The sequence below is a fragment of the Nitrospira sp. genome (assembly GCA_030653545.1).
GTDB lineage: Bacteria > Nitrospirota > Nitrospiria > Nitrospirales > Nitrospiraceae > Nitrospira_D.
Genome location: JAURZE010000022.1, coordinates 114,619 through 345,304, shown reverse-complemented (window position 1 = coordinate 345,304; position 230,686 = coordinate 114,619). Strand labels below are relative to the sequence as shown.

Sequence of the window (230,686 nt, the reverse complement as noted above, 5' to 3'; positions counted from 1 at the left end):
TCGAAGGAGGTTGAGCGCGACTTTCTTCAGATTCACCGAACTCCACGGCTGTCCCCATTGGGAGAGGACGAGCGTCAAGGTAAAGACCGAGAGGGCAAACAAGAGGACCGGCTGGGTGAGTCGATAGAGGCTCAGGCCCGCGGCCCGCATGGCCACAAGTTCCTTGTCGAAGGAGAGGCGTCCGAAGGCCGTGATCGAGGCGATAATGCCGGCGATGGGCAGCGTCAGGACCAGGAACGACGGGAGGAGGGTCGCGAAGACCTTCAAGACCGACCAGAGGCCGACGCCTTTTGACACCAAGAGCTCGACGAGACGCAGCAGCTCTCGCGTGAGCATCACGAAGCACAACGCCCCCAGGCTCAGCCCGAACGGGGCGAGGAGTTCTGTGAAAATATATCGGTCGAGTAGTGTTCGTAGAATCACAAGCGTAACGGTCGTGAGCGCGTTGCGGCACTATAGGGGAGTCGTGCGACCTTGTAAACCGCGTGCGGATATGGCCCGGGCCGAATGCGTCCCTTGACAAGGTGAAAGTGCTGTGGTACTTCCACTTCGCTTTATCATTTCACCGATGGGTTCTGTGCGTGATTCAATTTTTCTGCAGACGCCCGTCAGTCGATCTCCTCACTTCTCTCTTTCTGTTCATCGCAATCATCTGTGTCTCTGTACGGCGTGTTTGGCCGACTGCGTAACTACACGTAGTCATTGAGAAAAGGAGGATCTTGTGAAGACCAAAGGAACAGTGAAGTGGTTCAATGATCGGAAGGGTTTCGGCTTTATCCGATTGGATAGCGGGGATGATGTCTTTGTGCACTATTCAGCGCTTCAGGGCGATGGCTTTAAGACCTTAAAAGAAGGCGAACCGGTTGAGTTCGACATCGTGCAAGGAGCGAAAGGGCCGCAAGCCGCCAACGTGTTGAAGGGCGAGCTGTCCGCGTAAATCTCTGCATAGACCGCTAGGGTTGGGGGCGTGTTTTCTTCAGGGAAAACACGCCCCTTTCGTTTCTGCCATTTTCTGGACAAAACCTATTGAGACTGTTAGCGTTTGCCTATTCTTCTTCATAGAGGTCTGTCTTGGCCCTTGATCGGACAAAAGTTCTCCAAAGTGCGCAGTTGTTGGCCGCTAAAGGCCAGTACGACGCGGCTATTGCTGAGTGGCGGAAGCTGGCGGGAGAAGCTCCGAACGACGGCAGTATTCACAACTCGATCGGCGATCTTCATCTCAAACGCAACGCCGTGCCCGAAGCGATCACGGCGTTTCTTCAAGCGGCGGCCGGCTTCCGATCGGAAGGCGCAACGCTGAAGGCGATCGCGACCTACAAAAAGATCCTTAAAGTCGATCCCACCCGGTACGAAGTCTACCGCCATCTCGGTGATCTCAATGCGGAACGTGGATTGTTGAGCAGTGCGGTCCAGGACTATCTTACGCTGGGGAAGTATTACCTCAAAGAGCGAAAAGGCAAAGAGGCGCTGGAGGTCTATAAGAAGATCGTCAGCCAGGATCCATCAAACCTCGACGCTCAGCAGCGTGTGGCGGAGCTGTGCCTCCAAGAAAATCTTCAGGACGAAGCGACCAAGGTGTATCTACAACTCGGGCGGGAGCGATCGGCGCAGGGCCGCTACGACGAGGCGAAGGATGCCTATCTCGCCGTGCTCCGGATCGATCCGAAGAACAACGAAGCCGCCCAGTTTGTCGAGGGTGCGCAAAAAGGCGGGGCTGCTCCGGGAAAGCCCGCAGCGTCCGGCCATATGGCCACCGCGTCGAGCAGACCGTCGGAGCCGTTGGATTTGCTTGCTGAAGCCACACGCCGGATGGATGAGCAGCAGTATGCGGGAGCCGAGGCGATTCTCAACCAGCTGTTAACCAGAGAGCCGGGGAATCCGCAAGTCTGCCAATTGCTCGCACGGCTCCATCTGCAACGCGGCGACGTGCAGGTGGCGTTGGGAGAGTATCGCTTCCTGGCCGGCGCCGCACTCCGCGCGCAGGATTATCCATTGGCCGAAGCGCTGGTCTCGGAGTTCCTGGCTGCCGAGCCGAATTCGGTTCCCCTCATTGAATTGTCGGCCGAACTCTTCGAGGAAAAAGGCGATTCCGCTGCTGCCGCACAGCAGTATGCGAGGGCGGTGGAGCTGTTATTGCTTCATCCCGAAGCAGGGATGGAGAGTTTGCATGAAGAACTCTTTGAGAAGGTGAAAGTCCTGGCCCCGGACTCAGACTTGGTGACACGCCTGGCCGTCCTTATGGGTGGTGAGGCTCCGGTTGAGCCTGCGGGTGCCGTCGAATCAGTCGTACAGTCTGTTGCGGAAACGGTCGCTCAGGATCCGGAGCCGGTCGCATCGCCGTCGGTCGTCGAGGCTCAGGAATTCACATTGGACGGAGCGGTTCCTGACGATCATTTGTTTACCGTCCCGCGCGCGGTGTCGGCCGAAGCCTGGCAGATTCCCGTCAATGACGTGATCCCGGATGCTACTCCTGTATCTCTGAGTGCGAGTGAGCCATCGGTCGATGACGAATCATCAGCAGCGACAATAGCGGCGGCGGAGACAGAGACATCGCGTCCCGGCGCCTGGCTGACGAATGCGCCTCCGGAGATACCGCAAGCGGTTGAGCCAATCTCTATTGAGCCGATGGCGATGCCGTCCGGTACGGCTGAGACAGCATCAGTGCTGTCTGCGGAACCGCCGCCAGACTATGAGGCGCATTTCACCTTGGGGATCGCTTATAAGAACATGGGGCTCTACGAAGACGCGATGGACGAGTTTCATGTGTCCAAGTCCGCCGATTCGTTCTATCTGGATTCCTGCCTGATGACCGCGCTGTGTCTCAAGGACCAGCGTGCATATGCGCAGGCGATTCGCGGCTTGGAGGCGGTCCTGTCTGATCCTCGCTGCCAGGGAGCGAAGGGGCAGGCGATTCGCTACGAGCTGGGGATGTTGTATGAAGCTGAATCGCAGTGGGGGAAGGCCGTCACCACCTACCAGATGATTCCGGCATTCCACGATGTTCCGCAACGGCTGGAGTCCCTCCGGGGCAAGGCGTCATCTGCCCAGAGTGAGTTTCGCATCGCCAGTTAGACTCCCTGAATGACCGGATTCAGCGGAGCCCGGCCTCCAAGTACGGCCGCAATATTTTCCACGCAGATCATTCCCATCTTTAAACGAGCGTCCAGTGTTGCCGATCCAAGATGGGGCAACAGCACGACGTTCGAGAGCTGTTCCAATCCAGACAGAATCACCGGTTCGCGTTCGTACACATCCAATCCGGCTCCGGCAATCGTGCCTTGTCGCAAGGCGACGAGAAGGGCGGCTTCGTCGACGACCGGTCCGCGGGACGTGTTGATCAGAAAGGCGGTGGATTGCATCATGGCCAGCTCGCGCGATCCAATGAGATGGCGAGTCGCCTCCGACAATGGCACGTGCATCGACACGAAATCAGCTTGCGTCAGCACCTCTTTCAATGGTCGGTGAGTCCAGGTTGTGACACCGGATGGAGGGGGACAGGGCCGACGGCTGGCATAGATCACCGGCATGCGAAACCCTTGCGCGCGCAAGGCCACAGCCTGCCCGATCCGACCCATGCCGATGATGCCCAGCGTTTTTCCTGTGACATCCGTCCCCAGCATTTGAGTCGGCGCCCATCCCGGCCAGGTCCCGGAGCGGGCCCATCGGTCGCCTTCCACCACACGGCGTGCGACTGCCAGAATCAAGGCCCAAGTGAGATCCGCCGTCGCATCCGTCAGGACATCCGGGGTATTCGTCACGACGATCCCGCGGCGCGCAGCGGCAGCCACGTCGATGTTGTTGTACCCCACCGCATAATTCGCCACGATCTTCAGGCGCGGCGCGGCCGCGAGCAAGTCGTCGGTGATTGGGTCGGCCAGCGTGCAGATGACGGCGTCGGCATGCGCGAATCCCCGCCGCTGATTGTCGCTGGTGGGAATCTGGTTTTCCACTGGTTCGGCCACGAGGGTATAGCGCTCACGCAGAGCTGTCATAACCGGTGCAGGGAGTAGCCGAGTGCTATAGAGGGTTGGGCGTGACATAGAATTTCAAGATGCTTATTCTAGGGGATCAATGTGCCCGCTAACAAGTTGTTCGGGGCGATCCCCTTGTTCTCGTTCTCATGGCCGTCTAGAATGCCTCACGCTTGAACTATGACTGCGCCAACTCTCATTCTGCCAGACCGTTCCCGCGCGATCGCGGCTGATCTTCGCGCCCAACTCGGTTCCGAGAAAGTCAAAGACGATTTTCCCACCAAGACGGCCTATGCCGTCGATGCCAGCATTTACCGGATGGTGCCGCAGGCCGTGGTGCTGGTGGAGTCCGAAGACGACATCGCCAAGATCATCCGCTATGCCGTATCTCGCGGCATTCCCCTCACGCCGCGCGCGGCCGGGACAAATCTCACCGGGTCGGCCGTCGGGAGCGGCATCATTCTCGATGTGTCGCGGTTGAACCGGATTCTTGAAGTGAATCGCGAAGAACGCTGGGCGCGGGTGCAGCCGGGCATCGTTCTGGCTGAATTGAATAAACAGCTGGCCCGGCAGGGGCTCTTGTTCGGGCCCGATCCTTCCAGCGGCGACATGTGCAAGCTCGGCGGGATGCTGGCGAATAATTCATCGGGGCCGCACACACTCAGCTACGGGTCGGTGAAAGACAATGTCCATCGGCTCCGGCTGTGCCTGGAGTCGGGAACGTGGCTGGAGGCGAAATCCTATGCGCTGAACGATCCGACTCTGGAGCGACTCCTGTCGACGATCCCGGCCCTGCGGGACGTGCTGGTTCTGGCGCAGTCCCATGCCGATCTGATCAGCGGCAAGCGCCCGACGGTCAGCAAGAACAGCTGTGGCTATAACCTGTTTGGCCTGGTCGACGGGCTGGCGCAGGGGCAGTTCGATCTCCCGAAATTATTTGTCGGCAGCGAAGGTACGCTAGGCGTGATGAGCGAAGCCACGCTTCGGCTGGTCGAGAAACCGAAAGCGACGCTCACGGCCTTGATTCATTTCCGGCATCTGGAGGATGTCGGGGCGGCGGTGCCGCTGCTGTTGGCTCTTCAGCCGAGTGCACTCGAAGTCATGGATGCCAACACGCTCGATCTGATCGGTCGCGCCAAGCATGGGATTCCCGCCGATGCGGCGGCCACCTTGCTGGCTGAACTCGATGCCGACTCGCTCGCAGTGGATCTGCATGAACGGGCGGAGCAGATGGCGGCGGTCTGTCGGCCGTTCCGCCTCGCGGCTGACCTGACGCTGGCGTTCGATCCCGAGCAGCGTGAGCAATTGTGGAAGGCGCGCAAAGCGCTGTATCCCACCCTCTATCGATTCGATCCGCGCAAGAAGCCGATCAATTTTGTGGATGATGTGGTCGTACGGGCGGAGCGGATCAGCGAGCTGATCCACTATCTGGAAGAGTATTTTTCAGGACAGAAGGTGCCGGTGGCGATTTTCGGTCATATCGGGAACGGCAACGCGCATATCGTCCCGCTGCTCGACGTGAACGATCGCCAGGATTTCGACAAGATGGTGCTGGCCTATCGGGAGATTCATTCGACGGTCCTGGACCGTTTCGGCGGCTCCATCTGCGGGGAACATGGCGACGGGCGGATTCGCGCCGAGTACGTCAGGAAGATGTTCGGCGAGGAGCTGTACGGGTTGTTCGTGGACGTGAAGCGGGCCTTTGATCCCGGCAACGTGCTGAACCCCGGCATCAAGATCAGCGAGGCCTCGTTCACCGAGCATATCGATTACACCAGGCTCTCAAAGTCCTGCGCGACCTGCGCGAAGTGCAACGCCGTCTGTCCCGTCTACGATGTCTTTCAGTCGGAGGACATGAGTTCGCGCGGCTGGTTCGAGATCGTGACGTCGAAGGACTACAGCTATCTCAATTCCAAGCGGGTGGTCGAGGCGTGCGTGAACTGCAAATCCTGCCGGACGGCGTGCCCGGCGGGAGTCGATGTCTCTGACCTGATTCTAAAAAAGCGGGCGGAGCATCCCAACCGCCTGACCGGATGGATCTTTCGCTGGCAGGCACGCGGGAACTCGTTCGAGCCGTTCCTCAAGTTTCTGGGGCGCACGCAACGCCTGTGGGATCGGCCGGTTGTCCGACGGATTATGGAGTGGGGCGCCGCGTTGGTCCTCAAGGCCCTTGCACCGACAGCCAAGCTGCCTCATGAGTTGTTGTTGCCGCGCATTGCTTCCAGACAACTGCGTGAGCGGCATGCCTCGCTGATCCCGACATCGGGTGCTCAGCCCGCGCCGGGCGGCGTCGCCTATTTTCACGGCTGTGCCGCGAACTATTTCGATGACGGGGTCGGAGACGCGGTCATCGGAGTCTTGCGGAAGCACGGAGTCGAGCCGGCCTTGCCGCCGCAGCGTTGTTCCGGCACACCGATCCAGACCTATGGACATCAAGAGCTGACGCGCGAGGGGGCTCGGTTCAATATGGCCTCGTTTGCGTCTTATGAGACGATCGTGACCGGTTGCGCGTCCTGCACGCTGATGTTGAAGGATTATCCCACCCTGTTTGCCGATGGCGACGAGCGGCGCCAAGCGGAGACAATTGCGAAGAAGGTCGTGCATATCGCCGAATTCGTGGCGCGATCCCCGCTCCATCCGCCCATGGCGCAGGCCGCGTCGCGCACCAAGTGCGTCACGTACCATTCCTCCTGCCACCTCCGGGCCGCCGGCGTGACGAAAGAACCGCGCAAGATTTTGGCGTCGTTGCCAGGCCTTAACTATGCCGAGATGCCCGATGCCGACCGCTGCGCCGGGGGAGCGGGGACGTTCATCGTAAAGGATTACGACACCTCGCAAAAAATCCTGGAGCGAAAAACCAGGGCCGTCGAACAGGTCGGGGCGGAGGTCGTGGCGACCAGTTGTCCCGCCTGTATGATCCAGCTCAAGAATGGATTGCGGGAACGGGCTGAGGTGAAACATGTGGCGCAGTTACTGAACGAAGCCTATGAGGCAGCGGAGCAGAACAAAGGAATCACCCACTCATGAAGTTGCGAAAAGCCGATTGGTGGTTTGTCCTCTTTGCCGTCGCGGTTGTCGTGGGGGTATCGCTGTTGCCGACGCCGAAAGATCGGAATCCGGTCATTCCCAAGAATGTGGAGCATCAGGCTATAACAGCTGAAAAGGACTGTGTCACCTGCCATCAGCCTGGCGCCGCCAAGCCGCTGCCGGATCGTCACCCCAGACGGCAGGATTGTTTTCGCTGCCACGCCAGGTGAGAAGCAGGGAGCTCGCAGTGAGCCCTGGAGCAGGCACCAAAAAGTAGCCAGTAGGTTTGTGCTATACCATACGTGTAACGGACGTCAGGCAAAGAGCGAGGAATTATGGTTACCGTGTTGGTATTCGGGCGAGTCATTCAAGAAGCGACAGGGGAGAATGAGTTCTCCATCGAGTCGGCGGAGCCGACGACGGTGCGGAAGTTGATCGAGGCAAATGCCGAGACTCTTGGGGTGCTACTTCGATTTATCGACAGCCGGGAAGCCCTGATTTCTGTGAACAAGAAAGTCGGCACCGAAGATACGGTGGTGAAGGACGGCGACACGGTCAAGGTATCGTTCCAGTCTCGTATGTCGTACGACGGGACCAGAGATATTCCGACATAGCGGGCGAGGCCGGAGGACGGGTGCGGCACAGCCGCGCGCCGGGTGACGGCGGGCGGATTTTCATCGAAAGGACATGATGATGACTAAGACGTCGAGCATGATGGGGTTCATCGCGGCCCTTGCCTTGTTTGCAGGACAGGGTCTGGCGGCGGAACCGGCCGATATCGAAAAGTTCGTGAAGGCGCGGATTGAGATCGGCGAGATGATGACGAACTATTTTAAGGGCGGGGAGCAGTACGGCCAAGGGCAGCGGCCATCTCCTGAGCAAATGAAAGAAATGGGCGCGGATATCAATACGAAGCTCAGCGCGTTGCTGTCGAAGCACGGACTGACGATCGAAGAGTATCGCGGGCGCAGTAAAGACGTGTTTGCCGATGACGCGGGCGTGAAGAATTTCCTCGCGGCGCATCCCGACCTCAAGACTCGATACGAAGCGCTTCCCTTGGACCGGATGGGCCGCGGCGGCAGCACGGGTCGCGGGTACTAGACGACCTGGATCAATAAATTGGTTAGATGTTCCATCCCAATGCAGTCGAGGATGCAGTAGGCGCGATACTGCATGCGGCCGTTTTCTCCGGCGAGAAAACTGACGCTGGCTTCACGGCTCATGATCCAGATGGAGCCGGTTTCCTGCTTCCAGCCATCTTCTGACTTGATGGCAATCTGATGGGTGTCGCCCACCGCCAGGCTCGTCAGCTCTTCGCTGAAGATAAACGTGATTTTTACCGGAGTGTCTTTGGGCACCTGGAGGCCACGTTTCGCGCTATAGGGTTTGCCCTTCTCGTCCAGGAATCCCTTCTCACTGACACGGACCTTGATCTCGATCGGTGCCTTTTCAGGCGTGGCGGCATACGTCATGACCGGACCGGCCCAGATGGTCGTGAATGTCAGAATAGTAAAGAGGGTCGTGAGCTGCTTCATCATCGCTCTCATGTGTCTCGCGCTCCTACCGGTTGTTGATACAGCCAAGCTTTCACCAGGGCATTTCCATCATGAATGGCTGGCTGCGGCTGCCGTTTGCGGGAAATGGGAATGAGTGGGGACCCTGAGCGCAATAGGGCAAAGGGACGACCGAACTCATCGTGTTACCGATCTACCATAGCATGCCTGAAGCCTTTGGCAAGCCTTTCATCTCTACAGTGACGGGAACGGGCGGCGGATAGCCTATGCCGAGTGGTTCGTGCAGGTTCGCATCGGACTGTGCACTGAATACCGGGGATGATGAACGAAGGAGTGCGCCTTCAGCCGTGTTGCTTACAGGCTCTGTGGCTGCATGGGGAACTGGACTTTGGATGAGGATCTGTCGGTCACTTGGGAGAGGGGATTAGGCCTGCAGATCTCGCTTGGCGTCTTCAATAGGGATTTCCCGCCAGGCGCCGGGCGGCAGATCGCCGATCTCGAAGGGCCCGAATTGAATGCGCCGCAGCCGGATCACCTCATGTCCGAGTGCTTTGAAGAGCCGCCGGATCTCCCGGTTTTTTCCCTCCGTCAGTGTCACGTCGAGGTGGGATTCCCGGCCCGATCGTTTTTGAACCGTGACGGCTTCGCAATGCAAGAGTTCCCCTTCATCCGTGAGGCCGGTAAGACTGTCCTGGCGGGTTTCTTCTGTGACTTCCCCGCGTACCGTGACCAGATAGCGGCGTGTCACCCGGTTGGCCGGATCGGTGAGAAAGCTGGAGAGGGTCGTGTCGTTCGTCAATAAGAGCAGCCCGCTCGTGGCTTGATCCAGTCGTCCGACCGCATGGAGTGTCTGCAGTTCTTCGGGAAGGACATCGAAAATAGTCGTTCGGCCTTTCTCATCCTGGCGCGTCGTCACCACGCTCTTCGGTTTGTGAAAGAGCACGAATCGTGGTGTGCTTGGTTGAATCGGCTGCTCGTCGAGCGACACGCAGTCGCCGGGCCAGGCGACCCAGGTCTTCGCCGTGCGGACCACGCGATCATTGATGCGGACCCGTCCAGCACGAATCCATTCCTGGGCGACGGTTCGGCTGGCCAATCCCAGTTTTGAGAAGAGGCGGTCCAAGGTCACCCGCTTGGTATCATCGGGTGCAGCCGCGCCTGCAGGAATCGGTGGCGACTGAGCGTGGGCGGGGCTGTCTGGTTTCGTCGGTTTTCTGTTCATCGTCCCTGTTTCAACGTGATCGGTCTTTTCCGCAGTGTAACTGGGTTAGGCGACCGTCTCAAGGCGCCGGGTCGTGTCGAAGGTTGAGGGAGGGAAATGGGCTAGGCGCTAGGTGTTTCGAGACGGTCGGAGAGAAGCATTGCTCCGATAGTCAATCGCGAGACGGCTGTGATGGTTGCCTGTCAGTTCAAGCGAAATGATGCCATCCGGGGTCTCCCACCTGGCGGCATACCGGAGGTGGCCCATTTGGACGGCGATCCCCCAATAGTCGGGAAGCGGCTGGTAGAGATCGTTGCTCCAGACAGACTGGTCTTCTGCCGGTTGTCCGTAGGCCTTCGTCAAGGACATCTTGAGAGCGCCGTAGTAGTCGATGAATTCGTTTAGCCCGTTGACCGGGCGCTGTAGAACGAGATATTGCCCGGCGACCAATGAGCCTTCCATGAAATCGTAGCCTTCCAATACGCCATGATCCGCGAAGCGTGTGGCCACGACAAGGGCCTCCCGCTCATCCCGCTCAATCTCTCCCGTCACATTATTGCGAAGAGCCTCGGGGCTCGATCCCCAATATTGCTGCAGTCGATTCAGGAAGAGGGCGATGTGCTGCGCGAGTTCCGCCTGTGCCACAACCGGATCGAGATCATCGAAAGGCACGTCGAAGGTCGGTGGTGGCAACGGTGTGACGGATTCTGCTTTGAGCGAGGCCGGCAGAATCGTCAGGATGGACATGCATATGAAGGCGAGAGTCCAGCGCATAGTCAGCCACTATACGGTCGGTTCATCGGCGCGGTCTACCCTACCAATGATGGGAGTCATGAGGACCGCCGTTTGGCCTTTGCGGTCGGCGGGGCGGTGAGGGGATCCTCCGGCCAGGAATGTTTCGGGTAGCGGCCACGGAGTTCTTTCCGGACATCTTGATAGGCGGTGGCCCAAAAGCTGGCCAGGTCTTTGGTGACTTGGACCGGGCGTTTGGCCGGGGAAAGTAAGTGCAACATGACGGGAACTGTTCCCCCTGCCACGCGGGGAGTGTCCTGACAGCCGAAGAGTTCTTGGAGTCGCACGGCCAGAACGGGGATCTCGCCGCTTTCATAATCCACTCGGATATTCGAGCCGCTCGGGACTGTGATGTGTGTCGGGGCGAGACGATCAAGTTGCCGTTGAAGATCCCAGCTCAGCAGGGCGTGGAGCGGCTGATCGAGCGGCATCCGCTGTACACGTTCGAGTGTGGTGATGCTCTGGAGAAAAGGGCCGAGCCAATGGTCCAGCGTCTGCGACAGGTGTGCATCGGACAGATCCGGCCAGACTGACGGAGGTCCCTCCGTTCGTCTGAGGAACTGCACGCGCGCTTGCCATTGGCGCAGGTCCGGCGTCCAGGCCAGCTGGTTCACTCCGGCCTGGCGCACGCCGTGGAGCAAGGCGGTTGCGATCAGAGCGGGATCCGGTTTGGAGAGGTTCTGCTGCGAGAGAATCAGTCCGCCGAATCGCCGTTGGCGCAGCGCCTGGACTGCTTGTGTTTTCTCATCCCAGCTGACGGCTTCAGTTTCAATGATCTGGTCCGCATAGAGGCTCTCGATTTCTGCCTGCGAGATCGGCGCAGCCAACTCGATCTTGGCCCATTGTGCGCCGCCGTCCAACTCGGCAATGGCGAGATAGGGTTCCGATCCCAGGTGATCGGGGGTGGCGAAGAGGGCTCCGCGTCCGTTGGCCAGCACATAGCGCGCATCAGTGCCAGCCTGGCGCTGTGCAATCCGATCCGGATAGGCGAGGGCGAGCAGGATACCGACGCCACGTTGATCAGACTTGGTACGAGGGGATGTCTTAGCGGAGTGGCGAAGGAGCTGTCGTCGCCACATCTCCGCCGTGCTGGTCACGCGATGATACACGCCTCGATCGACTGTAATGCCCGGATGGTCATGCTGTCCCTGTAAGACATCAAGTCTGGTGCGAATATCGGCCTGCTGTCGTCCCGCCGGACCCCGGAGCAGGTCGCGCTCACCCAGCAGAGCTGCGAGGTCGCAGGCCAGGTCGTTCAGGCCTAGCGGCCCGGCCTTCAGCAGCATGTGAGAGAGGCGGGGATGCAACGCCAGTTCAGCCAGCTGCCTGCCATGGGCTGTGATGCGGCCCGATGAATCCAACGCGCCCAATCGGATCAACAGATCGGACGCCTGGGTGACCGATCCGGTAGGCGGGGGGGTGAGCCATGAGAGTTCTGCCGGGTTGGTCGTTCCCCAGAGCGCTAGCTCCAGGACGAGTGATGTGAGATCGGCGTCCAGCATCTCAGGCGGCCGGCGGGCGGCCAGCGTGGCCTGTTCTCGCTCGGTCCAGAGTCGATAGCAGACGCCCGATTCCAATCGTCCGGCTCGCCCGCGCCGCTGGTCGGCGGAGTCCTGCGTGACGCGAATCGTGTCCAGCCGCGTGAGTCCTGAACGCGGATCGAAGCGCGGTACGCGCAACAGGCCCGCGTCGATGACGATGCGGACGCCATCGATCGTCAAGCTGGTCTCGGCGATGGATGTGGCCAATACGATTTTTCTCGTGCCCGGGAGCGCCGGGGCGATCGCCGCATCCTGGGCATCTTGGGGGAGGTCTCCATGGAGCGGCGCAATATGAATGGTCGATTCCAGATTCGCATCGAGGAGCTGGCGTTCGACGCGCCGGATCTCGGCCATGCCCGGCAGGAAGACGAGCAGGCTGCCCTGATCCCGTGCCAGCGCGCGGCGGATGATCCTGGTGACGGCGGTATCGAGATACCCCGTAATGGGTTCATCCAGATATCGGGTCTCGACCGGAAACATCCGCCCTTCGCAGGTGATGACCGGTGCGCCGCCCAGCAGTTGGCTGACTGGTCCGCAATCCAATGTGGCCGACATGATGAGTAGGCGCAGGTCAGGACGGAAGAGCCGCTGCGATTCCAGGCAGAGCGCCAGGCCGGTGTCGGCCTGGAGGCTGCGCTCGTGAAATTCGTCGAAGAGGACGGCACCATAGCTGCTGAGCGAGGGGTCCTGTTGGAGTAATCGGGTCAGAATCCCTTCGGTCACGACCTCGATCCTGGTCTTCGGCCCGATCTTCGTATCGAGCCGCATGCGATAGCCGATTGTGTCGCCGGGACGCTCATTGAGCGTGGTCGCCATGCGATGGGCCGCGGCCCTGGCGGCCAGGCGTCTGGGTTCCAGCATGAGGATCTTCTTTTCCTGGAGCCAGGGAGCGTCCAGCAGGGCCAACGGCACACGGGTGGTCTTTCCGGCCCCCGGTGGGGCGGTCAGGAGCCCGTTGGGGGACCGAATGAGCGCGTGGCAGAGGTCCGAAAGGACATCTTCTATTGGGAGCCGAGACATGATAGGGTGCAACCTCACGTGGAGCAGACTGTAACAGACCGCGTGGGGAAGCACGAGAGGATCGAGGAGATGGCGGGCTATCAGTGGACTCTCGACAAGCCGAGAGTGGCTGGATGGTATTGGTTTCGGGGAACGGCGCATGAAGCCGACCCGTTTATCGTGGAAGTGGACCAGGTCGGACAGTTTCAGTGGCCTGATGGCGGGTATCAGGAAGTGGCGCTGGCCAAAGGGGAATGGGCGGGACCGATTCAACTGCCTGAAGACGACTAGCCGTTTTTCCTCTTGTCCGTTGTTCGTTGTCCTCTACGAAAGAGACCGTTCCGCATCTTGTCGCATGTAGGCGGCCCACGTATGCTGCCGCTTGCGCACGCAGGCCTTGGTCTGTTGCGTCGAGCGAGCCAGGTGCCGGGTCGGTCGTGCAGGCGGGTGTCGATGAATGCGGAACCGGTCAGCCGCGTGATCCGTTCAACGGTCTCTCATTCAGCATTCTGTACTCGGTTCAGACAACTGCGTTCGGCGTATGCCGGCGCGTGAATATTGGCATTCAGATCAGGAGGAGTCGATGGGGCGTTCGGGGATGGATCCAATTCAGCGTTTGATGGGCTTGATGTTCAAGGCGCATCCCTGGCACGGAGTGTCGATCGGGGAACAGGCGCCGGATGTGGTGACGACCTACATTGAAATCGTGCCGACCGACACCGTGAAATACGAAGTCGATAAAGACAGCGGATTTTTGAAGGTCGATCGTCCGCAGCGGTTTTCGAATTTCTGTCCCGTCTATTACGGACTCATTCCGCAAACCTATTGCGGCGAAAAAGTGGCCGGACTGTTCGGCAAACGGGCGAAACGGAAGAATATGATCGGCGACGGCGATCCGCTGGACATTTGCGTCCTCACGGAGAAGACGATCGCCCATAGCGATATCCTGCTCACCGCGATTCCCATCGGCGGCTTCAGTATGGCCGACGGCGGGGAAGCGGACGACAAAATCATCGCAGTCATGAAAGACGATGCGGCCTACGGCGATTTCAAGGACATCGGCGACTGTCCGATCTCGCTGATCGACCGGCTGCAGCACTATTTCTTGACGTACAAGATGGCGCCGGGGTCGGTGCAGCATAAAGTTGAGATCACGAGCGTGTATGGGCGCGAAGAAGCGATGAAAGTCATTCACGCCAGTCATGCTGATTATCGTAAGAAGTTTCCTGAGCTTGAGTCGCTATGGCCCAAGCACATGTCGGTCTAACACCAGAAAGGTGCCGCCTAGGCTATATGAAATCCGATCACACTGAACCGTCCACCGCCCCCTCCGTTCATGGCTTTTCTCCCGGTTTTGCCGCACTTGGCCTCGAAGGCTCGTTGCTGGCGACGCTGGATACGCTGGGGTACGAAGAGCCCACGCCGATTCAGCGGGAGTCGATCCCTCCGTTGCTGGCAGGCCGCGATCTGTTGGGGCAGGCGGCCACCGGGACCGGGAAGACCGCCTCGTTTGCCTTGCCGATGTTGCAACGGCTGGCCCATGGCGCGAAGCAGCGCCCGGCGGCGCTGATCCTGGTGCCCACGCGTGAGTTGGCGATTCAGGTCGGTGAAGCGGTGCAGCGGTACGGCAAGGAGCTGCGGATTTCAGTACTGGCGGTGTACGGCGGGCAGGCGATCGGGCCGCAATTGTATGCGCTGAAGCGCGGTGTGGACGTTGTGGTGGCGACGCCCGGCCGGGCGCTCGACCACATTCGACGGAACACGCTGCAGCTGAAGCACGTGCAGATGGTGGTGTTGGACGAAGCGGATGAAATGCTGGATATGGGCTTTGCCGACGATCTGGAGGCAATTCTCACACAAACACCGGCGGATCGGCAGACGGCCCTGTTCTCGGCCACGATGCCGCCGCGCATCGCGTCGATTGCCCATCGGCACTTGAAGAATCCGGTCGAGATCAAGATCGCCAAGGAATTGGTCAAAGCCGGCGCCGCGCCGCGCGTGCTGCAAACGGCGTATGTGGTGAATCGTCCTTACAAAGTGGCGGCCCTGATACGGGTGCTGGATCTGGCGGCTCCGAAGTCGGCGCTGGTTTTCTGCCGGACCCGGTTGGAGGTCGATGAATTGACGGCCGGCCTGGCGGGACGGGATTATCGTGCTGAAGCCATTCATGGCGGCATGAGCCAGCCGCAACGGGACCGCGTTATGACCGCGTTTAAGTCCGGGCAAACGCAAATTCTGGTGGCCACGGATGTCGCGGCGCGCGGCTTGGATATTCCGAGCGTCTCCCATGTGGTGAATTATGACTTGCCGTCTTCTCCCGAAGTGTACGTGCATCGGATCGGCCGTACCGGCCGGGCCGGTCGTGAAGGGGAGGCGATTACTATCGTCGAACCGCGCGAACACCGGTTGCTTCGGAATATCGAACAGTTGACCAAGGCGAAAATTATTGTCGCCCAAGTGCCCAGCGTGGCCGATCTGCGGACCAAGCGGATCGAGCGGACGTTGACGTCGATTCGAGAGCTGCTAGCCGCAGGCGATGTGGAGCATTTCCGGTCTGTCGTGACGGTATTGGCCAAAGATTTTGAATTGGTCGATGTGGCGGCGGCAGCGGTAAAGCTGGCGCATCAGGCGCAGGGCGGGGATGTCGAAGAGCAGGAGATTCCTTCCGTGCAAGCCAGAGTGCCGGACTATTCCCGTCCGGACTATGCGCGACCGGGGATGCGGCGTCCGTCGCCGATGTCCGGCGAGATGTCGCGCGGTATCCGGCCTCGCGAGGCGCAGGGGCGGCCGAGCGCCAGACCGACCGGCGGTCGGACGCCGAACTCTGCCCGGATCTACATCGGGGCCGGCCGTGCCGCGGGCATCAGGCCGGGCGATTTGGTGGGCGCGATTGCGAACGAAGCCAAGCTGGGGTCCGCTCAGATCGGCGGCGTTGAAATCGAAGAACGCTTTTCGCTCGTGGAAGTTCCGGAATCCATGGCACGCGACGTGATCGACGCGTTGGGCCGCACCAGGATTAAGGGACAGAAGGTCACGGTCAGGCTGTTCCGCGACTAGCAGTCTGTTGATAAAGTCCGCCAGCGACGTTTTCGCCTCGACAGCATCCTCAACGTAGCCCAGAGGCTACGCCTCCGGTGCTGTCCTCGTCTGCGGCCTTGCTGAATGCCTTTCTGAACAGCCTGCCATGGCTCTCAAAGAGTCTATGATGGCTCCCCTCAAAAGGGGGGGGGTGGGGTTTGTTGATCTGTCCATGTGGGCCCCTCTTTCGGGGACTACCGTGTCGCCGACAAGTGAGATAGGGTACGTCTCAACAGGAGGCGTTCCCATGACAGACCTTGAAGAAGCCAGTTTTGTGATGAGTCTGTTGGCGTTAGCCGGGATTGCGATCATGGCGGATCGCCCGCTGGAAGCCGCCTGTGAGCGTGTGTTGGAGTGGTTCAAGCCTCGCTAGTATCTTCCCTCCGATCTTTCCCACCTATCTGTAATCTGGCGGCAGCATGGTGGTGCGGAAGGCCGTCAGAATGTCAGTTGTCCGTTCAGGCTAGGATTCCAGGCGATCGATGATGTATTGAGCTGGGGTTGGGGCAGATTCGTCCGGGGGCACGACTTTGGATGGCGGGATGTCGGCTTGCAGCCGTTTGAGCAGGCGAGGCACCTTCAGCGAAGCGGGAATCTCACAGGTCCACACGTGCATACCCGATGAAGCCTCATCGGCGTGTCTAAGCACCCGGAAGCCCGGGTATTCCATAAAATAGGCCGATAAGAATCCTGAGATCGCCTGGATCACCCAGGGGTTGGCCTGGCTGTAGCGGGGTGTGACTCTCAGTTCGACGACGGGAAGGGTCTCTTCGCTATCCATAGTCTTTGTGCTCCGCTTCGGTATGTGCGCCGCACTCTATCAATTCCACCGGCGGTTTGAAACAGCGAGTGCGAGCCTATCCCGGCGATCGGGCTCTCTGTCCTGGTCAGAAATACTGGGTGATGCCGATCTGGAGCAGTGTATTGTGATTCGGCGAGAACAGATGGGCCACATCCACTCGTAGGAGTGTGTTGGAGAGAAAGGTGGGGATGATGCGTATTCCGGTCCCCACACTCACGGTTCCCTTCCAATGTTGGAGCCTCCCTTCTTCAGTGAATGATCGAAATGTGCCGAAGTCGGAAAATAGGACGCCTTGTACAGCCCAGCGGGGCGCCACGGAAATGGCATGCCGGAGTTCCAGGTTGGTATAGGCTTGCGCGCGGTTGCGGTAGAGATTATCGGACAGTCCCCGCACGCCGGTGATACTGCCGATCAGGAGGCTGTGATTCGGGTTACCACTATTGTTCACGGCTTCAGCAACGCTGTTGAGCATCAGCACAGTGGTTGATCCCAGGGGGATGCCGTGCAGGTAGCGCACCTTGGCTTCGTGGCGCTGCTGATTGGCGCCGAACAAAAAGCCGGGTCGAAGCTCCAGCGCGATGCGGTACCCGCTGGGCACCAGATCGTGCCAGTGGTACTGATCCCATGTCAGTTCAGGGATCAGGCCGACATAATACCCATCGGGCGGTCGGCGATCTGCTTTCAGGTCCTCGACTAGCTCACGGTATACTTTGAGGACCACCTCATACCGCAACGGCGTGCGATAGTCGTACGGCCCTTTGAGCTCCAATTCGGTGCCGATCCGATTCCGCGTCCAGGTGGACGTCGAATCGGCAAATCGGATGCCATTTACGTTGTACGAGCCCTTGATTTCTTTGGCCCATCGATTCGGCTCGAAGGCATGTTGTGAGAGCCATAGGTCGACGTTCGGCCCGCGTTGGCTGTAGTTGAACTGCCCGCCGAGTTGCGTGCCTGTGCCGAACAGGTTGTATTCCACCAGACCGACGGTTGCATTCAGATCCTTCACGCTGCTGCCGCTGGTGAAGTTCAGGATCGGTGCCAGGGTGATCTTCTCCTGGGCGTCTACGGACAGCGTGGGGCCGTCCCGCGTTACCTGGACGCGATCAAAGAGGCTCAGGTTGCGCACACGTCGTTCAAACTCCTCAACTTCCGTTCCGGTGAATTCGGCTGGCAGGGGCCGGGGCAGCAGCCGGAGAATGGTCTCCTGTTTTGTATGGATCAATCCTTCGATATGAACCGCATCGATCGAGGCGGTTTCACCTTCCGCAATGCCTTGTGCAGCTAGGACCACACTGAATACTGCCAGGTGGTTTAGCGTAACGATGAGAGCCAGAGCGAGAAATATCTGAGCGCGAATATCTATGAAACGTGAAAGGATGCACGCATGCCGCATCACAGGCCTCCGTTGGTAATAAGAGAAGCCCCCGTCGATCAACAGGACGAGCGTAGGGCGTGGAGACGCTGGATGAGTCTAGATGCGAAGAGGGATGGAAAATGAGACAGGGCTACTTCTGGGCGGTGGATGATGGGAAGAGGCGGTTTTAAGAGCGGCGTTATCTGGCGCTGTGATGGCAAGAGTGGTCGCATGGAAGTCAGTTGCCGGGGCTGAGGTGAGGGTGTCCGTTGGTGAGTGGTCTGCTCGCTCGGATGGCATGAGCAGGTGTTCGGCGGCATTATCCGGTTCTTCCGCTGAAGCATCGGCATTGGACGTCACGTCCGGCGTTTCAAACACCAGATCAACGACCAGATCTCCCGTGGTCCACAGGCAAGTAAGGAGCGCGAGCCAGCCGATGATGAGCATATGAGGCATAACCCGTCGATACATGAGGGAAAGTATAGCAGAAGCCGAAGAGGGACGCCCCCCATGAAAAGCGGTAGTCGGATTGGATAGTCAATTACTTGGTAAGGGCTCGATCCCGCTGGACAGGGAGGGGTGGTTTCCGTCAGCATGCGCCCAGGAGGCTATTTCATGACTTTGATGGCATATAACGGTATCTCGATTCCTTCCTTCATGTACGGCACGGCCTGGAAGAAAGAGGCGACGAGCCAGTTGGTGCAACTCGCTGTGGCGTCAGGCTTTACGGCAATCGACACGGCGAATCAGCTCATCCACTATCAGGAAGCCCTGGTTGGGGACGCGTTACTTAATCTGGCCACGCAGGGGTTTAAACGGGAGTCGCTGTTTCTTCAGACCAAGTTTACCTCGGTTGACGGGCAGGACCATCGGACGCCCTATGAGGCGAGTGCGGATCTTACAACACAGGTCAATCAGTCCTTTCAGAGTTCCTTGTCGCATCTCCACACCGACTATCTCGACTCCTATGTTCTGCATGGGCCTTATTCCAGGCGGGGATTGGGCGCGGCTGATTGGGAAGTCTGGGCGGCGATCGAGGCTTTCTACGATTCCGGCAAGGCTAAAATGATCGGTGTCAGCAATGTGTCGGCTGAACAGCTCTCGCTCTTATGCGCCAAGGCCAGGCATAAGCCGATGGTCGTGCAGAATCGCTGCTATGCTGCTTTCGGCTGGGACAAGGAAGTGCGGGATCTGTGTCGGGCGAACCAGATCATGTATCAAGGCTTCTCGCTCCTCACGGCGAATCGCGAGGTTTTTACGGAGCCTGATGTGCGCGCAATGGCGGTGAAGTACGGGGCCGGGCTCGCTCAGATTGTCTTCCGATTCGCCATGCAGATCGGGATGCTGCCCTTGACGGGGACCACGAATCCCGAACATATGAAGGAAGATCTGGCAGCGGATCAATTCACGTTGACGGCGGAAGAGGTGCAGCGGATTGAAACGATCGGATTGTAATGGCCGCGACCCTGGTCAGGATCAAGCGCATCTACGAGCCGGCGATGAAGGGCGATGGGTATCGGATTCTGGTGGATCGGCTGTGGCCGCGGAGTGTCTCGAAAGTCGCGGCACGCATTGATCTGTGGATGCGAGACATTGCCCCGTCCACGATCTTGCGGCGCTGGTTCAATCATGATCCGGTCAAGTGGGAAGAGTTTTGCAAGCGGTATCGGATCGAATTAAGGGAACAGCAGCCACTGCTCGACGCGGTCCGGCAGCAGGCGAAGGAAGGACCTGTCACGCTGGTGTATTCTGCCCGGGACGAACGATTCAATCAGGCGGTGGCGCTCCAACTGGTGTTGAAACAATCAATCACACGAAAGCGAAGCACGACATGAGGATGTGGCAGTTTGATGGGAACGGATCGCGGTGGGCCCGATGAAGATCGCGATTATCGGAGGTGGTCCGGCAGGCCTGATGGCGGCGGAGAGTGCGAGCGCAGCGGGAGCGCAGGTGGACTTGTATGACGCCATGCCGTCGGTCGGGCGCAAATTCTTGCTGGCCGGGAAGGGTGGACTGAATCTCACGCATTCCGAGCCGGTCGAGAAAATGCTGTCGCGGTATGGGATGCGGCGGACTCAGATCGCTCCGCTCCTGGCCGGCTTTGGACCGGAGGCCCTGCGCGCCTGGGTCAAGGGACTGGGGATTGAGACATTTGTAGGATCGTCCGGTCGGGTGTTTCCGAAAGATATGAAGTCGGCTCCGTTGTTGCGGGCCTGGCTGCGGCGACTCCGTCAGGCCGGCGTTCGCTTTCATGTGCGGCATCGCTGGCATGGATGGGATGCGCAAGGCGCGCTGCAGTTTGACTCTCCCGAGGGGAAGCAGCTCGTTCGTGCCGACGCGGTGATCCTCGCGCTCGGCGGAGGGAGTTGGCCGCAGCTGGGTTCGGATGCGGCCTGGGTGCCATGGCTCGCTCAGCGCGGCGTCTCGGTGAGTCCGTTGCGCCCGGCTAACTGCGGGTTCGATATTGCCTGGACGGAAATTTTCAAGAAGAAGTTCGCCGGCCATCCGGTGAAGTCTGTGGCGTTGAAAATTCAGACGCCGGCGGGCGGAGAAAAGTGGCAGCAAGGCGAATTCGTCGTGACCTCGACGGGCGTAGAGGGGGGCGTGATCTACTCGATGTCCGCACTGCTCCGTGATGAACTTGCCACCAAGGGATTCGCCGTCTTGCGGCTGGATTTGGCGCCTGACCGTGATCTCTCCAGTTTAACGAACGATCTTGCCAAGCCCCGCGGGAAAAAAACCATGGCGACGCATCTGGAGCGCCGGCTCGGCATGACCGGAGTAAAGGTCGGCCTTTTGCGTGAGGTCGTGTCGAAAGAAGACTTTGCCGATCCGGCGAAACTGGCCGCCGCGATCAAGTCGCTGTCGTTGAAACTGATTGCGACCAGGCCGCTGGCGGAGTCGATCAGTTCGGCCGGTGGCGTTATTTTTGAGGCGGTCGATGCCAGATTGATGTTGCGCGAGGTGCCGGGGGTCTTTTGCGCTGGAGAGATGCTGGATTGGGAGGCCCCGACGGGCGGGTATCTGCTCACGGCCTGCTTTGCCAGCGGCCGCGCAGCCGGCGCAGGAGCGGTGGCCTGGTTCACGCCCCGTTAATCCGGTCGATTCACAAAGACCTCGACGATGCCGCCCTGGGGTGCCAGTCCGATGGCGACGCGGCCTTGAAAGGCCTGATGGGTCCAGTTTCTTCCGTCGAGGCTGGACCATTCCTTATAGAGGTAGAGGCTCTGGGTCAGTTGGATGCGGGTGGTGGCTTCTCCCGGATTGACGATGAGGGGGCCTTTCACCGTCATCTGAACTGGGATGGTCTTGCCTCCGGGAATATGGAGAATGTAGTTTTTATCGACCGGCTCCGGTTGTCCGATTTCAACGACAGGTATTCGCTTCAGCAGATCCTCCGGCGGGCCTTGCATGCCGGCACAACCAGTCAGCAGCATCACACAGAGGGTTGCCAACCATCCTTTTGTTTGGCGATTCACGGGCGATCTCCATGGTTAGTTATTGCTTCTTGCGCAAGGAAAATACTCCGGCCTGCGGCGGAAGGGTACGACAGGGATTGTGCAGGGCCGGACTGCTACCGCCTAGTTGAAGATCCAACTCCATATACTGGATACCCTGTTCTTGATCCAATCGGTCCAAGACTCGTCCGCCTGATCTGGTTCCACCTTAGCCGGACGAGGCGCGGTCGCCGGCTTCACAGGAGCGGTCGGCGCGGCTTGTGCCGTCTGTTGCGGCGGCAAGGCCGGATTGATCGGTGTGATCGAGGGAGCAACCGGCGTCACGGTCGGTTGGGTCTGCGCGCTCGTTGCCGGTGTGATCGGGGTGAGCAGCGCGCGTGATTCCTCCATCTCCTGTTTGTGCTGCGTGACCATCGCCTGCAATGAGACGCCCTCCTGCTTCGCGTCTGCCATCTCTCGTGCGAGCAGACGGCTTTGGTTCACAAGGGTTGCCACCTGTGTTTGGAGAGCGGCGAGCTTCTCTTCCGCGCGTTTTCTGAAAACCGGCAGCGCGTCCTCTTCCCGCTGGATGGCCGCGCGCAGCTCGGTGGCGGCGGCATCTTCCTGCCGATTCGCGGCCTTCAGCGCCGCAATGCGCTGATTCAACTCGGTGATGTCGGTGCGCGTCGCATCCAGGGTGCGGGTCAGTTCATTCGTTTCGTCTTTGGCTTTGTCATAAGTTTGCTGGCTGACACAGCCGACTCCCGTAAGCAAGGCGCTGGTGAGGAGGCAGAGGCTGAGTGGGCACAGGCGCGTCGATAGCGGCAAGGCAGTGGGGCTTTTCATGGAATTCTGTCCTCGTTGGTGGACCGACGTCAATCTACGGTGCGTGGACATATCGTCGGTCTGGTGAGTAGCTGTACGTACTGTCTCAAATGCGATGGATTCTGACAATAGAAGGTCGGATTTGCGCTGGTCAATAGATCGAGGCAACCTGTGCGTCCTCTAGGTCTCTTGGACATTAAAAAGCGGCTCGCGTACTATGACGGTCGATTATGTCACCGTTACACGATCACGCTGAGCCGTTCCGCTTGCCGCCTGAGTGCGAATCATCCCTGTTGGAGCGATTTCTTAAAGCCGAGGCCATGGCTCTTTGGGCTGTGCGAGCGGCGCAATTGCGCGATGTGCCGGCGAATGTTCTGGCCTTCCTCAAACAGCACGAGGCAGACGAGGAAGAGCACCTACAGCATTTTGAAACACTCGTAGGGTATCAGTCGTGGGGACGTGAAGTGCTGCCGACGGTGCCGCAGCAGTGGTCGTCGCTCGCGGTGTTGTTGTTCGGATATGAAGCCCTCGGGCTGGAGTTTGCCAAGCTGCTGGTCGGCCTCCGGCCGGACATGCAGTCCATCGTGGATGACGAAGAAACGCATGTCGCGTTCTTTGAGCATGAGATTCGAAAGCTGCTTGCCGGGAAGGGGGTCGAGGCCGATCAGGCGCGGATCTCGGCGAGAGCCTGGTGGAAAAAACTGCCGCGGACGATTGAGCGGTACCTACAAGATCCCAGTCTGGATGCCTGCCGAGGGGAGGTGGCCTCAACCATGCAGGCGGCGATTCAACGGCGATTCATGGATGCGGGCTTGCTGCGCTAGCAGGCTGTTGAAAACGCCCGCCAGCGGCGTTCTCACTTCACGCAGAGACTCAACGTACCGAAGCGTACGCCTCGCCTCTGCGCTCGCTGCGGCCTTGCTGGACGGTCTTTTTGAACAGCCTGTGGAGAATTAGGAGGGCCGGGAGCTAGGCCTGCGCGACGAGTCCTTCAACGGCGCCCATCTTGCGAAATTTGAGATCGCGCTGGTTCAGGAGTTCATTGTGCGGGAGATCGAGCAGTTGAAAGAGTTGATTGGTGAGGGCTTTCGCAACCCGGTCGCAGACGGCTTTGGGTTCACGGTGCGCTCCGCCTAAGGGCTCGGGAACGATCTCATCGATCACGCCAAGCCCCATCAGGTCCTGGGCCGTAATCTTAAGGGCCATGGCCGCATCCGGGACCTTGGCGGGGTTGTCCCAGAGAATGGCCGCACAGCCTTCAGGAGAAATCACCGAATAGACCGAATGTTCCAGCATGAGGACGCGGTCTGACACTCCCAGCGCCAGCGCGCCTCCGCTGCCGCCTTCGCCGATCACAACGGACAGAATCGGGACTTTGAGCCGCGACATCACCAGAAGATTGCGGGCGATGGCTTCCGCCTGTCCGCGCTCTTCCGCGCCGATGCCGGGGTAGGCTCCCGGAGTATCGATGAACGTAATGATGGGATGGCCGAACTTTTCCGCCAAGCGCATCAGCCGCAAGGCTTTCCGATAGCCTTCTGGATTGGGCATGCCGAAGTTTCGCTGCATGCGCTCCTTCAGCGTCTTGCCCTTCTGGTGTCCGATGATCATGACCGTACGGTCGTTGAACTTGGCAAATCCTCCGACGATGGCCCGGTCGTCTCCGAAGGAGCGATCCCCATGGAGTTCCAAAAATCCGCGGCTGAGTTCGCTGATGTAATCGAGTGTGCTGGGACGCTGGGGGTGGCGGGCCAGTTGGGTCCGTTGCCAGGGGGTCAATGTGCTATAGAGCTGGGTCTCGACCTGCGCAAGTTTTCCGCGCAACTTCCGGATTTCTTCCTGCGTGGAGGCTTTACCTGAATTGGCCGCCGCTAACTTTTCGATCTTTTCTTCGATCTCGCGGACCGGCTTTTCAAACTCGAGATAGTCGCGCATGGAGCTCGGTTTTCCAGGGTGAATCCTTATGGAGGCATACCCCCAATTACGTACACTAAGATAGCAAAGACAGGGCCCCTTTGCCTAGCACTTCTTCAACGTCTGCCACAAAATATTCGCTGGGGGAAATCGTGTGGTTCGGCAGGGGGACGGTATCGGCTTCCAGGGCGTTCCCCATCGAGAACGTCAGTGAAACCGTCGTGTTGCCGGGGTAACGCGTGAAAATATCGCGCAGTTTCGGAAGTTGGTCGGTGGTCTCCGATGGATCCGACAGTCTGATCTGGACGCGCTTGATGGATTGCGTTTGTACATCGGCCAGCGGCTCGATCTTTACACCCCGAAGCTTGGTGCCTTTGTCTCCGCGGTCGATGGTGCCGGTGATGCGCACCAGCCGCTCCGGGGCAATCAGCTCGCCGGCTGTTTTGAAGAGATCCGGGAAGGCAATGACTTCGACGGTCCCGTGCAGATCTTCGACGTTCAGATAGGCCATCCGATCGCCTTTTTTGGTGATCATCGATTTGACCGACGCGATGATGCCGCAGATCCGGACTTCTTTCCCGTCGGACACGTCCGAGAGTCCGACGGTCGTGGCCGTCGAGAGGGCTTTGAGTGTCGCTTCATACCGGGTGAGTGGATGGGCGGTAATATAGAATCCCGTCAATTCCCGCTCATATTTTAATCGTAGCGCTTGATCCCATTCGGCGATCGCCGGAAGCGGCGGCGTGGCCAGCGTGGCGGAGGTATCGGGGCCGCTGTGCTCGTCGCCGAAAATGCTGGTTTGTCCGAGGTCGCGCTCGCGCTGTGCGGCGGCGCCGTCTTCCACGGCTTGATCCATCACGGCCATGAGCTGCGCCCGTTTCGCGGCGGTGGAATCGAAGGCGCCGGTTTTGATCAGGCCTTCCAGCATGCGCTTGTTCACTTTGTGGAGGTCGACGCGTCGGCAGAAATCGAAGAAGGATTTGAACGGACCGGTCTCTGCCCGTATGGCGAGGACGGATTCAACGGCTCCTTCGCCCACGTTCTTGATCGCCGCCATGCCGAACCGGATGGCGCGGTCGATGACCGTAAAGTTCTTGCCGCTCTCGTTAATATCCGGCCCCAGTACCTTGATGCCGAGGTCGCGGCATTCGGTGAAGTAGCCGACGATCTTATCCTGGTTGCCCATGTCCGTGGTCATGAGTGCGGCCATAAACTCAGTCGGGTAGTGCGCTTTGAGGTAGCCGGTGTGATAGCAAACCACGGCATAGGCCGCCGCGTGCGACTTGTTGAACCCGTACCCGGCGAACTTTTGAATCAGTTCGTAGAGCTTCTCCGCCTTCTTCTCGGCGATCTTGTTGTTCTTCGCGCCCTCCAGGAATTTGACGCGCAGCTTCTCCATCTCCTCCGGCTTCTTCTTACCCATAGCACGGCGGAGAATGTCGGCTTGTCCCAGCGAGAAGCCGGCGATCTTGTTGGCGATCGCCATGACCTGTTCCTGATAGACGATGACCCCGTAGGTGTCCTTCAGGATCGGCTCAAGTTCGGGCGTCTCATAGGTAATTGGGACTTTGCCCTGCTTGCGCTTGATGAAGTCGGGGATCAGATCCATCGGGCCGGGGCGGTAGAGCGCGATGATGGCGATGATGTCCTCAAACCGGTCCGGCCGGAAGCCGGTGAGCAGATCGCGCATCCCGGAACTTTCCAATTGGAAGATCCCGGTGGTCTTGCCGGAGGAGAGAAGCTCGAATGTTTTCACGTCATCGAACGGGAGCTGTTCCACCGCGAGCGGCGGTTGGTCAGGATGCGTTTCGTTGATGAGAATTTCAGCCCGGTGGATCATGGTCAGGGTCTTGAGACCGAGGAAGTCGAATTTGACCAGGCCGATCTTTTCGACGTCGCCCATCGTGTATTGCGTCACGATTTCGTCGTTGGCCCCCTTGTAGAGGGGCACATGGTCGGTCAGCGGGCCTTCGGAGATGACGACGCCGGCGGCGTGCGTCGAGGCATGCCGCGCCAGCCCTTCCAGCGATTGGGCGACTTTCATCAGCTCGGCGATTCGGGCGTCGGTGTTGACCAGCTCCGTGAGCTTTGGCTCCATCTCAAGGGCCTGTTGCAGCGTCATGTTGAGCTGGTTGGGGATTAGCTTGGCGACCTTGTCGGCTTCGGCATAGGGAATTTCAAGCACGCGGCCGACATCGCGGATCGCGGCTTTCGCGCCGAGTGTCCCGAACGTGATGATCTGCGCGACGTGATCTTTGCCGTACTTGTCGACGACGTAGTTGATCACCTCGCCACGGCGATCCATGCAGAAGTCCATGTCGATATCGGGGAGGGACACACGTTCCGGATTCAGAAAGCGCTCGAAGAGCAGACTGTAGACGAGCGGATCCAAATCGGTGATACGCAGGGCATAGGCGACGAGACTGCCCGCCGCCGATCCGCGTCCCGGCCCGACGGGAATGCCGCGTGAGCGGGCGAAGCGAATAATGTCCCAGACGATCAGGAAGTAGCCGGCAAAGCCCATGGAGCAAATGACCATCAGCTCTTCGCGCAGTCGCAACTCATAGGCGGCCGGCAGGATCGTGCTGGGGCGTTCTTTCAGCCGGGCCTTGAGTCCTTCGATGGCCAGATGTTCCACGTAGGATTCGCGCGTATAGCCTTCCGGGACTTTGTATTGCGGCAGGTGCGTCTTGTTGAGGACGAGCTCCAGGTCGCAGTTGTCGGCGATGCGGCAGGTGTTCGTGACGGCGCCGGGGAACTCGGCAAAGGCCGGCGTAATTTCTTCTGTCGATTTGACGTAGAGCTGGTCGGTGTCGAACTTCATCCGGTTCGGGTCGCTGAGGGTCTTGCCGGTTTGGAGGCAGAGCATCAGTTCGTGCGGATGGGAATCCTCTTTTTTGAGGTAGTGGCAGTCGTTGGTGCCTGCCATCGGGATGTTCATCTTCTTGTGGATTTCGACCAGGCCGGCATTGGCGATGCGCTGGTGATCGAGGCCGTTGGCCTGCACTTCGAGGTAGAAGTGTTCCTTCCCGAAGATCTCTTGAAATTCGCCCGCCACGGCCATGGCGCCGTCCATGTCTTTCTGGCCGATGAGGTAGGGAATCTCACCGCTAAGGCAGCCTGACAGAGCAATTAACCCTTCATGATGCTCCTTGAGAAGCTCCTTATCCATCCGAGGCTTATAGTAGAACCCTTCAAGGTATGCTTTACTAGAAAGCTTGATGAGATTCTGGTAGCCGGTCAGGTTACGAGCCAGGAGAATCAGATGGTAATAATCGTTATGGGCGAGCCCGCTGTCTTTCTTCGCGTGGCGGCTGCCGAGCGCCATATAGGCTTCGCATCCGATGATGGGTTTGATTCCCGCATCCTTGGCTTTGCGATAGAACTCGATCGCGCCGAACATGTTGCCATGGTCGGTCATGGCCACGGCCGGTTGGCCAAATGATTTGATCTGCTGCACGAGCGGCTCGATCTGATTCGCGCCGTCGAGGAGGCTGAATTGGGTGTGCAGATGGAGATGGACGAAGGACGAAGCCATGGCCGGATTCTAGGAGGGCGGGGAAGGGGAAGTCAAACGAGGGGTGGGGACGCACGGTGACGCAGTATGACCGCAATGGTTAGGATGCATGATTCTGCGAAAAATCGTATGTCGTAAGCGGCAATGGTCTATGTGGACGAAATAAGGAGTTGGAGAAACATAGATGGACGAACAATCTTTATCCCTTCAAAGGATTGCAGATGGAGAAGGTCGAGATCGCCGGTGACAATATAGTCTGCTTCGCCCGCCAAGGCGCAGGCCAGCACTTGAAGGTCGTCTGGGTCACGGAGGAGTGCTGACGTAACGTCCGGTGCCGTGACAACCAAGGCGGCGCTGGTGAATAAGGTGACGAAGTCGCGAATGTCTGAGAGCGAAAGGCGGTAGAGGTCTTTCAGATGCGGGCGAGAGAGGGCTTCTCGCAATTCGAGAAGCAGCGGTTGACTGGTAACCACATCGAAGTGTCCAGCCCGCCATGACTGTAATACCTTTGCCGGAGTCCCGCGAGGGGTGATGAGAGCGCTGATGAGAATGTTGGTATCGAGGACGGCCCTAGGCACTACGCTTCCTGTGGCTGGAAGAAGGCGTGTCTCGAACAGCCTTTACGGCTTGAGTAGCATCACGATAGGCCTGTCGAGGCGGCTTTGTGCGGTTTTTTGCCCATACCCGGTCGAGCACTCTGAAGAGTCGATCACGTTTCGTCGTCAGCGTTTGGTATCGATCAAAATCAATCATCGCGACGACGGGTTTCCCATGCTGTTCAACGATGACTGTATCCTTCTTGCCGGAGACCCGCCCAACCAGCTCGGTAAAGGCATCCTTGGCTCGCTTGTCGCTCAATGTTTTGATCATGCAACAATTTTAGTCGGCAGGTAGGGCGAAGTCAAACCAGTGGGGGATAGTCGGTCATGGCCACGGCCGGCTGACCGAAGGACTTGATCTGCTGCACGAGCGGCGCGATCTGATTCGCGCCGTCGAGGAGGCTGAACTGGGTATGCAGATGGAGATGAACGAAGGAGGAAGCCATGGCCGGATTCTAGGAGGGCGGGGAAGGGGAAGTCAAACGAGGGGGCAGCGAGCGAGATGCCCTCTCCCGACTCAAATGAAACAGAAGAGTCGGTAAGTGCGTTCGATGAAACGAGGAGGCGAGTCTTCCTTTGGGCGCGAGTGCGGGGGATGTTGAATGAACTATTGATGATATGTACAATGTGCATATGAGCGATTTGCGATTCGAATGGGATGAACCAAAGGCGAAGCAAAATATTCGGAAGCACGGCGTGTCGTTTGAAGAAGCCCAGACAGTGTTCGGGGATGATCATGCCATTCGATTCTACGATCCGGACCATTCGGAGGACAAGGACCGGTTCATCATGCTTGGCGTCAGTTTCAAGCTTCGAATCCTGGTCGTCTGCCACTGTTATCAAGAAAGCGACTTCGTGATTCGTATCATTTCAGCGAGGAAAGCCACTCGACAGGAATCAGCACACTACCGGAGGTGACCAGATGAGAGCGCAGTACGACTTCTCGAAGATGAAAGGGGTGCGAAACCCGTACAGTTCAAAATTAAAACAGCCGATCACTATTCGTTTGGATAAAACGACGGTGGCGTATTTCAAGGGGATCGCGACCGACCTCGGTATGCCGTATCAGAACCTGATCAACCTGTATTTGCGGGACTGTGCCGTCCATCACAAGAAGCTCGAGTTGAAGTGGGCGTCCTAAGAGTGGGGAAGGGCGCAGCAACAGATCACTTCTCAGAGGTCTGGGCGGCTGAACTCGGGAACGATTCGACCGATCCGGGGTGTCTTGAGCAGGGTCTCGGCAGATTCACGACCTCATTCATCCACAGTCAGCAACACTTCCGCAACAATTCCCGCAACACCTTTAGAATGTGATGATCGATAAGAAGTGCGTCTGTTGTGCTTGGAATCTGCGAATGGTGATGGAGACGGGGGTCACATGCCCAGCGGTATCTACGCGGTAGGTCGAAATGAATTCCTGCTCGTCATGGTGCTCGCTTCTGTTGTATTCAGTAAACGTCACCAACAGTGTGTTGGGTCTGTCACTCTCCACACTGTACGCGACGGTCACCAGCCCTAGGGTGGAGCGGTCTCCTCGGTATCCGCCCTCGGTATCCCATTGGATGCCACTCCGCACGTCTCCAGTGTCACCCGCTTGAATGGTCTGAGTGTAGGTGTGCGGGGCAAAAACGACGAACGCTTCATAGAATTGTCCAGGGGTCGCGAGTTTCGTCATGACGATAGTGTAGGTGTCTTTGAGATACTCCACTTGTGTACCGTTGGATCCGGTGTGCGTTTTAATGACGCGCCACGTCTCAGGGCACGGCGGCGATTGGGCGTTGGTGCAAAATGAGGAGCTGATTCCTGCTGTGGCGCTTGCGCGGCCTGTGCTTGTGTCATACCCCACGATAGCGCCAGGACCGAAGGGGGTCATGGCAAACCGTGCCACCTCAATCGTGATGGGCAAGTCATACCCTGTGTGAACAAAATTCTCAAAGGCGTTCTGCACATCGATAACGGGGCCAGCGATCGGTGTGGCTGGCCCTGGTACGGTAACGGGCTGGGATTCTCCGCCACCCCCACAACTCGCGAGCACAAGTCCAATAAACAGTATGAGCGGTAGCATGGGGGTCTCCTCTGGTGTGGGATACGGTATTGGGTATCATGAGGGTGGAAACCACGCTATACCCCTTACGAGGTAGGTGTTACGTAAGCGACAATATACGTGAAGTGCGAGCTGTCGCCGTTCCTTGTCCGTGCATGCTTAGGCGACCGACCCGTCTTTGCCGCGGCGCCATCTTCACCAATACGCGCAATCTGTCGTTGCCAGCATCCGCTGTTGCGAAGTGCCGCCGTAGTTCAGGAGCGATGACCACGGCGAGAGCGTCTTTCAGAACGCGATAGGCGTGTCGTCCTCCGACGGGCTTGCCCCAATCGTATCGCTCTAACGCGTCTTCCGTCGGAATCGGCTTACGATGCGCCGAAGTCGTTTTCCTATGTTCTTCTTCATCTCGCTGCAGCTAACCGCCGATGTCCCAAGGTTCCCGCCGGACGAGCGCGAGGAAATCTCGCGATCCATGCACGATTCGCAGAATGAGAATCTCGTTGTCCTGAACGAGACAGACGATGCGGTACTCTTTGAAGAGCACTTCTCAGAGGTCTGGGCGGCTGAACTCGGGAACGATTCGACCGATCCGGGGTGTCTTGAGCAGGGTCTCGGAAGATTTAACAGCACGATCAACGAATGTGATCGCGAGGCTGGTTTATCTGCTGCGCGGGGCTCTGTCCGGCCTCCGTGTTCATCGATCAAAACCAACGAGATAGACTCAACAGACCAGATGAACCAGGCTTTCGCCACGAATGGGACATTGCATTTTCTCGTGGCCCACATAAGTCAATGCTCAGGCTAGACCCCAATCGCGCGCATAGTATGGCGTGTGCAGCCCTGGGGCCAGCTTATGCGACCTCTCGCCGTTTCCCTGTCCGTGCATGCTTAGGCGGACTACCCGTCTTTGCCAGCGTCGCCATCTTTAGCAACACGCGCAATCCGTCGTTGACTGCATCCGCTGTTGCGAAGTGCCGCCGTAGTTCGGGAGCGATGACCACGGCGAGGGCGCCTTTCGGAAAGCGCTGGGCGTGTCGTCCTCTGACGGCCTTGCCCCAATCGTATCGCTCTAAAGCGTCTTCTGGCGGAATTGGCTTACGATGCGTCGAGGTCTTTTTCATATTTTCTCCTTTGGATGGGCGAGGCTTTTCGGGCGCTGATTAACCGAATGCGGTCTCCTCGCTCTTCATACACGACGAATAGTATTCGGCCGCGCGCCGAATGGCCAATCAATACAAACCGTCTCGGTATATATCGGTCGGGCGCATCAATCGCTAGTGGATCTGCGAAAGCCGTGAGGGCTTCCTCAAAGGGCACGTCATGTTTGAGGCGGTTTGCGAGCGCCTTCGTCTCATCCCATTCAAAATCCCCATAGTGTCGAGTTGTCACGGCTCAGAATATTACCACAGCCGGCAGACCCATTCCGAGGGCGGTACAGGTGTTACCTGTGCGGTGGGTCTCCTCAAAAGCGGAAGTGGCGGGTCCGTCTAATTGAGCGCCGTCGAGGAGGCTGAACTGGGTATGCAGATGGAGATGGACGAAGGACGAAGCCATGGCCGGATTCTCGGAGGGCGGGGAAGGGAAAGTCAGAAGAGTAGAAGGGAGCGCAACGACACCACTTGACCGTGGAGATTTATCGAGGTGTAACGTCAAGCGATGCCCCATCGTTTTCTACTGGCGTTCAGGCAAGAGCCCAGGTTGACAGGTGTCACGTATGGCGTTACACTTTCCGCGTGATCAAGACCTTTGCCGACAGGCGTACGAGAGAGCTGTACGAAAGCGGTAAGTCGAAGCGCTTTCCTCCGGGAATCTGGGAGCGGGCAGTGCGTAAGTTGGAATATCTAGATCTCGTGACGAGCGTAACTGAGCTGTCTGTACTTCCGAGCAATCGACTTCACAAATTGGAACGAGACCGGGTCGGGCAGTATTCGATCTCCATCAACGCCCAATGGCGAGTGTGTTTTCGATTTGAAGATGGCGATGCGTACGAGGTTGAGATAGCCGATTATCATTGATGAGAGGTGTACGATGAGCATCCCCAACAAGCGACAGCGTAAAGTCCGGCCCACGCATCCTGGGGTGATGCTGCGGGAGGATTTCTTGCCGGAGTATGGCTTGACCGTATCCAGCTTTGCCAAATCTCTTCGGGTGTCTCGCCAGACGGTGAATGAGTTGCTGCGGGAACGGCGTGCAGTGAGTCCTGAGATGGCGTTGCGACTCTCTCGCTTATTCGGCAACAGCCCTGAATTCTGGTTGAATGCACAGCGTGCGGTGGACTTGTGGGAGGCTGCGCGGAACATCAAGGGTACGATCAATCACATCTCCCCGCTGACCGCTGCTTAGGCTGAGGCTGGTAGGACGAAAGTAATACAAGGCTAAGCGGTTCGGTCCCTACTCACGCCTCATTGTTCTTCTTCCAGGTCTCGATATTCTGCGAGAAAATCCATTCACTATTTGTCTAGATATAACGACGGTGGCGTATTTCAAGGGGATCGCGACCGACCTCGGCATGCCGTATCAGTGACCTTCCCCCATTTGTTACACCACGGCCAACGAAGTTAACTCCTGTGCTGCTTGGGGCCGGTTTTGATGATTGTGAATGAATTCCATGGGTGTCAGATCCCCGATGGCACTGTGCGTCCGCTCTTCATTGTACTCTCGTCGCCAGGCTTCAATCACGAGTTGCGCTTCCTGCAACGTCAGAAACCAGTGCTCGTTGAGACATTCATCCCGAAACTTGCCGTTGAAGCTCTCGATAAACGCGTTCTGCACCGGTTTTCCTGGCTGAATAAAGTGCAGCTGCACGCCGTGCTGCACCGCCCAGGCATCCAAGGCCGTTCCGGCGAATTCGGGCCCGTTGTCCAGAATCAAGGTCTCTGGCAGCGGGCGTGTCAGAAACAGCCGATCCAGGATCCGGCACACCCGCGCCCCACCAATCGACACGTCCACCTCAATCACCGGCACTTCTTTTGAGCAAAGATCGGTCATCGTCAAACACTTGAACCGCCGGCCATTGGCCAGCCGGTCATGGACAAAGTCCATGGCATAACAACGTCCTGGTTGCGTGGGCTTGGGCAAGGCGACCCGGGGCACCGCCGCCGCCGAAGCGAGAGCCCTTCGTCACGATAATAGAGCCGCTCCACCTTCTTGTGATTCACCGGCCAGCCTTCCCGTCGCAACCGGACATAGATCCGGGGACACCCATACCGCCGCTTGCTCTCGGCGATTTCCCGGATTCGCGTCCGCAGGGCCGCATCCTCCTGACGCCGACGACAATACCGGAGCGTGTTCCGATCGAGCGTGAGTAACCGGCACACTCGTCGCTGACTGAGCCCAAAGCGTTCGGCCATCCACTGGGCCGCCGTTCGTTTCGCCTTGGGCGCTACCAGTTTTTTGCGGTGATCGCCTTCAGCGCTTGGATGTCGAGCGCTTGCTCCGCCACCAGCTGTTTCAGCCGACGGTTTTCATCTTCCAGCTGGCGCAGCTTCTTCACGTCGCTGACTTCAAGCCCCGCATACTTGGTCCGCCACTTATAAAAGGTGGCATCCGAGATGCCGTGCTTGCGGCAGAGCTCTTGAACCCCGATGCCCGCCTGGGCATCCTTGAGCACTGCGATGATCTGTTCCTCCGTGTGCCGTTTCCGAGTCATGGGCCCCTCCTGTGGGCCCCATCTCAGCACAGGTGCACTTCCAAGCCAATGGTCTAGTTTTCGGGGGGAAGGTCATCAGAACCTGATCAACCTGTATTTGCGGGACTGTGCTGTCCATCACAAGAAGCTTGAGTTGAAGTGGGCGTCCTAAGGGCGGGGAAGGGGGAGTCAAACGAGTAGAAGAGGGCGCGGCAACATAACCTGGCCGTGGGTAACCCTAAGGGTTAGCGGTAGGCGAACACGTCCATCTGAATAGACTTAAAGGGTTTCGCTTCCCCATGCACCATGCGCCGAACTCGCTCGGTGGCGTCGCGGCTGAAAACAGCTTCGCCGCAATGGAGGCAGACCGTCGCAGGAATTTCCTCAACGCGCACGGGCTTGCCCTCGATATCAAAGACCTCGCTCACCAGTTCTTGACGACTTTCGCTCTTGCCGCACACATGACAGCGAAACATAGCTACCTCCGTCTGGTGAAATCATACCACTCTGCGGGGTCCGGCTCATAGATCGTAATGATCTTCAACAGATCTGAATCAACGTGTGAGGCCTGAATATGCAACGGACGACCTGTGATCGTGAATCCGAGTAGCAGGCTGCTGGGCGCATATTTGTCGTCGGGATAATCCTCGATGATGCTGGCTTGTGCCCCGGCCTGTCGGATTTCGGCGTCGCTGATATTTCGCTCGATGGCGCGCTTAAACGCATGGCGGCTGAACTCGAATTCACCAGCAGCGAATTGTCGACGAATGTCATCCAGCGTTTTCATGGAATGGGGTAGCGGGACTATAGCGGAAGCCGTTGTTCAGTACAACGCGAAGGGGTAAGCGCCGAGGTTTGCGAGGGGGGGAGGTACGGTGATTGATGGGAGTCTAAAGCAAGTAGAATGTTGGGAAAGGCAAGTGACGCTTTCCGAGCAACGACCCCATGGTGGCTTCTCCAGTCTGCGGATCTGTCAGTCTCTCGTGTTCATCGAGCCAACCAAATGAGACTGACTCAACAGACCAGATAAATCAGGCTCCCGTCACGCACTATGCAAGGGGTGTTCTCTTTTCCCGTGGTCCTCATAAGTCAATACTCAGGCCTGTCAATCATCTACTCTGGACGGATTCTCGGAGGGCGGGGAAAGTGAAGTCAAACGAGGCGCGGGGGTGGCTAGTTTCTTACGCGAATCGTGATCGATCGCGAAGTGGTGCGATTGGTCGGCAATGTAGAATCGCGAACGGTGTATGTTCGGGTGATTGTGGCTGTGGCTGTCGGCGTACCGGTAAGTATTCCGGTGGCGGCATCAAGCTGGAGCCACGTAGGCAGAGCGGGAGAGACCGACCAGGTATAGGGAGGGGTACCGCCTGAAGCTAGGAGTGTCTGGCGATACAACGTGTTTACATTTGCGTCTGGAAGTGTGGAGCCTGCGGGAAATGTGATTGCTAACGTGGGCACCGTAAGATTGATCGTCAAGCTAAGCTGCTTGTTGTTCGTCAGATTGAAGGGCACGGTCGAGTCAAGGACGGTAAATGTATAGGTGGCAGTACCGTTTGTGCCCGCCTGAGGAGTGCCGCTGATCGAGCCGGATGACACAAGATTCAGCTGCAATCCATTTGGGAGCGCAGGGTTCACGGACCAGGTGTAGGGCGGCGTGCCGCCGCTCGCTTGCAAGATCGTGTTGGGAGGATAGATCTGATTCACTGTTCCTGACGGAAGTGACGTGGTGGTGATCGTCGGAGGGACCGGTGCCGAATTAATCGTTAACAGCAAGGGCTTCTGTATGGTCTGGTTCGGTGCGGAAGAGTCTCTCAAGCTAAACGTATATGTGATCGAACTCTCTGCGACTGGTGTGCCGGTAATTGCTCCTGTTGCAGTATCGAGCTGGAGGTTGGCAGGCAACGCAGGTGTCACGGACCAGTTATAGGGTGTCGTTCCGCCGGATCCTCCCAACGTCCATGCGTAGGGCTGACTGACCGTTCCATCAGGTAAAGAATCGGTCGTGATCGTTAGCGCGCCTGGTCCTGGTGCAGGGACGGGAGCCGTAGAGACGTCGCCGCAGGACACGGCTCCGATCGCAAGGAGGAGCATCAGGCCAAGAGTCCACAGATTCGCAAGGGCGCTCTTTGTGTTGCTCATCACGCTGGGTTTCGTCAGGGTTAATATCCGCACGACGATCTCTTCGAAATTCTGGCAATAAAATCCGACAGCATTCCGAGCAAGTGTCGGCTGATGGCCGGTTTTCGCTCGGTCGAAAATATTTATGGATCATACAGGAAAAGCTCTGAGGTTGTCTGCCCTACGAAGGGGGAGGTGTGAGGGAGAAGCAGAGCTTTGTCGCGAGGAGCCTGGCGTGATGAAAACGAACAATCGTGCGCCCTCAAGCCTTTTGGCTTGAAGGCGCACGATCATGTCACTGATGGGATTGTCATGGGTCAATCGTGATCGACAAGAGCGGTGGCGTTGAGTCGGTTTGTAGCAAAGTGTCAGTAGCCTGCGGCGTAAAGTCAAATGTTCCCGCTACGGACGGCGTGCCGGAAATTTCACCGGCGGTAGAGAGAGTCAGACCCGTTGGGAGTGCGCCGGAAAGAACGCTCCATGTTAGTGCTCCTGTGCCACCTGTGGCTGTCAGGGTTCGGCTGTATGGCACGATTCCATTCACAAGCCCATTGGGGAGGTCTGCATTTGTAGTCGTAATATTTGGCGGTATCGGTGCGGCGTTGATTGTGATCGACAATTGCTTGGTTGCCGCTACTCCATTGTTATCCTGGACTCGATAGGTTCTCGTGAAGGGGCTTCCAACATCGGTTGTAGGTATTCCGCTAATCACACCACCTGAACTCAAGGTTAGGCCAGGCGCGGCTATGTTAGGTGCTCCAGTGCCAGTGATTGACCATGTGTAAGGCGGTGTGCCTCCCGAAGCAGTCAATGGCGAGGTGCTATAGGATGTACCGACAGTGCCTGAATCAAGTGAGCTCGTGCCAATTGTGAGCGCTGCATTAACAGTTAAAGTATATTGCCTGGTGCCAGTCTGATTGAATGGAACAGTGGAATCATTGACGGTGAAGGTGACAGGCTGAGACCCGCTACTTGTCGGCATTCCAGAAATCGTGGCAGTTGCTGCATTAAACGACAAGCCGAACGGCAATCCCACTGGTTGAAAAGCCAGCGGCGGTGCGCCTCCACTGGCTGAAAGCGTCGTTGCAGGGTAGTCTACGTTCACTGTTCCTGTTGGGAGCGAGGCAGGAGAGTTTATCGTCGGTGCTGGTGGAGCCGTGATGGCAATGGTGAATTGCTTCGTGGCAGTGAACAAGGCGTCGGTGACCTGGACTGTGAAGGTGAATGAGGGACCCGTTGGTGTTGGGTTTCCCGTAATTCTACCGGTTGAGGAATTGATGCTGAGATTTGGAATTGTGCCACCTTGGAAGCTCCACGTACGAGTCCCAGATCCACCGCTGGCTGCCAAGGGCTGATCATAGGGCTGATTCAGTACCCCATTCGGGAGTGATGGCGTTGTGATATTCAGAGCTGTGGGTAAGCTCGTTGTAATAGTCAATGTTTTTTCATCGGTGTCCGCAGGGAACGCCGAGTCCTGCACTCTAAATCGCATTGCATAGTTGGTTACGGCTGGAGATGACAGGGATGATCCACTGAGAAGTCCACCTGAGGACAACGAAAGTCCTGGAAGGATTGGGTTTGGTGTACTGCTGGACAGGCTCCAGCTGACTGTCCCGGTACCACCTGTCGATGTCAATTGTTCGCTATACCCCTGATTAACTGTTCCTGGAGGCAACGTAGCGGGCGATGAAATTGTGAGTTTGGCTGGTGCGGCGCTAATGTTCAGTGTGTAGGCTCTTGCTCCTGTTTGCGGTGTTGGTGAAAAGGAGTCAGTGACTCTAAATGTGTAGTTGTTGGAGCTTGGCGCCTGAGGGATACCCGTGATCGTTGCCGTATCACCAGTCGGAGTGAAAGTAAGTCCTGCAGGCAACGTCGGAGTGACCGTCCATGTGGTGTATGGGGGAGTTCCGCCACTTGCCGTGAGGGTTACGGGATATGTGGTACCAACAACTCCGCTGGGTAAGGATGCCGGAAGGGAAATCTGGGGTTGCGGGACAGAATTGATGGCGATGGTCAGCTGGGTTTCAAAGGATTGAGTTGGTTGAGCAGAGTCTACCACGCGGTAGGTCCGTGTCGTACTTCCTGTGTTTGTCGGAATTCCGCTGATCACACCATTAGAGTCCATCGTGAGGCCTGGGGCTGGTGTTTGGCCTGACGGAATGGACCACCCAAAGGGCTGCGTGCCACCCGCAGCGGTTAATGTCGTGGAGTAGGGAATGCCGATGCTGCCAGCCGGAAGCGTTGCGGGAGATGTAATCGTCAATACCGTTGGTCCCGCCGCCGGCGCCGGGGCATTCGACACGTCTGAACAGGCTCCCATACCTAGAGCGACAAGGAGTGACACGAAGACGGTCCAGATTGTGTGTCGGCTAAAAATATGCGTACCCATTGTGGAGCCTCGATGATGAATGGAACTCGCTGCCTGTGGTGACGAGCTCTGATGACTAATACTTCTCGACATGGGCATCATAGTCGCTGGACGGGGGCGTAGTCTACCCTACGGATGTAGAGGGGGGCTGAGCGGCTGAGGTTAAGGCCAAGGTTCAGTCCGCACATTAGAAAGAGAATGCAGTATTTCTGAAGTGAATTTCTTGCTCGGCGTCTGCTTGGACCCATTCTTGAACTTCCCTGATCCATTTGCTATCCTTCGCCCGCCTTCCAAGATACAAACCATTACTTTATCGAGCATTTCTGAAGGAGTATCGACATGGCCAGCATCAAGCGGGCGCTGATTAGTGTTTCAGATAAAACGGGAGTCATCGAGATGGCCAAGGGCTTGGAAGCTCTTGGGGCAGAAATTCTCTCGACGGGCGGGACGGCCAAGGCCTTGCGTGACGCGGGCGTGAAGGTCACGGATGTGGCGGCGTATACGGGCTCGCCGGAGATTCTTGATGGTCGTGTGAAGACGCTCCATCCGAAAATCCATGGCGGGTTGCTCGGTCGTCGCTCGGTGCCGGCTCATGTCGATCAGATGAAACAGCACAATATCGGCCCGATCGATGTCGTGGTGGTGAATCTCTATCCCTTTGAAGCCACCATCGCGAAGCCGAACTGCCCCTTCGAAGAAGCGATTGAGAATATCGATATCGGCGGTCCGTCGATGCTGCGCTCTGCGGCGAAGAATCATGAAGATGTGCTGGTCGTGGTCGATCCGACGGACTATACGCGTGTGCTGGATGCGGCAAAGGCAGGAACGGTCTCGCCTGTGTTGCGTCGCGAGCTGGCCATGAAGGTGTTTCAGCATACGGCGCGCTATGACAGCCTGATTGCGGGCTATCTCGAAAAGCAGGTGCAGGGCGGAGATGTGAAGTTCCCCAAGATCCTCTCGCTGCAATTCGAGTTGGCGGAGACGTTGCGGTACGGAGAGAATCCTCACCAGCAGGGCGCGTTCTATCGCGAATTCAACTCCAATGAGCCGTCGGTGTCGCGCGGGAAGATTCTGCACGGGAAGGCGATGTCGTACAACAACTTCCTCGACGCGAATTCGGCCCTTGAGCTGGCGAAAGAATATGACGAGTGTGCGGTTGCCATCATCAAGCACAACAATCCCTGCGGTGTGGCGCTGGGCGCGACGCCGGTCGAAGCCTATGTGAAGGCGCGTGCGACGGATCCGGTCTCGGCGTTCGGTGGCGTCCTGGCATTCAACCGGCCGGTCGATCTGGCCACCGCCAAGGAAATCACCTCAACGTTCGTCGAAGTGGTGATTGCTCCCGGGTTTGCCGAGGATGCGCTGGCCGAACTCAAGCGCAAGAAGGATCTGCGGTTGCTCGACGTCGGGCCGCTCACGAAGGTGCCGCAGGTTGGACTCGACCTCAAGAAACTCGTCGGCGGGTTGATCGTGCAGGATCGCGATTTGGGTGTGTTGACGGACCTTCGTACGCTGCAAGTCCCGACGGCGCGCAAGCCCACGGACGAGGAGTATGCGGCCTGCGCTTTCGCGTGGAAAGTCTGCAAACATGTGAAGTCGAACGCCATCATTTACGCAACGCCTGGCCAGACGGTCGGGATCGGCGCCGGGCAAATGAGCCGCGTCGATAGCGTGAAGCTGGCGGTGATGAAAGCGCAGATGCCGGTGAAGGGTTGCGTGATGGCCTCGGACGCGTTCTTCCCGTTCCGCGACGGTCTGGATGCGGCCGCGCAAGCCGGGATTACGGCGGTGATTCAACCGGGTGGCTCGATTCGCGATGCCGAGATCATCAAGGCGGCGGACGAGCAGGGGTTGGCGATGATTATGACCGCCATGCGCCACTTCCGCCACTAATCGGATGCTGAAACAGGCCCCCAACTTCGTTCTCGGCTCGAAAAAATCCTCAACGTAGCTCAGTAGCTACGCCTCCGGTTTTTTCTCGCCTGCGGCCTCGTTGGATGTCCTGTTTGAGCATCCTCTTGAGGCGCGATTCGGTTGAAGTGGCCTTGCGGAAGGCTCATTTTGAGAAGCCTCATTAATTTAATGCACCTAAGAGCATCATGAAAATTCTTGTCGTCGGGAGCGGTGGGCGCGAACATACGATGGTGTGGAAGCTCTCGCAGAGTCCGCGGAAACCGCAAATTTTCTGTGCGCCGGGGAATGCCGGGATCGAGTCGCTGGCGGCTTGTCTGCCGATCAAGGTGGACGATATTACGGCCCTCAAAGATTTTGTCATCAAGGAACAGGTTGATCTGACGGTGGTGGGCCCGGAAGTGCCGCTGGCGAACGGCATTGTCGATGAGTTTCGTAAGGCCAAGTTGAAAATCTTTGGTCCGACCAAAAATGCCGCCCGGCTGGAATCCAGCAAGATCTTTTCGAAGGATGTGATGGCCTTGGCCAAGATTCCGACGGCACGGGCGAAGAGTTTTGAAAAGATGGACGAGGCGCTCGCGTATGTCGAGGCGCACGAACTCCCGGTCGTCATTAAGGCCGATGGGCTGGCGCAGGGCAAGGGCGTGGTCATTGCGACCACTCGCGAGCAGGCGAAGCAGGCGATCGTCGATTCGATGGAACATGCCGTCTTCGGGCAGGCCGGCCAGCGCGTGCTCATCGAACAATTCCTCGACGGCGAAGAACTCACCATCATGGCGTTTACGGATGGTAAGGCGGTGGTGCCCATGTTGCCGGCACAGGATCACAAGCGTGTGGGCGACGGCGACACGGGGCTCAACACGGGGGGGATGGGCGCCTACTGCCCGGCTCCGTTGGGCACCCCGGCCTTGCGTATGCAGGTCACTCGCGACGTGTTGCAGCCGATTGTGTCGGCGATGTCCCGAATGGGTTCTCCGTTTCAAGGGGTGTTATACGCCGGAATCATGGTCGTGAAGGGCGTGCCCTATGTGCTCGAGTTCAATGCGCGTATGGGCGATCCTGAAACACAGGTGGTGTTGCCGCTGCTGAAGTCTGATCTCATCGATGTGATCGAGGCCGTTGTCGAGCATCGGCTGGATCAGTTGACGGTGGAGTGGCATGACGACTGTGCCGTGTGTGTGGTGATGACGTCGGAGGGCTATCCCGGTAGTTATGAAACGGGAAAGGCCATCCACGGACTTGCTGACGGCGATCCCTCAGCGACGGTGTTTCATGCCGGCACTGTCCGAAAGGGCTCTGACGTGGTGACCGCCGGTGGCCGGGTCTTAGGCGTCACCGGGCGAGGGGCCACGATCGCGGACGCGCAACAGGCCGCCTACCGGCAGGTTCAGCGGATTTCTTTCGACGGACAGCATTACCGGACGGATATCGCCCATCGCGCTCTTCGGCGCAGCAGCTAGCAGTTCCACGCATCCCGCACCTTTCATGGCTGTCATCGAGTCGTACTCTGCAACGGATTCAGATGTGCTGTTCCCCCGGATTGCCCGATTGGTGCAGGCCGGCGGGGTGCTCGGGATTCCTACAGAAACCTATTATGGCTTAGGGGCAAATCCGCTCGATGGGGCGGCGGTGGCGCGCCTGCTCTCCATCAAGGGTCGACCGGATGGCAAACCTATTTTGATTCTGATTGGTGATCAGGCACAGCTTCAGGATCTTGTCGCCGAGGTGTCTCCTGCCGCGCAGGTGCTGATGGAGGCTTTTTGGCCGGGACCGCTGACGCTGGTGTTTTCCGCCGGTCCAGGACTTCCAACGGCTATCACGGCTGGGACCGGCACGGTCGGGGTTCGTCATACTTCTCACGCCGCTCTCGCGGAGCTTCTTCGGCATACGGGACCATTAACGGGTACGAGTGCGAATCGCTCAGGGGAGTCGCCGGTTCAAACTGCGGCCGAGGTGGAACGGACGATCGGCACCATGGTCGATGTCATCGTTGATGGCGGACCCACGCGGGGCGGATTGCCGTCGACGGTGTTGAGCGTGTGTGACGGCGTGCGGATGATTCGCGAAGGGCCGATCGATCGAACGATGATTCAACAGGCGCTTGTGGCGCGAGGATTTCACCTCAAGCCGTGAGAAGTATGCTATACATCCGCGCATGGATGTCAGAAAGGAGGGTCGTATGGTGAATGTGCTGCGTCAGCGAATGCTTGTTGGGATAGTGGCGGTGGTGGGGGTGGCGGTGTCGGGCTGTGACTATTGGCCGCCTGCGCTTCAGGCCCAGGTGGAACAGCTCCGTTCGGAAGTGCAAACGGTGAATATGGAGAAGGCCCAGCTTCAGAATCAGATCAACGATCTGTCTAAGGCGAAGCAAGATCTACAGACCCAAGTCGATGACCTGGGACGGATGAATCGTGAAAAGACCGGAATGATCTCTAGCCTTCAGAATCAGGTCGAGGCGTTGCGGGTCAAGGCGGTCAAGGCAATGGCCCCGAAGGCTCCTGCCAAGGCTGTTGCCAAGCCAACGGCCAAACCTGCCGCGAAGGCTCCTGTCAAGAAGAACGTTCCGGCCAAGCGAAGGTAGCTCGGATGCTGAAACAGTCCGCCAGCGGCGTTCTCGCTTCACTCAGAGGCTCAACGTACCGCCGCGTACGCCTCGCCTCTTCGCTCGCTGCGGCCTTGCTGTCCGGCGTGTTTGAGCATCCTCATAGCATGGATGTCTCTATGCTCTATTGAGCATGCTAGCCGTTTGTTTTTCTTGTGCCGAGTTTTTAACAGCGTGCTAGTTCGGAGACGTCAGCCTACTTCTGGCCTGAGGTGGTGCTGGATGCAGGTGCGCTGCTGGCGGATGGAGTGGACGAGCTGGTCGTTCCTCCGGAAGCCGGTGGCGCAGATGGTGCGGAGGGCGTCGATGACGAAGCTGCCGCTGGTGTCGCCGACGACTCAGCCGGCGCCGTCGTTGTGGCCGTGGGCGTCGGTTTGGTGGTCTCCCCGGTCGGCGGTTTCATCTTGTCCGAATAGTCCGTAATGTACCAGCCGGATCCCTTGAACATGATTGCGGGTGCCGAAATGATTCGGCTGACGGATTTGCCGCATTTCGCACAGGTGGCGACGGCTTCGTCTTTCATGCTCTGTTTGAGTTCAAACGTATATGAACAATCGTGGCAGAGATATTCGTAAATAGGCACGTGTGACCCTCCGGAATGCGTAGTCGATAATCTACCAATAACCCTTGTTGCGCGTGAGTCAAGTGGCGGTCATGCTGTCAGCTTACCAAACGCGGCAGCAATGCGATCCAATCCCTTCGTGATGGTGTCCATGCTGGTCGCATAGGACAACCGAATGTGGTGCTGACTGCCGAATGGCTCACCGGGCACCACGGCCACATGGGCCTCCTTCAAGAGATAGTTCGCCAATGCCTGCGGTGAAGCCACCGGTCCGTTCGGTCCTGTTCGCCCCAGTACGCCGCCGATGTTGGGAAAGGCATAGAAGGCTCCTCCAGGCATCCGGCAGGACACGCCAGGAATCGCATTGAGGCGCTCCACCATGACTTTTCTTCTCCGGTCGAATTCCACCACCATCATTTCTGTAAACGGTCCGCCAAGTTTCAGCGCGGCGACGGCGGCCTTCTGCGAGATCGAACAGGGGTTTGACGTGCTTTGGCTTTGGATGTTGGCCATGGCGGTCAGAAGGGGCTTCGGTCCGGCTGCATAGCCGATGCGCCATCCCGTCATGGCGTAGGCCTTGGAGACACCATTGATGATGACGGTGCGCTCGGCCACTTCAGGTCCCAGGGTGGCGATGCTGATATGCGTCGCTCCGTCGTACAGCACCTTCTCGTAAATTTCATCGGAGATGATCAGGAGGTTGTGCTTCACCGCGATGGTTGCAATGGCCTCCAGTGTGCGCTTGTCGTAGGTGGCTCCGGTCGGATTACAGGGGCTATTGACGATGATGGCTTTGGTGCGCGGCGTGACTAACTTCTGCAGTTCCTCAGGATTGATGGCATAGTCCTGGTCTTCCCTGGTCGGGAGCAGCACAGGGGTGGCATCATTGAGGAGCGCCTGATCGGCGTAGGACACCCAGTAGGGTGTTGGAATAATAATCTCATCGCCGGCCTCTAGGAGGGCTTCGGCGACGTTGTAGAGCGAGTGCTTGGCTCCGCAGGAAACCAAGATTTGGGCCTTCTCATAGCGCAAACCTTGCTCAGCGAGAAGTTTATCGGCAATGGCTTGACGAAGCTCGTCGATGCCTGACGAAGGGGTATATTTCGTAAAGCCGGCGCGAATGGCTGCTTCGGCCGCGGCCTTGACGGGTTCCGGCGTATCGAAATCCGGTTCCCCGGATGAGAAATCGACGACATCGATCCCTTGCGCAGCCATGGCTTTGGCCGTCGCGGTCATGGCTAATGTCGGAGACGGAGTGATTCGACTGACGCGTGCGGCGAGTTTCATTGTTTGAGGCTCCGGATTCGTTCTTCAAGACGTCGAGCCACGTCGGGATGCAGGAACTCCGTTAACGGACCGCCGTGCTGGGCAACGTCTTTGATGATGGTGGAAGAGAGGTACGAAAATTCTTCGCTGGGCATGAGAAATACGGTCTCCACATTCTTGGCCAGTTTCCGGTTGATGAGGGCCATCTGAAATTCGTGCTCGAAGTCAGAAATGGCTCGCAGCCCTCGAATAATGGCATGGGCTCCCGACCGTGCGACATAGTCGACCAGGAGGCCTTCGAAGACGGTCACATCGACCTGGGTTAGATCCTTCATGACCAGCTTCACCATCTCCAGCCGCTCGGTCAGATTAAAGAGCGGATGTTTGGCTGGATTAGGTGCGACCGCCACGACCACCTTGTCGAAGACGCGAAGGCTGCGTGTAATGATATCGGTATGACCGTGCGTAATCGGGTCAAAGGTGCCGGGGTATATACCGATTTTCATGCTGTGGCCTCTGCGGGAAACGAATAGATCGACAGTGCCGTATCTCCGTATTGATAGTGCTTCCTAAACGTTGCCAAGCCCAGCCGGTCGGGAAGGGTGGATTTCGACGCGTGTTCGACAACCAGCCAGGCATCGGGTGGCGTGAGTGTAGCATGGACGGTTTGGAAGATGTCTTCGAGTTTGTAGGCCAGGTCATAAGGAGGATCGGCAAATACAATATCATAGGGGCCGACCCACAACTCTGGACGCGTTAGAAATTGTTTGACCGTTCTTGCGTGAACCGTGACGAGGGTGTTCATCCCACACTCCGCGACATTGTGCCGCAAGAGTTTCAATGATTCAGCTTGTGACTCAACGGCTGTCACGTGCGCTGCTCCACGGCTGAGTGCCTCAATGCCAATCGCTCCGGTTCCCGCAAAGAGATCCAACACGCGACTATCTGGAAGCCGGTTACCCAGGATAGAAAACAATGCTTCCCTGACTCGGTCAGAGGTAGGACGAAGTGCGGTGCCGTGCGGTCCCTGAAGGCGTCGACCCCGGTGGGATCCAGCTATAACTCGCATGTCAGTAAATACGGGACATCGTTAAGAGAGCAGGACTCTAACACAGCGTTTTTGCAGGGGTCAAGGGACGAAGCGGGGCTGACGTACTGGAGGGAAGTTAGGGGCTGGCGATGATGTGACTTTGGTCTGGAAACAGTCAGGGGGATGGATCATTTTGACCATCCATTAGGAAGCCGCTATACTTTCGCCGCACCCACTCTTGCGTGGATGCGCGAGCTCTCCGATTGAGGGCGACTCGATAACCGGGTCGGATCGGACGACAGCGAATCAATGCTTAATCATTTACTGGCTGATACCGGTTGGGTATCCCGAGCGGCCAGACTCTTTCTTCGATTATTGGAAATCGTGCGATCGATGATCGCGCCGCAGTTGATGCATTTCCAGGCGTAAAAAATGAGGAAGAAGTCTGAGAACCGCTCCAACATCATCAGCCCTTTGCATTTCGGACATTCCATCGAATCCTCCCAGGTGTCTGCATGAACAGCTGTGTGCCGAATTAAGCAAAAGCTGCACCAAATTGTCGTGTGTCAATATTTCAATGGTTTATCGGTTACGTAGTTGTCTCCATGGGGTAAAACCTACCCCAGGGGGTCGTGCAAAAAGGTGCGTGGCGTCAGATTTTTGTTCAGAGAGGGTGAATCATGACGACTGACACTCACAGAGGGATCGGGCACTGGCCTGCGACTGAACGTCCGAGAGAACGTCTTCTGGCCAAAGGGCCTGAGATGCTGTCGGATGCGCAATTGTTGGCGATTTTGTTGAGAACTGGACGTCGAGATTCATCCGCAGTGCAGGTCGCGATGGAGCTGCTGCACCGCGTCGGCGGGCTGGCATCGTTGGCCCGGAGCGGAATTGAAGAACTCTGTACGATTCCAGGAATAGGTCCGGCAAAAGTTGCCCAGCTGAAGGCGGCGCTTGAATTGGGAAAGCGAGCCATGGCGATTCCCCTCTCGACGGGGACAAAAATTTCATCCAGCTCAGATTTGTTTCGGCACTTCCACCCACTGGTACGCGATCTCAAGCACGAAATCTTCAAGGTCATCTTGCTCGATGCGAAGAATACGGTCATGAAAGAGGCCACGGTGTCGGAGGGGAGTCTCACGTTGAGCATCGTCCATCCGCGTGAAGTGTTTGCCCTTGCGGTCCGTGAGTCTGCCGCGGGTGTGATCTTCCTGCATAATCACCCCAGCGGTGATCCGACACCGAGTACCGAAGATCGTCGATTGACGGACCGACTGGTGACGGCCGGCGAAGTGCTGGGGATTCGTGTGTTGGACCATCTGGTCATCGGAGACGGTCGATACGTGAGCTTTGCCGATGAAGGATGGATTAAGGTATAACGAGGTACTCGATCAGTCAGGGCGAGACGACAAACAAGCAGGGACGACAATGAGGAGGCTGATGGTCTAACAATATTTGCGACTAGCTATAAGGAGGGTCTGCCATGGGCGAGATTCGCGTAGAGTCCGTCAGGAATATCGCGTTGGTGTCCAACGTCGGCGCAGGCAAGACATCCCTCACTGAGGCCCTGCTTTACACAAGCGGTGCCATCCCGACTCTCGGCTCCGTACTCCAGGGCACGACCGTTTCCGATTTCGAACCGGAAGAACTCCATCATCACTGTTCCGCCAGCACGAGCCTTCTCCACTTGACCTGGAATCAGACGGCGATCACGCTCGTCGATTCTCCCGGCGCACTGAGCCTATCGGGTGAATCGCTGTCCGCCTTGCGGGCCGTTGATGCCGTCATCATCGTAGTCAATCCCGACGCCGGAGTCCGGACTGAACTGGCCCGCCTTTGGCACAGAGTGAGAGATCTGGACTTGCCGTGTCTCGTGTTCGTGAACGGGTTGGATAGGGAAGGCGCCTCGTTCGACGCTGCCTTGGATCTCTGCCGGACGCAGTTGGAGTGTACGCCGATTCCTATGGTGCTGCCTGCGCACTCCGGTTCCGGTTTCGATTTCGTGATTGATCTGCTGGATGAAACATTGATCCGCTCAGGGTGCTCCTCTCCCAAGATCGAACGAGCCGCAGCTCCTCCCGAGATGGAACAGGCGGTCAAGCATGCGCGGAAACAATTAATCGAAGCGGTCGCTGAGCGTGATGAGGGGCTGCTGAGTCGCTATCTGGAACAAGGCGATTTGAATCGGGATGAATTAGTGGAAGGGCTTCGGAGCGATATCCAGACCAGGCAGTTCCTTCCGGTCTATGCCGGCTCGGCGCTGCGCAATGTCGGCGTATGGTCATTGCTCAATGCTCTTGTCACCCTACTGCCGTCGCCTGCAGAACGGGCTGTCATTCATCCTGCGCTAGGGCGGCACCCAGAAACTGGGCAGCCGTGCGAACGGAAGGGGGGCCTGCAAGAGCCGTTTTCCGGTCTGATCTTCAAGACGATCATCGACCCCTTCGTCGGGAGGCTGTCCTATTGCCGGGTCTTGTCAGGAACGATCCAGGCGGACTCGACGGTCCTCAACGGGACGAGACACGTCCGTGAGAAGCTCGGCCATTTCTATACGCTATTGGGCAAGAAGCATGTGCTCATCAGTGCGGCCAAGTCGGGAGACATTGTAGCGATCGGGAAACTCAAGGATACGCAGACAGGCGACACGCTCTGTCACGAGAGTGCGCCGATCTGTTATCCGTCCTTTGCCTTGCCTCGTCCGGTGTTATCGTTCGCCATTGAGGCCAAGTCCAAGTCGGAAATCGACAAAGTGAGCCTTGGTTTGCATAAGTTGATCGAGGAAGACCCGACGCTGGAATTTGTCCGTAACCCCGAGACCAAGGATATGGTGCTCAGTGGAATGGGGCAACTCCATATCGATCTGGCGCTGGAGAAGCTCCACCGGAAATTCGGAGCGGACGTCACGCTTCACACGCCCAAAGTCCCTTATCGTGAGACGATCAAAGCCGTCTCGCAGGCGCAGGGGAAGTATAAGAAGCAAACGGGTGGCCACGGTCAGTTTGGCGATTGCTGGCTGGAAATCGTCCCTCTGGCGAGGGGAGAAGGATTTGTCTTTGAGAATCGTGTGGTCGGGGGAGCGATCCCGCGCAACTTTATTCCGGCAATTGAGAAAGGCGTGGTGGAAGCCATGCAGGAGGGCGGGCTGAGCGGCTTCCCCGTTGTGGATGTGCGCGTGACGGTCTATGACGGTTCCTTCCACGTCGTCGATTCTTCCGAGATGGCATTCAAGATTGCCGGGTCAATGGCCTTCAAAAAGGCGATGGAAGCGGGACATCCCGTTCTGCTTGAGCCGCTGATGCTGATGGAGATCGAGGCCCCAACGGACACCGTCGGCGCCGTCATGGGGGACATCAATGCGCGCCGGGGACGAATTGTTTCGGTGCAGGCGGATGACCATGCCGAACAGATCAAAGCCCTCGTGCCGTTAGCGGAGTCGCTGAAGTATGCCCCGGCGCTGAACGCAATGACCGGCGGGCGGGGCAGTTACGGGATGGAGTTTGCCCGCTACGAGGAAGTTCCGCGAGAGCTGGCGGGGAAGATCATTGAGGGACACAAGGTTGAACCGCATGCCGTCGCGGCGCACTAAGGCCGCTTAGTCGGTGGATTTGAGGACGACGTAGAACGCGCGATTTTCTCGAAGGACGCGGAGTAGGACCGTGTCGCCGCGCCGGACTTTTGTGATCGCCGACGTGAATTCTCCGACGGTGGCGACGTCGGCGCGGTTGACTTCCTTGATCAGGTCGCCTTCACGAAGCCCTTCTGCGTGAGCCAGGCTGCCTGGATCAACTTTGGTAATCAGCACGCCGCGCGTTTCGCGGAGTTTGAATTTTTCTGCCAGTCCGGCTGAGAGGTCCTGAAGATCGAGCCCCAGTTTCACCTCGGTTCGGGACTGCGGGAGAGAGGCCATGACCGCGGTGTCCCGTCGTTCACTCAAGGGAACGGTGAGGATGTGTCGCGTGAAATCTCTGATGACTTCGATCTTCGGGGCAGCGCCGGGCGGGAGCGCGCCGATCAAGCGGGACAGCTTGTTCGGAGAGTCCACCACGCTGCCGTCGATCGTCAGAATAATGTCGCCGGGCTTGATGCCGGCTTCGGCGGCCGGATCTTTTTCGAAGACCTCATTGACGAGGATCCCTTCGCCTTCAGTCACACCGAACTTTTTCGCCAGCTCCGGCGTGAGCGGCTGGATGCCGACCCCCAGCCATCCGCGCACCACTTTGCCGCGTGCGATCAGTTGCTGAATGACCTGTTTGGTCATATTCGAGGGAATGGCAAATCCGATCCCTTGGGCGAAGTTGATGATGGCGGTATTGATGCCGATGACTTCCCCGCGCAGATTGAAGAGCGGTCCGCCGGAATTGCCGGGGTTAATCGAGGCGTCGGTCTGAATGAAGTTTTCGTAACGGGAGAGATTGACGTTTTCCCGTCCGATTCCGCTCACCACACCCAGCGTGACGGTGCGATCAAGTCCAAACGGGTTCCCCACAGCAAGCACCCACTGACCGACGCGCACCGCGCTGGAATCGCCAAATCGGGCAAAAGGCAACGCGCGATCGACGGTGACTTTTAGGAGTGCCAGATCGGTGTCCGGATCTTTCCCGACGACATGTGCGATCAATTTCGTCTTGTCGAATAAACGGACCTCGACTTCAAGGGCATCGCCGATGACATGGTTGTTCGTGACGATGTGTCCCTCGTTGTCCACAATGAGGCCGGATCCGGACCCCGATGCACCGGGCGTGCGGTCTGCGCCAGACTCACGCGATCTTCCTGCTCCGGGAATTGGAAAGATGTTCACGACGGACGGCTTGGCTTCTTCCGCCAGATCGGTAATGACAGTCTGAATTTCTTCGAGCATCCGTATTCCCGGAGAATCCGTGATCGCTGCCGTCGCGAGAGGATTTGCCCAAGGCAATAGGAGCACTGTGAAGATCAGAGTGGCTCTGAAAGCTCGAGTCCCACGCATCATCATAGATTCATTCTACCGGAAGGCCTAGGCTCCTGCCTATGGGGCTAGGCGGGCTGCGTTGCGGAGGAGGTGGAGTGACGGCGGCGGGTAAACCAGGTGGAGAGATGATCCAGCTCCGTCTGGCCACCCATGAGGACGACAATGTCGCCTGTACGGAAGGTCAGGTCTTCAGCAGGCGCCAAAAGGAATGGTCCGCGCATGACCGTGGCGATGTGAACGGATGATGAACGCGGAACGTCGCCAATGCGTTGTCCGACAGCGGCAGAACTGTGCGGGATCATGACTCGTTCAATGCCGGCCGAACGTTGGCTGAGATCCTGCTGGAGGCGGAGGAGGTCTTCGTGGATGGTTTCCAGCTTCAGCTGCCTGATTTGAACATCGAGTTCAACCAGTGATTGTTTGAGCGTCTGGATGCGTGTGGTGGCACGATGGATGGTGTTGTCGACCTCCGAGAGGTCAGGATCGAGAGGGCGGCGCTCGGAGGGGCGGCGGGAGATCTGGTCAACGATCTGATGTCCAAGATCCTGGCTGATGGCATCGATTCCCTCAAGTACGCTTGATGCCTGCCAATGGAGGCGGAGGATCTGAACCTTGCGATTGACACGCTCTGCAATTGAGACAACCGCTTCGTGGAGAGCGGTGCTCGTAACGGAAAGTTCTTTCTGAAGGCGATTGAGGAAATCTAAGCGCATAAGTCTTCTGAATAGTAGCGTCTGATAAGAGGTATTATGTAAACTACATAGTCGAATGGGATTTACTGCCCATATCTTTACTCTTCTCTTCAGCCGTTGATCAAGAGAGCCTTACCCCATTGGCCATCCGATATTCTCTCACGGATTGACAGTCTCTCGCTCAAAGCGTACATGCAACAGTCTGTAGCAACTCAGCCAATGACTTCGCGCGAGGCTTTCTATGCCGATTCATCCCTTGGCCGGTCAGCCGGCTCCACAGTCCATTCTTGTCGATGTCCATCGGCTGCTCTCTGCCTATATGTCAGATACGCCCGACGTTACGGTTCGTGACCAGCGTGTGACATTTGGGACATCCGGCCACCGTGGGTCATCCCTCAAGCGAAGCTTCAACGAGCAGCATATTCTCGCCGTCACCCAGGCAGTCAGCGAATACCGTGCCGCGCAGCAGACGACCGGACCGCTGTATCTCGGCAAAGATACCCACGCGTTGTCAGAGCCTGCCTTTATCTCGGCGCTTGAAGTGCTTGCGGCCAATGGTGTCACGGTGATGATCGATCAGGATGGCGGCTTTACACCGACCCCGGTCATTTCTCATGCGATCCTGACCTATAACCGCGGCCGCACATCCGGTCTGGCCGACGGCATTGTCATTACCCCTTCGCATAATCCGCCTGAAGATGGTGGTATCAAGTACAATCCGCCGCATGGCGGACCGGCCGATACGCAGGTCACCAAATGGATCGAAGATCGAGCCAATGCCCTTCTTGCAGGCACACTTCAAGGGGTGAAGCGTCTGTCTTATGAACAAGCTCGAAAAGCTCCTACAACTCATCGACATGATTACCTCAACGCCTACGTGAAGGATCTGGATAATGTCATCGACCTAGACGTGATCAAGTCGGCCAAGCTGACACTTGGCATCGATCCGCTGGGCGGCTCCGGTGTGGCCTATTGGCAGCCGATCGCTGAGCGCTACGGATTGGACATTGAAAATGTGAACCCCACCGTCGATCCGACCTTTCGCTTCATGCCTCTGGACTGGGACGGAAAAATCAGGATGGATTGTTCCTCGCCCTATGCCATGGCGAATCTGATCGCGCTGAAAGATCGCTTCGACGTGGCGTTCGGCAACGATGCCGATAACGACCGCCATGGGATCGTGACACGCACGGCCGGTTTGATGAATCCGAATCATTACCTCGCCGTATCGATCGCCTACTTGTTTGCCAATCGTCCTGGCTGGAAGTCTGATGCCGGTATCGGCAAGACGTTGGTCAGCAGCAGTCTCATCGATCGAGTCGCCGGCAAGCTCAAGCGGAAACTTGTTGAAGTGCCGGTCGGCTTCAAGTGGTTTGTGAATGGATTGCTGGATGGTTCGCTCGGCTTCGGCGGTGAAGAGAGCGCCGGGGCGTCTTTCTTACGGCGTGATGGAAGCGTCTGGTCCACCGATAAAGACGGCATCATCATGGATTTGCTGGCGGCTGAGATGATGGCCAAGACCGGCAAAGATCCCGCGCAACTCTATCAGGATCTGACTAAGGAGCTGGGCGAACCGGTGTATGAACGAATCGATGCCGCGGCAACGCCCGAACAGAAGGCGATTCTCTCCAAGCTCTCCCCTGCTCAGGTTCAAGCCACTGAACTCGTCGGTGATAAGATCGTCGCCATGATGACAACAGCCCCCGGCAACGGCGCAGCCATCGGCGGATTGAAAGTGGTGACCGAGCAAGGCTGGTTTGCCGCCCGCCCCTCCGGAACGGAAGATGTCTACAAGCTCTATGCGGAGAGCTTTCGAGGTAAGGAACATTTGAAACAGATACAGGGTGCGGCTCAGGAGCTGATCGCCAAGGCTTTCGCTTCAGCCAAGTGAGATCCTGAGCCATGTTTGAACTGGGCAGTACGGCTGCGTTGATGTGGGGGATGCTTTTTGGATCGATCGGTGTCGGCTTTTGTATCTATGGTAGAGAGCAAAAGGCCGTGGTCCCGCTCTGCGTGGGAGTTGCCCTTTGTGTCTTCCCCTACTTCGTCGCGAATGTCTATGCGCTGGTCGTAATCGGGGTGGCGCTCATGGCCATTTCGTATTTCGTGCGGGGGTGAGTATTGCGCGGGCCATTGCCCTCCGTTAGTTTCACGATGATTCCATCGTCTGAACGGTTTGTTGTTCCGCATGATAGGAACTTCTCACCAGCGGTCCTGATTCGATGTGAGTGAAGCCCATGGCAATCCCCTCCTCTTTTAAGAGTGCGAAGTCGGAGGGGTCGTAATAGCGAGCGACCGGCAGATGGTCTCTTGTCGGTTGGAGGTATTGTCCGATCGTCATGATGTCGCAATTGACGGCGCGCAAGTCGCGCATCACGTCGCGGGCTTCGTCGAGCGTCTCTCCCATACCCAGGATCAAGCCGGATTTGGTCGTCATTCCTTGCCGCTTGGCCTGGCCGAGTAATTCAATCGACCGCTGATACTTGCCTTGCGGCCTGAGCGATGGAAAGAGGCGGCGGACGGTCTCGATGTTGTGATTCAGGATCTCCGGTTGTTCTGCGCAGACGGTGGTGAGCGCGGCCTCATTTCCCTCAAAGTCAGGAATCAAGACTTCAATCGTACAGCCTGGGCTGAGGGCCCTCGTCTGGCGGATCGTTTCCGCAAAGATGGTTGCGCCACCGTCAGGCAACTCGTCGCGATTTACCGAGGTGATGACGGCATGGCGGAGGCCGAGCGCCTGAACGGCTTCAGCGACCCGCTGAGGTTCGCCGTGATCGACTGCGAGGGGTCTCCCCGTCTCAACCGAGCAGTAGTGGCAGCGCCTTGTGCAGATGTCACCCAGAATCAGGAAGGTGGCGGTGCGCGCGTTCCAACATTCCCACCGATTGGGGCAGCGGGCTTCTTCGCAGATGGTGTGGAGCTTGAGGCGGTCCATCGTCTGCTTGATGTCGAGATAGTCCGGACCGGTCTGTGCATTGATTTTGAACCAGGCGGGCAAACGTGGACGTTCGGGAGAGCGGAGTGCTTCGATCGAGATGAGGCTCATGAGAGGGTGTTGTCCTGTCTACGCGCTCGAAACAATCCCAGGATCTTGCTCAGCAAGCCTGCCGGCTTTGGAGGCGGCGCGGGGTCCGGATATTCGACCCACAGTTCTTGCGAGCCGAGGTAGATGCCGTTGCGAAAGCTGACCTGGGTTCTGAGTTGCCGATATCCCTGCAGGTGCAGATCCCGAATGAGTGCCATGAGCGCCGCATCTTGCCCTGGGTGAGGATCAGTACTGATGCGAATGGTTTCATATCGCAAGATGGCGCAAAACTGTTCCCCGGCTCGTACGAATTCAACGGGGCGGTTGAATCCCCTCTCCCGATAATCCAGCCCGGCGAGCTGATGTTTATCGAGGCCGCTCTCTCCCATAGCGTGCGGGGCCTTATTCCAACGCGCGAAACACGGCGACGAGGTCGCTCAGCGCGAGGGTTTTGCTCTTGAGGATTGCCCGTTCTGCCTGAATCGATTCACGGGTCTTGGGATCTGCTGCGCCGGAGGTCAAGCACGTCGCGCCCAGAGCCAGAATCCGGTTGCAGTCTTCTTCGAGTTTCTTCTTCACGACGGGATTCACAGAGAGAATCTCCATGAGCTGTGTGCGTGTCTCTGTCAGGTGGGCCTGCAGCTCCGAGTCCGGGTAACTCTTGCGGGCGGCTTCATCGAAGCAGCGATCGAGATATTGGGCGAGGAAGACATAAAGCCGCACCAGGGCCGCGGTGATCTCGGTCTGATCTTTTGTGGTGGTCGCCATCGTGCTCTCTTTCTGTGTAAGCGAATTATGCGAGGACCTTGATGTCGTCGCCCTCGACTTTGACTTGATATACTTCGACTTTGGCCGCAGGGTTCTTGACGCATTCTCCCGTCGTAACATTGAACTGCCAGCCGTGCCAGGGGCAGGTCACGACGCTGCCTTCGACGTCCCCTTCACCCAACGGCCCCCCACGATGCACGCAGGTATTGTCGATCGCGTGAAAGGTGCCATCGACATTGAAGACCGCCAGGGTCTTGCCGTTGACTTCCGCGATGATGGCATGCCCGGGTTTCACATCTGCCCTGCCCGCGACCCGTACGAAATCTCCCATTGCCGTTCCTCCGCTGTGAGACGCCCTGTTAGCTATTGGTAAATGGCTGCTTGATCTTCTTCAGCAGGCTGTCGATCGACGAGCCGCTCTGTTCCGTCGCGCCTAACGCGTGAATGATCTTTTGAGCTATGTCCCGAAAGGCGGCCGCCTGGGGAGAGGCGGGATTGCCTACCACGATCGGATGGCCGGAATCGCCGCCGTCGCGAATCGCCGGATCGATGGGGATGCGCCCGAGGAAGGGAATGCCCAGTTTCTCCGCGGCCCGCTCCCCGCCGCCATGCGAGAAGATGTCGGTGCGTTCGCCGCAATGGCCGCAGACGAACGAGCTCATGTTTTCGACGATGCCGAGCAGCGGGACGTTCACTTTCTGGAACATCGCCATGCCCTTCCGGACATCGTAGAGTGCCACTTCCTGCGGCGTGGTCACGGTAATGGCGCCGGCCAGGGGCACCATTTGCGAGATGGAGAGTTGGACATCTCCGGTGCCGGGAGGCAGGTCGAGCAGGAGGTAGTCCAGGTTGCCCCACAATACGTCGCGGAAAAACGCCTGCAGATATTGATGGACCATCGGGCCTCGCCACACGAGCGGCGCTTCTTCCGGCACCAGGTAGGCCATCGAGATCAGTTTTACCCCGTAGTTTTCCACCGGGACGATCTTGCCGTCTTTTTGCTCTGGGCCTTTTGAGCTGCCCATCATCATGGGAATGTTGGGGCCGTAGAGGTCTGCATCCATGAGACCGACCTTTGCCCCGGTCAGGGCCAGGGCACAGGCCAGGTTTGAGGCGACCGTCGATTTGCCGACGCCGCCTTTGCCGCTGCTGACGGCAATGACATGCTTCACGCCGGGAATAAAATTCTCTTTCGCCGGGGCTTGCTGCGCTTCGTGGGAATGTTCATCTGCCATGGATCGGTCCTCCGCTATATCGATGGTTCGGCTCACAAGGCTACGGTCGTGGCCGAAAGACATGGACGCTCAATACTACGGCCATCATAAGCGATGGGCTGGGGGAAAGGAAATGGGCCAGTCGGACCATAGGCGGCTATGGCCCGACTGGGGAAGCTGAAGACGAGGCTAGAATACCGAGGGATCGAGCCGGCGCAGATTGGTCGCCAATCCGAACAGCGACAATGTGTAGATGATCCACTTCGAGGGGTCAAAGTTATACCACTTGGGTCCGTTGCGGTAGTCGCGCGCATAGGTGTGATGATAGTTGTGATACCCCTCCCCGAAGCTCACGAAGGAGATCAGCCAGCTGTCGCGGCTGCTGTCCTGTGTCCCGTGCGGCTGACTGCCGATCATGTGGCAAAGGGAATTGATCGTGAACGTGGAGTTGAGCACCATGAACATGCGGAAGAGCCCGCCGAGCAGCAGGGCGCTGATGCCGCCCATCCAGCCTTGATGCCACCACACGCCGAGGGCAAAGGGGATGGCCAACCCGGATGCCACGATCACCCAATAGTAGCGGTGTTGCCAGAGGATCACGGGGTCTCGGCGAAGCCGGATTTCGTACTTGTCGGTGCGATGCGGGGTTTCGTAAAAGAGCCAGCCGCAGTGGCTGTGCCAGAAGCCCCTGCTGGCATTGTAGGGGTCTTCGTCTGTATCCGTGCGGGCATGATGGCGAATGTGGTCGGCACACCAGATGAGCGCCGAGTTTTGGAGCGCCCATCCCCCGGCAACCAGTGCGCAACGTTTGACCCAGTCAGGACATTCGAAGCTTTGATGGGAGACAAGGCGATGATACCCGACGGTGATCCCCATGCCGGTCACGACATACATGACAAAGGAAAGGATCCAATCGAAGGTGGTGAATCCGACAAAGTACCCGTACAGCGGAATCCCAATGACGGTGGCGGCGACGACGGCGCAAAACAATAAAAAATTGATATACGAAAAACCAGTGTAATCAGTGGAGACGGCTTGATCGGGTGCAGTCATTCATCCTCCTGAAGCTGGGGATCATACAGTCCACCATCACGACTACGGTGAACATTACTTATTTATTTATGTTAGCCAAATGACGCATGCTTTACAACAGCTTCTTCATTCCGGCCGCGACAGTCTGGGAAGCGGTCATGCATCCCGGAAGGGGCAGCCGGTGAGCGATCGGCGTATACTGATTGAGTCAAGAATGGTCATCGTTCAGGAGGCCGCATGACGTCGAGTACATCGTCACTTGCATCCGCCGTTCTCCGCATCGGAACTCACCTCTCGACATTATCTGCGGGCCGGGCACCGACGATCTTTGAGGGCCGTTGGTGGTCGCAAGGCGTGATCAATCTGGCGATGAAAGATCCGGCTTTCAAGGTGCAGTTATTCCGGTTCATCGATGTGCTCCCCGCGCTCGCCTCTGACCAGGCGGTCGTCACGCTGGCAGAAGAATATTTTGGCGCGAGGCATGGGCCTGTCTTCGGGCTGCAGTGGGGAATGAAGGCCCTCGCTGCGACGACTCTGGGAGCCGCGATCACCGGAAAATCGATCCGCCATCAAGTCGAGCAGATGGCCCGGACGTTTATTGCCGGAGGCTCGGTGACCGAGGCCCTCCCCGTTCTCGCGGGATTGTGGAAGGACGGGCGCGCCTGGTCCGTGGACTTGTTAGGTGAGGCGACGATCAGCAACCTCGAAGCCGATCAGTATCGCGATCGCTGTCTGGCGGCGTTGTCTGAATTGCGCTCGGAGGCGGAGCGCTGGCCCGCTGCTCCGCGTTTGGAGCGGGATCATCTGGGCGCTCTGCCCCGGATCCAGCTCTCGCTCAAGATCTCTGCGCTCACTGCGCGCCTCGATCCCATCGATCCCGACGGAACCTATCGCGCGGTGGCGGCGCGCTTACGGCCGATCGTGGATCTGGCGGCAGCGACATCGTGCGGATTGATCTTCGATATGGAGCAGGCCGACAGCAAAGACCTGCTCTTGGACATCTTTCGACGGCTGTTTACAGAAGAGAACTACCGCTCCTTTCTCCATGCCGGGGTCGCGATGCAGGCCTACCATCGGGAAACCGAACGCGATATCCACGACTTGATCACCTGGACAGCACGGCGTGGCACGCCGATCACCATCCGTTTGGTGAAGGGAGCTTATTGGGATTCTGACACTGTTCGCCATCATCAGGCCGGATGGCCGGTGCCGTTGTTTGAGCAGAAAGCCGAGACGGATGCGAACTACGAAGCGCTGATTCCTCTGATACTCCAGCACCGTGATCTGATTCGTCCGGCCTTCGGTACCCACAATCTTCGGACCTTGGCCGTGATTGAGGCCGTGGCGGAATCGCTGGCTGTTCCGCCTGAGGCATTTGAGTATCAGATGATCTATGGCATGGCCGAACCCTTCCAGCATGCGATGGTAGCCCATGGACGGCGCGTGCGGCTCTACACGCCGGTCGGGCGTCTGCTGCCGGGCATGGCCTATCTCGTCAGGCGTTTGCTGGAGAACACGTCGAACGAATCCTTCCTGCGCAAAGAATATGTCGAGTCGCAATCATTGAACACGCTCTTGGCCCCTCCGGCACTCTCGCCTTCCCCCTTGGCGGCGTCTTCTCCTGGCTCTAAGGATTTTGTGAATGAGCCGCATCGGGATTTTTCGAAGGCCGCCAGTCGGGCGGCAATGCAAGAGGCGATCAAAAAGGTGTGTGCGCGGACGGGAGACAAGTGGGAGCCGCCGCATCGGGAATTGCGATTGACCGGAACGCTGATGGAGTCGCGCAACCCTGCTCATCCGGACGAAGTCGTCGCGCTCGTGCAGAGCGCGGCTCATGCCGACGTGGCAAAGGCGGTCGCGTTGGCTGTGTCTTCTGCGGCGGAATGGCGGCGACGGCCTGCCGCGGAGCGCAGTGCCATCATGCGGCGCGCGGCGGCGCTCATGCGCGAGCGGCGGTCTGAGCTGGCGGCGTGGGAAATTATTGAGGTCGGCAAGCCCTGGCGGGAGGCGGATGCGGATGTGGCAGAGGCTATCGACTTCCTCGAATTCTACGCCGGGCAAATGGACCGGTTGGACTCCCCGCTTCAGTTGGGCCATTCCCCTGGGGAACGGAATCATCGGATCTATGGGCCGCGCGGCGTGGCGGCGGTGATTGCGCCGTGGAATTTTCCCCTCGCGATTCCGGCCGGCATGGTGAGCGCGGCGTTGGTTGCCGGCAACACGGTGTTATTCAAGCCATCCGAACGGTCGCCCCTGCTGGGTCGATTGCTGACCGACATTCTGCGTGAAGCCGGCGTCCCGTCCGGTGCGTTGACCTGCGTGCCCGGGGGGCCGGACATCGGTCAGGCGCTGGCCGCGCATCCGGAGATATCGACCATTGCCTTCACCGGCTCAAAGGACGTCGGTCTGCAGTTGATCGCCGGCGCAGCGGCCATGCAGCCTGGTCAGTCTACGGTGAAGCGTGTGATCGCCGAGATGGGTGGCAAGAACGCGATCATTGTCGATGACACGGCGGATCTCGATGAAGCGATCGCGGGCGTCGTCGCGTCCTTTACAGGATATGCCGGGCAGAAATGTTCGGCGTGTTCGAGAGCGATCGTGCTGGAGAGTGTGTATGACCAATTTCTCTCGCGATTGCATGACGCGGTGATGAGCCTTGCCATCGGTGATCCGCTCGACCCTGGGACGCAAGTGGGGCCGGTGATCGACGCCCGAGCAAAGCGACGAATCGAGGAGTTGATCGCGATGGGTCGGCAAGAAGGCCGCCTGCTCATTCGTCGATCGACCGAAGGGCCAGGGCATTTCGTCGGACCGACCGTGTTTGCCGATGTGGTGTCGCGCCATCGGCTGGCGCAGGAGGAAATATTCGGCCCGGTGCTGGCGGTGATGAAAGCGGCCAGCATGACGGACGCGCTGGAGATGGCCAACTCGACGACGTATGCCCTGACCGGCGGCATCTACTCGCGCAGCCCGGCGAACCTGGCACTGGTTCGCGAGCAATTCGATGTCGGGAACTTGTACGTGAATCGCTCGATCACGGGGGCGCTGGTCGGCCGTCAACCGTTCGGCGGTCACCGGCTCTCCGGCGTCGGGGCAAAGGCCGGAGGCGACGACTATCTGCAGCAGTTTATGACGTCGCGCGTCATCAGCGAAAATACGCTTCGTCGGGGATTTGAGGCGACGGACTGATTCGTGGCAAAGGTTACTGGTCGTCGTCTTTTCTCTTCCTCCCCCTTGTAAGGGGAGGTGAGGAGGGGTAGAGCCTCAGGGCGGCCGTATGACTCACGAATTACCGCACCGGTAATGGCTGCCGGCGAACTCGACCTCCCCTAGCCCCTCCTTACGAAGGAGGGGCAGGCAAGAGAGGCTCGCACTATTCCCACTGGGGCCACGACATTCATTCTCAACAGCCGGCTAGCGGGCCGGCGTAAATTCTTCCAACTCTTCGGTAATCTCGGTCACCATGCCGCGATCTTCCTTCGAAGCGGACAATTCCTGTCGCTCCACATATTTGACCAGCCCGACCCCTTTGGCAAACCAGGCGGTCATGACATCGATGCCACGGGCCGGCTTATCGCCGCCGGAGAGATGGATCTGCATGGTCATGCGGGCTTCCACCTTCACGGCATTCGAATAGGTCCCGGCCGGGACGGTGATCGTTTCGCGGCTCACCACACTGGTGGTGCCGACCATATCGACTTTCTCATTCACGCCGTCTCGATCCATATCGTTGCCGAAATCGAGGCCGCTCCGGTTGAATTGCTGAAACGACGACGGAATGGTGATGGGAAAGCGGACGATTTGATAGGGCACGATTTGTTTTTCCAGCGGCGTGCCGGGATCGGATCCGTAATACACCATGCCGACGCTATCGCGTCGATAGTAACTGTCGGATTCACCGTGGTTGCCGGGGTTCGTATCATGGAACACCGTGACGGTCACGCCGTTGAGCTTTTTGGTTCCGGTGACTGACGACGTGTTGGCGAAAAACTTATTGTCGATCACCTGCACCGGTCCTTCGGAGATCTGGCCACGGTATTGCCAGCGGGTGCCGATCCGGTCGGGAAAGTAGTCTTCGGACTGGGCGATTTGGGAGGGTTCTTCTGCCGCCAGCGGCGTGGTTGCGAATGATCCAACGGTGAGCATCGCTGCGGCCACTGCGAGTGGCGCGAAGACGTGGGACAAGGCTTGGGGACTGTGCGACATCAGGATCCTCCTCTGTTGGAATGACCGTACCATAGGCGTTGCGGAGGCAGCAAGGCATGGGCCGATGCCGGTTCCCCGGGCTTGCGTTGTCGAATGGCTGCCGACATAATCCCTTCGCCATGGCTTCACCAAAACGAACCGGATCAGCGAAGCGGTCAGTGGCGCGCACACCTGGACGGTGCTCAGTCTTGGTGACCGGAGCCTCCGGCGGGATCGGGCGAGCCATCTGCCGTGCCTTTGCGGCAATGGGCTGGTATGTCGGCGTGCACTACCTTCGACGGAAGGCCGAGGCTGCGAAGACTCTGCGCGCGGTCCGCGTGACCGGTGGAACTGGCGGTCTCTATCAGGCCGATGTGCGTGAGGGTGACTCAGTTCGACGAATGATCGATGCGTTTCTCAAGAAGGCACCGAAGCCGACGACATTTATCTGCAATGCCGGAATCGCGGCAAGTAGTCTGGTCCTGCGGCAGCGGGAAGAGGAGTGGATGAGTGTCATTCAAACGAATCTGACCGGCACCTTTCACTGTCTGCAGTCGATGGCTCCTCCCCTGCTGTCTCAGGGCGGCGGCTCGATCGTCGTGGTTGGTTCCCATGCGGGATATCATGGATCGATCGGACAAGTCGCCTACGCTGCGTCGAAAGCCGGCCTGGTTGGACTGGTGAAGACCGCTACGCAGGAATGGGGGCCGCAGAACGTGCGGGTGAATCTGGTGCTACCGGGCTGGCACATGACCGGCCTCTCAGAAGGGGCGATGCCCGAAGGTCATGACTGGGCGGATCATGCGCTCCGTCGTCCACCGGCGATTGAGGAAGTGGCGAGGACGATCGTGCACATGGCGCAGCTCAACGATATGTCGGGCCAGGCCTGGAACTGCGATAGTCGGGACCTCTGAGAAGCGAGCAGCGAGCGTGACACACGGGATATTCATCACGGGGACGGATACCGCTGTCGGTAAGACGCTGGTGACGGCGGCGCTTGCGTGGAGCTTGAAAACACTGAGCCTCGATGTCGGCGTGATGAAGCCGGTCGAAACCGGCGTAGTGAAGGGCCGACCATCCGATGCCGATCGACTCAGGGTTGCAGCGCAGGTGTGTGATTCCCTCGAACTCGTCAGGCCCTATGCCTTTCGACTTCCGATTGCACCGTTAGACGCAGCGAGGGCTGAACGACGATCCATTACGATCCCAATAATCATGCGAGCCTACCGTCAGCTGCAATCTCAGCATGAGGTATTGCTGGTTGAAGGCGCGGGTGGTGTGCATGTACCGATCACTCCAACGATGGATGCGCTGGATCTGATCGAGAAGCTGAAAGCTCCTGTGCTGGTTGTCGGACGAGTTGGGCTCGGCGGAGTGAATCACGCCCTGCTGACGCTCAATGCCCTACGGGCACGAAAGATCCCGGTCATTGCCGTGGTACTGAATCGGACGATGCCAGCAAAGACGGCGGTAACACGACGACAGGAGCGTTCAACAGTGGAACTGCTGCGGGAGTGTTCGAGAGTGCCAGTGATCGGGCCGCTCCCCTACATGGCTGGCGTTGATGCGCGGTTTGAACCGGCCGTAGAAAAACTCGCGGTGCGCAGCGAGATGAAAATCCTTACGAAGCTGGTGCTGGCATCTGCGCGAGGAAGTCGCTGACCGCCTGCTTGATATCCGGTGCTTTCAGAATGGCTGAGATTACCGCAACCCCGTTCGCCCCAGCCTTCATCACTTCACCGACGTTCTCTATAGTAATTCCGCCGATGGCAAAAATCGGCAGAGAGGTCAGCGAGCGGATCGCCCGCAGCCCTTCTATTCCCACCACCGGATCGTGATCTTGTTTTGAACCAGGCTTAAAGATCGGCCCAAAGCCGAGATAGTCCGGCTTACCCGCGCTCGCCGCCAATACTTGATCTGGATTGTGCGTCGAGATGCCAATCAGCTTGTCCGGGCCCATTACTTTCCGTGCGAGCTCCAGCGGGAGATCCCCCTGCCCAAGATGGACTCCGTCCGCATCTACCGCCAGTGCCAGATCGCAGCGGTCATTCACAATGAACAAGACGCCCAACTCCGCCGCAAGCTTTCTCAGCGGCAACGCTTCCGCATAAGCCTCCTTCATCGAGGCAGTCTTGTTGCGGTACTGAACGATCTTTACCCCGGCACAAGCAGATTGAGTCAGAGCTTCACCTAGCGGCCTGTCTGGTGAGACTGATGGATCGAGGAGGAGGTAAATGCCGGCGCAGCCAATATAGCAACGTTGAGCCATGATGGACCGATTGTACTCTGATGGGGTAACTAGTCTCTACCTGGGACTCGCATATGGAATGCGTAGGAAGGTAGAGGGGGATCCGGACAACCGGATCGTGCGCTACGTGGTAGTCTTGCTTCACCGAAGCCACTGGGCGCTGGTGAAACAGGGCACGAGGCGATGAAGAGAGCGAAACGCAATCATGGGGCAGGCTTCAGGGAGCCGGCGCCGTAACCGCGGGCAAAGGCGACGAGGCGCTGGTCGAATTGGCCGAGGAATTGCGCGCCCATCCCACCCAGACCACGAAGGTATTTGGCGGGACCAAACAGACATCGGAGCTTCTGCCATCAGATTGAGTCGCACCGAGCGCTTGACTGTCGTATGCAGAATGGAGTGGTTCTTGACTACCTGCTGACAGGTCGTTCCGCCGCCTAGGCAGAACACCGCGAGGCGCACTTAAAAAAGAACACATGCGGTCCAACCGCCCAAGGCCTCCTCTTAATGTCTGATTCATGGGTAATTCTCAAGCGAATCGTTGACGATTCTCTGTGACACTTTATTCTCATGACCGAGTGAGTTTGGGAGAGCCTTGCCGAATCATTTCGCCTGCATTTCGAATCGTCCGTCGAATTCTTGACTTTTCTTGGTGCCCCGCCGACCTAGCGATAGACTTTACTGGAAGCCTCACCCATTTGCACACAATCCGGCTTAAGAAGCTCACTGCGGAGTAGAAATTCTGACTAGTGCTAGTGAGGGAGAAGTACAGGATGTCTGCACCTTCAATATGGTTCCGACTCTTCTGGTTGGCATTCATATCTACCAGCTGGTTCTTCTTAGTCTGGCTCGGCACCCACCGTTCCGAATCCCCATCGGTGCTGCATCGATATTCCTTGAGCTACTTCGTTCTCTTGACGGTGCTCTTCTGTCTGAATGTCGGCGTATCCATCTTGCTCAAACAGCGTATTTATCAGCATCGGCGGGCAATTCTTCTCCTGGGTGTCTCGGTCTGTGTCGCTTTGATTACGGCGGAAGTGTTTTGTCGCATGGCCGACCCGCTCGGGATTTCCTATTTTGAAGAAACCCGTCGGTACAATCTGGATCGAGTCGCAGACCCGGACCTGGTTGTTCGGCACCGCCGATCCTGGGGGGCAATGTATCAAGGCGTGGACGTCCGCTTCAACGAACTCGGTCTTCGCGATGATCCCATTCGCTCCAAGAAACGATCTGAATATCGAATTCTTATGCTGGGAGATTCCGTAGTATTCGGATGGGGTGTGGTTCAAAATGAAATATTCTCGGTCAAACTTCAGCAACTCCTCACAACTGAAGTGGGACGCCCCATTCGGGTCATCAATGCCGGGGTAGCTGGATATAACACGGTCCAAGAGTACACGTTTCTTCGAAATGACGGACTCGCTCTTGAGCCGGACCTAGTCCTTCTCCTGTACCACCCGAATGACATCGAAGCCACTCCGCCTGCCCCAAGCTCAGCGCAAGGCGTATCCGCCCAGGAGAAGTCTCCGCCCCAAGTTCTGGAACTCCTGCTCGAACAAAGTTGGTTATATCGGTTGGCTGTCTACGCAGGCCGGTACGGCCGGTACGGCATCCGCAGCGCCGCCGACTTGGATACAGATGAATTTAGATTAGAAGACGGCTGGAGAGACTCGATGAGCTCATTGGGCCAAATGGCACGACTGTGCAAGGAACGCCACATTCCACTGGTTGTGTTCTATGTTCGCCTGTTGGCTACTCCGTTCAACGACGCCCTACTGATGGACGTTGCCGAGGCAGTGGCTCCTCTCCCTGTGACTGATATGCTCTCGTGGTTCGCGGAAGAAGACAAGCGAGTGTATATGAATTCAAAGATGGATCCGCATCTCAATCCGAAGGGCCATCAAGTCATTGCTGAACACATGGGTAAGTATTTGACTCGCGAGACCGGTCCTCAACCGACTCTTCAGTTCTTCCCATCTTCAGTTCCGCTCTCTCGCAGAAGGGAATGATGCCCATCGAAATGCCTTTTTTGCATTTCTCAGCCTGAAGTAAAATGGAGTCACTGCCGTTTGCGAAACAGATGAAATAGACGAGGCCATTATTGGCCTTTGTGCCTCTCCAATACATTGCCAATGGGGAGGTAAATCGGTCGAATTGTATTGTTTCAGGGGCGCGCCGATTGTTAGGAATAGCGGTCAGAGAAGTGTGACATGCTGCAAGCCGAGTTCTTGAACCGTGATGACCTCTACGCCGCGCCGGCGCAACCCCTCGGCCACCGCTTTCGGGACATGCTCGTCCAGATAGAACTTGACCTGGTCAGCCACCGATCTTTCCACTCAACTTTGACGTAGTCCGGCTCTGCAACTCGGCGATATAGGTTTCGTCGGCCAGAATCGCTTCGTCTATTTCCTGGCGATGATCGTAGCAATAGGCCAGCGCTGCGTAGAAATCGGCCAAGGAGACTCCATGATTAGTGGCGATCTCATCGGCGGTCAGACGCAAGCGCTCATACCAGAGGACAATGTTCTGTACGGTAATTCGATGTCCGGCTATTCGTGGCTTGCCACCGGCAATGTCAGGAGAGATGTCGATGTGCTGTGTCGTGACAGTGTTTATGGTAGATGCGTCAATGAAGAACAACACACGCCAGGATGGTGTTAGCTGGCGAGGAACCGTTCCAGGAACGTCGTGGAGACGTGGCCTTTTTGGAAGTCGGGGTCGTCGAGGATGCGGCGGTGGAGCGGGATGGTGGTCTTGATGCCTTCAATGACGAATTCGTCGAGGGCGCGGCGCATGCGGGCCATGCACTCCTGCCGGTCGCGGCCGTGGGTAATCAGTTTCGCAATCATCGAGTCGTAGTGCGGTGAGACGACCGCGCCTGATTCCATCACCGAATCGACACGCACGCCGAACCCGCCGGGCGGGCTGTACTTGGTGATGGTGCCGGGCGATGGGGTGAACTTCTCCGGGTCTTCTGCGTTAATGCGGCATTCCATGCTGTGGCCGTTCATGACGACGTCTTGTTGCCGGAGCGTTAACGGAAGCCCGGCGGCCAGGCGGATCTGTTCTTTGATCAAATCGACACCGGTCACCATTTCGGTGATCGGATGTTCGACCTGAATACGGGTGTTCACTTCCATGAAGAAAAAATTTCGGTCTTTGTCGAGGAGGAACTCCACGGTGCCGACATTCCGGTAATGCGCGGCTTTCACGGCTTCGACCGCGACGCGCCCGATTTCTTTTCGCAGTTTGTCATCGATCGCCGGTGACGGAGTTTCTTCCAACAGCTTCTGGTGCCGCCGCTGGATCGAACAATCCCGTTCGCCCAAGTGGATGACGTGGCCACGGTGGTCGGCCATGACCTGCACTTCGATATGGCGCGGTTCGAGGAAGTATCGTTCGAGATAGACGCTTTCGTTGCCGAACGTCGATTTGGCTTCCGCTTGCGCGGCTTGGAACGCGCGGGCCAGGTCTTCGGCTTTGTTCACGACGCGCATGCCACGTCCGCCGCCGCCGGCTGTGGCCTTGATGATGACGGGAAAGCCGATCTTCTGCGCGGCCTGCAGAGCCTCTTCCTCGCTCCGGAGTTCACCGGGGCTGCCGGGCGTGACGGGAAGGCCGCGCTTCATCACAATTTCGCGAGCCTTGGCTTTGTCGCCCAGCATGGCGATGTTCTCGGAGGACGGGCCGATGAATTTGATGCCGATGGATTCGCAGACTTCGGCGAAGTGAGCGTTCTCTGACAGGAAGCCGTAGCCGGGATGAATGGCATCGGCGCCGGAGATTTCCGCCGCGCTCAGGACGTTGGGAATATTGCGATAGCTCAGAGCCGCTTCGGCCGGGCCCACACAGACCTTTTCATCGGCGGCGCGGACGTGCAGGCTGGCGGCGTCGGCCTCCGAATGGATGGCGACGGTCTTGATGCCGAGCTCTTTACAGGCGCGGATGACCCGCAGGGCGATCTCTCCGCGATTGGCGATCAGAACTTTCTTGAACACGCAGTCACTCCGAGGTGTATCGATTGCGGCGGACTATTGCGTCGCTTTGGGGTCGATCAGGAACAGCGCCTGTCCGTATTCGACGGACTTCGTGCTCTCCGCCAGGATCTTCACGATACGCCCGTCGGTTTCGGATTCGATTTCGTTCATGAGCTTCATCGCTTCGACGATGCACAGCACCTGGCCTTTTTTCACATAGTCCCCGTCTTCCACATAGGGATCGGCGTCGGGAGACGGTGAGCGGTAGAAGGTGCCGACGATCGGCGAGGTGATGGTGAACATGCCGGCCGTTTCTTCAGCCGAGGGGCCAGAGGACGGTGCCGGTTGGCTGCCGGACTGTGGCGATGCCGGCGCCGCGTCTTGCACCGACGTGGTGACGGTCTTCATACCGACTTCATGCCGTACGCGAATACGGACGCCCTGCCGTTCGAGTTCCAGTTCGGTCAGGTTATTTCGGCGGAGCAGATCGATCAGGTCCTGGATCTGCTTGGTCTGCGTACCGGTCAAGATAGTGTCGGCCTGCCCCTGCGCTCCCGGAAAGGACTGAGGCAGGACGATCGGGCGGGGTTGTTTGGTCTTCGGACGCGCCGGTTTCCGCTTACTCACCTGACGCGCTCCACGTAGGATCTGGTGCGGGTGTCGATCTTAATCACGGTGCCTACCTCCAGATAGAGGGGAACTTTGATGATCGCGCCGGTTTCGACCGTGGCGGGTTTGGTGCCGCCTGAGGCGGTGTCCCCGCGCACGCCCGGATCGGCGTCCACGACTTTGAGCTCGATGAAATTTGGGAGTTCGACGTCGATCGGTCGATGCTCGTAGACGAGAATCTTCACGATCATGTTTTCCTTGATCAGGTCCGCATTCTCCCCCAACGTCTTCTTGGCAAACGTCAGCTGTTCGTAGCTTTCGTTATCCATGAAGGTGTAGTCGTCGTCGGTGGCGTAGAGAAATTGCATTTCCCGCTCATCGAGTTTCGGCTCTTCAAAACGTTCGCCGGATCGGAATGTGCGGTCGAGTAAGTTGCCGGTGAGATAGCTCTTCAACTTGGTCCTGACGAAGGCGCCGCCTTTGCCTGGTTTCACATGCTGAAACTCGACGATGTAAAAGGGGTCGCCTTCGACCATCAAGCGAACGCCATTGCGAAAATCAACTGTCGAAATCACTGCAGACTCCCTTCATCCTCACACGGTGATTCAATGCGTGGTGCTCATGCTTTTCGTCGGCGGGTTCGGCGGACGGGTTTTGATGCGGCCCCGCCTGTTTTGGTGCCTTGCTCCAGGAGATGTTCAAGGAGCCCTTGGAGGGCGAGGAGATAGCCGGCTGGTCCGAAGCCGGAGAGTTGCGCCATCGCCACTCCTGCGATGTATGAATGATGCCGGAATGCTTCCCGCTGGTAAATATTCGAGAGATGTACTTCCACCGTCGGCAGGGCGACGGCGGCCAGGGCATCCCGAATGGCCACGCTGGTATGGGTGTAGGCTGCCGGATTGATAATGATGCCGTGGTAACCCGTCCGCGCTTCCTGGATCCAGGTGACCAGCTCCCCTTCCATGTTCGATTGCCGGGTATCGACTTCAATGTTCAAGCCCTCGGCTGTTTGGGCAATGGCGGCATCAATTTCGTCGAGCGTGGTCGTGCCGTAAATGGATTGCTCCCGGGTGCCGAGCAGGTTGAGATTGGGCCCATGTAGCACAAGAATCCGAACCATCTCAGGTACGCACTGCCTCCGAAGTCACGAAGAAGATGGAGTACACGACAAGGTGCTTAGCGGCGGCATTCTAGCAGCCCCGTCGGAGAGGGTCAAACCTTTGGTCAGGGTTGAGCTGGCGCAGCAGTCGCTTCGGGAGAGGGCCGATCTCGGCGGCGAGCGTGGATGGACTGCAGCATATGCTCCAGTCGATTGGTGGCGGTCTGGTTTCGTGATGGAGCAGACACGGGAGTCTGTTCGGCGGCGAGTGCAGTCGTCATGGCAGCCTCAACGGGTGCCGGCTCTTGTGCCCGGGGCTGATCCGTTTCTAGGACTGAGGCCATGCTGGCGGTGGCATCAGCTACGAGATCCGGCATGGCGGATTCCACCACTACTGCTACTGCAGCGGTGTCTGTATTTTCGGCTAGGGCTGATAGCTCCGCAGCGGCCGGCAGGTGTGGATCAGGTGCGACAGCAGCCGCTTCGGACGATGCGACGGTTGCTCTTGTCGATGGTGCCTTAGGTGTTTCGGATGTGTCCGGGATGGCGGCGCCGAGGGAAGCGCGCAGCGAGAGCGATTCTTGATCTAACGGATTGAGAGCGAGGATCACGTCGCATGAGCGGAGCGCCTGGGCGGCGGAGCCTTCGGCAGTGTAGATCTTCGCCAAGGTTCGATGTGCCCGGAGGTTTTCCGGACTGATCTTGATGGCTTCTTCCAGAATGGCTTTGGCTTTGGTCGGTTGGCTCAGCTGGTCATAGGCGCGGCCAAGCGCGACCATCGCCGTGATAAATCCGGGGTAGTACTTCAGCCCGTCTTCGAGGACGCCGGCCGCTTCGGACCACATGCCGGCTTTGCCATACTCTTCAGCCAAGGGAATAAAGGCCTTGGAGGCAGGGTCTTTCGCCAGGGTGGTCGCATGACGGTCGATTTCAGCGGCGTTGGCCCGGGATCCTGATGCCATTGAGGCTCCTATCGCACGGAAGCCGGTGTCTGTTTGCGAGGTTCGTTCTGGGCAAATTCTACAATGGTTGAGAGGATATCGTGAGCCAATTGTGATTTTGGACGGAGGTCGAAGGTATGCTGAATTCCGGTGCGGGAGAGGATGATGGCCGCATTGTGTTCGCTGCCGAATCCCCCCCCTGCTTGGGTGACATCGTTGGCGACGATCAGGTCGAGGCCCTTCGCCGTAAGTTTGTCGGTCGCATGTTGGACGAGGTGTTGCGTTTCGGCGGCGAAGCCAACCAGGATTTGGGAGGTGCGTTTGGCCGAGAGCATGGCCAGAATATCGGGAGCCCGTTCCAACTCCAGCGGAGGCACGGCGGCGGTTCCCTTTTTCAGCTTCTGGGCTGCTGGAGTCTTAGGACGAAAGTCCGCCACGGCCGCGGCCATAATGACGATGGAGGACCAGCCGAACTGAGCCGACATGGCTTCCGCCATTTCTTTGGCGGTGGTGATTGGCACGACACGGATGCCGGCCGGGGGTGTGAGGGCGGTGGGGCCGGTGACGAGGATGACCTCGGCACCTCGGTTTCTGGCCGCTTCCGCGATGGCATAGCCCATCTTTCCCGACGAGCGGTTGGAAATGTAGCGAACCGGATCGATGGCTTCCTGGGTGGGGCCGGCTGAGACGAGGATCCTCTGCCCTTTCAAATCGGCGAGCGGGATGAGGACGTGTTCAATGGCTTCGAGGATTCGAGTCTCGGCGGCAAGTCGCCCTTGGGCCACTTGGCCTGAAGCGAGCGGACCTTCTTCGGGGTCCAGGACTGTTGTGCCTCGAGAGCGGAGCGTCTTGACATGGTCTTGGACGGTGGGATGTGTCCACATGTCGCCGTCCATGGCCGGTGCCACAATCAAGGGACAGCGGCTCGTGAGTAGCATGGTCGACAGGACATCATCCGCCAGTCCGACAGCGGCCTTGGCCAGGAAGTTGGCTGTTGCCGGCGCGATCACGATGGCATCGGCCCCTTCCGGGATGGACAGATGCTTCATCTCTTGATGAGCTTCGAAGAGGTCGGTCGTCACGGCCTGGCCGGACAACACTTCAAAGGTCATCGGCGTGACGAACTTCGTCGCGGCCTTGGTCATCACGACGGAGACGCTGGCCCCTTGCCGTGTGAGGGCACGCAAAAGGCTCACGGCCTTATAGGCCGCGATACTTCCTGTGACGCCGAGCGCCACCCGTTTACCGGTCAACGTCCCTGGCGTCGTCTCTGAATCCAACGTTACTCCTCCGCTGGGGCGGGCTTAGCGGCGTCATCGACATAGACGCTGAGTTCTTTCTTAATTTCCTTGGCGTCCTCACCGGTCATCATGGCCAACCGCTCGGTCTCGCCTTCTTTTCCGCGCTTGGCTTCTTTCATGGCATCACGGGCTTCCTCGCCGACGAGATACTTGACCTCTCCGCGCAGCACTTCGTCGAGCGCGCAGGTGGTTTCCTTGGTGAAGCGGACGAGGCCGGAGCGCTTGGCTCCCTGGATCAGGTGCTTGGCTCGTTGAGCCGCGACGATAACGAGCCGATGGCGTGAATCGAATTGGCCGAGTTTGTACTGGGGCAAGAGGTTGAGCATGTCAATCATGGTGCGCGGTACTCCCTTTAGCAATGGAAGATTGGTCACGATCTCCCGGTTTGGATTCTTTCTCGAGAATGAAGTTCTGTTCAAGCCAATGCATATCAAGTCGCTTCGTCTTGAGGCGTTCCGCCAGGAACACGCTCTGGAGTTCTTTAAGAGACTGTTCCAGGTTGTCGTTACGCACGATGTAGTAGTACTCGCGGTAACTCCACACCTCCTCCTTCACCTTCTGTAATCGGCGCTGAATCTCCTCCGGAGTGTCGGAGGCCCGGCTCTGGAGCCTGGTGCGCAGGGTTTCCATCGAGGGTGGCAGAATGAAAATATAGACGGCGTCCTGCACCTTCTTCTTGATCTGCAAGGCGCCCTGAACGTCGATTTCCAGCAGAACGTCGATCCCCTGCTCCATCTTGTCCATCAGGGCCTTGCGCGGAGTGCCGTACCAGTTGCCGTACACATGGGCATATTCCATGAACTCGTTTTTGGCCACCATGTCCTGAAAGATTTTCTCTTCGATGAAGAAGTATTCCCGTCCGTGTTCTTCACCGGGGCGCGGCTGCCTGGTGGTATAGGAGACCGAATGCCAAATTCCCGGTACCGAGGCGGTAATTTGTTTGCAGAGTGTCGTCTTGCCCGTTCCGGACGGCGCCGAAATAATGAACAAAATTCCCCGTCGTTCGGGGACATAGGGACGCGGATCTGATGCGGTTGGCGCAGGACTGGTGCTCATGATGCTGGTCATTCCACGTTCTGAATCTGTTCTCTGATTCGCTCTATCTCTGCCTTCATTTGTACGACCGATGCCGTGATCGTCGCATCGTTGGCCTTGGAGCCGATGGTATTGACCTCTCGCCCCATCTCTTGCAGGAGAAAGTCCAACGTTTTGCCCACGGACTCTGAACTCTGAAGCGTATGGTCGAACTGTATCATATGTGCATCGAGTCTGACCAATTCTTCTGTGATGTCGCTGCGATCCGCAAAGAGGGCCAGCTCTTGATGCAATTTCGGGACATCCTGGATCTCAGACGACAGCAGCTTTTCAAGTCTGATTTTCATGCGGTCAAAAGCCTCTTGGGCCACTGACGGGGCTTTAACCGCCACTTGTGCCTTCAGTCCGCGCAAGGTCTCAAGGCGCGCGCGAATATCCGTCGCGAGGAGGGCCCCCTCCTTCTTTCTCATCTTCACCAGGTCTTGAATCGCCTGGCCTACCAGTTTTTCTATGAGCGCGGCAAGCTTGGGGTCGTCGGACGGCTGGTCGGAAATCGTAATGACATCACGGAATCCTGCGAGGAGCCCGACATCGATCGTTCCTTTGAGCTTGAGCGTTTTCTGGAGATTCCGGAGGGCCTGATGGTACTGCTTCGCCAGATCAGCGTCAAGTTGCAGCGAGCGTGCCCCTCCCCGCCCGCCCTGCACGAGGACCGTGAGATCGACGCGTCCGCGGCGGCAATGTTCCTGAATGGCTTTTTTGATGTGTTCTTCACGCGCGCTCATGGTCTTCGGCAGTCGCAGGCCGGTTTCCAAAAACCGGTGATTGACGGAGCGAATTTCTGCCGTCACCTGTCCGTCCTGCCAGGCCCCTTGTCGTCGTCCGAAACCGGTCATGCTGGTGATCATTGCGGGAGCTTTCCTTTCCAGTGGCACTCTGTATAGAGCGGGCATGCATTGCAGAGGGGTTTGCGCGCCAGGCAGATATAGCGTCCATGCAGGAGCAGGCGCTGGGAAATGGCGGTCCATTGAGCGTTGGGAAATTGTTGCTGCAAATCCTGTTCGATTCGCTCGGGATTGTCCGAGGTGGTCAGGCCTAGTCGATTGGCGACTCGTTTGACATGCGTGTCGACGACGATCGACGGTTGCCCGTAGGCGGTCCCCAGGATCACGTTCGCGGTCTTGCGGCCGACCCCTGGGATGGTCGTCAATTCTTCCATGCGTTGCGGAACGGATCCGCCGAATCGTTCCGTCACGGCTTTGCCGCATCCGATCAAGTGCTTGGCTTTATTTTTGTAGAACCCGGTCGATTTGATCAGGGCCTCAAGTTCGAGCGGAGGGGCCGTGGCGTAGTCTTGCGGTCGACGAAAACGCTTGAACAGCGCCGGGGTGACTTGGTTGACCCGCCGGTCGGTGCACTGGGCGGACAGGATGGTGGCGACGAGCAATTCCCACGGAGACTGGTGGGTCAGCTCCATCTCGGCTTTCGGCTGATGCTTCAACAGCAGGCGCGCAAGCGTAGCTGGCTTGGTTGTCACGGATGAATGGCGGCGCGAATGAGCGTTCATTGAAAGTGACGCAATTCTGCCGCGGTTAATGGTGAGATGCAAGTGCAGGATCCGGGGCCGGCGGCGGAGGAAGGTCCGGTTCCTCGGTGCTGGTCATGGTGTGAACGCGTGTTGCGAGGTGATCAATCAACGGCCGCAATGTCGATGCGTCCAGGGCGCAGATGCCGATGGCGTCATAGCGTCGGCATAAGGCTTCGGCTTGAGCGGCGGGCAGTCGATCGCACTTATTGAAGATCAGGACTTGCGGAATTTTATCGAGCTCCAATTCTTCGAGAATATCCAGGACGGCTTTCATCTGAACGTCGATGTCGGGCGCGCTCGCATCGACGACATGGAGGAGTAAATCGGCTTCGCGCAATTCCTCCAGCGTTGTCCGGAACGCCCCGATCAGTTCTTTGGGGAGATCGCGGATAAATCCGACGGTATCGGTGACGATGACTTCCCGATCCTGCGGGAAGCGCAGGCGGCGGCTGGTGGTGTCCAATGTCTCAAAAAGGCGATTTTCCGCCGAGACATGACTTTCCGTGAGGAGGTTCAGCAAGGTCGACTTGCCGGCGTTGGTGTAGCCGACGAAGGAGAGGACCGGCAGTTGCTGCCGTTCCCGGCGTGCGCGGCGTTGATTCTGGTGTTTGGAGAATTGTTCGATTTCGCGCTCCAAGTGGGTAATCCGGTCGCGAATCTTCCGGCGATCGGTTTCCAATTTCGTTTCTCCCGGGCCTCTGGTTCCGATGCCTCCGCCGAGGCGTGACAGCTGTGTGCCTTGTCCGGAGAGGCGCGGGAGCAGATAGCGTAATTGCGCCAGTTCCACCTGGACCTTGCCTTCACGGCTATGGGCCCGGCGCGCAAAAATATCGAGAATCAACTGCGTCCGGTCGATGATTTTGATGTCTGTCATCTCGGCAATCGCCCGCGCCTGGGCCGGCGTAAGCGTTTGATCAAAGATGACCATATCCGCGCCCTTATGCAGGGTTTGTATCAGCACTTCTTTCAGTTTTCCGCTTCCCAGCAGGTATCGCTGGTGGCCGTCTCCAATGCGTTGCGCAATCGAATCAAACACGGTGACGCCGACAGAGGCCGCAAGGTCGGCGAGCTCGGCGAGCCGTTCTTCCTGCTCGGCGCGACCATGCGACGATGCGCTGACCAGGATGGCGGACTCGCTCCCGCTGGTCACGGCGTGATGCTTGAGAGCTTCCTGCAGGTCTACTTCGAGGTCTTTGATGAATCGGTCGAAGACGAGGGGGCATTCCTGTAGCGGCGTCGGTTTGAGGACTTCGCAGAGTCGCCCGGTTTCATTCGGCGGCAGGAGATGCGCGAGATAGAGCGTCCCAGGCGTGCCGTTTGGTGATACTGAGAGAATGCCGATCAGGTCGAGGCGCAGGTAGCCGAGGTCGGTCAGATCTTCCTGGCTTAAGGGCCTGTCTTGGAGTTGCGTTCGAATCAGGCGGAGCCCTCGCAGTGAACGGGGGCCTGCGCGAAATTTAGACAGTGTGGTGGGTGACAACACCATGTCGGTTCCCACGATGATTTCCTGCACGACACCGCGTCTGGTGAGAAGCAGCGAGATTGGACGCCGGTACTCAGCCGAGAGCGTCGAGAGCTCTGTCGCCAGCTCAAGGGAGAGGACTTCATCGACCGCATTCCGTCGTCGATAGAGATGCTCGATCGCGGCGAGTTGGCTGGCACGAAGTCCGAGAGTTTTGCCTTGTATCTCAGGAATAGGCGGCCTCTTGGTCAGCGGGCGTGGACGGTTGTACGGCCGGCGTAAGTGCCCGGTCGCAGTGATGGCAGAATCTCGAGGTCAGCGACGGGCCGGTGCCCGCGTAGGAGCAATTGTCTCCCGGCAGATGCAATCATGGCGGCGTTGTCGGTGCAGTAGGCCATCGGCGGCAACGCGAGCCTGACTCCCTCTTCCTGGGCTCTCGCGGTGAGCAGTGTACGAAGCCGTGAGTTGGCGGAAACCCCCCCGACCACGGCCAGCGCATCCACGCCGGACGACCGTACCGCCACAAACGCCCGATCGACAAGGACGCGCACGATCGCCTCTTGGTAGCCCGCTGCCAGATCGGCGGCCTGGGCGGTACGTGCCGCTGCGTCCATTCCTCGAAGCCGATAGAGTAACGATGTCTTCAGCCCGCTGAAGCTGAACTCCAAGCTGCTCTTTTGTAAGCGAGACAAGGGGAAGCGAATGGCTTTGGGGCTTCCTTGGCGCGCCAGGCGATCGATTGCCGGCCCACCAGGATAATCCAGGCCGAGCATCTGCGCGCCCTTATCAAACGCTTCACCGGCGGCATCGTCCCTTGTGCAGCCCAATAGTATGGTTCGACCATCGGCTTCCCTCCTGAATAAATGGGTATGCCCACCGGATACGACAAGGACAATGCAGGGGAACGGGAATGTGGGATCTGCCAACCAGGCGGAGGAGATATGACCTTCAAGATGATTGACGCCGATCAGAGGGAGCGAGAGCCCATAGGCCAGCCCTTTGGCGTAATTGAGTCCAACCAGGAGTGCACCGGCCAGACCGGGTCCTTGTGTGACGGCGATGGCCCCAAGGTCATGCCTGGAAAGACGTGCTTCAACCAGCGCGGACTGGACAACCCGGTCAATGGTACTCAGATGGGCGCGTGCGGCCAGTTCAGGAACCACGCCGCCGAATTGGCGATGAACTGAGTCTTGTGAGGACACGATGTTCGAGAGGACCGTTCCATCGTGATTCAGGATTGCAGCCGATGTTTCATCGCAGGAGGATTCAATCCCCAGTATCGGGCATGGGGTCCAGGAAGTGGCGTGTTCAGTTGCAGCGGATGGACTCGTCGTCATGACTCTGTAGAGTTATCACACTCTGTCGCTGAAAAGCATGCACCCCCTGCGGTCATTGACCGCAGGGGGTGCAGCTGAATGAATCTCACTCTGTCGTACGAGCCTATCCCGCTGGACGGGTTAGACGCTGGCCATCGTCTCCTGCTCGATGAAGGTTGGCGCTCCGTCGCGAAGCACGACCTTGATCTTGCGGCTGTCCTTGAACCGTCCTCTGATGAGGTCATCGGAGAGCGGATCGCCGATGGCGCGTTGAATGGTCCGGCGCATCGGGCGAGCCCCATACAACGGCTCATATCCTTCTTTGATCAGCCATTGTTTGACTTCGTCATCCAGCTCGATTTCGACACCCTTTTCCACAAGCCGTGTGTTCAGCTCACGAACCAGGATATCAAGGATGGTGTAGAGCTGTTCCTTCTCCAGTTGATGGAAGATTACGACTTCGTCGATCCGGTTCAGGAACTCAGGGCTGAAGGAGCGGCGCAATTCGCCCATGACTTCTTCCTTCTTTCTCCTCGCCTGCTCCCCTTCCGTACTCTGGAAGCCGAGCGACACACCTTTCTGGATCATCTTGGTGCCGATATTCGACGTCATGATGATCACGGTGTTCTTGAAATCTATCTTACGACCCAGGCTGTCGGTCAGCACACCGTCGTCTAAGACTTGAAGCAGCACATTGAAGACGTCCGGATGGGCCTTCTCGATTTCATCGAAGAGCACGACAGAATACGGACGGCGACGGACCTTCTCGGTCAGCTGTCCGCCCTCTTCGTAGCCGACATAGCCCGGAGGCGCTCCAAAGAGTCGCGAGCTGGTGAACTTCTCTTGGTATTCGGACATGTCGACGCGAATCAAGGCATCTTCGCTGTTGAATAAGAATTCTGCGACGGTCCTGGCCAACTCGGTTTTGCCGACGCCGGTGGGACCCATGAAAATAAACGAGCCGATCGGCTTCTTCGCATCTTTCAAACCCGCCCGTGAGCGGCGGATGGCGCGCGATACGGCCGAAATCGCTTCGTTCTGGCCGATGACGCGTTTGTGGAGGAAATCCTCCATGTGCAGCAACTTGTTCGACTCTTCTTCTTCCAGTTTAAAGAGCGGGATGCCCGTCATCTTCGAGACGACGTAGGCCACATCTTCTTTTCCGATGGTCGGCTTGTTCTTTTCCTGGCTCTTTTTCCATTCGCGCTTCGATTCATCCAGCAGTTTGCGCAACCGCTCTTCTTCTTCACGGTGGCGCACGGCTTCTTCGAAGTTCTGCATGGAGATCGCGAGTTCTTTATCCCGCGAGACTTTCTTGAGTTCCTGCTCCATCGCCTTCAGCTCAGACGGCAAGGCATAGGTCTGGAGTTTGGCGCGCGAGCCGGTTTCGTCGATCAAATCGATCGCTTTGTCCGGGAGGAATCGATCGGTGATGTACCGGTCGGACAGTTTCACCGCCTCGATGATGGCATCCTCAGAGATCTCGACGCCATGGTGCTCTTCGTATCGGTCTCTGAGACCCTGGATGATCAGCACGGCCTCATCCATGCTCGGGGGCTGCACATGAATCGGCTGGAACCGTCGCTTGAGGGCGCCGTCTTTTTCGATGTGCTTGCGGTATTCGTCCAGCGTGGTGGCGCCGATGCATTGGATCTCGCCACGGGACAGCGCGGGCTTCAGCATGTTAGAGGCATCGATCGATCCCTCGGCCGCTCCGGCTCCGACGAGCGTGTGCAATTCATCGATGAAGATGATGATATTGCCGGCCTGCACAATTTCCTTCATCACGACCTTGAGCCGCTCTTCAAACTGGCCGCGGTATTTTGTTCCGGCAACCAGCGAACCAAGGTCGAGTGCGATGACCCGGCGCGACAAGAGATTATCCGGAACTTCTGACTGTATGATTCGTTGGGCCAAGCCTTCGACGATGGCGGTCTTGCCGACACCCGACTCTCCGATGAGGACCGGATTATTTTTGGTCCGACGGCTGAGAATCTGAAGGACGCGTTCGATTTCATCGGCGCGACCGATGACCGGATCTAACAGACCTTCTTGGGCCATCTGGGTCAGATCCCGTCCGAATTCATCGAGCGCCGGCGTGTTGCTCTTCCGGTCTCGCTCCCGCGGAGCGGACTTTCTCAGGAAGGTGACGGTCAACTGTCTGGCCGTCAGGAGATTGGCTCCGAGGCTACGGAGAATCTTTCCGCCGATCCCTTCTTCCTCCCGCAATAGGCCGAGCAGGAGATGCTCACTGCCGATATGGTTATGGCCCAGCAGTCTGGCCTCTTCCACACCGTATTCAATGACTTTCTTGACGCGCGGGCTAAAGGGAATTTCCCCAAACGTCATCGTGGTCCCACCGCCGGGCAAGTTCCGCTCAATTTCGAGCCGGATCTGTTCGGTCGAGAGGCCCATTTTTTTCAGGATCATCAGGGCGATACCGTCGGATTCACGGAGAATCGCGAGAACCAAGTGCTCCGTCCCGAGATAATCGTTCTGGTGCCGCTCGGCCTCTTCCCGTGCCAGGATGATGATCTTCCGACCCTTGTCCGTGAATCGTTCGAACATCCTGCCTCCTTCTGGTCTGGTATAGACTCGTAGTGGTTCCGGTCGCGCGAACCTATGGAAAATCTTGGCCTAATTCTAACTACCGGCTTTTCGAGTGTCAAGGTTGCACGCAAATCCCACAACGATGAAAGTCAATCATACATAAATGGTTATGTGTCAGGTGCTCGACTCTGGCTCATCATGTGCGTGGCATCGTTTCGTTGACACCCTGAGAACCGTCCCGATACAATCCCGCACCTTTCGCCACTCCACAATTGAAGGCACGTCGGTATCGATATGCAACGTAAGAGCATTGGCATTCTCACGAAGCCGAAATTTCCAGAGGTCAAGGAAACGCTGCAGAGTGTTGTCTCCTGGTTGCGGGCGAAGAACATCGTTGCGCTATTAGATACGACATCTGCTTCATTGCTTGGCGAGACCGGGGGAATTCAGAAAACGCAGCTGGCCAATCAGGCCGATGTGTTGTTGGTATTAGGTGGTGACGGGACGATGTTGAATGCGGCGCGTCTCGCCGGCGAGCGGGGCATTCCCATTCTCGGGGTCAACATGGGCGGGCTGGGGTTTCTTACCGAAGTCCGTCTGGAGCATCTCTATCCTTCGCTTGATCGAGTCTTTGCCAACGACTTTGTGTTGGATGAGCGTCTGATGCTCAAGACCCATGTGCACCGGCATGGGGAAACGGTGACGCAAGGGGCTGTCCTCAATGATGTCGTGATCAGCAAGGGCACCTTGGCGAGAATGATTGAGCTGAAAATCGCCATTCAGGGCGAGTTCGTGACGAATTTGCGCGGCGACGGATTGATCGTCAGCACCCCGACGGGATCGACGGCCTACTCTCTTTCGGCCGGCGGTCCGATCCTGGCTCCGGCAGTGCAGTCGTTGGTGTTGACTCCGATCTGTCCCCACACGCTCACCCATCGTCCGTTGATCGTCCCGGCTGGAGCGGAAATCGAAGTGACGCTGACCAGTAAGGATGACGGAGCGATGGCCACCATGGATGGCCAGGTGGGTGTGGCTATTTCGCAAGGCGATACGATTGAGATCAAAGTCTCGGAACATCGCACGAGGCTGATCCGGTTTCCAGAGACGCGATATTATGAAGTGTTGCGGGAGAAGCTGAAGTGGGGAGACGGCTGAGCCGTCCCCCCTGGTTCGGCTAGCGCGAGTGCCGCTCGATCAAGTTGAGCATTTCTTGGTTGGTGGCGTATTTGAATTCCCCGATACAGTCCGTCGCGCCGCTATGGGTTTTCTCCGCGGCATCGAGCGCTTTGAGTCCGGCAAGGCTCACCGGTCGGCTTTTTCGTTCCTTCAACAAGCCGGTGAGTTTGTCTGTGACGGCTTTGGCTGAGACCGGCTGGCCTGGATTCTTTGTGTCCAGATAGCGAGTCACCACTTCCGCGCACCACTCCCCGTCCCGCTTGGCGACACCAACGAGCCCTTCGCTGGCCTTACGCGCCCATCCTGTGAGGAATACCCCATCCACGGCCTTCCCGGTCGCCTCGTCATAGGCCTGGAAAAGCGCATCGTCTGGATCGTTGTTGGTCTTGTTGGGATTGGTGACAAACAGTCCGTTCTTGTAGGGCAGCCCCACGGTCTCGTCCACCTTGTCGCCGACCGCAAAGACGACGGCGTCGCAGGGGAACTCGTAATACTGCTTGAGTCCGACGGCGGCCGTGTCGGTGCCTTTAGGCTCCAGCTTATTGTCTTCCATCTCCAAGCCGCGCACCCGATTGTTGCCATCGACCAGAATGCGCTTCGGCGATGCCAAGAACTTAAACCCCATTTTCGTGGGGCTGACGGCCGGTTCGCACTTAGTGAATTCGTCCGTCAGACCTTTCAGGACTTCGTCGGCATTCTGGCCGACTGCGGCGAGACGGTCCTTGATGCGCGCCACTTCTGCGGTGATCCCCTCGACATCCATATTCGCGCAGACTGACCGGATTTCTTTCGGGTTGTATTTTCGTTCCAGGGGGCCGCGTCGCACGATGGCCGTGACGCGTTCCACCTTCTTATAGCGAATCAGCCAATGGGCGATATCGACCATGACGTCGCCGGCTCCGATCACAGCCACATGCTTTCCGACTTCAAACGGCCGATCGCCGAATCCCGGCAAGCGGTTGAAGTGGTAGACCACATCCTTGGCATGGAATACCCCCTCTGCCGAATCCCCCTCTACGCCGATGGCCTTGGTGCCTTGTGCGCCGATCGCAAAGACAACTGCGCTGGCGCCGAGAGCGCGAACGTCCTCCACGGTCAGGTCTTTCCCCTTCCCGATGGACACGTTGCCGAAGTAGTGCACGTTCGGCTGCTCCAGCATTTCCCAATATTGCTTTTTCAGGCCGCCGCGCAATTTCAGCTTGGCCGGAAATATTCCGTATTCTGCCAGCCCGCCGAACTTGATGTCGCGGTTCAGTATGATGACGTCATGGCCGGCCTTCGCCAACATATTTGAAGCGGCCATTCCGGCTGGTCCGGCTCCGGCCACAATGATCACATGCTTCCCCTGTGCGCTCATGCGGTATTCCCTAAAGAAGTGAATAGAAAGTGACTAGAACCCCAACAGTTTCGCGGACATTAGCATAGAGACTTTTGGGGTGTCAAAGTTTTGGAGCATTTCATCTTCCGGGCCGTCTCGCGGGATAGCCACTCCAGGAGATATGCGCTATTTGCTCCATCGAATGGCGCGTACGACGTTCGAGAAATCATCGGACCAGAGGCCGACCGATGAGGATTGTTGCAGAGGTGTCCACCGTGGATCCTTGCCCAGGGCGCCGAAGGCTTCTTTCTCTTTTGCCATGACCACGATGTCCGCCGCATATTGCAGGACCGTGTCATCCGACGTGCCGAACTGTTTCAATCCAAATAAATGAAGGACGTGTCCGAGATTCCCCAATACCGGCTCGAGCGCCAGATACCGATTGGAGATGTGAATGACCAATAAACCGTTGGGAGCCAATTTCCGCAGATACATCTCCATCGCTTCGCGGGTGAGGAGATGAACCGGGATCGCATCCGAGGTAAATGCGTCCAGGATGACCATGTCGTAGGCGCCGTCCGGAGCTTCCAGCATTTTCAGCCGGGCGTCACCTACAACGACCCGCAGATCGACCCCGCGGCGGACGGCGTCGTCGTAATACGTAAACAACCTGGGAGTTTGCGCAATCTCTACCACTGCCGGATCGATTTCGTAAAATGTCAGCGATTGCCCCTGCTCGGCATAGTTGGCCAATGCCGCGATGCCGAGGCCCGTGACGGCAATACGCTTCTTGGATTCGGTCCCGCTGAACGCGGCAAACACTTGTCCGTAGGGTCCGGCGGGATGAAAGTAGCTCACCGATTCTCGTCGCATCTCCGGCTGCATCCGCTGCATGCCGTGGTTGATAGTGCCGTGCTTCAGCCGATGCACATCTCCATCCGCTTTGACCGTGAGCACGCCGAAGAATGAGCGTGTCCGGTACAGGACTGGATCGTCGAACGCGTTACTGATGACGTTGGCGGTAACGAGCACCGCGCCGAGCGCCAATCCCAAGTGAAGCGGTTTCCGGATACAGGCATAACACAGCAGCAACGGAATACCGGCGAGGGCGGCGTCCAGGATGAGCGGCGGTTCATCCAACGAATAGCTGAGGGCCGCACAGAGCGCGGTGATCAGTCCCACTCCTGCCATCCACGGCAGATCTCCCGCGTTCCGCACGCGTGCGTCCCACCGGGAAGAGATCCAGTGCGACAGCCACAGCGGATCGGCGCCTTCTAGACGTGGCAGCACACAGGCGGCGAGCACGAGGATGATGTCGTATTCATAAATGTCGCTGAACACAACCGGCGCAATCAGGGCATTGAAGAGGCCTCCGAGCGCCCCGCCAATGGACATGAGTAAATAGAAGATCGTCAGCCGGTCTGTCGCGGGCCTCGTTCTGGCTAGTTCGCCATGACAGACCATCGCCACCAGACCCAACCCCACGAGAGGGAGCAGGAATTGAACGGGATATGGAAGCGATGGGGCAAAGGGGATGGCGTTGAATATCAGGAGCAGCAGTACAACCGGTAAGGTGATGACCATGGCTCGGTGATTGGCCGGAGACCATTTCGCGAACACGAGAATAAAACTCAGCAGATACAGCGCGAGGGGGATGACCCACAGCAATGGAATGGCTGCGACATTGAGCGTGAGGTGGGTCGTGGCCCCCAGCAACAGGCTCGAGGGAATGAAGGCCAGGAGGATCCAGCGTAGGCGAATGAGCATGGGAAGCGGCGAGAGCGGCGCAGTTGTCTGAGCCGTCGACCTGGGGGGCGTTGTCGCCGCTCCGTGCGCGTGTTCGCGCCTGAGGAGCCACGCGCATGTTCCAAGAAGGGCGACAAGGACTCCATACCCGATGCTCCAGAGCATCGTCTGCGACAATCCTTGTGTGCCTCTGAGGGGAACCCAGGGTTCGATCGCGAACGGATAGCCCAGTAATGCCACCATGCTGCCCGCATTACTTGCGGCATACAAGAAATAGGGATCTCGAGCAGACGGATGAGGGGTCCAAGAAAACCACTTCTGTAAGAGCGGGGCCGTCGTGGAGAGCATGAAGAAGGGTAGGCCGATCGACACGGTCAAGAGAAGGAGCACCCAGAGCACAGGGTTGGTCTGGTCGGGAAACGTCCATGAGGCTGGGATGCCGATGGGCAGGAGGAACAGCGGAACAGCCAGCAAGAGCAGATGGACGAATACCTGGCGACGAGGCGCGACCCATGAATTCAGGAGATGGACATACCCGTACCCCGCCAAGAGCGAGGTTTGAAAGAACAACATGCAGGCATTCCAGACCGCCGGGGTCCCCCCCAACATCGGGAGGATCATCTTTGCCATCATGGGCTGGACGAGAAACAGTAAGAAGGCGCTCAGGAAGATCGTCGCCGACCAGACTATGGCCAAGTCATGCTCCGTTGCGTCGTCACAATCGTTCCCCGATTCTCAGCTGGCGATTCTCGCGTGATGCCACAGCACCGACAGGATGGTTGACCGTCCGCCCTTATCCCCCCGCACTCCCTACCGGGCCGCCAGGCATGGTCATGCGCCAGGGATCGAGCAATTCGGTGAGGCGTTTGTCGGAGAGCACTTTCTGCTCCTTCGCGACTTCACGTACGGTCTTGCCGGACTTATAGGCATCTTTGGCCAGCTTGGCGGCCGCCTCGTAACCGATTTCCGGCGCGAGCGCCGTACACATCGCCAGGCTTTCCTCGATCAGACTCTTGCAGCGCTCTTCATTGGCTTTGATGCCGTCGATACATTTAACGGCAAAGTTATTGGAGACGGAGGCGAGCAGCTCGATCGATTGCAGGAGATTGTAGGCCATGACCGGCAGCATGACGATCAATTCGAAGTTGGCCGCCTGTCCGCCGATCGTGACGGTGACATCGTTGCCGATGACCTGGGCGCAGACCATCGTCACGGATTCGGCAATCACGGGATTCACTTTTCCCGGCATAATCGACGAGCCCGGTTGCGTCTCCGGCAGATTGATTTCTCCCAACCCGCAGCGCGGGCCTGAGCCGAGCCAGCGCACATCATTGGCGATCTTCATCAGGCTCACGGCCACTGTCCGCAACTCCCCGCTGGCTTCAACCAACGAATCCTGAGCCGACTGGGCTTCGAAATGATTCTTGGCTTCTGTGAAGGCGCAGCCGGTTTCTTTGGAAATGATGGCCATGACTTTCGAGGAAAATTTCGGATGACAGTTCAGCCCGGTACCCACCGCAGTGCCGCCGAGAGCGACTTCGCTGAGGGCATCTTGTGCGCGCTTTACGCGCTGAATGCCAAGCTCAATCTGGCGCGCATAGCCGCCGAACTCCTGCCCCAGTCGCACCGGTGTGGCATCTTGCAAATGGGTGCGGCCGATCTTGACGATCTTGTCGAACTCTTTGGCTTTCCGGTCGAGGGCTTTCTGCAAACGGGTCAGGGCTGGAATGAGCTGTTGCTGCATCAACTCCCCTGCGGCGATGTGAATCGCCGTGGGAATCACGTCGTTGCTCGATTGCCCCAAATTGACGTGATCGTTCGGGTGGACCAATTTGCTCCCGCGTGCGCCGCCGAGAAGCTCGGTGGCCCGGTTCGAAATCACTTCGTTGGTATTCATGTTGGTGGAGGTGCCGGATCCGGTTTGGAAAATGTCGACCGGAAATTCGGCGTCGAGTTTCCCCTCGACCACTTCGGTGGCCGCCGCCTTGATCGCGTCCGCGGGTTTCTTGTCCAGGAGACCCAGCGATTGATTGACACTGGCAGCGGCGCGCTTGATCAGCCCCATGGCCCGGATCACCGACCGCGGCATGCGGAGGGAGCTGATCGGGAAATTCTCGATGGCGCGCGCGGTTTGCACGCCGTAGTAGGCATCCGAGGGGACGGCCAATTCGCCCATCGTGTCGCGTTCAATGCGGGTGTTTGCGGGCTGTGTTCCTGATGACTTCTTCATGCGCGTATCTCCTCGCTAGGCAATCGTGTGGGTAAGGGAGCGCGCATCTTAAACGGTTGCGGCTAAGAAGCTCAAGAGTATGAGGGAAAGAGAATGATGCCGGCTGGTGGAAAAAGAAAGGCCCGCCTGAGCGGGCCTTTCATCTCGGTACGGATACCAGGAAGGGTTATGCGACTTTCACTTCGATGGCCCGCGGCTTAGCCTTTTCCGATTTCGGGATATGCAGATTCAACACCCCGTCTTTGAATTCGGCTTTCACCCCGCTCTCGTTCACTTGGTCCGGCAGTGAGAAGCTCCGGACGAATGTTCCATAGGACCGTTCGATCCGGTGATACTTCGTGGTCTTCTCATCCTTTTCCTGACGGCGTTGCCCTTGAATAGTCAGGACACCTTCTTCCAGCGTGACTTTCACGTCGTCTTTCTTCACCTCAGGCAACTCTGCCTGGATCACGTATTCCCCGGCAGTTTCGCTGATATCGACGGTCGGCATCCAGTCCGCCACGGTCAACGCTTCCTTTCCGTTGGCTTTGGTTGCAGGACGGGCCACCATCCGATTCAGTCGATCTGACATCTCTTCGAGTTCGCGAAACGGATCCCAACGCATCAGTGCGGTCATGGCATACCTCCATACGGATTATGTGTTGTGTTCGTCGTGCCTGACGCCGGCGCCGCGTCTGTTCTGCTTACAACTACACAGATAATCGCGATGCGCAGGGAGTCAAGGGGGGACGCGCGAAGAGGCTCGATTAGCGTTGGGTCAAGGGGGTATAGGGGCGATTGTGTTCCCCCGAGTAAATCTGGTCCGGGCGGAAGAGCTTGTTCTCCCGCAGCTGTTCCAGCCAGTGGGCCAGCCACCCTGACACGCGGGCCATGGCAAAGAGCGGCGTGAACAGATCCGTGTCGATGCTCATCTGGTCGTAGAGGATGCCGGAATAGAAATCGACATTGGGGTAAATGCCTTTCCCCTGCAGGACCTCTCCCGCCGTTCGTTCGACCTCCTGTGCCACGGCATAGAGGGGCGACGGCCCGCCTTCTCTAAAGAGCCGTTCGCAGAGTCCTTGAAGAATCGTGGCGCGAGGATCTTTTACTTTGTAGACACGATGGCCGAATCCCATGAGCTTTTGCTTGCCGGCCAGCTTCTGCTTCACGTAGACCTGCGCGCCTTCGGGGCTGCCGATCTCGCGGAGCATGTGGATCACTTCTTCGTTCGCTCCGCCATGGAGCGGGCCCTTCAAGGCGCCGATCGAGGAGGCAACGACGGTATAAGGATCGGCGAGCGTCGAAGCCGTGACGAGCCCTGTAAAGGTCGACGCGTTCATCGTATGTTCGGCGTGGAGGATGAGACAGTCATCAAAGATGTCTTTCCAGAGCGGATGCGGCGCGCGGTCCGTCAGCATGTACAGAAAGTTCTCAGAGAACTCGAGTTCGTCTTGTGGGGGGATCGGGTCGTTGCCGTGCCGGAGTCTGGCCCAGGCTGCAACGATCGTCGGAAGTTTGGCGATGAGCCGTACTGCCGACCAATAGTTGTTTTCCGCGTCTTTGACCTGCCGGCCCGGATAGAACATGCCGAGCGCGGCGACCGCGGCTTGCAGCGCATCCATCGGATGTCCGGTTTCAGGCAGGCACTTCAAGAGGTCGTTGATACGAAACTTGATGCGGCGGTGATGGGTGATGTCGCTGGTCCAGCGAGCGAGTTCTGTTTGCGTCGGCAGGCGGCCGAAGAGAAGCAGATACGAAGTTTCGAGGAAAGATGACTGGGAACAGAGTGTTTCGACTCTGATGCCGCGGTATTCGAGTATTCCGCGGTGGCCGTCTACGTCGCTGACGGAAGAGGTCGCAGCCGGTACGCCGTCCAGGCCGGGCATGAAATCGTGCGGCATAGTCGATCTCCCTGTTGAATCCGATCCCTCACCTCAAATTATCGTATCATGACCGGACTATCCGAGGGTGGCCATTCTTGAATTGGGAAATGCCGATTGGCATACTGTCGTTGAGCTGTGTGTTGCGCAGGAGGAATGAGGTGCGTTTGTGTTTCGCGTGATGTTGATTTTAGGTTTGTTGGTCCTGGTGCCTGCGGCGATTGTGTTTTGGCGCATGCGGGATCGTGCGGTTGTGGCTCCCCCATCGCCGTTGGTTCCGCAGAAGGTGATCGGCACCAGTACTCTGAATCATGGCGATCCCCGTCAAGAAAATGAGGTGATCGGCGCCAGCATTCTGCATCCTATCGATCCCCGTCCGGGGAAAGGGGCGGATCTATCGCCCAACCGGTCGGAATAGGAGGCCTTGCATGACACAGACTGTGGTCATCGCGGCGGTGGTGCTCATGGGAGTGATCGTGACGGGCGTCGGGAGCGTGCAGGCTCAGGAGGATCAGCTGGCCTATGCGGTGGTGAGCGAAGCGCCCAGAGACAAGTCGAGAATCTCGGCAAAGATTGCGATCGATGGGACCGTCACCGACACCAAACTGCTGGCCTCAGAAGCCATCGTCGGCAATCTGATTTGGAAGAAGCTTGAAATCTGTCATGCGATGCGACTTGAAGGTCAGCGGTCCGGCGAAGGCTTTCGAGTGACCTCGGTTCGGGTGGTCGACGGGAGTATGTTGCCGATGGTCCTGCAGGGGTTTGCCGGCGACTGTTTGCTCAAAAAGGCGTTAGAGATCGCGCCATTGGTCGATTAGCAGGTTGTTGATAAAGTCCACCAGCGGCGTTCTCGCTTCACTCAAAGGCTCAACGTATACAAGAGTCGACTTGAGGCGAAGGGCCTATCCGCTCGCATGTGATCGAAGCGAGCGGGTCAAGCGAAGCTTGGTATGTACCTCCTCGCCTTATCGCTTGCTGCGGCCTTGCTTGCGGAATAGCGCGTCTTGGCGCGCTGGGGTTGGGTGGGTGAGAAGAGCGGCCTTTCTGAACAGCCTGCGGGGGCAACTGTTAGTCTGGTTTAGGTCCGGCAGCCCAGGCACTCGGTGGGTTCGGTTTCAGCGTCTCGCTCGGTAATCGTCAGCGGAAAGAGAATGCCGCATTGGACACAGGGGCGAATTTCAAAGTAGGCCACACCCTTGTCATCGATTTCCGTCGGCAGGAGAAGTTCCAGCGGATCGTAGCCGATGACGGCGCCATCCGGGAATTTGACCAGAGCGATCCGGTCATTGAAGACCTCGAAGGTGGCTTCCTGGCCTTTTCTGTCCAGCAGGTGGCCTAAGACGAAAACCGGCTGACCCTTGCGCTTGGTGCGGAGCTCACGAAGTGTGTGCACAGTGCTCGCGGTGCAGGAGAATTGACCAGAAGAACTTGTTCCGACGAGTGGCATAGTATGGTGTGGTGCAGTGAACGTGTAACAACTCGGAATGGTCTACCATAGCAGAAAAAATGGCGTCAAGGCAGGTTTCTTCATGAGGAGCGAAAATGGCCGACATCACGATTTATCATAAGCCGACATGTACCACGTGCCGACAAGCAGTCCAGCTGTTGAAGGACAGCGGGACGCCGTTCACGGCGGTGAATTACTATGAGCAGACGTTTACGAAAGCTCAGTTGAAGAAGATTTTGAAACAGGCCGGGCTTTCTCCGAAAGACGTGCTCAGGACGAAAGAGGATATCTACAAGGAACTGGGCCTGGCTAAGAAGCAGTTGTCTGATGACACGTTGCTGGATTTGATGGTCAAGCATCCGGACCTGATCCAGCGTCCTCTTGTGGTCAAAGATGACCGGGCGGTTCTGGCCAGACCGGCGGAGACGGTGAAAACCCTCCTGTGAGGGTCAAGGCTCGAATTCACTATAGGCGACGATGCGGCCGGTCTGGCTTGGAGCGGTGTGAGCCGAAGTCATCTGAATGGTCCCGCGTCTGAGCATGTTGCCCCCCTCCCCTTTCGCCTCGTAGAGCGCGCGATAGGCGGCTTTTGTCACCACGGTGTGTGAGAGGTGCGGGGCTGTCGGTTCTGCGACGCCAATACTGAGCGTGACGGGAAGCTCGATGTCCGCCGATCCGGATCTGGACGAGCGGCTGCCTTCCCAGACGCGCGTCTGTTTGTGAAGCCGCAGCGTCGTCTGTGCAACGGCTTTGCGAATCTGTTCAAGCGCGGCGAGGGTGTCCATCGCCGTCCTGGAATAGAACACCACGGTAAATTCGTCGCCGGTAAGCCGAAAAACTTTTCCACTCCCTGCCGCTGCCATGATCTTCGGGGCCACCAGGCGCAGCACTTGTTCCGAGACGGTTTTCCCGTACTGGTTCCGATACTGTGTGAGTTGATCCACCCCGACGATGGCCACCACGTATTTCCCTCCCAGTCTCGCTGCAGCTTCGTCGTAGGCCAGGCGGCCAAGGGCGCCGGTCAGGTCATCGCGATAGGTCCGTTGGTGGGACGCATGCACGAGGGAGAGGAAGAGCGTCAGGCCGGCGGCAGCGAAGAAATTTGTAGGGTTCCACCCATACTGGATGCCGTGAGCGGCGAGCAATGTCGTCAAGATCGCCCAGCCCGCTCCGCCGTCGAGCGGGTCGTGATAGAGCAGGAACTTGACGGTCAATAACAACAGGGCACTGGCGAATGCCAGCATCGCCGGTTGTGACAGCGGTGTCCATTCGGAGGTCGAGAGAGGTAGGAGCGGAAGTTGGAACGGAGTGGTCAGCAGGCCGGTTAGATTCGTTTCCCCGGACAGACAGAGCCACAAGACAAGCAGGGGCTGACACAAAATGAGGCGCAGGCTCACGAGTCCTCTCCAGCTCGAGACACTGCCTTCTTTAACCAGCGAGAGCGCGAGCAAGTTCACCGGTGTCAGGAATGTGGCGACGGCAAATAGGACCGGGCCCGGCGCTCCGGGGCTCGCATCGGTTGGCGGAAACCAGAAGATTCCACGGTCGAGGCAGACGAGGACCAAGAGGGACAGGATCAGGCGGCTGCTGGAGAGATACCAGCCGAAGACGATGCCGAATCCCAGCACGATGACGGGAAATGCAGAGATCGGTCCCTGGGCCCATGCCGGGAGGCCGTGCGGCCGAAGAAAGCCGATGGCTAAGAGCAGAACGAGTCCTCCGGGAGCGAGCCATTGCCAGGACCGTTTGAACGTTGAGGTGGCCATTCGGGTGTTCTCACAGCATGAACCCGAACAGGAGTGAGCGAGAATCGTACCAGCGGAGGCCGATGTATGGGTGAGGTACCCTGAAAAACGTCCGTACTTCTGAGGTTTTAGGAGTACAAGAATTGGCGGGACGCCGTCATCCTCTTTCTCAGCTGGGGACAGCCATCAGGCTGTTCTGAATTGGACGCCGCGGCAGGTCTGAGGCGTTCAGCCTAAGACCAGGTGAGCCTTCCCGAGGTCGAGTCGATTTTTACGGCGACCTCCCCGTTCAACACTTGGAGCAACAGATTTCCCAGCAGGGTTCTCCGCCAGCCTCGCAACAGAGGAAGATCAGGCGTGGTGCCCTGAGCCCGCGCGTCGACCAGCGTCTGGATATCGGCAGTCGTCGCGAGCAAGGTGGGGGCGATTTCCTGATCGGCGGATTGGGCCTTCATCACGGCTTGAAGTAACTCCACCAATCCGGTCGATTCCGGTTCAGGCTTGCGGTCCTTGGGGACCTCCGGCCAGGCGGAAGCGGGAAGCGCGTTGGCAGCGTGAATCGTTTTCAGGATCGTCTCGCCGTGCCGGTCTGCTTCCGACCCATGGAGCCCGCGTACGGCACGCAATTCATCGACCGATCGTGGCGGATGACGGGCGAGCTGCAGGAGGACTTCGTCTCGCATGACGCGGCCGCGGGGCACATTGCGGCGTTTGGCTTCGCTCTCGCGCCAGGCGGCCAGTTCTCGCAAGACGGCGGCAGACTTCGGTTTCAAGCTATCCCAACCGCGGATACGCTGGTAACGCTCTTGCGGCTCGCGGCGTGTATCGCCGACGACCGTTTCCAGTCTGGAAAATTCTTCGTTCGCCCATTCGCTTCGCCCGAGTTTGTCGAGGCGCGTGCGCAGATGGTCGTGAATGGCCAGCAGGAATTCCACATCCTCCAGGGCATAGGCCAGTTGATCGGGCGACAGCGGCCGCGCACTCCAATTGGTGAAGGTGTGGGCCTTCGCGAGCTTTCTCCCGTGGACGCGCAAGACCAGGTTGGCATAGGCGACTTGCGCGCCGTACCCCACCATGGCGGCGGCGATTTGAGTGTCGAAAAACGGCTTGGGAATCGTGCCTGCGTGGGTGGCAAAGAGATCGAGGTCCTGCCGGCCGGCATGGACGATTTTCTCCACGTCCGGATTGCGAACGATGTCCCAGAACGGTTGAAGTGCCGAAGATTGCTGGATCGCCGGAAAGTCGATGATGGCGGATTGGCTTTCGGTGGCCACCTGAATCAGTTCAAGGCGCGGGACAAAACTTTCCTCTCCCACAAATTCCGTGTCGAGGGCCAGGCGCGAGGCGGTGGCCAGGTGATCGCACAAACGTTCAAGCCCGTCTGCGGTCGTAATATATTGTTGTGAGTCCACGTAGATGTTCTCTCCTACTCGGTCGGACGATAGGGGTGATCGGCTTGGGGCATCGGTTCGACGTTGCTCAAGCTCAGATATTCCTTCAGGAACTGATAGGCCTCCAGCATTCGGCGTAATGCCGGCTCGGAACTTCGATCGCCGTGGTTCGAATCGGGATGGAGCTGCTTCGCTTTCTGTCTGAATGCGGCGGTGACATCCGCGAGGGAACTGCCGAACTCGACGCCCATGATTGCATAGGCGTCCATTGCGTTGTTGACGCCGGTGCCGCCTTGGGAAAGATCCCCGCTCCCGCTGGCCGCTTTCAGCATGTCGGCGAGGCTGACCTTCTTGCGCCGCCGCCGCGGCCGTTCTCGAATCTCACTGTCGAACTCATCCCAGCGGTCTTCGACAAATTCGAGACGAGATTCAAGGCGCATGGCGCCGGAGAGATCGCGGACGACGCCGAGCTCATCGTCGATTTCAATCAACGATCTGATGACTTCTTCCAGCCCTTGTTCGACCCGGAAGAAACTATCGACGCGCGATTCCATCATCGTATCGACGGCGAGTTCGAGGCTGGTTTCGGTCTTGAGACGCAGCGAATCGATCCGCTGGCGCATCCCCTGCTGAAACTTGATGAATTTGCTTTGTGTAAAGGGCATGGTCCGCCGGTCTACCGGCCGCGGCATTGTAGCACAGTGTGATTCCCGGCCAGTAGAGGGTCCTTCCGGTTCGCGACCGTGTCTCTGTGCGCTGAAGAGGAGAAGCGAGAGTACGGCCTATTTGGTGAAGGAGTCAGTCGTTCCCTGGGCTCGTCTGCGCGCCACGCCGCTGTCGCGTGCGGCGGCTGCCACAGCCCGGGCGACCTGGGGGACGACGGTTTTATCGAAGAGGCTGGGAATGATGTAGTCCTCGCTGAGCGCGCTTTTTGGAATCACGTCGGCAATCGCCTTGGCGGCGGCCAGTTTCATGGCCTCATTGATCTGGCTGGCTTGAACGTCGAGTGCCCCGCGGAAGAGGCCGGGGAAGGCCAGCGCGTTATTGATCTGATTGGGGAAATCGGATCGCCCCGTGGCAAAGATCCGGCAATGGGAGGCGGCGAGTTCCGGCGATACTTCCGGATCCGGGTTCGCCATGGCAAAGACGATACGATCAGCAGCCATCAGCTCAAGGTCTTCGGCGGTCAGAATATTGCCGACCGAGAGCCCGATAAAGACGTCGGCGCCTTTCAGCGCATCGCGCAGCGTTCCCGTCGGTGCTTCACGGGTCAGGCAGGTCGCCAGGTCGGTCCGACAGGCACGGAGTTCTTCCGGGTTGCCGGACAGGATAATGCCTTCTTTGTCGCACCCCAGCAGATGCGAGACGCCGGCCGCCAATAACATCCGGCAGCAGGCCGTGCCGGCGGCGCCCAGGCCGTTGACGACGACGCGGATCTCTTCGATCCGTTTTCCTGTGACGAGCAGCGCGTTGGTCAGGGCGGCGAGAATCACGACCGCCGTGCCATGCTGATCGTCGTGCATCACCGGAATATCGAGCGCTGCCTTCAAACGGCGCTCGATGTCAAAGCAGCGGGGCGCACCGATGTCTTCCAGATTGATCGCGCCGAATCCCGGCGCAATGCCTTGGACAATGCGGACGATCTCGTCCGGATCCTGCGTATTCAGGCACAGCGGCCAGGCGTCGATCCCGGCCAGTTCCTTGAACAGCATCACTTTGCCTTCCATCACAGGCAAGGCCGCTTCGGGGCCGAGGTTCCCGAGTCCCAACACGGCAGACCCATCCGTCACGACCGCGACGCTATTACTTTTGCTCGTGAACGCATAGACCTTGGATTTATCCCGTGCAATGGCCTGGGAGACTCGCCCGACCCCCGGGGTGTAGACCATCGAGAGGACGTTTCTGGTGTTGATCGGGATTTTCCCTTCGACGCGAATCTTGCCGCCGAGGTGGAGGAGAAATATCCGGTCGGAGGCCGACAGCACGGTCACATCAGGCAGGGCGCTCAGCCGGGCCAACACCTTTTCGCCATGGGCTTCATTGTGGACATCGAAGGTGACATCTCGGACCATCTGGGTTTTGGTCGCCGAGACGATATCGACGGCGCCGAGATTGGCCCCTTCATCGGCCAGCAAGGCGGCCACGCGGGCGAAAATACCGGGTGTATTGGCCAGTTCCAGTCTGACGGTGAGCCGATAGTTGGAATAGGGGCCGATTTCAGCCATCGAGGCACCTCCGTGAAATCTCATTGGATAGCCTATCATATCTATTGTTGGACCTCGGAGAGCAAGGCTCATTCGGCCGGCAGTGGACCGGGGGTGACGCGCTCATTTTTTGACCGAAGGAGTTGACTTTCTCCATATCTTTGGAATACCGTGCACGAAATTTGCCTGCTCGTGACAGGCATTTATTCCAAACCTACTAACCTTTCAGGGGGTGAACAGTTATGAAGAGCATGTTGATGGCAGTCATGGCAGTCGCAATCGCAGTGACGTTCAGCGCGCCTTCCTTCGCCGGCGAAGAGAAGAAGAAGGAAGAGAAGAAGGGCGGCCACGTCGTCGTGTTCGGCGAAGAGAAGAAGAAAGAAGAGAAGAAGGGCGGCCACGTGGTGTTCGGCGAAGAGAAGAAGAAGGAAGAGAAGAAGGGCGGTCACTGATCGACAGACACCATTGAGGTGTCGTCCATGTGTGCCTCCGACTGAATATGTCAAAAGGCCTACGATCTTCATGGTCGTAGGCCTTTTTTCTTTCCCGCGACGTTGACCCTCCTCAACCGGCGATGCTACGGTGCAATCATGTCATCCACATCTGATCGCCGGCCGAATCGCCTGCATACCGAGACGAGTCCCTATCTTCTGCAGCATGCCTCCAACCCGGTGGATTGGTATCCCTGGGGCCCGGAGGCGCTGACCGCCGCCAAGTCATTGAACAAACCGATCCTCTTGTCGATCGGCTACTCGGCCTGCCACTGGTGCCATGTGATGGAGCGGGAGTCGTTTGAAAACGAGGCGATTGCCGCCGTCATGAATCGCTACTTTATCTGTATCAAAGTGGACCGGGAGGAACGGCCGGATCTCGACGAGATCTACATGGCGGCGACGGTGGCCATGAACAACGGTCAGGGCGGCTGGCCGATGACCGTATTTCTCACGCCGGATCAAGAGCCATTTTTTGCCGGCACCTATTTCCCTCCGGAAGACCGCTGGGGCCGGCCCGGGTTCGGCACGTTGCTGAAGAAGATCGCCGACTACTGGGAGAAGGATGCGGCGGGTGTGAGGACGCAAGCGAAAGACATGACGGAGCGGTTAAAGGGCGAAGGCCGGATCCCCTCCCCGATTTCTGTGAGTGCATCCGTGTTGGATGACGCCGTCACGCAATTCACAGAAGATTTCGATAAGACCTATGGCGGGTTCGGCGGAGCCCCGAAGTTCCCTCCGGCGGCCGGCCTGTCGTTGTTGCTGCGGTGTTATCGGCGAACCGGCGACGCGCATACGTTGGCGATGGTGACGAAGACGCTCGATATGATGGCGGCAGGGGGCATCTATGACCACATCGGCGGCGGATTTGCCCGCTATTCCACCGATGCACGCTGGCTCGTGCCCCATTTTGAAAAGATGCTCTACGACAATGCGCTGTTGGCCCGCGTCTATGTCGAAGCCTACCAGGTCACCAAGAACCCGGACTATCGGCGCGTGGCCTGCGAGGTGTTGGACTATGTGCTGAGAGAAATGACCGGGCCGACCGGCGGGTTCTATTCCGCGACCGATGCGGACTCCGAAGGTGTCGAAGGGAAATTCTTCGTGTGGCAACCGGCTGAGGTGCAAGCCGCAGCGGGGAATCCGGAAGACGCCCGGCGATATTGCGCGCTCTACGACATTACGGAGAAAGGCAATTGGGAGCATGCCAGTATTCCGAATCGCCTGCGGCCTGTGTCCGAGGTCGCGAAGGAACTCAATCTGACCAGCGACGAATTGTCGGAGACCGCTGCCCGGGTAACCCCCCTCCTCTATCGCGCGCGCCTGCAACGCGTGCCTCCCGGCCTCGACGATAAAATTCTGACGGCATGGAACGGCATGATGTTGTCGGCGATGGCGGAAGCGGCCCGGGTGTTCGGCGACACGCGTTATCGCGACGCGGCGATGCAAACGGCTGACTTTCTCCTGAAGACGCATGTGCAATCCGATGGAAGGCTTCTGCGGACGTCGCGCGCAGGCCGGGCTCATCTCGAAGCATATTTGGAAGATTACGCCTATCTGGCCGAAGGACTGATCGATCTCTACGAGGCCGGGGCTTCCGAGAGTTACCTGCGGGCAGCTGCAGGATTGGCTGATCGGCTCCTGTCCGATTTTATCGATGGCGAAAACGGGGGATTGTTCACCACGGCGAAACACCACGAGGCGCTCATTCTTCGCAGCCGTGAAGGTGCCGACGGGGCGACACCCAGCGGGAATGCCGTGGCGGCGTCGGCCTTGGCACGGTTGTCGTGCCATTTCGACCGGCAGGATTGGCGAGATGCGGCGGTCGGCGCGATCCGGGCCTACGGGAGACAGATCACGCGTTATCCCCGCGCCTTTGCGAAAAGTCTGGCGGTGGTCGATTTCCTGACCGAAGGTCCGGTGGAACTAGCCTTCGTCGGCGATAGTCAGCCAGCCGCTGCGCGGGCACTCTATCGAGCGGTGGCGGATGTCTATCTCCCCAATCGGATCATCGCGTGGACCGAGTCGAACGCGGGCTCCGTGCTCCCCTTACTGCGAGGAAAGTCGGTCGTGGCCGGGCAGCCTGCTCTGTATATCTGTCGAAACTTCAGCTGTCAGAGCCCCGTCACTGATCCGCAAGCCGTAGCCGAGGCGCTCCGCGTCCATCGGTCTGGGGCCGGCACAGCCGCCGATCGAACAGAGACGTTGCTGCGCGGCGCGCAGCTCTCCGGTCATGCGACGGTGCAAGGCACGGCGGCCTATGCGGCAAACATGGTAGGGCTGTCCCCGTCCGGTTCTCTCGCCCATGGATACACGGCCGGGGGATCGACCGGGCTCACGGTGTCCCGGCTGGGGTTTGGCACATACCGGGTCGATACCAAAACTCCTGAGCATCGGCAGGCCTTCAAGGAGGCCGTGGCGGCGGGCTGCAATCTCATCGACACGTCGACCAATTATATGGAGGGGGACAGCGAACGTCTCGTGGGTGGGGTGTTGTCCGAGCTCGTGAAAGCGGGGCAACTGGCGCGGGAACAGGTCGTGGTCGTCTCCAAAATCGGCTACGTCCAGAGCCAGAATCTGAAGGTTGCGGAGGCCCGGGAGAAATCCGGCCGCCCCTACCCTGACATGGTCAAGTACGGAGACGGGATTTGGCACTGCCTCCACCCGGAATTCCTGGCCGATCAACTCGCGCTGTCGCTTGATCGATTGGGGCTTACGACGCTCGATGTGTGTTTGCTGCACAATCCGGAATACTTTTTGTCGGAAGCCGCACATCGGAAGGAACGCGATGTGGTGGCCGTGCGCGAGGCCTTCTATGACCGGCTGCAACGCGCGTTCGTGTATTTCGAAACGCAAGTCGCGGCCGGCCGGCTGCAATACTACGGGGTCTCGTCGAATACGGTGACCGCGTCTGCCGATCATCCCGAAGCCACCTCGCTGAGCCGGATGCTCGATGCGGCGAGTGCCGCAGCGCGCGAGGTGAATCAGTCGGCCCATCATTTCCGCTGGTTGCAGTGTCCGATGAATCTTTTCGAGTCCGGTGCGCTGCTGACGGCGAATACCGGAGCCGGCGGCGTCCAGACGGTGCTCGATCTGGCCCGGCAGGAAGGGGTTGCCGTGCTGGTGAATCGTCCGCTCAACGCGATGCCCAGCCAAGGCGGAGGGATCCTTCGTCTTGCCGACTTCCCCCTGGAGGATCACCCGGTGGATTTTGCCCGGCAACGGGAGCGCGTGGCCGCATTGGAGGAGGAGTACCGCCGCACGATCGCGCCGTCGGTTCCGCAGAGCGGCCAGGGCACAGCCCCGGCGGAATTTTTCAACTGGGCGCACGAGTTGGACCGCGTCAGGCCTCAGCTGCAAGGATTGGAACATTGGGAACAGATCGAACACCAGATGATTGCGCCACACGTCAATCAGGTGTTGCAAGCCTTGTCGCGGACGATGTCCGGTACGGCGGCGGAGCAATGGGAGGCCTGGCGTGACCGGTATGTGCCTGAATTGCTGACATTGCTGCGGGGATTGCGGCGCGAAGCCACGGAGCGGAGTCTTCGACGGACCGCGGCGGTGGCGACCGCGCTTGATGCGGCGCTTCCGCAGGGGCGGCGATCCGAATCCCTCTCTCGAAAAGCGCTCTGGGTGTTGACCAGCACGCCAGGCGTCACGAGCGTGCTGAACGGCATGCGGACGCCGGCCTATGTCGAAGACTCAGTAGCGGTACTGCATTGGCCCGCGCTGGAGTCGGTGCGAACGGCCTATGAGATCGCCAAGACTATCGCCTTTCCTAAAGAGTTGGGGTAATCTCCCTACAGGCTGTTGAGAAAGTCCGCCACCGGCGTTCCCTGCCTTTGCCGAAGCGCCTCGTCTCTGCGCTTGCTGCGGCCTTGCCGGACGGGTTTTCTGAACAGCGTGCGGAAGAATACGAATGGAAGGAGGCGATCTTATGTACACGCCATTACATCGACTCATACCGGGCTGCCTTGCACTGTTGCTGACCATCGGCGCATCGGGGTGCGCCACCAAGTCTGTCTACGGGACAGGCGATGAATTGATTGCCAGTGAAGAGCGGATTCCCGAACCGGCCATCCGCGAGCGCACTCCGCGCGAGCCGGGCACTCCGGTCACGCGCACGAGTCCCGGCATGCGCGCCGAGCTGTCCGCCAGAAATGCGACCGGCGCCGAACGAAGTATTCTTTCGGATGTGCTCTTCGATTTCGATCGCGCCACGCTCCGGATCGATGCCTTGCCGATTTTGGATGCCAACGCCAAAAGACTGGCCGACGAGGGGACCAAGCGGGTTCTCCTCGAAGGGCGCGGGGATGAAATGGGGACCTCTGCCTACAACTTGGTCCTGGGTGAGCGTCGGGCGAAGGCGGTGCGTTCCTATCTCAAGCAGTTGGGGCTCGACATCGACTTGCGCACGACCAGTTACGGCAAAGATCGTCCGCTCTGTTTTGAGCATCAGCAGGAATGCTGGCAGAAAAATCGCAGCGTTCACTTCGTGGTGAAAGAGTAGTCTGGCACAGGATCGTGGCTCGGCCATTCCCTCTGTTCCATCCATATCCCCCGACGTTATGTGATGGTGCAGGGAGTCCTGTCGAGTAGTCCGCCGCTGCCGTTCATGTCCCCAGGGGTTCTTTCATGGCCAAACTCGCCGTCATCGACATCGGAACCAACTCCATTCATATGGTGCTGGCTGAAATCCTGCCCGACGCCAGTTACAAGATTCTGGACCGATTCAAAGACATGACCAGGCTCGGCAATGGGGCCTTCGCCGCGAAGCGACTTTCCGACGAAGCCATCGGCCGCGGGGTCGGCGTCTTGAAGACGCTGGTGACCTTGGCGAGGAACAAGGGGTTTGAGCGAATTGCCGCCGTGGCGACCAGCGCCGTGCGTGAGGCGAAAAACGGCGGGGATTTCGTCGATTTAGTCGAAGAGCAGACCGGCATCAAAATCCGCGTGATCAGCGGAATCGAGGAAGCCCGGCTGATCTTTCTCGGCGTCCGTCACAGCATGGCGTTGTCCGACAAGCCGACGCTGGTGGTGGATGTGGGCGGGGGATCGGTCGAGCTCATCGTCGGGACGCGCGATGGGTTGCAGCATGCCAAGAGCCTGAGGCTCGGCGCGATTCGCTTGTCCGATCAATATGTGAGTAAGACCCCGCCCAGCGAGGCCATGGTCGAGCAGTTGAACGAGGCGGTCTCGCTGGCCTTGAAGGCTGCGCTCGATACGTTCAAGGTGAAACAGTTTGAGGCCGTGGTCGCCACGTCCGGCATGGCCGGCAATCTGGCCGAGATTGTTCATCTGAAGCAGACCGGCCGTCCGTTGCCGCAGCTTAACCTGGCGAAGGTGCGGCTGAAAGATGTGCGCCTGGTCGAGGCCGAACTCGGCAAGACATCCGTCAAAGCGCGACTGGGCATTCCCGGGCTCGATCCGAAGCGGGTGGATACGCTGTTTCCCGCGGTGGTGGTGTTGCGTCGTCTGTTGGAATTATCCGGTGCCGACGAGATGACGATCTGCGATAAGGCCATTCGTGAAGGGGTGATCTACGATTTCATCGACCGGTATCGCGACGGGCTGAAGGCGGAGCGCGAGATTCCGGATGTCCGGCGGCGCAATGTGATCGGATTGGCGCGACGTTGCCAAGTCCCCGAGGTGCATTCCCTGCACGTGGCCGGTCTGGCGCTGAAGCTGTTCGATCAAACGAAGCGCTTGCACCAGCTGGGTGACGTGGAGCGCAGTTGGCTGGAGTATGCCGCGGTGCTGCATGATATCGGCTATCTGATCAATCCGAGGCAGCATCATAAACATGCCTACTATCTGATCAAGAACAGCGACATCGGCGGATTGACGGCGGAAGAAATCGAAGTCGTGGCCAACATTGCGCGCTATCACCGCCGGTCCATGCCGGCAGCCAAGCACGAGGGCTATGCCGACTTGTCCGTGAAGCTCAAACGGACGGTCCGGATCCTGTCGGCCCTTCTGCGGGTGGCCGATGCGTTGGATCGGACGCATTTCTCTGCCGTGCAGACGGTGGATGTGAAGATCGGTCAGACCTTGTTGACGATCGTGGCCACGGTCAGCGGTGATGCGGCGATGGAGATCTGGTCGGCCTCGCAGCGGACGGATCTGCTTGAGCGGGTCTTTCGACGGCGCGTGCAGTTTAGCGAAGTGCCGCAGGAAGCCGAGAAATCATGACGGGGTGTGGTTCCTCTCGACCGGGGTGTTCGACAACGCAGCCAGCCTGATCGCGCTGTTCGGATCAATCTTTATCCTTCTCCTTCTTGAAGTGTCCCAGCGCGCGGAGCTGTGTCGGGGTGCACCACCAATGGAGCAGCCCCTCCCCTGCTCGCGCCGGCCCGGGCAGATGAATCAACCCAACCCCGGCCTTCTTCATCGGATAATTCCGTGACGCCTTCCCGCTGAGCAGATAGCCGCCCATTGCGCCCAGCAGCGGTTCGTGTCCGACACAGAGGACGACGGCGCGATCCGGAAGCGTCCGAAGGAAGGTCGCCAGGAATTGAGGCGTGGATCCCGGTTCCAAGGCCTTGCACAAGGATATCGTGAGGGAAGGACAGAGCATGGCATGGACGATCGCGGCGGTTTCCCTGGCCCTGGTGAGGGGGCTGGTGAAGAGGTGCGTGGGCGCGAGTCCCATTGCGGCGAGGCCTGTGGCGACCTGGCGGACTTTCTTCTTGCCTTCATCGGTCAAGGGACGGGTCTCGTCAAGGTCGGACCATTCCGCCGTTTCGACAGCGATGCCATGCCGCATCAACAGACAATCCATGCACGAACCTCCTGGGTGCAGGATGTACGCTAGCATAATTGTGGAGTAGTGTGAACGAATGAGCGCGGGTGGTGTGTGGCCGATCAGGCGCTGAGAGGTAGGGCCTGCGCTTTCCGGAGAAGCCGGTAGCCGGTTTCGGCGACTTTGACAATGAGGGGCGCGCCGCCGTCTCGGGTTGCAAGTTTCTGATTGAGCGAAGCGACGAGTTGATCCAGCTCCCGGTCGTGGGAGAGGGTATCGTTGCCCCACAACAGACTGCGGAGTTCCTCTCGCGGCACCACCTTTCCCGTGGTCTTGGCCAAACGCAGGAGGCTTTGCCATTCCGGCTTGGTCAGGACCAGCTGGCGTCCCCGGAAGGTGGCGACGTATTGGGTGGCGTTCAGCGCGAGATCATCATCGAGATCGTCGAGATTTTCCGGCATGCTGGCGGCGAGGCGCCGCAGCACGGCATGCACCCGAGCAACCAGCTCGCGAGGGCTGTAGGGCTTCGTCAGAATATCATCGGCTCCGCTTTCCAGCCCCGCCACACGCGAGTCTTCCGAGGTCACGGCTGTGACGAGAATGATACCCATCGATTTCGTTTGCGGATCCTCGCGCAGCCGCCGGCACAAGTCTTTGCCGCCGATACCCGGCACCATGAGGTCCAGCACGACTAAGGCGGGCCGGTTCTTCCAGATATCCTGAATCCCGGTCGGTCCGTCAAAGGCAATATTGGTCCGAAACGAGGCCTTGCGGAGAACCTGGTCGACAGCCCGGGCCTGGTCTTGATCGGCTTCGATGATTTGGATGACTTCAAGGCTCATAGATGTGCTCGTGTCCTATGTCTATCGGCAGGAATGGAGAAAGTCTTGAGCGGGAGAGCGTTGTTAGAGGGTGAAAGTTGGAGGTTTGAGGCGAGAAGCGGTTAGGAGGAAGAATCAGCCTGGGGCCGAAATTGATTTAAGACGGAGGAAGATTCTGAAGTTCTATCCGGCCTCGGACCTCACACCTCCAGCCTCCAACCTCCTACGGTCTATGCGTGCCGATCAAGCGATGGAGGCTGTCGAAAGCCTGGCTGACCCAGGAATCGGAGGTGCCGGATCTCGTCCCTCCATTCGTGCGTCCGGCCGTGGAAGCGGCCAACTGTTTGATCCGGCCGGCGACATCGCGATAATCCGGCTGGACGCGCGCGAGTTGGCGATAGACCGTCAGCGCTTCCTTATTCTGGTGGGAGGATTGGAGTGACCGAGCGAGCATGTATTGCACATCGAGGATTTCTTTGGGCGAGGCTGAGGAATCATTCAGGGCGACGCGGAAGGCCTGGATGGCGGCGCGGGTGTTGCCCATGGTCCGGCAGCAGATACCGATTTGAGCGTGCGCTTTCAGCCACAACGCGGGATTCTTGCTCGCCTCTTCGAAGAGGGCCATGGCCTCCTCAAGACGGTTCTCATTTTTCATGCGCAACCCGTCCTGGTACAGGGCCTCGGAATTCTGCTCTTTGGAGGCGGTGCGAGGCAGGTTCGCTGTCTGGGGGGCGGCCTTGGGTTGGGGGATGGCGGCATCGATCTCGGTTGTATCTTCGGGCGCGGCCGCCAGAATAGCCAGCTCCTCACGTCCCGCGAGCGGCAGAATGCCGCCTTTGCTCCGGTCCAGCGCCGCCTGCGCGACCAGCTTGGACGTGATCACTCTCGCCTGTTCGGCAAATCCATAGGTCAGTGCGATCTCGCAGACTTGATTGATGAGGCGAGGATTGCCCTTCGTCAGCCGATGAATGAGCGCGCAGGACTTGTTCGTGAAAAGCGAGGGAGATCCGCCGGCGACCCGCAACCGGTGGCGAATGCAATGCCCCGTTTCCGTTTCGGTGAGCGGTTCCAGATGATAGTCGACGACGATGCGCTGGGCGAACTGCGTCATGTCGATCCGTTGGAGCAGCGCGTGAAGGTCCGGCTGGCCGGACAGAATAATCTGCAGCTTTAGGATTTTGCCGTCGTTGAGATTGGACAGCAGCCGAAGTTCTTCGAGCAGCTCGACGCCGAGACTTTGCGCTTCATCGACAATGAGGATGACCCGGCGGTGTTGTTTCGCCTCCTGAGCCAGGAATTGCGTGAAAACGTGATAGGCCTCGACCGGGTCGAGCTGTTTGGTGCTCAATCCCAGGGACAGCAGAATCCAGGGAAGGAGGTGTTCAATGTCGTAGCGCGCGTTGGTGATGAGCCCGATCGAATGTTTCTGCCCGTGTTCGGCGATAAGTTTTTGCAACAGCGAGGTTTTGCCCATGCCGGGGTCGCCGGTGAGGACCATGAACGGGGCCTGGCTGAGCACGCCGTACTCCAAGAGGCCATAAGCAGCCCGATGCACCGAGCCGGCATAGAGGAAGTCGCTATCCGGAAGGAGCGCGAAGGGTTTGGCGCGAAGATTGTAAAAAGTTTCGTACATAACCCGTTAGTTCCCCAAGAGCTTTCTCATGGTCGCCGGTGTAGCGGCCAGTTGTCCGGCCTTATTGAGGACGGTGCCAAGCACCGGCCGCGAGTCCTTCACCAGTGAGAATGCCCGTTGCACATCCTCCGCGGAGGTCTTTCCTTCTTCCACCACCAGAAGCAGCGCATCGGTATAGGGAGCAAAGGCCAGCACGTCGGCGGTCTGCAACAGCGGGGGCAAGTCGAAGATCACAATCCGCGAGGGATAGCGGTGTTTGAATTCCTCGACCAGCGCCAGCATCTTCGGCGAGGTCAGGATTTCCGTCGAATTCTGGATCGCCCTCCCCCCCGGGAGCAGCACGAACCGGCCGATTCCGGGATGGACCAGTAGATTTTCGACGGGCACGTCATCGAGAAGATAATCGGCCAGACCGGCGCAGTCCTTCAATCCGAAGACGTCATGGATGCTGGGATTGCGCAGGTTGGCATCGACCAGCAAGACGGTCTGCGTGGATTCCATGGCCAGACTGATGGCCAGATTCACCGCTGTGAGCGTCTTGCCTTCGCCGTCGCCGGGACTCGTGATCCCGAGCACATTCCAGCCCTTTTCCCGGAGCCGATGCATCACCTGCGTGCGAAGGATCTTGAAGGCGTCGACGAACGGGCCTTTGTCGTAAGCCGCCATGACGCGCCGCTGGCGGAGGACCGAAAGGGGGACGTCCAGCGATTTGGTTCTGGTATAGACAATCGGGGGCGGCACAGCCTGCGGCCCGCCGGATCGTCCTCCGGGAGTCTGATTGGAAGACCCGCTCTGTTGGTCCTTATAAAGTTGTACCGCAGTGCGAAATCGGTCCATGGGATCTCCTAGAATGCGAGAGGTTGGAGGCTGATGGTTAGAGGGTAGAGGCCACTTCCTCAAACCTTCGACCTCATGCCTAAAGCAACCCTATTCCGGCCTCAAACCTCTAGCCTCATACATCCAACATTATTTCAGATCTACTCTATGCCAAATCGCCTAAGGGCTGCAAACCAGAGCACATCGAGCGGCACGACGAACGCATGCAGCAGCAACAGGATCATCGCCAATGCGCCGACACCGGCTCCCCTGACAAGCCGCCGGCGTTTGACGGCCTTCGAGAGATCCTGCTCGTTGGGCATGAAAGGCACGACGGCCAACGGGAACATGTGAGTCAGCTGCGCGAGCTGTTCCGGTGTGCGGATAGAATGGTCCAGCGATTCCGCCGCAGCGCCCGATCCGAGTCCCCCCCCGACGGCCAGGATGAAGCCGAGCAGCACAATCGCAAGGCGGTTCGGTTTGTCCGGCTTTTCCGGAAGGCTGGGCGGATCGATGAGTGAGAACCGCTCCCCCTTGCGCTGCACTTCCAAGCCCTCCGACACCTTGGCTTCCAAAAGCCTGGACCGGATGTCCTGGTACTTTTGACCTGAGGTATCCCGGTCCCGGATCAAGACGAGATATTCCGGCTCAAGTTCCGGAGTCTTTTCCAAACGCGTCGCATAGGATTGGAGGCGTTGCTTCACATCGGTTTTGGTTTTGCGAAGCGCATCCAGCGAAGACGTGGCGGAGTTCAGTTGTGCCTGGAGGTTGATATAGGCAGGGTTCTCCGGCCGCTGCATCGGGTTCTTGCGAGGCGGTACAGCCCTCAGCTTCCGTACTTCCTGCTCAAGAGCCGCGATACGCCGCCTGGCCTGCACCACGTCCGGATGTTCATTGCCCAGTCTCTCCGAAATAGTTGCGAGCGAGGCCCGGGCATCGACGAGTTGTTTCGAGGCCTCCTCGACCTCGGGAAGGTGGCCGGTCTCTTTCTCTAGAGCCTCAATTTCCTGCTTCATCTTCACAATATCGGGATGATCAGGGGCCAGGTTGCCGGAAGCTCCCGCATATTCCGCACGGAGGGCCCGGAGGCGGTCAGCTGAGTCCAAAATGCGTTCGCCGCTGGCAGAAATCATCGGGCTGTTCGGCTTGATCGTGGCCAGCTCGCCCTCCAGATAATTCTTGCGCTCCTCGAGCGTGCGAATCTGCTGGTCGACATCCATCAATTCCCGGTCGGATTGATTCATGAGTTGTTGATTGAGCTGCATCAGCTCCGGCAGAGCGCCTTGCGCCCGTTGTTTGAAGCCGGCAATCTTGTCGTCAATCTCACCGATATGTTTGGCGAGATTATCTGCTTCCTGTTGGAGAAACGACGTGGCCTCCTGGGCTTGCCGTTCGCGGCTCTTGAGATTCTGTCCAAGGAACAAACTCGTCAGCTCGTTCGCCACCTTTTGCGCAAGGTCTGGAGACTTGCTCTGATAGGCGACGGTGAAGGCAATGGTGGCCTTGGTGGCATGTTGAGTGCGCTTGTCGACTACGTCGGCGCTGATCACTTCCACCTGGATATCCTTGATGAAGCGCTTGACGACTTCTTCGGCCGGGCTGGCCTCGCGCTGTTCCGGATAGAGGTTGAATTGCTCGACGACTTTCCAAAGCGTTGTGCGGCTCATGACCTGCTGCTTGATGGTCTCGATGCGCTGGTCGGCATAACTGGTGATGGTCGATCGAACGAGGTCGGTCGGGATCTCCTGTTCCTCAATGAGAATCGTAGCCATGGACTTGTAGGTCGGCGGCCAGAGGAAGGCGGCTGCGAGGCTGAGGAGTAATAGAATTCCCCCCGTCGTCAGAATGAGCGTCCTGCGCCGGGCAAAGATCGCAACGTAGTCCTGAAGGCTTTGTGTGGAATCAGTCGAGGTCATGTGAGATTGAGGTCCCATAATCAGTTCGCTCAGTTTGAAAGCGCGAGCTTCGGTGGATAATAGGTCAACATCAGCATCGCGGCGTTGGATGTCGCCGGGGTAAGGAAGTTTTCCACATCTCGCCAGCCGTAGGTATAGGAGGCTTCGAGCCTCCACCATTCGAGAAACTTCCAGGCCAGTTTTGGAGATAAAGAAGCATACCGCTGCTCGGGAAACGAGCCTCCCGATAATCTCTGCGTCGCGCCAGTGACAAGATATCCGTTGGCATCCAGCGAGGCCAGGAGGGTCTCAGAAACCTTGTAGGAACCGGAGAGTGTCACCCGGTCGGTTTGGATCAGCAAGCCGAACCCGCTGGGAATGATGTCACGAGCCGCGCTGAGTTGGATAGAGCCGCTCTCGAACTGCTTCGCGAGACTTGCCCCATAGACCCAGACGGTCTCCTGGGCCTTGACGTCGCCACCCGTTGCCTGAGTCGTGGTACTGATGAATCGCGGTCCGCCGAACGCGGTTCCTGTGAGAGACTCCGTGAACGCATGAGTTATAGTCATCATCGCTCCAGGAAATGTCGCGCGGAAGCCAGACGAGGCATTAGTGGTATGAAAGCTCGTGTAAATTCCAGTCAGTTGAATCTGATCTTGTTCGGTCAATTGATACAGTAACCCGCCGGAGCCGCCAAGAAGTTGGTAATTAACAAGTCCGAGACGAAGACCATTCTCGTACGTGGTGTCCGTAAACTGAAAAGAAGATTGGAGCGAAAGCTTTTCCGTTAAGCTGTGGGCCCATGTCGGACTCGCATTCCATTGGTTGCGTTGAGTAAACCGCACGACAACACCGGTAGCCAGAAGTTCGCTCATCAAGGTGTTATCACGGCTAAAGCCGCCGGTAAATCCCAGAAGGTCCTTTTCAGTCTTATAGCGCATCGAGAGAGGCAGGAAAATATTCGTGAAAGTCGTCTCCTCGCCTCCATAATATGTGACGAAATCCGCAGCCACTTTGCCGCTCACTTCCAGCCGCTCCGTCTTGCCGGCAAACTCGGCTGCCGGCGAGGTCCAATAGCCATAGGTCGCATCGTGCGGCAGCGGAGTGAGAAGCAAGTTGTCGTTGTACACGCCTTTGACTCCAAGCGATGGGACAACCGACCACTCGGCTGCCTCACTGTAGGTCACCATGCCAGATCCCATAAGGTAGATCCACAAGAGGCGTAGCCCAAGTACTTTCCATGTGCTGAATCGACCACAGTCTCCAACCTCTAGCCTCCATCGCATTGTCTATGGCACCATCACGGTGTCACCGCGCTGGAGGAGAATATTCTGTTCCAGATCCTGTCCTTTGCGGAGATCGCCGTAGCGCACCGGGAAGACCTGCTGCTGTCCCCTCACCCGCCGGATCACCTTGATGTCGTTTTCCGCGGCGAAAGGAGTCAGCCCTCCCGCCAGACTCAATGCTTGCAGGACATCGGTGTAGTGGCCGATCAGGTATTCTCCCGGCTTGTTGACCCGTCCGACGACATAGATCTTGTAGCTGAGCACCTTCATGACCGCGACGGAGACATTCGGGTTCGGGATGTATTTGACCAGTCGTTTGACGAGATCTGTCCGAATCTCCTCAACGGTCCGGTCCTCGGCCTGGATATCCCCGACTAGAGGAAACGAGAACATACCGTCGGGACGAACCACGACTTCTCGCGTCAGCTGCTCATCCTTCCAGACCGAAATCAGCATGACATCTTCCGCTCCGAGGCGATACCCGGGATCGACTTGAGGCACAACCGGCGGCGCAGCCATGGCACAACCGGGCATCAAGCTAATCACTGCTACTACAAATGCAATCAGCTTGGTGAGTAAGGGGGTAAGTGCAGGCCTCAATCCTCGACCCTCTAACTCCCTTGCCTCAGACCTCAAACCATGAGCCTCTAACATGCTTGCCCGGGCCTCAAACCTCAGACCTCTAACCTCTGGCATCTTTTCCACTGGCTCCTACCCTTTCATCTGCGACAGGGTCTGTTCCGCTTCCTGTCTCCCCTGGAACGATTCAGTGCTCTTCAGTGCTTTGGCCAGGTGGGTACGGGCCTCGGCTGTCTTGCCCGTCTGGAAGTAGGCCATTCCGAGATGATAGTTCAGCGTCGGAACCTCCGGCGCTTTGGCGACGGCATCCTTCATGACCCGTAGTCCCTCGTCCAGCTGCCCCATTTTGAAGCGGACCCAACCCAGCGTATCCAGAAAGAGCGGGTGCGGCGCGTCTTTTTCGAAGTCGCGGCTCAACGCGAAGGCCTTTTGCAAACTTTGAGGGTCCCCCTTGGAATCGACGAGCATCACCGCAAGATTGTTCGCCGCCAGTACGTTGCGAGGATTCAAGCGCAATGCCCCATCGTAGGCCGCGATGGCCGGATCGACCCGACCATTGGCTGTATGGGCCAGGGCCAGCAACATGTACAACTCTTCGCTGTCCTGGTTGGCCGTGAGACCGGCCTGGATGACCTGGACCGCCTGATCCGGCTGCTTCTGGGCGAGCCAGAGGCTTCCCCAATCGAGCCAGGGCGTGATCCACTTGGGGTTGACCCTGGTCGCTTCTTTGAACTGGCTGTCGGCTTCGTTGGGGTGGCCGGTCATGGCGAGGACTTCGCCCAGCAGGCCGTGGCCGAACGGATGATGAGGTTGCGCGGCCACCAGCGTTTCCAGCCTGGTTCTGGTCTTCTCGGTATGGCCTTGGGCGATATCCAGCTTGATGAGTGATAGGAGCGGCTCCGGTTCATTCGGCGCGAGCGCCGTCGCCCGCTCATAGGCCATGCTTGCCTGTCCGAGCTGTCCCTGCGCCTCCCGCAGTCGGCCTTCTGCCATAGCCGCGACGACGCTGTCCTTGGAAACGGACTTGAGCCGTTCGAGCGTGCGTTCTGCTTCCGTCCAATTCTTAGTCACAAGATCCAGGTTCATCAGCATGTCGAGCGCGGCCAGGTCGTCGGGCCGTTGCTTCAACAGATCGTCGAGCCTGGCGCGGGCCTGCTGAGGTCTGCCGCTCTGACTTTCGAGCGCAGCCAGAGAGCGGCGGGCATCCACCTGTCCCGGATAGAGGGCGACAGCCCGCTCGAAACTTTCCTTCGCCAGGTTGATCTCTCCGGTGATCTGATAGGACTGACCGAGCAGAAAATGGACGGTCGCCAATTCAGGCTGGTCGTGCAAGACAGTTCGGAAGGCCTGCACGGCATCTTTGCCGTTGCGTTTTGCCAGGGCCATGCGTCCGGAGAGCACCAACGCCTCGGTCGATCGAGGATTGATCTTTAAGACTTCTTGGATCTGCCGGCTCGCATCGGCCGGTTTTCCCGCATAGAGGTCCAGTTCGGCCAGCTTAACCGTGGCGTCCAAACCGGCCGCCTTGTCCTTATGCTCTTTGATCAGGGCTTGATATTGTTCGCGGGCCTGAGGCTCCTGTCCGTTCTTGAGATAGAACTCCGCCAGGCCGAAGCGAAGTTTAGTCGAATGGGACAAGTGGCTCGCCGCGTCCAGGAGCACCTGCTCCGCAGCGCGAGCGTTCTTCCTGGTCTGGAGAAAATCGGCCAGCAGAAGCCGGCGCTCTTCACTCTGAGGGTCGAGCGCGATCGCCTCGCGCAAGACGGTCTCCGCCTTCTCGGGGGCACCCTGTCCGTCGTAGAGCCGGGCCAGTCTCAATCGGTGATCGAACACCGTCGGTTCTGCATCGATCATGCGGCGGGCCACAGATTCCGCGCCGGCGAGATCCTTGGCCTGGAGCAGAATCGAATTCAAATTATTGAGGAGATCCATATCCTTCGGATGGGCATCCAACGCCAGCCGAAGAACGGCGACGGCATCCGCAGTTCGCCGTTGCTGGCCATAGAGCGTCGCCAGCAGGATCGCGACGTCCGGCTCTGTGGGAAACTCCTTGGCGAGGGCTTCCCCTTTGAGAGTAGCCTCCGGCAGCGATCCCTCCAGCGCCAGGACGGCGATTTTCAGTGCCTGGGCTTGTGGATTCCGAGGATCGTTTGCGAGAACTTTGTCGGCGGTCGCGACCACCTGGTCGCTCAGACGGGCTTCCAGATAATACTTGGCCAGGGTGATCAGCGCGGCGCTGTGGGTGGGAACGAGTTCGATCACTTCCTGATAAAGACCCACGGCGTTGCGCCAGTTTTTTTCCTTTTCCTCGACTTGCGCAAAGAGGAAGTAGGCATCGGCGTCTTTCGGGTCGATCTTCAGCACATTGCGCAAGGCCACCCGCGCCTTCGGATAGTTCCCAGCCGTGAGATAGTCTTGAGCCTTGGCCCGATACTTGGCCTTGCGCTCTTCCGGCCCGCCGCAGGCGACGAGGACGACCGCCATACTCACAATGATGATGTTTCTGTAGTTCATGGTGTTACCTTTGTGTTGCGCGATAAACACGCTTGAGGTCTGAGGTTAGAGGCTCAAGGTTAGAGGTCTGACGCAAGGACCTCTCGCTTAAACTCTCCAAACTTCAAGCTCCCACGCTTTGCTCCTGCCCCTCTCTCTAGGCCTCTACCCTCCAACTATCTACCTCAAGCATTCCTCTGCCTCAAACCTCCAACATTCCCCCGCCCGCTCACAGCCACATTTTGATCCCCAAACCGAACAGCACCCAGAGGGAGACCAGCCCGAGTTGCTTGACTCGATCAGAAAATGCGTGGAGGAGCAACTCAAAGGAAAAAAACAGCACGATCAGTTTACCCGCGAAAAGACCGAGTGACGAGATGTCCGCATGGAGTTCCGGAAGGAACGGGAAAACGACGGCGAGGCAGACCATTAGGTAGTCCAGAGGAGTGGTCTGGAACCGGCTTTGGCTGTCGAAGCGCATGGTCAGCAGGACCATGATCGCCATGGCGCCGAACAGGAGATGATAGGTCGCGGGAATAGGAAACACCGCCTTCAACCAGGAAGCGTCGCTGACATACAGCAGGCAGGTGCTGCCGAGATAGAGCCCTCCGCGCACAAAATAGGGCGCCAGCCGGGGAATAAATGCGAGCCCGAGCAGGACGATGAGAAACAGTCCGGTCGACAGGTAGCCGATATCGTGCGGGACCTCGGCCGGAAGAAACACCGTCGCAATCAGAAACAGAGGGACCACGATGGCCAGGAAGCGAATGGGCAAATCATGGAGCCAGTGACGATTCAGGACTTCTTCGAGCCATTGCTCGGAACGGACCAGCGCCCCCTCCGGAGCCGGTTTGGCAAAGAAGCCCCGGCCTGCGGCGATAAACAGAGCCAGGACGATGCCGGCCAGTCCGAGGTACAGAGGGATGATCAAGATATCCGATTGCCAGCGCAGGAAATAGGCCGAGGCAACCATGAGACCCTGGATCCCATAAATGGCCGTGACGGCTTCGTAGTGGTGCAGGCCCATCGCCATGAGTTTGTGGTGAATGTGGGTACGGTCTCCGACGAACGGCGATCGTCCTTCGGCCAGACGCTGAGCCGACACGCCCAGCGTATCCAGGAACGGCAGGCCCAGCAGAAAGAGCGAAAGCGAAGAACTGAACGGGCCTCTGGCGGAATCGGTCAGGAGAATCGCCAGGACCCCCATCATGAATCCGAGCAGCTGGCTGCCGCCGTCTCCCATGAAAATTCTGGCCGGATAGGTATTGTATCGCAGGAAGCCCAGGAGCCCTCCCATGAAGGGAACGGCCAGCAAGAGCACCAGCGAGTCGTTCGAGAGATGCGCAAGATACGCGATTCCGCAGAGCGTGAGGAAAGACAGTCCCCCGGCCAATCCGTCGAGGCCGTCAGTAAGATTGACTGCGTTCGAGACGGCCACGAGGAACAAGACCGTGACAGGGATGCTCACCCACAGCGGCAGCTCGGCATCGAGGAGGAACGGCATGCTCTCGAAACGGATGCCTCCGATGAGAATGACTGCGAGGGCGGCCAGGAGTTGTCCAAGCAGTTTGGGGCGATAGCCAAGATCCACCCGGTCATCCCAGACGCCGAATCCCAGGATGATCAATCCGCCCAGGAGTACCGACAGCGTGGTGATATCTTTCGGCGCCCACCAGGCGATGCTGACGCAGGCGCCCGCCGCGAAGGCAATGCCTCCCACTCGGGGAACCGGGTGTTGATGCACCTTGCGTTCGCCCGGTTGATCCATAAAATGGAACCGGTCAGCCAGCATCCGCAACGGCGGAATCAACGCCATGCAGATGAGCAGCGAGGTCATGAAGCTGAAAAAAAGTTCGCTAGTCATAGTCTTAATAGCCTGAGGCTAAAGGTGTGAGATTGGAGGCCAGATGGGAATCCGGAGCCTCTAACGTCCAACCTCAAACCTCCAACTTTCAATGCGTTCTCCCCTAACCTCCAACATCTCATCAATCCGGCACATACCGGTTCAACTCGGGTTGCATGGCTGATACGAACTGCCGCATCCGTTGATCGACCATCTCTTCGGTTTCGCCCGGCCCGACAAGAGAGGCGATACGCACCAGCGCTCCGTCGGTTCGCGCGCGCAGGAGGGCATCCCAGAATAAATAGAATTTCACCAGGTACTCGCTGGTGAGAATGCGGTCCCGCTGTTTAAACCAGTACAGGACGATTTGTTTCTGATTGCCCTTCTCGATGACGGCGCGGTTGGCATGGAGCTGCTGCGCCATGCCGGGCACCGGAGCGAACGCCAAGTTTTTGATCGAGGAGATTTCCCATCCGCCGCCGGGGAGGCAGCTCTGCGGAGAATGGGCCGATTGCCCTTTTCGCTGCGATCGGTAGTAGGCCGAGTAGAACGTCACCGGCTGGCTGCCGCCATGGCGATATTCCGCCAACACGTAGTCGTCGAACCGCAGCGCGTCGATGTACTGCTGCTCCAGCGACAAGGATGTGCCGGTCCATTCTTCGATGTGCATAGGGAAATCGACGAACAACGCTCTGTCAGGCGGGACTTCTACTCTCTGGCCGAGGAAGGACGAGGCGAATGCCACGGGAATCAAGAGCGCCACGCTGAAGAGGTAGGCGGGTCCGAGCAAAACAGTGTTGGAGGTAAAAGGCCGAAGGTTAGAGGGGCGGAGAGGGCTTGAGGCTGAAGGTTGGAGGTTAGAGGGAATGGAAGATTGTTGGAGGCTTGAGGTTTGAGGTTGGACGTGAGTGGCCATTGTCTCAGGACTTAAACCGCGGACCTCTGACGTCTTAATGCGCGCCTCAGACCTCATACCTCTAACCTCAACCCTGTCTCCACTCCACGTGAATCGGTCTTGAAGAGATACGGATCGACCATCCGATCCGATCCTGGCCAGGACCCACATTTCCAGAATCAACAGGCCAAGGCTGGCCATGAACAGGACCCAGCCTTCGAAGAGATGGGCGAAGCCTTCGGATGCCTCCTGCCCGTACCATTCGACGAGCACGCCGATCATGCCGATGCGAAACCCGTTCACCAGGATCGAGATCGGGATCGACGAGAGGACAAGTACGATGCGTTTCCACATCCGATCCTTGAACAGATAGGCGCAGAGCAGCGCCAGCGAGGTCAGGGGGAGCAGATAGCGGATTCCGCTGCAGGCCTCCACGACTTGGAGCTGCACCGGGCCCAGATCGATCACGTTCCCTTCACGGAAAGCCGTGACGCCGACGAGTTGCAGACAGCCGACCCCGAGCGCCGATGACCACAACTGCAGTTGGCTCGACAGACCGGCGTATAAGAACGTGGGCAGCGGAATACTGGTCAGCAAATAACCAAGAGGAAAGGCGATCGTACGACTAGCCTGAAGGCCGATCCCGCCGATCACGAGTCCCACGAGCACAATCCAGAGGGAGAAGTGCTGAAGCACATAAAGCGTGGCGAGTTCCCCGACCAGATACAATAAGAGGCCCGCGAGGACAATGGCCATGCCCCACCAGGAACCGGCGATGCCCGCGGCAGCGATGCGGTGCCGCGATTGCCAGATGAGAAAGAGGCTGATGAGAGGGACGAACATGCCGTGGCTATAGTCGTCGCTCCCGATCCAATGGTTGAACAGAAACACCAGGCTCTCAAAGTAGAGGTAGCCCAGTGAAACTGTGGCAAGAACTCCGCTGAAGCCTAGTAAAAGCTTGCTGCTCATAACGATGCGCCCGATGTGATGGATCTACAGCAGAGTGACCGCGTAGAGGATATCTATCTGGATACCAGATTGACTGTTGTAAGGCAACCTTCTTAGTAGAATTTCAGAGGGCATGTACGTAGTTTCCCAACTGTGATCTATTTTGACCATCAATCGGCGCTGAGTATATGCAATCATTTATCGCGGCCGAGCTTGTTGGAGGGCGGCGGTTGGAGGTCTGAGGTTTGAATCACCTGCAGTGGGCCCTCCAACTTTTCTTCACGCCTCCAGCCATCCGCCTCTAACGTTCCTCACGCTTCTAGCCTCAAACCGACTTCGGATAGACAAAGGGCTTGGCGTGTCCCTGTGACGGGGCGCCAAGCCCATGTCTGTGCTCATGGCGATGAGCCTAGGCCTGCTGAGTGCCGCGGAGGTTTCTCAAGCCTCCTGCGCCGAGACCGACCAGCGAGATGAGCCCTGCTCCAAAGAGGAACACGGCGGCCGGCAACGGCACGGCGGTCAGGCTGTTGATCGCACCGCGCACCGTCACGATGTGCCCGTCGGCGTTCTCAAAGATGAGGCGCCATCTGGTGGCCGTGAGGGAGCTCAAGCTCGGCGGATTTTGCAGGGTGGTATTGCCGAACAACCCGCCGCCTTCCCGATCCAGATGGAGATCGAAGCTGAGCGGGGTGTAGCCATTCACCGGCAGGCCCATCGCCGCAGTCACCAGCTTCCAACGGTCTCCGGTGAGTCCGCCGCCCAGATTGCCGTTCTGAGAAATGGTGACAGCATTGGCTCCGGGGGCGAACGACGAGCTATAGCCGCCGATGGCGACAGTCATAGCTTTCACGGCGCCGGGATAATTGCCGCCTACCCCGCCCGTGGCACTGTCGAATTCGAACGACCCCGTCACGGGTGAAGTCAGGTTCATCGTGGGCGAGAGCAGCGCTCCGCTGATGCTGCTGACTCCTCCTGTGAAGGAATAGCTCACCAGCGCTGCTTGGGCCACGTTCCCTGATAGGACCAGGGAACACAGCGCGATCGCCGGCAGGAAAAGCCCTTTGATCGTCGACTGTTTGTTCTTCTGCATAAAGTCAGACTCCTTGTAGAGGTGGTACATGCGCACAGCCAGGGGGTTCAGCAAGAGCCAGGCCATGGCTGGAAGGAGCTAACGTATTGGAAATGCAGAGGGTGAAAATGAGCCGCTTGGAACCGTTGTGTGCAGAAGCCTACGAGGAGGGTTCAATTCTGAATCGGGCAACAACCGGCACAGAATGTACGCAGATCGGTAGTAGATAAGTATAGGTACAGTGTTTTCCTTCGATGTCCCTCAATTCACCGTGACGGGCGAGATGGATGGCTTGCCGGGAATTCTGTGCCCCCGTCTCTTGCCCAATTTCAGATACCATGATGCTACGATATGGGTGTTTCTTCAATTGACACCCATATAGGTGAAGGGTATTGTATGGGCAGTCTTCGCCTGGGAACGGAGGGACGTCGATATGAAGACAACGGTTGAGATTGATCAGAAACTCTTACGTGAAGCACAGAAGATGCTAGGCACAGACACGATCAAAGGCACGGTGGAGGCGAGCCTGCGCACGGTCATTCAGCGCAGCCAGCTGGAGAAGCTAGCCAATGCGCTGGGCACCATTCCACTCGACCTGACGCCCGGCCAACTCCGCTCCCAACGGCATAAACGACCTTCCCATGTATCTCGTTGACAGTTCTATCTGGATCCATGCGCTTCGTCCGGCGGGGAACGCCGAGATCCAGGCCAGACTTAAACCGTTAATCATCGAGGGACAGACGGCCGTCACGGAGTGGATCCTTCTTGAACTGATGACAGGGCTGGTCAAGTCCCAGCAGCCCTCTACTCTCCTCCAATGGTTTGCTCCGGTGCCACGGCTCCCTTTCAACCCGGAGTGGTGGGAGATTGCGTGGGACCTGGCTGGGAGTCTCAGAAGGCACGGCGTGTCTCCTTCAGCAGCAGATTGTCTGATCGCGACGACCGCGATGAAACACGAGGTGACCTTGATTCACTGCGATGCTGACTTCGAGGCGATGAAACCGACTCTCCGGTTGCAGACCCTCGATTGGACCAAGTATCTCCGCACATCCTAAGTCAGAATGATTGAGAAGCGCTCCCAACCTCACTTGCCATTTTCCTGAATGGGAAGGTTGAGATTAAGGCTAAGGTCGGACCGCTTGGGATGGTTGTGCGCAGGAACCTACGAGGAGGGTTCAATCCTGAATCAAGTCACAACCGGCACAGAATGTACGCAGATCGGTAATGGATATGCACATTTGCGGTGAGATGAGGGGGCGCAAAACAGAACAGCCGGCGCTTTCGCGCCGGCTGTTCTATGAAGCCTATTCCGATGTCACTTAGGCGATGAGTCTGGTATTCCGCTGCCGCCAGCTCCCCGCTCCGAGACCGGCCAAGGCGACGAGACCTGCGCCGAACAGAATGACCGCCGCCGGCAACGGCACCGCCGTTAGGGAAGTCAGTGTTCCACGAACCACTTTCCCATCGCCAGGACCAAAGACCAGGCGCCAGCGGTTGAAGTTGGTAAAGGCTGAAATGCTCGGCGCGGTAGTCGGCAAGGCGTCGCCGCTGAATGTGTTGGCCGGTCCACGCAACTGAACGTCGAATAGTCTTGGTGCTAAGAAATTCACAATAGGGCCATTAGGTGCATTGATGGTCCCAGTCACTCTATCAAGACCTGGTGTCCCATCCTTGATCTCGACCAGACCGGATGTTCCCATGGTCGCAGTGTAGCCGCCGATGGTCACGTTGAAATTGGTGACGGTATAGTTGCCCACCTTGGTGTTGAGATTTGTGTCGGCTGTGTTAAGCGTCACAAACCCAGACATCGCTGTTGGACTCGAGCTTGTGCTGAACGATGACGACAATTGAGAGTGGACGTGACCCACATCGCCGGTGAAGTTGTACGTGATGAGCGCTGCCGTGGCCGGGCTGGCGAGCAAGCCGCACAAGATAACTCCCAATCCGATTCGCATACTAATTTGCTTCATAAGACACCTCCATACTTCAGTTGTGGTTCACTGACATAACAATTCTTAGCTGAAACGGCTTCTCCGCAGATGCCGGTTGGGGTATCTGAGGAGAGAGTTCAGCTATGTAGTTTTTTACTGCCGAACGAAGAAGCCGGAAACCCGTGCAGAGGATAAAGCAGCTCACTTCCACGACGTTCTTAAAAACCTTATGACATTAAACCGGTCTATGCAAGAAAAAACTTAGTCTAGCGAAATACGTGTATTGGGGGGAAGTGTGAGGCTAGAGACCGGAGGAAAGGTAAAGAGCACAGACTATAAAATGTGGAACATCAGCCCTCAACGTTCTTCCCAGCTCAATCCTTGCTCACGACTCGTTGCATGACATCGGTCAGCTTCCTCGCCAGGACCTGGCGGTCGAAATGCGCCAGCACAGAGTGCCTGCCGCTTGTGCCGAGTGCGCGACATCGCGCGGGATCTTGAGACAGTTTCAAGACCTGGTCCGCGAGGGCTTTCCCGTTCTCCGGTTCGATACAGACTCCCCCGCCTGATGACATCACGAGTTCGGCGCTCTCCCCTTCAACTCCTAGGATGATGGGTTTCTCCATCGCCATGCTCTCGAAGATCTTAGAGGGAATGACCGTTTTGAAGAGGTCGGATTTCTTGAGAAGGACAAGGCTCACGCTCGACAGAGACCACAAGTCCGGCATGCGCTCTTTCGGCTGCTGATCGAGCATGACCACATTCTGAAGCTTCATCTCATCCCGCATGGCAAGAAGGCGGTTTCGTTCTGCGCCATCTCCGACAAGCAGAAAGACGAGGTCCTTCCATTCGGCTAATATCTGGGCGGCCTCCAAGACCGTTTCCAGATGATGCGCCATGCCATGAGTGCCGACGTATGAGGCGACGAACTTTCCTTCGAGCCTCAATTGCCTGGACAGTTCTGAGGAATCTGCCAACGGCTTTTTGTAGAGGGAAAAGTCCACGCCATTCTTGACTACCGTCACCTTCTGCTCCGGGATTCCTCTGGTCAGCATGTGGGTCTTAAAGGCGTCGGTGACGACGACCAGGTGATCCGCTTTGCGATAAGCAAAGAGTTCAAGGCCCTCAAGGAAGCGGATGATCGGGCGATTGGTGATGGCGCCTACGGCGACGATCGATTCCGGCCACAGGTCGCGAATCTCCAGAATCCAGGGGGCTCGCTTCATGCGGCTGACGAGATAGCCTGCCAGTCCGTTAAAAAACTGGGGGGATGTGGAGAGCACGACGTCACACTGTGAGAGAAACGGTGCCACGAATATCGCGGCTGCCATATACGAAAGATAATTCAGCGTCCGCTTCAGAAATCCTTCATTGGGAGTGACATAGGTCCAAACCCGCACGACCTGAATGCCGTCACGGTTTTCCCGCTGGAAGAATTTGTTACGATAGCCTTCATAGACCGTCCCGCGCGGATGGTTCGGCGCGCAGGTCACGACCGTGACCTCGTGCCCGTCTTTGACCCACTGTTTGCAGTGTTCGTAGGTGCGGGAGGCCGGCGCGTTCACTTCAGGAGGAAAGTAATGTGAAAGAAACAGAATTCGCATAGGGGATCGTTGTCCTATTGATTGAGGGCCGTTTTCTTGGCGATACGGTAGCTGAGACGGAGAGGAGCGACTCCTGCACAGCAGAAAACCATCACATCGTTTTCATATTTCCGACCGAATTCCGGGAAATATGATCCCCTTTCGATCTTCACCGGGTTAGCTTCCGCAGGCTCTATCATCGCAATAGTCTTCCCGTTTGCTTCAGTGATGTGAAAGGAGGCCCCATTCTTCTCAACATGATAGTCCGGGTGGATATGCAAGTAGCTTTCCATCCGGTGAGCTCCGCTTCCTTCAAGCCGGTCTTCAATAATCCAGGTTTCTTTCCCATCATATGCGATGCTTCGCGTGTGGATCGGCCTTCCCTTAAGCCTCGTGTACCCATCGTGAGCGCCGGTGAACCAAACTGATCCATCAGGCCGCCGCTCGATCCGGGCGTCAAGCGGCCTGGCCCTCCGTGCCACGCGAAAGACTCCCCAGATTTCCGATTGTTCCCCCCCGTCGACCACGACCGTATTGTGGGCTTTGGTGCTCCGGGCATAGGCGCGTTCCCGGCTTGGTTCGTAGTCGTGGACACCGCTATCGACGATGACTCGCCGCCCCTCGATAGCCAATTCAAAACTGAGGGTATCGCAGTGCGCGTGTCCCGGTTGATAGTCAGGGCCAATGGATCCGCCGTCGATGATGATCGCGTCCTGATCGTTGTGGCAGACAAAGTAGCCGCTCGCTGCGTGGCTATGAATAGTCAGGCCTGAATGTCTCACGGGCGGCTCATACCCGATCACCTTCTTGGCATAGTCGAAGATGTGTTTGGGAGTTGGGGCGATTCCGAAAGCGGAATCGTTGAAAAGAGCAATCTCCTTGTCGGGTAAACACATGTCGCTTAGAAAATCGAGGCTGCTTGTCATTCTCTCTGCGAATCTGGCCTGATCCTCCGGGGATAGCACTCCCTGTGAGTTGCGGGCGAGATTCAACACGTCGAGATAATCCGTCACGCATATCGAATGGTACATCGGGCTTCGCTCGAAGTGCCCGCCGTCTGCAAGGAACTGTTCGTCCAATTCCTCGCGCAGGATCTGCACCCCTTTCTTGAGCCACCTGTCAGCATCCACTCCCTGGAAATAGGCCCCGGCAAAGAACAGCGCCACGCTATTCTTGAGATAGTGATTGGCCAGGATGTGATATTCGATGTTCTGCTCAAGCCACAGCGCTTGCTGGTAAAGACTTCTGAGCCATTCGGGGTTCAGCCCTGCAGGAAACTCCCCTTTTGTGCCTCCCTCCTCTAAATGATTCCGGTCAAGAGAAGTCGTAGACAGTGACAGAAAGAATTTGACCCAGTTCACGATTCTCAGTGAGGCTGTGTAGGGCTCCCAGGCGTCTACCGTTCCTTGCGGATTGTGCGCGATCCAATCAGAGATCAGGTGAGACTTATTTGCGATTGAACGCTGAGGGTGCTGGAGATAGTCGAAATAGTGCAGGTTGTATCGCCAAAGCTTCGGCATGTCCTTGCCGGCCCACCCGAGTTTCCCAGACTCAAACTGTTGTGAACGCCCGAGGAAGCTAAAATGTGAATCAGATTGCATGGGGGCATCGGGATGGATAGCTGTCGCCATATGGATGCCTGGACGAAGTCGAAGGTCTGAGGCTGTGCGGAGTGATGCGTGAGAGGGAAGCAGTCGTCGCCGGACGAAATACAGCATCTGTGAGGAGCGAAGATGCTTTACCGTCCTCGCGTATAGGAGTAGCCGATTCATGGGCTGTGTGGAGCTTATGCCAGAGAGTCCATGATATCGAAGGTGGCGCGCGACACCTCCACGAGTTCATGGAATGGAATCGGCGAGGGAGTTCCCTCCCGAATCGCTTGAATGAAAGCGGCGGCACAGGCCGCATTCCCCTTATCCTGTTGCCAGAGGTTCATCTTTTTGAAGCCGGGCCATCCGTAGCCCTGAAGCTTACGGAAGTTATCCAGTTGGAGTATCCGGCCACCGCAGAAGACTTCGAGACGTTCCTTTGGAAACGACTTATGCCCGTTCGCGAGATAATGGACGGTTCCGAATGACCCGTCTGCGAATTCAATCGTGAACGTTGCCTTATCGTCCCGACTCGTTCCTCTAGCAGCAGCTCCCATCATCATGGCCTGAACGGAAACAATCGGAGATCCTGCCAGGAAACGAAGCAGATCCACGAAGTGGCAACCTTCGCCGATGATTCGCCCTCCGCCAATCATCCGGTCCTGGGTCCAGTGTTCGGTGGGAATATTGCCTGCATTGACCGTCATGACAAATGTTTTTGGGTCGCTGACTCCATTGAGCAGGCGTTTCACTTTCTGGATCTGGGGAGCAAAGCGGCGGTTGAATCCGACCATTAAGAGAGGAGGTGTTCCTTCCTTCTTCAGGCATGCCGCCTCATAGGTTTGTATGATTGTTTCCAATTCTTCGCGCGTAATGGCCAGAGGTTTCTCGACAAAGACATGTTTGCCGGCTTTCAGCGCCGCGCAGGCAAGCTTCGCATGGCTGTCATGTCTGGTCGCGATCACAATTGTCGTGATATCAGGGCTCTCGATCACACTCTTGCTGTCGCTTGAAACCTCCGCAAATCCGAATTTGCGCCCGGCGTGAGCGGCGCTGACTCCGGTACTGCTCACGACCGATTTCAGAATGGCCCCGGTGCTTGTGAAGGCCGGTAGCAGGACTTGTGTCGCATAATTGCCTGCTCCGATACAGCCCACGACCGGTGCGCCGGGATGGCGGCCAGATGGTGTCGTCTCCGAAAGCTGGATGGTACGGGCCAATAGTCGAGGCTGGGAAGCCTTGTCGGATTCGGGATATTGCAGGATGATTCCAAGCGAGGGGGCTCGGCTTGAAATAAGGTCATAAGCAGTGACGGCCTGATCGAACGGAATGCGATGGGAGATGAGCGGTTCGGTCTCCAGGCGGTCATCTGCCAGCATGTCGAGAACTGCCTCGAAGTTTCGTTGCTCTGTCCAGCGAACGAGGCCGAAGGGATAATCCTGGCCCTCGTCCTCGTAGCGGGTATCGTATCGCCCCGGCCCGTATGAGCAGGACACCTGGAAGCTGAGTTCTTTTTCGTAGAAGTCGGCGCGCGAGAGCTCTAGGCCTGTGACTCCAATGAGCACGATCCGTCCCCGCTTGCGACACATCAGCGCCGCCTGATGGACCGGCTCATTGCTCTTCGTGGAGGCCGTGATGATCACCGCATCCACACCACGGCCGCGAGAGAAGGCCATCGCGGCCATGACGGGATCGGCATTCTGGTTGAGGTCTACTGTTTCTGCTCCGAGTTTCCTTGCCAGGTCGAGTTTGCTGGTATCGTAGTCTAACCCGAGCACCCGGCAGCCATGCGCCCGGAGAAGCTGCACCGTCATCAATCCGATTAATCCGAGGCCGGTCACCACGACTGTTTCGCCCAGTGTGGGTTGAACCAGGCGAATCCCCTGCAATCCGATCGCTCCGATCACGGTAAACGCGGCGGCTTCATCGCTCACGGCGTCCGGGATTTTGGCGCAAAGATTCTTGGGGATGCAGACAACTTCCGCGTGTTTGCCGTTGGATGCCACCCGGTCGCCCATGGAGAATCCCGTGACCCCGGCTCCCACCTCGAGCACCGTGCCAACATTGCAGTAGCCCATAGGCAGTGGTTGATCAAGTTTGTTCCGGACCGCTTCCAGCGTGGGCATGATCCCGTCAGTTTTCACCTTGTCCAGCACCATTCGAACTTTCTCAGGTTGCTGACGAGCTTTCTCGATGAAGTTGGCCTTGCCAAAATCCACCAGCATGCGCTCGGTACCTGCTGACACCAGTGATCGTGAGGTTTGGATCAGAAGGTGACCCTCCCTGACCTTAGGGCTAGGAATGTCAGCGAGGTTGGTTTCGCCGGATGCAAGATTTTGTAAAATCTGTTTCATTGATATTCTCGCTCCCAGATGTAACCCACGTGGGTTAAGGATAATCCCAGGATATCTTAAAATGTCGACATCGTATGCGCTATTTCGATACGGGTTTGTGATTCTTGAATTAATGGATGGCATCTATGGGTCGGCAGCAACCGTTTCTTGTGCTTATGTAGGCCAAGGCTACCTCGCTTTTCGATGGGGCTATAGAGGCCAAGAAATAGTAGGCAATATCCTAAGAGGCTGCCTATGGCTTCGAGTGGCATACTGTTTGGTAGATATCCATCAATTCTTTAGCGTTGTCATGTTGCGGCTGCACCTTCTGGCCTAGTGAGTCGTTTGCCACCCGCAGCTGTTCTGATAGGCTTTCCACGGATTTACAGCGAAAGAGGGCTGTGCCACTTGGTCTTGCAACACAATCCGAACAAATAACTTTTAATCCATGCTGTAGAGCTTCCCTTACTGCGACGGAATCCCCATCCATAGTTGTTGCCCGAATGTACGTGTCGCATTGCCCTAGCATGTAGTTAAATTCGTCGGGGTGGGTATCTTGCAGGACGACATACTCTAAGTGCTCCATTGTTGCCGCAAGATCGTTCAGTTCATTGAGATATTGGCTGTCAAATGAGTTGTATAGCGCCAGAATCAGAGCAATTTTCTTGTCTTGGTATGTTCGTGCCAAGGCTTGAATGATTTCATGGTAACCGTAATGCGGAAGGCCGAACCCAGAGGAAATCAAAACGACTTCGTTTCCTGATCGGATTTCCGCGAGTTTCTCGGCGAGGCTTCGCGATGCCCCTCCCTCTACCCTAATGTATGCGGGAATAACTGCAATCTTGCTCGACGGGATGCGAAGCCCTTCAATAGCTTTTTGTTGTTCTGGATTAACTAAGATTATTCGGTCGAAGAAATGCAGCGTCCAACGCAGCAAAGTTCTGGAGAGTGGGCTTTTCTCAGATAGTCTGGCAGTGAAGCTTCCCCCGTGTATTGTGAGCAGCAGTTTCTTTGAAATCTTTGTTGCTACGAAGGGCAGTATGCGAAGCACGTTGCTTCCGGATGAGACATGTAAATGTACAATTCCATATCCGAAAAACAGTTTACGAAGGACACGGATCATGGCGCGTAGTGAAGAACTCTTAAATCGATATAATTCTATGGCGTGTTGGGGTGTCTCAGTGGCGCTGGATTTACCATAGAAGTCAACTACCGTCACCTTATAGTGCCGATTCAAGATATTCGCTAGGCGCTGGATATGAACTGTAATGCCTCCGAAAGGAGGTGGATAGCCACCTGCGATTATAACTTTGTGTTTTGGCATTATTGGTTCACTATTTTGTTCTTAGTAAGTAGTGCTTCGTGATTGCGAATGGTGGCCTCATCCCACCTTTTTCTTAAAACTTTCGCAGGCACACCAATTGCGATGCAATAAGGATCAATATCTCGTGTAACCACGGCTCCAGCCCCAACCACTGCTCCTCGACCGATGGTTACACCTTTAAGGATGATCGCGCCTGCTCCAATCCAGACATCGTCCTTAATCTCAATAGGTAGATCGTCTTTCGGTCCTTTGTTTGAGACATCGCACATATATTGCCCAACGACCTCGATGTTATGGTCTCCGCCGATTATCATCACTCCGGGCCCGATCATTACTTTACTCCCTAAGGTGATCCCACGGGCGGAGGTAAGAACTGCTCCCTTTCCGATGAATACATCATGACCAACAGTGATAGTTGCGTATGAATAAGACCCAGAGGGATCGAAGCGAAAATTCCTTCCGTGTCTGCAAAACAATGGCCGCAATAGTGCCATATGAATGCGCCTATACAGCTTGCTGTAGAAGACTAATACCTTTGCAGGTAATGCCAAAAGGTATAGGACCATGCTCAGTAAAGGCCTTTTACTGGCGAATTAAATGTTCGAGTTCTTGTAGTTGCGGTCTTGTCGGAAAGTCGGCTTGTTACAATTTTACAGTAGGAGCTTCCAAAGATGTTGGGCACGATTCCTGGCATGGTTGCAGCCATGACTTTGTCTAAATACCATAGGGCAATGTCCTGCTGAGGTACAATTACTGAGCCTGTGGCGTGGAGCAACTCTTGTGTCGCGCTCTCTTGGTTGATAATCCCGAGTTGCTTCGCAAATTCCAACAAGCTTCTCTTCTTCTTGATATGTTTCTGCATGGTTATTATCAAGCTCTGCCCCTCTATCTATGAAGGGCGGGGTTACCTGGCTGCCAAATCAACGTCTATCTTTCGCAAATGTTGCAACCCGACAATCTATTGGATCCCAAAGGACATGTGTTATCTGGAGGCTATGTCGAGCATCCAGCGCCTTGCTGATAGCAGTTTCTGGTAATTAGTTGGTTGTTCAACAACTTCGTCAAGCTTACGCCAAAATTCGGTCTGCTCCAAATTGTTATTTAGCTTTTGTTTCGCCTGCACGAGGAGCTCGTAATCCTCAACGCCTTCGCGCCATGCCTCCCAACGCTTACTAGTAATGATGGTGTTTTCTCCCTCATAAATTACAGAGTAGTCAGGCCGCGTTCCGTCAATGTCATTCCAGGCAGTGCCAATCGGCCCAGTATCAGCATAGGCCCAAAAACCGATCCCTGTAGCGCCTACTTGGAATGCCCTCCATGCCTGGCTGCGATAGAACCCTAATGGGTCTCCATCCTTGCCGCCACCGCCAGCGCTGTATGACCACAGCTCCCGCTTAGATGATTTGACAGCTTTAGCAAAGGGGCCAGATAGCTGGTTCACGAGAACTTGAAAAATATCTATTACGGGTACAAGTCGGCTAATGTTGGCTGTCGGTGCACCAGTGTGTGTAGTGTATGTTTGCAGATTAGGGTTTACACCTTTGATTAATCTCGCCGTCTCATACAGGACACCTTCTTGTTCTGCACTATTTGGCTCGTCAACCGGATAAAAGAAAAAGCTTTCATAGCCAATTCCCCTGCTCAATAGGTGTTTGCTCCAGTCCGCTATCCATCTGGTAAATAGCATCTCCCATTCTTGGGTGTTGAATGGTGCTGCGCCCTTTAAGGTTCGGAGCCGTGTATCATTGAAGCCCAAGAAGAATAGAAAACGGTCTGTCTTCTGATAACGATCAATTACTTTGTCGAATTCTGTGTAATCAATGCTCCAGCGGTCCTTGGAAATTCTTGGCCAGGGAAGATGTGCAGGGTGAAGAGCGAAAAGGTTAGTGTGGTGACTTACAAGGTCTTGGACGGCTTTATCTTGTTTGTTCTCAATGGGCCGCCAATTTAAGTATGCCCAATTTGTCACCATAACATTTTGGCGTAGAGGCATTTCTGCTGACCAGACTCGAATGTGGAAAGGCACTGTCGCGGTCCAAGAAGTGCCAGTGTGAGCGTCAAAGGTGATTACTCCTGGAAATGTGTTGGGTCCTGCATCTTGCGCAGAAATAGATAGCCAGATTTGCTTCGACTCACCTGGGTTAAGAGCGAGTTCTCCAGAGTGTAGAGGAACGAGAGGGTCCGCACGAACTTGACCCCCCGCTGTGTAAATGGGGCGTGCTTCTAGCAGCGTGACACTTGGGGCGGTGTGCCCAGCCGAATCGACTTGTGCCGCAACGTGTATTGTCTGTGGAGTCGCTGACGCGTTCGTGAGGTTTATGGTTTCAGAGTACGTACCTCGCTTCAGAAGATCGAGCGTCCACCATCCCAAATTTGTTTGCTGTATGGTGGGGGTGTCTAAAGCTGTAAAGCCTACCCACGGATGATCGCGCCAAATCACAATAGGTTCTTTATACTTTTCTCTAAGAGCAGCCGTGTGAGACAAGCGTATGTCTTTTTCAAGTGATTGTATTTCCGCTTCATCAGCAAAAGAGTCGTTGTCAAGGCGTGAGACGAGTGCGCGAATGTGGTTGATCGAGGCGGTAGGAGGGACTCCTCTTGTTGTCCACTTTTCTAAGGTCGCCAAGAGACGATGAGATGCAAAGGATAAGCTGCTTGCTGAAGTTCCGATCTGGGAAAGTTGTTTGTCAGTTTCTGGAACGTTCTCTCGTTGCAAAGCATAGTCGGTTCTAGCGCTTGAACGTCCGTCCGCCCCGAATATCCTAATCTCGTCAACGAATGTAAATGGACCTCTAGGATGGATGAATATCCACACGTGCCGAGCGTCGATCGAAACTACTTTTGAGCAAAACGTTTTTACTGAATAATCACCGTCTCCATGATCTTGTCCCCGCATCAAGTTTCCCGCATATGCATAGCTAGCATGGTCTAGCGATAAAAACATTTCTACGCGTTCCGGAAACGAGACAGCGGCATGAATCCCACGGGCAGTATTAATGCAAATTTTACTTACAGTAGAGGGCTTGGTCAGGTCGATTTCAATCTTAATAGGACCGGTCTCCTGCCACCCTACGGTAGTTTTCGATGTCCAGAACCGCCCGATCGTATATTCTCCATCGGTAAGTTGTTTCGAATCTTGTTCGTCCCGTGTGAGGGCATAGTTGGGTATAGGGTCAAAAGTGTAGGATTTGCCAATAGCAAGATCCTTGGCGAAGGCCGGGTCAGATAAAGCCGCGATCCAGCAGAATGTAGTTAATGTAGTAAAGGTGTGGGAAGGTATTCTGCTCAGAGAGTTGTTGCCAAAGGCGAATCTCTGCTGTATCGCGAGCAGCCATGGAATAGCTGAAGAAATGTTCATTGACGTATCCTTACTGGCCTAAGGCTTCCCGATACACTGCAAGAGTCTTCTGTGCGATCACGTTTGCGTGAAATCGCTCGTAGGCGACCTCCCGGGCAGCCTCACCCATTTGAGCTGATAACACAGGGTTTGAGAGCAACTTCAAGAGCCGATCGACTATTTCCGCTTCATTGCTGGGATCAACCAGATAGCCAGTTCTCCCATCGTCAATCATGTAAGGAAGGCCGCAGATATTGGATGCGACTACTGGCACACCAGCAGCCATGGCCTCCATCACTATCATTGGTGCGGTCTCCTGCTTGGAGATAAGGATCAAGCAGCTTGCGCGAGATAATTGCTCAAGAAGTGTTGGTCTATCCACATTCCCAAGAAACTGAACATTCTCTTCCATTCCAAGCTTTCTCACGCATTCCATGCAGCGAATTCTGTAGCCTGGTTCTTCTGCGTCTCCTGCAAGGAGCAGGTGAGCTGATGGTTGAATCCTCAGCAGTTGAGAAAAGCTCCGGAGCAATCCGATCACGTTCTTACGCTCACTAATTCTTCCTACATAAAGAATGCGCGGTCCCGTGCGCGCTCTTTGGACCTTGAAGAAATCATCTGTGACTGGGTTGTCGATGTTCCACTGTTTCCCACCAATCTGACTGCCAAGCTCCTTTGAGACATAAGGGCTAATTAAAATAGTATGGGGCGACCGCTTCCGCCCCTGTCGTTCGATAAGCGCAATGGTGTTCTTCCTAATCGATAGCATGGGCCCGCCCTGAAAAAGAATGTCTCGTTCTGCAATGCCGTGTATGGTGAATACGTATGGGGCATTGTATCCCAGCGTCCATCCGCCGCTGCCTTGGAAGTGTGTAATGTCTGGCTTGATTTCATTCAGGCAACGATGAATCGCTTTGCGGAATGAAGTCCAGTAACTGATAAAGCCTGGAAGCTTATCCGCCTGCAACCAGTGTAAAGTCATTCCATCACGCTGCTCGATTCCTGGTTTGTGTTTTGAGCAAGGTGCAATGATGTGTATTTCGAATTCATTGAGGGATCGTAAGCCTTCAGTTAAACAGTACGCTACGCTTTCGACGCCTCCGCGAACGATACTCGGAGCCTCCGGAAATGTTGATACCATGGCTAGCCTAATTGTCATGGTATATCACCATTCATTATCAGTATCCCCTAGATTGAATGAAGGGTTGGACCACTTACTAGACTCACTACCTATGCCTAGGACTATCTAAGCCGTCGCAGTTAGAACTTAAGGAACATATATATAACCGCTAGCACGCATAGTATTAATGAAACCAATAAATTGATTGACATTACTCGCCCCGTCAAGCGCATAGATGCCTCGGCCACATGCACAAGTGCCAGTCCCTGAAACAGGGTTTTGTGTCGCGCACTCGCAGCTATGGTTGCAATCGCCACGAAAAGGACAAGTGTAACGAGTACAGGCAGTATCGATTGCCTGCTCCGTAGGCCGTAGTACATACCAAGTGCCCAGAAAGGAATGCAGAAGTACCACACAATAGCTCCAAGTCCCTCAATAACGTGAGGAAGATAAGTGCTCTTGATCGGAGGGACCGGGGCAAATGCTGTATAGACTGCGTTAAGAGGTAGGAATAGATATGCGGGCGCCTTATATATGTAGCGTATAGCCAAAGACTCTTTAGATGCGCTTGTCACTACCATTTCAGTGTAGTGGTCAGGCTGCCCCAGCAAGCTCTCAGGTGGGGGCGCACCAAGTTCTTTTCCATAAAGAAATCCGACCGCTAACAATATTAGTGAAGTGCCAACGAGAAGCGCTTTTGAAAGGAGGCTCTTAGCGAATACGCCAAAGTAGACAGTCACGGCTGCAACTAGAGCAAAGAATGTTGAGCTCCTAAGGAGGAATACTCCTAAGAGTGCGAAAGCAAATGCTGCAAATAAAGTTAGTCGTGAAACTCCAGTTGTAGCGCGCTGCAATTTTAGGACAAGTATTGTCGACACTGTGACAAGAAGTGCAATTATGATGTCGCGTAACGTGTTCCCAGAGTAGAGCCAGAAAGTAGGGAAGAAGATCGCCAAAATTGCAGCCCTGATAGCAACGGTGGAGTTATATGATAAGTTCGCTAGACTAAACACTGCCGCACTCAGGAGACCGCCGCACATCGCATTCACGATACGTGGAGCAATTGGACTCATATCGCCGAACAGATTGGCGAAATAATAGATTCCTCCCAGGAGTAAAGGGTAACCTTTATACGTATAGCCTTTAAGTGGTATCTGGCTTCTCGACGTACCATCAATCCAGTCCCTCGCAATTGTGGTTCCGATGTGATGAAAGTGTGCATCATCATGTGGATTCAATTCTGTCGCCAAAAATGTGGTGCCATGATCAGCTAGATAGTAATAGTAGAGCGCGAAAACGACTAGCACGTTTAGAGAATAACTTAGAAGGAATATACGTGAAGCAAGTGTGCTGCTAGCGGAAGAAGCGTTTTCTAACAGTTTTGCCAAGAAGAATCCAAGTCCGCCGCAAAGGACGAGCAGGATAGGCACCGAGAATTCATCGGTCGAAAGTAAATGGGCTATCGAAGCGATGGCTGAAAGGCAAGCCAACGGCAAAGCTAGCTGGAAGCTGCGGGGCATATAATTCTGATTGTTTTCTAACATAGGGGCGGTTTTAGAGCTTGTCATCTAGACCCAAACCAGGATTTAGACTTTGCTGGCATTTGTGATGCGTCAGAGCGCTCGTGTGAGTCTGCTTATAAGTAGAGACTTTACAAGTTCTCCTGTGGCTATGGAAAATGCATACCAACCGAGCAACCCTAATAACCCTATTTTGATCATCAACTCGCTTCCAATTGAAACTACCATTGCCAATGTGAAGAGATTTACATAGAAAGAGATCTGTGGCCTATTAATAGAATGCATTAAGATTGAAAAGAAGCCAAATGCGATAGTGGTTGCGGTTCCAAGACTAGTAACCCAGAAAAGTGGAATGGAGTCCCCGTATTGAGGTCCGAGGGTGAACGACATCACGACTGATAGAGAGGCGATCACCAGTATAGAGAACAAGAAGAACCAGGGAAGTATTTGAAACACTCTTGCTCTATATGATGCGATTGTGTCTTTCGTTAAACCGGCGATTTTTGGAAAGGCTACTTGTTGCCACGAGTCATTAAGCAAAGAAAATACGGAGGTAAATAGTAATGCCGCATTCAGGAGTGCAACTTGTTTCAGATCGCCAAGGGTGGCGGTCATGAAGATAGTACTTTGTTGAATCAAGACAAATGAGATCCCAGAGGCAGCTACCCATTTCGAGTAACTGAGGCTTTCCTGAAGTGCGCTAAAAAGCTCTCTTGCCTTAAGCGCGGTGATGTTAATCGCTCGACCAATAATGGAGTACCCATAAATAAGTACAACCAGCAATGGTCCCAAGTAGACGATGCCAAAAAGAAGTTCAGGGGAAAGGGTAGCTGGAAGAGAGAGGATTCCGCCGATCATCAGTAGTCTAAGAAGTGCATATCCTATCGTCAGAGTGGCGATCTGCTGGAACTGTTCATGGATCTGAAAGAACCCCTTTGCGTAACTCCAGAAACCGAGGATCCCACCAGTCGTGAGTGCTATTCCCAGCATTAGGCTGTGATCAGCCGTCTTTGCAAAGAGCTGTGAGAGGCTGTGGCCGAAAACCAAAGACACACCAATCAAGAGTCCAACTACAACTATCTTGAAGTAAAGATTGCAGGCGAGGATTGCCGCTGCTTTCTCTTTTTCTTCTATATGAAGCTTATAGAGCCGAACCATTGTGAGGTTCATGCCGAACTCTGAGATGCTGAAGGTGGTGAGGGCGATCGTGGCAGCTATCGAAAATAACCCGAATTCTTCATGGCTATAGTTTCGAGCTACGGCGACGTTAGCTATGAACATTGCAAGATTGTTAAGGGTATTAGAGAAGAAAAGAAGGGCAACATTCCGTGAGAACGCATTCGAAATACGAAAATAATCAAGCAGCTTGAGGTAACTGGATTGGACGAAGTGCATTAAGTCATGCCGATCAAGGGCGGCCCAGAAATGATGGCGGGTGGGTTCTCTCCGAAATTCTCTTTAGGGAAACATCGCACGATCCCTTTACACTACCCGCTCTAGCTCATTCACAATTCGCTCCGCCGCCTTTCCATCCCACTTCGGAGGGATCGCGCCTTTCTTCCACTGCCCTGTCATCAATCGCGCTAAGGCCGGAGGCAGCTTGCTCGGGTCGGTGCCGATGAGTTCATTAGTGCCGATGGTGATGGTCTCCGGACGTTCGGTGTTGTCACGCAGGGTGAGGCACGGAATGCCGAGGACCGTGGTCTCTTCGGTGATGCCGCCCGAATCAGTAATTACACCTTTCGCATGCTTCACCAGGTAGTTAAATTCAAGATAGCCTAACGGATCAACGTAGTTGAGTTGTGGAGTCTTGCTATCGAGGTCGCGCAGGTTCTTTGCCGTCCTGGGATGCACCGGAAACACCACCGGTAAACCACGGGTGCCTTCGGCGATGGCATGGAGGAGTTGCAGTAACTGTTGCTCTCCATCCACGTTCGCCGGGCGATGCAAAGTAATGACAAAATACTTTCCCGGCTCCAGCTTGAGCGAGTCCCAACAGGCCGGCGGCCGTAACCGTGGCATCTGTTTCAAGAGGGTATCAATCATGGTATTGCCGACGAAGAAGATGCGATCGTCGGTGATTCCTGCGCGGCGGAGATTCTCGTTGGCCGTCTCGCTGGTGGTAAAGAACCAGTTGGTGATGGAGTCGGTGACGACGCGGTTGATTTCTTCCGGCATGGTCCAATCGCCGGAGCGGATGCCGCCTTCGACGTGGGCGACCGGCACGCCGAGTTTGCGGGCTGCGATGGAGCAGGCCATGGTCGAGGTGACGTCGCCGACTACCAGGCAGAGATCGCTCTTGTCCTTCAGTAAGACCTTTTCATAGGCGACCATGATTCCGGCGGTTTGCTCTGCTTGTGTGCCGGATCCGACTTCTAGATTGATATCGGGATCGGGAATGCCGAGTTCTTCAAAGAAGCTCCCGGACATGGCCCGGTCGTAATGCTGCCCCGTATGAATCAAGCGATAGCGCAGCGGCCCTCCCCGCTTCTCCGCTGCCTTCAGCGCGTCGATGATCGGGGCGATCTTCATGAAGTTGGGCCTGGCTCCGGCGATGAGATCAATGCGTTTTATCATGTTGTTCGGCTTCTTCGGGTTTCGGTCAGGTGGTCGTTACTTCGGCTATTCTTACTCGCGCTTGTCCCGGCTCGCGTGGCTGAATGTTTACGCCACCGAGGAACTACTTAGCTGATTTGGTCTTAATGGGCAACAAGGAAGTGATCTGTTGCCAGTCCTTCGTGTTCCGCAGAAGGCCGGGTTTGGCATCGTAGAATGCTGGAAAGGCCCGCGAGATTTCTGAGGGTCAAGGTGAAGGTTGAGGTCGGCATGAAACTGATTCGTGTTTTCGCGCAACTGCAACCTCAATTGTAAGCGTGTACGGAGGTCTCTCCCCCGGGCTCTTTCCGGCAATCCCGGTTGGTGGAGCAAGACTCAGACCAAGTGGCTCTGTCCTGAGCCTCTGCATAGTCAATGAGTTAGAACTACCAGACTGATGAGGATCTGTATGGATGCCGGTTAGGCTGTACAAAACGGAATAAAGGGGAAGGTTGTAGGGGGGAATTGTTGGAGGTTTGAGGCTAGAGGTTGGAGGTAGGGAGCCAGAGGAAGGAGCGGGGCGGCCTCCAGGGAGAAGGATCACTTACTCCTCCGGCAAGCGGTCTACGATTCGATCCCATTCTTTGATGGCAGGCTTTACGTGGTGATCCAAGTGTGTAAGAGCGGCATGCAGACGCTCGACGATTGCTCGATCGACGCCTTCATCGGCGACGAGTCTCATGCAGCCTGATCGGGAGTCGGGTAAATGACGTCCGCTCGCAGCGCCTTTGCCGCAAAGTCCAAGGCTGCCGAAACGGCTTCCCGGGTCAAACGCGAGTGCGCGGCGATAATCTGTTCCGGAGACTCACCGGCAGCGAGCTTTTCAAGTATCAGTTCAACCGTGATGCGTGTTCCGGCAATAACCGGTTTGCCCATCATGATCGACGGGTTCGATTCGACAAGCTGCGTTTGCATCATGCCCTCCTTCACACCAGCATCCACAGGACTAAAAAAGAAGATACATGGTCGAGAGTCTTTTTTCCGGCCCGCTCCAGCAGACCGACTCCGCTCAGTCATGCTCACCGCTCACTTCAGACGCTCAACATGGCGCACGCCCCACGCATCGTTCGCGATTTTCCTCCGTCATCATTCCGAAATCTACCCCCGGGCCCTGCACAGGGCTTCGAGTTGTTCGCGATTCTTGTCGACGAGTCGGTCAAGACGCTCCAGCCCCATCAGAAGCTGTCGCAGCGCCATTTATTCCTTCCGGGGAGAGTTGATCCAAGCATCGAAGAATCTGTTCATCGTTTATCTCGATGGCCGGCATGGATGACCTCCTTCACTCGCGTCTGCACCTCCGTCCGCGAGTCATTCTACGCACTGCCTTTCCACATGTCGAGATCTTGTTGAAGGGAAGTACGGCCAGCAAGCGGAGAGGGAAAAGGGGGCGGGATATCCGAGTCGAGATGCGCTGTGATGGTCACCTGCTTCTTATGTGAAAGCGCAGCGTGGGCCTTCTTCGTGGCGGCCCGGTCAATTCTCAGGTGACTGAGACTCGGTTGTTTCTTGGTAGTATCTCCGAACCCTTCTCTATTCTATGGAGCCAATGATGCGGGTCTTGTCGCCGCGTTTCGTAAGCTGTGTCGTGAGGACGCGGCCCGTGCAAATGCGGGATGCCAAAAGGGGGCGGGAGTCTATTCTCTGTGCCTCTCCATGAGGCCGACGTCGCTGCGTCATTCCAGCCGCACTCTCCAGATGCTCCACGATCCGCTCCGCCCCCTTGCCGTCCCATGTCGTCAGCTCCACCGAAGGGGGACGGGCACCGCCGCAGACGGCGGAGCCAGTCCCCTGCTGCCATTGCCCTGCCATTACAGGCGCTCGTGTCGGAGGCAGCGTCCTTGGTTGGGTGCCGATGAGTTCATTTGTTCCGATTGTAATTATCTCCGGGCGTCCGGTGTTGTCGCGCAGGGTATTCGTTACACCTCTTTGCTTTGAGGGGTATTCTGCCCCGAGGACTCGATCATTTTCGGTAGACTTTTCGGCGGTGACCGATAGTCACGATGGTCACCAGATGCCGTGCATCATTCACCTCGTACACGATCCGAAAGGTCCCTACCCGTATACGGTATAACGGCACGCCACCGAGTTTCTTTGCGCCATGTGGCCGTGGGTTATCGGCTAACTTTAGGATTGCCTCATCAGCCCGACGAAGCAACTGATCCTCCAGCCGCTCAAGCTCCCGGCTTGCCGAAGGCTTGATGACAAGCCGATACTGTCACAGACAGCCGGCCTTCTTGAGTCGTTGGCGAACACGTTGGTACGGAATAGCCCGCTCTGCGCGCCGGTCATACCATTTTGCCACGTCGATCAGATCTTCCTTCAATGCCGGGTTGGCGAAGAGTCGCTGCATGATCGCTTCACGCTCGGACTTCGGTAAGGACTCAAATGCCGTCATGAACACTTCCGCTGTGGCATCGGCTATTTTCATAATGGCGCCCTCCTTTTGATCGAATTCTCTTTAGGTTTCTTCGAAGGAAAAGAAAAGACAAGGGGTCGGGAGTCTTTTCTCTGTGCTTTCTGATACATCCGGAAGGCCATCCACGCTGACTGCGTATCTTCAATCTTGAGTTGGCTGGTCCTCAGAATCTTGTCTAGTACGACTACTATGGTGTCTTTTGACTAGCCAGAGGCGCTTTCCAGTACCCAGACCAGTTCACACAGCACGATGCGATTAATAAACCCTGGTTCGTCACGCGTACATCGCTCTGTGATTACTTGGGATGCCGCGCGTGATTGTGCGGGATCGTCTTGCACCAAATGTCTGACCAGGACATTCGTGTCGATTCCAATCATCGACGTCCCCCGCGCTTGCGAATGGCTTGATTCATCTCGGCTACGCTGACCGGCTTGGTGGGCGGTTTGAGTATTCCCGTTAATTCCGATGCATCTACGCTTGCCGGGAGCACAACCACTCGGCCGTCCTTTTCGATAATAAAGTCCAGGCGGTCCCCCGGATGCAGATTCAGTCGTTTGCGCATGTCTTTCGGGATCGTTGTTTGGCCTTTGCTCGTCATTGTCGATGTGGACATTTGTATAGCCTTAGAGTTTTGAGCAGTCTTTACTCTATAGGTAAGCCGTTGGCCAAGGCAAGATTGTGGAGAGATTGGGGATGTGGAGGTCTGAGGCAGGGAAAATAATTGCTGGAGGTTGGAGGCCCAGGGTTAGAGGGGAAGGCTTGAAGATGGAGATGCTACGCAGTTGTCATAAGCCTCGAACCTCCGGCCTCTAACCTCAAGCGCTTCTTTCTCAGCCTCAATCCTCCAACCTCAAGCGCATTTTCCCATCAGAACTGCACTTCCCGGAGCTTGTTGCGGTTGTCGTGGAACCACTGGACGGTCTTCTTGAGTCCTTCTCGCAAGCGATGGCGTGCCTGGAATCCGAAAAGTTCTTTGGCACGGGTGACGTCGAGACAGCGGCGGGGCTGGCCATTCGGCTTGGTGGTGTCCCACTTGATGGGACCGGCGAAGCCGACTTCTTTGGCAATGAGTTCGGCCAGATCGCGAATGGCGACTTCCTCCCCGGTTCCCAGGTTGACGGGCTGGCTGTCGTTGTACTGTTCGGCGGCAAGGAGAATGCCTTCTGCCGCGTCTTCGACGTAGAGGAATTCCCGGCTCGGCGAGCCATCACCCCATAGTTCGACGTGGTCTTTCTTGAGATCCTTGGCTTCGCCGAATTTCCGGATGAGCGCCGGGATCACGTGCGAGGTCTTGAGGTCGAAATTGTCGCGCGGTCCATAGAGGTTGACCGGAAACAATACGATGGAATTGAAGCCGTACTGTTGGCGATAGGCCTGCGACTGCGCAAGCATCATCTTTTTCGCAAGGCCGTAGGGGGCATTCGTTTCTTCCGGATAGCCGTTCCAGATGTCGTCTTCTTTGAACGGAATGGGCGCGAACTTGGGATAGGCGCAGATGGTGCCGAGCGCCACGAATTTCTTGAGGCCTATCTGGCGTCCGACTTCGATGAGCTGCGTGCCCATCATCAAGTTGTCGTAAAAGAACCGGCCGGGGTTGGCCTGGTTGGCTCCGATGCCGCCGACCCGCGCCGCCAGATGGATGACGAGATCCGGTTTCGCATCGCTGTAGAGTTGCTTAACGGCGTCCATCTGGACCAGGTCGTACTCTGTGCTCCGCGGGATGACGATGTTCTTGCACCCCTTGGCGCGCAGTTGCTCGACGACGAATGAGCCCAAAAATCCTGCTCCACCGGTGACGACGACGCGTTTTTCTGCCCAGAATGACATGATAGCCTTAGGTTAGAGGTTTGAGGTTCGAGGCCTGAGGCAAAGCACAAGAGGTTTGAGGCCCGACGTTCGAGGCTTGAGGCAATTGCCTCGCATCTCCATCTTCAAGTCCCCCTCCTCCAACCATTAGCCTTCAACCTCGAGCACTCTTCGCATTTCCAGTATCAACCTTCTCGTCGATTCTTTCCCCTCACTGAGTTCATGAGACCATTTAGTTTTCGATCAATTAGCTCAGCCCTTCTGCGGATATCAAGCGCCTCTTCATCGGAGAATATCTTTCGAATGCGGAATACTTCGTTCAGCGTGACGGTTTCGTACAGGGAGCCTTGGGCGATACTTAAATACTGCAAAAACTCTTTTCGATGCTGCCGCCCTTTTCCTTCGGCGATATTTTGCGAAACTGAAACTGCTGCCCCTTCCATTTGGGAGACCAACCGAAGATATCTGCCCTGAGGCACACGATCGAGCAGCCCCAATATGAGGTCAGCAAGCGCGACAGAATCATTCCATACTTCCAGTTTCTCAAACGGAAAGAGGTATCCAGGAGCTGATGCCTCGCTTCTCCCCTCCAATCTCGGCCCTCCTACCTCTAACCTCCAACCTTCAGCCTCACCCCTCGGCCTCAGTCTCAACCTTTCTTTCTTGTCCCATCGAGACGTTCGCGTTCCGCTGCGAGATCCGCGTCGACCATCATGTTGACGAGTTCGTGGAAGCCGACCTTGGGTTTCCAGCCAAGCTCTCTTGCGGCCTTTGCAGGATCGCCGATGAGGAGGTCGACTTCGGTTGGACGATAGTACTTGGCATCGATCTTCACATGCTGCTTCCAGTCCAGCTTGAGCCGGTCGAAGGTCAGTTCCAGGAACTCCTTGACGGTGTGCGTCTCCCCTGTCGCCACGACATAGTCGTCCGGCTTGTCGGCCTGCAGCATCAGCCACATGGCTTCGATATAGTCGCCGGCAAACCCCCAGTCGCGCTTGGCGTCGAGATTACCCAGAAATAAATCCTTCTGAATGCCCAGCTTGATGCGGGCGGCGGCTTTGGTGATCTTGCGGGTCACGAAAGTTTCGCCTCGTCGCGGCGATTCGTGATTGAAGAGGATGCCGTTGCAGGCGAACAGGTTGTAGGCTTCCCGGTAGTTTACCGTGATCCAGTAGGCATAGACCTTGGCTGCGCCGTAGGGGCTGCGCGGATAAAAGGGGGTGCTTTCCCGTTGCGGCACTTCCAACACCTTGCCGTACATTTCGCTCGATGACGCCTGATAGAACTTCGGCGTCAGCCCCGACTCACGAATGGCCTCCAAAAGCCGAATGGCGCCCAGGCCGGTGACATCCGCCGTGTATTCCGGAATGTCGAAACTCACACGCACGTGGCTCTGCGCCCCGAGGTTGTAGATCTCATCGGGTTGGATGGTGCGGATGATGTGATTGAGCGAACTCGCATCGTTCAAATCCCCGTAGACCAGTTTGAGTCGGGCATTGGGGACGTGCGGGTCTTCGTAGATGGGGTCGATCCGTCCGGTGTTGAACGAGCTGGATCGGCGAATGATGCCGTAGACTTCGTATCCCTTGGCCAGGAGAAACTCCGCGAGATAGGATCCATCTTGCCCGGTAATACCGGTGATCAGCGCTTTTTTCACGATCAGATCTCCCTATGAGTGTGACTTACCTAACGTCGTATCGGTCTTCGTATCGGTCTTCGGGTTGCCGGCCGCTCAGCGTGCGGCCCTACAGTCGGGCAGCTCCGCCCCTGCCACGGACGCATATACCAACGGTTTGTATATGGTATGTGGACGATATGTCTTTGATTGCATGATGCTTGAGGAAAATACTTATCTCATTCCCGGCGATTGGGCAACAAGGAACGCATTACTTCACGTTCCGCAGGAGGTTCTGCCAGGCGTGGAGTTGCTGGCTGGTTCCCGCTTTCGGGTTGTTTTGTGCGGATCGCTGCTCGGCCTGGCTCCGTCCCGTGCTCAGCGCATCGATACGCTCTCCGACGTCCCGATACAGGCTGTCTTCCCGCCGGAGCCAGCGATAGGCTTCGAGGGCTTCGGCGATCCGGCCGAGCGATTCGAGGGTGCGGCCGAGCACGTAGAGGATTTGCACGATGTCTTTTTTCGATGCGCCGGGTGACTTGAGGGCGTTGCGAAACGCCGCGACCGCGTCTTCGTATCGATCGCAGGACTTTTGCGAAAGTCCCATTTGGGCATAGGCTTTCAGGGCGAGTGCGGGGTCGCTCGCGGCCTTTTCAAATTGCTCGATCGCTTGCTTGAAGAGGCCAGCTTTCCGCAACGCAAGGCCCCGTTCGTATGCCTCGGCTGCGAGGTCGTTGAGATTTGTTTCCGGAAGATCTGAGTCAGACATGCAGGCACAACTCCTTTACCAACTCCTCATGAACTAGGCTGGAATCAGCAAGACCCAGACCATAATGGCTGTTTGAGCAAATCTAAATGTATCAATAGATTAGGAATTGGCAAATTCAGGGCGGGTGCCCTAATGGCGTTCAATGTACACATGACTGCCGCGAAATCGCTGTCCATAAGTCGGCTGCGCTGGACGACCTCCTGAGCAACTCGATAAAAGTATTGCCTGTCGATCGCCCGATGCGTAGTGTAGTATGGACCGACACGCTCTTTTTGGATGATACAGACCGGCATGGATATTCTCGGCGATCAACCCGGACGGCGCCTCACTATCGCCGCCTATCTTGCTGTGGGCGCATTGCTCATTGCGCACGGCGTCAATGCGTTTGTCGCCGCGGCCTTAGCCCTCCCGCCCACGAAGGGCGCGGCTCCTCAATCTGCTCAAACGGCTGTTCCGGTGACGTTTGTGCCGCAGCAATGGGTGGATCAAATTCAGTCGAGCGGCCTGTTCCTGCTGCCCGCTGCCCCGCTTGGAATGACCGGTGTGCCGGGGACTGCTTCGCAAGCACCCGTACGGGCGGCCTTGGGCGTGGCGAACAAGCTGCGGCTCTTAGGCGTCGTGTTAGGAAGCGAACGCGGGGTGTTCGCGATTGTCGAGGAACTGGCCACGAAGCGGCAGGTGCTCTACCGGCTGCACGATCAGATCCCGGATTTGGGAGAGGTCAGCGCCATTCGCCGGGACGGCCTGGTGATTCGGAGCGGCGACCAGGAAGAGCTGCTGGAACTTTCCACGACCGACAAGCCGGCGGCTCCGGTGGTGACCGCCGGCGCTCCGGTTGCCTCAGCGCCCGGAGTTCCCATTAAGAAAGTGATCGATCGGCGAGAGGTCGAAGCGGCAATGGCCGACCTGCCGAAGCTGCTGACGCAGGCCCGTGCCGTGCCGTTCATGGTCAATGGCACCCCCAACGGATATCGCATGGACTACATCGCCCCTGCCAGTTTCTATGAAAAGATCGGTATCCAATACGGCGATGTGTTGCAGCGGGTCAACGGTGTAGATGTCCGTGATCCCTCCACGATGCTCAGTTTGTTCCAGCAATTGAAAAATGAACGAACGGTGAAAGTCGATATGGTTCGCAACAACCAGAAGACCACCATGACCTTTGAGCTCCGATAGGTTTCGTCCTCACTCCTCGTGGCATATTGCGGGCTGGTCTGGTCTCTCCACACATACCGTTCTGTCTGTTGCGAATTGACGCGTGCGCCCTCGGGGTTGATCCTGAGCCTCACTGGCAATTGGGCTTCCGGGTCTTTCCGTGCCACCGGTAAGCCGGCTCTCGATCGATTCCGGAGATGCCTTTGTTTTACTTGTGGTTAGACGAAGAAACTTGGAATTGATCTTCAAGCCGGTTAGTCTAAGGACGTGGTCTCCCTATAATGGTGAATGGTGAGATGGGGTACGGAGTACTGTGAGCGAGTCCGAACAGCAAGTTACCTTCGGCAGGCCGCTTCTCGGGCGGATTCTCGGGGAGAAATTCAATCTCCTGGATTCCAAGCTCGACGAGGCGTTGGCCTATCAGCGTGAGAAAGGCGGCCGCCTCGGCGAAGCCCTCCTCCATTTGCGTGTGCTTCGCGAAGAGGAACTGTTGGAAGCCCTGGCCCAGCAATTTGAGCTGGCGTGGTTGCCGCATCTGGAAGTCTCCCATATCGATCATGAACTGATTAAGCGGGTGCCCATCGCCTTTGCGCGGCGCTACCGGATTCTCCCCTTGCGCCATGAGGACGGTGCCGTCGTGGTTGCGACGACCGACCCGCTTGAGACGGTGGCGTTGGATGATTTGCGCCTCTTGTTGGGGAAACCGATCCGGCCGGTGCTGACCACAGGGCTTGCCCTTTTGGCCTGCTTGAACCGCGTCTATGACGAGGCGGCCAGCCCCGCCGGGGCTGAACAGGTCATGGAAGACATCGCGGCGGCGGAAAATCTGGACCAGCTGGCCCATGAGCTGGATGAACCGCAGGATCTGCTCGACGCGACCGACGAGGCCCCGATCATTCGCCTGGTGAACTCGGTCTTGTTCCAGGCCGTACGGCAGCGGGCCAGCGACATCCACTTCGAATCCTTCGAGCGCGGCCTCGTGGTCCGGTACCGGATCGACGGCGTGCTCTATCCCGTGCTGACCCCGCCGAAGCGCTTGCAGTCCAGCATCATCGCCCGCCTGAAGATCATGGCGGGGTTGAACATCGCGGAAAAGCGCTTGCCGCAAGACGGCCGCTTTGCCATCCGGACGGCGGGGAAAGACGTCGACTTGCGTGTGTCGGTGCTCCCCACCTCGCACGGCGAACGGGTGGTCCTTCGTCTGCTCGAAAAAGAGAATCGCCTTCTGAATCTGACGGAGATGGGATTTTCAACCGACCGGCTCTCGTCCATCCAGCAGCTTATTCAGCTGGCTCACGGCATTATCCTCGTGACGGGTCCGACAGGCAGCGGCAAAACGACCACGCTCTATGCGGCCCTGAGCCAGATCAATGCGCCGGATAAGAACATCATCACGGTCGAGGACCCGGTCGAATATCAACTGCTCGGGATCGGGCAGATGCAGGTTAACCCCAAGATCAATCTCACGTTCGCGGCCGGCCTGCGTTCGATCCTGCGCCAGGACCCCGACGTCATCATGATCGGAGAAATCCGCGATCGCGAGACGGCGGAAATTGCGATTCACGCGTCGCTCACAGGGCATCTGGTCTTCTCCACGCTGCATACCAACGACGCGGCCAGCGCTGCGACGCGGTTGATCGATATGGGGATCGAGCCGTTTCTCGTGGCTTCCTCGGTCATGGCGGTCCTCGCACAACGTTTGCTGCGGCAAATCTGTCCCGATTGCAAGAAGCCCTATAGGCCCACGGTCGATGAGCTTGGCCGTCTTGGCCTGGATGGCAAGGGGCCCTTTACGTTTTACCGCGGCGCCGGTTGTCCGAACTGTTCGCAGACCGGGTATCGCGGCCGGACGGGCATCTATGAATTGCTCGTGCTGGATGACGAAGTGCGGCGGCTCATCGGGGCGAAAGCCGACTCATCGGTGATCAAGCAGGCGGCCATCGCCAAGGGCATGATCACGTTGAAGCAGGAAGGCGCGATGAAGGTGGCTCAGGGCGTGACGACGACGGAAGAAGTGATGCGGATTACGCAGCAGGAGATTGAGATCTAGCAAGATGCTGGAGGCGTGAGGGTGAAGGCTGGGGTCGAGCAGAAGATGTGTGAGGCTTATAGTTTGAGGTCTGAGGCCGGAACAGAACCGAATCTTCTCGCGTTCTACCTCAAACCTCAAACCTCAAACACTCTGCGCCGCGGCGCTCTTGGGTATCCCGTGCGCCAGTCTTTCAGGAGTTGATCCGCCATGCCGGTCTATCAATACCGCGGATATAAGAGCGACGGCGGATCCGCTGCGGGGATTGTCGATGCCGAAAGCGTAAAGGTTGCCCGTCTGAAGCTGCGCAAAGACGGAGTGTTCCCGACCGACGTGGTTGAGCAAGGGCAAGGCCCCGGTCGCGGATTGGCGCAGGACCGTGTCGCCATATCCGCTCCGCTCGGTAGATCTCAGGTGTTGTCGGCACCCGAACTGGCGATGTTGACCCGTCAGTTTGCGACTTTGTTGGTCGCCGGGCTTCCCCTGGTCGAAGCGTTGGGGGTTTTGATCGACCAGTCTGAAAAGAAGCCGGCGAAGGCGTTGCTCGCCGATGTGCGCGAGCAAGTGCGTGCAGGAAAAGCGCTCAGCAGCGTGCTGGAATCCTACGGGAAAGACTTCTCCCAGATCTACGTGCATATGGTGCGGGCGGGTGAATCGAGCGGCGCGCTGGACCAGATCCTCTTCCGCCTGGCCGAGTTTCTTGAAAAACAGCAGGCCCTCCGGAACAAAGTCACGAACGCCATTCTCTACCCCGCCTTGATGCTGATCGTCGGCGTCGGCGTGCTGTTTTTCCTGATGACCTTTGTGGTTCCGAAGATTACGGCGGTCTTCACCAGCATGAAAGCGGCGCTCCCCTTCCCGACCGTGGTGCTGATGACGATCAGCCGCTTCTGTTCCACCTATTGGCCGCTCATGCTGCTGGCTGTAGTCGGCGGCGGGTGGCTCATTCGCCGCTTCATTCAGACCGAATCGGGACGCACCGTTGCCGATCGATTGATCCTCCGCATTCCCTTGATCGGCGACGTGGCGCGCATGGTGTCCATCTCGCGGTTGACCGGCACCCTGGCGACGATGTTGTCGAGCGGCGTGCAGTTGCTGGATGCGTTGGATGTCTCGAAACGCGTGATGAACAATCGGATCCTGGAAGAAGCGGTCGAGGGCGCCAGACAGAATATTCGAGAAGGGGAAACGATCGCAGATCCGCTCAAGCGCAGCGGCCAATTTCCGTCCCTCGTGACCCATATGATCGCCGTCGGCGAACGCAGCGGCGAGATGGAAGAAATGCTGCGGCGCATCGGCCAGATTTACGACGGCGAAGTGGAGCGGGTCATCACCCGGTTTACATCGCTCCTGGAACCGATCATGATCTTGGTCATGGGCGTCATCGTCTTCTTTATCGTGGTAGCCATCTTGCTGCCGATCTTTGAAATGGGTCAAATGGTGCGGTGAAAACCGCGGCCCGTCACGCGTGACGGGTGATGAGTTCAACGGGAGGTATGTTGATGATGGGTAAGGAACGGTTTGAGTCTATGCGGATGATAAGGAGTACATGGCGCCGAGTCCGATGTTCCCTTGTGTCATCAGTCACGCGTCACCAGTCACCCGATGTTCTCCGCAACGCACGCGGCTTTACCTTCATCGAAATCATGGTGGTGGTGGCGATCCTCGCCATCCTGGCGGCGCTGGTCGTCCCGCGGATCATGGGACGGACCGACGATGCCAAACGGACCGCCGCAAAAGTGCAGATCCGCAATATCGAAGGGGCGCTCCAACTGTATAAGCTCGACAACGGTGTCTATCCTTCAAGCGAACAGGGGCTCAAAGCGCTGGTCGAGAAGCCGTCGGTGGGTGTGATTCCTAAAAAGTGGAAAATCGGCGGATACATCGACAAGCTTCCTGAAGATCCCTGGGGAAACCAGTACAAGTATCAAAGCCCGGCACCGATCCAGCAGGGACAATACGGGCAGATCAAAGCCGATTATGAAATCATGTCCCTCGGTACCGACGGCGAGGTCGGCGGAGAAGGCGTGAATGCGGATATTGCGAACTGGAACCTGGAAAAGGATTAGCACGTTGTTGAAAACGTCCGCCAGCGGCGCGGGTGGCTTTACCTTGCTGGAGATGATCATCGTCATGTTTCTGTTGGTGGCGATGCTGGGGATCGTGATCCCGCGGGTGAATCTGGGCGACGATCTGGCGTCGACCGGTCGGAAGTTGATCGGAGGGCTGCGGACCCTCCAGGGAATCGCCATGAGCACGCAGAAACCGGTGAAACTGTATCTGGATCTGGATCAAAACCAATACTGGGCGATGGCCATCGAAGGGAAAGAGGAGAAGCCCTTGCCGGATGCCGCCTGGGCGACGCCGCGCGTGCTTCCCGACACCATCCGCCTGGCCGATGCGTCTTCCGGATCAATCAAGCGGACTTCCGGTCGTCTCGACCTGATGCTCTATCCCAACGGCCGGATCGATGAAGCCGTGCTGCATCTGACCGATAGCGGTAACAATGTGCTGGCCATCGTCGTCGAATCCGCGACCGGCGCGATCCGCACCAGCGATGAGCGTATTGAACCCCAGCGGCTGGCGTCCATTCCTGACCGGGTCAAGCCCCTGTTGATTCCGACGGCGACGGTCGCTGCCGGGACTCAGGCCGGCCTGGCGAAGCCCTAACGCAATCACGCCACATGCGGCCCTACCAACCACAAGACGAACGAGGATTTACTCTGCTGGAGGTGCTGCTGGCGGTCGCGATTCTTGCGATCGCGCTCCCCGTGCTCTTGGGCCTGAGGAATTTCGATTTGGAGCTGCAATCCCGCTCGATGGAGCTGACGACGGCCACACTGTTGGCCCAGGAAAAACTCTTGGAAACGGAACTGTCTGGCTCCTTCCCCATTGGTGAATCGACGGGAGAGTTTCAAACGCCGGCGCCCGGCGTCCTCTCGTCGATCACGGAGACCAATCGTGCGCCCGGTTATCGCTGGAAGCGCAGTATCATGCCGACGCCGCTGGAGCTCATTCGCGAAGTCAAGATCCAGATCTCCTGGCCGCGCGGCCAGCAGGATGAAACGTTGGAAGTGAGTACCTATGTCTTTGCCGGCCTCGCTTTCTAAGGGGCGTCAAACAATCGAGTGGGTCAGGTCTGCCGTGCGCCGGAGTATTGAGGTCTCGCTTCTCTCTGTTCCTCCCCTTTGTAAGGGGAGGCAAGGAGGGGTTGAGACTCCTGGGCTGCGGTGTAGTTCACGAGTACCAGCGCCACTAAAGGCTGCCGGAAGACTCGACCTCCCCTCGCCCCTCCTTACGAAGGAGGGGAAACCGCGAGAAGCCGGTATCGATTCGATGATGCCAACTCGTTCATCGACCCACGCAGAAACCGGAAGGGCTCATTTTAAGCACGAAGGCGGATTCACGCTGGTCGAAGCGTTGCTGGCGATTGCGCTGCTGGCGACGTTGGGCGCGATTGTCTTCGGATCCTTGCTGACGACGACGCAGGTCGTGGATGCCGGTCGAGCGGCGGCCTCTCGGGAGCAGACCATCCGGCGCGTGTTGCGGCTGATGGCCGAGGAACTCGCGATCGGCGTCAAGGAAACGACGTTCCCCTGGGTCGGTTTGAACGGGACGCAAGACGGCCAGCCGGCCGATACGCTGGCCTTTGTTACCAGGGGGGATGGATTGGGCGTGCAAGCCGCGCGCGAGAGCGAGATCTTGCGCGTAATTTACACGCGCGAAGGCGATCGTTTGATCCGATTCGTCCGGCGCAATCTCTATGGGCTCACCGATGAATCGGTCGATCAGGTCAACCTGGCGACGCAGGTGAAGGGGTTCAACGTGCGCTACTACAGCCGGCAAGGCCAGGTGTGGCTGGACGAATGGAGCTCGACCGGACCGTTGCCGACTGCCCTGCTCCTGGAAATCACCTTTCAAGAGCCCGATGCCGAACCCTATACCATTCGTGAATGGGTCACGGTGGGAGTCTCCTGATGGTGTGGCCATGGAAGGATCTCTCGGCTTGGAAGGCTCCGCTGCTGTGGATTGCCTTTGGATCTGGACTGCTCTTCCTCTCGATCGCCCTCACCTTTCCCTATGGAGCTTTGCAGACGAGAGTCATCGGGGAACTGCAGCGAGCTACCGGGATGGACGTGCGCGCAGCAGACTGGTCGATCGGCTTTCCGGCGGCGATTGAATGGCGGCAGATGACGTTGACCAAAACCGACTGGTCTCCCCTGCAGCTGGGTCTGGTGCGGGCTCAAGTAGGGCTCTGGCGGTTGCTGACCGGCGGGGTGGCTCTGGATCTGGCCGCCCAAATCGACGACGCCACTGCGGCACAGGGCACGGTGAAATTGACGGTGACGGCGTCCTCCTGGTCTATGACCGGCCCTGTAGCCATGATGGGCAGGATTCAGAAGCTCGATCTTTCCAAGGTGATTCGCCCCTATGTGACGCGTGGCAGCCTGACGGGGGAGTTCTCGCATCGTCTCGATCGCCCCGCAACCGGCGGACCCGCTGCATTCGGCGAGGGCACGTGGAAAGCGGAGGCCAAGGACCTGTCCCTGGATCACATTCCGGTGGGGAACGGCCGGATCCTCGCGCTGGCGTTCAGCACCCTCTCGATCAGCCTGGCGTGCCGGGAGCAGATCTGCGATGTGACCGAATTGAAGGGCGACGGGATCGACGGGTCGTTTTCCGGGCAGGGAACGGTTACAATGCAGCAACCCTTACAACAGAGCCAGTTGGCGTTGTCTTTGACCGTGATTCCCGGTGTGGGATTTGCGGCCAAGGCTCCCGGGTTGGGTATTCCGCCGTTGCCGCCCGGAACGCCGTTTACGTTTAAAGTGATGGGAACATTGGCACAGGCCAGGGTGGCGTTGTAGAGTAGCACGTGACTTTGAGAGGAATTCAGACCGCATGAGTATTGCCACCGAATGCGTGGGCTTGGATATCGGCCAGACCGGCTTGAAGGCCGTGCGGTTTCGCCGCCGGCTGAGCGGTCGCGAAACGATCGAGTATTTCCATCAGCCCCTGCCGTTTGCGCACCCGGAAGATGTGGAGCCGGCCAGGCGCGTCCAATCACTGCGAGGTTTTCTCTGGCACAACGGCCTCTATGCCACGGATCGGCTGGTGACGGCGATCCCCTGCCAGGATCTGTTCGTGCGCACCCTCTCCTTCCCGTTCAAAGATGCGGAGAAGCTGTCCCAAGTCGTTCCGTTTGAAGTGGAAAATCTGATCCCCATGCCGGTGGATGAACTGGCGATCGGCAGCGTCGTGCTCCCACCGGGGCTCACCGCCGAAGGGATGTCGCGGATTACCAAAGGGTCGGACGTGCTGGTCACGGCGGCCCCGCGGGACAAAGTGGCCGAACACCTGCGCTTCCTCGCCCAGGCCGATATCGAGCCGGCTGCGATCAATGTCGATGCCATGGCCCTCTACTCCGTCACGCAATTCCTTCAACAGGAAGGCGGCCACGTTCCGCACGATCTGGCCATCATCGATGTGGGCGCGTCCAAGACGACTATCTGCCTGGTGCACGAAGGCCGACCGGTGGTCTTGCGAACTATTTTATGGGGCGGCAATCACCTGACTCATGCGTTGGCCGTGCGGCATGCCTGTAGTTTTGCCGATGCCGAACGGCGTAAACGCAGCTTGAATGTCCAACAGGTCGATGCCTGGCTGGAGCCGCTGCTCAAAGAACTGCGCGTCACCATCCAAGGCTACGAAGGGACCGAGCGCGGGCATTTCACCCACTGTTGGGTCTCCGGCGGAGGGGCGAAACTCAGAGAGATCGGAGGATACCTCGCACACCAACTGGGGCTCTATCCGGTCGGTCCTCGGCAGGGCTTCGGGTTGAACAGCCCGCGCGCGTTTTCCATTGCCTTTGGGTTGGCGATCCATCCGAAACTGATCCGGCCGAAGTGGCGCTTCAAGCCGACGCCGGCCGGCCTCGCCCTCGATTTGAAGGCCGTCTCGGATGCGAACGCCCCGCAGTCCAAGACGTCGGTGCGTGATAAGCGCCTGGCACTCGCGGGCGCCGTGGTGTTGGGGGCCCTGGCGCTCGCGGACGGTTTGACGCATCTCTATTTAAAAGACCAACGAGTGCAACAGCTGAAGGGGGCTCTCCAGGGCCACTATGCCCAACTGTTTGAGCCGGGAGCTGCGCCGGGTGAAGAATTGGATCAGGCCCGCTTTCGCATTGCCGCGGTCGATAAGGCGCTCGCCGTCGTCGATGCTTCGCAGCAGCATGTGCTCGCCACGATGGCGGCCTTCATGAAGCAGATGCCCGCCGGTGTCTCGGTCAAAATACGCGATCTGACGATCGATGGCCCCCTGGTGTTGCTCGAAGGCGAGACGACCTCCTTCGAAGCCGTCGAGAAGATCAAACAGACCTATTCGGCCGGCGGAATGTTCAAGGATGTGGCCGTGAGCGAAACCCGGGTGGGCGCGTCATCGAATCAGGTGGTCTTTCGCATAAACGCGACGGTGGGACAGCCATGATGCACCAATTGCGCGAACGGTGGACTCAACTGGCTCCGCGCGAACGCACGATCTTGTCGGTCGGCGGCGTGGTGGTCGCTGCCAGCCTCTTGTTCGTGCTGGTCGTGGATCCCCTGCTGGCGACCATGGATCGCCTGGATCGCCAGGCCGCCAAAAAGCAACGAGAGAGCAACGAGCTGGCGGCGTTGGGTGCCGACTATGCGAGCAAGCGCGCGCGCCTGACTCGCGCGGAACAGCGGATGCCGGTGACCGATGCGGGGTTCTCCCTGCTGGCCTTCATCGAGGAGGCGGCGAACCAGGCTCATGTGCGTGAGCGGATTGCCGGCATGCAGCCCCAAGTCCAGGCCTTGGCGCAAGGGTATCAAGAAACGGCGGTCGATCTCCGCTTGGATGGCGTGCAACTGCCGGATCTGATGGCGCTCCTGCTGGCGATCGACCAGGCTCCGTATGAACTTCAAGTCAGACATTTGCAAGTACGTCCGAAGTTCGATAATCCCGTCAATCTCGATGCCACTGTCCGAGTGGTCAGTTATGCGAAGGGATGATGAACGCGGCGTCGCGCTCCTGCTCGCCCTGCTCATATTGGCCCTTCTCGTTGCCCTGATTCTCGAATTCGACGGCGAGGCCCGGCGCGAATACCGCGATGCGGCCGCTTTTCGCGATAACTTCAAAGCGCAAACCCTCACCCGCGCTGCTATTCAGGCGGCCCGAGCCGTCCTCCAGCAGGACTTTCTCAAGGATAAAAAATCCGATGAATCCTACGACTCGCCGACCGATCTCTGGGCCATGCCGATCAAGAACTACGCAATTGGCGACGGCTTTCTGAGCGCCCAGATCGAGGATGAGCGGGGCAAGCTCAATCTGAACGATCTGGCCGCCGTCGCCGGCGACGCTATTCAGAAGAAAGCAAAGATCGATCGATTCAAGCGGCTCTTTGAATTGCTTCAGCTCAGCCCTGATCTGGTGGATGCGGTAGTCGATTGGGTGGATCAGGATGAAAACCAGGAACCGGCCGGAGCGGAAAGTCTGTACTATCAATCGCAGCGTCCGCCTTATCGCGCGGCCAATGCGCCGCTCTCAGGCCCGGGCGATTTGCGGCTGATCAAAGGCTTTACCCCGGACATTGTTAACCGGCTCTCCCTGTACGTGACGGTGTTTCCTCAGGAAGGCGGCGGGCTGGTCAATCTCAATACGGCGGACAGCTTGGTGATTCAAGCTCTGGATCCGGCGATCACGCAATCAATGGCGACAGAAATTATCCAGGGACGGCCATATAAGAAGAAGGAAGATCTCGATCGCATCGGGAGCTTTCAGGAAATCGGCGCCAAATTACGCGCGACGCAAAGCGGATACGATGTGAAGAGCGAGTTCTTTTCTGCCCGGCTGGCCATCAGCGTGAACGAGGTGACGAAGACCTCCTGGGTCGTGCTCCAGCGCGACACGAATAAGGGTGAAAGCACCGTGAAGTACCTGCGGGTGTTCTGACCGCTGGTTCTCCCCTCCTTGTTTTTCAATTTGCCTATCGAAAGTTAACAAGTCTGTAACAATCCCGTCACCGTTTCGACACAGCCCCCCTTCATACTCACGATCTAGAGAGTGAGTACTTGACGATATGGCATCGACGTTGAGGACAAACGTGATCACACCAACCAGGGAGGACTGCGTGCGAAGGAGACGGATTTCACTACAAGGCTTGCTGGGGATGGTCGTCGGCACCCTGAGTTTGCTGATGATTGCGAATGGGATAGGGCAGGCCGAAGACGGTGCGATGAAGCCCACCCTCGGGGCTTCTTCCGCCACGCCGGCGGGATTTCCCGCTGGTGGAGGCAATACCCCCCGTCTCCTCGAAAGCACGTCGATGGAGGATCTCCTGCTCGAAAAAGGGGTCATTAGCCTGGACGACTGGATCCGGATCAAGGCGGAAGATGAACGCCGGCAGAGCGAGCGGTCCGTCGTGGCGGAGTTTACCGGCAGCCCCCGCTGGTATGACCGCCTCTCGATGTACGGTTATGGCATGATGCGGTTCAACCGGCTGGGAAATCCGGACGGAAAGCTTCGCAGCTATCACGACGCCTCGATGGGGGATCAGGCAAGCGGGGCCCAACCAGGTTTCTTTTTCCGCCGGATTCGCTGGGTCGTGACCGGGCAGATCTCCGAGCATGTCTCGGTCTTTGTCCAGCCAGATCTCGCCTCCAATATTAGCGGCAACACCCATGCGCTCTCGATGCGGGATGCCTTCGGCGACTGGAATTTCGATAAGGACAAGGAATTCCGGCTCCGGGTCGGCTTGCAGCGCGTTCCCTGCTCGTTCGACAACTGGCAAGCCAGCCGTGTCCGTATGGCCATTGACCGGGCCGACGGCACCAATAGCTGTGCGACGAGCGAGCGCGATATGGGCGTCGCCTTTATGTGGTCGCCCAAAATCGCCCAGCAGCGCTACAAGCAGATGCTCGACTATATGTACGGCCCCGGCGACTACGGGGTGTTCCATATTCAGATCTATAACGGTCAAGGGTTGAATCAACAGGAAGCGAACGGCAATAAACACATCGGTGCCCGGTTGAGCTGGCCCTGGGAACTGCCCGGCGGGCGGCTGATGGAAACCGGTATCAATGCCATGAGCGGAAAATTTCGCGTGAGCAACGGGACCTTGAATACGACGTCGCAGTTTGCCACCCTCGGGTCGAACTTCGACGGGGCGACATCGGGAAGCAACGGCAAAGACTATATGGACCAGCGAGTGAACTTCTACGTGTATTTCCCGCCGCAGCCGTTCGGGTTTATTGCGGAATACACCACCGGCCGGGGTCCGAAGCGCGGGCTTGACGGGATCATCCGCGACAGCAAGCTCGACGGCGGCTATGTTCAACTTCACTATCAGTGGAAATACTCCGATGTGGGACTTGCCAACTTCTACTCCCGCTATCAGCAATATCAAGGCGGCCTGAAATTCCAGACAGGCGCGCCGGATGACAAGATGAAAGAAGTCGAAACCGGTATCGCCTGGCAGCCGGATCCCCAGTGGGAATTCACCGTGGCCCATGCCTGGATGGATCGGCGCAACACGTTCAGTACGTCCGGCGGCCGGCAGTTCGACGCAGACGGTCACCTCGTCCGCTTGCAAGCGGTCTGGTTCTGGAACTAAGCCCCCTCGAACTGGGCATTGTCGATTGCCCTGATTCCTGCGATACTGATAAAAGTGGCACCGAGTCCGTCGGCTAGATGAGCCGACGGACTCCTGTGTTCCTCACATTGTTGCCTCCAAAGGAGTCATTGTGAATCGATTACTGGCCTGTTCGTTGAGTCTGAATCTCATCGGGGTGAGTCTGTTGCTGGTCGGCTATGTGGGGCCCAGCGTCAAGACCACTTTCATGCCGTCCGTCGAAGCGCCGGTGATCGGAACGCATACGCGCATCCATCCCCTGGCCATGGTGATCGGTTCGGTCAGCCTTGGCGATCAGGTGTTTGTCGCACCGGCTGCGTCCGTGCGCGGCGATGAAGGACAGCATATTCACATCGGCAATCAAAGCAATGTGCAGGACGGTGTCGTGGTGCACGGGTTGGAAACGTTCGAAGGCGATCATGAGTTGCCGGAGAATGAAGTCGAATTCGACGGAAAGAAATATTCGGTCTATATCGGCGATCGCGTGTCCCTGGCGCATCAGTCGCAAGTCCATGGACCGGCCAAGGTCGGCGATGACACTTTCGTCGGCATGCAGGCGCTGGTGTTTCAGACGGAAATCGGCGACCACGTGGTGATCGAACCGGGAGCCAAGCTCATCGGGGTAAAGGTGGCCTCGGGCCGCTATGTGCCGGCACTCTCTATTGTCAAGACTCAGGCGGAGGCCGACGCGCTTCCAAAGATTACCCAGGATTATCCCTACCGGAATTTGAACGCCGGTGTCGTGCGAGTGAATATTCAGTTCGCCGAAGCGCCTCAGCCCGTCGCCATCAGCCGGTAATCCTGGCGAGAGGCTCGTGGTCCGAGGCGAGTGGGAAGATCGTACGCATAGCTCCCACCCCTAACCTCTGGCCCCATGCCTCATGCCTATGGAGAGGCGCGATCGCGGCAGCGCTTCTGAATCAGGCGGATTAGGGCGTGACGCGGGCCAAGTCGATCACAACGACCTTCGATTCATCCAGAAACCCGTCCCACTCATCCTGCCGTTTGGCGTCGGACGTCACCACCCGCCAATCGGCCGGGACGAACCCCGCCACAAACTTGAAACGGGCGATTGGCAGCAACGGATTGCTCAGACTGTTGGTCTCGTAGGTATTTTCGTATTGAATAGAGCTTGGTGAAGTTCGGGCATTGGCGAGAATCAGATACAGGCGCTGATTGCGAATAAAGACTCCGCCTGAGGTGATCAGCGGCGCGCGATTGCTGCCTCGTTGCGCCAGGTAAAAGCTGACCAGATCAACCGGGGAAGCCTTCGCCAGTCCGGCGACCAGATGCGGGGCCAGCGCGGCCACATCCTTATCAGTAAACGCGGGAACGGCGTCGGACCCCATCAATAAGCCAGCGGTCCCGACCAGATCGCGGTCGTGGACCTGGACTCCCTTGAGAATGGACGTGATCTGGGAAATGGTGAGTGCGCGCGGATGACTATGCCCGTTTCCCGCCTTCGCGTCGTAGCGGACCTCGACGACCTGCCCGGGCGTTTCGGATATGACGATCGGCTGCGGTGTGGCGAGGCATCCGGCCGCAGACAGGGCGAAGACGGCCAGAAGAAGCCTGGCGAACGGTCGGTGTGTCATGTTGAGAAACTCCTGGATATGAGAGCGGCAGTGTAGCAAAGGATGTGAGCGGAAAGAAGCCTCGCCGGAAGAGTGGAGCCTCCGGCGAGGCAGCGGTAGCTGCGTGCTACCTGGTGGACGCCGTCAGAGTGGAGGCTGACATGGGCGCCCCGACGAGTGCTTGGAGATTGGTGGTGACTTGGTTGGCTGAAAGGGGGAAAGCTCCCGCTTTTGCGATTGCTTCCTGCCCTTCCCGGCTGTTGATGAATTTCAGAAACTCGGCGATCTCTTCGTCCAACTCGCCTTTTGGACTCCGTTTCGCATACAGATACAGCGGCCGGGACAACGGATAGGAGCCATTGACTGCCGCCTCCGCCGTCGGGAGCACGAAGGGGCTTTCCGATTTTTCGGCGATCGGGAGGACGCGCACGGTCGAGGCCTGGAAGCCGATCCCGGCATAGCCGATCCCGGCCGCATCGCGGCTAAGGTCCAGGATTTCCATGGCCGTGCCAGGCGACTCGTGGAGCGTTCCTTTCAACTCTCCATCGAGGAGCGCGGTATGGACAAAGAAGCTTCTGGTGCCGGATCGCTTATCTCGTCCGTAGAGGCGAATGGGTTGAGACTCCCACCCGTCCTGCAAGCCGAGTTGCCCCCACATTCCGATGTCGGCAGCGCCGCCGCGTTTTCTAGACTGCCCGAAGATGGCATCAACCTGCTCCAGGGTCAGGCCTTGAATGGGATTTTGATGGTTCACGTAAATGGCGATCGCATCGAGTGCAATCGGTACTTCCGTCACGTCGAAACCGTACCGTGACCGAAACTCTTTCCGTTCGTCCGAGTTCAGCGGACGAGAGGATGCGAGGAGACCGACGTGCCCTGTTACCAGATGGCCTTTCGGGTTGGCATCTCCTCGGCGAATGGTGGGCTGATCCTGGAGAAACTGGCCGAGTGCGGAATAGGATCCGCCCCCTTGAACGGCTACCGTGATTTTGGGCTGCCAGAGCCGGAAGGCTGACGCCACTTTGGCTATGATCGGCTGCATGGTGTCGGATCCCGCGATCGCGATGCCTCCGGACACTCCGGTTTTCGGGACGTACGACGCGATGCCCGAATCGACGACCGGGGTTGCGTGGATCGTAGAGACCTCCGCCTGTGCCAGTGATACGGTGGCGAATAACGCCAGACTGCTACTTACGACCATCCATCGAGCCGATGTCCCTGCTAGTCTCACGCCACTCCTCCTTGGTTAAGCCCTCGAATCATTCAAGTCGCCTGTACCGGACTATATGAATGGCACGTGTCGGACCGGTAACGGTCATGTTACATCCATGTTAAGTTTTCAGAAGAAAGCTGTATGCTCCATCGTTCCTATTCGAATGGCGTTACGGTAAAGATGGAATAGTGCCCCCCCTTAGCCGTGAGCGTCAGCGTGCATTTCCCCTTCAGAATTAACGAGTCGTTTACATATCCGTGACCTGACCGTAATGGGCCGGCGAGTACTCTTGCTCAAGATTCATCGTGTTTTGCCAAGGTCTCCGGTTCAAGGCACCCACGAGCTATTAACAAGGATCGAAGGACTCACCATGGTAGACGGATGCTTAATATGAGAATACCGATGAAACGAACCCTTCTTCTTCTGGCGACGGCCGTACTTCTTGGTTCGGCGGGTATAGAGAGCCACCTCGTGCAAGCCGGCCCGACAACTCTCATTAAAGTGGACGGGTCGAGCACGGTGTTCCCGATTACGGAAGCGGTGGCCGAGGAGTTTCAGAAAGAGACCAGAGGATCAGTCCGTGTGACGGTGGGCATTTCAGGAACCGGGGGCGGCTTCAAAAAGTTTTGCCGCGGCGAGATCGACGTGCAGGATGCTTCCCGGCCTATTTCCAGCAGCGAAATGGAGGCCTGCCGAGCCGGCGGGGTGCAATATGTTGAGCTGCCGATTGCTTTCGATGCCCTGACTATTGCCGTGAGCCCCCAGGCGACGTGGATCGATTCCGTGACCGTTGATGAGTTGAAGCGGATGTGGGAGCCCTCCGCGCAAGGGCGGGTGAACAAGTGGAACCAGATCCGTTCGACCTGGCCGGATCAGCCGTTGAAACTGTTCGGCGCGGGATCCGACTCCGGGACCTTCGATTACTTCACGGAAGCCGTGGTCGGGAAAGCCAAATCGAGCCGCGGCGACTTTACGGCCAGTGAAGACGACAATACGCTGGTCCAGGGGATCGCGAACGACAAACAGGCGCTCGGCTACATTCCCTTCGCCTATTACGAACCGAACAAGAAGCGGTTGAAAGCGGTCTCCATCGACGGCGGGCATGGGCCGGTGAGTCCGTCACGCGAGACGGTCGAAAATGGCTCCTATCAGCCCCTCTCTCGCCCGTTGTTTATCTATGTGAGTGCGAAGTCCGCCGCCCGGCCTGAAGTGAAACGCTTTGTCGAGTTTTACCTGGCGCAGGTGCCGGTGCTGGCTCCGCAAGTGAAATATGTTCCGCTGCCGCCGCAGGCCTATGCACTGGCTGGTGAGCATTTTATGAACGGACGACACGGGACCGCGTTTCAAGGCGGCTCGACGATCGGGCTGAAGATCGAAGAACTGCTCCGACGCGAAGCGAAACTCTGAAGGAGCAAGGGGATGGACACGATGGAGGCTCACATCACCGATATCCCAGTCGAGAAGAAGACCGTCGTCGGGAGTCTGTCCCCTCGACTTGTCCCCCGTTTCAAGGAGAAAGCGATCGAGCTGCTCTTGCAGTTGGCTGCCTTCACCTCCGTGGCGATTACGCTCGGGATTGTCGGTGTCCTCGCCTACGAGTCGTTCCACTTCTTTCAACAGGTCTCCGTGGTGGATTTTCTGACAGACCGCCAATGGACCCCATTGTTCGCCGACGCGCACTACGGGATTCTTCCCCTCGTATCGGGAACGCTTGTCACGACGACCGTGGCCTTGCTCGTGGCGATCCCGATGGGCAGCCTGATCGCCATCTATTTGAGCGAGTATGCCTCGCGTCCGGTGCGCGAATTCGTGAAGCCGGTGCTGGAGCTGCTCAGCGCCGTGCCGACCGTTGTGTATGGATACTTTGCGCTGTTGTTCGTGACGCCCGCCTTGCAAAAGATCTGGCCCGACCTTCCCGGCTTCAACATGCTGAGCGCGGGGCTCGTCATCGGCTTCATGATTGTTCCCTATGTCAGCTCCGTGAGCGAGGATGCCATGCGCGCGGTTCCGGTCTATTTGCGCGAAGGCGCCTTTGCCTTGGGCGCCACCCGCATGCAAACGGCGCTGCGCGTCGTCTTCCCCTCCGCCCTGTCCGGCATCACGGCTGCCTATGTCCTCGGTGTCTCCCGGGCGATCGGCGAAACGATGGTCGTGGCGATTGCCGCGGGGATGCAACCGACACTGACCCTGAATCCGCTGGAACCGGCGGCGACGATGACCGCGTATATTGTGCAGGTCAGCTTGGGCGACCTGCCGCACGGGAGCGTGGGCTATCAGACGATCTTTGCGACGGGGCTCATGCTCTTATTGATCACCCTTTTGTTTAACATTGCAGGCCATGCGCTTAAAAAACGGTATCGCCAAGTATATTAGGTCCACCGCCTTGCAACGGCGCATCATGCGGCGCAAGGGCCTCGATCGCTTCTTTGCCTTCGAAGGACTGTTTGTGATGGGCGTCGCCCTGCTCGTCCTGTTCGCCCTGGTGGGACAACTCGCGGCTGATGGAGCGGGCCGCTTGTCCTGGCAATTCCTCACCTCTTTCCCGTCGCGATTTCCGGCGCAAGCCGGCATTCTGACCGCCTGGATCGGCACTCTCCTCGTCATGCTGCTGACGGCGCTGACGGCCATTCCATTGGGCATCGGAGCTGCCATTTATCTGGAAGAGTATGCCGCGAAAAGCTGGTTGACCGAGGTGATCGAAATCAACATCGCCAATCTCGCCGGCGTGCCGTCGATCGTTTACGGGCTTATGGCTCTCGGGCTGCTGGTCTACGAACTGCATCTGGGGCAAAGCTTTCTGACGGCCGGGCTAACACTGGGTATGTTGATTCTTCCGATGGTCATCATTGCGACGCGCGAGGCGATTCGTTCGGTGCCCCCTGCCGTGCGCGAAGCGGCCTATGCGCTCGGTGCCACTAAGTGGCAGACCGTTCGGGATCATGTTCTGCCCTATTCGATGGGCGGCATTCTGACCGGGATAATCCTGGCGCTCTCGCGCGCCGTCGGCGAGACAGCCCCCCTGATCACTGTCGGTGCCCTCTCATTCATCGCCTTTCTCCCCCACCCGCCCTGGCAGGAAACGTTCCCCTTTGTGTCGTTCGAATGGCTGTTCGATCCCTTTACCGTCATGCCGATTCAAATGTTCAATTGGGTATCCCGACCGCAAGAGGAGTTTCACGTCAATGCGGCGGCCGCCGGTCTAATCTTATTAGCAATGAGTCTGGCGATGAATGCGGTGGCGATCGTCATTCGGGCGCGGTTCAGAAAACGGATCCACTGGTGATGCCATGAAAGCCTTGGATGTATCGCAAACGGTATTAAAAGCGGAGTCGCAGGGACTCAACTTCTTCTATGGCCAGGCGCAGGCGCTCCATGGCCTGACCCTCCCGGTTTATGACCGCTGTGTGACGGCGCTGATCGGTCCCTCCGGCTGTGGGAAAACCACCTATTTGCGCTGCTTCAATCGCATGCATGACTTGTATCCCGGAAATCGCTACGAAGGGGCTGTCATTCTGTATCCGGATCGGGTGAATATCGTGGGGCCTGAGGTCGATCCGATCGAGGTGCGGATGCGCATCGGGATGGTGTTTCAAAAGCCCAACCCGTTCCCCAAGTCCATCTATGAAAATGTGGCGTATGGGATGCGGATCAGAGGAGTATCATCGAAAGCCGATCTGGATATGGTTGTCGAGCGGGCGCTGCAAGAAGCGGCCTTATGGGGAGAAGTCAAAGACCGGCTCCAGGCATCCGCGATGAATCTTTCGGGCGGGCAACAGCAACGCCTGTGTATTGCCCGGGCTCTGGCGACCAGTCCGGAACTTCTCTTATTCGATGAGCCGACCTCGGCTCTCGATCCGACGGCCACCTCGCGCATCGAAGAGCTGGTCACGGAGCTGAAGCAGAAAGTGGCGATCGTCATCGTGACGCACAATATGCAGCAGGCGGCGCGAGTTTCGGACCACACGGCCTTCATGTACGAGGGGCGGTTGGTCGAGTTTGATCGTACGGAGAAGATGTTTACCAACCCGTCGGTCAAACTGACGGAAGACTATGTCACCGGTCGTTTCGGGTAAGAATCGGAGTTCACAGCATGCAGCGACATATCGATCAAGAGCTTGGTGACTTGAAAGACCGCTTGCTCCAGATGGGGGCGCTGGTCGAAGAGCAGATCGAGCGCGCGATTACGGCCATGATTGAACGCGATGCCGTGCTGGCGGGGCAAGTCATCGAGCGGGATACCCTGGTGAATCGCTACGATGTGGAGATCGACGAAACCTGCATCCGCCTGTTGGCCTTGCAGGCGCCGACAGCAAAAGACCTGCGGTTTGTCACGACGGCGATGAAGATTTCCACAGAACTCGAACGCATGAGCGATCTTGCCGAGAATATCTGCGAGCGGGTCATCGAGTTGAATGAAGAGCCCCAGCTGAAACCCTACATCGATCTTCCGCGCATGGCCGCCTGGACGATGAAGATGGTGCGTGAAGCGCTGGATGCCTTTGTCCGGCAGGATGCGGCCCTGGCTCGAAAAGTCTGTGCCGACGATGACTTTGTCGATAATCTGACGCATCAACTCTTTCGTGAACTCGTTTCGTTCATGATCGAAAACCCTTCCACCATTACCCGGGCGATTCGTCTCACGTTTATCGGGAAATACATCGAGCGGATCGCGGATCACGCCACCAATGTCAGTGAGTTGGTCATCTATATGGTGGAAGGCAAGATCGTGCGACACATGACCCCTCCAGCCGCCTCCCCCACCGTCTAGCATCCAGACACACCGCCGCAGGACGCAGAGGCACAAGGGGGAAGTGCCCCCCCTCCCGTTTCTTGCCGGCGCTGATTGTGATCAGAGGGAAAAGGAAGTCGGTCGATGAACGGGCCGTTAAGCGGCGTAGAGCGCGGAGAAGAGCGTGTACTCGGAGCGGTGCCGGCGCAACGTGATGCCCCCACTGCGGGCCAAGCGGTCGACGACGTGGAAGATCTGGCTCCAGCTATACTCGGGCAGAAGAATGACGAGCGCATCCAGCCCGATCACGGCCTGTTCTTCGAGGTGGCCGAGAATGGCGGATTCGAGTGACTCGGTCCCTATCCGGCCGGGAGTTGGTGTGTCGAGAAGTGCCTGAACAGACATATAATCCTCCTAGAGTGTGGATGAGAAGATCGGGCCTATGGTTGGCGATGGTGTGGAATGAGCCGGTTGCGCCGGGCTGAACCGGACGGCCATCACCCGGATGAGTCCGAGCGTGAGGAGGATCACCGCCAGGATGGCCAGCTTCTGCCAGTCCCCGCCGGTGAACCACTGGGAAATGACTTCCGTCAACATGACGACCAGCACGGTGTCGACGATAAAGGTGACGCGCACGCGGCCTTCTGAAAAATACGCCAGCGTCGTTTTCAGCACTTCCACCACAGCGAGCAACATGAGCGTGTTGACGATGAGATGACGCAGGCCGAGATCGATGTCGGCGGTCAAGAGAATCCGCAGCCCGATAAAGGTCTTGATGACCCCTCCCGCCAGTCCGACCAGGATCGTGACGATGAGCAGGCTCAGGACTGCCTGCGTGCCTTTTTCCCAGAGCAGGGTCAGATCCGGCGACGCGAAGAGCTGCCAGATCCGGGGCAGACGCAGACGGGTTTCAGCCGATGCCAGGCTGCCGATCATAGACTCTCCTTTCCTGAAACGAGGACTGTCAGATCGCGCCAGAGCGATTGCAGAAACAGGAGCAGCCCCAGGACCACCAGGCCCTGGAAGCCGACGAGCAAGGCCTCACCGATGACTTGCGATAACATCAATGTGTTCTCCGGTTCATAGTGTCTGTCTTCTCTAAAATTCGTCGATGGAGACCGGGTGAAGGAGATCCCGGACGGAGAGCGTGCCGACGATGGCGCCGCTCTTGAATACCGCCAGATGGCGCGTGCCATGGAGTTCCATGAGGTCGGCGGCTTCCGTAATGGGCCGCTCTTCATCGATCCCGAGGATGGGGCTGCTCATGATCTCTTCGACCGGAATGTAGTAGGGCACGCGGTCTGCTCCGACCACCTTCCGGACGATGTCCGGCTCCGTGACGATGCCGATGAACTGGTTGTTCTTCTTGACGAAGACGCTGCCGATCTTGTGCCGCGTCATCAATTTGGCGGCATCGATCGCCGAGGTGCCTGCTTCGATGTGGACGACACGAGGGGTCATAATGTGACTGACTGTGACCATAGAAACCTCCTTTGAACGGATGGTTGCGAGAGCGATGGAATCGTCCGGTTGATGAGATGGGAGACGCCGGCTGCATCGCGTGTGCGAAGCAACGGGACACAGGTCTTTCCCCGGAGCCCGAGCAGGGTATGGCCGGCATAGGCGAGAGGCACCGCGAGGCTGAGGGAGAGTAATCCGATGAAGAGCCCGATTTCCTGCGTCATGGTTCGCCTTTCCTGGAGCCTCTGAGACCGGCTCCTTGTATGGGCAAACTGTACCGCCCGGTTATTCCAGGGGGATCACCGATGGGTTAACTCTTGGTTAACTCGCAGGATGAGAGGCGTTTTGCAGGAATCGTGGCACTGTAGACAGCACTCTCCGCGGAAGGGGGCCGGTCGAACGTACGAGCACGCGTGAAACGAGGGGCTATTCGCTTTCCACGATGCGCCAGCCCTCCCGCTGCAGGCAGCGCTCGGTGGCGTTGAGGATCAGCAACTGGCTCCCCTGCTGAAGTTTGGGATCCCGCATAACGAGATTCTGGCAGCGGTTATATTCGTTCGTAAATTCCGAGGACGGTTTATTGGGGTGGACCCAATTGCTACCTCCGCAACCGGCGAGGAGTCCTGAGAGGAGGAGCGATGCGAGGATGAGGCGATTGGTCATGTAAAACCTCCCGGTGGCAGACGGATGATGCCGGAAGATAGAGCCTCCGAGGGGGTGGCGTCAAGAGATAACCCGCGGGACGAGCGGGACAGGCGCGATAAGACTGACCGACTAGTCGCGCGCCTCGCGCGTCGCCCACCGGTCTCGCCGGGCGGACGAGATAGACACTGTTGGAAAACGTCAGTCGATAGGGATCTGCACCGTCACTTCATTTCCGCGATCGTTGTAACGGAGATTGGGAAAGAACGAACGAGCCAGGAAGATCCCCCGTCCGCTGGCATCTTCGGCGTTGCAGGGTGTCGTGGCCCGATGCAGCAAGGTTTTCCATTGAAACCCTTTCCCCTGATCGGCAATCCGATATTCCAGCTGTCCGGCCTGACGGTCGCAATGCACATGGATCGTGACGGTGCGTTGGGCCAGGCGCGGTTGAGCCAGACGTTCCTGCACGAGTTGGCTCAGCCGATTCTGATCGATGGCCTGTTGCTTGACCTGGTAGGAAATCTCCAGATTGCCGTGCTCGACGGCGTTGAGCAGCAACTCTTGCAGCGTGCCTCGGAGATGGAGCTGTGTGGTATCGGACAAGGCCCCGGCCGTGGCTCTGATCAGCCAGGACACAATCCCGGGGATATGCCGCGGGTCTGAATCGACGGTCAGGGCGTAGTCGGAGCGCACCAGGCCTGGTGTATCCGCCATATCGGCCGGAAGCAGATAGCGCGCGCGTTGCAACGCATGCGCCAGCTCTTCCACGCCGATCGGCTTCTGCAGAAAATCCACGGCTCCGGCGCGCAGCGCATGGATGACCGCCTGCTCGGATTGATGCTCGGCCATCACGATGACCGGGCACGGGACCTGTCGCGCTCGAAGCGTTTTGGTCAGGGTCAGGCCGGCGCCTTCCGGGAGGAACGAATCGGTCAACACGATATCCGGGGCCGTGAGCTCGATGGTCGCGAGCGCCGTGCTCGGGTCGGACGCCGTGATCACGGAAAACCCCCGATCTTGCATATGGCCCAGGATCTGCGCTTGCGTCTCCCGGCAGGGATCGACCACCAGGACCGTGCAGGACGGGACGGGAGTCGTCATGATGCAGATCCGTTTGCGACGTATGCGCGCAGCGCCGCAATGAGTTGTTGGAGTTCCCGATCGACGTGGGCGCACACCGTCGCGGCGCGGTCCAAGGTGCCGGCTTTCCCGAGGGCTTCCAGCTCTTTGGTCGCCTCGAACACACGGGGAGCGGAGAATTGCAAAATGGCGCCTTTCATCCGGTGCGCGGCGCGGGCCAGGGCCTCGGCATCGCCGGCATCGAGCGCGGCCTGGGCGGCGGCCATGTCCAAGGGGGCCTGTTCGACGAACAGTTCAGCCAGCGTGAGAAAGAGCTCTTCGTCCTCATCGACCCGCGTGAGCGCTTCGGCAAGATTAAACACAACGTCGGTGCTCATAGTCTGAACTCCAATCCGAGTAAGGCCGCGTCGTCGGGAAAGACCGGAGAGCCATGCCAGCGTTCGGCTTCGGCCATGAGCGCCTGAAGCGCCGCTCCGAGTGGTGCGGTTCGATGTGCCATGAGGGTGGTCTCCAAGCGGGTGGTCCCCCAGAGTTCTCCCGTAGGCGCAGGGGCTTCGTAGATCCCGTCGCTCATGAGCAGGAGGCGATCCCCGTCGGCAATCTGGACGGTCGTGAGCTCGTAGGTGGTGTCCGATTCAAAACCTAGCGGAAGCTGAGTATGCGTCAGCCATTCCACCGTCCCGCTCCGCCGTTGAAGAAGCGCCCCCCCGTGACCGGCTGTGGTATAGCGCAGCTGGCTGGTGCGCCGATCAAAGGATCCGAGCCAGAGGGTGAAGTAGTTGCCGTCTTCAGTCAGCGGGTATTGCCGATTGGCTTCCGTCATCATGCGAGCCGGATCACTGGAACTCATATAGTGCCGAAGATTGTCGGCACGGAGAAACGTCGAGAGCGATGCCGCGCGCAACGCGGGCGCCACGCCATGCCCGGAGGCATCCAGGATATAGAAGTAGACCGACTGGTCATCCCAGTGCGACACATTGAACAGATCGCCGCCGAGCGCCTGCGACGGGCGATAGCTCCAGGACATGCGGATGTCCCTGGTGAGCTCTCCGGCGACGGGAAGCAAGGATTGGATGTAGCCGGCAGCCGACTTGAGTTCGGCTTCCAACTCCCCTTGCTTGGCGCGGAGTTCATCTCGCGTGCTTTCGATGCTCCGGACCAGCGAGGCCGCACGCAGGCCGGATTGCACACGGGCGAGCACTTCCTGCTTGCTGGCAGCTTTGCTCAGAAAATCGTCGGCCCCCCGCGCCAAACCCTCGGCGATTTGTTCCGGTTGGTCGTGGGAGGTCATCAGAATGAGCTGACTGGACAGGATGTCCGGGTCTTGCCGAACCTGCTCGCAAACCGTGGGGCCGTCCATTTCCGGCATGATCCAGTCCAGGATCGTCAGATCGGGACGTTCGCGCCGCAGAATGGCGAGTCCCTCCTTGCCATTGCCGGCTTCGAGGACACGAAGTCCCATCCGCTTCAGCCGCGCGGCCATACTCAAACGGCTCACTGGCTCGTCATCCACCAGGAGCACCGTGGCGGTAGCGGGGGGGACAGCCGCTTTCGAAAGGGTGTCAACACTCATAATGTCCCTATCGCTATGCGGCTTGGGCTTTCCCGTTCACCGCATCCTGTTCGTTATCAAACACCGGAATCAGCTTCGGGATATTGGCCAGTCCCAGAATTTCCCGCACATAGCTCTGGGGTCTGAGCATGCTGACCTTGCCCTGATTCAGCTTGAAATTCTGAGAGACCAGCGCCAGCAGGCCCAGGCCCGAGCTGTCGACGAACCGCACGTCGGCCATATTCAGAATGACATGGCGGCAGCCTTTTTGGCGCAATGTTTCAACGGCAGCTTTGAACACGTCACGATGGGCGTAGGTCAGATCTCCGTTCAGGTCGAGGATCACGGCGTTGGGAATCGGTCGTTCTTTAATCTGCATCATGGTTATCCTTTCAATCTGATTGGTCGGGTCGCAACAATCGGCCTTTGCGCTTAGGCGGCTTTTTTGCTCAGCGCGGCGTCTTCACTCGCAAAGGTTGGAATCATTTGCTCGATATGAGCCAGGTTCAACACTTGTTTCACTGTTCCTTGAGCGCCGACCAAGGACAAGCTCCGGTTAGAGCTTTTGAATTGCTGTGCAGCCAGCGCGAGCAGTCCGATCGCGGCACTGTCGACAAAAGTAACGCTTTTGAAATTCAGAATGACATGCGCGCACGTTTTCACCTTTTCGATTGCGGCAGAGAAATCCTTCCGGGTTCCGAAATTGAACTGCCCGGTGATGTCGAGGACATCGGCATTGCGATAGGAACGATGCGTGATCTGCATGACAAACCTCCAGAGTTTAAGAATGGTGAGATACATGAGTCAGCACGGCACTGGCGATGTCTCCCAGGGGGAGGATCTTGTCGACACCGCCTAACTTGATGGCTTCCTTGGGCATTCCAAAGACCACACAACTCGCTTCATCCTGCGCGATGGTATAGGCGCCGGCCTCTTTCATCGTGAGCATGCCTTTGGCGCCGTCTCCGCCCATCCCGGTCAGGATGACCCCGACGGCGTTGCCGCCGGCATACCGCGCGACAGAGTCGAACATCACATCCACGGAAGGCCGGTGCCGATTGACCGGCGGGTCTTGATTGATGCGCACGGAATAGCGGGCGCCGTTGCGCACCAGCGTCATGTGATAACTGCCCGGGGCGATCAGGGCATGGCCCGGGAGTACGCTATCCCCATCCTGCGCTTCTTTGACCGAGATCCGGCAAATCTGGTTCATCCGGTCGGCCCAGGTCTTCGTGAAGTGTTCAGGCATGTGCTGGGTGATCAGAATGGGAGGCGTATTGGGGGGAAGCACTTCCAGGACCTCTTTGACCGCTTCCGTTCCGCCGGTTGAGGAGCCGATCGCAATAATGGTATCGGTCGTTTTGATCATCGCCGAGGAGAGCGGCGTTGCCTGCCGCGGCTGCCCGTGACCGGACCCGTTCGCGACTCCGCGTATCTTGGCGATAGCGGCGGCTTTTACCTTCTCGATCAAATCGTCGGCAATCCCTTCCATGCCGTTGCGAAGATCGATCTTAGGTTTGGTGATATAGTCGACTGCGCCGAGCTCCAGAGCCCGCAGGGTTGTCTGGCATCCGGCTTCTGTCAGCGAGCTCACCATCACCACCGGCATGGGCCGGCCCCGCATCAATTTCTCCAAGAAGGTGAGCCCGTCCATCTTGGGCATTTCGACGTCTAAGGTGATGACATCGGGATTCAGCGCCTTGATCTTTTCGCGCGCGATGTAAGGATCCGGGGCTGAACCGATCACCTCAATCCCGGGATCTTTGGACAACAGCTGGGCGAGGACCTGGCGCATCAGCGCGGAATCATCGACATTCAGGACGCGTATCTTGGCCATGAGTACCTCTCAGAACAATGTGATATCGCTCTGCACTTGTTCCTCTAGCTTGAGATGGCGGGAGTATTCCGCCTCGCGGTCGATGATGGTCGTGTTTTTGATCCGTTCAATCTTCTTCATCAATACACGGCCGGACTCCGTGAAGTAGTAGACCTTTCTTGGAAACACATCGCCCAGATCGCTCTTGGCGATCCCAAACCCTTCATTCTTCAGGTAGTGCAGAACCCATTCGATGTTCCGCGCACCGACGTCGATGTTCCCTTCGTAAATCCGTCCCGCTCCGAACAGCTTCACCTCGAGGCGGTGCTTCATGCCGCCGCGCTTGAGAATGCCGTTGATCAATTGCTCCATCGCAAACGAGCCATACCGGGTGGACTCCCCGCCCCAGGCATCACTGGACTGATGCTCGTTGGGTTTGGGCAGCATGAAGTGATTCATGCCTCCTACTCCGGAGATGGGATCGCGAATGCAGGCCGAGATGCAGGAGCCGAGCACGGTATAGACCACCATCGGTTCGCAGCTGACAAAGAATTCTCCGGGCAGGATCGAGGCGATTTCATGAGGAAAGCGCCGATCCGTCATGCGCCGGATATGACTAAAATGCTCAGTGTCCAGGGTAGGCATTCCGGCTAGGTCCCCTTCCGATAAATCGTGGGGGCGATGGTCGAAAAGTCATGCTTGATCCACTGGAGGCTCTCAGAATGTCCGATGAACAGGTGGCCGCCCGGCTTTAAGTAGCGGTGGAACTTGGCAATGAGCCGCTCTTGCGTCGGGCGGTCGAAATAAATCATCACATTGCGGCAAAATATTAGATCCAACGGTGACCGAATAGGGAACGTGTCGCTCATCAGATTGAGCCGGCGGAAGGTGATGAGCTTGGAGAGGTGCGGCTTCACTTTGACCAGGCCGGCGCTCTTGCCCCGGCCCTTCAAGAAGTGCCTTCGTGCGATGTCCGGCGAGACGGTCGTGATTCGCTCCTCGCCATACAGTCCTGCGGCGGCGTGGGCCAGAACTCGCGTCGAGATGTCGGAGGCCAGAATCCCCATATCCCACTGAGCCGGCGATGTGATGGCTTCGTGGAGGGTGATCGCAATGGTGTAGGGTTCTTCTCCGGTTGAACAGGCCGAGGACCAGATCCGAATCCGTTTCTCTCGCTCCAGCGTCGGCAGGATCTGCTCCCTGAGATAGTCGAAGTGTTTGGGCTCGCGAAAGAAATCGGTCTTGTTGGTTGAGAGCAGATCCAGCATCCGGGTGAATTCGCCGCCGCTGTCGTCCTGCGTCACCTGGTCGTAGTAGGCCGCGAAGCTGTCGATCTCCAGCTCGCGCAGCCGTTTGGACAGGCGGGAGACGACGAGGGATTGCTTATTATCCCCGAGCGAGATCCCGCTTTCGTCGTAGAGTAGCGTGCGGATCCGGTCGTATTCCTGTTTGCTGATCGGGTAATCCATCCCGTTATCCCTTGTACCAGACGAAAATCATCATATAGACCAGATAGGCGGTCCCGATCGTGCCGGAGAAGGTCCACATGAGGAGATGCCCGAGTCTCCGATGCGTGGTCATTCCGGCCGCCATGGCGCCGACACTGCCATAGCGCAGACGATGCAAGCCCATGTAGAGGTTGTAGCTTCCCAGTCCGATCGTGGTCACGGCGAACAGCATGTGCGTGGCAAAGATGGGGAGATACATCGTCCAGTACTGTTGAGTGGTTCCCCCGAATTGCTCCCGCCCAAACAGCGTTTGTTTGAGCACATAGGCGATCAGCCAGATCCCGACCACGGTGCAGGCAATGATCATCCGTCGGGAGTGATGTGAAACATCATGGACTTTGGCGGAGCGCACCCCGGCTAACGCCACAAAATACGCGCCGGTAATGCTGGTCAGCACGACGTACCAAAGGAGTGATTTGAGGTCCATACAATACCCTCAGTTCAGGGTGAACAAGCGCACACGCACCCGTCTGTGTATCGGCCGATTTGTGGTGATTCTTGAGGAGTCGATGGATTCGGGTGGAATTCAGTCGGGGTCAACGGAAGGAGGCGTGCGCGGGGTAGGCACAAATTGCCCACCCCGCTGAATCCGCGTCTAGAACTCTTCGAAGTCATCGTGCGACTGACGGCGATCTTTGCCGTTGCCGCTGGCGATGCCGACCGGTTCATGACTTGAGGCGTGTTCCGCTTTCTCAGCCGGTTTGGCGCTGGATGACTTGGCGAGTCGCTTCAACAGACCGCTGCTGGGCGGCGCGGCCGGCCGACGGGGCACGGTCGGTTGGGGCGCGGCCGTGCCGCCATGCTCGGATACGGTGAAGAAGCCCATTTCTTTGGTTAAGTCTTTGGCCTGCTCCTTCATGGATTGGCTGGCGGAGGTGGTTTCTTCGACGAGAGCGGCGTTCTGCTGGGTCGTCTCGTCCATCTGCATGATGGCCTTGTTCACCTGATCGATCCCGCTCGCCTGTTCCTGCGAGGCTGCGGTGATCTCGGCGATGATGTCGGTCACCCGCTTTACGGAACTGACGATCTCATCCAGCGTCTTGCCGGACTGATTGACCAGTTCGCTGCCATCGGTGACCCGCTGGATCGATTCATTGATCAATCCTTTGATCTCCTTGGCGGCCGTGGCCGACCGCTGGGCCAGATTCCGCACTTCCGCTGCGACCACTGCGAAGCCGCGGCCATGCTCCCCGGCCCGGGCCGCTTCGACGGCGGCATTCAAGGCCAGGAGGTTCGTCTGGAAGGCGATCTCGTCGATCACGGTAATGATGTCGGCGATCTTCTTGCTGCTCTTGTTGATCTCGCCCATGGCGTCAACCGCGCGGGTGGTGATGGCCCCGCCTTTGTCGGCAATATCACGGGCGGCGATGGCCAGCTGGTTGGCCTGCTTGGCGTTGTCGGCATTCTGCTTGACCGTCGAGGTCAATTCTTCCATTGAAGCCGAGGTTTCCTCCAGTGCGCTGGCCTGCTCGCTGGTGCGCTGCGCCAGATCTTCGTTCCCCTTGGTGATCTGTTCCGAGGCCGCCCCCACGCTGTCGGTCGCGTGCCGGACCGTGGTCACGACCGCGGTCAAGCGTTCCATCATGTCATTGAAGGCTTGCGCCATGGTGCCGATTTCGTCTTTGGTATCACAAGCGACACGGCGGGTCAGATTGCCCTCTGCGGCAGATAAGGCGACTTCACCGACCTGCCGAAGCGGGTTGGCGATCATGCGGGCAATGATCCATCCGAGGAACATGCCGAGGCCGATGCCGCCGATGATGATGCCGGTCAACAGCATCTTCGAGTTGGCATAGATCGCTTGGGCTTCATCGTATTTGCCTTGGGCAATTTTGACTTTGATGTCCACCAGATTGTTGATCGCGTCGATGGAGGCCTTGAATTTCACGGCTCCGTCGCCTTTCATGGCGGCGAGTGCCCCAGCATGATCACCGGCCAGCAACAGACGGAACACGGTATTGTCCCGATAGGCACGATAATCGTCATAGACCTTGGCGAAATCGTCGTAAGCCTTTTGGACGAGCTCGGCCTTGATGGATTTCGCAAAGTTCTCCCGGTTCTCGTCGACGAGCTTGTTCAGCTCTTTCACTTTGGCCAGCGAGTCTTCGCGGTCGGCGGCATTGGCGGTCAGCAATGCCGTGATCGTTTGCGAGCGCATCTGGTACACCAGGCCACGCACTTTGGTGAGGGTCATGAGGGGCTTGAGCTGCACGGTGTAGATATTGTCGGTGGATTGGGTGATCGTCCCCATATTGGTGACGCCCATGTAGCCGACAAAGGCCATGATCGCTCCCATGGCGGCAAAGCCCAGCATTAACTTACTGCCCACTTTCATATTGTTGAACCAACTGAACATGATGACGTCCTTTCGATGATGGTTGCGAACGCTGTCGCGCGAATGCGTTAGGCTGCCTTGTCGAGTGCGTGCATGGCTTCTGTCTCGTCGGCGGTGAGTACCTGGTCGATATTGAGCAAGGAGACCAGCTTGTCCCCGCATTTACCGATGCCGCTGAGAAAGCTGACATCGACGTTGGTCCCGAACTGCGGAGGGGGCTGAATATCTTTGGCCGCGATATCCAGAACGTCCGACACGGCATCCACGATCACGCCCATGATGCGATCGCGCACGACGACGACGACGATGACGGTGAACATGGTCGGCTCGACTTCCGGCATCCCGAACTTGGTGCGGAGATTCACGATGGGCACGATAGTCCCGCGCAGGTTCAGCACGCCCTTGATGAAGCCGGGCGTGTTGGGGATGCGGGTGACGGCGGTGTAGCCTTTGATCTCCTGGACGCGCAGGATATCGACGCCGTAATGTTCCTCACCCAGCGTGAAGCTCAGGAACTGATTGCCGCCGGTCGAGAGGCCGAGGCCGGCCGTTGCTTCCGCGCTCAGGGTGTCGGATGCCTGTGTCGTGCCTGCTGCCATACTGTCCTCCTTCACACCTCTGTTAGGCCGCGACGGAAAGCCCGTGACGGCTGAGTTCGATTAAGCCCCGCACATCGAGAATGAAGCTGACCGTTCCATCGCCGAGAATCGTCGCGCCAGCGATGCCCTCGACTTTTCTGAAGTTCTTTTCAAGACTCTTGATGACCACCTGCTGTTGTCCCAACAGCTCATCCACCATGACCGCCACGCGCTCCTGCTCGGTTTCGAGCATGACCAGGATCGCCTTGGTCGGATCCTGGCAATCCGCGTCGATGGAAAAGGCCTCGGAGAGGCGCACAATCGGATGGTACGAGCCGCGCACTTCCACCACTTCGCCCTTACCGGTAATAGTCTTGACGGACGCCGCCGTCGGTTGAATCGATTCCAGGATCGAGACCAGCGGGATAATGTAACTTTCCCGTCCGACCCGCACGGTCATCCCTTCGATGATAGCCAGGGTCAGCGGGAGCTTGAGGGTAAACGTCGTGCCTTTGCCCAGCGCGGTCTTGATGCTGACGGTTCCGCCGAGGGCTTCGATATTCTTTTTCACGACATCCATGCCGACGCCGCGTCCGGAGACGTCGGTGATCTTGTCGGCGGTGGAAAAGCCCGGACGGAAAATCAGTCCGTTGATCTGATCGTCGGAGAGCTTCTCCCCGTCTGCGATCAGGCCTTGCTTGATGGCCTTGGCCAGGATCTTGTCCCGGTTCAGCCCGCGCCCGTCGTCTTCGACCGTGATGCAGATGCTGCCCCCTTCATGAAAGGCGTTCATGCGGATCGTACCCAGTTCCGGCTTGCCGGCGGCGAGGCGTTCTTCCGGTGGCTCCAGCCCATGGTCGGCGGAGTTTCGGACCAGGTGCGTGAGCGGATCGCCGATCGATTCGATGACGGTTTTATCGAGTTCGGTCTCTTCGCCCGAGAGGAGGAGCTGGATCTTCTTCCCGGCATTGCCGGAGAGATCGCGCACCAGTCGGGGGAAGCGGCTGAAGGTACTGCCGATGGGAAGCATGCGAATGCCCATGACCCGCTCTTGGATTTCTCGGGTATTGCGTTCCAGCTGGGCGACCCGTTCGACCAGGACAGGCAGCTGGCTCATGTCGAAGCGGGTGCCCAGCGAGCTCAACATTGATTGGGTGATGACCAGTTCTCCGACCAGATTGATCAGCTTGTCGATCTTGCCGGTATCCACGCGAATCGAGGCGGCGTCGCCGCCTTTCTTCGCCTGGGTGGCGGTATCGCCCTGTTTCTGCAGAGCCTGGGAAATCTGTTGGGGCGTGGCCGCGTGTTGCTCGACCAGAATCTCTCCGAGCCGCTTTTGTTGAGACAGCGCTTTGTCCAGTGTTTCGCGTGAGACCACACCGCTTTCGATCAGGATCTCGCCCAACGGTTTAGGTTCGCTGTCATCGGAGGCGACCACGGGTGGAATGGCGGGGGCACAATCTTCAATGGTCAATTCGCCTTCATCCCGAACGAAGTCAAAGACCCCTTCGACAACTGCCTGTTCTTTGGCTGTCTCGAGTTCCAGCGTCCAGCTCAGATAGCAGCACTCCGGGTCCAGGGAATCGATTGCAGGAAACCTGCTGGTATCCAGCCGGCGCGAGACGATTGTGCCCAGGTCTTCAAGTTCGCCGATCATCCGAACCGGATCGAGCCCTCGTTGGAACAACCAGGCAGGCGCGGCCCACCTGATGCGAAAACGATGAAGGTTAGGCGTGGAGGATGCAGCGGCCGGTGTAGCGGACGATGCAGAGGCGGGTGCGGAGGACGTATTCCCAGGAGTCTCTTCGCCTTCAGCCGCTGCGGCGAGTTCCCGTTCCAGTTGCAGCAAGAGGTCCGTATCGGGTGCCGCTCCGCCTCTGGCGGCTTCGATCAGAATCTTGAGCTGGTCGGTCGACCGCAAGAGGATGTCGGTGATCTCGGGGGTCACGGAAAATTTGCCGTTCCGCAGTTGATCCAGGAGCGTTTCCATCTTATGGGTGAACTGACCCACGGCGGTGAAGCCGAACATCCCGCTGTTCCCTTTGATGGAATGGGCGGCCCGGAAGATCCTGTTCAGGAGATCGAGATCGTCCGGACGCTGTTCGAGTTGCAGCAATCCGTCCTCGATTGTGGTGAGGTGTTCCGACGACTCTTCAAAGAAGGCGTCCTGAAATTGGGAGAGATCGGTGGTCATAAATGGCTTTCAGCCTTCAGTCTTCAGCTCTCAGCCGGATCGGATGATCTCTTAGCTGACGGCTGACCGCTGATGGCTTTTATGTGGGCAATACCTTTTGGACGACTTTCAGCATTTGTTCGGGATTGAACGGTTTGACGATCCAGCCGGTTGCGCCGGCGGCCTGTCCCGCCTTCTTCTTGTCATCGGCCGACTCGGTGGTGAGCATCAAGATCGGCGTGAATTTGAAGGCCGGCATCTTCCGAATCTCTTGGATCAGGGTAATGCCGTCCATCTCGGGCATATTGAGGTCGGTGACGACCAGGGCGGGTTTGGCGCCGCCGTTCAACTTGCCGACGGCTTCCTTGCCGTTGCCAGCCTCGACGATCTCATATCCCGCCCCTTTCAAGGTATAGGCGACCATTTGCCTCATGGTCGATGAGTCGTCTACGATCAACACTGTCTTTCCCATGTCATCCTCCACCCGGTGTGGCGTTATCGGTTTCCGTGCGACGCGGTATCCCTGCGCATGACTGCCTAAAACAACACGATATCCTCATGGGCCGGCTGCTGGGCGGCGCCCTGATCGGTGCCCAGGTTCGTGGAATGCACCTGACGTTCCTCCCGCATGGTGTAGCTCTGCTGGAGCTTGTGCACATACTCCGTCGTCCCGTTGAACGACTCGGGAGCCACCCCGCGGGTGGCTGCAAGGAGATCCTCCTGCAACACTTTTAAAGGCTCGATGACATGCTCGAGCTTCTGTCGGGCGCTATCCTGGAACTGCAGGGCCATGACGATAGCGGCGATATCCTGGCCTAACCGTTCGGCGCTGAGCTGCGTGTTGCCGACATTCGAGCGCAGGGCGTCGTTCTTTTCCGTGAGGGTCTTCGTCATATGATCGAGTTTTTCCTTTGAGGCCAAGGTCTTGGTGAGGTCGATGGACGCAAGTTCCTCGACCTCGGTCATCGCCTGCTGGCTTTCTCGCTGCACATCCATGACGAGCTTCTTGATATTGATCGCGGCTTGCCCAGAACGGTTCGCCAGCTTCGTGACTTCGTCTGCCACTACGGCAAAGCCCCGTCCATGCTCCCCGGCTCGGGCTGCTTCGATGGCGGCATTCAGAGCCAGTAACCGGGTCTGGTCGGCTATAAAGGTGATCTCGCCGAGAATACCGCTGATGGCCTTGGTGCTGGAATCCATCTTGTCCATCGTCGTGGACACACTCATGGCGATGGTCGAGGATTGCGCCACGTCCCTGACAAATTGGTCGAGCATCTTGGAGGTTTCCCCCACGACGTCTACGTTGTCCTCGTCTCCGTTCGAAAAGAGCGCGGCGGATTCGTTGGCCTGTTCCTTGGCCCGATGGGCGATCTCTTGAAAGCGTTGGCCCAAGTCGAGGATCGCCTGTTCGCTCTGCGCGATTACGCCCTGCAACTGGCCGTTCATGATCGGCACGAGCGGCGCCAGCGTGGCACACACGGCGGATTGGTAGCGCGTGCTGGTCTTCGCCTGCGTCGCTTCGAGGCGCGCCGTTTCTTCCGCGAGCCGGATAGCCAGGCGGCGCCGGCAATACCCGGCCATCCCCAGGGCGCCACAGACGACTCCCATCGCAGCGAACGCGACTTCGTTCCACATCACGTGAGCCCTTGTCCTTTCGGTCGCGTCCATCCCATCTGTACGAACCGTTCTGTGACGCGAGCTGGCACATTGATGAGTTGCACCGACTCGTGGAGACTGGCCGCGATGAGCAGCTGGAGCGCGGATGCATCCACGGTTCCTGTTTCTCCAAGATCGACGGTGATGCCCTGGCCTTGTTTCAAGCCCGCCTGCAATTGGGTTTTGAAGTCGCTGATTTCAAATATCGTCAGGTCGCCGCTGGGGGCAAGAAGCAAAGGGTCAGTCATCGAGTCTCCTGTCGTGAATCCAAAACGTCCGTATCCCTCACTATCTATCGAAGCACTACCATATCGGCGCGGTGTGCGCGATCTTGAGTTCGTTGTGAAGAATATCTGCGATTAATTCGTCGAGGGGGTACTGCTTGACCCTGGGGACTGGAGTTCTGCCGGCATGTCATCCAACGGCGCAGAGGGGAATGCATTGTCTTGCTGCTCCGGCCGGACCGGCGCATGTTCGAGGATCACCACTTCAACCCGGCGGTTTTTGGCGCGCTGTTCGAGCGTGAGGTTCTCGACGAGCGGCCGGGAGTCGGCATAGCCGAGCGCCGCCAGGTGCTCAGCCGGCACCGAATAGAGTTCCGATAAGACCCGGACCACGATGACGGCGCGGGTGGCCGACAATTCCCAATTCGACGGAAACAGCGTGGTGCGAATCGGCACATTGTCCGTATGCCCTTCGACGCGCACGTGCCGGTTGAGCTCGATCATGGCTTGGGAGAGTCCCTGAAGAAAGGGCAAGGCTTCGGGGCGAACGGCGGCTTCTCCGCTATTAAAGAGGACTTGATCCGGAATGGTGATGACGATGTCCCCGTTCAACTTTTCTTGGAGCTGCATGAAGTCGAATTGGGAGTTCGCCTTCATGTTTTTGACCAGCTCGCGCATCTTTCTGATGGCGACTTCTTTGTTGCCAGGAAGATTCTGGGTCATCAACGTGGGCCGCTGCTGCCCGAGGGTAAAGGCCATTGAGGAGGCCGTAGGCGTAGCCAGAGGATTTAACGCCGCCTTGATGGATTCGCTGACCGTGCGATATTTGCCCTCATTGACGGAGGAGACGGAATACATCACAACGAAGAAGGCAAACAGCAATGTGATGAAGTCGGCGTAAGATACCAGCCAGCGTTCATGGTTCTCGTGTTCTTCGTGTTTGTGTTTGGCCATTTAAATCCGTGAAGGGTGAAGCGTGAAACGTGAAACGTGAAGCGTCCGAGTTCAGGACGAGATACGCTTCACTTCTTCGTCTCCTTCGTTCGTTCCTCGTGGGGCAGGAAGCTTTCCAGCTTTTCCTGGAGCAGCCGGGGATTCTCGCCTTGGGCCAGGCCGACGAGTCCCATGATGATGATGTTGCGCGCCCCGGACTCTTCCTTCAGCTTCATCTTGATCTTGTTCGCGAAGGGCAGAAAAAAGAGGTTGGCGAGGCCGACGCCGTATACCGTGGCCACGAAGGCCACCGCGATGCCGCCGCCCAGCTTGGACGGATCGGCCAGGTTTTCCATCACGTGGATCAGTCCCAAGACCGCGCCCAAGATGCCGACGGTCGGAGCATAACCGCCGGCGGCCTCCCACACTTTGGCGGCTTTCACGCCGGCTTCTTCGTGATGCTCGACTTCGATTTCCAGAATTTCGTGCACGGCTTTCGGATCGGTTCCGTCCACGATGAGCTGCACGCCCTTCTTGAAGAACGGATCCTTGATGTCCTTGAGTTTGCCTTCCAGCGCCAGCAGTCCCTGTTTGCGCGAGACATTGGCCAAATCCAGAATCAACTTGATCGTGCCCTTGGTATCGATGGGGGTGTTGCCGAACACCATGTCGAGCGATCCCAAGGACTTGAGCACGACCGACAGCGGATTTTGCACGCAGCAGGCCCCGATCGTGCCTCCGGCCACGATAATGAAGGCCGTGAGTTGCATGATGGAGCTGAGGTGACCGCCCTCCAGCGCCTGCCCGCCGATAATCGATCCGATCGAGAGTACGATTCCAAGTATTGTCGCGATATCCACGAAGACATATTCCTTACAATGCGAAGGCTTGTGCGAGAGCCCTCATGTGATGCCTGATGCCTACTTTTGAACTATTGCGCCGAGAATTCCGCCTCTGTTAGGGTGCGCTACCCAACAGAAGGAGTCTGCGCATGGATTCGTCCGACAGTTTGATGCTCGATGCCAAGCAAGCCATTCTGGAGGAACAGCATCGCCGGTTTCAGGCGCTCCAGAAGGAAGGCAAGTGGGCGGAGGCGATGCAACAGTTCCAGACCACGATGCATTGTGCCTCGGATCTGTTGACGGATTCTCTGACCTTGCTCGAACGGGTGCTTGAAACACATCGCCAGCCCCCTCCGGAGAATCCTCAGAACGGTCCCCTCGCATAACTCTAGTGTGTGGCCGCCTCCATGGCCGCCTGCTCGCTCGGCAGGAGCAGCCGATTCAGGTCCAGCACGATCAGCAGCCGGTCATCGATCCGCCCGACCCCCTGGGTAAATTCTGCGCCGGCTGAATTGCCGACGGAGGGGGGCGGTTCGATCATGACTTTGGGCAGCCGCAGGACTTCCACCACTTCATCGACGATGAGGCCGACCATCCGCTGTCGGACCAGCACCACCATGATGCGTGAGTTGTCCGTCCGTTCGACGGTCGAGAGACCGAACCGCCGGCGGAGATCCAGCACCGGGATGATTCGCCCGCGGAGGTTGATGACCCCTTCGACGAAGTACGGCGCTTTGGGGACGCGCGTGACTTCGACCATGCGGTTGATTTCCTGCACACTGAGTACATCGAGCGCGAATTCTTCCTGGGCAATCCGGCAGGTGACGAATTGCACCAGGTCGTCCCCGCCTTTGCCGGTGCCGCTGGGCCCGGCTCCCTGCTGAACCTGGCCCGGCGTTTTCTCTTCGACAATCATCAGTCTCTCCTTGTGTTGCGGGTCGCTCGGTCCGGCGCGCGCCGACGGCGGCGCGCGCCGGAGTTCTTAGAGCTTGAAGGACCCGACAATGCCTTGGAGTTCGGTGGCCAACTGGCTCAGGTCATGACTGGCCTTCGCCGATTCGTTGGCGCCGGACGCCGATTCCTTGGTGACCTTCGCGACGTTTTCGATATCGTTCGCGATCTGCTGGGTCGCGACCGATTGTTCTTCGGAGGCGACCGCGATCTGCCGGATCATGTCGGCGCTCTCGGAGACCATTTCGACGATGCGGGAGAGCGCTTCGCCGGTCCGGTTGACGAGGTCCACGCCGCTGGTCACCTTCACGGTCCCCTGCTGCATCGACTCGACCGCCCCTCGGGTATCCTGTTGGATCTGGCGGATCATGTCGCCGATTTCCTTCGTGGCTTTCGTCGTCCGTTCGGCCAGCTTTCTGACTTCGTCGGCGACGACCGCGAATCCCCGTCCCTGTTCGCCTGCCCGGGCCGCTTCGATGGCCGCGTTCAAGGCCAGCAAGTTGGTCTGGTCGGCAATGTCTTCGATGACCCGGACGATTTCGCCGATCTGATCGGACGACTTGCCGAGTTCCGCAATGATGGTCGCCGAGCTGGATACGGCATCCGAGAGCTGTTGCATGCCCGAGATGGTGTCGGAGACCACCGAGCCGCCGTCCTTGGCGGTCTTGACCGTCTCCTGGGCGAGCGTCGCCGCTTTCCCTGAGTTCTGCGCCACCTGGCTGACCGTCGCGTTCATCTCTTCGACCGCCGCGGCGGTCTGCGAGGCGCGCGACGTGAGCGTGTCGGTGCCCTTGGAGATTTCCTCCGCGGTTGCGGAGAGTTCGACGGAGGCAGAGGCGACCTTGTCGGTCACATGCGCCACCTTGCTGATCATCCCTTGCAGCTTTTCAATGAACTGATTGAAATAACCGCCGAGCGTGGCGATCTCGTCCGTGCCATGCACCGGCACCCGTTTCGTCAGGTCTCCTTCACCCTGGGCGATGTCTTTGGAGATGGCAGCCATCTCATGAATCGGCTTCAACACAATCGCGCGGAGGAGCGCATAGGTCAGTCCGACGATCAGCAGGACCATTCCGGCCATCAGACCGACGGTATTCATTAAGGCCTTGTCTGAGTTATCTTTCGCAATGGACATCCGGCTGTTGATGACCAGTGCGCCCAGGGTATCCCCTACCTGTTTGTCGGTGTGGCAGGAGATGCAGGCAGCCGACGTAGCCTTGTCGGATATGGCCCGACGAAACGTCAGGGCGCCGTTCATGTCTTCACGGCGGCTATAGCTGTCGGTTCCAGACGCAAGAGCTTTTAGGGCCTCCGTTTCAAAGCCGTCTTTCGGAAGATTGTTTGAATTGAGTGGGCTCTGCGAAATGTATCGGAAATTCATCGTCCCGCTCTTCATCAACTCTTCGCCGATTTCCCGTGCGGCTGTGGCAGGGAATGGAATGGCATTGGGGTCATTGGCATGGTCTTTCGAAGTGATGATCTCGCTGCCGACTTTGCTCTTCTTGATTTTCGCGACGTAGTTGGTCGCGATGTAGGCACGGGACGTCTGCACCACGGCCTCGATCTGCTTGAGCCGCTGGGTCAACAGTTCGTCCAGATTGGCGTCGGCCTGGCGGCTGAGAATGACATAGCCACCTGCCATAATAGCCACAGCCACGAGACAGATGGCGGTCACGAATTTGGGCCCGATGTTCATATTCTTAACCAGCTGGTTCATAGGTCCTCCTACCTGCTGCTTGTGAATGAAGTGAGTGCGTGCCCTGTCATTTCTTTCTCACTCGTCTCATGCCGTACGGCATGTTCAACACCTCGCCGGTGAGGTAGGAGTGGTCACTACCTTATCGGCACCCTTCGCCTGATCCTGTACTGCTAGGCCATAGTCAACACCTCGCGGACAGAGGGATCGAACCAGGCCTGCTGGGCAGGGTTCGATGGATCCTCTCTCATTTAGACCATGTTCAACACTTCGCCGACGATATGCGGCAACGGGACGACTTTATCCGCACAGCCCGCTTCCACGACCGCCTTCGGCATGCCATAGACGATGCAGGTGTTTTCATCCTGCACGATCGTACGGCCTTTCGAGGCCTTGATGGCCTTCATCCCTTCAAGCCCGTCATGGCCCATGCCGGTGAGAATGACGCCGATGCCGCGCTCTCCATACAGGGCCGCGACCGACTGCAGCATGATGTCGGCGGCCGGCGCATGCAGATGCTTTTCATAGTTCGGGCTCAGCGACACCACATTGGTGGTGATGGATTTCTTCTTGACGCGAAATTGGACCCCTCCGGGGGCGATGAGGACGCGGCCGGCTTTCACCTCATCCCCGTCGACCGCTTCTTTGACTTCCAACGGACAAATCTGATTCATGCGATCGGCAAAGGGTTTGGTAAACGATTTGGGCATGTGTTGCACGATGACGATGCCTGCGGGAAAATCAGCGGGTAGCATCGGCAGGATTTCCATGAGAGCCTGCGGGCCCCCCGTCGAGCAGCCGATCGCCACGATGCGATTGCCGCGGGTGACGCTGATGGAATGCGCCGACAAGGCCCCACCGGCTGGCTTGACGATCGTGGCCATCGGGCCGCTGCTTCGCCTGATGGCCAGCTTGCCGGTCGCCTGGCTGGCGCCCACGATCTTTGCTACCAGGGCCCGTTCGATTTCGACGATATTGGTGGCCACGCCGTCCAATTGCTTGGAGATGAAGTCAACGGCCCCGTACTCCAAGGCTTTCAGCGTATCGTTGGCGCCTTCCGTCGTGAGCGAACTCACCATGATGATGGGGACCGGACATTCCGCCATGATGCGCCTGACCGCTTCAATCCCGTTCATGCCGGGCATTTCGACGTCCATGGTCACGACGTCCGGCTTCAATGTCTTGACCTGCTGAATCGCTTCCTCCCCGTTTCGGGCCAAGCCTGCGACGGCGATGCGAGGATCGCTGGTCATCATTGCCGACAGACTCTTTCTCATGAACGTCGAGTCATCGACGACGAGCACTTGGATTGTCTTGGCCATAAACGGTTCCGTCCTTCCCCCACGCACCGCTCAACGACGAGTCCCCTCGGCTACAGGATGTAGCGCATCAGTTTGCTGGAAAATTCTTTCGGATCGAATTTTGTGACGTAATCCGTCGCCCCGACTTGCGCCCCTTTTTCCTGATTGCAGCTGCCCGTCAAAGACGAGTGCAGCACGACGGGAAGATGGGCCAGTCTCGGATCGGAGCGAATGTGCTTGGTCAGGGTGAATCCATCCATGTCCGGCATTTCAATGTCGCTGAGGATCAGTTGAATCCGATTGACTTGCGGCAGGCCCTGATTCACCGCCTCCTCGGCGAGTTCCGTGAGGTAATCCCAGGCTTCCTTGCCGGTCGTCGTTTGAATGTAGGCGACGCCCAACTTTTCCAGGGCTTTGCGGATCTGGGTCCTGGCGACGGAGGAATCGTCGGCAAACAGGACGCATTTCGTCTTCAATTCGGGGCGCTCAGCCAGGCCGGCATACACTTCCTCGTCCGGGCGAGGGCAGATATCGCTCAGCACTTTCTCAACATCCAGGATCAACACCATGCGGCTGTCGTCGAGCATGGTGACGGCGGTGACGGCCCCTTTGTTATTTTCTCGGACGAGCGCCGGCGGTGTTTTGATCTTGGACCAGGAGGTCCGGATGATGCGATCAACCGCCGCGACATGGAAGGCCTGCAAGCTGGCGTTGTATTCGGTGATGATCAGGATGCCGTTTTCCTTGCACTCGGGCTTCATCAGATCCACTTCCTGTTCGCCCAAGCCGAGGGCTCGTCTCAGGGCGATGACCGGCACCATGGTCCCTCGGATATTGGCCATGCCCAGGACGCGGCCGTCGGCTTCCGGCACTCTGGTCAGGGGCGGCAACTTCATGACCTCGCGGACTTTGAACACGTTAATGCCGAAGACTTCACCGGTGCCCAGATGGAACAAGAGCAGCTCCATCTGATTGGCACCCGCCAGTCTCGTCCGTGCGTCGATTTCATTGATCAGCGTAGACATCAGCAAACTCCTTTACGGCCCCTACCCGTTGTCCTAGGCCACCATGGCGGAGGCATGCCAGGCTTGCGCGTTTTCCACGAGTTCTGAAATATCCAGGATGAGGACGACCTTTCCTTCGCCGGTGATCGTGGCGCCGGAAATACCTTTGATGCTGTCCAAGTACTCCCAAATGGATTTAATGACGACTTCTTCCTGCGACCGCAATTCATCGACGACGACGCCGATGCGCCGATCCCCGAGCGCGGCGACCACCACGTAGAAGCGGTCCCGATCCGTGTCTGTGGGAATGTCAAACTCCTTGGCCAGCCGGAGCAGCGGCAGCACGCGATCCCGTAAATGCAACACTTCCCGTCCGTTGATGGTCTTGATCTCATCCTTGGAAATCCGGACGGCTTCGATGACGGAGCTGAGGGGAATGGCAAACGTCGCCCGTTCGACTTCCACCATCAAGGCTTGAATAATGGCGATGGTCAGCGGCAGCTTGATCGTGATGAGGCTCCCCTTGCCTTCTTCAGACTCGATTTCGACGGTGCCGTTCATCTTGCGGATATTGGTTCGGACGACATCCATGCCGACGCCGCGACCGGAGACATCCGTGACTTTCTCAGCCGTGCTGAAGCCCGGCAGGAAGATCAAGTTGACGACTTCCCGTGGTTCCATGGTCGCCAGCTCCGCCTCGCTGATGAGTCCCTTCTGCAAGGCCTTGGCTTTAATCTTGCTGAGCGCGATGCCTTTTCCGTCGTCCTGGATGCGAATGACGATGCTGTTGCCCTCCTGACTTGCGGCAATACGCAAGACGCCCTCGCTGGGTTTTCTGGCGGCATGCCGTTCGGTCGGCATTTCGATGCCGTGGTCGATGGCATTCCGCACGAGGTGGACCAGCGGATCGCCGATTTCATCGGCCACGGACTTATCGAGTTCGGTCTCTTCTCCGTGCGTCTCCAGCCGCACCTGCTTGCCGAGTTTCGACGACAGGTCCCGGACCATGCGGGGCAGCTTGGCCATGACTTTCTTGATCGGCAGCATGCGGGTCTTCATGACGGCAAGTTGCAGGTCTGTCGTCACCAGATTCAGCTGGGTGAGTGTTTCGCTGAGCGCCCGGACCTGAGGATCCGTTTCGTGTGTCTGTTCCAGTATCCCGCCGATTTTGATCAGGCGATTTCTTCCGAGGACCAATTCACCGACGAGATTCATGACGGAGTCGAGCCGTTTCGTTTCCACGCGGATCGTGGCATCCTCTTCGGCCTTGGGATGCTTCTCTTGCTTCTGCAACGCCTGATCGAGCGCTTTCTCGGAGATCGCTTTCGCTTGGATAAGCAATTCTCCGAGCGGCTGTTTGGGATCCGGCTGTTTGGATTGCTCCGTCAGGGCATCGAACACCTGCTCTTTGGTCGCCAGACCTTCGGTGACGAGAATTTCTCCCAACTGGGGCGGCGGCGCGGCCGGTTGCGGAGGTTCCTGGGGCTGGGCGGCCGCCGGTGCCGGAGCGACCGGAGGCTTCGGAGCGGCCGCCGCCTCGCTGAACTTCCCTGCGAGAATGTCGTCGAGTTTCTGGGACATCGTCTCGACGGGAATCTTCACGTCGGTCCCGGACGTCCGAATCTCGGTCATGATGAGCTTGACGGTATCGACGGTTTCAAGAATCACCGTGATGATTTCCGGAACGACGGCCATCTCCCCCTGCCGGAGTTTATTCAGAATACTTTCGGCCCGATGGGTGACATCGACGAGATGAGTGAAGCCTAGAAAGCCGGCCGAGCCCTTCATGCTGTGCATGGCCCGGAAGATCTCGTTGAGAAGATCTTTATTCTCCGGCTGCGCTTCGAGCTCGACGAATTTCTGATCGAGTCCGTCGATCATCTCCGTCGTTTCGGTCAGAAAGTCGTTGAGTATTTCCTGCGTTTCATCGTCCATGGCACCCTCCGGTGAAATACAGTGATGCGTGATGGGTGATCAGTGATGGGTAAGATCCGATTCCGAGGTCATGCCGTTCCCACCCATCACACATCACGCTTCACCCGGCTAATTAAATCCGAACTGCTTCAAAATCTCGTCCGCGACATCCTGGTTCATGGACGTCTTTTTCGACGCTTCCAACTGTTTGAGCATTTCCGCGGCCTTTCCGGCCTCATCTTTTCCTGCGCCCTTCGTGTAGGGGCCGAAGACCACCACCAGTTCGAGCAGTTTGTGCTCGACTTCTTCCACAATCGTCACCAACTTGTTGACGCGTTGGGCGACCAGGTCCTGAAACGACAGCGCGGTGATGATGTCGATCAGCGGCTTATCGTCCTTCTTTAATCCGGTGCGGATGGAGGCCAGCGCCGCCGCGTCGTCTCCGGTCAGGTGCTGGGCGAGGGCGTCCATTTGGGCGAAGACCCGCTTGCGGTTGTCCTCGACGGTTTCGACCTGCTGCATGACTTTATGCGTGCCTTCTTCCGTCAACTTGCGCAAATCGCGCAAATGCGTGGTCGCATCAGGCAGCTGCTCGGTCGTGGCGCTCATCGGGGCGCTGAATTGCGAAATCGTCTTGATGGTCTTGTCGATGAACCGGGTCAGTTCTCCGAGCTTCTCATAGAGTGCGGTCTCGGCATTCTCGGGCTCGATGTCGTCGTCTAGAGTCTTTGCGGGAGCGCTGGCATTCACGTTGGCTCGTGAAATCATGAGTCCGATCCTTCCTATTTGAAGATCTTGTTGATCTTCTCCTGCATGGTTTCCGCGGTGAACGGCTTGACGACATAGTTGTTCACGCCAGCCTGGATGGCTTCGATGAGGTTCTCTTTCTGCGCTTCGGCCGTCACCATAAGCACGGGGATGTGTTTCAGCTTCTCGTCGGCGCGAATGGCGCGGAGCATTTCGATGCCGGGCATGACCGGCATGTTCCAATCCGACACGACAAAGCCGAACGGCTCAGTCCGCAGCTTCTGAAGGGCTTCCTGCCCGTTTTCGGCTTCTTCCATATTGGAAAAGCCGAGTTGCTTGAGAATGTTTTTGACAATACGGCGCATGGTCGACATGTCATCGACGACGAGAATCTTCATGTTGAGATCTGCTGGCATGGGTCCTCCTCTTGCGGCTTACAGTTTTTGATAGACGACGGCTCGGCCGACGTGTTGCGATCGAAGTACATCACTCATTTTCGTCAGGGACTCCGAAAAGCCGATGATCAGATAGCCGTTGGGCTTCAACGCGCCGGCGAGATCAGTCGCAATTTGATGTTTTGCTTTCTCATCGAAATAGATCAGACAGTTCCGGCAGAAGACGATGTCGATGCCGCGTACCAGTTTCAAGCGTGGGCGATCGTAGAGATTCAGATTCATGAACTTCACCCGACTCTTGATCGTCGAGGAAATGGCAAAATTCTCCCCTTGCGCATTGAAGTGTCTGGTCTTGAGGTGCGGGGGAACGTGACGCAAGGCATGGGCGGTATAGACACCGGCCTTGGCCAGTTTCAGAATCGGTTCGCTGATGTCGGTGGCCAGGATTTCAATATTCCAGTTCACCAGGGGCGCGTAGTCCGACAACATGAGGGCCAGCGTGTAGGGCTCATCTCCCGATGAACAGGCGGCGCTCCAGATCCGGATCTGGCGGGACGCCTTGTTGGCTTCCATGACGGCCGGGATGACGGTCTTGATGAAAGAGTCGAGCTGTGGTTGATCCCGATAGAAATAGGTCTCGTTCGTCGTGATCAGGCCATAGAGGGAGACGAGCTCTCGGTCACGATAGGTATCAAAGCGGAGATAGTTGACGTAGTCGGCATAGGTCGTGAGCTTGTGTTCCTTGAGACGCGAAGCCAGGCGACTTTCCAGGAGATACTTCTGATTCTCCTGAAAGGTGATCCCCGTCTGCTCGTAGATAAACTCCCGCAGCAGCTTGAACGTCTCGGCATCCATGCCGCGTTTGCTCTGTTCTGCTTCCGCTTTTGTGACAGGACTGCCCATGAGACTCCCTTACCCGCGTGCGGGTGTTGCGCGTTAGTCGTGGTATTCCCCGCTCTGGGGCGCACCTCGACTGTCGGAGGTTGTTCTCAGCCGTTCTCCGCCGCGAACTGCGTTACGCGGCTTGTGAACGGCTATGCATCCAGTCATGGATGTCGCGTCGCAGAAAGCGCCAGTGCTTCCCGATCTTCGAGGCCGGCAATTCGCCGACACGCGCGAGCTTATAGACGGTGGACTTGGGTACGCGGAGAAACCGCGCCACTTCCTGGACCGTCATGATCTCGCCATCCGTTGTGTTTGCCTGTGTCACGGTTGATGCGGTCATAGGATTATTCATAGTGAGTGGGTTATCGGTGTGCTCGATAGAAAACTTGAGCGGGCACTCACGCCGAATAACACAGGGGGGCTCTCGGTGTTGTCGGTTTGAGTGATCAATGCGATTCAGGAACGAGTGGTGCTCAGGTTTGAAGAGGCTTCAACCGATGAAGTACTCGATATTCACCGCTAACCATCAGGAACTTTGCGCAATGGCCACGATCATCTCGATCGCGTCGGGAAAGGGCGGCGTCGGTAAGAGTGTGGTGTCGGCCAACCTCGCTCTTTTATTGGCCAAGCGCGGGCAACGGGTGGTGTTGGCCGACCTCGATGTGGGGGGAGCGGATAGCCACATTCTCTTCGGTCTTTTGAATCCGCCGCTCACCCTGACGGATTTTCTCAATCGCCGTGTGCCGACGCTCATCGAGATTGCCCAACCGCTCTCCGTCCATAAGAATCTGCGCATTATTCCTGGCACCGGTGACACGTTGGCCACGGCCAATATGTCCTACTCGAAGAAAAAGCGCCTCATCCGGAACTTTCAGGAGTTGGACACCGACATCATCGTTGCAGATATCGGCGCCGGGACCAGCTACCATGCCCTGGATTTCTTCCTCATGGCCGATTACCACGTCGCCGTGGCCACGCCGGACCCTACCTCGGTCTTGGACCTCTATCGCTTCATCAAACTGGCGGCCATCCGCCGCGTGCTGTCCTCGTTTCTTGCCCGTGACGCGATGGCGGAAGCGCTGTCTGACCGGGACTTCTGCAGCGTTGAAGAAGTCTTGGATGTGGCGGGAAAGACGGATGAAGCGGGACGTGGGATCGCCGAGACCTCGCTGCGTACGTTTCAACCGGCTCTGATCCTCAATCGCGTCGCCGGCCGCTCGCGGGTGAATGTGTTGCAGCTTCGGAAGCTCTTGAAGGAGTATGTCGGTGGTGACCTGACGCTCCTGGGAGAAATTCCAGACGACCCTGCCATGGAACGGGCTGTGCGCAGTTATCTGCCGGTCACCGAGCTGGAACCGGCGGCTCCGGCCGCGGTGGCGCTTGGACACATCGCCGACACTCTGCTACAACGGATTACTGGTTCTCCAGCGAAAGCCGCTTAAACTCCAATTGGCGAATGTATTTTCGTGTGGGAATGCCGAGGGTGAGGAACGAACGGCGTATGGCCTTCGCCTAGCTTCCGGTGTTCCGTCTGGCCCGCAGCCGTTCGGCTTGCGTCTGGATGATGTGGCGAATGATGTCTTCTTGATGATCCGGAGACAGGTCGACGTATTGCGTGGCGATCAGGTAGCCGGGCGCCCCGGTCAGCGGCGAGGTGCGAATGACCTTGGCGCTCGTGTTGACGGGAGTGAAGGGGGGAAGAATCAGTTTCAGCGTCAACAGGTCGGCTGGTTGGAACGGGCGCGGTGAGACGAAGCTGATCCCTCCCCCGCTGATATTCACCTCGGTCAGTCGCGCGATGGCGATACTGTCCGGCTGAATATGCGCCATGCCACGCAGCAGCACCTCCATCAACCAATCGACTTTCATGATCCACGGGAGGAACGGCGACGTCGCCAGCGTATCGCCCGTGCGTGCCAGCAGATCGGCGGTCGGCTTTCCGACGGCGGCGGCAATCATCTCATCGGTCAGCGGAGGCGTGCCCGGCTGGGGCGTGTCGGCCGATTCGCTCGTGAGGCGGAACTCCATCAGGAGGTGATCATCGACACGAATCCACTCCCGGCGTTCATCGACGGCGAGGGAAGAGTCTCGGAGCGATTGTGTGTGATTCATCGTGGGCCTGACTCTTTCTTCCATACGCTAGGCGGCGACGCAGAGCGTCGCGGCTTGAACCGGAGCCAATGGAGCCGGTGCGTGCACGACCACCCGATTACGGCCCTGTGCTTTCGCGTCGTACAGTGCCGTATCGGCCGCGTTCACCCAATCCTCAACCGCGGCGATGGCCGGATTGCACACCTCGGCAATCCCGATGCTGGCGGTCAGTCGAACGGTGCCATCTTCGACGTCGAACGCATGGGTTTCAATGAGATTTCGCAGGCGTTCGGCTAAAGGTTGCGCCTGCTCGATCGAGGTATGCGGCAGGATAATGGCAAACTCTTCTCCCCCGTATCGTCCGACCGTATCGACGTCGCGCACGGTGTCCGTCATTAAGGAGGCCAGCTCTCGCAAGACGAGGTCCCCGGCCGTGTGTCCCAAGCGGTCGTTCACGGTTTTGAAATAATCGAGGTCCAGGATCATCAGGCAGGCCGGTGCTCCATAGCGAAGTCCAGCCTTCAACTCACGCATGAGGGGTTCATCAAGTGCCCGGCGATTGAACACGCCTGTCAGCGGATCCCGCAAAGCCATGTCTTGGAGATCCTGGTGAGCATCGGCATTCCGCAAAGTGAGCGAAAGGGACGTGCCGATGGTGGCCAGCAACTGCTGTTCGTCTTCTGTGAAGGGGGCGGATCCTGCTCGTTGAACGTGGAGCACTCCGATGGCGTGCGGTCCGATGGCCAAGGGAATATCGTGCATGGCATGCGTCTCAGGCTGCGGGTGCGCGAGGAGGGCGTCTTCCCCTCTCATCAGCGGCATGGGACGCGAGCCGACCAGGCGCAGTGTGGTCGCTCCTGACGTGACCCGCTGCGGCGATCGGCCGAGCCGTCCGAGGAGTTGCGTTGTGAGTGTCCGTTCTCGCTCTTGATCGCCGCCTTGCGACCATGTCCAGACATGTTCGGGATTGGTTCGGACTAAGCCGATGAGTTCCGCTCCGGTCAGTGCGGGAAGCCCGGTAAAGAGAGCCTGAACGACATCCTCAGGCTTCAGGGATCTCGCCAGCGCTTGCGTCAGCTGATTGAGTCCGGCCAGGCGTTGATTGAATTGTTTGAGGGTATCACGCTCCCGGGCCAGGGATTGATTGGCGGAGGCCAGATCCCCGGAGAGGTTGCGGACTTCCAAGAAGGTTTGGCGGTTCCGTAGCCCGCAGTTCAGTGAGTCCGTCAGGCGCGAGAGGGCCCCGGGCCAATTGACATAGTCGAAGGCGCCTTGGCGGAGAAACTGCGCGACCATGTCAGGTTTCTGATTGCGTCCGACGAGAATGACGCACAGGTCACTCTGTCGAGTTGCGACGGCTTCGAGAAAAGCGAAAGTATCCGTTGCGCGCGCCCCCACTTGATACACGATGGCCTGGACGTTCGCGGTGCTGTCGGAGTCGAGGGTGCAGTGTCGTTTCGTCACGGGTGTAAATGCAAAGCCCTGCCGCGCGAGTTGAGTCCAGCGCATATCCCGATGGAAGAGCGGTGTTCCGACGAGAAGAATGCGCGAAAGACCGTCATGCGGTTGTGTGCTCACCTGGACCTCTTTGTGTTGTCGCGGTCATGTTCTGGACGTGCGGAGAATTGCTCGTGGCGCTCACGAGCTTCGGCTGACACGGAGACGCGGTCGGCCTGACCTCTTGTCGGTTCGGGGGAGTTCTCAGACTGTGCCGGCTGGAGCGCCCGTTGATAGGTGCGAACCAGGTTATGTATCTGATGGACGGCGATTCCCATGGGCGTCTCCCGGGGGCGATTGGTTAGATGTGCCGCTCAATCGTCCCTGAGTCCGAGGACATCGCGCCATTCCATCGGCGCAGTCCCTGTAGTCGTTGGCGGATCTTGGCGGAGTCATCAAGGAGTGCGGCCACGCCTGCCTGGGCTACCGTGATCTGTTCCGCGATCGTTCGATCCATGCTCAGCACGTATGCCAGATGTTCGGGAGAGAGGGCTTCGTGAGCGAGAAGGGCCTCTCGCACCTGATAGTAGTGATCCACCCGATTCCATTCCCCTCGGGTTGCCGCCATCCCTGCCGCCTCGGTGACAGCCAAGATCGTGTGCAGATCTTTGTCAGAGCGAGGTTCCATGCGTTTAACGGGCCAACGCCAACGGGGCCTGCTGTTGGGTCGCGACCTCTCTCCAGGCTTCGCGCAACGTCGTGAGGCAGCGAGCCGGCCCATCGAGCCGGGAGCTCACATGTTTGGCGTTGGCTTCAACGAGTTCGCTCAACATGTAGTCATAGAGACGATGCAGCGACTTCGCGATGTCTCCCCCCTGCTCGTAATCCAACACGCTGTCGAGTTCCCCTACGATCGAGATCGCCCGGCCTATGAATCGCGCTTTGTCCGGTAAGTTGTTGGTTTCAATGGCGCGCCGGGTCAATTCGATAGATTGAATGGCGGCGTCATAGAGTAAGACCACGATCTGTACCCGGGAAGAGGTGAGGATCTGCGTTTGCTGATACTGCTGGGCGTATTGTGCAACCATTGGCGTGTGTCCCCTACTGCGTGATGAGTTCAGTTTCCACGAGAGGAATTGGATTGAAGTGAACTGCTTTGGCTCTGGAGACGTCTGAGGAGACCATCCAGCGCCGCATATTGTGCCTTGAGCCGATCTTCGTACTTGGTGACGGCATCTTCTTTTCTGAGAATGTCTGCCGATAGGCTGGTAATCTGCTTGGCAAGTCCGTTCTTTCTCAATGTCAATTGACCGGATGCGACGTTGGTCAAGGAGTCCACCGCCGTATTGAGCAGCTGGGCGACTCCGGCGCTCCCGGTTTGGTTGACAAACAAGGTCCGGACATTGCTGTAACTCGCGCTCAATGCGGTATCGAGTTTCGCGTCATCGACGGTGATGGTCCCCTCTCGATCCGTCTTGAAACCCAGCGCTCCGACGGTATTCAGAGATCCTGCGCCGGATATGGATGAAGACAGTGCCGTACGAATCTGGGACAGCACCCCGCGAACGGTTGGTTCCCCGAAGAAATTGCCGCCTTTCTTCGTGGCTACATCGTAGGTGGTCCGCTCATTGATGTACTTGAGGACTTCGTTGTAGGCGGTCGCCAGCCCTTTGATATTGTCCTTCACCGCGGTGACATCTCGGCTCACATTCACCTGAACGGTTGAAGTTCCGGTTGTCTCCAACAATGTGAGGGTGACGCCGGCAATGGCATCGGAGATGGCATTGGTGCTTCGTGTCACGGTGACGGGATTCAGCGTAGGATCTCCGACGATGGCGATGGCATCTTGGGCGGCTTGCAGGGTATCGATGCCACCGGTCCCGCTGCTGTTCAAGAAATCTAACGTGGTATTGTCTGCGACAATGGTGATGCCGTTGGAGGCTCCGGTGGTCGAGGACGTGAGGACGAGGCGATAGGCCGGAGTCGTGTCGTTCCCGGTATTGATAATCGAAGCGGTCGCTCCGGCACCGAGGTCATTAATCGCACTCTTGAGATCTTCCAGCGTGGCCGTGTCGCTGAGCGTCACCGTTTGATCGGTTCCGGTGCCGACTTTGAAGGTAAAAGTCCCGGACGCCCCTCCGACGATATCAGTCGTCGTCGTGGCCACGGTTTTAGCGGCTTTGCTGGTGATTTGATGGGACTGCGCGAGCTGGGTGATCCTAAGCGAGTACGTGCCCGATGTGGCAGTGGAAGAGCCGACGGCACTCAACGCACTGGTATCGGACACGCTCGTCGTCGTCCGGTCAAACGAGGTCGAGAGCCGCAGCTTATCCGCGGCACTCTGGAGGCCGATCAACTTGGTGCTCAACGTCGCGTAATCCGTCGACTTTGAGTTCAGGGCGCCTTTTTTCTCGGTCAAGCTGTTAACCGGGAGGCGTGCCACCTTGACCAGTTGCTCCACGACCTGACCGAAATCAAGTCCGTTGCCCAACCCGCCGAAACTGATCGTCGCCATGCTCCATCTCCCTCACCTCTTCAGGCTTGCTCTTTGAGCAGCAGGCCCTTGGAGCTGTTGAAATACTTAGCCAGATTCAGGACCTCTTTTGGAGGAAATTGGCGAATCACTTCCCCCGAGTCTTTTTCGATGACCTTCACGATCACCCGATCCGTCGAATCATCGATTTCGAACTTCAGATTGGTATCGTGCGTTTTCAGCTCTTCACTGACCTTCGCCACCGCCTGTTCGAGGGTTGCCCGCTCGATCGGGGCGGCTGGCTGATTGTCGGTATCAGGTTGCGTCCGTGCGGCAGTCGGCTGTTTAGCCGCTGCATGATCCGGTTCACCCCCGCGGGCGGGTGTGGTCAGGAGATCTGCTTTGCCGGTTACTGGTGTAATCATGGCAGCCTCCGTGTGAACCTAGGGAAGGGGCGGCCGTTCATGAGGAGCGGCCGCCCCCGCCGATGACTACCTCTGCAGCAAGGCTAAGGCCTGTTGCGGGAGGTTGTTGGCTTGCGCCAAGACCGAGATACCGGTCTGGACCAGGATCTGATTCTTGGTGAACACCGCCGTTTCATGCGCAATATCCGCATCGCGGATACGCGACTCTGCGGCGGTCAGGTTTTCACTCGTGACCTGCAGATTCGCAATCGTCGCTTCGAAGCGGTTCTGAATCGACCCGTATTCGGCGCGGGCGGTTGCGATGGCGCTGATGGCGTTGTCGATGTTGGCCAGCGCGCTCGTCGCATTCGCCGACGTGGACACGTTCACTGAGCTGATCCCCAATGAGTTTGTGGTGATGTCATTGAGATCGAGGCTGAGCGAGTTGCCCGATCCACTTCTGAACCCGATGGCGATCGAGAAGCTGATGGTGCTGCCGCTGGTCAGGGCCTGACCGTTGAATTCGGTGACCTGCGCGATACGATCGATTTCCGACCGCAACGCCACGAATTCCTGGTCGATGTACGACCGTTCCGTGTTGCCGACCGTACCGCTGGCTGACTGCGAAGACAGTTCACGAAGACGCGACAAGAGATTGCCGATGGTCGAGGCGGCGCCGTCCGCGATCTGCGTCAAGCTGATACCGTCCGAGGAGTTCCGGACAGATTGGTTAATGCTGCGGATCTGCGCCCGCAAGGATTCGGACAGTCCGAGGCCGGCGGCATCGTCCGCGGCTCGCGTAATCCGAAGGCCGGAAGAGAGGCGCTCGACCGAGCGTCCCAACTGGTTGGTGCTGTTCGACAAATTTCGCTGGGCAGAAATTGATGCCGGGTTGTTGTTAATGATTAATGCCATGGATGCTTCCTCCTTGCCGACTGCTGTACTGTCCGTGCCTCGCTTCCGCGTCCATGCAGAAGCGTCTTACCCCTCTACGCCTAGAGAGCGGTTGCATCCCTTATCGGAGGATACCCTCAAGACTTGAGAGGCCCGAAGGAACAGCGGTCAACCACACGGGTCGGCAGAAACGGAACGTAATGAACACGGCGGTCATCCTACGACTCCAACCTGGGCGCGAGTTCATATTCCAGGAGATCGGCGACACGAATGAGGTCTCGTTGGGCGCGCGCTTCGAGTAAGGCCTGCACCCAGGGGGTCATGGCACGATCGGGAGAGGTCTTCGCTGGCTTGGATTCCACCAGCTCGAGATAATCGGCCAGTTTGCCGAGCCAGGCATCCAACGACGTAAGCCGTTCTTCTCCCATGCGGATATGCGAGGCGAGTTCCTGGGCTTCATGGCGAAGGAGATCGGCGTACTGGTGAATCGTCGAGGTGGCACCGCGCACCACCTCGTCCATGGTTTGAGAAACAGCTTGAAGGCGCGTAAACCGCGCGATCGGCTCGCCGAGGAAGGTCGAGTCCAAGTCGCGATCGGTAATGGTGCGCTGATCCACGGTCAGGGATGTGATCAGGCGCGAGCGGGCATGCGCTTTCTCGCTGATATCAGCCAGCACGTCTCCAAGGCTGAGTCCATTGACGACTTCCCACTGATCTTGATCGAGCATGACATGCATAACGTTCTCTCCTTCTTGACGACGCGGGATAGGCGGAGCGATCCGGCCGCTATCCTGAATGGGCGACTGAGGAATCGGTGAACATCGTCAATCGCCGCACGGTGGACTTCGGGTGACTCTGAGTCAGGTGTCGATGGATCTCTGTGAGATGTTTCCTCCATTGGCGGTAGGCCAGGGCATGATGCCGGGCCATGCGGTCGAGCCCTCTGACATGATCATGGTGGATTGAGCGCACGAACGAGGTTGTCACCGGGGAACTGGCGATATGGGCCATCCCCAGAAGTACTATGCGCTCGCGCAGTGCCGTTTGCTCCCGCTGTAATGACTGCAAGGAGCCGGGTGATGGCGCCACCTGTGCGGCGGCCTGCACAATCGCATCGGCTTGACGGCAGAGGCGCTCCACGTCCGGCATCATGCCGGCCAGGTGGTGGGCCGCTGCGGCGGCGTTGTGAGGCAAGGTCGAGTCTGCAGGGATACGGCTCACGGTGTGGGTCAGCGTTTCATACCAGTACCGTCTCCAATACCGGCTGTACCAGTCGAGGTCTGATGACTCTTCTGTTCCTACCGCGCAGTAGCTCCCCAACTGATCTTCGTCGACGGACGAGCGAAAGAGCCGGTAGCCTGGCGCCGCCGGGGGGCACTCCCCTTTGACCAACACGTGTAACAGCAATTCCGCTACCATGGTCACTGGAAGACGATCCTTGCAGGTTTGATGGACGCAGACCTGGTCGAATCCGCAGGGGGCACATTCAAGCTCCGGCTGCACGACCCAATGCCCCGATCCATAGGGACCGGTCTCCCGGAAATCCACGTGCCCGACGGAAAGATTAATCACCGGTACCTGAACGCCGACGGCCAGATGCATCGGGCCGGTGTCGTTGGTTAAGAGCAGACGGCACTCCGCGAGCAAACCCACCAACTGCTCCAGGGACGTGTGGCCGGCCGCATTGAGGACGGGATTGCGTCCTCCGGCCTCCCGGTAGATTCGTACGACCTGGGCGATGGTGTCTTGTTCGGCCGGGGTTCCAATGAGGACGATTCCGCCCGTCCATCTGCTGCTCAGGTGAGCCAGCGTGCGGCCGAAATGCTCAGGCCGCCAGGCTTTCATGACGTCGCTTGCTCCGGCTTGCACGGCAATCCATTCTTGTGACGCGTCCGGCGCCGTCGTGAGAAAGCGCCGGGCCCATTCGCGCGCGGCAGGGGTGACTCGCACCGACAATGGCGCGTGGGTGCCTGGCCCGCTGCCTCCCAGCGCATAGACGTCGACCAGATTGAATCGATTCATGGCGCGGAAGTGATGCATGTCGGTGAAATACGCCATCCAGGGATTCTCGATGACACTCTCTCCGTCCCAGGCGCATCGGGCTCCGCGGATATCCGGTGCGCCGATGTACGAAGCCAACAATGCGCTCGGACGATTGAAGGTCAGGTTGATGACGCGATTGTAGCGTCTGTCCACCAAGGGGCGAGCCCATGTCGCGAGGTCGGTATAGAGCGCGGTGACACTCTTCACGGCCGCCCGGCTGTCATCGATCAGGGCATGGAAGTCGTAGGTGATAATGTCCCGGATCCCGGGCAGCAAGGACGCAACGGCGGCAAACCGGCGATCCACGATTACATCGACCGCCACGCCCGGCCATTCTTCTTGCAGCCGGGCCAGCAACGTCCCCATCTGGACCAGGTCGCCCATCCGCGTGATATTGAGGATCAGCACCTGCCGGTTCATACCAAATCCCTGGTTTCAGTCCGATAACTTTCCAGCATGAGGATGAGCAGATCTTCGCGGCTGAGTTCTGTGCGGGGACCGCGGGCGCGAATCTGTGCCGCCAGATCCTTCAGTTCGACCCGCTGATCGGGCGCAAACCGGTTCAACATCGGCGCCAGTTCGGACGGCGTCGTCGTCTGTGCGGCGAGCGCCTCTGCAGTCCGTTCCCCTCGCAGGATCGAGCCTAAGCGGTCGGGTTCCCGCATGCCTAATTCGGCCAGAAGGTCTTTCATGCGATGTTCGTAGGTATGCTGCCGCAAGACCCGCCGGCGGGCCGCATCGGCGATGGTGCGGCGGCCGACCGGATCGCGAAGCCAGGTCCTGATCAGGGATGGCACCTCGTCGGCGTTTTCGAAACTGACGATCTCGTCCTCGGTAAAGCAGGCAGGAAGAAGCGCTCGTTGATCGACGAGTTGAAAGGCGCCTGCCGCAGCCAGTTCAAACGTACGGGGATTCACAAAATCTGCCGCCGGGTCCAGTCCCCCACCGGTATTTGAGTGGAGATTCAGATTGATGGCGGTGGCATTAAACACTTTGAGGCACGTATCGGTGTCGATGCGCGCTCCGTTCCGTTGTAAGACGGGCGCCATCGCGTCGGCCCCCTCCCATTCATTTCCCCATACCTTGAATGTCCAGTCCTTGCTGATCCAACGAGGAAGGACGGCCCGGCGATTGGCATAGCCGGCGCCGACAAATGACAGATCCGATCCGAATTCCAGTTGGTCGTTCGTCGTCAAGGTCAGCGGGCGATGCACGGATGGATCGGCCGCCATGGGGAGGTAACTGACATGCGGCGCACCGGCCCGCCGGAGGGCGTCGTGACAGTCCTGCTGTTGGATGGTGAACCAATAATCGTATCCGGGAGCGAGTTGCTGCCAGTACGTCAAATGCCGATAGTTTTCGACGAACCACATGGCCGTGATGAATTTCTTCCGTCGCAGATGCTCCAGGGCGCCGAGCGACATGGGGGCTTGCGCCATCGCCAGGACGAGATCCGGAGGATCTTCCGCGAGTTCCGTCAGCGTCCCCATGCTGAGCACATCGGCAAAGCGGCTTTGCATCGAGAGCCGATGGCGAGGATCGCGGAAGGTATTGAACCGCGCATAGCTGGCGTGATGGATACTGTGGTCCACCCAACTCACCCGGTGCCCGAGGGATTCAAGGGCCCGCACGACGTATCCGGTGATCGGCAATGAGCCGCCGTAGATCGGCCCCACGACGGCCACATGCAGACGTCCATGTTGCCTGGTCGCGAGCAGCCGGCGAAGTTCCACATCGAGGGCCTGGTGTTGTGCGGCATACGGGCGCGCCGCCGGTGCGTAGGTGAAGAAGCGGAGCGGGGCCGATTTGGATGCGAGCTGCGTCGCCATTTCATCGGTGCCGCCCCAGATCCATTCAATGGCGTTAAACCAGGGGCCCAGAGGGCGGACAGCCAGGGCATCCTTGAACGCCGCAAGGTCAGCGATCACGACCGCCAGTCGAGCACCGGCAGGCTTTGATGCGACCAATGCCTCGATGTGATACAGCAGCCCTGCGCCCAGCACTACCCCCAGCTCTCCGGCGTGCCACTCCTTGGCTTGCAGCGCGGCCCAGGACTGGGCTTCCTTTCTCGGGTCGTAGGCACTGTGAATCCATTGTCCATCTTGCGTGGCAGACGGACTGCCTTCTCGGGACGGTGCGATGGCGAGGACTCCTCCAGCGCTGTCTGAAACCGCCGCAACCAGGTCCGGAAAGGTCTTTCGAATACCGTCGAGATGTGTCTGTAGAAGATTCATACGCTCCTCATGCCGGCATGGCTGGTGACAGCTCATGCCACAGGGCTTCACGTTCCCGTGGCGATGCCGAGGATTGCCCGGCTTCGGTGTAGTAGGTGCCCCATTCATCGGTCTGACTGGTCCATAGTGACCATGGGGTCTGCGTTCGAGGGGACTGGTTCATGAGCGCATCCAGAGCGGGCTCGATGGGCCACGCGGTCGGGACCACGGCTCCCCCATCTTCACTCTCGGCTTGCCAAATGCGGTGACCTGAACCATAGGGGCCGGTTTCGTGGACCCGGGCTCTCGCGAAATACCACCCCAGGGTCGGAGTGCCGACCGCGGCGGCCAGATGCAAGGGGCCTGTATCTGAACCAATGACATGATGACAACGGGTGAGCGTCTGCGCGAGCTCATGAATGGTCGTCTGTCCGGTGATGTCCCAGATGCGTCCGAGTATCGAGGGCGGCAGTGTCTCCTGGATGTCCCTTGCGCGCTCGCATTCCGCTCCCTGGCCGATCAAGACGACACGGCCTCTCGGAAGCACGCTCAGAAAGCGCACAATCCATATACGCCAGACGTCAACCGGGACCAGGCGGGCCGGATCCCCTGCTCCGACAATGATCCCGATCCAGGGCCCCCCGCCTCGACCGATTTGCTCCAGGTTTCTCGACGGTGAAACAAGCGGCGTCAGGCAGCGGGGCGGCGTTCCCGGAGGAAGAAGGCCGCACATGCCGCAAAAGGCATCCGATAAATGAATGCGGTTTGAGCGGCGGGTCCGCGCAATCTCCCGGACATAGGCCGCCCAGGGTGTCAGCTCCTCACTCAGCGGTCCCTGAGCGAGCGGTCCGATACATTCATTCGCCAGCAGCGTCCCGGCGACGATGGCCCGGGTATGCTGATTGAGAACGAATGCTCGATCGTAGGGCCGCGGACAGAGGGCGGCGAGCTCCTGCTCGATCTCCTTCCGCTGGTCCGGCTGAATCCCCTGTGTGGCACGCGCGGCCCAGCGATGCCATCTGGCGCCGTCCCATCCGATCACTCGATCGAGCCCGGGAATCAGCGTGCCAAGGTCCCGAAGCGGCTCAGGACAGAGGAGGTCGATCGTGTCGCGAGGACACTGCTTCCGCAAGGCGGCAATCATCGGCATCGTTTGCACGAGGTCGCCGAGTCGCGCGAGTTGAATGACAAGCGTTCTGGACATGCGCTCCTAGGCGTTGGACACGTTCAGCGCCAACACGCTCTCTTTGGCGGCGATGGCCTGCCCGAGTTCAACCAATCCTTCATACGTGGGAGCCAACGCGCGCAACTGATTGTATTCCTGACGCGCCGCGTCCACCTGATCGTCACGCAATAAGACGCCGGCGTAGGCGAAGCGGACCGACAGATCGCTGGGGTTCCGCGCGAGGAAGTTGTGTAGCTGGACGCTGAGCTCCCGCCAGCGATTTTGCGCGGTCCCCGCACGCAGTAGCCAATGAATCACATCGGCGTCATCGGGGTTCTCCGCAAGAACCCGTAGAAAGGTTTGCCAGGCTCCCTGCGGATAGGCGCGGCCCATCGACGCCATGCCGATTCCCATGAGGCATTTCTTCCGGTTCGCACCCTGATTGAGCGCCGTGGTAAAGGCAATTTCAGCTTCGCGGTATTGTTCCCGCTGCATATGGAGGATGGCTCGAAGAAGGAGCGCCTCCGCATGGGTGGGATATTGCTTCAGTAACGCGTCGACGCGGCTCGACGCCATCGACAATTGACCGGCGGTGAGTGCGGCGCGAATGGCCTCCAGCTCGCGAAGTGCCGGATCATTCAGGCTGGCAACCCGGCGTCGATACTCCTCCGCAATGCCCGGGAGTTTCATGGCCGTCGCAACGGACGCGGCCCATTGCAGAATGGACGCGTCGGCCGGCCACTCCGCATGCCGCCGCAAGACAGACTCGACTGTTGCCAAGTCCTGATGATGTGCCGCCTGTTGCATGGACGCGACGAGGTCCCACGCCTGTCGCTCTTCTGTGCCGTCGATCAGATGGAGCTTATACGACGGTCTTCCATTCTGATCCTCCTCAACGGCCTTGTAGCCGTCTCCCGCGTAGATGCAATCGTCATCCACCAGCCACCAGCAATGCCCCCAACGCTGGTGCAAGCGATTCGCATTCGACTGGTCGTGTTGTTTACGGCCTGGCGTTTGACTTTCCAGGTGATACAACACGCTGTGAGGCTGGTAGATAATGCGGCCCTGTTTCTCCCGTACTCTCAGGCAGAGATCGACATCTTCAAAACCGTTGAGGTAGCCTTCATCAAACCCACCGAGATCTGCGAACGCCGTGCGGCGAATCAGGAGACAGGCGGCTGTCACGGCGTTCAGTTCGCGCCGTTTATTGACGGCCGGATGATCGGCTGCGAATCCATTATATATATGGTAGGGAGTGAGGTTATTGCGGTCGATCGCGACCCCGGCATGTTGTATTGTGCCGTCCTGATACAGCAGTTTACTGCCGACGACGGTGACGTCGGGCTGTGTTCGGACTTCATCGACCAACGCGCTCAGCCAACCTTTGAGTGGAATCGTATCGTTGTTCAAAAACACGAGATACTCGCCCGTTGCAACGGCAGCTCCTTGGTTGCAGGCCTTGGCAAATCCCAGGTTCTCGTCGTTCGTGATGATCCGGACATCGCCACCCAGCGATGCGAGAAATTCAGGCGTGCCATCGGTCGAATGGTTATCAACGACGATGAGTTCGAATGACACATCTTCAGTGGCTGGACCGAGTGCGACGAGACATTGACGGGTGAGCTCGAGCTTGTTCCAGACCGGAATGATGATGGAACAGACAAATGATTTGCGAAGTTGCTTATTTCGGAGATTGGCGAGATTCTGCTGCTGATTTTCCCGCACGCCTGCATACTTGGCGGCATAGGGCGCGTACTTACGATAAATGAGTTCCATCGTTCTCAGGAATATATCTTTCCTGTGACTCGTCATCGACGAGCCGTCCGTACGCCACGTGAACTCGGCCGTCGTGACGGCAAGGTGCTTGAACGGATATCGAGTCGCCATCCGGATCCAGAGATCCCAATCTTCATGGACGAAGAGGCTTTCGTCGAACGCGCCGACTTCATCAAGGACGGCCCGCTCATGCATGAGGCACAAGACCGGAAGATAATTGTTGATCAATAATTGATGCGGGTTGAAATCAGCCGCATAGGGCTGATCTCGTCCGATTTCGGTCGCCGTGTTGTCGATCAGAGATTCATGCACCCGCCATGCATCGGTGTAGGCGACCTTGTCGCCGGAGGATTCAAGATGAGTCACCAATGTCCGCAGATGGTGCGGAAGGAACCGGTCGTCGTCATCCAAATAGCACACGTATTTCCCTGACGCCTGTCGCAACCCGGTGTTGCGGGAGGCCGCGAGGCCTCGGTTGCGATCATGTGTCACAAGGAGGATGCGACCATCGCGGTTCAACCCGGACACAATGTCTTCGACCGGAGTCGTCCCGTCGTTGACCACCACGATCTGAAAGTCGTGATAGTCTTGGTTGAGTACGCTCGTTATCGCCGTGCGAAGACGATCAGGACGATTGTGTGTCGGAATGATGACGCTCACCATCGGCGGCTTATTGATCATTGGACGCGCCTGACCCGGTGAACTGATCGTTCTCTGTGCTATCCACACCTGATAAATGGGAAGCAAATTCATGGTCTTGAGGTTATGCGGAGTGGGCGCGGGAATGTATCGGAGAGTCGGTATCTCAACGTAAATCCGTTCGAGACCCAAGGGCGTGAAGCCCTGAGCCGTCATATGCTGAGTGAGCCGTTCTTCAGTGATCCAATCTTCGATTGGCTGGCAGGGGGGTGCAATGCGTTGCCACTGTTCCCACATTTCTCCTCGTGGCGTGGTCAGAATGAGGTATCCGTCGGAAGTCAGAAGCTGCTTCAACTCGTCCAGAAAAGCCGGTTTCTCAGGGTCCGGTACGTGCTCAATGACTTCTGAGCACAGCACCACATCATAGGGGGTGAAGTCCGGGCGGCTCAGCACGGCTTCTGCCGTGCCGGCTTCGAAACGAATGTGCGGAAACATCTTTCGGGCGTGGGCTACGACGCCTGCGACCGGTTCAACGCCTTCCACTGTCCCATATTGGGAGGCCAAATTGCTCAACCATCCGCGGCCGCTTCCGACTTCAAGGATGCGGAGCATGGCATCAGGATTATTGGCCTGTACCCTCCGGAGGATATGTTCGAGGAATCCGGCGATTTTTGACCAGCGTGCGGCTTCATCATCATTCGGTTCGGATGTTGACCAACCAGGACTCTTCACAAACATGTTGATGTAAAACTGATCTTGGTCCATTGAGCCCTCGTGTGATGTTGTGACTGGTGTGTGAACTGATCGATTCACGTCAGGTGAAACAGGTCTCGTCAGTCGCGGCTTGCTTCCTGACGGACTCTGGCTGTGAAGGGATCCTGTCGCTGCCGTGCGCAGTGTTCGGTAGCGAGCGCGAAGATCGTCACGCATGCGGGCGATAGGTTCGGGGGTATCGCACGTGTGCGTGAGTCGCCCGTCTCGAATTAATTCCACCCAGGCTGCGAGGAAGGATTCCCATCGATAACACGTCCTCCAATGGTCGTAACCTGACTGAGCCAGCTGTGACGAATAGTCCGGATGTGCCATCAGGCATTCAATCGCCGACCTGAATTCATCCAGCGGGAGTATCAACCCCCCGGCCTGTTCATTGGCAGTCCCGCAGCCAGGGGTGGCTAACCAAGGGCGTTGTAAGCTCATAGCTTCTAGCAGGCATAACGGAGAGACTTCCGCCTCAGAAGATAAGACCACAAGATTGGCAGCCTGTATTGCTGCCGCCACGCCATCTCGATGCAATCCAGGAATATAAAGTACGTCAGGGCGAGTCGAGAGCGCGCGTTGCACTTCCGCAACGTATGCGGTTTCGTGAGTGGGATGGCCGATCATGACGAGCGTGGCACCGGTGGGCAACGTATCCAGGGTCTTGAGCAGGCTCAGATGGTTCTTGATTCGATAGAGATTGGCGACATGCACGATGAGGAATTGCTGTTCGTCAATCTGGTACTTCAGCCTAAAGTCAAATGCGGGATTCAGTGTGGGCGTGCCGTTCGGGATAATGGTGGCAGGAATCCCCGTCTCTCCACAGAAGCGAGCATCGAATGTGTCATGACCAAGCACAATGATCGCAGTCGTCTGTTTGGCCAGGCGCTCCAGGAGTGACTGGACAATCGGTCTTTGCTGAATGAAGGCGTACCCTTCCCGGTTGATCGTGGGCTGGAATAGAATGCGTCGATTCTTCAGGTCCTGTAACTCTAGGATGGCATAGAACAAGGCATTCATTGGTGAGCCCAGTAGGATACAGGCGTCGTAGCGGTTCGACTCAACCAGGTGCTTCACCTGGTTGGCTGCGGTAGGAATACCGTTCGTCATTTGGTCATGAGGGGCCAGCTGGGTAATGCTGATGCCCCGATGACTGTCCATCCTTCGGTCGGGCTGTTCATAGCAGGCGACCTCTACATGGAATCCGGCGGTAAGCAAACCCGCTCCCAGATCCTCCGCCACCGTTTCGACGCCACCGACAGAGGGCCAAAAATAAGGAGTCACGATAAGGATGTGACCAGGCTGCGGTGTGGGGTGTTTGGGTGTTGGCGCAAGGCTAGGGGTCGGTTGTTCCGATGCCGAACGGGAAGCGTCGGTATGCGGTGGAACCGGCGCACTCTTCCACTGCACCTGATCAAGGGGGATTGGTGGATTCTTCAGAGGTACTGCTGCACGAGAGAAATCGTAGCTCTGGCTTACCGGAGGAGTAGTCTTGAGAAGCCGTCCAAAGATCTCCAGCTCTTTGAAATGGTACGCGCGGGCGTCCTTCTCTCGGTCTGGCGCCATCGGGGCATCGATGATTCCGTGCGCAGCTCCGAGGAGAGCAAATAGTTGGAGAATATCGCCGGTCTCGCGAAACTTGTGTGCTTTGCGGTGGATATCCGCAGTCAAAAGATTCCACTGCCGAATGTCCTTTTCGTACATCGTTTTATAGCGCCGATAGATGGTCTCTGGCGTATAGCGTGTTCCGTGGCGCCCCAAGGCATCGGGATGGAGAATCCAGCGAATCCCCTGCTCGCCCATCTGGTCGAGCAGATTCATTTCACTGGCCTTCAAGTCGCGGAACGCCAGCCGTTTCATCAGCTCCGTCCGATAGATTTTGATGCCTTGGATCGGGCATTCCCGGTCCTCGTCATAGAGGTGGAAGCAAATCATGCCGACTTCAGCCGGCGCCTGCGTCATCGCCTGCTCCATTCGACCGACGGCATCGGGATGCAGTACCATGTCTTCATCAACCTGAATGAAGTATGGAGTCGTACAGCGCACAATCATTTCCTGGGCGGCGGCGCTGAAGGGACAGACGTCTTGTATCGTCTCGATCTTGAATGTCGCTCCCGTTTGCTGTTCGACCGACTCTTGACAGGCTTGGAAGGTCGGATCACCGACTGTCAATAGAAACACAGTGGTGGAGATGGGGTGTGGCCCCTGAGGACGTGGGGCTGACGAGGAATTGACGGGCGTCACGGATTTGACGCCCGTCGGTTGTTCAGCAAGGGTGGGAAGGTTCCCGTACTCAGGTTCTTTCCCGCTTTCAAGCCACTGGAGGATGTCCTTCATCCGACGTTCCGCCGTATGATGCGCGAGCAGTTTGCGCTGTCCCTGGATGCCGATCGCTTGGGCGAATGGTGTATCTTGCAGGATGCGATCGATCTGATGAGCCAGCTCCGCGGGATCATCAGGAGAGAACAATAGGATCTCCCGATTGTCTTCAAACAAGGCGTTGACTCTGGGCCGGTCGGGAATGCGCCAGGAGATCACCGGGCGTCCCGCCGCCATGGCTTCATAGACACGGCCACCGAAACAACGAGTCAGACCGGGAAGGTTGACGATACCGGCCCAGTCGGCGAGTCCAAACAGCCAGTCACGAAACTCTGCCTCACGCACGGTGTGCAAGGCCCGAACATAGCGCTCCAGGTCTACAGCGGTTACCATTGGAAGATGGCGCACCCGCTCGCTTGCAATCTTTTGGAGCTCATCGAACTTCTGTTGATTGGAAGTGTATTGTGCCGGGGCCTGAGCGAAGGTCATGCGGTCGCGCAGCAGCGGATGCTCGATCCACTTGGCGCGATCACCATACACATTGCCATGAAAGACGGCCCGATTGTAACGAGGAGCACGTGAGGGATCCGCGATGAAACGGCGAGGCACTAATCCTGGGCACCAGAGCGCTGGCTTTGTTCCGAGTGCCGTGAGCTCGGCCACGTCGCGTTCATCGACCATCAGTGCGTGAGTCAGGTGCTCGAGCTGGCGGTGAAAGGCGACATGCCGACTGCGCAATCCGGGAGCCCAACGATAGTCCTCTTCCTCATACCGTAGCGACTCCATGAAAAACCCGATGCGGACAGGGGCCAGCTCCGCCGCCCATTCGAGAATTCGTGTGTCGAGGGACGCATGCACGAGCCAAATCCAGACCTGGTCGAAGCGCTGTCCGGCCAGTATGCGGCGGGCGTGGGATAACCAGGAATCGGGAGAGGCGGCCGTCGTATCAGGAAGAACCGGGACCGTCAGACAGGTGACTCCATTGGCAGCGAGTCCCTCCGCTACGGCAAAGCTCGCGCCGTAGGTCCAAGGTCTGGCCGTCTTCCATGTTGGAAACTCGAGTTGGAGAAGCAGCGCTTTCATCGACATCCTGTGACACGGCCAGAAGGTTTGCGCTCACGCGCCGGTATCCCGGCCGATGGCGCAGTTGCAAGATCTTCAAGGAATGTGCCAGCGCCGGTTGGTCTCGCTGTGAAGAAAGTGGGGCAGATTGCGTGGGTCTATGCGTGTCCGATCGTTGAGGGGAAAATATTGCCGAGTGATCCGGCACCAATGTCCCTGCGAATAGCTGAGGTGAACAGCGGGCGGACAAAGACGTGGCACGCCATGCGGGGAAAAAGCTTAGGCCGCCAGAGGCATCGCTCGAGCGTTCGCGGCTCGAACACGACCGGCGATCTCACTCATGCCCAACACGGTAAAGCGCGTTGTCCAGTAGGCGGATTCCTCCTGAAAGCGTTTCGCCAATGCGAGACGCCGCTGGCTCTCGCCGAATTCATGCAGCTTTGATGCAATGACGGCGAGAAACAGGTTGCCCATCGCGTTGTCGACGGTGTATTCGTCGGTGATTTGCTGCAACATCACCCTGATATTTCGCAGCTTGACCGGTTCGTCAATGTGAAGCAGCTTTTCATAGTTCATTTTATAGTCGGCTACGAACCAGAGGTCATCCAACTCGGCGGCCGTCGGGACATGGTCGGCCGGGAGTGATTGCAGCAGATCCACAAAAGCGAGCGCCTCATGCTTCTCCGCCCGTTCACGTTGACGGAGCGTGCCGCCCCCTTTGCTCTTGGACCCGGCGGCCAGGCCTTTGAAACTGGCATCAGTGGGCGGACGTATCAGCCCCTGCTCGATCATGCTCAGCGTAATTTCGGTGCCGGGCAACGTGGTCAGCAATTGCAGCGGGTACCATCCGAACTGCAGCTCGCAGCCAAGATTGACCGTATCCCGTATCTGCGCGATGGTTTCATGCGGGAACCCGATAATCATGAAGCCTTTGACAAAGACATGAGGATATTGATCCAGAATGACGCGGGCCTGCCGGTAGCTCTTTGTCGTGCCCGGCTTGTGAATGGATTTTAGAATCCGGTCATTCCCCGACTCCAGTCCGAGATTGAATCCGATACAGCCGGATTCCGATGCCGCCTGCATGATCTCAGGCGTGATGGCAGCCGCGATCAATCCATTGCTGGCGTCCCAGGTAATGTGGAGATTACGCCGGGTAATCTCATTGAAAAGCGCAATCGCGCGTTTGCCGTTGTAGAGCAGATCATCGTCGAGCCACATAAAATGGGTGACACCGTAGGAGGAGTACAGGCGTTCTACTTCATCGACCACGCTGGAGACGGCCCGGCCTCGGACACTGATGTCGTTGAAATTCCTGACGGCACAAAAAGAGCACATTGCCCGGCACCCTCTGTTGCTGATGATGGTGGAGGCTTTCCGTTCACCCCGCATGAAATTGTAGGCCCCCATGGAACCATAGTTCGTATAGTCCCCAATCGGTAAATCATAATATTCCGGCTGAATATCCATCTCTTGGTCGGACGGCGTGGCCCGTTCTTTGGTTGAGACCAATTGCTCCCCTTTGAGCATCGCCACCTGTCTTATTTCAGAGACCGGCTGTTTCCCGTTGATCACGTCCAGTAAATCCGGGAAGCTGCGATCACCTTCATAAAAACTTCCGATGTCGATCTGGGGAACGGTTCGCAGGATCGACTCCACGTCATTGGAGATGCATACTCCGCCGGCAATAATTGGAAGCGAAGGGAAGTTCGTTTTGAGAAAAGCCGCCACATCGGCGAGCGAGGGCCGAGAAATGGTGAACATGACGCTGATCCCTATAAGATCCGGCTGAAACTCTTCGATCTTTTCTATCAAGCGCTCCTTCCATATCTGAAATCTAAAGTCCGACGGATTCTCATGTGCGTGTTTCAAGACTTGGAAATGCAAATCAAGGAGGGCTGCTCGATAGCCGCGCTGCTCAAGGTTACGCGCAAGAATGCCGGGCCCATAGGGGGGGAAACAGGGATATCGTTTACTCAAGACCAAGTCGCGATTGAAGTCTTTCTCGGGGGATTCCGGCGGCGTAATCAAGAGCACGCGGTGGCATCCCCTTGGAAGTAGGGTCTGCAGCCGTTCGGAAATGATTGTCTTCGTCGCAGGGAGGGACTCTCCGCAACGGCCAGAGTCTTCAGCGTCTGTATGCTGCGGTATGACGTTCAAGGGTAATGTCTTCATGTCCGTTCTCCTCGGAAACGTATTGCCTCGACTTTCCGGTCAGCAGCGATCCTAGCTCCGCAAAGGTGTTCTGGTAATTGAACACTTGTGAATGTTGAAACTCCTGAAAGCGTTGTTCCGGAAACTCCCGCATGCCGGACAGGAGTTCCGCGCACACCGCAATAAACGGCTGCCCGCTGTCGACCACATTGATGAATGGATCTAAGGGAGACCGTATCGAGGTGCGTTCAAATACATGCGGGATGCGATGCACCAGATGATAATAGGCCCGCATCGTGGACAGGATCTTCGTCTCTTTGGACAATTTGAGGCCGAGGGACAGTTTGCATCGGTCGATATAGTCGTTTCTGAGATAAGCCGGTATATGCGCTTCGAGTGCCACGACCGTAAAGTTTCTCGACCGGAGTTCGTCGAGCACCTTGATGCGATAGGGAGTCAATGTTCCGGTAAACAGAATATCGATGTCTTTTTCACGCCGCCGGACCGAAGCTGTCGGGCGCGATTGTGCCGGCGGATGGCAGAGAGGTACGAGATGCACGGGCTTGCCCAATTGAAAATAGCTCGTGACTCCTTCCTCGTACCCCGCAGGGAGTATTCCCCGAACCTTGTGCAGCCCGACCATAATGAAGCCGTCGACGACCGGCACGAACCGCATGAATTCCCTTGTTCTATTGGTCCAGTATTTAGCATCATCGTAATGATCTTCGGGATTTATCCGGCCCGTTTGCTTCGAATTCGACGAGTTAAAGCCAGACGGCGTGAGCAATTCAGTCACAATCATGAACAGTTTCGAGTGAGGCAATAGCTTTCGCATCACGTACAGCTGGTCATAGACGGCTCCGAAGGGATGTTCTACGAGGATATTGATGCCATGGGTTAAATAATCGGTTTGCGAGTACCCGACCTTCAGTCCGGCGCTGGTGAGCCCTTCCCGTACATACTCCAGCAAGTCTTCAGTGTGAATGGCTTGCCCGAGGTTGCCCGTAATGATATTGACGTCTAATCCCATTCTCGTATTGTTCCGTACCTCAGGCGATAGGCTCTGAGTCCGACTGATCCCCTCTTCAGGCTGCCTCTGGTTGAAGCGGCGATTCTGCAAATTTGCGTTTCAAACGATGGGTCGTCATCGATTGAATATGAGCGACGGTCTCTGTCCCGAAGCGCCGCTCCACATGTTCGAGATACCGCGGGTGCTCAAAAAATGTGTGGAACGCCTGGTCGCGGAATTGGAGGACTGCGGAGGCCGAGACGTGGTCGGTCGGTAAAGGCAGCGCCTCGTACGCGTGTTGCGAATACCCCACCCATGTGTCGGGCAAGGCGGTGCCGTTTGTGACCGCGAGGTCGTATAGTTTTGAACCTGGATAGGCCATCGCCGAATAGAAGTTCGCCCAATCGGGGCAGAGTTCAATGGCCAGATCCAGCGTCTCCTGCATGGTGGCCAGCGTGTCGTCAGGAAGGCCGAAAATAAAATTCGCCCCGATATTGATATCCGCTGCGCGAATCTTATCGAAGATCTCTTTGATGTCCTTCTTCCCGAAGCTCTTGTCTACTCCGTCCCGGACGTATGTGCTGGCGGATTCGATACCGATGCCCAGCCAGTTGACACCAGCCTGCTTCAGCTTCTTTAGCATGCTGTCTTTCACTGTATCGATCCGCGCGTACGCCCAAATGTTCAGGTCATAGCCGCGCTCGATGATGAGATCGCAGATACCGAGGACCTGCCGCTCATTCAGGATGAACATTTCGTCGGCCATCTTGATGTTGCGCACGCCGTATTTCGTGACGAGCTCATCGATTTCCCGGATCACACTTTCCGGACTGCGGTAGCGAATCATCGGTTTTCCGAATGGCGTATTGATGCAACAGAAGGAACATTTAAAGGGACATCCGAGGCTTGTATACATCGACGCATAGGGCTTGCGATCGTCGATACGCCCGAAACAGTGCCAATTGTGGGCGCGGTATTTGTCCATCGGGAGCAGATCCCACGCGACCGCGCGCAGGTCTTTGTCCAGGTCTTCGATCACCGGGGCTTGCGGCGTTGAGCAGATGACGCCCTGCTTCCGGTACCAGAGTCCGCTGACCTGGCTGTAGTCGCTCGGAGCGATCCACTCAGGCTGCCGCAGGAGGCCGAGCAGCGTGTAGGGTCCTTCACCCTGACAGACAAAGTCGACCGACTCTTCCCGCATGGTCCGTTCCGGCAGGGCTGACGGATGCAGGCCGCCCATGAGAAGCGGCTGGTCCGGCGCAAGACGTTTGATGGCCTTGCAGACCTCTCCGGCGGCCGTCATGTTTTGGGTCGATGCAGACGGCTGTTGTCCATAGACAATGACGGCGGTCAGTCTCGGGTTCAGTTGGCGTACCCGTTCTGCGACTCCTTCCGGTCCGATACCTTCCGCTTCGGCATCCAGGATCCTGACGGAATAGCCACGGTCACGGATGAAGGTTGCGATGAAACCGATCCAAACCGGCGGTTCGACCGCAGCCAGATCAGACCCGAGACTTTGATAGACACGGGCACGCGAGTTCGGATTGATGAACAGAAGATCAAGCCGTCCGGGAAGTGTCACGGCACGCTCCTGTGAGCTGTGGGCTGACGTTACTGGTCCGATCTGGATCATTGATCCCCTCCCCTGTCTGTCAACGAGGCATTTCTCTGACCGGCACTACTCACCGGTGACTCCCGCCGGTAAGGTTCGTCTACTTCGAACCAGTTCCCGAACGACGCGCACGATCCGTTCCGGCGTGGGGGTCGGATTGTCCAGAGATTCGGCGACGCCTGCAGATCGGTCTTCCAAGCCAAGGGCGAACACCGGCGCGCCGGATTGATGCATGAGATCATAGGCAATCGACCGTGACGGGCCGCCGATCTCAAAGTCTGAATCGATGACAAGCCCGAGTGCGGTTCGGGTTAGGCTGTGCCGCATCTCGTCTGTCACCGCGAACGGTTTAAGCCACACGAGGTGCTGGATGTTGCAGACGATGCCTTCCTGCCGCAATGTGTTGGCTGCTTCGACGGCATTGAGTCGGGCGGCCGAAATCGGGAACAAAGTGATGTCGGCCTCGGGCTCGATGCGGTTCTCGAATTCATAGTCGATGGTAAAACTCCGCCGATGCTCGCTGACATAGAGAGGATCGTCATGGTGCATGAACCAATTCCAGGCCTCCGTCCACTCGTTGGGCGACATGGGCGCACAGACCGGCATTCCGGGCATCCGCATGATGAGACCGTGCTGTGACGCAGAAGCGACCGGACCGATACCGTTCCCTTCCATGGCGATGGCCCGGAGAAACACCGGGCAGGGTACGCCCCAGACATCCTTCGATTTCGCCGCATAGTTCACAATGGGCGCGGCGTTGTACCACATGAAACCTTGATAGCGCACTGTATAGATCGGCCGCCGGCCGGTGAGCGCCGCTCCGACGGCGATGCCGGCATTGGTCACATCGGCGAGCGAGAGTTCTACGAGGCCCTCTGCCTCGGACATGTCCGGTACCGTGCCGCCGATCCATCCGACTGCCGTCACACACTGTCCCAAAAAGAGACCGCGGTTGTGTGTCAGATGATTCCGGGTGGTGTCTCTTATGACTTCCGCAACTGTTCTGCCCATAGGTTCTGCACGGTCCTTTCAATGTCGGATTCGATGGCGAGGGCATCGCGCTCCAAGCCAAGAGTCTTCATGGTGTCCTTGATCAAGGCATACCGATCCCACTCCGGCGGGCCGTCACAACCGGAGCCTGCGTGCCATAAACCGCGACAGGTTCTAATATTGATCACAGCCGGTAATTGCAGGCTGAACTGTCTTACATGATGCGCAATCAACCAAGGATCGTCAGTGATGTCGACTGCGGGAAGTCCGAGTCCTTGAGCGAGACCGCAGAGGGTCCACGAACGACGGACAGGCGTCCTGGTCAAAATCGACAGATCATTGTCCTCGCAGACGAAGAGAACCGGGAGTTTCTTGGTGACGGCAAACCCCAAGGCTCCGTAGATGTAATCCTCTTCAGCAGAGGCATCACCCATGACCGTCAGCACCGGTTTGTTCGCGCCTAAAGCCGCTCCCACCGCGATGGGAACTTGGTCGCCCATGAGTCCGCTGTGCCCGAACATGCCGATCTGCGGGGACTGTATGGAGGCAGAGCCTCCCATGCCGCGGGCGCACCCTGTCCGGCGTCCCAGGAGCTCGTCGATGAGTTGGAGCGGATCGCCGCCGAACGACAGATACACCGAGTGGGCCCGGTGCTGGGCAAAGATCAAACAGTCGGAAAAGACCGATGCGATGGCCGCCGGGATATGTTCCTGTCCGACCGACAGATAGATCGGCAGCTTCATCAATCCCCGGTCGTAGGCCTTTTTTACTTCGAACTCGAAGAAACGGTTAAAACAGGTTTGAGTGAAGAGTTTCAGGGCATAGTCTTTTGTAAACGTCCTGGCGACATCGGAGATAAGGCCGAACGTGGGTGTTCTCTGTTCCAGCTCGCAATTCATCGATAATCCTTCTTATCAGCTAGGGACCACTGACTCATAAACTCTTTGAGTCGTGTCAGGCCTGCTTCCAGCTTCTCCACTCGTGGAGTAAACGCGATACGGATATACTTGTCGGAGGTCGGGCCGAAGGTCGCTCCCGGAGCCACGACGACGTGGGTGTCCCTGAGCAGACGATCGGCGAAGTCGTCGGAATCAAGGCCGGTGAAACCGATATTGACCAGCAGATAAAAGGCGCCCTCGGGCCTGCGTCCGGCATAGGGGCCGAGCATGTTCATCACCAGATCGCGTTTCTGTTGATAGGCTGCCCGCATAGACTCGGGATAGGCGCCGCCATCGGCTAATGCCTGGAGCGCGGCGAATTGAGAGATGGAGGGGGCGCAGGAAATATAGAGTTCTTGCGCGTTCAGTAATGCGCGGCGCAAAGACGGATGTCGTGTGACGACATAGCCCACTCGAAGGCCGGTGATGTTATAGCTTTTTGAGAAGCTGTAGAGGCCGACGACATGGTCGCTCCCCGTGAATGACAGCGGAGAGATATGCCGGCACCCGTACACATAGGTTTCATACACCTCGTCAGAAACCAGCCACAGGCCGCGTTCACGGGTCAGGTGGACTAGTTGTTCCATCCTGCCGCCGTCGATAACGGCACCGGTCGGGTTCCCAGGCGAATTGACAATCATGACTTTGGTGGCCGGAGAGATGAGCGCTGACAGCTCGTCCAGGTCCGGCAGGAAACCTGCTTCCTCACGGAGCTGATAGAATTTCACCATGCCGCCGTGATGCCGCACGGCGGCGGCGAAGTTGGGATAACCCGGATCAGGCACCAGGACCTCATCTCCGGGGTTGATCAAACATCCAATTGTAACGGCGACGCCATAGGTGGCGCCAGGCGTGACAAATATACTTTCGCTATTCGTCTTGACGTGATTGCGGACGGCGAGTTTCTCCACGATGGCGTCACGAAGCACCCGCATGCCCGCATTTTCCGTATATCCCAGCGTGTGCTCTCCGGTGGCTTTGATGATGGCCTCCCGGATGAGGTCGTCCGTCGCTTCCTGTGGCTGCCCGAATCCCAGCTGGATCGCGTCGTCCATGTCCGGGCTTCCCATGACCTGATCTGTCAGCCGGCGAATGCCGGAGCGAGGAAGGCTTCCCAGCACATCGTTCACCGAGTGCTGGGCAGCCGTGGTCATGGTTGAAGCCGTGCGGGTCATGGTTTAGCTCGCTAAGAGCACGCCGGGCTCATGCATCCACTGACTGACCGATTCGTACGAGATCTTGTTGATGGCGACATGTGAATGAATGGCGTGCAGAATCGAATCGGCGGCTTCCTGCACGGACATGCTTTCGTCGTTATGCGCTTTTCTCGTGGCCTTATCCCAATGAGCGGTGAAATCGGTATTGACGGACCCAGGATTGATGAGGGTGAAGACCATGCGGTATTGGACATATTCCTTTTGCATGGCCTCGACCAGCTTCTCCACCGCCCCTTTCGCTGCGGTATACACGCTCAGCTTGGGCAACGTGCGCTCGCCTGAACGGGACGACAGCATGAGGACGTGACCCCGCTTGGTGTCCCGCCGGTCGATCTTGTTGAGCTTCATGTAGGGCAGCAATGCGCGCATCCACATGATCGGGGCCTTGGCATTCACGTCGAAAATCGCATTGATGTCCGCCATGGTCATTTCTTCCAACGTCCCATAGACGTGGCTCCCGCCTGCTGAACTCACGAAAATATCGATTTGGTCTTTCCCTTTGGAGTACACATCGCCGATCCAGGCCTGTGCGGATTCGATGTTACGGACGTCCATGGCACAGGTATTAATCTCCGTATGAATGCTATTGCGTGTATTCTTTTGCAGCCGGAGTAGCGTTTCCCGCGCTTCGGCAAGTTTGCCGTTCTCATTTCTCGAGATCAGGGAAATTTTTCTGCATACTCCATTGAGGCGTTTTGCGACTTCGAACCCGATGCCGCTGGAACCTCCGGTAATCACAACGTGTTTCCCAATGCCCCAAACCGGTTTCGCAAGTGTCAACGCATGTTTCATAGTGCAGCTCCTATTGTGACAGTGAGGTGGTGTAATGGTGCTCGGTTGTTTCCTTATCAAGCGCTTCGAACGCCGCCAGGCGGGCCGGCGTTCCGATGTCGTAGAGTGGAACGTCGCAGGCATAACCGTAGAGCCTGCCGTCCACCAGGCGAGGGAAGAAGTCTCGCTCGAGTGAACAAGGGAGAGCATCAGGTATGAGGTGGATCGCTTCCGTCTGGATGGCGTAGATGCCAGCATTAAGAATCGAGGCCGTTTGTTTTTCCTGAAATGAGCGAATCCATCCCAGTGCATCCATCCGGACTCCTCCCGCATCGGTCCGTTCATTCGATGGAACCACGGCCATCGTTGCCACGGCTTGTCTGTCTTGATGCGCCGTCAGGAAGGCGCGGAGGTCGATTCGGCACAGGGAGTCGCCGTTCAACACGAGGATGGTCGGTGTTGCGATCAATGAATGGCAGGCCCGGAGGGCTCCGGCTGTGCCGAGCGGGGTCTGTTCATGTGAGATGATCGCACTACAGTCCATTCGTCGGCCGACATGCTGCGCGATCCAATTCCCATGATGGCCGGTGCAGAACACGATCCGGCGAAAGCCGTGTGAGAGGACATGGTCAACAACTAAATCGAGGAATGGCCGGCCATTGATTGAGGCCATGGGTTTGGGGCGATCCGTTAGGACCGGTTGAAGTCTGGTTCCCAAGCCTCCGCAGAGCATGACGACGTCAGTCGATGCGTGCGTCATCAGGCGGCGTCCTTCTTCCACGTCTGAACGGTATGTTCTTCGAGCTCTGCAGAAGTCGGCACGTCATTCCAGAGGGGGGCCCGTCGGACAGGAACTTCCTGTTGGAAAAATACGATCTGGCTTCCCGAGCCTTCAAACTGAAATGGAACTTGCAAGAGGCCTGGCAAGGCTGCATTGATCTTGGCGTGCAGCTCCGGTTTGGCATAGATCAGCATGAAGCCTCCCCCGCCTGCACCGAGCAGTTTCCCGCCGAGTGCGCCGGCATTTCTCGCGGCGTCATAAATCTGATCGATGAGCGGAGTGGTGATTTTACTGGTTAGTCCCCGCTTGACCATCCAAGCTTCGTGCAGAAGTTCGCCGAACTCTGATAGGTCATGGTCGCCGGTCAGGAGAGATATGCCTTCCTGAACCATCTGTAGCATGGCAAATAGTTCCACCCGCCTCTGCTTAGTTCTTTCAATTTGCTCTTTAGCGATCTCGGAGGCTGTCCGGGAGAAGCCGGTGAAATACAGCAGCAGATGATCTTGAAATTGCTTGAGCCGTTCGGGCTTCATGATCAACGGGGTGTATCCGATCTCTCCGGTGGGAGAGAAGGTGAGCCGACACAGACCGCCATGGGCAGCCAAGACCTGATCTTGGCATCCGACCGCTTCTTTGACGATATTCTGTTCAACATGAATGGCCGCATGAGCCAGTTCGGATTTGGTCGGCATCCGATGTTGCATCGCATAGAGGGCATGGAGGAGGCCCACCGTGAACGAGGAACTTGATCCCAGTCCGGTACGGGCCGGGAGATCGCCGTCATGATGAATCTCAAGACCTTCGGTCATCTTGAGATACTGGAGGACGCCTCGGACGGCTGGATGCTCGATCTCGGCATTATTATTGGCATGTTCGATTCGCGAGTAGGCAATCCGCGTCTTATGTTCAAAGAAGGGCGGAAGATGGCGGCACGAGATATAGCAATACTTGTCGATCGTGGTGGCGAGGACGGCGCCGCCGTGCTCTTTAAACCACACGGGGTAGTCGGTTCCGCCTCCGAAGAAGGAGATGCGAAAGGGTGTGCGGCTGATGATCATCGAGCCCCTCCTTCTATCCGTCGGATGCCGGCGCTAGACATTGCCGTATCCCGTTCCGGTCACGATGGTGTAGCACTTGGTCAATTCCTGGATCCCTCGTCCTAACGACCAGTCCGGCTTGAACCCGGTCGAGAGCATCCGTTCATTCGAGACGATGTAGTCCCGTTTGTCGGGATCTTCTCCGATCGGGGCTTCAAAGAAGACAAACTGAGGAATGTGTCGTTGAATTTCCTGGCACAGTTCCAGTTTCGAAAGATTGGCGTCGTCCAGGCCGACATTGTAGGCGCGATTCTTCATGCGCTCGAACTGATCCATCGAGTGAAGAAAGGCCTTCACGACGTCACGGATATGGATGTAGTTCCGTTTGCAATGCCCCTCGAACACCACGACGGCTCGATCATGGACCGCGCGCCACACAAAATCGTTGACCAGGAGGTCCATCCGCATTCGAGGAGACGCGCCAAAGACTGTGGCCAGCCGGAGGGTGATCGCGTTGCCGCGATCCAGCACGACCCGCTCGGCCTTGACCTTCGTCTCGCCATACAAGCTGATGGGACGTAACGGCGAATCCTCTGTGCAGGGAACGCCCGGTTGCCCGATGCCATAGCCGCTATTCGTGACGGGGAAGATGATCTGTTGCTGTTGCGAGGTGAGCTTGCTCAGCATCTGCACGGCTTCAAAGTTGATCGTGTAGGCGCCGACTCGATCGCGATTGCACAACGGCGCTCCCACCAGTGCAGCGAGCGGAATGATGACATCCGCGTCACGTAGGAGATCCGTGATGATTCGTTCATCCCGGCAATCTCCGCGCACGACACGAAAGGTGTCAAAGGCACAGCAATCTAACAGGCTGTTTTGTCGATACATGAAGGTATCGAGAACGGTCACTCGATGACCCCGGTCAAGGAGCTGTTTGCACAGCACCGATCCGATATAGCCGGCTCCCCCGGTCACCAGTACATGTGTCTGTTTTGTCGGCATTGAGATCGCGACTCCTTAAGGCTGATGACAGAGCGGAAGCGATGCGCGTGACACCCCTTCCCCCGATGTTGAGTGATCGATAAACCATCGCACCGTCGCTTCAAGACCCTGTCTCAGGTTGGTGAATCGGCACTCCGGAAACAGCGATGAAAATGTTCTGCTCTGCAAGCGTTTCACCGGCACGCCTTCAGGTTGAGTCGAGTCGAATACCATCGGACCCGTATACCCCATGACGGACGCAATCGTTTCGGCTAAGGCTCGAATCGTGATGCCGCCGTCAGGAGTAATGATGGTTGTCGTCGAATCGAGATTACGCTCGATCGCATCGACGGCGATCTTGGCCACATCATCGACAAAGACGAATTGGCGCACCGCCCGGCCGCTTCCCCACACGACCAACGGAGTGCCGGTCGTCTTCGCCGCCCAGCAGCGGCTGATCAGCGAACCCACCACATGACCGCTCTCGGGATCGAACGAGTCCTGGGGACCATAGAGCGTGACCGGTGTCAGCGTGGTCCACTTCCACCCCTCTTCTTTCGCCACGAGACGGGTGTGGAGATCCAGCATGCGCTTGGCATAGCCGTATCCCGCATTGCCGTCATATGGGAGTGCGGCCTGGAGATCGTCTTCGGTCGTTGCCCGATCCGAAAAGAGAGGGAAGGCGCAACTTGAGAGAAGTGAAACAAGCCTCTGTATTCCAAGGGCGCGAGCGGCGGAGAGTACTGCTGTATTGATCAGCACATTGTCCTCAAAAAAGCGGCTATTACAGGCGGCATTGGCCTTTACGCCTCCGACCACACCAGCCAGATGAAGGATTTGCCCTGGCCGAATGTCTTCTATCAGCCGTTGCGCAACGCTGCGATCGCGGAGGTCTCCGTCTGCGCGCGCGAGATAGATCGCATCGGGACGGATCTTCCGAATTGCCGATCCCAGCAACCCGGTTCCGCCAGTGATCAGCAGCGGGCCTGTCATGCGGCCTCCAGGACGATTTGCGAAATAGCCGCGACATCGTCCGGCGTCAGCGCCGCATGGTTCGGGAGGAAGAAGCCGCAGTGGTGAATGCGATCGGCTACGGGGAAACTGGTCGCTCCATATCGACTGGTCCAAAACGGGTGAAGACCGAGATTCCCCGCGGAGAAAATACGAGTTTCCACCCCTCGCGCGACGAGCGCTTGAACGATCCGCTGGCGCTGCTGGCGAGATTCCGCCAGCAAGCCGACCGAAATACTGGCGACCTGACTATTCTTCGGGGCCCGTTGGACATAGAAGCTGGAACTGAGATGATCCAGGTAACGCCCGTGATTCGCCCGACGCTGTTCCGTCATCCAATCCAGCTTCTCCACTTGCCCGATTCCAATGAAGGCGTTCAGATCGGTCGAGCGAAGATTGAATCCCGGTTCGTAGAAGACGAACGGAGAGTGAAAGTCATCGATCAGGTGTTGCGTGACCAGTCCACGATGGGTTGCGGTATCCAGATCCTTGCTCCACCCGTGACTCCGGAGCATCAGGAGGAGATCGGCGAGGGCTTTGTCATTGGTCGAGACCATGCCGCCTTCGATGGTCGACATTTGATGGCCGAAGTAGAAGGAGAAGCTCGCCATATCGCCGAAAGAGCCGACTTTGCGTCCTTCATAGCTCGCGCCGATCGCGGCACAGGCGTCTTCCAGTAAGATGAATCCATAGCGTTCTTTCAGTGCCATCAGTTCCCGCATCTTATGCGGGACGCCCAAGACCTGAACGAGCATGACCGTCTGCGGTTGATGCTGTTTCAAGAGCGCTTCAAGATGGTTGAGGTCGAGCGCAAACGTGTCCGGATCGGCTTCGCACATGATGGGTTCGAAGCCGAATTGAATCGCGGGTGCAATCGACGTCACCCAGCCTACGCTGGGCACAATGACCTTCTTATTCCTCAGGCGTCCGGAAGCCAGGAGGGTGTAATACATGAGCAAATTCGCCGACGATCCCGAATTGCAAAACACGGAATGGGAGGCTCCCAGCCATTTCGACCAGCGCGACTCGAAGTCGACGGTGATCGGACCTTTGGTCAAACGAGGATAGGTTTGCAGCCATTCGACCAATCTATCGATGTCCTGGCGATCGATGGTGTCGTACGCAAGACACCATCGCGGGTTCATGGCTTGCTGAAGTGAATGACGGCCTTCCATGGCGTACTCTCCTCGATCGTAATCTGGATGCGCTGAGTCTGGCGGGTGAGACTAGTACAAGTTGTATGCCATTAAGTTTTTCAGAGAATCTGACGACTTATCGCGAAACAGTGGGAGGTCGTGCGAGGAGATCGGCAAAATGTGCCGCGCCAGGAGGAAAGAAACGACAGGAGAAGACGCTGAAGGGGAACGAGTGGAACAGCAGGTTATTGAAGTGGAAACGAATCGGTGACTTTTTGCGTGGTCCATTGTTCGATGGCCTGATGGACGGATCCACCCCACCCGCGGTACTCGATGTATTCCATTTCTTGAAAACGAAATTCGAGGCCGAGCGTCCAGGTACCCTCTGCGGCTTCGGCACTTTTGACAAGCCCAGTCAAATTTGTGACGTGACCGAGTCCGGCCAGCTCAAACTCCAAGCGTAGCGTGGCTCCAGCCCGGAGCCAGACCGGAGCATGCGGAACGATGACGCTGCAGCCTCCGATACTCAGATTTTGAAGCAGACCGCCGACGATCGCCGACGACGGCGCTCCGCTGATCGCGTTGCCCTCTACCCGTTCAAGGACAATCGGCTCGCAGGAAGTCACGCGGGCATGTTTGCGCAAATGCATTTCTTCCACGGTGTGCGGAAAGGCAATGAACAGCAGTGGCACCGGCGCGCTCAGCATGTCACGAATTTCGGTTCGATAGCCGACCAGCTTTCCGTCGTGGAGATAGCTGACCGTGCAGGGCGTTCCCCTGGGAATATCGGTCCCATGGCCGACCTGCAGCGGCCATTCGCAGACCAGCCAGGCATAGTCTTTCCATCCCAGGAGTGTCGAGCCGTACATCCCCTTCTGCCCGTTGAGCGTGAACGACAGTTTGAGGGAAAGGCCGACGGTGAGAAACGATGTCGGCGTGGGTTGTGTCGTGGTCACATCATTCATGCGGGCTCCTGATCGAGATAGACAGTGGGATTGATGCCGGTACTGACAGGGTCGGTCACGGCTGCAATGGTTCGCTGCGTCGCTCCTTGGGGGCGAGCAAGATCGACTGTCTCGGGATGCGACAGGATCGTATTACCTGCGCTTTTGACGACCATGATCTCGGGCTGGAGTGGTGTGGCCCGATTGATTCGGCTGACGACCGCCACCTCCCCAGTATTGAGCCGGACGACTGAGCCGACCGGATAGACGCCGACGACCTGGATGAACCGTTGGACGAGCGTATGCTCAAGGTGGCCTTTTTGCGAGATGAGATAGAGGAATTGCAGCGCTTCATGCGCCGGCTTGGCTTTGTGATAGCAGCGATCGCTTGTGATGGCATCGTAGATATCCACAACCGCGGCCATCATCCCGAACTGGCTGAGGTCGCCTTTGCGGCGCTGATACGGATAGCCGGTCCCGTCCACGCGCTCGTGATGTTCCAGCGCCGGCATCAGGTAGTTGTCCGTCAAACCGGTCGTCCCTGACAGGACTTCGGCTCCTCGCATCACATGCTGCTTCATGATTTCAAATTCATGGGCTTCGTATTTCCCCGGCTTATTCAAGATCTCCAACGGGACTTTCGTCTTCCCGATATCATGGAGCAAGGTGCCGACGCCGAGCTGATGCAAGAGCGTTTCGTCGATTCCCAGATTGCGCCCAAGCGACAAGGCCAGAAGCGACGTGTTGACCGAATGGAAAAACGTATATTCGTCGAAGTGCTTTAAGCGGGAGAGGCTCGTGAGGGCATCAGGATTCCGGAGGACGCTGTCGGCCATCTCTGATACCACCTGATTGACCGCATCCATGTTGATGTCGCGTCCCATGCGAACGTCGAGCATCGCTTCTTCGATCACATTCTTTGCCGCGGCATACACGAGTTTGGCGGCCGGCAGTTCCTCTTCGAATGGAATACCGGTGTCCCCCGGCGCCGCGGTGAGGACGGGAGAAGGATCATGCGCCTCAGCAGGCTCTTGGAAGAGTTCTTCCGCTGCCGGAGCCTCAGTCTCAAGCTCTCCTGAAATATCGAGCGTTTCAACACCGCAGGCTTTGAGTTGCTCCACCTGCTCCATCGACGTCACGGCCATACGGTGCCGGAAAAAAGGTGTGGCAAACCAGGAACAATCGAGTTTCTCGATGCGCATGCCGGGACGAAGCTGGGTGATGTGAATGCGTGTCGCCATGAGTGACTGCTGTGGGTATCCGTCAGAATTGCGCGTAGATCGCCGCTTGCCTCTGTATCGGAACAGGCACAGGAATTCTTGAGGGTAATCTCACGACGAGGGGAAGGAGGACTCTGTAAGCTCTCGAGCCAGGGTGCGGGCGCCCTCAAGCCGTTAAGATCGTTCTCCTGGGGACCGATATGACATGTGGGATCCTCTCGAAGTGGACAGGCGTATTCGGACGGCGGCAACCGGGGAGATACGAATTCATGAGTGGGACGAAGCAGATATCCATTGAGCAATTGATACCGGGCATGTTTGTCGTCGAGATGGATCTTCCGTGGTATCGAACGCCCTTCCTATTCCATAAACGTCTGATCCATGATGTAGAGACGATCGACGTGATGAAACAGCATGGAGTCCGACACGTCACCATTGATACGAGCAAGGGAGTCGATGTGCAGGCGGCGGGGAACACGCCGCCCGCCACAGCCGATCATTTACCTGCCACATTGGACGCGGGGCCTGTGGGCGATGAGGCCTCGCAGAAAGCCGGTTCGGTCCCTCTGGACGGCGGTGAGAACCAGGTGGCGGCCTTGTATGGCGAAGCGCAAGAGGCCGTGGAGCGCATCTTTGCCGATCTTGAGCGCGGAGTCCCGCCGACGCCGGCCGCAACGAAGGAGATCGTCGGGGGTGTCATCAACCAGGTGCTGCACGATCGCAGCGCACTCCTGCTGCATAGTACCTTTCTCAAGGTGAAGCAGTTCGATCGTTCCCTGGGCGCCCATGCTCTTGATACGGCAATCTTGTCGCTGGTCGTCGCCGTCGAGAGCGGAGTCGACCCGTCGGTCTACGAACAGCTTGGGATGGGAGCCCTCCTGCATGATATCGGCTATGTCCGCCTTCCCCGCAATCTGGTCCGCAAGCGAGACGAATGTAATGATTCGGAGCAGCGACTCTTAGAGCAGCACACTCAATTGGGCGTCACAGTTCTTGGCGAACAATCCGGTTACCACCAGGAGGTCTGTCGCGTCGTCGTGGAGCACCACGAGCGATGCGATGGAAGCGGATATCCGCGGAAGCTGAAGGCTCAGGACATCTCCCCGCTTGCCCAAATCGTCGGGATCGTGGACCTCTATGACAAGATGGTCAGCCGCCGCGGAGGCCGACCGGCGATGATCCCTCATGATGCCGTCCGTCAATTGTTTCTGGTCGGAGAGCGCGGGCAATACCCCAAACCGTTAGTTGAGGCCGTGATTCGAAGCATCGGCGTGTACCCCGTCGGCAGCCTCGTTCGGTTGAATACCGGAGAGCAGGCGGTGGTCGTCGGGGTCAATCCGGAACAGCGCTTGAAACCTCAAGTGAAGATTACCGGAGGGCCGCACGGAGAGTCCTATCCCAATCCGGAGCAAGTCGACCTTGCGCTCCCTTCGCAGGATAAGGTTTCGCGCACGGTCTTACGCGTGTTGGATCCCGTCCAAGAACGCGTCAATATTGCCATGTATCTGGACGATGGCATGGATCAGGCGGCCTAATGAAGCAGCTTCCCCAACGGCGGCGTTCGGCGTCCACTCGGCCCGCCAAGAAGCGGTCGCCGCAGTCATACGAAGGACTGTTGGACGGATTGCCGATCGGCGTCCTCATATTGAGTCCGGCCGGGGTCATCTCTGCGATGAATGCCGAAGGCGCCCGTTTGTGCGGGGTGGCCGGGACTGGCTATATCGGAGCACTCTTTCCGGAACTGTGGGAGCAGTTGACCGGGCGGAATGCGGCTATCACCCGACAGCTCATTCAGCAGGTGCACCGCGAGAAGCAGCCCAGGCAGCCGGATCAGGTGGTCATACGGCAGGGCCGGGGCCGCGCGATTCCGGTGGAGTGGACCTGCATGCCCGCCAGCTTCGATCAACAACTCGCAGTCTCCGTCAGCCTCAAAGATATGTCACGAGAGCAGGAATTGACGCACGATCGTAATCGTCTTGCCGCAATTGCCGACGAGAGTCCGTATCCCATCCTTGAGCTCGACGATCAGGCCAGCCTGATCTATGCCAATCCGGTCATGACCGGACTTTTGGCTCAGTTCGGTTATGGAACCGACGGATATCCACAAGTGGCTCCGCAGGGCTTGCCCGATCTGGTGCGGCGTTGTTTAGACGCGGACACGCCCATCCAGGAAATCGCTTATCGCCTGCCCGACGCGCGTTTCGCGTGGGTGTTCTGTCCCGTGAAGGCCGATCGGCATGTCCGCGGGTATGCCGTCGATCTGACAGAGACGCAGCGAGCGAAAGAGGCGCTTCACGCTTCGGCGGCAGAGCTGACCGCTCAAAACCTCCGGTTGGATCGGGCGCTTCAGGAGGCGCAAGCCGCCACTCATACCAAGGCGGCGTTTCTCGCCACCATCAGTCATGAACTGCGCACCCCCATGAATGGGGTGATCGGAATGACCAGCTTGCTCATGGACACCGCCCTCGCCCCCGAACAGCGTTCGTATGCCGAGACCATTCGGCAATGCGGGGAAGCGCTCCTGCATTTGATCAACGATGTTCTGGAGTGCAGCAAGATCGAAGCCGGCAAGCTGGAACTGGAATCGATCGAGTTCAATCTTCGGACGACCGTCGAGGACGTGCTCAAGCAGTTTGCTGAACGCGCCGAGTCCAAAGGTTTGGAATTAAACGGCCTCATTCATGCGGCCGTGCCGACCGGATTGAGGGGCGATCCCGGCCGGCTTCGCCAGGTCCTGACGAATCTGGTCGGAAACGCCATTAAGTTCACCCAACAGGGAGACGTCACCGTGCAGGTCTATCTCGAAGAGGAGACCGAGGGCGATGCCTTGCTCAGATTTGACGTGACGGATAGCGGGATCGGCATTAGCCCGGAAACACAAGGCAGGCTCTTTCAACCGTTTGTCCAGGCGGATTCGACGATGACCAGGCGGTATGGAGGAACGGGACTCGGGTTGTCGATTTCCAAGCAATTGATTGAGTTGATGGGCGGACAGATCGGCGTGAAAAGTGCGCCGGATCGCGGCAGTACGTTTTGGTGTACGGCCCGGTTTCCGAAACAGCCCTCGTCGGTGTCGGCGATTCTACCCATGGCGGATCTTCAAGGCCACCGTGTGCTCATCGTGGATGACAATGAGTCCAACCGGCTTATCTTGCACCATCTGGTCTCCGGATGGGGCATGCAGGATGTGCTTGCGGAGGATGCGGGAAGTGCCCTGGCGCTCATCGAGGAGGCCTCTCGGCATGGCACCCCGTTCGATTGCGCGATTGTCGATGTGGTGATGCCCGGAAAAGACGGTCTGCAATTGGCGGCGGAACTCCAAAGCCTTTCCTGCGCCGCTTCCATGCGTATCGTCGTCATGACCTCGCTCTTACAACGGGGGCATGCCGAGCGTGCCAGGAAGGTGGGGGCGAAGGGCTATCTCACCAAGCCCGTCCGACACGATGAATTGAGGGATTGCCTGCGCACGGTGCTCGGAATGGCGCACGCACCGGTCGAGCCTCCGCAGGCGGATGATACGGCCTCTCCGCGTCTGATTACGCGACACACCCTAGCGGAGCACTCCACGCGCCGACGGGTCTTGGTCGTTGAAGATAACGGCGTCAATCAGAAACTGGCCGTGCGCATGCTGGAGAAGCTCGGGTACCGGCCCGATCTGGTCGAGAACGGGCAGGAAGCACTGGCCGCACTTGATGCGGGGGCCTATGACGCAGTGCTCATGGATTGCCAGATGCCTGTCATGGACGGGTTTGAGGCCACGGCCGCAATTCGCCGGCAAGAGGCTGCAGGAAAGCGCTATGTGAGCGAGGGCCATTTGCCGATCATCGCGGTGACGGCCAATGCGATGCAAGGCGATCGTGAGCGCTGCCTGGCCGCCGGCATGGATGCCTACCTTGCCAAACCCATTAAGCTGGAGGATGTGCGGACGACTCTGGCCCGGTGGGTCATGTCTCCTGCGTCAGAAGATACGGGTAAAGGCGTGGCGAGGAGCATGGGCCCGGTGTCCGATGGACGGTCGATTTTCGACCCGGCCCAAATGCTCCAGAACATCGGAGGCGATCAGGATCTTCTGGTGCAATTGGTCGACCTGTTTCTCGAACGACAGGCCGATATGATGAGTCAAATCCGGCAGGCGTTGTCTCTTGGGGACACCGTGACGGTCGAGCGAGCCGCTCATACGCTCAAGGGGACGGCCGGCAATCTTTGCGCTCCGGAGGTGGCACTGGCGGCGGGCCGTCTTGAAGCCATCGGCCGGCTGGGGACGCTGCACGACGCTCCGGCGGTCTATGCGCATCTCGAAATGGAAATGCTTCGCCTGCTTCGGATCCTCGAAGACTATCGTGGTCCGAGCGGCGCCATGACACAGGCCGCCGCCTGACGCCACTCTTGCGTCATCGTAGGTGTCCTGCCGAAGAGTAATCAGACGGAACAGACAGCCGATGCGACCGGCTTGGGGGCGAGGGTGTCAGTCGCGGGCTTGTGTGCGAACAGCGGAAAGCGTGTGGGATAGTTGTCGGAGAGGATCAGCTGCTTGCAGAGCTTGGTGCGAGGATTCATGAGAAGCGGTCCCCGCAGATTGGCCGTGATGCCTGTCGGGTCGTTGGACGGAATGGTGAGCAGCACGGACAGAATCAACTCGTCGTCATCCTTGCCGTCCACTTCAACGAGGGCTTCATGAGGCGCCTGGACGTTATATTCAGGGTGGAACGTGGCCGGATCGAGAATCACAAAGGCCAATCCCGGTTCATCGAGTGACTGCAGCCATTTGAACGGCGCATCCGTATCGTGATCGAGAATCACGTAGCGGCGGCAGTCTGGAAATCCAAGAATCCCGTTCGGAAATGTCAGGACCGCGTCGGGTCGAACGTCACAGTTGCCGAAACGGGTCGAACGACAGTGCATCATGCATCCTTATGGCGCGCTCCGCCGCTTCGGCGGTGCGAGGTGGCGAAAGGCGTCGAGCGGAATGACTTGTGTTTTCGAGGCCAAGTGATTCTCGTCCTGAATCCGCGCATAGACTTCATCGCGATGTACCTCAATGGTGTGCGGAGCCTCGATCCCCAGGCGCACCTGTCCGCCTTTCATCCCGAGGACAATGACCCGGATATCCGGACCGATGGTCACACCTTCGCCGCGTCGTCTTGTCAGGACCAGCATGAACGCCTTCCGTGGCTGTTGAACCGATACCCCCTACGAGTCTATCGGTCTATCTGCTGAAACCTTGAGTCCCCTGTCCTGATTTATTGCAGATACTTCAGGAGCGAATTGCCGAACAGTTGATTCAGGGTACGACTGGCGGCTTCGATCGCGTATTGTTGCAAGGTAAGATCGGAAATCGCTTTGGCGAGATCCACATCCTCCGTTTCCGAGAGGGTTTGGGTAAAGAAGGACTTGAATTCATCCAGCCGGCCCGCGCTGCCGGTCAGCCGATTCGACAAGGCCCCGACTTCTCCCAGGACGGCGCCGGCCTGGCTGAGCCCGGTGCCGACATCCCCGATCGTGTCGCGGATGCCCCCGCGGTAGTTTGTTCTGAGCGAGGTGACGAGGGTCTTGATCGAGTCGAACAAGTCGATATTGGGACCGCTAAACACACGATCCCCGGACACGTTGGTGGGCACCACTTGATTATTGCCTACCTCTACCTGATGCACGCCGGCATCGCCTTGATATTGCAACCCCGTCACCACGGCAAACCGGTCGCCCGTGGCCGGAGCGCCGCTGCCGGTGGAGAGCTGCAGCCGGATTCCGTCGAAACTGATGTCGCTTCCCGTGCTGTAGGTTTGATTGGCCAACACGGTCCGTGGAGCGAGACTCACGGCATACGCGTCACCGCTTTGCGGTCCGCCGCGATCGCTATTGGAGAGGACCACCCGAAGACCGTCGAACTCAACGGCGTTGCCTGACACGTAGGTGTTGCCAGAGGACACTGTGGCGCTCGTCGTCGTGTTTACAATGTTGTATTGGGTACTGGAGGTGAACTGGATCGCATAGGAATTGAGCGTCAAATTGGCCGGTCCGATAATCCCTGCATCAGAGGCAAAGGCTCCCCCCGTATTGGCGCTGTTCCTGGTCACATTCACCGGGACGGTCACATCCAAGACGTCATACTGGGTTGCCGATGAAAACCGGATCACGTAGTCGTCCAAGGTGACGAGATTGTCATCTACGACGGTCCCTTGGCTGACCACCGCGCCACCGGTATTGGTCGATCCAGGGCTGGTCGTGGCCGTGAGTGCAAAAGGCTTATCTCCGGTTGTCCGGCTCCCCCCCACCAGCCCTAACGCAGCGCGAGAGGTGCCTCCGGTCACCGTCACGGTGGAGTCCGATCCATGCGTGTCGGACGCAATGACGAGATGATCTGTCTCAAACGTCACCGTCACGTGTTTCCCCGCTGCGGTTAGTGCGGCATCGGCATTGATCTGCGTTTGGACCCGGGCGGCGAGTTGAGCGCCGGTCAAGCTACCCGTGGCCGAGGTCAGATCGATGATGCCGGAAGTGACGCCGTCGACCGAGACCACGAGCGTATCGTTGGTGCCGTTGGTCAGCGTGACGGGCGTCGTAATCGCGAGCCCGGTCGTTCGGCCGTGGGTGCTGGTACCGGTAAACACCGGCTGCCCGTTCAACTCTGCATTGGCATATTGCTGGACCAGGGAGTAGAGCTGACGGACTTCGCGGGAACCGATGACGCGTTCCGCCGGCCCGTTCGTATCGCTACCGAACTGGACGGCGAGCTCTTGGACACGGCTGAGAGTGTCTGTCGTGCTGCTCAGGAGTTTATCGCTCAGATCGAGGCGTGTCCTGCCGAAGGAAATATTCCGTAGCCGTTGCTCAATCGACGAGACAGAGGCCTTGTCGAGGCTGATATGGTTGAAGGCGCTGGGGTCATCGGACGGCTTCCGCACTTTCTTGCCAGTCGAGACCTGCTGTTGCAGCTCCAAGGACCGTGCGCGGGAACGTTGCAAGTTATTGACCAGCACGCCGAACGTTTGTTGCTCAGTCACACGCATAAGGCATCCTTCTTTTTAGCGCTTCAGCGACAACAAGGTGTCGAACATCTCGTCGGTCACACGGATCAAGCGCGCTGCCGCTTCAAATCCCCGTTGAAACTTGATGAGATTCACGAGCTCCTCATCGATCGAGACGCCTGACACTTGTGCCCGGAAGGTGTCGATTTGATCGCGGAGGATTTCCTGTGCCGTTTGCTCACGATCGGCCGTTTGTGCGGAGACTCCGAGAGTGGCCGCGGTGCTGCGATAGGCGTCATGCAATGTGTTGTTATTTAGACTCGCAAACTGTGTGTGCTGGAGCGCCACGAGTTGGAGCAGTGTCGTGTTGTTGCCGGGGATCCCGGCCCGTGTGGAGGAGGCGGCGACCGTGGCCGGATTCGTAAGGGCGACGGCAACGTTGCCCGCGCTGTCGCGATACGAGTTGACTCGAAACACGTCATTCGCCGCCGGGGCGCCAGACAGCGTGGCGCTGATGCCATCAAAAATGAACGTGGAAGGGGCGCTATAGGTGCCGGATGCCGCCGTGCTGGTCCCGCCCAGCAGACCGAGACTGGTCCTGGCATTGCCGCCGGTCACATTCACCGCCGAGGAGGCGCCGGTTCCGTTGGATGTCAAGACGACGCGGTTGGTGATCGTGTCGAAGGTAACCGATACCGTCAACCCTGCGGCTTGCAATGTGGCATCGGCATTGATCTGTGTCTGGATTTCCTGGGCCAGCGCCGCGCCGGAGGTATAGGCCTGGCCAGGAGATGTGGCACCTGTCAGCGTGATGGTTCCGGACGTTACCCCGTCGACTGAGACGGTCAAGGCGTCGTTGGTTCCGGTGATGATGGCGAGCGGCGCGGCACTCGAAGGGGCCGTAATAGCGGTGCCGGTATAATTGCCCCGAATGGTGGCTCCAGTGGTGGTGTCCACGATCGAGTACGCCGTCGCTGAAGTAAACCGGACCTCGTAGTCGTGGAAAGTCAGCAAACTGTTTGCGGTGACGGTTCCGCTGCCGATCGCCGCCGTTCCCTGATTGTTGGAATCCGCCTGAGTTGTGACCGCGGGCGGCGTAAAAAAGTCTCGCCCCGTAGACCCGTCAAGACCGTAGCCCTGCCGATGAATCAGGTTGACCGCATTCGAGAGCGTCGAGGCAATGCGATCAAATTGATCTTGCAGGCCCTGAACCGTGGTGTCTCGCAAATCAAGCAAGGCGCGAAGGCGGCCGCTGGTGATCTGCCGGTCGAGACTGACGGTCCTGATTCCGCCTGTCGAATATCCGACTTCGAAGAGCCCCTCATTGTTCGCGGAGGCGACCGCTTCCAGATTGCGATGCGTGTCGCCTTCCACGACAACCTGCCCGCGAGCTGCGAATATGCTGAGCCCTCCGGTGCTGCTTTCAATGCTGGTGATATCGATGCGCTGGGCTAACTCGTTGAGCGCCAGCTGGCGCTGGTCCCTGAGGTCGTTGGCATTCTGCCCCGTGACTTCCGCGGTGACAATCTTTCCGTTCAGTTCGGCCAACTGAGTCGTGAGGCTATTGATCTCGGTGATGGTTTGCGAGACCTGGAAATTCAAGGAAGATCGGGCGTTGGTGAGATCCGCTGCGGCTTGGTTGAGACTTGCCGTCAATTGACTCGCTTTGCCCAGCAAGACCGACCGTGCCGTGGACTCGCCCGGCGATGTCGAGACATCCTGCAACCCCTGAAAAAACTCGCTGAGGGCGGCCCCGATGCCCTGATCGTTACTATCGCCGAATATATTCTGCAATCGAAAGAGCTCGTCTCGAGTTACGGATAGACGCCCGAGCGTTTGGTCGGACACGGTGAGCTGTTGCTCGACGAAACGATCGACATGGCGTCGGATCGAAGTGGCCTGCACGCCGGTCCCCGACATGCCGGGTTGTCCGTTAATCGGCGGCCGCTCC

The 230,686-nt window shown here is 57.8% G+C and carries 218 protein-coding genes and 1 pseudogene (2 of these 219 running past the window's edge); 63 read left to right on the top strand and 156 right to left on the bottom strand.

Annotated features, from left to right (window positions below; all coding sequences use genetic code 11):
- Nucleotides 1-423: the 5' end (the start) of an LPS export ABC transporter permease LptF gene (lptF, locus tag Q7U39_08435; protein ID MDO9117970.1), read on the bottom strand. The gene continues 669 nt to the left of window position 1, outside the view; only the first 423 of its 1,092 coding nucleotides appear in the window; it begins with the start codon at nt 421-423; its stop codon lies off the left edge, out of view.
- Nucleotides 424-721: 298 nt separating this feature from the next.
- Between lptF and Q7U39_08430 the strand changes: the two genes are divergently transcribed.
- Nucleotides 722-937, top strand: coding sequence for a cold shock domain-containing protein (locus Q7U39_08430; GenBank protein ID MDO9117969.1), 216 nt, complete (start codon nt 722-724; stop codon nt 935-937).
- A gap of 134 nt (nt 938-1,071) precedes the next feature.
- Nucleotides 1,072-3,072 carry a tetratricopeptide repeat protein gene (locus tag Q7U39_08425; protein ID MDO9117968.1) on the top strand — a complete coding sequence of 667 codons (2,001 nt, stop codon included), beginning with the start codon at nt 1,072-1,074 and terminating at the stop codon, nt 3,070-3,072.
- Here the strand turns inward: Q7U39_08425 and Q7U39_08420 are convergent.
- Nucleotides 3,069-3,992, bottom strand: a complete 924-nt coding sequence (locus Q7U39_08420; GenBank protein MDO9117967.1) for a D-glycerate dehydrogenase — start codon at nt 3,990-3,992, stop codon at nt 3,069-3,071. The genes Q7U39_08425 and Q7U39_08420 overlap by 4 nt on opposite strands.
- A 159-nt stretch (nt 3,993-4,151) precedes the next feature.
- Here Q7U39_08420 and Q7U39_08415 point away from each other — a divergent pair, with 159 nt between their 5' ends.
- The 4 genes from Q7U39_08415 (at nt 4,152) to Q7U39_08400 (ending at nt 8,099) form a co-directional block, all read left to right on the top strand.
- The gene (locus Q7U39_08415; protein MDO9117966.1) at nt 4,152-6,998 is read left to right on the top strand and encodes an FAD-binding and (Fe-S)-binding domain-containing protein; all 2,847 of its coding nucleotides are present in this window, start codon (nt 4,152-4,154) and stop codon (nt 6,996-6,998) included.
- Entirely contained in the window at nt 6,995-7,228 is a 234-nt protein-coding gene (locus Q7U39_08410) for a hypothetical protein (protein ID MDO9117965.1), read from the top strand. The genes Q7U39_08415 and Q7U39_08410 overlap by 4 nt, the downstream gene beginning before the upstream one ends.
- Nucleotides 7,229-7,333: 105 nt before the next feature.
- A complete protein-coding gene (locus Q7U39_08405; protein MDO9117964.1) occupies nt 7,334-7,612 on the top strand; it encodes a MoaD/ThiS family protein in 279 nt (92 codons plus the stop codon).
- Nucleotides 7,613-7,685: 73 nt separating this feature from the next.
- Complete coding sequence (locus tag Q7U39_08400; protein MDO9117963.1) at nt 7,686-8,099, top strand: hypothetical protein; 414 nt, start codon at nt 7,686-7,688, stop codon at nt 8,097-8,099.
- On the opposite strand, the gene Q7U39_08395 is transcribed toward Q7U39_08400, so the two are convergent.
- The 4 genes from Q7U39_08395 to hrpB form a co-directional block, all read right to left on the bottom strand.
- The gene (locus Q7U39_08395; protein ID MDO9117962.1) at nt 8,096-8,545 is read right to left on the bottom strand and encodes a hypothetical protein; all 450 of its coding nucleotides are present in this window, start codon (nt 8,543-8,545) and stop codon (nt 8,096-8,098) included. The genes Q7U39_08400 and Q7U39_08395 overlap by 4 nt on opposite strands.
- A 391-nt stretch (nt 8,546-8,936) precedes the next feature.
- The gene (locus tag Q7U39_08390; GenBank protein ID MDO9117961.1) at nt 8,937-9,734 is read right to left on the bottom strand and encodes a pseudouridine synthase; all 798 of its coding nucleotides are present in this window, start codon (nt 9,732-9,734) and stop codon (nt 8,937-8,939) included.
- Between the two features lie 108 nt (nt 9,735-9,842).
- The gene (locus Q7U39_08385; GenBank protein MDO9117960.1) at nt 9,843-10,487 is read right to left on the bottom strand and encodes a hypothetical protein; all 645 of its coding nucleotides are present in this window, start codon (nt 10,485-10,487) and stop codon (nt 9,843-9,845) included.
- Nucleotides 10,488-10,543: 56 nt separating this feature from the next.
- Nucleotides 10,544-13,066 carry an ATP-dependent helicase HrpB gene (gene hrpB, locus Q7U39_08380; protein MDO9117959.1) on the bottom strand — a complete coding sequence of 841 codons (2,523 nt, stop codon included), beginning with the start codon at nt 13,064-13,066 and terminating at the stop codon, nt 10,544-10,546.
- 69 nt (nt 13,067-13,135) lie between these two features.
- Between hrpB and Q7U39_08375 the strand changes: the two genes are divergently transcribed.
- The 4 genes from Q7U39_08375 to Q7U39_08360 all read left to right on the top strand — a co-directional run bounded on the left by Q7U39_08375 (nt 13,136) and on the right by Q7U39_08360 (nt 16,496).
- Nucleotides 13,136-13,336 carry a hypothetical protein gene (locus tag Q7U39_08375; protein ID MDO9117958.1) on the top strand — a complete coding sequence of 67 codons (201 nt, stop codon included), beginning with the start codon at nt 13,136-13,138 and terminating at the stop codon, nt 13,334-13,336.
- 292 nt (nt 13,337-13,628) lie between these two features.
- Complete coding sequence (locus tag Q7U39_08370) at nt 13,629-14,312, top strand: inorganic pyrophosphatase (protein ID MDO9117957.1); 684 nt, start codon at nt 13,629-13,631, stop codon at nt 14,310-14,312.
- A gap of 26 nt (nt 14,313-14,338) precedes the next feature.
- Nucleotides 14,339-16,102 carry a DEAD/DEAH box helicase gene (locus tag Q7U39_08365; GenBank protein MDO9117956.1) on the top strand — a complete coding sequence of 588 codons (1,764 nt, stop codon included), beginning with the start codon at nt 14,339-14,341 and terminating at the stop codon, nt 16,100-16,102.
- 268 nt (nt 16,103-16,370) lie between these two features.
- The gene (locus tag Q7U39_08360; GenBank protein ID MDO9117955.1) at nt 16,371-16,496 is read left to right on the top strand and encodes a hypothetical protein; all 126 of its coding nucleotides are present in this window, start codon (nt 16,371-16,373) and stop codon (nt 16,494-16,496) included.
- Between the two features lie 90 nt (nt 16,497-16,586).
- Here the strand turns inward: Q7U39_08360 and Q7U39_08355 are convergent, their stop codons facing one another.
- From Q7U39_08355 to Q7U39_08345, 3 genes are all read right to left on the bottom strand, one after another.
- Nucleotides 16,587-16,904: a hypothetical protein gene (locus Q7U39_08355; GenBank protein MDO9117954.1), complete on the bottom strand. Its 318-nt coding sequence runs from the start codon at nt 16,902-16,904 to the stop codon at nt 16,587-16,589.
- A 106-nt stretch (nt 16,905-17,010) separates the two neighbouring features.
- Nucleotides 17,011-18,216 carry a hypothetical protein gene (locus Q7U39_08350; GenBank protein ID MDO9117953.1) on the bottom strand — a complete coding sequence of 402 codons (1,206 nt, stop codon included), beginning with the start codon at nt 18,214-18,216 and terminating at the stop codon, nt 17,011-17,013.
- A gap of 180 nt (nt 18,217-18,396) precedes the next feature.
- Nucleotides 18,397-18,726: a hypothetical protein gene (locus tag Q7U39_08345; GenBank protein MDO9117952.1), complete on the bottom strand. Its 330-nt coding sequence runs from the start codon at nt 18,724-18,726 to the stop codon at nt 18,397-18,399.
- A 168-nt stretch (nt 18,727-18,894) separates the two neighbouring features.
- Here Q7U39_08345 and Q7U39_08340 point away from each other — a divergent pair, with 168 nt between their 5' ends.
- Genes Q7U39_08340 through Q7U39_08330 form a run of 3 tightly spaced genes read left to right on the top strand, consistent with a single transcriptional unit; the run spans nt 18,895 to nt 21,375 of the window.
- Nucleotides 18,895-19,734: an aldo/keto reductase gene (locus Q7U39_08340; protein MDO9117951.1), complete on the top strand. Its 840-nt coding sequence runs from the start codon at nt 18,895-18,897 to the stop codon at nt 19,732-19,734.
- Nucleotides 19,734-20,114 carry a DUF488 family protein gene (locus Q7U39_08335; GenBank protein ID MDO9117950.1) on the top strand — a complete coding sequence of 127 codons (381 nt, stop codon included), beginning with the start codon at nt 19,734-19,736 and terminating at the stop codon, nt 20,112-20,114. Before Q7U39_08340 ends, Q7U39_08335 begins: the two co-directional genes overlap by 1 nt.
- Nucleotides 20,115-20,154: 40 nt before the next feature.
- On the top strand, nt 20,155-21,375 hold the full coding sequence (locus Q7U39_08330) for a TIGR03862 family flavoprotein (protein MDO9117949.1): 1,221 nt from the start codon (nt 20,155-20,157) through the stop codon (nt 21,373-21,375).
- On the opposite strand, the gene Q7U39_08325 is transcribed toward Q7U39_08330, so the two are convergent.
- Complete coding sequence (locus tag Q7U39_08325) at nt 21,372-21,758, bottom strand: hypothetical protein (protein ID MDO9117948.1); 387 nt, start codon at nt 21,756-21,758, stop codon at nt 21,372-21,374. The two genes, Q7U39_08330 and Q7U39_08325, sit on opposite strands and share 4 nt — an antisense overlap.
- A 102-nt stretch (nt 21,759-21,860) precedes the next feature.
- Nucleotides 21,861-22,562: a hypothetical protein gene (locus Q7U39_08320; GenBank protein MDO9117947.1), complete on the bottom strand. Its 702-nt coding sequence runs from the start codon at nt 22,560-22,562 to the stop codon at nt 21,861-21,863.
- A 209-nt stretch (nt 22,563-22,771) separates the two neighbouring features.
- Here Q7U39_08320 and Q7U39_08315 point away from each other — a divergent pair, with 209 nt between their 5' ends.
- Nucleotides 22,772-23,365 carry a hypothetical protein gene (locus tag Q7U39_08315; protein ID MDO9117946.1) on the top strand — a complete coding sequence of 198 codons (594 nt, stop codon included), beginning with the start codon at nt 22,772-22,774 and terminating at the stop codon, nt 23,363-23,365.
- Between the two features lie 145 nt (nt 23,366-23,510).
- Here Q7U39_08315 and Q7U39_08310 read toward each other — a convergent pair whose 3' ends face one another.
- The 5 genes from Q7U39_08310 to Q7U39_08290 form a co-directional block, all read right to left on the bottom strand.
- Complete coding sequence (locus Q7U39_08310) at nt 23,511-24,476, bottom strand: acetyl-CoA carboxylase carboxyltransferase subunit alpha (GenBank protein ID MDO9117945.1); 966 nt, start codon at nt 24,474-24,476, stop codon at nt 23,511-23,513.
- A gap of 55 nt (nt 24,477-24,531) precedes the next feature.
- A complete protein-coding gene (gene dnaE, locus Q7U39_08305; GenBank protein MDO9117944.1) occupies nt 24,532-27,993 on the bottom strand; it encodes a DNA polymerase III subunit alpha in 3,462 nt (1,153 codons plus the stop codon).
- A gap of 128 nt (nt 27,994-28,121) precedes the next feature.
- On the bottom strand, nt 28,122-28,550 hold the full coding sequence (locus Q7U39_08300) for a putative toxin-antitoxin system toxin component, PIN family (protein MDO9117943.1): 429 nt from the start codon (nt 28,548-28,550) through the stop codon (nt 28,122-28,124).
- The gene (locus Q7U39_08295; protein MDO9117942.1) at nt 28,543-28,842 is read right to left on the bottom strand and encodes a hypothetical protein; all 300 of its coding nucleotides are present in this window, start codon (nt 28,840-28,842) and stop codon (nt 28,543-28,545) included. Before Q7U39_08295 ends, Q7U39_08300 begins: the two co-directional genes overlap by 8 nt.
- Nucleotides 28,843-28,873: 31 nt before the next feature.
- A complete protein-coding gene (locus Q7U39_08290; GenBank protein ID MDO9117941.1) occupies nt 28,874-29,017 on the bottom strand; it encodes a PHP domain-containing protein in 144 nt (47 codons plus the stop codon).
- A 187-nt stretch (nt 29,018-29,204) separates the two neighbouring features.
- Between Q7U39_08290 and Q7U39_08285 the strand changes: the two genes are divergently transcribed.
- Nucleotides 29,205-29,489: a BrnT family toxin gene (locus Q7U39_08285; protein MDO9117940.1), complete on the top strand. Its 285-nt coding sequence runs from the start codon at nt 29,205-29,207 to the stop codon at nt 29,487-29,489.
- Nucleotides 29,490-29,493: 4 nt separating this feature from the next.
- Complete coding sequence (locus tag Q7U39_08280) at nt 29,494-29,712, top strand: hypothetical protein (protein ID MDO9117939.1); 219 nt, start codon at nt 29,494-29,496, stop codon at nt 29,710-29,712.
- A 162-nt stretch (nt 29,713-29,874) separates the two neighbouring features.
- Here Q7U39_08280 and Q7U39_08275 read toward each other — a convergent pair whose 3' ends face one another.
- Nucleotides 29,875-30,636 carry a hypothetical protein gene (locus tag Q7U39_08275; GenBank protein ID MDO9117938.1) on the bottom strand — a complete coding sequence of 254 codons (762 nt, stop codon included), beginning with the start codon at nt 30,634-30,636 and terminating at the stop codon, nt 29,875-29,877.
- A 370-nt stretch (nt 30,637-31,006) separates the two neighbouring features.
- Here Q7U39_08275 and Q7U39_08270 point away from each other — a divergent pair, with 370 nt between their 5' ends.
- Nucleotides 31,007-31,420, top strand: coding sequence for a hypothetical protein (locus tag Q7U39_08270; GenBank protein MDO9117937.1), 414 nt, complete (start codon nt 31,007-31,009; stop codon nt 31,418-31,420).
- 46 nt (nt 31,421-31,466) lie between these two features.
- Here the strand turns inward: Q7U39_08270 and Q7U39_08265 are convergent, their stop codons facing one another.
- Nucleotides 31,467-31,736 (bottom strand): hypothetical protein, encoded by a 270-nt coding sequence (locus Q7U39_08265; protein MDO9117936.1) that lies wholly within the window; start codon nt 31,734-31,736, stop codon nt 31,467-31,469.
- A gap of 612 nt (nt 31,737-32,348) precedes the next feature.
- On the opposite strand from Q7U39_08265, the gene Q7U39_08260 reads away from it, so the two are divergent.
- Complete coding sequence (locus Q7U39_08260; protein ID MDO9117935.1) at nt 32,349-32,630, top strand: type II toxin-antitoxin system RelE/ParE family toxin; 282 nt, start codon at nt 32,349-32,351, stop codon at nt 32,628-32,630.
- A gap of 13 nt (nt 32,631-32,643) precedes the next feature.
- Nucleotides 32,644-32,958, top strand: a complete 315-nt coding sequence (locus Q7U39_08255) for a HigA family addiction module antitoxin (protein ID MDO9117934.1) — start codon at nt 32,644-32,646, stop codon at nt 32,956-32,958.
- A gap of 195 nt (nt 32,959-33,153) precedes the next feature.
- Here Q7U39_08255 and Q7U39_08250 read toward each other — a convergent pair.
- From Q7U39_08250 to Q7U39_08235, 4 genes and pseudogenes are all read right to left on the bottom strand, one after another.
- Nucleotides 33,154-34,264, bottom strand: a pseudogene (locus tag Q7U39_08250) (IS3 family transposase).
- A 224-nt stretch (nt 34,265-34,488) separates the two neighbouring features.
- Nucleotides 34,489-34,719, bottom strand: coding sequence for a YgiT-type zinc finger protein (locus Q7U39_08245; GenBank protein MDO9117933.1), 231 nt, complete (start codon nt 34,717-34,719; stop codon nt 34,489-34,491).
- 2 nt (nt 34,720-34,721) lie between these two features.
- On the bottom strand, nt 34,722-35,030 hold the full coding sequence (locus Q7U39_08240) for a DUF4258 domain-containing protein (GenBank protein MDO9117932.1): 309 nt from the start codon (nt 35,028-35,030) through the stop codon (nt 34,722-34,724).
- A gap of 386 nt (nt 35,031-35,416) precedes the next feature.
- Nucleotides 35,417-36,415, bottom strand: a complete 999-nt coding sequence (locus Q7U39_08235) for a putative Ig domain-containing protein (GenBank protein MDO9117931.1) — start codon at nt 36,413-36,415, stop codon at nt 35,417-35,419.
- Nucleotides 36,416-39,068: 2,653 nt separating this feature from the next.
- On the opposite strand from Q7U39_08235, the gene purH reads away from it, so the two are divergent.
- From purH to Q7U39_08215, 4 genes are all read left to right on the top strand, one after another.
- Nucleotides 39,069-40,622, top strand: coding sequence for a bifunctional phosphoribosylaminoimidazolecarboxamide formyltransferase/IMP cyclohydrolase (gene purH, locus Q7U39_08230; GenBank protein ID MDO9117930.1), 1,554 nt, complete (start codon nt 39,069-39,071; stop codon nt 40,620-40,622).
- Nucleotides 40,623-40,828: 206 nt separating this feature from the next.
- Nucleotides 40,829-42,100 (top strand): phosphoribosylamine--glycine ligase, encoded by a 1,272-nt coding sequence (gene purD / locus Q7U39_08225; GenBank protein ID MDO9117929.1) that lies wholly within the window; start codon nt 40,829-40,831, stop codon nt 42,098-42,100.
- Between the two features lie 64 nt (nt 42,101-42,164).
- Complete coding sequence (locus tag Q7U39_08220) at nt 42,165-42,773, top strand: L-threonylcarbamoyladenylate synthase (GenBank protein MDO9117928.1); 609 nt, start codon at nt 42,165-42,167, stop codon at nt 42,771-42,773.
- Nucleotides 42,774-42,819: 46 nt separating this feature from the next.
- Entirely contained in the window at nt 42,820-43,221 is a 402-nt protein-coding gene (locus Q7U39_08215; GenBank protein ID MDO9117927.1) for a hypothetical protein, read from the top strand.
- Nucleotides 43,222-43,438: 217 nt separating this feature from the next.
- On the opposite strand, the gene Q7U39_08210 is transcribed toward Q7U39_08215, so the two are convergent.
- The 5 genes from Q7U39_08210 to Q7U39_08190 all read right to left on the bottom strand — a co-directional run bounded on the left by Q7U39_08210 (nt 43,439) and on the right by Q7U39_08190 (nt 46,594).
- Nucleotides 43,439-43,825 (bottom strand): zinc ribbon domain-containing protein, encoded by a 387-nt coding sequence (locus Q7U39_08210; GenBank protein ID MDO9117926.1) that lies wholly within the window; start codon nt 43,823-43,825, stop codon nt 43,439-43,441.
- A gap of 69 nt (nt 43,826-43,894) precedes the next feature.
- The gene (locus Q7U39_08205; protein MDO9117925.1) at nt 43,895-45,091 is read right to left on the bottom strand and encodes a pyridoxal phosphate-dependent aminotransferase; all 1,197 of its coding nucleotides are present in this window, start codon (nt 45,089-45,091) and stop codon (nt 43,895-43,897) included.
- Nucleotides 45,088-45,576 (bottom strand): pantetheine-phosphate adenylyltransferase, encoded by a 489-nt coding sequence (coaD, locus tag Q7U39_08200; protein MDO9117924.1) that lies wholly within the window; start codon nt 45,574-45,576, stop codon nt 45,088-45,090. Before coaD ends, Q7U39_08205 begins: the two co-directional genes overlap by 4 nt.
- Entirely contained in the window at nt 45,573-46,139 is a 567-nt protein-coding gene (rsmD, locus tag Q7U39_08195) for a 16S rRNA (guanine(966)-N(2))-methyltransferase RsmD (GenBank protein ID MDO9117923.1), read from the bottom strand. Before rsmD ends, coaD begins: the two co-directional genes overlap by 4 nt.
- Before the next feature lie 278 nt (nt 46,140-46,417).
- Nucleotides 46,418-46,594 carry a hypothetical protein gene (locus Q7U39_08190; GenBank protein MDO9117922.1) on the bottom strand — a complete coding sequence of 59 codons (177 nt, stop codon included), beginning with the start codon at nt 46,592-46,594 and terminating at the stop codon, nt 46,418-46,420.
- A gap of 186 nt (nt 46,595-46,780) precedes the next feature.
- On the opposite strand from Q7U39_08190, the gene radC reads away from it, so the two are divergent.
- Together radC and fusA are read left to right on the top strand one after the other, a co-directional pair.
- The gene (radC, locus tag Q7U39_08185; protein MDO9117921.1) at nt 46,781-47,479 is read left to right on the top strand and encodes a DNA repair protein RadC; all 699 of its coding nucleotides are present in this window, start codon (nt 46,781-46,783) and stop codon (nt 47,477-47,479) included.
- A gap of 104 nt (nt 47,480-47,583) precedes the next feature.
- A complete protein-coding gene (gene fusA, locus Q7U39_08180) occupies nt 47,584-49,686 on the top strand; it encodes an elongation factor G (protein ID MDO9117920.1) in 2,103 nt (700 codons plus the stop codon).
- Nucleotides 49,687-49,692: 6 nt separating this feature from the next.
- Here the strand turns inward: fusA and Q7U39_08175 are convergent, their stop codons facing one another.
- Together Q7U39_08175 and Q7U39_08170 are read right to left on the bottom strand one after the other, a co-directional pair.
- Nucleotides 49,693-50,958 (bottom strand): Do family serine endopeptidase, encoded by a 1,266-nt coding sequence (locus tag Q7U39_08175; GenBank protein ID MDO9117919.1) that lies wholly within the window; start codon nt 50,956-50,958, stop codon nt 49,693-49,695.
- A gap of 155 nt (nt 50,959-51,113) precedes the next feature.
- The gene (locus Q7U39_08170; protein MDO9117918.1) at nt 51,114-51,761 is read right to left on the bottom strand and encodes a TrkA C-terminal domain-containing protein; all 648 of its coding nucleotides are present in this window, start codon (nt 51,759-51,761) and stop codon (nt 51,114-51,116) included.
- Between the two features lie 220 nt (nt 51,762-51,981).
- On the opposite strand from Q7U39_08170, the gene pgm reads away from it, so the two are divergent.
- Both pgm and Q7U39_08160 read left to right on the top strand, forming a co-directional pair.
- Nucleotides 51,982-53,631 (top strand): phosphoglucomutase (alpha-D-glucose-1,6-bisphosphate-dependent), encoded by a 1,650-nt coding sequence (pgm, locus tag Q7U39_08165; protein MDO9117917.1) that lies wholly within the window; start codon nt 51,982-51,984, stop codon nt 53,629-53,631.
- 11 nt (nt 53,632-53,642) lie between these two features.
- Nucleotides 53,643-53,858: a hypothetical protein gene (locus Q7U39_08160; protein MDO9117916.1), complete on the top strand. Its 216-nt coding sequence runs from the start codon at nt 53,643-53,645 to the stop codon at nt 53,856-53,858.
- 31 nt (nt 53,859-53,889) lie between these two features.
- On the opposite strand, the gene lipA is transcribed toward Q7U39_08160, so the two are convergent.
- The 6 genes from lipA to Q7U39_08130 form a co-directional block, all read right to left on the bottom strand.
- Complete coding sequence (lipA, locus tag Q7U39_08155; protein ID MDO9117915.1) at nt 53,890-54,786, bottom strand: lipoyl synthase; 897 nt, start codon at nt 54,784-54,786, stop codon at nt 53,890-53,892.
- Nucleotides 54,783-55,154 carry a hypothetical protein gene (locus Q7U39_08150; GenBank protein ID MDO9117914.1) on the bottom strand — a complete coding sequence of 124 codons (372 nt, stop codon included), beginning with the start codon at nt 55,152-55,154 and terminating at the stop codon, nt 54,783-54,785. Before Q7U39_08150 ends, lipA begins: the two co-directional genes overlap by 4 nt.
- A gap of 13 nt (nt 55,155-55,167) precedes the next feature.
- Complete coding sequence (locus tag Q7U39_08145; GenBank protein MDO9117913.1) at nt 55,168-55,533, bottom strand: hypothetical protein; 366 nt, start codon at nt 55,531-55,533, stop codon at nt 55,168-55,170.
- A gap of 25 nt (nt 55,534-55,558) precedes the next feature.
- Complete coding sequence (locus Q7U39_08140; protein ID MDO9117912.1) at nt 55,559-55,864, bottom strand: non-heme iron oxygenase ferredoxin subunit; 306 nt, start codon at nt 55,862-55,864, stop codon at nt 55,559-55,561.
- A 28-nt stretch (nt 55,865-55,892) separates the two neighbouring features.
- Nucleotides 55,893-56,768 carry an Mrp/NBP35 family ATP-binding protein gene (locus tag Q7U39_08135; GenBank protein MDO9117911.1) on the bottom strand — a complete coding sequence of 292 codons (876 nt, stop codon included), beginning with the start codon at nt 56,766-56,768 and terminating at the stop codon, nt 55,893-55,895.
- 168 nt (nt 56,769-56,936) lie between these two features.
- On the bottom strand, nt 56,937-57,800 hold the full coding sequence (locus tag Q7U39_08130) for a fatty acid desaturase (protein ID MDO9117910.1): 864 nt from the start codon (nt 57,798-57,800) through the stop codon (nt 56,937-56,939).
- A 216-nt stretch (nt 57,801-58,016) separates the two neighbouring features.
- Here Q7U39_08130 and Q7U39_08125 point away from each other — a divergent pair, with 216 nt between their 5' ends.
- Nucleotides 58,017-60,968, top strand: a complete 2,952-nt coding sequence (locus tag Q7U39_08125; GenBank protein ID MDO9117909.1) for a proline dehydrogenase family protein — start codon at nt 58,017-58,019, stop codon at nt 60,966-60,968.
- Between the two features lie 225 nt (nt 60,969-61,193).
- Here the strand turns inward: Q7U39_08125 and Q7U39_08120 are convergent, their stop codons facing one another.
- On the bottom strand, nt 61,194-61,985 hold the full coding sequence (locus tag Q7U39_08120) for a hypothetical protein (protein ID MDO9117908.1): 792 nt from the start codon (nt 61,983-61,985) through the stop codon (nt 61,194-61,196).
- A 119-nt stretch (nt 61,986-62,104) separates the two neighbouring features.
- On the opposite strand from Q7U39_08120, the gene Q7U39_08115 reads away from it, so the two are divergent.
- Nucleotides 62,105-62,878 carry an SDR family NAD(P)-dependent oxidoreductase gene (locus Q7U39_08115; protein MDO9117907.1) on the top strand — a complete coding sequence of 258 codons (774 nt, stop codon included), beginning with the start codon at nt 62,105-62,107 and terminating at the stop codon, nt 62,876-62,878.
- 16 nt (nt 62,879-62,894) lie between these two features.
- The gene (bioD, locus tag Q7U39_08110) at nt 62,895-63,626 is read left to right on the top strand and encodes a dethiobiotin synthase (GenBank protein ID MDO9117906.1); all 732 of its coding nucleotides are present in this window, start codon (nt 62,895-62,897) and stop codon (nt 63,624-63,626) included.
- Here the strand turns inward: bioD and thiE are convergent.
- Complete coding sequence (gene thiE / locus Q7U39_08105) at nt 63,586-64,233, bottom strand: thiamine phosphate synthase (GenBank protein ID MDO9117905.1); 648 nt, start codon at nt 64,231-64,233, stop codon at nt 63,586-63,588. The genes bioD and thiE overlap by 41 nt on opposite strands.
- Nucleotides 64,234-64,982: 749 nt before the next feature.
- On the opposite strand from thiE, the gene Q7U39_08100 reads away from it, so the two are divergent.
- The gene (locus tag Q7U39_08100; GenBank protein ID MDO9117904.1) at nt 64,983-66,218 is read left to right on the top strand and encodes an SGNH/GDSL hydrolase family protein; all 1,236 of its coding nucleotides are present in this window, start codon (nt 64,983-64,985) and stop codon (nt 66,216-66,218) included.
- 186 nt (nt 66,219-66,404) lie between these two features.
- Here Q7U39_08100 and Q7U39_08095 read toward each other — a convergent pair whose 3' ends face one another.
- The 15 genes from Q7U39_08095 to Q7U39_08025 all read right to left on the bottom strand — a co-directional run bounded on the left by Q7U39_08095 (nt 66,405) and on the right by Q7U39_08025 (nt 80,105).
- On the bottom strand, nt 66,405-66,533 hold the full coding sequence (locus Q7U39_08095) for a DUF5615 family PIN-like protein (protein MDO9117903.1): 129 nt from the start codon (nt 66,531-66,533) through the stop codon (nt 66,405-66,407).
- Nucleotides 66,526-66,852 (bottom strand): DUF433 domain-containing protein, encoded by a 327-nt coding sequence (locus tag Q7U39_08090; protein MDO9117902.1) that lies wholly within the window; start codon nt 66,850-66,852, stop codon nt 66,526-66,528. Before Q7U39_08090 ends, Q7U39_08095 begins: the two co-directional genes overlap by 8 nt.
- A gap of 14 nt (nt 66,853-66,866) precedes the next feature.
- Nucleotides 66,867-68,207: an acetyl-CoA carboxylase biotin carboxylase subunit gene (accC, locus tag Q7U39_08085; protein MDO9117901.1), complete on the bottom strand. Its 1,341-nt coding sequence runs from the start codon at nt 68,205-68,207 to the stop codon at nt 66,867-66,869.
- A gap of 33 nt (nt 68,208-68,240) precedes the next feature.
- Nucleotides 68,241-68,813, bottom strand: coding sequence for an acetyl-CoA carboxylase biotin carboxyl carrier protein (gene accB / locus Q7U39_08080; protein ID MDO9117900.1), 573 nt, complete (start codon nt 68,811-68,813; stop codon nt 68,241-68,243).
- Complete coding sequence (gene efp, locus Q7U39_08075) at nt 68,810-69,370, bottom strand: elongation factor P (GenBank protein ID MDO9117899.1); 561 nt, start codon at nt 69,368-69,370, stop codon at nt 68,810-68,812. Before efp ends, accB begins: the two co-directional genes overlap by 4 nt.
- Before the next feature lie 44 nt (nt 69,371-69,414).
- Nucleotides 69,415-69,915 carry a type II 3-dehydroquinate dehydratase gene (gene aroQ / locus Q7U39_08070; protein ID MDO9117898.1) on the bottom strand — a complete coding sequence of 167 codons (501 nt, stop codon included), beginning with the start codon at nt 69,913-69,915 and terminating at the stop codon, nt 69,415-69,417.
- A gap of 104 nt (nt 69,916-70,019) precedes the next feature.
- Nucleotides 70,020-70,856 carry a tetratricopeptide repeat protein gene (locus Q7U39_08065; GenBank protein MDO9117897.1) on the bottom strand — a complete coding sequence of 279 codons (837 nt, stop codon included), beginning with the start codon at nt 70,854-70,856 and terminating at the stop codon, nt 70,020-70,022.
- An 8-nt stretch (nt 70,857-70,864) separates the two neighbouring features.
- Complete coding sequence (gene coaBC / locus Q7U39_08060) at nt 70,865-72,115, bottom strand: bifunctional phosphopantothenoylcysteine decarboxylase/phosphopantothenate--cysteine ligase CoaBC (protein MDO9117896.1); 1,251 nt, start codon at nt 72,113-72,115, stop codon at nt 70,865-70,867.
- A 2-nt stretch (nt 72,116-72,117) separates the two neighbouring features.
- Complete coding sequence (locus Q7U39_08055; protein MDO9117895.1) at nt 72,118-72,471, bottom strand: DNA-directed RNA polymerase subunit omega; 354 nt, start codon at nt 72,469-72,471, stop codon at nt 72,118-72,120.
- The gene (gene gmk, locus Q7U39_08050) at nt 72,464-73,192 is read right to left on the bottom strand and encodes a guanylate kinase (protein ID MDO9117894.1); all 729 of its coding nucleotides are present in this window, start codon (nt 73,190-73,192) and stop codon (nt 72,464-72,466) included. The genes Q7U39_08055 and gmk overlap by 8 nt, the downstream gene beginning before the upstream one ends.
- Nucleotides 73,193-73,200: 8 nt before the next feature.
- Nucleotides 73,201-74,079, bottom strand: coding sequence for a YicC/YloC family endoribonuclease (locus tag Q7U39_08045; protein MDO9117893.1), 879 nt, complete (start codon nt 74,077-74,079; stop codon nt 73,201-73,203).
- Complete coding sequence (nth, locus tag Q7U39_08040; protein ID MDO9117892.1) at nt 74,076-74,738, bottom strand: endonuclease III; 663 nt, start codon at nt 74,736-74,738, stop codon at nt 74,076-74,078. Before nth ends, Q7U39_08045 begins: the two co-directional genes overlap by 4 nt.
- Nucleotides 74,739-74,763: 25 nt before the next feature.
- Entirely contained in the window at nt 74,764-76,257 is a 1,494-nt protein-coding gene (gene hflX / locus Q7U39_08035) for a GTPase HflX (GenBank protein ID MDO9117891.1), read from the bottom strand.
- Nucleotides 76,258-76,469: 212 nt separating this feature from the next.
- The gene (tsaD, locus tag Q7U39_08030; GenBank protein MDO9117890.1) at nt 76,470-77,558 is read right to left on the bottom strand and encodes a tRNA (adenosine(37)-N6)-threonylcarbamoyltransferase complex transferase subunit TsaD; all 1,089 of its coding nucleotides are present in this window, start codon (nt 77,556-77,558) and stop codon (nt 76,470-76,472) included.
- A gap of 120 nt (nt 77,559-77,678) precedes the next feature.
- Nucleotides 77,679-80,105 carry an ATP-dependent Clp protease ATP-binding subunit gene (locus tag Q7U39_08025; protein MDO9117889.1) on the bottom strand — a complete coding sequence of 809 codons (2,427 nt, stop codon included), beginning with the start codon at nt 80,103-80,105 and terminating at the stop codon, nt 77,679-77,681.
- Between the two features lie 276 nt (nt 80,106-80,381).
- Between Q7U39_08025 and Q7U39_08020 the strand changes: the two genes are divergently transcribed.
- On the top strand, nt 80,382-81,242 hold the full coding sequence (locus Q7U39_08020) for an NAD(+)/NADH kinase (protein ID MDO9117888.1): 861 nt from the start codon (nt 80,382-80,384) through the stop codon (nt 81,240-81,242).
- Nucleotides 81,243-81,261: 19 nt separating this feature from the next.
- Here Q7U39_08020 and Q7U39_08015 read toward each other — a convergent pair whose 3' ends face one another.
- The 5 genes from Q7U39_08015 to Q7U39_07995 all read right to left on the bottom strand — a co-directional run bounded on the left by Q7U39_08015 (nt 81,262) and on the right by Q7U39_07995 (nt 88,437).
- Nucleotides 81,262-82,620, bottom strand: a complete 1,359-nt coding sequence (locus tag Q7U39_08015) for an FAD-dependent oxidoreductase (protein ID MDO9117887.1) — start codon at nt 82,618-82,620, stop codon at nt 81,262-81,264.
- Between the two features lie 147 nt (nt 82,621-82,767).
- Entirely contained in the window at nt 82,768-85,023 is a 2,256-nt protein-coding gene (locus Q7U39_08010; protein ID MDO9117886.1) for a fused MFS/spermidine synthase, read from the bottom strand.
- A 97-nt stretch (nt 85,024-85,120) separates the two neighbouring features.
- On the bottom strand, nt 85,121-86,557 hold the full coding sequence (locus Q7U39_08005) for a class II fumarate hydratase (protein ID MDO9117885.1): 1,437 nt from the start codon (nt 86,555-86,557) through the stop codon (nt 85,121-85,123).
- 166 nt (nt 86,558-86,723) lie between these two features.
- A complete protein-coding gene (locus Q7U39_08000; protein ID MDO9117884.1) occupies nt 86,724-87,173 on the bottom strand; it encodes an Hsp20/alpha crystallin family protein in 450 nt (149 codons plus the stop codon).
- Between the two features lie 130 nt (nt 87,174-87,303).
- Entirely contained in the window at nt 87,304-88,437 is a 1,134-nt protein-coding gene (locus Q7U39_07995) for a citrate synthase (GenBank protein MDO9117883.1), read from the bottom strand.
- 148 nt (nt 88,438-88,585) lie between these two features.
- Between Q7U39_07995 and Q7U39_07990 the strand changes: the two genes are divergently transcribed.
- On the top strand, nt 88,586-88,834 hold the full coding sequence (locus Q7U39_07990) for a hypothetical protein (GenBank protein ID MDO9117882.1): 249 nt from the start codon (nt 88,586-88,588) through the stop codon (nt 88,832-88,834).
- Between the two features lie 10 nt (nt 88,835-88,844).
- The gene (locus Q7U39_07985; protein ID MDO9117881.1) at nt 88,845-89,234 is read left to right on the top strand and encodes a hypothetical protein; all 390 of its coding nucleotides are present in this window, start codon (nt 88,845-88,847) and stop codon (nt 89,232-89,234) included.
- Between the two features lie 260 nt (nt 89,235-89,494).
- On the opposite strand, the gene Q7U39_07980 is transcribed toward Q7U39_07985, so the two are convergent.
- Nucleotides 89,495-89,809 (bottom strand): hypothetical protein, encoded by a 315-nt coding sequence (locus tag Q7U39_07980; protein ID MDO9117880.1) that lies wholly within the window; start codon nt 89,807-89,809, stop codon nt 89,495-89,497.
- A gap of 149 nt (nt 89,810-89,958) precedes the next feature.
- On the opposite strand from Q7U39_07980, the gene arsC reads away from it, so the two are divergent.
- On the top strand, nt 89,959-90,309 hold the full coding sequence (arsC, locus tag Q7U39_07975; GenBank protein MDO9117879.1) for an arsenate reductase (glutaredoxin): 351 nt from the start codon (nt 89,959-89,961) through the stop codon (nt 90,307-90,309).
- Between the two features lie 3 nt (nt 90,310-90,312).
- On the opposite strand, the gene Q7U39_07970 is transcribed toward arsC, so the two are convergent.
- The 4 genes from Q7U39_07970 to Q7U39_07955 form a co-directional block, all read right to left on the bottom strand.
- Nucleotides 90,313-91,629 carry a GGDEF domain-containing protein gene (locus Q7U39_07970; protein ID MDO9117878.1) on the bottom strand — a complete coding sequence of 439 codons (1,317 nt, stop codon included), beginning with the start codon at nt 91,627-91,629 and terminating at the stop codon, nt 90,313-90,315.
- 212 nt (nt 91,630-91,841) lie between these two features.
- Nucleotides 91,842-93,020 carry a ribonuclease D gene (gene rnd / locus Q7U39_07965; protein ID MDO9117877.1) on the bottom strand — a complete coding sequence of 393 codons (1,179 nt, stop codon included), beginning with the start codon at nt 93,018-93,020 and terminating at the stop codon, nt 91,842-91,844.
- 14 nt (nt 93,021-93,034) lie between these two features.
- A complete protein-coding gene (locus Q7U39_07960) occupies nt 93,035-93,691 on the bottom strand; it encodes a J domain-containing protein (protein MDO9117876.1) in 657 nt (218 codons plus the stop codon).
- A gap of 90 nt (nt 93,692-93,781) precedes the next feature.
- Nucleotides 93,782-95,224: an NAD-dependent malic enzyme gene (locus Q7U39_07955; GenBank protein MDO9117875.1), complete on the bottom strand. Its 1,443-nt coding sequence runs from the start codon at nt 95,222-95,224 to the stop codon at nt 93,782-93,784.
- Between the two features lie 221 nt (nt 95,225-95,445).
- Here Q7U39_07955 and Q7U39_07950 point away from each other — a divergent pair, with 221 nt between their 5' ends.
- The 4 genes from Q7U39_07950 (at nt 95,446) to Q7U39_07935 (ending at nt 101,889) form a co-directional block, all read left to right on the top strand.
- Nucleotides 95,446-95,655, top strand: a complete 210-nt coding sequence (locus tag Q7U39_07950) for a hypothetical protein (GenBank protein MDO9117874.1) — start codon at nt 95,446-95,448, stop codon at nt 95,653-95,655.
- Between the two features lie 138 nt (nt 95,656-95,793).
- On the top strand, nt 95,794-99,492 hold the full coding sequence (locus Q7U39_07945) for an aldo/keto reductase (protein MDO9117873.1): 3,699 nt from the start codon (nt 95,794-95,796) through the stop codon (nt 99,490-99,492).
- 142 nt (nt 99,493-99,634) lie between these two features.
- Entirely contained in the window at nt 99,635-100,207 is a 573-nt protein-coding gene (locus Q7U39_07940; protein MDO9117872.1) for an OmpA family protein, read from the top strand.
- A 125-nt stretch (nt 100,208-100,332) separates the two neighbouring features.
- Entirely contained in the window at nt 100,333-101,889 is a 1,557-nt protein-coding gene (locus Q7U39_07935) for a Ppx/GppA phosphatase family protein (protein ID MDO9117871.1), read from the top strand.
- 64 nt (nt 101,890-101,953) lie between these two features.
- On the opposite strand, the gene sixA is transcribed toward Q7U39_07935, so the two are convergent.
- The 11 genes from sixA to Q7U39_07880 all read right to left on the bottom strand — a co-directional run bounded on the left by sixA (nt 101,954) and on the right by Q7U39_07880 (nt 116,738).
- Nucleotides 101,954-102,478, bottom strand: a complete 525-nt coding sequence (gene sixA, locus Q7U39_07930; GenBank protein MDO9117870.1) for a phosphohistidine phosphatase SixA — start codon at nt 102,476-102,478, stop codon at nt 101,954-101,956.
- A gap of 83 nt (nt 102,479-102,561) precedes the next feature.
- The gene (locus Q7U39_07925) at nt 102,562-103,281 is read right to left on the bottom strand and encodes a response regulator transcription factor (GenBank protein ID MDO9117869.1); all 720 of its coding nucleotides are present in this window, start codon (nt 103,279-103,281) and stop codon (nt 102,562-102,564) included.
- A 202-nt stretch (nt 103,282-103,483) separates the two neighbouring features.
- Nucleotides 103,484-104,893, bottom strand: a complete 1,410-nt coding sequence (locus tag Q7U39_07920; protein MDO9117868.1) for an AAA family ATPase — start codon at nt 104,891-104,893, stop codon at nt 103,484-103,486.
- 6 nt (nt 104,894-104,899) lie between these two features.
- Complete coding sequence (locus tag Q7U39_07915; GenBank protein ID MDO9117867.1) at nt 104,900-105,730, bottom strand: CpsD/CapB family tyrosine-protein kinase; 831 nt, start codon at nt 105,728-105,730, stop codon at nt 104,900-104,902.
- Between the two features lie 140 nt (nt 105,731-105,870).
- The gene (locus Q7U39_07910) at nt 105,871-107,643 is read right to left on the bottom strand and encodes a hypothetical protein (GenBank protein MDO9117866.1); all 1,773 of its coding nucleotides are present in this window, start codon (nt 107,641-107,643) and stop codon (nt 105,871-105,873) included.
- Between the two features lie 11 nt (nt 107,644-107,654).
- A complete protein-coding gene (locus Q7U39_07905) occupies nt 107,655-108,794 on the bottom strand; it encodes a hypothetical protein (GenBank protein ID MDO9117865.1) in 1,140 nt (379 codons plus the stop codon).
- Nucleotides 108,795-108,893: 99 nt separating this feature from the next.
- Entirely contained in the window at nt 108,894-109,436 is a 543-nt protein-coding gene (locus Q7U39_07900; protein MDO9117864.1) for a polysaccharide biosynthesis/export family protein, read from the bottom strand.
- A gap of 165 nt (nt 109,437-109,601) precedes the next feature.
- The gene (locus Q7U39_07895) at nt 109,602-111,983 is read right to left on the bottom strand and encodes a tetratricopeptide repeat protein (protein ID MDO9117863.1); all 2,382 of its coding nucleotides are present in this window, start codon (nt 111,981-111,983) and stop codon (nt 109,602-109,604) included.
- A gap of 208 nt (nt 111,984-112,191) precedes the next feature.
- Nucleotides 112,192-113,826, bottom strand: a complete 1,635-nt coding sequence (locus Q7U39_07890) for an MraY family glycosyltransferase (GenBank protein MDO9117862.1) — start codon at nt 113,824-113,826, stop codon at nt 112,192-112,194.
- Nucleotides 113,827-113,947: 121 nt separating this feature from the next.
- A complete protein-coding gene (locus Q7U39_07885; GenBank protein ID MDO9117861.1) occupies nt 113,948-115,669 on the bottom strand; it encodes an EpsI family protein in 1,722 nt (573 codons plus the stop codon).
- A 388-nt stretch (nt 115,670-116,057) separates the two neighbouring features.
- Nucleotides 116,058-116,738 (bottom strand): hypothetical protein, encoded by a 681-nt coding sequence (locus tag Q7U39_07880; GenBank protein MDO9117860.1) that lies wholly within the window; start codon nt 116,736-116,738, stop codon nt 116,058-116,060.
- 412 nt (nt 116,739-117,150) lie between these two features.
- Between Q7U39_07880 and Q7U39_07875 the strand changes: the two genes are divergently transcribed.
- Nucleotides 117,151-117,372: a type II toxin-antitoxin system VapB family antitoxin gene (locus tag Q7U39_07875; protein ID MDO9117859.1), complete on the top strand. Its 222-nt coding sequence runs from the start codon at nt 117,151-117,153 to the stop codon at nt 117,370-117,372.
- A complete protein-coding gene (locus tag Q7U39_07870; GenBank protein MDO9117858.1) occupies nt 117,359-117,772 on the top strand; it encodes a PIN domain-containing protein in 414 nt (137 codons plus the stop codon). The genes Q7U39_07875 and Q7U39_07870 overlap by 14 nt, the downstream gene beginning before the upstream one ends.
- Nucleotides 117,773-118,036: 264 nt before the next feature.
- On the opposite strand, the gene Q7U39_07865 is transcribed toward Q7U39_07870, so the two are convergent.
- The 19 genes from Q7U39_07865 to Q7U39_07775 form a co-directional block, all read right to left on the bottom strand.
- Nucleotides 118,037-118,687, bottom strand: coding sequence for a hypothetical protein (locus Q7U39_07865; GenBank protein MDO9117857.1), 651 nt, complete (start codon nt 118,685-118,687; stop codon nt 118,037-118,039).
- Between the two features lie 335 nt (nt 118,688-119,022).
- Complete coding sequence (locus Q7U39_07860) at nt 119,023-120,252, bottom strand: glycosyltransferase family 4 protein (protein MDO9117856.1); 1,230 nt, start codon at nt 120,250-120,252, stop codon at nt 119,023-119,025.
- A 14-nt stretch (nt 120,253-120,266) separates the two neighbouring features.
- Nucleotides 120,267-121,862: an alginate lyase family protein gene (locus tag Q7U39_07855; protein MDO9117855.1), complete on the bottom strand. Its 1,596-nt coding sequence runs from the start codon at nt 121,860-121,862 to the stop codon at nt 120,267-120,269.
- A 155-nt stretch (nt 121,863-122,017) separates the two neighbouring features.
- Nucleotides 122,018-124,045, bottom strand: a complete 2,028-nt coding sequence (locus tag Q7U39_07850) for a bi-domain-containing oxidoreductase (GenBank protein ID MDO9117854.1) — start codon at nt 124,043-124,045, stop codon at nt 122,018-122,020.
- A 361-nt stretch (nt 124,046-124,406) separates the two neighbouring features.
- Nucleotides 124,407-125,477 (bottom strand): glycosyltransferase family 4 protein, encoded by a 1,071-nt coding sequence (locus tag Q7U39_07845; protein MDO9117853.1) that lies wholly within the window; start codon nt 125,475-125,477, stop codon nt 124,407-124,409.
- Nucleotides 125,477-125,971: an acyltransferase gene (locus Q7U39_07840; GenBank protein ID MDO9117852.1), complete on the bottom strand. Its 495-nt coding sequence runs from the start codon at nt 125,969-125,971 to the stop codon at nt 125,477-125,479. Before Q7U39_07840 ends, Q7U39_07845 begins: the two co-directional genes overlap by 1 nt.
- A gap of 488 nt (nt 125,972-126,459) precedes the next feature.
- Nucleotides 126,460-128,835, bottom strand: a complete 2,376-nt coding sequence (locus Q7U39_07835; GenBank protein ID MDO9117851.1) for a DUF4091 domain-containing protein — start codon at nt 128,833-128,835, stop codon at nt 126,460-126,462.
- Nucleotides 128,836-128,845: 10 nt separating this feature from the next.
- A complete protein-coding gene (locus Q7U39_07830) occupies nt 128,846-129,955 on the bottom strand; it encodes a glycosyltransferase family 4 protein (protein ID MDO9117850.1) in 1,110 nt (369 codons plus the stop codon).
- Nucleotides 129,956-130,074: 119 nt separating this feature from the next.
- Complete coding sequence (locus Q7U39_07825; GenBank protein MDO9117849.1) at nt 130,075-131,364, bottom strand: hypothetical protein; 1,290 nt, start codon at nt 131,362-131,364, stop codon at nt 130,075-130,077.
- Nucleotides 131,365-131,547: 183 nt separating this feature from the next.
- Nucleotides 131,548-132,849 (bottom strand): oligosaccharide flippase family protein, encoded by a 1,302-nt coding sequence (locus Q7U39_07820; protein MDO9117848.1) that lies wholly within the window; start codon nt 132,847-132,849, stop codon nt 131,548-131,550.
- Nucleotides 132,850-132,936: 87 nt separating this feature from the next.
- Entirely contained in the window at nt 132,937-134,031 is a 1,095-nt protein-coding gene (gene wecB, locus Q7U39_07815; protein ID MDO9117847.1) for a UDP-N-acetylglucosamine 2-epimerase (non-hydrolyzing), read from the bottom strand.
- 562 nt (nt 134,032-134,593) lie between these two features.
- Nucleotides 134,594-134,731, bottom strand: coding sequence for a hypothetical protein (locus tag Q7U39_07810; protein ID MDO9117846.1), 138 nt, complete (start codon nt 134,729-134,731; stop codon nt 134,594-134,596).
- On the bottom strand, nt 134,728-134,967 hold the full coding sequence (locus Q7U39_07805; GenBank protein ID MDO9117845.1) for a DUF433 domain-containing protein: 240 nt from the start codon (nt 134,965-134,967) through the stop codon (nt 134,728-134,730). Before Q7U39_07805 ends, Q7U39_07810 begins: the two co-directional genes overlap by 4 nt.
- Before the next feature lie 1,297 nt (nt 134,968-136,264).
- Nucleotides 136,265-136,477, bottom strand: coding sequence for a hypothetical protein (locus Q7U39_07800; GenBank protein ID MDO9117844.1), 213 nt, complete (start codon nt 136,475-136,477; stop codon nt 136,265-136,267).
- Nucleotides 136,478-136,838: 361 nt separating this feature from the next.
- Nucleotides 136,839-137,078, bottom strand: coding sequence for an AbrB/MazE/SpoVT family DNA-binding domain-containing protein (locus Q7U39_07795; protein MDO9117843.1), 240 nt, complete (start codon nt 137,076-137,078; stop codon nt 136,839-136,841).
- 254 nt (nt 137,079-137,332) lie between these two features.
- Complete coding sequence (locus Q7U39_07790) at nt 137,333-138,292, bottom strand: GDP-L-fucose synthase (GenBank protein ID MDO9117842.1); 960 nt, start codon at nt 138,290-138,292, stop codon at nt 137,333-137,335.
- A 164-nt stretch (nt 138,293-138,456) separates the two neighbouring features.
- Nucleotides 138,457-138,864 (bottom strand): four helix bundle protein, encoded by a 408-nt coding sequence (locus tag Q7U39_07785; protein ID MDO9117841.1) that lies wholly within the window; start codon nt 138,862-138,864, stop codon nt 138,457-138,459.
- Between the two features lie 56 nt (nt 138,865-138,920).
- Entirely contained in the window at nt 138,921-139,928 is a 1,008-nt protein-coding gene (gene gmd, locus Q7U39_07780; protein MDO9117840.1) for a GDP-mannose 4,6-dehydratase, read from the bottom strand.
- A gap of 229 nt (nt 139,929-140,157) precedes the next feature.
- On the bottom strand, nt 140,158-140,655 hold the full coding sequence (locus Q7U39_07775; protein MDO9117839.1) for a tetratricopeptide repeat protein: 498 nt from the start codon (nt 140,653-140,655) through the stop codon (nt 140,158-140,160).
- A 291-nt stretch (nt 140,656-140,946) separates the two neighbouring features.
- Between Q7U39_07775 and Q7U39_07770 the strand changes: the two genes are divergently transcribed.
- The 13 genes from Q7U39_07770 (at nt 140,947) to Q7U39_07710 (ending at nt 154,287) form a co-directional block, all read left to right on the top strand.
- Nucleotides 140,947-141,831, top strand: a complete 885-nt coding sequence (locus Q7U39_07770) for a type II secretion system protein N (protein MDO9117838.1) — start codon at nt 140,947-140,949, stop codon at nt 141,829-141,831.
- A 292-nt stretch (nt 141,832-142,123) separates the two neighbouring features.
- Nucleotides 142,124-143,860, top strand: a complete 1,737-nt coding sequence (gene gspE / locus Q7U39_07765; GenBank protein ID MDO9117837.1) for a type II secretion system ATPase GspE — start codon at nt 142,124-142,126, stop codon at nt 143,858-143,860.
- 189 nt (nt 143,861-144,049) lie between these two features.
- Nucleotides 144,050-145,288 (top strand): type II secretion system inner membrane protein GspF, encoded by a 1,239-nt coding sequence (gspF, locus tag Q7U39_07760; GenBank protein ID MDO9117836.1) that lies wholly within the window; start codon nt 144,050-144,052, stop codon nt 145,286-145,288.
- Between the two features lie 125 nt (nt 145,289-145,413).
- Nucleotides 145,414-145,908 carry a type II secretion system major pseudopilin GspG gene (gspG, locus tag Q7U39_07755; protein MDO9117835.1) on the top strand — a complete coding sequence of 165 codons (495 nt, stop codon included), beginning with the start codon at nt 145,414-145,416 and terminating at the stop codon, nt 145,906-145,908.
- A 4-nt stretch (nt 145,909-145,912) separates the two neighbouring features.
- Nucleotides 145,913-146,509: a hypothetical protein gene (locus tag Q7U39_07750; GenBank protein ID MDO9117834.1), complete on the top strand. Its 597-nt coding sequence runs from the start codon at nt 145,913-145,915 to the stop codon at nt 146,507-146,509.
- A gap of 14 nt (nt 146,510-146,523) precedes the next feature.
- On the top strand, nt 146,524-146,949 hold the full coding sequence (locus Q7U39_07745; protein ID MDO9117833.1) for a prepilin-type N-terminal cleavage/methylation domain-containing protein: 426 nt from the start codon (nt 146,524-146,526) through the stop codon (nt 146,947-146,949).
- A gap of 226 nt (nt 146,950-147,175) precedes the next feature.
- Nucleotides 147,176-147,817, top strand: coding sequence for a type II secretion system protein GspJ (locus Q7U39_07740; protein MDO9117832.1), 642 nt, complete (start codon nt 147,176-147,178; stop codon nt 147,815-147,817).
- Nucleotides 147,817-148,707 (top strand): type II secretion system protein GspN, encoded by an 891-nt coding sequence (gene gspN, locus Q7U39_07735; GenBank protein MDO9117831.1) that lies wholly within the window; start codon nt 147,817-147,819, stop codon nt 148,705-148,707. The genes Q7U39_07740 and gspN overlap by 1 nt, the downstream gene beginning before the upstream one ends.
- Nucleotides 148,708-148,741: 34 nt before the next feature.
- The gene (gene pilM, locus Q7U39_07730; GenBank protein ID MDO9117830.1) at nt 148,742-150,325 is read left to right on the top strand and encodes a pilus assembly protein PilM; all 1,584 of its coding nucleotides are present in this window, start codon (nt 148,742-148,744) and stop codon (nt 150,323-150,325) included.
- The gene (gspM, locus tag Q7U39_07725; GenBank protein MDO9117829.1) at nt 150,322-150,870 is read left to right on the top strand and encodes a type II secretion system protein GspM; all 549 of its coding nucleotides are present in this window, start codon (nt 150,322-150,324) and stop codon (nt 150,868-150,870) included. Before pilM ends, gspM begins: the two co-directional genes overlap by 4 nt.
- Complete coding sequence (gspK, locus tag Q7U39_07720; GenBank protein MDO9117828.1) at nt 150,857-151,810, top strand: type II secretion system minor pseudopilin GspK; 954 nt, start codon at nt 150,857-150,859, stop codon at nt 151,808-151,810. Before gspM ends, gspK begins: the two co-directional genes overlap by 14 nt.
- Nucleotides 151,811-151,988: 178 nt before the next feature.
- Nucleotides 151,989-153,470 carry a porin gene (locus Q7U39_07715; GenBank protein MDO9117827.1) on the top strand — a complete coding sequence of 494 codons (1,482 nt, stop codon included), beginning with the start codon at nt 151,989-151,991 and terminating at the stop codon, nt 153,468-153,470.
- A 130-nt stretch (nt 153,471-153,600) separates the two neighbouring features.
- Nucleotides 153,601-154,287 carry a carbonic anhydrase gene (locus Q7U39_07710; protein ID MDO9117826.1) on the top strand — a complete coding sequence of 229 codons (687 nt, stop codon included), beginning with the start codon at nt 153,601-153,603 and terminating at the stop codon, nt 154,285-154,287.
- Nucleotides 154,288-154,417: 130 nt separating this feature from the next.
- Here Q7U39_07710 and Q7U39_07705 read toward each other — a convergent pair whose 3' ends face one another.
- Together Q7U39_07705 and Q7U39_07700 are read right to left on the bottom strand one after the other, a co-directional pair.
- Complete coding sequence (locus tag Q7U39_07705; GenBank protein MDO9117825.1) at nt 154,418-155,083, bottom strand: hypothetical protein; 666 nt, start codon at nt 155,081-155,083, stop codon at nt 154,418-154,420.
- Between the two features lie 106 nt (nt 155,084-155,189).
- On the bottom strand, nt 155,190-156,293 hold the full coding sequence (locus Q7U39_07700; GenBank protein MDO9117824.1) for a PstS family phosphate ABC transporter substrate-binding protein: 1,104 nt from the start codon (nt 156,291-156,293) through the stop codon (nt 155,190-155,192).
- A gap of 384 nt (nt 156,294-156,677) precedes the next feature.
- Between Q7U39_07700 and Q7U39_07695 the strand changes: the two genes are divergently transcribed.
- Genes Q7U39_07695 through phoU form a run of 5 tightly spaced genes read left to right on the top strand, consistent with a single transcriptional unit; the run spans nt 156,678 to nt 161,043 of the window.
- Nucleotides 156,678-157,682: a PstS family phosphate ABC transporter substrate-binding protein gene (locus Q7U39_07695; GenBank protein MDO9117823.1), complete on the top strand. Its 1,005-nt coding sequence runs from the start codon at nt 156,678-156,680 to the stop codon at nt 157,680-157,682.
- A 12-nt stretch (nt 157,683-157,694) separates the two neighbouring features.
- A complete protein-coding gene (gene pstC / locus Q7U39_07690; GenBank protein ID MDO9117822.1) occupies nt 157,695-158,648 on the top strand; it encodes a phosphate ABC transporter permease subunit PstC in 954 nt (317 codons plus the stop codon).
- A gap of 25 nt (nt 158,649-158,673) precedes the next feature.
- Nucleotides 158,674-159,558 (top strand): phosphate ABC transporter permease PstA, encoded by an 885-nt coding sequence (pstA, locus tag Q7U39_07685; protein ID MDO9117821.1) that lies wholly within the window; start codon nt 158,674-158,676, stop codon nt 159,556-159,558.
- A gap of 4 nt (nt 159,559-159,562) precedes the next feature.
- Nucleotides 159,563-160,348, top strand: a complete 786-nt coding sequence (gene pstB, locus Q7U39_07680; protein ID MDO9117820.1) for a phosphate ABC transporter ATP-binding protein PstB — start codon at nt 159,563-159,565, stop codon at nt 160,346-160,348.
- Nucleotides 160,349-160,365: 17 nt separating this feature from the next.
- Nucleotides 160,366-161,043, top strand: a complete 678-nt coding sequence (phoU, locus tag Q7U39_07675) for a phosphate signaling complex protein PhoU (GenBank protein MDO9117819.1) — start codon at nt 160,366-160,368, stop codon at nt 161,041-161,043.
- Between the two features lie 117 nt (nt 161,044-161,160).
- Here phoU and Q7U39_07670 read toward each other — a convergent pair whose 3' ends face one another.
- From Q7U39_07670 to Q7U39_07560, 23 genes are all read right to left on the bottom strand, one after another.
- On the bottom strand, nt 161,161-161,409 hold the full coding sequence (locus Q7U39_07670) for a hypothetical protein (protein MDO9117818.1): 249 nt from the start codon (nt 161,407-161,409) through the stop codon (nt 161,161-161,163).
- Nucleotides 161,410-161,418: 9 nt separating this feature from the next.
- Nucleotides 161,419-161,940, bottom strand: coding sequence for a phosphate-starvation-inducible PsiE family protein (locus tag Q7U39_07665; GenBank protein MDO9117817.1), 522 nt, complete (start codon nt 161,938-161,940; stop codon nt 161,419-161,421).
- Nucleotides 161,937-162,068, bottom strand: a complete 132-nt coding sequence (locus Q7U39_07660) for a hypothetical protein (protein MDO9117816.1) — start codon at nt 162,066-162,068, stop codon at nt 161,937-161,939. The genes Q7U39_07665 and Q7U39_07660 overlap by 4 nt, the downstream gene beginning before the upstream one ends.
- Before the next feature lie 34 nt (nt 162,069-162,102).
- On the bottom strand, nt 162,103-162,486 hold the full coding sequence (locus Q7U39_07655) for a CBS domain-containing protein (protein ID MDO9117815.1): 384 nt from the start codon (nt 162,484-162,486) through the stop codon (nt 162,103-162,105).
- On the bottom strand, nt 162,462-162,689 hold the full coding sequence (locus Q7U39_07650) for a hypothetical protein (protein ID MDO9117814.1): 228 nt from the start codon (nt 162,687-162,689) through the stop codon (nt 162,462-162,464). Before Q7U39_07650 ends, Q7U39_07655 begins: the two co-directional genes overlap by 25 nt.
- 202 nt (nt 162,690-162,891) lie before the next feature.
- Nucleotides 162,892-163,128, bottom strand: coding sequence for a hypothetical protein (locus Q7U39_07645; GenBank protein ID MDO9117813.1), 237 nt, complete (start codon nt 163,126-163,128; stop codon nt 162,892-162,894).
- A gap of 180 nt (nt 163,129-163,308) precedes the next feature.
- Complete coding sequence (locus tag Q7U39_07640) at nt 163,309-164,208, bottom strand: response regulator (GenBank protein MDO9117812.1); 900 nt, start codon at nt 164,206-164,208, stop codon at nt 163,309-163,311.
- Nucleotides 164,205-164,564, bottom strand: a complete 360-nt coding sequence (locus Q7U39_07635) for an Hpt domain-containing protein (protein ID MDO9117811.1) — start codon at nt 164,562-164,564, stop codon at nt 164,205-164,207. Before Q7U39_07635 ends, Q7U39_07640 begins: the two co-directional genes overlap by 4 nt.
- Complete coding sequence (locus Q7U39_07630) at nt 164,561-165,760, bottom strand: SpoIIE family protein phosphatase (GenBank protein ID MDO9117810.1); 1,200 nt, start codon at nt 165,758-165,760, stop codon at nt 164,561-164,563. The genes Q7U39_07635 and Q7U39_07630 overlap by 4 nt, the downstream gene beginning before the upstream one ends.
- 13 nt (nt 165,761-165,773) lie before the next feature.
- Nucleotides 165,774-166,121 carry an STAS domain-containing protein gene (locus Q7U39_07625; protein MDO9117809.1) on the bottom strand — a complete coding sequence of 116 codons (348 nt, stop codon included), beginning with the start codon at nt 166,119-166,121 and terminating at the stop codon, nt 165,774-165,776.
- 50 nt (nt 166,122-166,171) lie between these two features.
- Entirely contained in the window at nt 166,172-166,504 is a 333-nt protein-coding gene (locus Q7U39_07620; protein ID MDO9117808.1) for an STAS domain-containing protein, read from the bottom strand.
- A 16-nt stretch (nt 166,505-166,520) separates the two neighbouring features.
- Nucleotides 166,521-167,576 (bottom strand): chemotaxis response regulator protein-glutamate methylesterase, encoded by a 1,056-nt coding sequence (locus Q7U39_07615; protein ID MDO9117807.1) that lies wholly within the window; start codon nt 167,574-167,576, stop codon nt 166,521-166,523.
- 9 nt (nt 167,577-167,585) lie between these two features.
- Nucleotides 167,586-168,200 carry a hypothetical protein gene (locus tag Q7U39_07610; protein ID MDO9117806.1) on the bottom strand — a complete coding sequence of 205 codons (615 nt, stop codon included), beginning with the start codon at nt 168,198-168,200 and terminating at the stop codon, nt 167,586-167,588.
- 5 nt (nt 168,201-168,205) lie between these two features.
- Complete coding sequence (locus Q7U39_07605; protein ID MDO9117805.1) at nt 168,206-169,024, bottom strand: protein-glutamate O-methyltransferase; 819 nt, start codon at nt 169,022-169,024, stop codon at nt 168,206-168,208.
- Nucleotides 169,025-169,028: 4 nt separating this feature from the next.
- Nucleotides 169,029-169,490: a DUF420 domain-containing protein gene (locus Q7U39_07600; protein MDO9117804.1), complete on the bottom strand. Its 462-nt coding sequence runs from the start codon at nt 169,488-169,490 to the stop codon at nt 169,029-169,031.
- 168 nt (nt 169,491-169,658) lie between these two features.
- Nucleotides 169,659-171,419, bottom strand: a complete 1,761-nt coding sequence (locus tag Q7U39_07595; protein MDO9117803.1) for a methyl-accepting chemotaxis protein — start codon at nt 171,417-171,419, stop codon at nt 169,659-169,661.
- Nucleotides 171,420-171,466: 47 nt separating this feature from the next.
- On the bottom strand, nt 171,467-171,997 hold the full coding sequence (locus Q7U39_07590) for a chemotaxis protein CheW (GenBank protein ID MDO9117802.1): 531 nt from the start codon (nt 171,995-171,997) through the stop codon (nt 171,467-171,469).
- A gap of 22 nt (nt 171,998-172,019) precedes the next feature.
- Complete coding sequence (locus tag Q7U39_07585; protein MDO9117801.1) at nt 172,020-174,170, bottom strand: chemotaxis protein CheA; 2,151 nt, start codon at nt 174,168-174,170, stop codon at nt 172,020-172,022.
- 79 nt (nt 174,171-174,249) lie between these two features.
- Nucleotides 174,250-174,621, bottom strand: a complete 372-nt coding sequence (locus Q7U39_07580; GenBank protein ID MDO9117800.1) for a response regulator — start codon at nt 174,619-174,621, stop codon at nt 174,250-174,252.
- A gap of 65 nt (nt 174,622-174,686) precedes the next feature.
- Entirely contained in the window at nt 174,687-175,784 is a 1,098-nt protein-coding gene (locus Q7U39_07575; protein ID MDO9117799.1) for a methyl-accepting chemotaxis protein, read from the bottom strand.
- The gene (locus Q7U39_07570) at nt 175,784-176,053 is read right to left on the bottom strand and encodes an STAS domain-containing protein (GenBank protein MDO9117798.1); all 270 of its coding nucleotides are present in this window, start codon (nt 176,051-176,053) and stop codon (nt 175,784-175,786) included. Before Q7U39_07570 ends, Q7U39_07575 begins: the two co-directional genes overlap by 1 nt.
- A 111-nt stretch (nt 176,054-176,164) precedes the next feature.
- Nucleotides 176,165-176,983, bottom strand: a complete 819-nt coding sequence (locus Q7U39_07565) for a flagellar motor protein MotB (GenBank protein ID MDO9117797.1) — start codon at nt 176,981-176,983, stop codon at nt 176,165-176,167.
- 68 nt (nt 176,984-177,051) lie between these two features.
- Nucleotides 177,052-177,822, bottom strand: coding sequence for a flagellar motor protein (locus Q7U39_07560; protein MDO9117796.1), 771 nt, complete (start codon nt 177,820-177,822; stop codon nt 177,052-177,054).
- A gap of 131 nt (nt 177,823-177,953) precedes the next feature.
- Here Q7U39_07560 and Q7U39_07555 point away from each other — a divergent pair, with 131 nt between their 5' ends.
- Entirely contained in the window at nt 177,954-178,190 is a 237-nt protein-coding gene (locus Q7U39_07555; GenBank protein MDO9117795.1) for a hypothetical protein, read from the top strand.
- 2 nt (nt 178,191-178,192) lie between these two features.
- Here Q7U39_07555 and Q7U39_07550 read toward each other — a convergent pair whose 3' ends face one another.
- The 9 genes from Q7U39_07550 to Q7U39_07510 all read right to left on the bottom strand — a co-directional run bounded on the left by Q7U39_07550 (nt 178,193) and on the right by Q7U39_07510 (nt 187,037).
- Complete coding sequence (locus tag Q7U39_07550; protein MDO9117794.1) at nt 178,193-178,720, bottom strand: chemotaxis protein CheW; 528 nt, start codon at nt 178,718-178,720, stop codon at nt 178,193-178,195.
- Nucleotides 178,721-178,786: 66 nt separating this feature from the next.
- The gene (locus Q7U39_07545) at nt 178,787-180,472 is read right to left on the bottom strand and encodes a methyl-accepting chemotaxis protein (GenBank protein MDO9117793.1); all 1,686 of its coding nucleotides are present in this window, start codon (nt 180,470-180,472) and stop codon (nt 178,787-178,789) included.
- 230 nt (nt 180,473-180,702) lie between these two features.
- Nucleotides 180,703-181,773, bottom strand: coding sequence for a chemotaxis response regulator protein-glutamate methylesterase (locus Q7U39_07540; protein MDO9117792.1), 1,071 nt, complete (start codon nt 181,771-181,773; stop codon nt 180,703-180,705).
- 50 nt (nt 181,774-181,823) lie between these two features.
- Nucleotides 181,824-182,777, bottom strand: coding sequence for a chemotaxis protein (locus Q7U39_07535; GenBank protein MDO9117791.1), 954 nt, complete (start codon nt 182,775-182,777; stop codon nt 181,824-181,826).
- 33 nt (nt 182,778-182,810) lie between these two features.
- Entirely contained in the window at nt 182,811-184,691 is a 1,881-nt protein-coding gene (locus Q7U39_07530) for a chemotaxis protein CheA (GenBank protein MDO9117790.1), read from the bottom strand.
- A 108-nt stretch (nt 184,692-184,799) separates the two neighbouring features.
- Nucleotides 184,800-185,438, bottom strand: coding sequence for a protein phosphatase CheZ (locus tag Q7U39_07525; GenBank protein MDO9117789.1), 639 nt, complete (start codon nt 185,436-185,438; stop codon nt 184,800-184,802).
- Nucleotides 185,439-185,452: 14 nt separating this feature from the next.
- Nucleotides 185,453-185,833: a chemotaxis response regulator CheY gene (gene cheY / locus Q7U39_07520; GenBank protein ID MDO9117788.1), complete on the bottom strand. Its 381-nt coding sequence runs from the start codon at nt 185,831-185,833 to the stop codon at nt 185,453-185,455.
- An 18-nt stretch (nt 185,834-185,851) separates the two neighbouring features.
- Nucleotides 185,852-186,715 (bottom strand): protein-glutamate O-methyltransferase CheR, encoded by an 864-nt coding sequence (locus Q7U39_07515; protein MDO9117787.1) that lies wholly within the window; start codon nt 186,713-186,715, stop codon nt 185,852-185,854.
- A gap of 112 nt (nt 186,716-186,827) precedes the next feature.
- The gene (locus tag Q7U39_07510) at nt 186,828-187,037 is read right to left on the bottom strand and encodes a helix-turn-helix domain-containing protein (protein ID MDO9117786.1); all 210 of its coding nucleotides are present in this window, start codon (nt 187,035-187,037) and stop codon (nt 186,828-186,830) included.
- Between the two features lie 202 nt (nt 187,038-187,239).
- Between Q7U39_07510 and Q7U39_07505 the strand changes: the two genes are divergently transcribed.
- Nucleotides 187,240-188,139, top strand: a complete 900-nt coding sequence (locus Q7U39_07505; GenBank protein MDO9117785.1) for a P-loop NTPase — start codon at nt 187,240-187,242, stop codon at nt 188,137-188,139.
- Nucleotides 188,140-188,209: 70 nt separating this feature from the next.
- Here the strand turns inward: Q7U39_07505 and Q7U39_07500 are convergent, their stop codons facing one another.
- From Q7U39_07500 to Q7U39_07375, 26 genes are all read right to left on the bottom strand, one after another.
- Nucleotides 188,210-188,809 (bottom strand): PilZ domain-containing protein, encoded by a 600-nt coding sequence (locus Q7U39_07500; GenBank protein ID MDO9117784.1) that lies wholly within the window; start codon nt 188,807-188,809, stop codon nt 188,210-188,212.
- Nucleotides 188,810-188,836: 27 nt separating this feature from the next.
- A complete protein-coding gene (locus Q7U39_07495) occupies nt 188,837-190,366 on the bottom strand; it encodes a diguanylate cyclase (protein MDO9117783.1) in 1,530 nt (509 codons plus the stop codon).
- A 220-nt stretch (nt 190,367-190,586) separates the two neighbouring features.
- The gene (locus tag Q7U39_07490; GenBank protein MDO9117782.1) at nt 190,587-190,913 is read right to left on the bottom strand and encodes a hypothetical protein; all 327 of its coding nucleotides are present in this window, start codon (nt 190,911-190,913) and stop codon (nt 190,587-190,589) included.
- Between the two features lie 4 nt (nt 190,914-190,917).
- Nucleotides 190,918-191,313, bottom strand: a complete 396-nt coding sequence (gene fliS, locus Q7U39_07485) for a flagellar export chaperone FliS (GenBank protein ID MDO9117781.1) — start codon at nt 191,311-191,313, stop codon at nt 190,918-190,920.
- Nucleotides 191,314-191,342: 29 nt separating this feature from the next.
- Complete coding sequence (fliD, locus tag Q7U39_07480; GenBank protein MDO9117780.1) at nt 191,343-192,740, bottom strand: flagellar filament capping protein FliD; 1,398 nt, start codon at nt 192,738-192,740, stop codon at nt 191,343-191,345.
- A 20-nt stretch (nt 192,741-192,760) separates the two neighbouring features.
- A complete protein-coding gene (locus Q7U39_07475) occupies nt 192,761-193,123 on the bottom strand; it encodes a flagellar protein FlaG (GenBank protein ID MDO9117779.1) in 363 nt (120 codons plus the stop codon).
- Between the two features lie 66 nt (nt 193,124-193,189).
- Complete coding sequence (locus tag Q7U39_07470; GenBank protein MDO9117778.1) at nt 193,190-194,017, bottom strand: flagellin; 828 nt, start codon at nt 194,015-194,017, stop codon at nt 193,190-193,192.
- 197 nt (nt 194,018-194,214) lie between these two features.
- Complete coding sequence (locus tag Q7U39_07465) at nt 194,215-194,733, bottom strand: hypothetical protein (protein ID MDO9117777.1); 519 nt, start codon at nt 194,731-194,733, stop codon at nt 194,215-194,217.
- A gap of 49 nt (nt 194,734-194,782) precedes the next feature.
- Nucleotides 194,783-196,459 carry a glycosyltransferase family 9 protein gene (locus tag Q7U39_07460; protein MDO9117776.1) on the bottom strand — a complete coding sequence of 559 codons (1,677 nt, stop codon included), beginning with the start codon at nt 196,457-196,459 and terminating at the stop codon, nt 194,783-194,785.
- Entirely contained in the window at nt 196,456-198,273 is a 1,818-nt protein-coding gene (locus tag Q7U39_07455) for a glycosyltransferase (GenBank protein MDO9117775.1), read from the bottom strand. The genes Q7U39_07460 and Q7U39_07455 overlap by 4 nt, the downstream gene beginning before the upstream one ends.
- Before the next feature lie 7 nt (nt 198,274-198,280).
- Nucleotides 198,281-199,456 (bottom strand): glycosyltransferase family 9 protein, encoded by a 1,176-nt coding sequence (locus Q7U39_07450; protein MDO9117774.1) that lies wholly within the window; start codon nt 199,454-199,456, stop codon nt 198,281-198,283.
- A 6-nt stretch (nt 199,457-199,462) separates the two neighbouring features.
- Nucleotides 199,463-205,990 carry a glycosyltransferase gene (locus Q7U39_07445; GenBank protein MDO9117773.1) on the bottom strand — a complete coding sequence of 2,176 codons (6,528 nt, stop codon included), beginning with the start codon at nt 205,988-205,990 and terminating at the stop codon, nt 199,463-199,465.
- Between the two features lie 258 nt (nt 205,991-206,248).
- Nucleotides 206,249-208,144, bottom strand: coding sequence for a radical SAM protein (locus Q7U39_07440; GenBank protein ID MDO9117772.1), 1,896 nt, complete (start codon nt 208,142-208,144; stop codon nt 206,249-206,251).
- Nucleotides 208,098-209,153, bottom strand: a complete 1,056-nt coding sequence (locus tag Q7U39_07435; GenBank protein MDO9117771.1) for a hypothetical protein — start codon at nt 209,151-209,153, stop codon at nt 208,098-208,100. Before Q7U39_07435 ends, Q7U39_07440 begins: the two co-directional genes overlap by 47 nt.
- 55 nt (nt 209,154-209,208) lie before the next feature.
- The gene (locus tag Q7U39_07430; GenBank protein MDO9117770.1) at nt 209,209-210,714 is read right to left on the bottom strand and encodes a cobalamin-dependent protein; all 1,506 of its coding nucleotides are present in this window, start codon (nt 210,712-210,714) and stop codon (nt 209,209-209,211) included.
- Nucleotides 210,715-210,810: 96 nt separating this feature from the next.
- Nucleotides 210,811-211,671 carry a transketolase C-terminal domain-containing protein gene (locus Q7U39_07425; GenBank protein ID MDO9117769.1) on the bottom strand — a complete coding sequence of 287 codons (861 nt, stop codon included), beginning with the start codon at nt 211,669-211,671 and terminating at the stop codon, nt 210,811-210,813.
- Between the two features lie 56 nt (nt 211,672-211,727).
- Entirely contained in the window at nt 211,728-212,633 is a 906-nt protein-coding gene (locus Q7U39_07420; protein ID MDO9117768.1) for a thiamine pyrophosphate-dependent enzyme, read from the bottom strand.
- Entirely contained in the window at nt 212,630-213,847 is a 1,218-nt protein-coding gene (locus tag Q7U39_07415) for a pyridoxal phosphate-dependent aminotransferase (GenBank protein ID MDO9117767.1), read from the bottom strand. Before Q7U39_07415 ends, Q7U39_07420 begins: the two co-directional genes overlap by 4 nt.
- Nucleotides 213,848-213,850: 3 nt before the next feature.
- Nucleotides 213,851-214,681 (bottom strand): SDR family oxidoreductase, encoded by an 831-nt coding sequence (locus Q7U39_07410; protein ID MDO9117766.1) that lies wholly within the window; start codon nt 214,679-214,681, stop codon nt 213,851-213,853.
- Nucleotides 214,682-214,691: 10 nt separating this feature from the next.
- Entirely contained in the window at nt 214,692-215,420 is a 729-nt protein-coding gene (locus Q7U39_07405) for a sugar phosphate nucleotidyltransferase (GenBank protein MDO9117765.1), read from the bottom strand.
- Nucleotides 215,420-216,499, bottom strand: a complete 1,080-nt coding sequence (locus Q7U39_07400; protein ID MDO9117764.1) for a kinase — start codon at nt 216,497-216,499, stop codon at nt 215,420-215,422. The genes Q7U39_07405 and Q7U39_07400 overlap by 1 nt, the downstream gene beginning before the upstream one ends.
- A 33-nt stretch (nt 216,500-216,532) precedes the next feature.
- The gene (locus Q7U39_07395) at nt 216,533-217,480 is read right to left on the bottom strand and encodes an NAD(P)-dependent oxidoreductase (protein MDO9117763.1); all 948 of its coding nucleotides are present in this window, start codon (nt 217,478-217,480) and stop codon (nt 216,533-216,535) included.
- Nucleotides 217,481-217,495: 15 nt separating this feature from the next.
- Nucleotides 217,496-218,452, bottom strand: a complete 957-nt coding sequence (locus Q7U39_07390; GenBank protein MDO9117762.1) for an NAD-dependent epimerase/dehydratase family protein — start codon at nt 218,450-218,452, stop codon at nt 217,496-217,498.
- Nucleotides 218,449-219,645, bottom strand: a complete 1,197-nt coding sequence (locus tag Q7U39_07385) for an aminotransferase class I/II-fold pyridoxal phosphate-dependent enzyme (GenBank protein MDO9117761.1) — start codon at nt 219,643-219,645, stop codon at nt 218,449-218,451. The genes Q7U39_07390 and Q7U39_07385 overlap by 4 nt, the downstream gene beginning before the upstream one ends.
- Before the next feature lie 206 nt (nt 219,646-219,851).
- Nucleotides 219,852-220,571, bottom strand: coding sequence for a flagellar brake protein (locus Q7U39_07380; protein ID MDO9117760.1), 720 nt, complete (start codon nt 220,569-220,571; stop codon nt 219,852-219,854).
- Nucleotides 220,568-221,791: an HD-GYP domain-containing protein gene (locus Q7U39_07375; GenBank protein ID MDO9117759.1), complete on the bottom strand. Its 1,224-nt coding sequence runs from the start codon at nt 221,789-221,791 to the stop codon at nt 220,568-220,570. Before Q7U39_07375 ends, Q7U39_07380 begins: the two co-directional genes overlap by 4 nt.
- 248 nt (nt 221,792-222,039) lie before the next feature.
- Here Q7U39_07375 and Q7U39_07370 point away from each other — a divergent pair, with 248 nt between their 5' ends.
- Together Q7U39_07370 and Q7U39_07365 are read left to right on the top strand one after the other, a co-directional pair.
- On the top strand, nt 222,040-223,305 hold the full coding sequence (locus Q7U39_07370; GenBank protein ID MDO9117758.1) for a DUF3391 domain-containing protein: 1,266 nt from the start codon (nt 222,040-222,042) through the stop codon (nt 223,303-223,305).
- Nucleotides 223,305-226,148 carry a response regulator gene (locus tag Q7U39_07365; protein MDO9117757.1) on the top strand — a complete coding sequence of 948 codons (2,844 nt, stop codon included), beginning with the start codon at nt 223,305-223,307 and terminating at the stop codon, nt 226,146-226,148. Before Q7U39_07370 ends, Q7U39_07365 begins: the two co-directional genes overlap by 1 nt.
- Before the next feature lie 41 nt (nt 226,149-226,189).
- Here the strand turns inward: Q7U39_07365 and Q7U39_07360 are convergent, their stop codons facing one another.
- From Q7U39_07360 to flgK, 4 genes are all read right to left on the bottom strand, one after another.
- Nucleotides 226,190-226,675: a flagellar assembly protein FliW gene (locus Q7U39_07360; GenBank protein ID MDO9117756.1), complete on the bottom strand. Its 486-nt coding sequence runs from the start codon at nt 226,673-226,675 to the stop codon at nt 226,190-226,192.
- A 6-nt stretch (nt 226,676-226,681) separates the two neighbouring features.
- Nucleotides 226,682-226,927, bottom strand: coding sequence for a carbon storage regulator CsrA (gene csrA, locus Q7U39_07355; GenBank protein ID MDO9117755.1), 246 nt, complete (start codon nt 226,925-226,927; stop codon nt 226,682-226,684).
- A gap of 83 nt (nt 226,928-227,010) precedes the next feature.
- Complete coding sequence (locus Q7U39_07350; protein ID MDO9117754.1) at nt 227,011-228,777, bottom strand: flagellin; 1,767 nt, start codon at nt 228,775-228,777, stop codon at nt 227,011-227,013.
- Nucleotides 228,778-228,792: 15 nt separating this feature from the next.
- Nucleotides 228,793-230,686, bottom strand: partial view of a flagellar hook-associated protein FlgK gene (gene flgK / locus Q7U39_07345; protein MDO9117753.1) — the 3' portion only. Its footprint extends 134 nt past the window's final position; only the last 1,894 of its 2,028 coding nucleotides appear in the window; its start codon lies beyond the right edge, outside the window; it ends in the stop codon at nt 228,793-228,795.

Excerpts from the sequence above, each read along its gene's own strand:
- Q7U39_08370 (MDO9117957.1), top strand. The coding sequence starts at position 13,629 with ATGGGGCGTTCGGGGATGGATCCAATTCAGCGTTTGATGGGCTTGATG.
- Q7U39_08420 (MDO9117967.1), bottom strand. The coding sequence starts at position 3,992 with ATGACAGCTCTGCGTGAGCGCTATACCCTCGTGGCCGAACCAGTGGAA.
- Q7U39_07535 (MDO9117791.1), bottom strand. The coding sequence starts at position 182,777 with ATGTCTACGCTGATCAATGAAATCGACGCACGGACGAGACTGGCGGGT.
- fliD (MDO9117780.1), bottom strand. The coding sequence starts at position 192,740 with ATGGCGACGATCAGTTTCGGCGGGTTGGGCAACGGACTTGATTTCGGT.
- Q7U39_07370 (MDO9117758.1), top strand. The coding sequence starts at position 222,040 with ATGAGTGGGACGAAGCAGATATCCATTGAGCAATTGATACCGGGCATG.
- Q7U39_07960 (MDO9117876.1), bottom strand. The coding sequence starts at position 93,691 with ATGCCGCGGCCGGTAGACCGGCGGACCATGCCCTTTACACAAAGCAAA.
- cheY (MDO9117788.1), bottom strand. The coding sequence starts at position 185,833 with ATGCCAGCAGATCTCAACATGAAGATTCTCGTCGTCGATGACATGTCG.
- Q7U39_07925 (MDO9117869.1), bottom strand. The coding sequence starts at position 103,281 with ATGAGCCTTGAAGTCATCCAAATCATCGAAGCCGATCAAGACCAGGCC.
- Q7U39_08315 (MDO9117946.1), top strand. The coding sequence starts at position 22,772 with ATGTCACCGTTACACGATCACGCTGAGCCGTTCCGCTTGCCGCCTGAG.
- Q7U39_07695 (MDO9117823.1), top strand. The coding sequence starts at position 156,678 with ATGAAACGAACCCTTCTTCTTCTGGCGACGGCCGTACTTCTTGGTTCG.
- Q7U39_08160 (MDO9117916.1), top strand. The coding sequence starts at position 53,643 with ATGTTTGAACTGGGCAGTACGGCTGCGTTGATGTGGGGGATGCTTTTT.
- Q7U39_08140 (MDO9117912.1), bottom strand. The coding sequence starts at position 55,864 with ATGGGAGATTTCGTACGGGTCGCGGGCAGGGCAGATGTGAAACCCGGG.
- Q7U39_07635 (MDO9117811.1), bottom strand. The coding sequence starts at position 164,564 with ATGAGCACCGACGTTGTGTTTAATCTTGCCGAAGCGCTCACGCGGGTC.
- Q7U39_08135 (MDO9117911.1), bottom strand. The coding sequence starts at position 56,768 with ATGGCAGATGAACATTCCCACGAAGCGCAGCAAGCCCCGGCGAAAGAG.
- Q7U39_08415 (MDO9117966.1), top strand. The coding sequence starts at position 4,152 with ATGACTGCGCCAACTCTCATTCTGCCAGACCGTTCCCGCGCGATCGCG.
- Q7U39_08310 (MDO9117945.1), bottom strand. The coding sequence starts at position 24,476 with ATGCGCGACTATCTCGAGTTTGAAAAGCCGGTCCGCGAGATCGAAGAA.
- Q7U39_07630 (MDO9117810.1), bottom strand. The coding sequence starts at position 165,760 with ATGAGTGTTGACACCCTTTCGAAAGCGGCTGTCCCCCCCGCTACCGCC.
- Q7U39_08025 (MDO9117889.1), bottom strand. The coding sequence starts at position 80,105 with ATGTTCGAACGATTCACGGACAAGGGTCGGAAGATCATCATCCTGGCA.
- Q7U39_08120 (MDO9117908.1), bottom strand. The coding sequence starts at position 61,985 with ATGTCGCACAGTCCCCAAGCCTTGTCCCACGTCTTCGCGCCACTCGCA.
- wecB (MDO9117847.1), bottom strand. The coding sequence starts at position 134,031 with ATGATAAAACGCATTGATCTCATCGCCGGAGCCAGGCCCAACTTCATG.
- Q7U39_07555 (MDO9117795.1), top strand. The coding sequence starts at position 177,954 with ATGGATTCGTCCGACAGTTTGATGCTCGATGCCAAGCAAGCCATTCTG.
- Q7U39_07955 (MDO9117875.1), bottom strand. The coding sequence starts at position 95,224 with ATGGCTGAAATCGGCCCCTATTCCAACTATCGGCTCACCGTCAGACTG.
- Q7U39_08345 (MDO9117952.1), bottom strand. The coding sequence starts at position 18,726 with ATGCTCATCATCGGCTGGCTCGCGCTCCTTACTTGCCTGTGGACCACG.
- Q7U39_08145 (MDO9117913.1), bottom strand. The coding sequence starts at position 55,533 with ATGGCGACCACCACAAAAGATCAGACCGAGATCACCGCGGCCCTGGTG.
- Q7U39_08365 (MDO9117956.1), top strand. The coding sequence starts at position 14,339 with ATGAAATCCGATCACACTGAACCGTCCACCGCCCCCTCCGTTCATGGC.
- Q7U39_07360 (MDO9117756.1), bottom strand. The coding sequence starts at position 226,675 with ATGATGCACTGTCGTTCGACCCGTTTCGGCAACTGTGACGTTCGACCC.
- Q7U39_07405 (MDO9117765.1), bottom strand. The coding sequence starts at position 215,420 with ATGACGCACGCATCGACTGACGTCGTCATGCTCTGCGGAGGCTTGGGA.
- aroQ (MDO9117898.1), bottom strand. The coding sequence starts at position 69,915 with ATGGTTCGGATTCTTGTGCTACATGGGCCCAATCTCAACCTGCTCGGC.
- Q7U39_07615 (MDO9117807.1), bottom strand. The coding sequence starts at position 167,576 with ATGGCCAAGATACGCGTCCTGAATGTCGATGATTCCGCGCTGATGCGC.
- Q7U39_07885 (MDO9117861.1), bottom strand. The coding sequence starts at position 115,669 with ATGAGCAGCAAGCTTTTACTAGGCTTCAGCGGAGTTCTTGCCACAGTT.
- Q7U39_08255 (MDO9117934.1), top strand. The coding sequence starts at position 32,644 with ATGAGCATCCCCAACAAGCGACAGCGTAAAGTCCGGCCCACGCATCCT.
- Q7U39_08020 (MDO9117888.1), top strand. The coding sequence starts at position 80,382 with ATGCAACGTAAGAGCATTGGCATTCTCACGAAGCCGAAATTTCCAGAG.
- Q7U39_07840 (MDO9117852.1), bottom strand. The coding sequence starts at position 125,971 with ATGGCACTATTGCGGCCATTGTTTTGCAGACACGGAAGGAATTTTCGC.
- Q7U39_07950 (MDO9117874.1), top strand. The coding sequence starts at position 95,446 with ATGAAGAGCATGTTGATGGCAGTCATGGCAGTCGCAATCGCAGTGACG.
- Q7U39_07810 (MDO9117846.1), bottom strand. The coding sequence starts at position 134,731 with ATGAGACTCGTCGCCGATGAAGGCGTCGATCGAGCAATCGTCGAGCGT.
- Q7U39_08400 (MDO9117963.1), top strand. The coding sequence starts at position 7,686 with ATGATGATGACTAAGACGTCGAGCATGATGGGGTTCATCGCGGCCCTT.
- Q7U39_07505 (MDO9117785.1), top strand. The coding sequence starts at position 187,240 with ATGGCCACGATCATCTCGATCGCGTCGGGAAAGGGCGGCGTCGGTAAG.
- Q7U39_07745 (MDO9117833.1), top strand. The coding sequence starts at position 146,524 with ATGCGGCCCTACCAACCACAAGACGAACGAGGATTTACTCTGCTGGAG.
- Q7U39_08245 (MDO9117933.1), bottom strand. The coding sequence starts at position 34,719 with ATGTTTCGCTGTCATGTGTGCGGCAAGAGCGAAAGTCGTCAAGAACTG.
- gmk (MDO9117894.1), bottom strand. The coding sequence starts at position 73,192 with ATGAGCACCAGTCCTGCGCCAACCGCATCAGATCCGCGTCCCTATGTC.
- Q7U39_07350 (MDO9117754.1), bottom strand. The coding sequence starts at position 228,777 with ATGCGTGTGACTGAGCAACAAACGTTCGGCGTGCTGGTCAATAACTTG.
- Q7U39_07790 (MDO9117842.1), bottom strand. The coding sequence starts at position 138,292 with ATGTCATTCTGGGCAGAAAAACGCGTCGTCGTCACCGGTGGAGCAGGA.
- Q7U39_07565 (MDO9117797.1), bottom strand. The coding sequence starts at position 176,983 with ATGGCCAAACACAAACACGAAGAACACGAGAACCATGAACGCTGGCTG.
- Q7U39_08290 (MDO9117941.1), bottom strand. The coding sequence starts at position 29,017 with ATGGCTTCCTCCTTCGTTCATCTCCATCTGCATACCCAGTTCAGCCTC.
- Q7U39_07420 (MDO9117768.1), bottom strand. The coding sequence starts at position 212,633 with ATGAATTGCGAGCTGGAACAGAGAACACCCACGTTCGGCCTTATCTCC.
- Q7U39_07740 (MDO9117832.1), top strand. The coding sequence starts at position 147,176 with ATGATGCCAACTCGTTCATCGACCCACGCAGAAACCGGAAGGGCTCAT.
- Q7U39_07640 (MDO9117812.1), bottom strand. The coding sequence starts at position 164,208 with ATGACGACTCCCGTCCCGTCCTGCACGGTCCTGGTGGTCGATCCCTGC.
- Q7U39_08360 (MDO9117955.1), top strand. The coding sequence starts at position 16,371 with ATGACAGACCTTGAAGAAGCCAGTTTTGTGATGAGTCTGTTGGCGTTA.
- Q7U39_08130 (MDO9117910.1), bottom strand. The coding sequence starts at position 57,800 with ATGACTGCACCCGATCAAGCCGTCTCCACTGATTACACTGGTTTTTCG.
- Q7U39_07410 (MDO9117766.1), bottom strand. The coding sequence starts at position 214,681 with ATGAAACATGCGTTGACACTTGCGAAACCGGTTTGGGGCATTGGGAAA.
- Q7U39_07465 (MDO9117777.1), bottom strand. The coding sequence starts at position 194,733 with ATGCATGTCATGCTCGATCAAGATCAGTGGGAAGTCGTCAATGGACTC.
- gspK (MDO9117828.1), top strand. The coding sequence starts at position 150,857 with ATGCGAAGGGATGATGAACGCGGCGTCGCGCTCCTGCTCGCCCTGCTC.
- Q7U39_07550 (MDO9117794.1), bottom strand. The coding sequence starts at position 178,720 with ATGATTGTCGAAGAGAAAACGCCGGGCCAGGTTCAGCAGGGAGCCGGG.
- gspN (MDO9117831.1), top strand. The coding sequence starts at position 147,817 with ATGGTGTGGCCATGGAAGGATCTCTCGGCTTGGAAGGCTCCGCTGCTG.
- Q7U39_07650 (MDO9117814.1), bottom strand. The coding sequence starts at position 162,689 with ATGACGCAGGAAATCGGGCTCTTCATCGGATTACTCTCCCTCAGCCTC.
- Q7U39_07500 (MDO9117784.1), bottom strand. The coding sequence starts at position 188,809 with ATGAATCACACACAATCGCTCCGAGACTCTTCCCTCGCCGTCGATGAA.
- Q7U39_08270 (MDO9117937.1), top strand. The coding sequence starts at position 31,007 with ATGTTCTTCTTCATCTCGCTGCAGCTAACCGCCGATGTCCCAAGGTTC.
- Q7U39_07865 (MDO9117857.1), bottom strand. The coding sequence starts at position 118,687 with ATGAAGCAAATTAGTATGCGAATCGGATTGGGAGTTATCTTGTGCGGC.
- Q7U39_07945 (MDO9117873.1), top strand. The coding sequence starts at position 95,794 with ATGTCATCCACATCTGATCGCCGGCCGAATCGCCTGCATACCGAGACG.
- Q7U39_07805 (MDO9117845.1), bottom strand. The coding sequence starts at position 134,967 with ATGATGCAAACGCAGCTTGTCGAATCGAACCCGTCGATCATGATGGGC.
- Q7U39_08005 (MDO9117885.1), bottom strand. The coding sequence starts at position 86,557 with ATGAAGAAGTCATCAGGAACACAGCCCGCAAACACCCGCATTGAACGC.
- Q7U39_07985 (MDO9117881.1), top strand. The coding sequence starts at position 88,845 with ATGACACAGACTGTGGTCATCGCGGCGGTGGTGCTCATGGGAGTGATC.
- Q7U39_08390 (MDO9117961.1), bottom strand. The coding sequence starts at position 9,734 with ATGAACAGAAAACCGACGAAACCAGACAGCCCCGCCCACGCTCAGTCG.
- pilM (MDO9117830.1), top strand. The coding sequence starts at position 148,742 with ATGAGTATTGCCACCGAATGCGTGGGCTTGGATATCGGCCAGACCGGC.
- Q7U39_07850 (MDO9117854.1), bottom strand. The coding sequence starts at position 124,045 with ATGCTGGTGGATTTTGGCAAGGCCAACTTCATCGAGAAAGCTCGTCAG.
- Q7U39_08335 (MDO9117950.1), top strand. The coding sequence starts at position 19,734 with ATGGCCGCGACCCTGGTCAGGATCAAGCGCATCTACGAGCCGGCGATG.
- Q7U39_07540 (MDO9117792.1), bottom strand. The coding sequence starts at position 181,773 with ATGGCCAAGACAATCCAAGTGCTCGTCGTCGATGACTCGACGTTCATG.
- radC (MDO9117921.1), top strand. The coding sequence starts at position 46,781 with ATGACGACTGACACTCACAGAGGGATCGGGCACTGGCCTGCGACTGAA.
- Q7U39_07860 (MDO9117856.1), bottom strand. The coding sequence starts at position 120,252 with ATGCGAATTCTGTTTCTTTCACATTACTTTCCTCCTGAAGTGAACGCG.
- Q7U39_07655 (MDO9117815.1), bottom strand. The coding sequence starts at position 162,486 with ATGGTCACAGTCAGTCACATTATGACCCCTCGTGTCGTCCACATCGAA.
- Q7U39_07705 (MDO9117825.1), bottom strand. The coding sequence starts at position 155,083 with ATGACACACCGACCGTTCGCCAGGCTTCTTCTGGCCGTCTTCGCCCTG.
- phoU (MDO9117819.1), top strand. The coding sequence starts at position 160,366 with ATGCAGCGACATATCGATCAAGAGCTTGGTGACTTGAAAGACCGCTTG.
- Q7U39_08175 (MDO9117919.1), bottom strand. The coding sequence starts at position 50,958 with ATGCTCGAAGAAATTCAGACTGTCATTACCGATCTGGCGGAAGAAGCC.
- Q7U39_07670 (MDO9117818.1), bottom strand. The coding sequence starts at position 161,409 with ATGTCTGTTCAGGCACTTCTCGACACACCAACTCCCGGCCGGATAGGG.
- Q7U39_07415 (MDO9117767.1), bottom strand. The coding sequence starts at position 213,847 with ATGACCCGCACGGCTTCAACCATGACCACGGCTGCCCAGCACTCGGTG.
- Q7U39_07970 (MDO9117878.1), bottom strand. The coding sequence starts at position 91,629 with ATGGCCACCTCAACGTTCAAACGGTCCTGGCAATGGCTCGCTCCCGGA.
- Q7U39_07390 (MDO9117762.1), bottom strand. The coding sequence starts at position 218,452 with ATGACAGGCCCGCTGCTGATCACTGGCGGAACCGGGTTGCTGGGATCG.
- Q7U39_08385 (MDO9117960.1), bottom strand. The coding sequence starts at position 10,487 with ATGCGCTGGACTCTCGCCTTCATATGCATGTCCATCCTGACGATTCTG.
- fusA (MDO9117920.1), top strand. The coding sequence starts at position 47,584 with ATGGGCGAGATTCGCGTAGAGTCCGTCAGGAATATCGCGTTGGTGTCC.
- Q7U39_08125 (MDO9117909.1), top strand. The coding sequence starts at position 58,017 with ATGACGTCGAGTACATCGTCACTTGCATCCGCCGTTCTCCGCATCGGA.
- Q7U39_07600 (MDO9117804.1), bottom strand. The coding sequence starts at position 169,490 with ATGGACCTCAAATCACTCCTTTGGTACGTCGTGCTGACCAGCATTACC.
- Q7U39_08190 (MDO9117922.1), bottom strand. The coding sequence starts at position 46,594 with ATGGAATGTCCGAAATGCAAAGGGCTGATGATGTTGGAGCGGTTCTCA.
- Q7U39_08170 (MDO9117918.1), bottom strand. The coding sequence starts at position 51,761 with ATGCGCTTAGATTTCCTCAATCGCCTTCAGAAAGAACTTTCCGTTACG.
- Q7U39_07365 (MDO9117757.1), top strand. The coding sequence starts at position 223,305 with ATGAAGCAGCTTCCCCAACGGCGGCGTTCGGCGTCCACTCGGCCCGCC.
- lipA (MDO9117915.1), bottom strand. The coding sequence starts at position 54,786 with ATGAGCCTCATCTCGATCGAAGCACTCCGCTCTCCCGAACGTCCACGT.
- Q7U39_07455 (MDO9117775.1), bottom strand. The coding sequence starts at position 198,273 with ATGAATCTTCTACAGACACATCTCGACGGTATTCGAAAGACCTTTCCG.
- fliS (MDO9117781.1), bottom strand. The coding sequence starts at position 191,313 with ATGGTTGCACAATACGCCCAGCAGTATCAGCAAACGCAGATCCTCACC.
- Q7U39_07570 (MDO9117798.1), bottom strand. The coding sequence starts at position 176,053 with ATGACTGACCCTTTGCTTCTTGCCCCCAGCGGCGACCTGACGATATTT.
- Q7U39_08045 (MDO9117893.1), bottom strand. The coding sequence starts at position 74,079 with ATGATCACCAGCATGACCGGTTTCGGACGACGACAAGGGGCCTGGCAG.
- Q7U39_08055 (MDO9117895.1), bottom strand. The coding sequence starts at position 72,471 with ATGATTGACATGCTCAACCTCTTGCCCCAGTACAAACTCGGCCAATTC.
- Q7U39_08265 (MDO9117936.1), bottom strand. The coding sequence starts at position 31,736 with ATGAAAAAGACCTCGACGCATCGTAAGCCAATTCCGCCAGAAGACGCT.
- Q7U39_07920 (MDO9117868.1), bottom strand. The coding sequence starts at position 104,893 with ATGTACGAAACTTTTTACAATCTTCGCGCCAAACCCTTCGCGCTCCTT.
- Q7U39_07625 (MDO9117809.1), bottom strand. The coding sequence starts at position 166,121 with ATGATGCAGATTAAAGAACGACCGATTCCCAACGCCGTGATCCTCGAC.
- Q7U39_08000 (MDO9117884.1), bottom strand. The coding sequence starts at position 87,173 with ATGACCGCACTGATGCGTTGGGATCCGTTTCGCGAACTCGAAGAGATG.
- Q7U39_07605 (MDO9117805.1), bottom strand. The coding sequence starts at position 169,024 with ATGGATTACCCGATCAGCAAACAGGAATACGACCGGATCCGCACGCTA.
- Q7U39_07995 (MDO9117883.1), bottom strand. The coding sequence starts at position 88,437 with ATGCCGCACGATTTCATGCCCGGCCTGGACGGCGTACCGGCTGCGACC.
- Q7U39_08330 (MDO9117949.1), top strand. The coding sequence starts at position 20,155 with ATGAAGATCGCGATTATCGGAGGTGGTCCGGCAGGCCTGATGGCGGCG.
- Q7U39_07855 (MDO9117855.1), bottom strand. The coding sequence starts at position 121,862 with ATGGCGACAGCTATCCATCCCGATGCCCCCATGCAATCTGATTCACAT.
- purH (MDO9117930.1), top strand. The coding sequence starts at position 39,069 with ATGGCCAGCATCAAGCGGGCGCTGATTAGTGTTTCAGATAAAACGGGA.
- Q7U39_08150 (MDO9117914.1), bottom strand. The coding sequence starts at position 55,154 with ATGGGAGAGAGCGGCCTCGATAAACATCAGCTCGCCGGGCTGGATTAT.
- Q7U39_07435 (MDO9117771.1), bottom strand. The coding sequence starts at position 209,153 with ATGGGATTAGACGTCAATATCATTACGGGCAACCTCGGGCAAGCCATT.
- Q7U39_07610 (MDO9117806.1), bottom strand. The coding sequence starts at position 168,200 with ATGCCTACCCTGGACACTGAGCATTTTAGTCATATCCGGCGCATGACG.
- Q7U39_07795 (MDO9117843.1), bottom strand. The coding sequence starts at position 137,078 with ATGTCCACATCGACAATGACGAGCAAAGGCCAAACAACGATCCCGAAA.
- Q7U39_07870 (MDO9117858.1), top strand. The coding sequence starts at position 117,359 with ATGTATCTCGTTGACAGTTCTATCTGGATCCATGCGCTTCGTCCGGCG.
- pstC (MDO9117822.1), top strand. The coding sequence starts at position 157,695 with ATGGACACGATGGAGGCTCACATCACCGATATCCCAGTCGAGAAGAAG.
- Q7U39_07400 (MDO9117764.1), bottom strand. The coding sequence starts at position 216,499 with ATGATCATCAGCCGCACACCCTTTCGCATCTCCTTCTTCGGAGGCGGA.
- Q7U39_08240 (MDO9117932.1), bottom strand. The coding sequence starts at position 35,030 with ATGAAAACGCTGGATGACATTCGTCGACAATTCGCTGCTGGTGAATTC.
- Q7U39_07595 (MDO9117803.1), bottom strand. The coding sequence starts at position 171,419 with ATGTTCAGTTGGTTCAACAATATGAAAGTGGGCAGTAAGTTAATGCTG.
- rsmD (MDO9117923.1), bottom strand. The coding sequence starts at position 46,139 with ATGCGAGTTATAGCTGGATCCCACCGGGGTCGACGCCTTCAGGGACCG.
- Q7U39_08355 (MDO9117954.1), bottom strand. The coding sequence starts at position 16,904 with ATGGATAGCGAAGAGACCCTTCCCGTCGTCGAACTGAGAGTCACACCC.
- Q7U39_07575 (MDO9117799.1), bottom strand. The coding sequence starts at position 175,784 with ATGTGGAACGAAGTCGCGTTCGCTGCGATGGGAGTCGTCTGTGGCGCC.
- pstB (MDO9117820.1), top strand. The coding sequence starts at position 159,563 with ATGAAAGCCTTGGATGTATCGCAAACGGTATTAAAAGCGGAGTCGCAG.
- nth (MDO9117892.1), bottom strand. The coding sequence starts at position 74,738 with ATGAACGCTCATTCGCGCCGCCATTCATCCGTGACAACCAAGCCAGCT.
- Q7U39_07775 (MDO9117839.1), bottom strand. The coding sequence starts at position 140,655 with ATGTCTGACTCAGATCTTCCGGAAACAAATCTCAACGACCTCGCAGCC.
- Q7U39_07525 (MDO9117789.1), bottom strand. The coding sequence starts at position 185,438 with ATGATTTCACGAGCCAACGTGAATGCCAGCGCTCCCGCAAAGACTCTA.
- Q7U39_07440 (MDO9117772.1), bottom strand. The coding sequence starts at position 208,144 with ATGAAGACATTACCCTTGAACGTCATACCGCAGCATACAGACGCTGAA.
- coaD (MDO9117924.1), bottom strand. The coding sequence starts at position 45,576 with ATGAAAATCGGTATATACCCCGGCACCTTTGACCCGATTACGCACGGT.
- Q7U39_08340 (MDO9117951.1), top strand. The coding sequence starts at position 18,895 with ATGACTTTGATGGCATATAACGGTATCTCGATTCCTTCCTTCATGTAC.
- pgm (MDO9117917.1), top strand. The coding sequence starts at position 51,982 with ATGCCGATTCATCCCTTGGCCGGTCAGCCGGCTCCACAGTCCATTCTT.
- Q7U39_08015 (MDO9117887.1), bottom strand. The coding sequence starts at position 82,620 with ATGAGCGCACAGGGGAAGCATGTGATCATTGTGGCCGGAGCCGGACCA.
- tsaD (MDO9117890.1), bottom strand. The coding sequence starts at position 77,558 with ATGACGACGAGTCCATCCGCTGCAACTGAACACGCCACTTCCTGGACC.
- hrpB (MDO9117959.1), bottom strand. The coding sequence starts at position 13,066 with ATGTCTCGGCTCCCAATAGAAGATGTCCTTTCGGACCTCTGCCACGCG.
- Q7U39_07915 (MDO9117867.1), bottom strand. The coding sequence starts at position 105,730 with ATGGACCGATTTCGCACTGCGGTACAACTTTATAAGGACCAACAGAGC.
- Q7U39_08280 (MDO9117939.1), top strand. The coding sequence starts at position 29,494 with ATGAGAGCGCAGTACGACTTCTCGAAGATGAAAGGGGTGCGAAACCCG.
- Q7U39_08405 (MDO9117964.1), top strand. The coding sequence starts at position 7,334 with ATGGTTACCGTGTTGGTATTCGGGCGAGTCATTCAAGAAGCGACAGGG.
- gspF (MDO9117836.1), top strand. The coding sequence starts at position 144,050 with ATGCCGGTCTATCAATACCGCGGATATAAGAGCGACGGCGGATCCGCT.
- Q7U39_07395 (MDO9117763.1), bottom strand. The coding sequence starts at position 217,480 with ATGCCGACAAAACAGACACATGTACTGGTGACCGGGGGAGCCGGCTAT.
- Q7U39_07515 (MDO9117787.1), bottom strand. The coding sequence starts at position 186,715 with ATGGGCAGTCCTGTCACAAAAGCGGAAGCAGAACAGAGCAAACGCGGC.
- Q7U39_08205 (MDO9117925.1), bottom strand. The coding sequence starts at position 45,091 with ATGAAACTCGCCGCACGCGTCAGTCGAATCACTCCGTCTCCGACATTA.
- Q7U39_07585 (MDO9117801.1), bottom strand. The coding sequence starts at position 174,170 with ATGACCACCGATCTCTCCCAATTTCAGGACGCCTTCTTTGAAGAGTCG.
- Q7U39_08395 (MDO9117962.1), bottom strand. The coding sequence starts at position 8,545 with ATGAGAGCGATGATGAAGCAGCTCACGACCCTCTTTACTATTCTGACA.
- Q7U39_07660 (MDO9117816.1), bottom strand. The coding sequence starts at position 162,068 with ATGTTATCGCAAGTCATCGGTGAGGCCTTGCTCGTCGGCTTCCAGGGC.
- Q7U39_07375 (MDO9117759.1), bottom strand. The coding sequence starts at position 221,791 with ATGGCGACACGCATTCACATCACCCAGCTTCGTCCCGGCATGCGCATC.
- dnaE (MDO9117944.1), bottom strand. The coding sequence starts at position 27,993 with ATGGCTTCGTCCTTCGTCCATCTCCATCTGCACACCCAATTCAGCCTC.
- Q7U39_07580 (MDO9117800.1), bottom strand. The coding sequence starts at position 174,621 with ATGGGAAAGACAGTGTTGATCGTAGACGACTCATCGACCATGAGGCAA.
- Q7U39_08375 (MDO9117958.1), top strand. The coding sequence starts at position 13,136 with ATGGCGGGCTATCAGTGGACTCTCGACAAGCCGAGAGTGGCTGGATGG.
- Q7U39_07800 (MDO9117844.1), bottom strand. The coding sequence starts at position 136,477 with ATGAAAATAGCCGATGCCACAGCGGAAGTGTTCATGACGGCATTTGAG.
- Q7U39_07475 (MDO9117779.1), bottom strand. The coding sequence starts at position 193,123 with ATGATTACACCAGTAACCGGCAAAGCAGATCTCCTGACCACACCCGCC.
- Q7U39_07450 (MDO9117774.1), bottom strand. The coding sequence starts at position 199,456 with ATGTCCAGAACGCTTGTCATTCAACTCGCGCGACTCGGCGACCTCGTG.
- Q7U39_07830 (MDO9117850.1), bottom strand. The coding sequence starts at position 129,955 with ATGGTATCAACATTTCCGGAGGCTCCGAGTATCGTTCGCGGAGGCGTC.
- Q7U39_08115 (MDO9117907.1), top strand. The coding sequence starts at position 62,105 with ATGGCTTCACCAAAACGAACCGGATCAGCGAAGCGGTCAGTGGCGCGC.
- Q7U39_07880 (MDO9117860.1), bottom strand. The coding sequence starts at position 116,738 with ATGCAGAAGAACAAACAGTCGACGATCAAAGGGCTTTTCCTGCCGGCG.
- Q7U39_07445 (MDO9117773.1), bottom strand. The coding sequence starts at position 205,990 with ATGAAAGCGCTGCTTCTCCAACTCGAGTTTCCAACATGGAAGACGGCC.
- Q7U39_07460 (MDO9117776.1), bottom strand. The coding sequence starts at position 196,459 with ATGAACCGGCAGGTGCTGATCCTCAATATCACGCGGATGGGCGACCTG.
- Q7U39_07380 (MDO9117760.1), bottom strand. The coding sequence starts at position 220,571 with ATGAATGATGTGACCACGACACAACCCACGCCGACATCGTTTCTCACC.
- Q7U39_07940 (MDO9117872.1), top strand. The coding sequence starts at position 99,635 with ATGTACACGCCATTACATCGACTCATACCGGGCTGCCTTGCACTGTTG.
- Q7U39_07905 (MDO9117865.1), bottom strand. The coding sequence starts at position 108,794 with ATGGTGACCTACAGTGAGGCAGCCGAGTGGTCGGTTGTCCCATCGCTT.
- Q7U39_08275 (MDO9117938.1), bottom strand. The coding sequence starts at position 30,636 with ATGCTACCGCTCATACTGTTTATTGGACTTGTGCTCGCGAGTTGTGGG.
- Q7U39_08065 (MDO9117897.1), bottom strand. The coding sequence starts at position 70,856 with ATGGCATCAGGATCCCGGGCCAACGCCGCTGAAATCGACCGTCATGCG.
- Q7U39_08320 (MDO9117947.1), bottom strand. The coding sequence starts at position 22,562 with ATGAAAAGCCCCACTGCCTTGCCGCTATCGACGCGCCTGTGCCCACTC.
- Q7U39_08215 (MDO9117927.1), top strand. The coding sequence starts at position 42,820 with ATGGTGAATGTGCTGCGTCAGCGAATGCTTGTTGGGATAGTGGCGGTG.
- Q7U39_07895 (MDO9117863.1), bottom strand. The coding sequence starts at position 111,983 with ATGAACTACAGAAACATCATCATTGTGAGTATGGCGGTCGTCCTCGTC.
- Q7U39_07530 (MDO9117790.1), bottom strand. The coding sequence starts at position 184,691 with ATGGACGATGAAACGCAGGAAATACTCAACGACTTTCTGACCGAAACG.
- Q7U39_07470 (MDO9117778.1), bottom strand. The coding sequence starts at position 194,017 with ATGGCATTAATCATTAACAACAACCCGGCATCAATTTCTGCCCAGCGA.
- Q7U39_07845 (MDO9117853.1), bottom strand. The coding sequence starts at position 125,477 with ATGCCAAAACACAAAGTTATAATCGCAGGTGGCTATCCACCTCCTTTC.
- Q7U39_07385 (MDO9117761.1), bottom strand. The coding sequence starts at position 219,645 with ATGGAAGGCCGTCATTCACTTCAGCAAGCCATGAACCCGCGATGGTGT.
- Q7U39_07890 (MDO9117862.1), bottom strand. The coding sequence starts at position 113,826 with ATGACTAGCGAACTTTTTTTCAGCTTCATGACCTCGCTGCTCATCTGC.
- Q7U39_07590 (MDO9117802.1), bottom strand. The coding sequence starts at position 171,997 with ATGGCAGCAGGCACGACACAGGCATCCGACACCCTGAGCGCGGAAGCA.
- gspM (MDO9117829.1), top strand. The coding sequence starts at position 150,322 with ATGATGCACCAATTGCGCGAACGGTGGACTCAACTGGCTCCGCGCGAA.
- arsC (MDO9117879.1), top strand. The coding sequence starts at position 89,959 with ATGGCCGACATCACGATTTATCATAAGCCGACATGTACCACGTGCCGA.
- Q7U39_07490 (MDO9117782.1), bottom strand. The coding sequence starts at position 190,913 with ATGGAACCTCGCTCTGACAAAGATCTGCACACGATCTTGGCTGTCACC.
- Q7U39_08410 (MDO9117965.1), top strand. The coding sequence starts at position 6,995 with ATGAAGTTGCGAAAAGCCGATTGGTGGTTTGTCCTCTTTGCCGTCGCG.
- thiE (MDO9117905.1), bottom strand. The coding sequence starts at position 64,233 with ATGGCTCAACGTTGCTATATTGGCTGCGCCGGCATTTACCTCCTCCTC.
- Q7U39_07620 (MDO9117808.1), bottom strand. The coding sequence starts at position 166,504 with ATGCAGATCACGCATCGTTCCTATCGCAATGCCGATGTCCTCGACATC.
- sixA (MDO9117870.1), bottom strand. The coding sequence starts at position 102,478 with ATGGATTGTCTGTTGATGCGGCATGGCATCGCTGTCGAAACGGCGGAA.
- purD (MDO9117929.1), top strand. The coding sequence starts at position 40,829 with ATGAAAATTCTTGTCGTCGGGAGCGGTGGGCGCGAACATACGATGGTG.
- pstA (MDO9117821.1), top strand. The coding sequence starts at position 158,674 with ATGCGGCGCAAGGGCCTCGATCGCTTCTTTGCCTTCGAAGGACTGTTT.
- Q7U39_07910 (MDO9117866.1), bottom strand. The coding sequence starts at position 107,643 with ATGGGACCTCAATCTCACATGACCTCGACTGATTCCACACAAAGCCTT.
- Q7U39_08285 (MDO9117940.1), top strand. The coding sequence starts at position 29,205 with ATGAGCGATTTGCGATTCGAATGGGATGAACCAAAGGCGAAGCAAAAT.
- Q7U39_07545 (MDO9117793.1), bottom strand. The coding sequence starts at position 180,472 with ATGAACCAGCTGGTTAAGAATATGAACATCGGGCCCAAATTCGTGACC.
- Q7U39_07820 (MDO9117848.1), bottom strand. The coding sequence starts at position 132,849 with ATGCACTTCGTCCAATCCAGTTACCTCAAGCTGCTTGATTATTTTCGT.
- Q7U39_07835 (MDO9117851.1), bottom strand. The coding sequence starts at position 128,835 with ATGAACATTTCTTCAGCTATTCCATGGCTGCTCGCGATACAGCAGAGA.
- Q7U39_07645 (MDO9117813.1), bottom strand. The coding sequence starts at position 163,128 with ATGACCAATCGCCTCATCCTCGCATCGCTCCTCCTCTCAGGACTCCTC.
- Q7U39_08100 (MDO9117904.1), top strand. The coding sequence starts at position 64,983 with ATGTCTGCACCTTCAATATGGTTCCGACTCTTCTGGTTGGCATTCATA.
- Q7U39_07770 (MDO9117838.1), top strand. The coding sequence starts at position 140,947 with ATGGATATTCTCGGCGATCAACCCGGACGGCGCCTCACTATCGCCGCC.
- Q7U39_07510 (MDO9117786.1), bottom strand. The coding sequence starts at position 187,037 with ATGACCGCATCAACCGTGACACAGGCAAACACAACGGATGGCGAGATC.
- Q7U39_07875 (MDO9117859.1), top strand. The coding sequence starts at position 117,151 with ATGAAGACAACGGTTGAGATTGATCAGAAACTCTTACGTGAAGCACAG.
- Q7U39_08295 (MDO9117942.1), bottom strand. The coding sequence starts at position 28,842 with ATGATCAAAACATTGAGCGACAAGCGAGCCAAGGATGCCTTTACCGAG.
- Q7U39_07665 (MDO9117817.1), bottom strand. The coding sequence starts at position 161,940 with ATGATCGGCAGCCTGGCATCGGCTGAAACCCGTCTGCGTCTGCCCCGG.
- csrA (MDO9117755.1), bottom strand. The coding sequence starts at position 226,927 with ATGCTGGTCCTGACAAGACGACGCGGCGAAGGTGTGACCATCGGTCCG.
- Q7U39_07935 (MDO9117871.1), top strand. The coding sequence starts at position 100,333 with ATGGCCAAACTCGCCGTCATCGACATCGGAACCAACTCCATTCATATG.